This window comes from Peribacillus asahii, from assembly GCF_003570725.1.
GTDB classification, from domain to species: Bacteria; Bacillota; Bacilli; order Bacillales; family DSM-1321; genus Peribacillus; species Peribacillus asahii.
Map to the genome: position 1 here is coordinate 57,672 of NZ_QWVS01000015.1, position 182,171 is coordinate 239,842.

The 182,171-nt window shown below is 38.2% G+C and carries 173 protein-coding genes, 3 tRNA genes, 1 riboswitch and 4 other annotated features (1 of these 181 only partly in view); of the genes, 50 read left to right on the top strand and 126 right to left on the bottom strand.

Annotated features, from left to right (window positions below; all coding sequences use genetic code 11):
* A protein-coding gene (gene rnhC, locus D1953_RS08750) for a ribonuclease HIII (protein ID WP_119116798.1) crosses the window boundary here: on the top strand, positions 1-722 show its 3' portion. Its footprint begins 223 nt before the window's first position; only the last 722 of its 945 coding nucleotides appear in the window; its start codon lies off the left edge, out of view; the stop codon is at positions 720-722.
* 81 nt (positions 723-803) lie between these two features.
* On the opposite strand, the gene pheT is transcribed toward rnhC, so the two are convergent.
* From pheT to D1953_RS08765, 3 genes are all read right to left on the bottom strand, one after another.
* Complete coding sequence (gene pheT, locus D1953_RS08755; protein WP_119116799.1) at positions 804-3,218, bottom strand: phenylalanine--tRNA ligase subunit beta; 2,415 nt, start codon at positions 3,216-3,218, stop codon at positions 804-806.
* A 101-nt stretch (positions 3,219-3,319) separates the two neighbouring features.
* Complete coding sequence (pheS, locus tag D1953_RS08760; protein ID WP_119116800.1) at positions 3,320-4,360, bottom strand: phenylalanine--tRNA ligase subunit alpha; 1,041 nt, start codon at positions 4,358-4,360, stop codon at positions 3,320-3,322.
* A gap of 57 nt (positions 4,361-4,417) precedes the next feature.
* Positions 4,418-4,656: a binding site (T-box leader), on the bottom strand.
* Between the two features lie 35 nt (positions 4,657-4,691).
* A complete protein-coding gene (locus tag D1953_RS08765; RefSeq protein ID WP_119116801.1) occupies positions 4,692-5,492 on the bottom strand; it encodes a TrmH family RNA methyltransferase in 801 nt (266 codons plus the stop codon).
* A 64-nt stretch (positions 5,493-5,556) separates the two neighbouring features.
* Between D1953_RS08765 and sspI the strand changes: the two genes are divergently transcribed.
* Complete coding sequence (gene sspI / locus D1953_RS08770) at positions 5,557-5,766, top strand: small acid-soluble spore protein SspI (RefSeq protein ID WP_119116802.1); 210 nt, start codon at positions 5,557-5,559, stop codon at positions 5,764-5,766.
* A gap of 77 nt (positions 5,767-5,843) precedes the next feature.
* Here the strand turns inward: sspI and D1953_RS08775 are convergent, their stop codons facing one another.
* Positions 5,844-6,929, bottom strand: a complete 1,086-nt coding sequence (locus D1953_RS08775; protein WP_119116803.1) for a M42 family metallopeptidase — start codon at positions 6,927-6,929, stop codon at positions 5,844-5,846.
* A 56-nt stretch (positions 6,930-6,985) separates the two neighbouring features.
* Positions 6,986-7,474 carry a dUTP diphosphatase gene (locus D1953_RS08780; RefSeq protein ID WP_119116804.1) on the bottom strand — a complete coding sequence of 163 codons (489 nt, stop codon included), beginning with the start codon at positions 7,472-7,474 and terminating at the stop codon, positions 6,986-6,988.
* Between the two features lie 114 nt (positions 7,475-7,588).
* On the opposite strand from D1953_RS08780, the gene D1953_RS08785 reads away from it, so the two are divergent.
* Together D1953_RS08785 and aspA are read left to right on the top strand one after the other, a co-directional pair.
* A complete protein-coding gene (locus D1953_RS08785) occupies positions 7,589-7,972 on the top strand; it encodes a sigma-w pathway protein ysdB (RefSeq protein ID WP_119116805.1) in 384 nt (127 codons plus the stop codon).
* A gap of 463 nt (positions 7,973-8,435) precedes the next feature.
* Positions 8,436-9,860 carry an aspartate ammonia-lyase gene (gene aspA, locus D1953_RS08790; protein WP_119116806.1) on the top strand — a complete coding sequence of 475 codons (1,425 nt, stop codon included), beginning with the start codon at positions 8,436-8,438 and terminating at the stop codon, positions 9,858-9,860.
* Positions 9,861-9,963: 103 nt separating this feature from the next.
* On the opposite strand, the gene D1953_RS08795 is transcribed toward aspA, so the two are convergent.
* From D1953_RS08795 to D1953_RS08910, 24 genes are all read right to left on the bottom strand, one after another.
* Positions 9,964-10,539: a TVP38/TMEM64 family protein gene (locus D1953_RS08795; protein ID WP_119116807.1), complete on the bottom strand. Its 576-nt coding sequence runs from the start codon at positions 10,537-10,539 to the stop codon at positions 9,964-9,966.
* A gap of 65 nt (positions 10,540-10,604) precedes the next feature.
* Positions 10,605-10,856 (bottom strand): DUF1294 domain-containing protein, encoded by a 252-nt coding sequence (locus tag D1953_RS08800; RefSeq protein WP_425454265.1) that lies wholly within the window; start codon positions 10,854-10,856, stop codon positions 10,605-10,607.
* 75 nt (positions 10,857-10,931) lie between these two features.
* Positions 10,932-11,291 carry a 50S ribosomal protein L20 gene (rplT, locus tag D1953_RS08805; RefSeq protein WP_119116809.1) on the bottom strand — a complete coding sequence of 120 codons (360 nt, stop codon included), beginning with the start codon at positions 11,289-11,291 and terminating at the stop codon, positions 10,932-10,934.
* 35 nt (positions 11,292-11,326) lie between these two features.
* The gene (gene rpmI, locus D1953_RS08810; RefSeq protein WP_119116810.1) at positions 11,327-11,527 is read right to left on the bottom strand and encodes a 50S ribosomal protein L35; all 201 of its coding nucleotides are present in this window, start codon (positions 11,525-11,527) and stop codon (positions 11,327-11,329) included.
* A 22-nt stretch (positions 11,528-11,549) separates the two neighbouring features.
* Positions 11,550-12,050, bottom strand: a complete 501-nt coding sequence (gene infC / locus D1953_RS08815) for a translation initiation factor IF-3 (RefSeq protein ID WP_119116811.1) — start codon at positions 12,048-12,050, stop codon at positions 11,550-11,552.
* Positions 12,051-12,166: 116 nt separating this feature from the next.
* Positions 12,167-12,301: a sequence feature (ribosomal protein L20 leader region), on the bottom strand.
* 132 nt (positions 12,302-12,433) lie between these two features.
* A complete protein-coding gene (locus D1953_RS08820) occupies positions 12,434-12,619 on the bottom strand; it encodes a hypothetical protein (protein ID WP_119116812.1) in 186 nt (61 codons plus the stop codon).
* Between the two features lie 210 nt (positions 12,620-12,829).
* The gene (gene thrS / locus D1953_RS08825) at positions 12,830-14,761 is read right to left on the bottom strand and encodes a threonine--tRNA ligase (RefSeq protein WP_119116813.1); all 1,932 of its coding nucleotides are present in this window, start codon (positions 14,759-14,761) and stop codon (positions 12,830-12,832) included.
* 421 nt (positions 14,762-15,182) lie between these two features.
* Positions 15,183-16,022, bottom strand: coding sequence for a sporulation protein YtxC (gene ytxC, locus D1953_RS08830; protein ID WP_119116814.1), 840 nt, complete (start codon positions 16,020-16,022; stop codon positions 15,183-15,185).
* Between the two features lie 118 nt (positions 16,023-16,140).
* Positions 16,141-17,079, bottom strand: coding sequence for a primosomal protein DnaI (gene dnaI, locus D1953_RS08835; RefSeq protein WP_119116815.1), 939 nt, complete (start codon positions 17,077-17,079; stop codon positions 16,141-16,143).
* Positions 17,066-18,478, bottom strand: coding sequence for a replication initiation and membrane attachment family protein (locus tag D1953_RS08840; protein ID WP_119116816.1), 1,413 nt, complete (start codon positions 18,476-18,478; stop codon positions 17,066-17,068). The genes dnaI and D1953_RS08840 overlap by 14 nt, the downstream gene beginning before the upstream one ends.
* Positions 18,479-18,565: 87 nt before the next feature.
* Positions 18,566-19,027, bottom strand: a complete 462-nt coding sequence (nrdR, locus tag D1953_RS08845) for a transcriptional regulator NrdR (RefSeq protein WP_119116817.1) — start codon at positions 19,025-19,027, stop codon at positions 18,566-18,568.
* Between the two features lie 228 nt (positions 19,028-19,255).
* A complete protein-coding gene (locus D1953_RS08850; RefSeq protein ID WP_119116818.1) occupies positions 19,256-20,287 on the bottom strand; it encodes a glyceraldehyde-3-phosphate dehydrogenase in 1,032 nt (343 codons plus the stop codon).
* A gap of 244 nt (positions 20,288-20,531) precedes the next feature.
* A complete protein-coding gene (gene coaE, locus D1953_RS08855) occupies positions 20,532-21,131 on the bottom strand; it encodes a dephospho-CoA kinase (protein WP_119116819.1) in 600 nt (199 codons plus the stop codon).
* Positions 21,132-21,154: 23 nt separating this feature from the next.
* Positions 21,155-21,787 (bottom strand): sporulation membrane protein YtaF, encoded by a 633-nt coding sequence (gene ytaF, locus D1953_RS08860; RefSeq protein WP_119116820.1) that lies wholly within the window; start codon positions 21,785-21,787, stop codon positions 21,155-21,157.
* A gap of 95 nt (positions 21,788-21,882) precedes the next feature.
* Positions 21,883-22,716: a DNA-formamidopyrimidine glycosylase gene (gene mutM, locus D1953_RS08865; RefSeq protein ID WP_119116821.1), complete on the bottom strand. Its 834-nt coding sequence runs from the start codon at positions 22,714-22,716 to the stop codon at positions 21,883-21,885.
* A gap of 19 nt (positions 22,717-22,735) precedes the next feature.
* Positions 22,736-25,363: a DNA polymerase I gene (gene polA / locus D1953_RS08870; RefSeq protein ID WP_119116822.1), complete on the bottom strand. Its 2,628-nt coding sequence runs from the start codon at positions 25,361-25,363 to the stop codon at positions 22,736-22,738.
* Between the two features lie 386 nt (positions 25,364-25,749).
* Complete coding sequence (gene hflC, locus D1953_RS08875; protein ID WP_119116823.1) at positions 25,750-26,682, bottom strand: protease modulator HflC; 933 nt, start codon at positions 26,680-26,682, stop codon at positions 25,750-25,752.
* Complete coding sequence (gene hflK, locus D1953_RS08880) at positions 26,682-27,680, bottom strand: FtsH protease activity modulator HflK (protein WP_119116966.1); 999 nt, start codon at positions 27,678-27,680, stop codon at positions 26,682-26,684. The genes hflC and hflK overlap by 1 nt, the downstream gene beginning before the upstream one ends.
* 228 nt (positions 27,681-27,908) lie before the next feature.
* Entirely contained in the window at positions 27,909-29,672 is a 1,764-nt protein-coding gene (pnpS, locus tag D1953_RS08885) for a two-component system histidine kinase PnpS (RefSeq protein ID WP_119116824.1), read from the bottom strand.
* Entirely contained in the window at positions 29,669-30,391 is a 723-nt protein-coding gene (locus D1953_RS08890) for a response regulator transcription factor (protein WP_119116825.1), read from the bottom strand. The genes pnpS and D1953_RS08890 overlap by 4 nt, the downstream gene beginning before the upstream one ends.
* Before the next feature lie 181 nt (positions 30,392-30,572).
* Positions 30,573-31,505 (bottom strand): malate dehydrogenase, encoded by a 933-nt coding sequence (gene mdh, locus D1953_RS08895; protein WP_119116826.1) that lies wholly within the window; start codon positions 31,503-31,505, stop codon positions 30,573-30,575.
* Positions 31,506-31,637: 132 nt separating this feature from the next.
* Positions 31,638-32,906 carry an NADP-dependent isocitrate dehydrogenase gene (gene icd / locus D1953_RS08900; RefSeq protein WP_119116827.1) on the bottom strand — a complete coding sequence of 423 codons (1,269 nt, stop codon included), beginning with the start codon at positions 32,904-32,906 and terminating at the stop codon, positions 31,638-31,640.
* A gap of 151 nt (positions 32,907-33,057) precedes the next feature.
* Complete coding sequence (citZ, locus tag D1953_RS08905; RefSeq protein WP_119116828.1) at positions 33,058-34,173, bottom strand: citrate synthase; 1,116 nt, start codon at positions 34,171-34,173, stop codon at positions 33,058-33,060.
* Positions 34,174-34,670: 497 nt separating this feature from the next.
* Entirely contained in the window at positions 34,671-35,126 is a 456-nt protein-coding gene (locus tag D1953_RS08910) for a DUF441 domain-containing protein (RefSeq protein ID WP_119116829.1), read from the bottom strand.
* Positions 35,127-35,304: 178 nt separating this feature from the next.
* On the opposite strand from D1953_RS08910, the gene ytvI reads away from it, so the two are divergent.
* Positions 35,305-36,423, top strand: a complete 1,119-nt coding sequence (ytvI, locus tag D1953_RS08915) for a sporulation integral membrane protein YtvI (protein ID WP_119116830.1) — start codon at positions 35,305-35,307, stop codon at positions 36,421-36,423.
* Positions 36,424-36,553: 130 nt separating this feature from the next.
* Here ytvI and aceA read toward each other — a convergent pair whose 3' ends face one another.
* From aceA to D1953_RS08945, 5 genes are all read right to left on the bottom strand, one after another.
* A complete protein-coding gene (gene aceA / locus D1953_RS08920; RefSeq protein WP_119116831.1) occupies positions 36,554-37,840 on the bottom strand; it encodes an isocitrate lyase in 1,287 nt (428 codons plus the stop codon).
* 49 nt (positions 37,841-37,889) lie between these two features.
* A complete protein-coding gene (aceB, locus tag D1953_RS08925; RefSeq protein WP_119116832.1) occupies positions 37,890-39,482 on the bottom strand; it encodes a malate synthase A in 1,593 nt (530 codons plus the stop codon).
* Between the two features lie 737 nt (positions 39,483-40,219).
* Positions 40,220-41,320, bottom strand: coding sequence for a glycosyltransferase family 4 protein (locus D1953_RS08935; protein ID WP_245980000.1), 1,101 nt, complete (start codon positions 41,318-41,320; stop codon positions 40,220-40,222).
* 192 nt (positions 41,321-41,512) lie between these two features.
* The gene (locus D1953_RS08940) at positions 41,513-42,460 is read right to left on the bottom strand and encodes an NAD-dependent epimerase/dehydratase family protein (protein WP_119116834.1); all 948 of its coding nucleotides are present in this window, start codon (positions 42,458-42,460) and stop codon (positions 41,513-41,515) included.
* Positions 42,457-43,746: a UDP-glucose dehydrogenase family protein gene (locus D1953_RS08945; RefSeq protein WP_119116835.1), complete on the bottom strand. Its 1,290-nt coding sequence runs from the start codon at positions 43,744-43,746 to the stop codon at positions 42,457-42,459. Before D1953_RS08945 ends, D1953_RS08940 begins: the two co-directional genes overlap by 4 nt.
* 298 nt (positions 43,747-44,044) lie before the next feature.
* Between D1953_RS08945 and D1953_RS08950 the strand changes: the two genes are divergently transcribed.
* A complete protein-coding gene (locus tag D1953_RS08950; RefSeq protein WP_119116836.1) occupies positions 44,045-44,848 on the top strand; it encodes a UTP--glucose-1-phosphate uridylyltransferase in 804 nt (267 codons plus the stop codon).
* 146 nt (positions 44,849-44,994) lie between these two features.
* Here the strand turns inward: D1953_RS08950 and D1953_RS08955 are convergent, their stop codons facing one another.
* From D1953_RS08955 to dnaE, 8 genes are all read right to left on the bottom strand, one after another.
* Complete coding sequence (locus D1953_RS08955; protein ID WP_119116837.1) at positions 44,995-45,384, bottom strand: FxsA family protein; 390 nt, start codon at positions 45,382-45,384, stop codon at positions 44,995-44,997.
* A 71-nt stretch (positions 45,385-45,455) separates the two neighbouring features.
* Positions 45,456-47,216 (bottom strand): pyruvate kinase, encoded by a 1,761-nt coding sequence (pyk, locus tag D1953_RS08960; RefSeq protein WP_119116838.1) that lies wholly within the window; start codon positions 47,214-47,216, stop codon positions 45,456-45,458.
* 34 nt (positions 47,217-47,250) lie between these two features.
* Complete coding sequence (gene pfkA / locus D1953_RS08965; RefSeq protein WP_119116839.1) at positions 47,251-48,210, bottom strand: 6-phosphofructokinase; 960 nt, start codon at positions 48,208-48,210, stop codon at positions 47,251-47,253.
* A 361-nt stretch (positions 48,211-48,571) separates the two neighbouring features.
* Positions 48,572-49,582 (bottom strand): acetyl-CoA carboxylase carboxyltransferase subunit alpha, encoded by a 1,011-nt coding sequence (locus D1953_RS08970; protein ID WP_119116840.1) that lies wholly within the window; start codon positions 49,580-49,582, stop codon positions 48,572-48,574.
* Positions 49,579-50,442, bottom strand: coding sequence for an acetyl-CoA carboxylase, carboxyltransferase subunit beta (accD, locus tag D1953_RS08975; protein ID WP_119116841.1), 864 nt, complete (start codon positions 50,440-50,442; stop codon positions 49,579-49,581). Before accD ends, D1953_RS08970 begins: the two co-directional genes overlap by 4 nt.
* 89 nt (positions 50,443-50,531) lie before the next feature.
* Complete coding sequence (locus D1953_RS08980; protein WP_119116968.1) at positions 50,532-51,161, bottom strand: FadR/GntR family transcriptional regulator; 630 nt, start codon at positions 51,159-51,161, stop codon at positions 50,532-50,534.
* 5 nt (positions 51,162-51,166) lie between these two features.
* Complete coding sequence (ystJ, locus tag D1953_RS08985; protein ID WP_119116842.1) at positions 51,167-52,408, bottom strand: NADP-dependent malic enzyme; 1,242 nt, start codon at positions 52,406-52,408, stop codon at positions 51,167-51,169.
* Between the two features lie 111 nt (positions 52,409-52,519).
* Positions 52,520-55,879, bottom strand: coding sequence for a DNA polymerase III subunit alpha (gene dnaE, locus D1953_RS08990; protein ID WP_119116843.1), 3,360 nt, complete (start codon positions 55,877-55,879; stop codon positions 52,520-52,522).
* Between the two features lie 157 nt (positions 55,880-56,036).
* Here dnaE and ytrH point away from each other — a divergent pair, with 157 nt between their 5' ends.
* Positions 56,037-56,369 carry a sporulation membrane protein YtrH gene (ytrH, locus tag D1953_RS08995; RefSeq protein WP_119116844.1) on the top strand — a complete coding sequence of 111 codons (333 nt, stop codon included), beginning with the start codon at positions 56,037-56,039 and terminating at the stop codon, positions 56,367-56,369.
* The gene (gene ytrI / locus D1953_RS09000; RefSeq protein WP_119116845.1) at positions 56,366-56,866 is read left to right on the top strand and encodes a sporulation membrane protein YtrI; all 501 of its coding nucleotides are present in this window, start codon (positions 56,366-56,368) and stop codon (positions 56,864-56,866) included. The genes ytrH and ytrI overlap by 4 nt, the downstream gene beginning before the upstream one ends.
* Positions 56,867-56,968: 102 nt before the next feature.
* On the opposite strand, the gene D1953_RS09005 is transcribed toward ytrI, so the two are convergent.
* Positions 56,969-57,907, bottom strand: a complete 939-nt coding sequence (locus D1953_RS09005) for a DHH family phosphoesterase (RefSeq protein WP_119116846.1) — start codon at positions 57,905-57,907, stop codon at positions 56,969-56,971.
* A 176-nt stretch (positions 57,908-58,083) separates the two neighbouring features.
* Here D1953_RS09005 and D1953_RS09010 point away from each other — a divergent pair, with 176 nt between their 5' ends.
* Positions 58,084-58,395 carry a YtpI family protein gene (locus D1953_RS09010; RefSeq protein WP_119116847.1) on the top strand — a complete coding sequence of 104 codons (312 nt, stop codon included), beginning with the start codon at positions 58,084-58,086 and terminating at the stop codon, positions 58,393-58,395.
* Positions 58,396-58,488: 93 nt separating this feature from the next.
* Here the strand turns inward: D1953_RS09010 and D1953_RS09015 are convergent, their stop codons facing one another.
* The 3 genes from D1953_RS09015 to D1953_RS09025 form a co-directional block, all read right to left on the bottom strand.
* Positions 58,489-59,808: a CBS domain-containing protein gene (locus D1953_RS09015; RefSeq protein WP_119116848.1), complete on the bottom strand. Its 1,320-nt coding sequence runs from the start codon at positions 59,806-59,808 to the stop codon at positions 58,489-58,491.
* A 67-nt stretch (positions 59,809-59,875) separates the two neighbouring features.
* The gene (locus tag D1953_RS09020) at positions 59,876-60,106 is read right to left on the bottom strand and encodes a hypothetical protein (protein WP_119116849.1); all 231 of its coding nucleotides are present in this window, start codon (positions 60,104-60,106) and stop codon (positions 59,876-59,878) included.
* Between the two features lie 86 nt (positions 60,107-60,192).
* Complete coding sequence (locus D1953_RS09025; RefSeq protein ID WP_119116850.1) at positions 60,193-60,873, bottom strand: metal-dependent hydrolase; 681 nt, start codon at positions 60,871-60,873, stop codon at positions 60,193-60,195.
* A 124-nt stretch (positions 60,874-60,997) separates the two neighbouring features.
* On the opposite strand from D1953_RS09025, the gene D1953_RS09030 reads away from it, so the two are divergent.
* Both D1953_RS09030 and D1953_RS09035 read left to right on the top strand, forming a co-directional pair.
* Positions 60,998-62,095, top strand: coding sequence for a M24 family metallopeptidase (locus D1953_RS09030; RefSeq protein WP_119116851.1), 1,098 nt, complete (start codon positions 60,998-61,000; stop codon positions 62,093-62,095).
* Between the two features lie 98 nt (positions 62,096-62,193).
* Entirely contained in the window at positions 62,194-62,637 is a 444-nt protein-coding gene (locus tag D1953_RS09035; protein WP_119116852.1) for a universal stress protein, read from the top strand.
* A 71-nt stretch (positions 62,638-62,708) separates the two neighbouring features.
* On the opposite strand, the gene argH is transcribed toward D1953_RS09035, so the two are convergent.
* Together argH and D1953_RS09045 are read right to left on the bottom strand one after the other, a co-directional pair.
* Positions 62,709-64,088 carry an argininosuccinate lyase gene (argH, locus tag D1953_RS09040; RefSeq protein ID WP_119116853.1) on the bottom strand — a complete coding sequence of 460 codons (1,380 nt, stop codon included), beginning with the start codon at positions 64,086-64,088 and terminating at the stop codon, positions 62,709-62,711.
* A complete protein-coding gene (locus tag D1953_RS09045; protein ID WP_119116854.1) occupies positions 64,085-65,290 on the bottom strand; it encodes an argininosuccinate synthase in 1,206 nt (401 codons plus the stop codon). Before D1953_RS09045 ends, argH begins: the two co-directional genes overlap by 4 nt.
* Positions 65,291-65,509: 219 nt before the next feature.
* On the opposite strand from D1953_RS09045, the gene D1953_RS09050 reads away from it, so the two are divergent.
* Positions 65,510-65,824, top strand: coding sequence for a hypothetical protein (locus D1953_RS09050; protein ID WP_119116855.1), 315 nt, complete (start codon positions 65,510-65,512; stop codon positions 65,822-65,824).
* A 316-nt stretch (positions 65,825-66,140) separates the two neighbouring features.
* On the opposite strand, the gene D1953_RS09055 is transcribed toward D1953_RS09050, so the two are convergent.
* The 14 genes from D1953_RS09055 to ezrA all read right to left on the bottom strand — a co-directional run bounded on the left by D1953_RS09055 (position 66,141) and on the right by ezrA (position 81,287).
* Positions 66,141-66,980, bottom strand: coding sequence for an EcsC family protein (locus D1953_RS09055; RefSeq protein WP_119116856.1), 840 nt, complete (start codon positions 66,978-66,980; stop codon positions 66,141-66,143).
* Positions 66,981-67,240: 260 nt separating this feature from the next.
* Positions 67,241-68,446 carry an acetate kinase gene (locus tag D1953_RS09060; RefSeq protein ID WP_119116857.1) on the bottom strand — a complete coding sequence of 402 codons (1,206 nt, stop codon included), beginning with the start codon at positions 68,444-68,446 and terminating at the stop codon, positions 67,241-67,243.
* Positions 68,447-68,612: 166 nt separating this feature from the next.
* Positions 68,613-69,608, bottom strand: coding sequence for a class I SAM-dependent methyltransferase (locus D1953_RS09065; RefSeq protein WP_119116858.1), 996 nt, complete (start codon positions 69,606-69,608; stop codon positions 68,613-68,615).
* Positions 69,609-69,840: 232 nt separating this feature from the next.
* Positions 69,841-70,341, bottom strand: coding sequence for a thiol peroxidase (gene tpx / locus D1953_RS09070; protein ID WP_119116859.1), 501 nt, complete (start codon positions 70,339-70,341; stop codon positions 69,841-69,843).
* Positions 70,342-70,537: 196 nt separating this feature from the next.
* Positions 70,538-70,987, bottom strand: coding sequence for a GerW family sporulation protein (gene ytfJ, locus D1953_RS09075; RefSeq protein WP_119116860.1), 450 nt, complete (start codon positions 70,985-70,987; stop codon positions 70,538-70,540).
* Between the two features lie 15 nt (positions 70,988-71,002).
* Positions 71,003-71,695, bottom strand: coding sequence for a DUF2953 domain-containing protein (locus D1953_RS09080; RefSeq protein WP_119116861.1), 693 nt, complete (start codon positions 71,693-71,695; stop codon positions 71,003-71,005).
* Between the two features lie 193 nt (positions 71,696-71,888).
* Positions 71,889-72,422, bottom strand: a complete 534-nt coding sequence (locus D1953_RS09085) for an RDD family protein (protein WP_119116862.1) — start codon at positions 72,420-72,422, stop codon at positions 71,889-71,891.
* Positions 72,423-72,433: 11 nt separating this feature from the next.
* Positions 72,434-73,444: a signal peptide peptidase SppA gene (gene sppA, locus D1953_RS09090; protein WP_119116863.1), complete on the bottom strand. Its 1,011-nt coding sequence runs from the start codon at positions 73,442-73,444 to the stop codon at positions 72,434-72,436.
* Between the two features lie 84 nt (positions 73,445-73,528).
* Complete coding sequence (gene rarD, locus D1953_RS09095; protein WP_119116864.1) at positions 73,529-74,458, bottom strand: EamA family transporter RarD; 930 nt, start codon at positions 74,456-74,458, stop codon at positions 73,529-73,531.
* Positions 74,459-74,830: 372 nt separating this feature from the next.
* Positions 74,831-76,420 carry an acyl-CoA synthetase MbcS gene (gene mbcS, locus D1953_RS09100; RefSeq protein ID WP_119116865.1) on the bottom strand — a complete coding sequence of 530 codons (1,590 nt, stop codon included), beginning with the start codon at positions 76,418-76,420 and terminating at the stop codon, positions 74,831-74,833.
* A 334-nt stretch (positions 76,421-76,754) separates the two neighbouring features.
* Entirely contained in the window at positions 76,755-76,961 is a 207-nt protein-coding gene (locus D1953_RS09105; RefSeq protein WP_119116866.1) for an alpha/beta-type small acid-soluble spore protein, read from the bottom strand.
* A 72-nt stretch (positions 76,962-77,033) separates the two neighbouring features.
* Entirely contained in the window at positions 77,034-78,242 is a 1,209-nt protein-coding gene (gene thiI, locus D1953_RS09110; protein WP_119116867.1) for a tRNA uracil 4-sulfurtransferase ThiI, read from the bottom strand.
* Between the two features lie 4 nt (positions 78,243-78,246).
* The gene (locus tag D1953_RS09115; protein ID WP_119116868.1) at positions 78,247-79,386 is read right to left on the bottom strand and encodes a cysteine desulfurase family protein; all 1,140 of its coding nucleotides are present in this window, start codon (positions 79,384-79,386) and stop codon (positions 78,247-78,249) included.
* A gap of 206 nt (positions 79,387-79,592) precedes the next feature.
* Positions 79,593-81,287 carry a septation ring formation regulator EzrA gene (gene ezrA, locus D1953_RS09120; RefSeq protein ID WP_182480552.1) on the bottom strand — a complete coding sequence of 565 codons (1,695 nt, stop codon included), beginning with the start codon at positions 81,285-81,287 and terminating at the stop codon, positions 79,593-79,595.
* 177 nt (positions 81,288-81,464) lie between these two features.
* Here ezrA and hisJ point away from each other — a divergent pair, with 177 nt between their 5' ends.
* Positions 81,465-82,262 (top strand): histidinol-phosphatase HisJ, encoded by a 798-nt coding sequence (gene hisJ / locus D1953_RS09125; protein WP_119116870.1) that lies wholly within the window; start codon positions 81,465-81,467, stop codon positions 82,260-82,262.
* Here the strand turns inward: hisJ and refZ are convergent.
* Positions 82,249-82,911: a forespore capture DNA-binding protein RefZ gene (gene refZ, locus D1953_RS09130; RefSeq protein WP_164853291.1), complete on the bottom strand. Its 663-nt coding sequence runs from the start codon at positions 82,909-82,911 to the stop codon at positions 82,249-82,251. The genes hisJ and refZ overlap by 14 nt on opposite strands.
* Before the next feature lie 155 nt (positions 82,912-83,066).
* On the opposite strand from refZ, the gene D1953_RS09135 reads away from it, so the two are divergent.
* Positions 83,067-83,546, top strand: a complete 480-nt coding sequence (locus D1953_RS09135; RefSeq protein ID WP_119116872.1) for a GAF domain-containing protein — start codon at positions 83,067-83,069, stop codon at positions 83,544-83,546.
* Positions 83,547-83,614: 68 nt separating this feature from the next.
* On the opposite strand, the gene D1953_RS09140 is transcribed toward D1953_RS09135, so the two are convergent.
* Positions 83,615-85,486 (bottom strand): sensor domain-containing diguanylate cyclase, encoded by a 1,872-nt coding sequence (locus D1953_RS09140; RefSeq protein ID WP_119116873.1) that lies wholly within the window; start codon positions 85,484-85,486, stop codon positions 83,615-83,617.
* Between the two features lie 531 nt (positions 85,487-86,017).
* On the opposite strand from D1953_RS09140, the gene rpsD reads away from it, so the two are divergent.
* Complete coding sequence (gene rpsD / locus D1953_RS09145) at positions 86,018-86,620, top strand: 30S ribosomal protein S4 (RefSeq protein WP_119116874.1); 603 nt, start codon at positions 86,018-86,020, stop codon at positions 86,618-86,620.
* Positions 86,621-86,815: 195 nt separating this feature from the next.
* Here rpsD and tyrS read toward each other — a convergent pair whose 3' ends face one another.
* Entirely contained in the window at positions 86,816-88,072 is a 1,257-nt protein-coding gene (tyrS, locus tag D1953_RS09150; protein ID WP_119116875.1) for a tyrosine--tRNA ligase, read from the bottom strand.
* Between the two features lie 250 nt (positions 88,073-88,322).
* Positions 88,323-88,541, bottom strand: a binding site (T-box leader).
* A gap of 142 nt (positions 88,542-88,683) precedes the next feature.
* Here tyrS and D1953_RS09155 point away from each other — a divergent pair.
* Positions 88,684-91,608 (top strand): transglycosylase domain-containing protein, encoded by a 2,925-nt coding sequence (locus tag D1953_RS09155; RefSeq protein ID WP_119116876.1) that lies wholly within the window; start codon positions 88,684-88,686, stop codon positions 91,606-91,608.
* An 82-nt stretch (positions 91,609-91,690) separates the two neighbouring features.
* Here D1953_RS09155 and acsA read toward each other — a convergent pair whose 3' ends face one another.
* Positions 91,691-93,409: an acetate--CoA ligase gene (acsA, locus tag D1953_RS09160; RefSeq protein ID WP_119116877.1), complete on the bottom strand. Its 1,719-nt coding sequence runs from the start codon at positions 93,407-93,409 to the stop codon at positions 91,691-91,693.
* A gap of 345 nt (positions 93,410-93,754) precedes the next feature.
* On the opposite strand from acsA, the gene D1953_RS09165 reads away from it, so the two are divergent.
* Genes D1953_RS09165 through D1953_RS09175 form a run of 3 tightly spaced genes read left to right on the top strand, consistent with a single transcriptional unit; the run spans position 93,755 to position 96,234 of the window.
* Positions 93,755-94,387: a GNAT family N-acetyltransferase gene (locus tag D1953_RS09165; RefSeq protein WP_119116878.1), complete on the top strand. Its 633-nt coding sequence runs from the start codon at positions 93,755-93,757 to the stop codon at positions 94,385-94,387.
* 27 nt (positions 94,388-94,414) lie between these two features.
* Complete coding sequence (locus D1953_RS09170; protein ID WP_119116879.1) at positions 94,415-95,062, top strand: acetoin utilization AcuB family protein; 648 nt, start codon at positions 94,415-94,417, stop codon at positions 95,060-95,062.
* Positions 95,059-96,234, top strand: coding sequence for an acetoin utilization protein AcuC (locus tag D1953_RS09175; RefSeq protein ID WP_119116880.1), 1,176 nt, complete (start codon positions 95,059-95,061; stop codon positions 96,232-96,234). Before D1953_RS09170 ends, D1953_RS09175 begins: the two co-directional genes overlap by 4 nt.
* A gap of 79 nt (positions 96,235-96,313) precedes the next feature.
* On the opposite strand, the gene ccpA is transcribed toward D1953_RS09175, so the two are convergent.
* Together ccpA and D1953_RS09185 are read right to left on the bottom strand one after the other, a co-directional pair.
* Positions 96,314-97,321 carry a catabolite control protein A gene (gene ccpA / locus D1953_RS09180; protein WP_119116881.1) on the bottom strand — a complete coding sequence of 336 codons (1,008 nt, stop codon included), beginning with the start codon at positions 97,319-97,321 and terminating at the stop codon, positions 96,314-96,316.
* A gap of 320 nt (positions 97,322-97,641) precedes the next feature.
* On the bottom strand, positions 97,642-98,718 hold the full coding sequence (locus D1953_RS09185; RefSeq protein WP_119116882.1) for a bifunctional 3-deoxy-7-phosphoheptulonate synthase/chorismate mutase: 1,077 nt from the start codon (positions 98,716-98,718) through the stop codon (positions 97,642-97,644).
* Between the two features lie 242 nt (positions 98,719-98,960).
* On the opposite strand from D1953_RS09185, the gene D1953_RS09190 reads away from it, so the two are divergent.
* The 3 genes from D1953_RS09190 (at position 98,961) to istB (ending at position 103,639) form a co-directional block, all read left to right on the top strand.
* Entirely contained in the window at positions 98,961-101,105 is a 2,145-nt protein-coding gene (locus D1953_RS09190; RefSeq protein ID WP_119116883.1) for a cell division protein FtsA, read from the top strand.
* Between the two features lie 231 nt (positions 101,106-101,336).
* Entirely contained in the window at positions 101,337-102,869 is a 1,533-nt protein-coding gene (istA, locus tag D1953_RS09195) for an IS21 family transposase (RefSeq protein WP_119116884.1), read from the top strand.
* Positions 102,866-103,639: an IS21-like element helper ATPase IstB gene (gene istB, locus D1953_RS09200; protein ID WP_119116885.1), complete on the top strand. Its 774-nt coding sequence runs from the start codon at positions 102,866-102,868 to the stop codon at positions 103,637-103,639. The genes istA and istB overlap by 4 nt, the downstream gene beginning before the upstream one ends.
* Before the next feature lie 304 nt (positions 103,640-103,943).
* Here the strand turns inward: istB and ytxJ are convergent, their stop codons facing one another.
* From ytxJ to D1953_RS09225, 5 genes are all read right to left on the bottom strand, one after another.
* The gene (gene ytxJ, locus D1953_RS09205; protein ID WP_119116886.1) at positions 103,944-104,270 is read right to left on the bottom strand and encodes a bacillithiol system redox-active protein YtxJ; all 327 of its coding nucleotides are present in this window, start codon (positions 104,268-104,270) and stop codon (positions 103,944-103,946) included.
* A gap of 94 nt (positions 104,271-104,364) precedes the next feature.
* Positions 104,365-104,826, bottom strand: a complete 462-nt coding sequence (locus D1953_RS09210) for a YtxH domain-containing protein (protein WP_182480553.1) — start codon at positions 104,824-104,826, stop codon at positions 104,365-104,367.
* Between the two features lie 26 nt (positions 104,827-104,852).
* Complete coding sequence (locus tag D1953_RS09215) at positions 104,853-105,338, bottom strand: DUF948 domain-containing protein (protein ID WP_119116888.1); 486 nt, start codon at positions 105,336-105,338, stop codon at positions 104,853-104,855.
* A 406-nt stretch (positions 105,339-105,744) separates the two neighbouring features.
* Positions 105,745-107,049: a UDP-N-acetylmuramate--L-alanine ligase gene (murC, locus tag D1953_RS09220; RefSeq protein ID WP_119116889.1), complete on the bottom strand. Its 1,305-nt coding sequence runs from the start codon at positions 107,047-107,049 to the stop codon at positions 105,745-105,747.
* A gap of 235 nt (positions 107,050-107,284) precedes the next feature.
* Positions 107,285-110,356 carry a DNA translocase FtsK gene (locus D1953_RS09225; RefSeq protein WP_119116890.1) on the bottom strand — a complete coding sequence of 1,024 codons (3,072 nt, stop codon included), beginning with the start codon at positions 110,354-110,356 and terminating at the stop codon, positions 107,285-107,287.
* A 435-nt stretch (positions 110,357-110,791) separates the two neighbouring features.
* Here D1953_RS09225 and D1953_RS09230 point away from each other — a divergent pair, with 435 nt between their 5' ends.
* Positions 110,792-111,178 (top strand): hypothetical protein, encoded by a 387-nt coding sequence (locus tag D1953_RS09230; RefSeq protein WP_119116891.1) that lies wholly within the window; start codon positions 110,792-110,794, stop codon positions 111,176-111,178.
* A 67-nt stretch (positions 111,179-111,245) separates the two neighbouring features.
* On the opposite strand, the gene D1953_RS09235 is transcribed toward D1953_RS09230, so the two are convergent.
* The 4 genes from D1953_RS09235 to D1953_RS09250 all read right to left on the bottom strand — a co-directional run bounded on the left by D1953_RS09235 (position 111,246) and on the right by D1953_RS09250 (position 114,110).
* Positions 111,246-112,043 (bottom strand): DUF1444 domain-containing protein, encoded by a 798-nt coding sequence (locus D1953_RS09235; RefSeq protein ID WP_119116969.1) that lies wholly within the window; start codon positions 112,041-112,043, stop codon positions 111,246-111,248.
* Between the two features lie 85 nt (positions 112,044-112,128).
* A complete protein-coding gene (locus D1953_RS09240; protein WP_119116892.1) occupies positions 112,129-112,440 on the bottom strand; it encodes a thioredoxin family protein in 312 nt (103 codons plus the stop codon).
* 58 nt (positions 112,441-112,498) lie between these two features.
* Positions 112,499-113,017: a DUF84 family protein gene (locus tag D1953_RS09245; RefSeq protein WP_119116893.1), complete on the bottom strand. Its 519-nt coding sequence runs from the start codon at positions 113,015-113,017 to the stop codon at positions 112,499-112,501.
* A 19-nt stretch (positions 113,018-113,036) separates the two neighbouring features.
* Complete coding sequence (locus D1953_RS09250) at positions 113,037-114,110, bottom strand: M42 family metallopeptidase (protein WP_119116894.1); 1,074 nt, start codon at positions 114,108-114,110, stop codon at positions 113,037-113,039.
* 170 nt (positions 114,111-114,280) lie between these two features.
* Here D1953_RS09250 and D1953_RS09255 point away from each other — a divergent pair, with 170 nt between their 5' ends.
* A complete protein-coding gene (locus D1953_RS09255; RefSeq protein WP_119116895.1) occupies positions 114,281-114,601 on the top strand; it encodes a PepSY domain-containing protein in 321 nt (106 codons plus the stop codon).
* A 156-nt stretch (positions 114,602-114,757) separates the two neighbouring features.
* On the opposite strand, the gene D1953_RS09260 is transcribed toward D1953_RS09255, so the two are convergent.
* Entirely contained in the window at positions 114,758-115,606 is an 849-nt protein-coding gene (locus tag D1953_RS09260) for a YtnP family quorum-quenching lactonase (protein ID WP_119116896.1), read from the bottom strand.
* Positions 115,607-115,929: 323 nt separating this feature from the next.
* Positions 115,930-116,568: a tRNA (guanosine(46)-N7)-methyltransferase TrmB gene (gene trmB, locus D1953_RS09265; RefSeq protein ID WP_119116897.1), complete on the bottom strand. Its 639-nt coding sequence runs from the start codon at positions 116,566-116,568 to the stop codon at positions 115,930-115,932.
* 204 nt (positions 116,569-116,772) lie between these two features.
* Between trmB and D1953_RS09270 the strand changes: the two genes are divergently transcribed.
* Entirely contained in the window at positions 116,773-117,051 is a 279-nt protein-coding gene (locus D1953_RS09270; protein WP_119116898.1) for a YtzH-like family protein, read from the top strand.
* Between the two features lies 1 nt (position 117,052).
* Here D1953_RS09270 and D1953_RS09275 read toward each other — a convergent pair whose 3' ends face one another.
* From D1953_RS09275 to D1953_RS09325, 11 genes are all read right to left on the bottom strand, one after another.
* Positions 117,053-117,832 carry a phosphotransferase family protein gene (locus tag D1953_RS09275; RefSeq protein ID WP_119116899.1) on the bottom strand — a complete coding sequence of 260 codons (780 nt, stop codon included), beginning with the start codon at positions 117,830-117,832 and terminating at the stop codon, positions 117,053-117,055.
* Positions 117,833-118,102: 270 nt separating this feature from the next.
* Positions 118,103-119,092 carry an NERD domain-containing protein gene (locus tag D1953_RS09280; protein WP_119116900.1) on the bottom strand — a complete coding sequence of 330 codons (990 nt, stop codon included), beginning with the start codon at positions 119,090-119,092 and terminating at the stop codon, positions 118,103-118,105.
* A gap of 17 nt (positions 119,093-119,109) precedes the next feature.
* The gene (gene thpR, locus D1953_RS09285; RefSeq protein WP_119116901.1) at positions 119,110-119,667 is read right to left on the bottom strand and encodes an RNA 2',3'-cyclic phosphodiesterase; all 558 of its coding nucleotides are present in this window, start codon (positions 119,665-119,667) and stop codon (positions 119,110-119,112) included.
* Between the two features lie 237 nt (positions 119,668-119,904).
* Complete coding sequence (gene dat, locus D1953_RS09290; RefSeq protein ID WP_119116902.1) at positions 119,905-120,762, bottom strand: D-amino-acid transaminase; 858 nt, start codon at positions 120,760-120,762, stop codon at positions 119,905-119,907.
* Between the two features lie 15 nt (positions 120,763-120,777).
* A complete protein-coding gene (gene pepV, locus D1953_RS09295) occupies positions 120,778-122,187 on the bottom strand; it encodes a dipeptidase PepV (RefSeq protein WP_119116903.1) in 1,410 nt (469 codons plus the stop codon).
* A 130-nt stretch (positions 122,188-122,317) separates the two neighbouring features.
* Positions 122,318-122,803: a DedA family protein gene (locus tag D1953_RS09300; protein WP_119116904.1), complete on the bottom strand. Its 486-nt coding sequence runs from the start codon at positions 122,801-122,803 to the stop codon at positions 122,318-122,320.
* A gap of 181 nt (positions 122,804-122,984) precedes the next feature.
* Positions 122,985-123,533 carry a signal peptidase I gene (lepB, locus tag D1953_RS09305; RefSeq protein ID WP_119116905.1) on the bottom strand — a complete coding sequence of 183 codons (549 nt, stop codon included), beginning with the start codon at positions 123,531-123,533 and terminating at the stop codon, positions 122,985-122,987.
* 156 nt (positions 123,534-123,689) lie between these two features.
* Positions 123,690-123,998 (bottom strand): hypothetical protein, encoded by a 309-nt coding sequence (locus tag D1953_RS09310; RefSeq protein ID WP_119116906.1) that lies wholly within the window; start codon positions 123,996-123,998, stop codon positions 123,690-123,692.
* 84 nt (positions 123,999-124,082) lie between these two features.
* The gene (locus D1953_RS09315; RefSeq protein ID WP_119116907.1) at positions 124,083-124,787 is read right to left on the bottom strand and encodes a DsbA family oxidoreductase; all 705 of its coding nucleotides are present in this window, start codon (positions 124,785-124,787) and stop codon (positions 124,083-124,085) included.
* Positions 124,788-124,922: 135 nt separating this feature from the next.
* A complete protein-coding gene (locus D1953_RS09320; RefSeq protein ID WP_119116908.1) occupies positions 124,923-125,375 on the bottom strand; it encodes an RrF2 family transcriptional regulator in 453 nt (150 codons plus the stop codon).
* A gap of 263 nt (positions 125,376-125,638) precedes the next feature.
* On the bottom strand, positions 125,639-127,666 hold the full coding sequence (locus D1953_RS09325; protein ID WP_182480554.1) for a methyl-accepting chemotaxis protein: 2,028 nt from the start codon (positions 127,664-127,666) through the stop codon (positions 125,639-125,641).
* A gap of 645 nt (positions 127,667-128,311) precedes the next feature.
* Here D1953_RS09325 and D1953_RS09330 point away from each other — a divergent pair.
* The gene (locus D1953_RS09330) at positions 128,312-128,533 is read left to right on the top strand and encodes a DeoR family transcriptional regulator (RefSeq protein ID WP_119116910.1); all 222 of its coding nucleotides are present in this window, start codon (positions 128,312-128,314) and stop codon (positions 128,531-128,533) included.
* 76 nt (positions 128,534-128,609) lie between these two features.
* Here the strand turns inward: D1953_RS09330 and D1953_RS09335 are convergent, their stop codons facing one another.
* A complete protein-coding gene (locus D1953_RS09335) occupies positions 128,610-129,323 on the bottom strand; it encodes a pseudouridine synthase (RefSeq protein ID WP_119116911.1) in 714 nt (237 codons plus the stop codon).
* A gap of 148 nt (positions 129,324-129,471) precedes the next feature.
* Positions 129,472-131,079: a putative polysaccharide biosynthesis protein gene (locus tag D1953_RS09340; protein WP_119116912.1), complete on the bottom strand. Its 1,608-nt coding sequence runs from the start codon at positions 131,077-131,079 to the stop codon at positions 129,472-129,474.
* Between the two features lie 228 nt (positions 131,080-131,307).
* Here D1953_RS09340 and D1953_RS09345 point away from each other — a divergent pair, with 228 nt between their 5' ends.
* Both D1953_RS09345 and D1953_RS09350 read left to right on the top strand, forming a co-directional pair.
* The gene (locus D1953_RS09345; RefSeq protein WP_119116913.1) at positions 131,308-132,576 is read left to right on the top strand and encodes a BaiN/RdsA family NAD(P)/FAD-dependent oxidoreductase; all 1,269 of its coding nucleotides are present in this window, start codon (positions 131,308-131,310) and stop codon (positions 132,574-132,576) included.
* Positions 132,577-132,673: 97 nt separating this feature from the next.
* Positions 132,674-132,796 (top strand): DUF4023 family protein, encoded by a 123-nt coding sequence (locus D1953_RS09350; protein WP_119116914.1) that lies wholly within the window; start codon positions 132,674-132,676, stop codon positions 132,794-132,796.
* Between the two features lie 73 nt (positions 132,797-132,869).
* Here D1953_RS09350 and D1953_RS09355 read toward each other — a convergent pair whose 3' ends face one another.
* The 4 genes from D1953_RS09355 to D1953_RS09370 form a co-directional block, all read right to left on the bottom strand.
* Positions 132,870-133,349, bottom strand: coding sequence for a GyrI-like domain-containing protein (locus D1953_RS09355; protein ID WP_119116915.1), 480 nt, complete (start codon positions 133,347-133,349; stop codon positions 132,870-132,872).
* 66 nt (positions 133,350-133,415) lie between these two features.
* Positions 133,416-133,745, bottom strand: coding sequence for an MGMT family protein (locus tag D1953_RS09360; RefSeq protein ID WP_119116916.1), 330 nt, complete (start codon positions 133,743-133,745; stop codon positions 133,416-133,418).
* A gap of 184 nt (positions 133,746-133,929) precedes the next feature.
* The gene (locus D1953_RS09365) at positions 133,930-134,115 is read right to left on the bottom strand and encodes a sporulation protein Cse60 (protein WP_119116917.1); all 186 of its coding nucleotides are present in this window, start codon (positions 134,113-134,115) and stop codon (positions 133,930-133,932) included.
* Between the two features lie 66 nt (positions 134,116-134,181).
* Positions 134,182-134,493 (bottom strand): rhodanese-like domain-containing protein, encoded by a 312-nt coding sequence (locus tag D1953_RS09370; protein ID WP_119116918.1) that lies wholly within the window; start codon positions 134,491-134,493, stop codon positions 134,182-134,184.
* Positions 134,494-134,625: 132 nt separating this feature from the next.
* On the opposite strand from D1953_RS09370, the gene D1953_RS09375 reads away from it, so the two are divergent.
* Positions 134,626-135,000, top strand: a complete 375-nt coding sequence (locus D1953_RS09375; RefSeq protein WP_119116919.1) for a cbb3-type cytochrome c oxidase subunit I — start codon at positions 134,626-134,628, stop codon at positions 134,998-135,000.
* A 241-nt stretch (positions 135,001-135,241) separates the two neighbouring features.
* On the top strand, positions 135,242-135,790 hold the full coding sequence (locus tag D1953_RS09380) for a shikimate kinase (protein WP_119116920.1): 549 nt from the start codon (positions 135,242-135,244) through the stop codon (positions 135,788-135,790).
* Between the two features lie 174 nt (positions 135,791-135,964).
* Here D1953_RS09380 and D1953_RS09385 read toward each other — a convergent pair whose 3' ends face one another.
* Positions 135,965-136,456, bottom strand: a complete 492-nt coding sequence (locus D1953_RS09385) for an Lrp/AsnC family transcriptional regulator (RefSeq protein WP_119116921.1) — start codon at positions 136,454-136,456, stop codon at positions 135,965-135,967.
* Positions 136,457-136,695: 239 nt separating this feature from the next.
* On the opposite strand from D1953_RS09385, the gene D1953_RS09390 reads away from it, so the two are divergent.
* Entirely contained in the window at positions 136,696-137,625 is a 930-nt protein-coding gene (locus tag D1953_RS09390) for a DMT family transporter (protein ID WP_119116922.1), read from the top strand.
* A 151-nt stretch (positions 137,626-137,776) separates the two neighbouring features.
* Here D1953_RS09390 and D1953_RS09395 read toward each other — a convergent pair whose 3' ends face one another.
* From D1953_RS09395 to D1953_RS09425, 7 genes are all read right to left on the bottom strand, one after another.
* Positions 137,777-138,601: a DUF2935 domain-containing protein gene (locus D1953_RS09395; protein ID WP_119116923.1), complete on the bottom strand. Its 825-nt coding sequence runs from the start codon at positions 138,599-138,601 to the stop codon at positions 137,777-137,779.
* A 97-nt stretch (positions 138,602-138,698) separates the two neighbouring features.
* On the bottom strand, positions 138,699-139,256 hold the full coding sequence (locus tag D1953_RS09400; RefSeq protein WP_119116924.1) for a competence protein ComK: 558 nt from the start codon (positions 139,254-139,256) through the stop codon (positions 138,699-138,701).
* 259 nt (positions 139,257-139,515) lie between these two features.
* Positions 139,516-140,094 carry an RDD family protein gene (locus tag D1953_RS09405; RefSeq protein ID WP_119116925.1) on the bottom strand — a complete coding sequence of 193 codons (579 nt, stop codon included), beginning with the start codon at positions 140,092-140,094 and terminating at the stop codon, positions 139,516-139,518.
* Positions 140,095-140,447: 353 nt separating this feature from the next.
* Entirely contained in the window at positions 140,448-141,917 is a 1,470-nt protein-coding gene (locus D1953_RS09410) for a sodium:solute symporter family protein (RefSeq protein ID WP_119116970.1), read from the bottom strand.
* Entirely contained in the window at positions 141,917-142,114 is a 198-nt protein-coding gene (locus D1953_RS09415; RefSeq protein ID WP_119116926.1) for a DUF3311 domain-containing protein, read from the bottom strand. The genes D1953_RS09410 and D1953_RS09415 overlap by 1 nt, the downstream gene beginning before the upstream one ends.
* Positions 142,115-142,190: 76 nt before the next feature.
* Positions 142,191-144,605: a leucine--tRNA ligase gene (gene leuS / locus D1953_RS09420; protein ID WP_119116927.1), complete on the bottom strand. Its 2,415-nt coding sequence runs from the start codon at positions 144,603-144,605 to the stop codon at positions 142,191-142,193.
* 54 nt (positions 144,606-144,659) lie between these two features.
* Positions 144,660-144,888 (bottom strand) — a binding site (T-box leader).
* A gap of 185 nt (positions 144,889-145,073) precedes the next feature.
* Positions 145,074-145,337 carry a DUF2524 family protein gene (locus D1953_RS09425; protein ID WP_182480555.1) on the bottom strand — a complete coding sequence of 88 codons (264 nt, stop codon included), beginning with the start codon at positions 145,335-145,337 and terminating at the stop codon, positions 145,074-145,076.
* 136 nt (positions 145,338-145,473) lie between these two features.
* On the opposite strand from D1953_RS09425, the gene mnmL reads away from it, so the two are divergent.
* Positions 145,474-146,442 (top strand): tRNA modification radical SAM protein MnmL/YtqA, encoded by a 969-nt coding sequence (gene mnmL / locus D1953_RS09430; protein WP_119116929.1) that lies wholly within the window; start codon positions 145,474-145,476, stop codon positions 146,440-146,442.
* Entirely contained in the window at positions 146,432-147,007 is a 576-nt protein-coding gene (gene mnmM, locus D1953_RS09435) for a tRNA 5-(aminomethyl)-2-thiouridylate-methyltransferase MnmM (RefSeq protein ID WP_119116930.1), read from the top strand. Before mnmL ends, mnmM begins: the two co-directional genes overlap by 11 nt.
* A 129-nt stretch (positions 147,008-147,136) precedes the next feature.
* Here the strand turns inward: mnmM and D1953_RS09440 are convergent, their stop codons facing one another.
* Complete coding sequence (locus D1953_RS09440; protein ID WP_119116931.1) at positions 147,137-148,366, bottom strand: AraC family transcriptional regulator; 1,230 nt, start codon at positions 148,364-148,366, stop codon at positions 147,137-147,139.
* A gap of 278 nt (positions 148,367-148,644) precedes the next feature.
* Between D1953_RS09440 and D1953_RS09445 the strand changes: the two genes are divergently transcribed.
* On the top strand, positions 148,645-148,998 hold the full coding sequence (locus tag D1953_RS09445; protein WP_119116932.1) for a DUF485 domain-containing protein: 354 nt from the start codon (positions 148,645-148,647) through the stop codon (positions 148,996-148,998).
* Positions 148,998-150,557, top strand: coding sequence for a solute symporter family protein (locus D1953_RS09450; protein WP_220453362.1), 1,560 nt, complete (start codon positions 148,998-149,000; stop codon positions 150,555-150,557). Before D1953_RS09445 ends, D1953_RS09450 begins: the two co-directional genes overlap by 1 nt.
* A 149-nt stretch (positions 150,558-150,706) precedes the next feature.
* Here D1953_RS09450 and D1953_RS09455 read toward each other — a convergent pair whose 3' ends face one another.
* A complete protein-coding gene (locus tag D1953_RS09455; protein ID WP_119116934.1) occupies positions 150,707-151,897 on the bottom strand; it encodes a helix-turn-helix domain-containing protein in 1,191 nt (396 codons plus the stop codon).
* A gap of 199 nt (positions 151,898-152,096) precedes the next feature.
* Here D1953_RS09455 and D1953_RS09460 point away from each other — a divergent pair, with 199 nt between their 5' ends.
* Together D1953_RS09460 and D1953_RS09465 are read left to right on the top strand one after the other, a co-directional pair.
* The gene (locus tag D1953_RS09460) at positions 152,097-152,462 is read left to right on the top strand and encodes a DUF485 domain-containing protein (RefSeq protein ID WP_119116935.1); all 366 of its coding nucleotides are present in this window, start codon (positions 152,097-152,099) and stop codon (positions 152,460-152,462) included.
* A complete protein-coding gene (locus D1953_RS09465; RefSeq protein ID WP_119116936.1) occupies positions 152,459-154,027 on the top strand; it encodes a sodium/solute symporter in 1,569 nt (522 codons plus the stop codon). Before D1953_RS09460 ends, D1953_RS09465 begins: the two co-directional genes overlap by 4 nt.
* 160 nt (positions 154,028-154,187) lie before the next feature.
* Here the strand turns inward: D1953_RS09465 and D1953_RS09470 are convergent, their stop codons facing one another.
* Positions 154,188-154,991 (bottom strand): alpha/beta hydrolase, encoded by an 804-nt coding sequence (locus tag D1953_RS09470; protein ID WP_119116937.1) that lies wholly within the window; start codon positions 154,989-154,991, stop codon positions 154,188-154,190.
* A 230-nt stretch (positions 154,992-155,221) separates the two neighbouring features.
* On the opposite strand from D1953_RS09470, the gene D1953_RS09475 reads away from it, so the two are divergent.
* Positions 155,222-155,740 carry a gamma carbonic anhydrase gene (locus D1953_RS09475; protein WP_119116971.1) on the top strand — a complete coding sequence of 173 codons (519 nt, stop codon included), beginning with the start codon at positions 155,222-155,224 and terminating at the stop codon, positions 155,738-155,740.
* Between the two features lie 384 nt (positions 155,741-156,124).
* Here the strand turns inward: D1953_RS09475 and metK are convergent, their stop codons facing one another.
* Entirely contained in the window at positions 156,125-157,318 is a 1,194-nt protein-coding gene (metK, locus tag D1953_RS09480) for a methionine adenosyltransferase (RefSeq protein ID WP_119116938.1), read from the bottom strand.
* 229 nt (positions 157,319-157,547) lie between these two features.
* Positions 157,548-157,711: riboswitch (SAM riboswitch) on the bottom strand.
* Between the two features lie 729 nt (positions 157,712-158,440).
* Between metK and pckA the strand changes: the two genes are divergently transcribed.
* Entirely contained in the window at positions 158,441-160,021 is a 1,581-nt protein-coding gene (gene pckA, locus D1953_RS09485; protein WP_119116939.1) for a phosphoenolpyruvate carboxykinase (ATP), read from the top strand.
* 86 nt (positions 160,022-160,107) lie between these two features.
* On the opposite strand, the gene D1953_RS09490 is transcribed toward pckA, so the two are convergent.
* Both D1953_RS09490 and D1953_RS09495 read right to left on the bottom strand, forming a co-directional pair.
* Positions 160,108-160,350 carry a DUF2584 domain-containing protein gene (locus D1953_RS09490; RefSeq protein WP_119116940.1) on the bottom strand — a complete coding sequence of 81 codons (243 nt, stop codon included), beginning with the start codon at positions 160,348-160,350 and terminating at the stop codon, positions 160,108-160,110.
* Between the two features lie 35 nt (positions 160,351-160,385).
* Entirely contained in the window at positions 160,386-161,219 is an 834-nt protein-coding gene (locus tag D1953_RS09495) for an alpha/beta hydrolase family protein (RefSeq protein ID WP_245980006.1), read from the bottom strand.
* Positions 161,220-161,303: 84 nt separating this feature from the next.
* Between D1953_RS09495 and D1953_RS09500 the strand changes: the two genes are divergently transcribed.
* Genes D1953_RS09500 through D1953_RS09510 form a run of 3 tightly spaced genes read left to right on the top strand, consistent with a single transcriptional unit; the run spans position 161,304 to position 163,849 of the window.
* Positions 161,304-162,299 carry an ABC transporter substrate-binding protein gene (locus tag D1953_RS09500; protein WP_119116942.1) on the top strand — a complete coding sequence of 332 codons (996 nt, stop codon included), beginning with the start codon at positions 161,304-161,306 and terminating at the stop codon, positions 162,297-162,299.
* A 4-nt stretch (positions 162,300-162,303) separates the two neighbouring features.
* Positions 162,304-163,068, top strand: a complete 765-nt coding sequence (locus tag D1953_RS09505) for an ABC transporter ATP-binding protein (RefSeq protein ID WP_119116943.1) — start codon at positions 162,304-162,306, stop codon at positions 163,066-163,068.
* On the top strand, positions 163,058-163,849 hold the full coding sequence (locus D1953_RS09510; protein ID WP_425454264.1) for an ABC transporter permease: 792 nt from the start codon (positions 163,058-163,060) through the stop codon (positions 163,847-163,849). Before D1953_RS09505 ends, D1953_RS09510 begins: the two co-directional genes overlap by 11 nt.
* 126 nt (positions 163,850-163,975) lie before the next feature.
* Here the strand turns inward: D1953_RS09510 and ytkD are convergent, their stop codons facing one another.
* Together ytkD and D1953_RS09520 are read right to left on the bottom strand one after the other, a co-directional pair.
* Complete coding sequence (gene ytkD, locus D1953_RS09515; protein WP_119116945.1) at positions 163,976-164,452, bottom strand: RNA deprotection pyrophosphohydrolase; 477 nt, start codon at positions 164,450-164,452, stop codon at positions 163,976-163,978.
* 175 nt (positions 164,453-164,627) lie between these two features.
* The gene (locus tag D1953_RS09520; protein ID WP_119116946.1) at positions 164,628-164,972 is read right to left on the bottom strand and encodes a hydrolase; all 345 of its coding nucleotides are present in this window, start codon (positions 164,970-164,972) and stop codon (positions 164,628-164,630) included.
* A gap of 245 nt (positions 164,973-165,217) precedes the next feature.
* Between D1953_RS09520 and D1953_RS09525 the strand changes: the two genes are divergently transcribed.
* Positions 165,218-165,472, top strand: a complete 255-nt coding sequence (locus tag D1953_RS09525; protein ID WP_119116947.1) for a DUF6154 family protein — start codon at positions 165,218-165,220, stop codon at positions 165,470-165,472.
* A 108-nt stretch (positions 165,473-165,580) separates the two neighbouring features.
* Here D1953_RS09525 and D1953_RS09530 read toward each other — a convergent pair whose 3' ends face one another.
* Positions 165,581-166,024, bottom strand: a complete 444-nt coding sequence (locus D1953_RS09530; protein ID WP_119116948.1) for a Dps family protein — start codon at positions 166,022-166,024, stop codon at positions 165,581-165,583.
* A gap of 170 nt (positions 166,025-166,194) precedes the next feature.
* Between D1953_RS09530 and ytzI the strand changes: the two genes are divergently transcribed.
* Positions 166,195-166,338, top strand: a complete 144-nt coding sequence (gene ytzI / locus D1953_RS09535) for a YtzI protein (RefSeq protein ID WP_119116949.1) — start codon at positions 166,195-166,197, stop codon at positions 166,336-166,338.
* A gap of 86 nt (positions 166,339-166,424) precedes the next feature.
* On the opposite strand, the gene D1953_RS09540 is transcribed toward ytzI, so the two are convergent.
* The gene (locus tag D1953_RS09540; protein ID WP_119116950.1) at positions 166,425-166,898 is read right to left on the bottom strand and encodes an S-ribosylhomocysteine lyase; all 474 of its coding nucleotides are present in this window, start codon (positions 166,896-166,898) and stop codon (positions 166,425-166,427) included.
* Between the two features lie 162 nt (positions 166,899-167,060).
* Here D1953_RS09540 and yidD point away from each other — a divergent pair, with 162 nt between their 5' ends.
* A complete protein-coding gene (gene yidD, locus D1953_RS09545) occupies positions 167,061-167,297 on the top strand; it encodes a membrane protein insertion efficiency factor YidD (RefSeq protein WP_119116951.1) in 237 nt (78 codons plus the stop codon).
* A gap of 126 nt (positions 167,298-167,423) precedes the next feature.
* A complete protein-coding gene (locus D1953_RS09550; RefSeq protein WP_182480556.1) occupies positions 167,424-168,374 on the top strand; it encodes a metal ABC transporter solute-binding protein, Zn/Mn family in 951 nt (316 codons plus the stop codon).
* 175 nt (positions 168,375-168,549) lie between these two features.
* Here the strand turns inward: D1953_RS09550 and D1953_RS09555 are convergent, their stop codons facing one another.
* Entirely contained in the window at positions 168,550-168,705 is a 156-nt protein-coding gene (locus D1953_RS09555; RefSeq protein WP_119116953.1) for a DUF1540 domain-containing protein, read from the bottom strand.
* A 146-nt stretch (positions 168,706-168,851) separates the two neighbouring features.
* On the opposite strand from D1953_RS09555, the gene D1953_RS09560 reads away from it, so the two are divergent.
* Positions 168,852-169,013: a DUF1540 domain-containing protein gene (locus D1953_RS09560; RefSeq protein ID WP_119116954.1), complete on the top strand. Its 162-nt coding sequence runs from the start codon at positions 168,852-168,854 to the stop codon at positions 169,011-169,013.
* Positions 169,014-169,146: 133 nt separating this feature from the next.
* Here D1953_RS09560 and D1953_RS09565 read toward each other — a convergent pair whose 3' ends face one another.
* Positions 169,147-170,202, bottom strand: a complete 1,056-nt coding sequence (locus D1953_RS09565) for a DctP family TRAP transporter solute-binding subunit (RefSeq protein WP_119116955.1) — start codon at positions 170,200-170,202, stop codon at positions 169,147-169,149.
* Between the two features lie 134 nt (positions 170,203-170,336).
* Here D1953_RS09565 and D1953_RS09570 point away from each other — a divergent pair, with 134 nt between their 5' ends.
* Together D1953_RS09570 and D1953_RS09575 are read left to right on the top strand one after the other, a co-directional pair.
* The gene (locus D1953_RS09570) at positions 170,337-171,947 is read left to right on the top strand and encodes an ATP-binding protein (RefSeq protein ID WP_182480557.1); all 1,611 of its coding nucleotides are present in this window, start codon (positions 170,337-170,339) and stop codon (positions 171,945-171,947) included.
* Positions 171,940-172,656, top strand: a complete 717-nt coding sequence (locus tag D1953_RS09575) for a response regulator (protein WP_119116956.1) — start codon at positions 171,940-171,942, stop codon at positions 172,654-172,656. The genes D1953_RS09570 and D1953_RS09575 overlap by 8 nt, the downstream gene beginning before the upstream one ends.
* A 35-nt stretch (positions 172,657-172,691) precedes the next feature.
* On the opposite strand, the gene D1953_RS21210 is transcribed toward D1953_RS09575, so the two are convergent.
* The 7 genes from D1953_RS21210 to D1953_RS09605 all read right to left on the bottom strand — a co-directional run bounded on the left by D1953_RS21210 (position 172,692) and on the right by D1953_RS09605 (position 180,504).
* A complete protein-coding gene (locus D1953_RS21210) occupies positions 172,692-172,841 on the bottom strand; it encodes a hypothetical protein (protein WP_182480558.1) in 150 nt (49 codons plus the stop codon).
* 222 nt (positions 172,842-173,063) lie between these two features.
* Positions 173,064-174,179, bottom strand: a complete 1,116-nt coding sequence (gene menC / locus D1953_RS09580) for an o-succinylbenzoate synthase (protein ID WP_119116957.1) — start codon at positions 174,177-174,179, stop codon at positions 173,064-173,066.
* Entirely contained in the window at positions 174,176-175,645 is a 1,470-nt protein-coding gene (locus D1953_RS09585; protein ID WP_119116958.1) for an o-succinylbenzoate--CoA ligase, read from the bottom strand. The genes menC and D1953_RS09585 overlap by 4 nt, the downstream gene beginning before the upstream one ends.
* An 86-nt stretch (positions 175,646-175,731) precedes the next feature.
* Positions 175,732-176,550 (bottom strand): 1,4-dihydroxy-2-naphthoyl-CoA synthase, encoded by an 819-nt coding sequence (gene menB, locus D1953_RS09590; RefSeq protein WP_119116959.1) that lies wholly within the window; start codon positions 176,548-176,550, stop codon positions 175,732-175,734.
* 12 nt (positions 176,551-176,562) lie between these two features.
* Positions 176,563-177,372 carry a 2-succinyl-6-hydroxy-2,4-cyclohexadiene-1-carboxylate synthase gene (gene menH / locus D1953_RS09595; RefSeq protein ID WP_119116960.1) on the bottom strand — a complete coding sequence of 270 codons (810 nt, stop codon included), beginning with the start codon at positions 177,370-177,372 and terminating at the stop codon, positions 176,563-176,565.
* Positions 177,369-179,102: a 2-succinyl-5-enolpyruvyl-6-hydroxy-3-cyclohexene-1-carboxylic-acid synthase gene (gene menD, locus D1953_RS09600; protein WP_119116961.1), complete on the bottom strand. Its 1,734-nt coding sequence runs from the start codon at positions 179,100-179,102 to the stop codon at positions 177,369-177,371. Before menD ends, menH begins: the two co-directional genes overlap by 4 nt.
* On the bottom strand, positions 179,095-180,504 hold the full coding sequence (locus D1953_RS09605) for an isochorismate synthase (RefSeq protein WP_119116962.1): 1,410 nt from the start codon (positions 180,502-180,504) through the stop codon (positions 179,095-179,097). The genes menD and D1953_RS09605 overlap by 8 nt, the downstream gene beginning before the upstream one ends.
* A gap of 266 nt (positions 180,505-180,770) precedes the next feature.
* Here D1953_RS09605 and D1953_RS09610 point away from each other — a divergent pair, with 266 nt between their 5' ends.
* Positions 180,771-181,703, top strand: coding sequence for a 1,4-dihydroxy-2-naphthoate polyprenyltransferase (locus D1953_RS09610; protein WP_119116963.1), 933 nt, complete (start codon positions 180,771-180,773; stop codon positions 181,701-181,703).
* Between the two features lie 194 nt (positions 181,704-181,897).
* On the opposite strand, the gene D1953_RS09615 is transcribed toward D1953_RS09610, so the two are convergent.
* From D1953_RS09615 to D1953_RS09625, 3 genes are all read right to left on the bottom strand, one after another.
* Positions 181,898-181,969 (bottom strand) — tRNA-Glu (locus tag D1953_RS09615).
* Between the two features lie 3 nt (positions 181,970-181,972).
* Positions 181,973-182,063, bottom strand: a tRNA-Ser gene (locus tag D1953_RS09620).
* A 3-nt stretch (positions 182,064-182,066) separates the two neighbouring features.
* Positions 182,067-182,138 (bottom strand) — tRNA-Asn (locus D1953_RS09625).
* Positions 182,139-182,171: the final 33 nt, after the last annotated feature.

The window sequence follows — 182,171 nt, forward strand, 5'->3', positions numbered from 1 at the left end:
CCAAAAAAACAACATCTGTAAAAACACATCGTTATTCACCACCGGCTAACATCGGCACCCTATCTGTTGTCGGCTCCGATGAAGTTGGTACCGGTGACTACTTCGGTCCAATGACCGTTGTCGCGGTTTATGCAAAGAAAGAACAGCTACCCCTGTTAAAAGAGCTCGGTGTTCAAGATTCTAAAAATTTGAAAGACCCACAAATTATCGAGATTGCTAAGTTAATTAAGGATGTTGTCCCATTCAGCCTGTTAACCTGTGACAATCCAAAATATAATACGCTTCAAGCAAAAGGCATGTCACAAGGTAAAATCAAGGCATTACTACATAATCAAGCGATTAAACATGTATTAACAAAAATTGAGCCTGAAAAGCCTGATGCTGTCTTAATCGACCAGTTTGCTGAACCCGGTGTATTCTTCAATTATTTAAAAGGACAAGAACTATTTCAGGCAGATGCTACCTATTTAAGTACAAAAGCAGAAGGAGTTCACCTAAGTGTGGCCGCGGCCTCCATTCTGGCTCGCTATGCTTTTATTCGACGCTTCGAACAGCTTAGTGAAAAAGCAGGCTTTACCATTCCAAAAGGCGCTGGTTCTAAAGTCGATGAAGCAGCTGCTCGTTTAATTCATGAAAAAGGAATAGAGGCATTACATGAATTTACGAAAGTTCATTTTGCCAATACGGAAAAAGCGAAGAATTTGTATAAAAAGAAATATTAACGATAAGAAACCCACCATTTCAGAAAATGGTGGGTTTCTTTATCTGCTACATTTGACTGTTTACCAGCCCAATCTGCTAAGTTATCCGCGCAACTCTGCCCCTGCTTGGTCTTTTACCGCCGCAAGTACTTTGTCATGAGCTTTTGTAATGTCTTCATCTGTTAATGTACGTTCTGGATCGAAGTATTTTAACGAGTATGCAATGGATTTTTTGCCTTCTTCCATTTTATCGCCTTCGTATAAATCAAATACTTGCACCTCTTTTAATAAAGCACCGCCTGCTTCAACGATGATACTTTGAATATCGCCTGCTTTTGTCGCTGAGTCCACAACAAGTGCGATATCACGCGTAATCGATGGGAAACGCGGAATCGTTTCATAAGCGATTGGAGCAACCTCTGCTTCTGCCAATGCTTTAAATGATAATTCAAAAACATAAGTTTCTTTAATATCCAATTCCTTTTGAACAGTTGGATGCACTTGACCGATAAAACCAATTACTACACCATTTAATAGCACTTCTGCTGTACGTCCTGGATGAAGATTTTTCACTTCTGCTTGACGATATTCGATTTGGCTTGCTACACCTAACGTATCGAATAAAGCCTCTAAAATTCCTTTTGCAACAAAGAAATCAACTGGCTTCTTTTCACCTTGCCATAAGTGGGATTCCCATAAACCTGTAATAGCAGCAGCTACATGTTCCCTTTCTTCCGGAAGCTGTTCGCCATCTTGTTTTAAGAAAACGGAACCAATTTCATATAACGCAACCGAATCAATTTGACGAGCATTATTGTATTTCACTACTTCTAATAATTGCGGTACAATGCTTAAACGTAATTGACTGCGTTCTTCACTCATCGGCATCGCTAGACGAATCGATTCGCGTGCTTCTAAAGCGAATTGAGCAGCTTTTTCCGCACTTGTTAACGAATACGTAATCGCTTGGAAAAGACCAGCGCCTTCTAATGTGCGACGCGCTTTACGACGTTTTTGTTGATAATCTGATAACGCACCAGGCGTTGTCGTGCCAGTTGGCAGCGTAGACGGAATATTATCGTAGCCATACAAGCGAGCTGCTTCTTCTACTAAATCAGCTTCGATTGTAATATCGCCGCGGCGAGTTGGAATCGTTACCGTGAAGTTTTCTCCTTCTACCGCTACATCAAATTGCAGGCGCGTGAAAATATCTTGTACTTCAGATACACTCATGCTTGTTCCTAGTAAGCCATTAATTTTATTAAGCGTAATTGAGATTACAGCTGGTTCAACCTTCATATCATTGTATTCAACACTGCCTTCAAGAATCGTTCCACCAGCGTATTCTGCCATTAATTGCGCCGCACGCTCTCCTGCTTCACGAACGCGAGCTGGGTCTACTCCTTTTTCAAAACGAGCGCTTGCTTCACTGCGTAAGCCATGATCTTTCGATGCTTTACGAACCGTGCTGCCTTTAAAATAAGCTGCTTCAATGATAACTGTCGTTGTATCACTTTTCACTTCTGAATTCGCTCCACCCATTACACCAGCAATAGCCACAGGCTCTGTACCGTTTGTAATGACAAGATGATCAGGAGTTAATGTACGTTCTGCTTCATCAAGTGTTGTAATTTTTTCAGCATCCTTCGCACGACGAATGACAAGCTCTTTTGATCCAAGACGGTCATAGTCGAACGCATGAAGCGGTTGACCATATTCTAATAATACGAAGTTTGTAATATCCACAACGTTATTATGCGGACGAATACCAGCTGCCATTAAGCGTGTTTGCATCCATAATGGCGATGGTCCAATTTTTACATCCTTCACCACTTTTGCCATATATAATGGATTATCTTCTGTTGCTTCCACTTTTACAGAGATATAATCGGATGCTTTTTCAGAAGCTTCTTCTTTTTCAATCGTTGGCCATTTCACATCACGTCTAAGAATAGCTGCAACCTCGTAGGCAACACCTAACATACTTAACGCATCTGAACGGTTTGGTGTTAAGCTTAGTTCTAAAATTTCATCGTCTAAGCCAAGTGCTTCTAATGCATCTTCACCAACTTGTGCATCTTGTGGGAAATTGAAAATCCCAACAGCATATTCTTTCGCCACAATTTTAGATTCAATTCCAAGCTCTTGAAGCGAACAAATCATTCCGTGTGATTCTTCTCCGCGAAGCTTTGCTTTTTTAATTTTGAAGTTACCTGGTAGAACAGCTCCCACTGTTGCCACGGCTACTTTTTGGCCTTTATCAACGTTTGGAGCTCCACAAATAATTTGGACAGGCTCTTCCGCCCCGATATCGACTAGACATTTATTTAATTTATCGGCATTTGGATGTTGTTCACGCTCTAAAACGTGACCGATAACAACCCCTTTTAAGCCTTCACTTTTCTTTTCTACTCCTTCAACCTCAATGCCGCTTTTCGTAATTTTATCCGCAAGCTCTGCTGCACTGATGCCAGAAAGATCTACATATTCTTGAAGCCATTTATATGAAACAAACATCGTTGGTCCTCCTTTTAATGGATTGATTTGGCGGGATTAATCGCTAATTTGGATAGATTATAAGCAAAATTAGTGAGATTCCGGCCAAATCAGAGAAATTTTTACGCTTCGTGATGGTGGAATTGCTTTAAGAAACGAATATCATTTGTGTAGAAATGGCGAATATCGTCCACACCGTATTTCAACATCGCAATTCGCTCAACACCGATTCCAAAGGCAAATCCTGAGTATTTCTTCGAATCAAATCCAGCCATTTCAAGTACATTCGGATGAACAATTCCACCGCCTAATACTTCAATCCAGCCTGTTTGCTTACATACGTTACAGCCTTTACCACTGCAAATTTTACAAGAAATATCCACTTCTACAGAAGGCTCTGTGAATGGAAAGAAACTTGGACGCAAACGAATTTCACGCTCTTGACCAAATACTTTTTTCAAAAATACTTCAAGCGTTCCTTTCAAATCACTCATTGAAATGTTTTCATCAACAACTAAGCCTTCAATTTGCATAAATTGGTGGGAATGTGTCGCATCATCATTATCACGACGATACACTTTACCTGGACAAATAATTTTAACTGGGCCTTGGCCTTTATGTTTCTCCATCGTTCTTGCCTGAACAGGAGACGTATGTGTACGAACTAAAATTTCATCTGTAATATAGAAAGAATCCTGCATATCACGTGCTGGATGGCTTTTCGGTAAGTTTAAAGCTTCAAAGTTGTAATAATCACTCTCTACTTCTGGACCTTCCGCTACCGTATATCCCATTCCAATAAACACGTCTTCAATCTCTTCGACAATGCGCGTTAATGGATGATGATTCCCTTTGTTCACAGGGCGAGCTGGTAACGTAATATCAATCGTTTCCGCTGCTAATTGAGCATTGACTGCCTCTGCTTCAAGCACCGCTTGTTTTTCTTCGATTGCTGACGTAATCGCTTCACGAACAACATTCACAAGTGCTCCCATTTTTGGACGCTCTTCAGCAGACAATTTACCCATACCACGCAATACTTCTGTAATCGGTCCTTTTTTTCCTAAGTAAGCCACACGAATATCATTTAATTCCTTTAAGTTTGATGCGGCTGACACTTTTTGCAACGCTTCTTCTTGCAGTTCTTGTAAACGTTCCTGCATCATCTATTCCTCCTTTATTTGTCAACATAAATAAACACAAAAAAAACCCCATCCCATAAAAGGGACGAGGTTTATGTATCGCGGTACCACCCTTATTAGCATGGATAAAACACCCACACTCACTTCATTAAAAATAACGGCTCTTCACCGGAACATTTTTCAGATCAATGGATCCTCCCAATGTCGACTCAGGAGGTGAATTCCTTTAAGCAGAGCCATTAAAAATGCTTTCAGTCTCGGCATTTTCTCCCTTAAAATGGATGTCTTAAGCTACTAGTCTCCGTCATCGTCTTTACTTATGAAATTCTGTTTCATTATAGTATATTTAAACTCATTTTCGCAAGTAGTACATCAAAATCCCTGCTGCAATCCCAACATTCAACGATTCACTTTTCCCATAAATCGGAATATACAAGTTCTTCGTCGTTTTCGCTAGCAGTTCTTTTGAAACTCCTTGCCCTTCGTTTCCGACAAGTAAGGCAAAGGTTTCAGATTTCTCAACTTGTTCAAATGGCACGCCGCCTTCTAAAGCCGTTCCATACACAGGCATATGAAGCTGGTCAATAAACTGTGACAAATTAGCTTTCATCACCGGTAAATGAAATAAACTTCCTTGTGTCGCTCGAACGACTTTCGGGTTATATACATCGGCACAGCCTTCTCCTAAAATGACCGCATCAATTCCCGCTGCATCTGCTGTACGAATCATCGTCCCTAAATTACCTGGATCTTGCACCGCATCTAACAATAATAGTTTTCCTAATGGAATATCATCGAAATGGACTGTTTGTTGTTCACAGACTGCCGCAATACCTTGTGGTGTTTCCGTATCACAAATTGCTTTCATCACATCTTCTTTCACATACACCACTTCTGTTTCTTCTATTTTAAACTGAGCTGGCATTTCCATATCTTGATTAACAATGACTTCTAAAACAATTTGTTCCTTTAATGCTTCCTCAACAAGATGAAAACCTTCTATTAAATAGTGACCTGATTTATCACGCTCTTTTTTCGTCGACAGCTTCTTCCATGCTTTTACCTTTGGATTTTTAACAGATTCAATATATTTCAACGTGTAACGCTCCTTTAATTTCACTGATTTTCCTATTATAACGCAATTTCGATACATAATGCATCCCGAATAAGGGCATGCTATCGTTGTTCAACATTATATGACATAGGAGGAAATTATTATGAACTTAAATTTACGTAGTGCCATTATTAGCAATGTAACGGGCAATACACAAGAGCAGCTTGAAGATACAATTGTCGATGCGATTTCAAATGGCGAGGAAAAAATGCTTCCTGGACTTGGTGTACTGTTCGAAGTTATTTGGCAAAATTCCTCACAAAATGAAAAAGAAGAGATGCTTCGTGCGTTAGAAAATGGGTTAAAAAAATAACAGCCAAATCGGCTGTTATTTTTTTATAAAAATTCAGTTTACCGGCCAGTTTGACTCCACAGCCTGCAAAATCTACCTTACTCGTACGTAATCCGGTCCACTGTTTCACGATCGAGTCGTTTAATCACTTCCACGACTAATTTCACGGCATTTTCATAATCATCGCGATGAAGCATTGCCGCATGAGAATGGATATAGCGTGTCGCGATACCAATGGAAAGTGCCGGCACTCCTTTTGCTGTTACATGAATTGAGCCAGCATCTGTTCCACCACCTGGAATGGATTCAAATTGATAAGGAATATTTAGTTCATCCGCTGTATCTGTTACTAAATCACGTAAACCTTTATGTGAAACCATTGATGCATCATATAAAACGATTTGTGGTCCATCGCCCATTTTGCTCATTGCTTCTTTTTCAGAAACTCCCGGCGTGTCACCTGCAATGCCGACATCAACAGCAAAGCCTATATCCGGCTGCACTTGGAATGTTGATGTTTTCGAACCGCGTAAGCCGACCTCTTCTTGAACAGCTCCGATTCCGTATACAACATTTGGATGACTTTGATTTTTCAGCTGCTTTAACACATCGATAGCAATCGCACAGCCAATGCGGTTATCCCAAGCCTTGGCCAACAGCATTTTCTCATTGTTCATCACGGTAAATTCGAAATACGGTACAACCATATCTCCCGGCCGTACACCCCATTCTGCCGCTTCTTCTTTGCTGGATGCACCAATATCAATAAACATATCCTTAATTTCAACCGGTTTTTTTCGAGCTTCAGCTGATAAAATATGAGGTGGTTTTGAACCAATTACACCTGTCACATCACCTTTTCTTGTCACAATCGTTACGCGCTGTGCCAGCATGACTTGATTCCACCAACCACCTACTGGCTGAAACTTTAAAAAGCCTTTACTGTCAATTTGCGTAACCATAAATCCTACTTCATCTAGATGCCCTGTGACCACAATCTTTGGCCCATTTGCATCACCTGTTTTTTTAGCGATTAAACTTCCCAAGCCATCATTCGTAATTTCATCCGCATATGGTTCAATATACTTCTTCATAACTTGTCTTACTTCTGCTTCATTACCGGCAATCCCTCTTGCATCGGTTAAATCTTTAAGCATCGTTAATGTTTCATCTAACTTAGTCATTATGTATCACTCCTTTTCGTAACCATAATTATACAGAAGTCATTTCTTCACGACAATTAATAGCCCTGCTGCTGCCGTTCGTGATTCACTTCATTCTTTGTTATATAAGCTTGTTCTACATCGATTGCTGAAAAACCAAGCATATGTCCAAGTCGAATATATTCAGTAAATACTGTTTGAAACGACTCAAACGTTACTTGTTGCTGAAACAGACTAATCTCTCGATACAATAAAATAAATTGCTCTGTCAGATTACGCTGTTCTAATGTGAACATTTCTGGCACTGTCAATTTAAAACTCTGCTCATTTGCGAGCGACAGCAGAAAATGAATTCCATCAACATATTCACCAAGAATAGTTTCTCGCTCAGAAGGTCCCCTTAAACTCCAAAATTTAAAACAGCGAGTTTCATTAGCAAGTTCGCCTAACTCCACTAAAAGCGCCAAAATTTTTCGTTCCACAAGGTCTTCTGCTTCTAACCCATGCTTCCGTTCAATATGCTGATCAAGCACCGCTTGCATGTCCATTAATTTGGAAATATTCATCTCATCACTACTTTCTACCTTTATCGCTTAAATTATAGCAAATATGTGAAACTTTTAAAAAATTCATTCGTACATAGTATATAACTGAAACATTATGAAAAAGGGGGATATTGTATGGCCTTATTATTCCGTCTTATTTTATTGGTAGTTATTGTCTTTTCACTATATACGGCGATTAAATATATGTTAAGTCCGCGAAGAAAACTGGAATTAGCCCATGAACAAGGAAAGTTCTATTTTCTCGATGACCCAAAAAATATTCGTAAAAATTTCTTATTAACATATAACGGAGTCTTATTTGAGGGCGAAAAATACCTCGGAACGACGGAGCGCTCCTTTGAAGTCGTGTCCATTTTTATTTGGCCAAAAAATACAGCCGATTTAAAAGGGCTAAAGCGGGACGACTTCTTAAAAATTGAAGCTGCTATAAAAAAACACTACCCAGCCTCTTCCATTGACTGGAAAAGCCCTGTGAAGGAATTTTTGAATAGGGATTAAAGAAAGAAGATGTCCTAAATATTTGGATGACTCCTTTTGAAGAATTCAAAAATTTATCATTAAATAAGAAGCCTCCTCTGTTGGAGGCTTCACCTTATTACAAGCATTCCATTGTTTTATAGAGACGCCCCCTATTTTCATTAATAAAAGAAACAGGGGGGCGTTTACTATGAGAAAGGGGCGACGGGAGCGATTAATTCTTTTAGCATTTCGAATCGTCATGGATACATGAAGAGCTAGTTGCGCGATAATAAAGTTATTCCCAAGCATGACGATACAGAAAAAGGAGAGCTAAAAGAACACTGACAAAGACAAAGTTACGTCTTCCCCGTCCTCTTCTTAACTATAAAAATTGTAAACTTTTCTAGTGCAAATTCTTACAAAAACATTTATGATAGAGAAGATCAATCTATAAATGATATTAAATTGATCTAAAAATTATATAAGGAAGTTAGGGACCGCGATGTTAAAAACAACATATCGAATCGAAAAAGACTTTCTAGGTGAAAAAGAAATTCCTGCAAATGTTTACTATGGTATTCAAACACTGCGAGCAGTTGAAAATTTTCCGATTACGGGATATAAAATTCATGAAGAATTGATTCACGCACTAGCAATCGTTAAAAAAGCGGCAGCGATGGCGAATATGGATACAAAGCGCCTTTACGAAGGCATCGGTAATGTAATTGTTCAAGTTGCAGATGAAATCCTATCTGGAAAATGGCACGAATACTTTATCGTTGATCCTATTCAAGGCGGCGCTGGTACTTCAATAAATATGAATGCCAATGAAGTGATTGCCAACCGTGCACTAGAACTAATGGGAAATAATAAAGGTGAATACGGTAAAATAAGTCCGAATAGCCATGTAAATATGTCACAATCGACAAATGATGCATTTCCTACTGCCATTCATATTGCAACACTTAATCTATTAAATAAATTACTAGAAACAATGAATGATATGCATGTCGTATTTAAGAAAAAAGCACAAGAGTTTGATCATATCATTAAAATGGGGCGCACCCATCTCCAAGATGCTGTTCCGATTCGTTTAGGACAGGAATTTGAAGCATATAGTCATGTAATAGCACGAGATATTAAGCGCATTAGTCAAACACGTGAGAACTTATATGAAGTAAATATGGGGGCAACTGCTGTCGGAACAGGTTTAAATGCAGACCCTCGCTATATAGAAAATGTTGTGAAGTATTTAGCTGATATTAGCGGATTACCACTTATTCACGCCGAGCATCTCGTTGATGGAACGCAAAACACCGATTGTTATACAGAAGTATCAGCAGCACTAAAAATTTGTATGACGAACATGTCCAAAATAGCAAATGATTTACGTTTAATGGCATCCGGTCCACGCGCAGGACTTGGTGAAATTAGCTTACCTGCACGTCAACCTGGTTCTTCCATCATGCCTGGTAAAGTGAATCCGGTTATGGCCGAAGTGATTAACCAAATTGCGTTTCAAGTAATCGGAAACGATCATACAATTTCTCTTGCATCAGAAGCAGGACAATTAGAATTAAACGTTATGGAACCTGTTCTCGTATTCAATTTATTACAATCAATTAGTATTATGAATAATGGTTTCAGAACCTTTACTGATCACTGTTTATCAGCTATTGAAGCAAATGAAACGCGCATGAAAGAATATGTAGACAATAGCGTTGGTATTATTACCGCAGTTAATCCACATCTAGGCTATGAGGTCGTATCACGGATTGCACGTGAAGCGATTTTAACAGGAAAACCAATTCGAGAGCTTTGCCTGCAGTATGACGTACTAACAGAGGAAGAACTGGACTTAATTTTAGATCCATTCGAAATGACGAAACCAGGCATTGCTGGAAACTCTCTTTTTGATCGAACATAAACAAGCAGGCTGCCCTAACTTAGGCAGCCTTTTTCTATACTATTATCCTGAAAAAGGTACGTCATGGATTCCCAGAGAAGCTTACCTATTCACCTCAAAATCTTCATCCTTTATCCCTATATCGAAAAAACTCCCTCCAAGGGACCACATTTCGCCTGTCTCTTACTAAATATAAAAGAAACATAATCGCCACTAATATAATGATAAGAGAAGTTGGGCTAAAATTAGCTATCGAATGGCCAAATACTGTGTAGACAAAAGCAAGTGGAATGTTCGTTAAAAACGATACGTAGAGGTAATGTTTAATGCCTTTATTCGATTCCATCAAACAAAATGAGAGAAGATAATAATGAATAAAAGGAAGCAATCTTAGTATAGCAATTTGAGAGCTGTTCGGCTTGTGATTACCGAACAGCTTATCTTTTAAAAGAAACAGCTTATCTCTAGTTTTCGGGAATTTTCCAATAATAAAATAAAAGCAAAGGTTTGACAACGTTAGTCCAATAATAGAATATATTGTACCTAAAACAGGGCCGAATAAAATACCACCTGAAATACACACGACAATAACAGGGATGAATAGAAGTTGCCGGAGTACATGAAAAGCAATAAACATAAAAGGCATAAATACACTACCGGACTGAATATAACTTAAGACAATTGCCAGTTTCTCATCCATGTTCTCCCCCCGTCTATCACACTGCTGTTCTTACAAGCATATACAGGTTATAGCCTGCGTATGACTCAATCTATTCCATACGTTACAAGCAAGCCAAGCTGAATCACCATTAAAACAGGCAACCCCCATTTAAACGAAGTATGCTTTGTCTTATGACGAAATTGCTTCATACCAAGATAGGCGCCCGTTCCTCCACCGATGACAGCTACTGTCCATAACGTTCTTTCACTAATACGATATTCCCCATTGCGTGCTTTTTTCTTATCTATCCCCATTATTGTAAACGCAAGAATATTAATAAAGATCATGTACACCATAATAAACAAAAGCTTCTCCCCCTTTCACAATATGAAAAAAGCCATTCTCTGTTACAGAGAATGACTTATAAAAAATTATTTGTTTAATTGTGCTTTTGCAGCGTCTGCTAATTGAGCGAATGCTTGTGCATCAGCAATAGCAAGGTCAGCAAGCATTTTGCGGTTTACTTCGATACCAGCAAGTTTTAAACCGTGCATTAAACGGCTATAAGAAAGACCGTTGATGCGAGCTGCAGCATTGATACGAGTGATCCATAATTTACGGAAATCACGTTTTTTCTGACGACGGTCACGGAAAGCATAGTTTCCTGACTTCATCACTTGTTGGTTAGCTACTTTATATAAAGTATGTTTAGAACCATAGTAACCTTTAGCTAATTTTATAACTTTTTTACGACGTTTGCGAGTAACAGTACCGCCTTTTACACGTGGCATGTTATTTCCCTCCTATTTGACTCGATAAATCGAACTTATTTAATGTTGTCTAACATATGACGAATACGTTTGAAGTCACCAGTGCTTACAAGACCTGCTTTGCGAAGTTTACGTTTCGCTTTAGTAGATTTGTTAGCAAATAAATGGCTTGTATAAGCTTTTGAACGCTTAAGTTTGCCGGATCCAGTTTTTTTGAAACGTTTAGCAGATCCGCGGTGAGTTTTCATTTTAGGCATAAGGTATTCCTCCTCATTACAATTACTTTTCGTTTTTCGGTGCTAGTACTAAGAACATGCTGCGTCCATCCATTTTTGGATGTGTTTCAATCGTAGCCACTTCTTTACACGCTTCAGAAAATCGATCTAATACGCGTTGTCCGATTTCTTTATGTGTGATTGCACGTCCTTTAAAGCGAATAGAAGCTTTTACTTTATCGCCTTTTTCAAGGAATTTGATAGCATTACGAAGCTTCGTGTTAAAGTCATGCTCTTCAATTGTTGGGCTCAGACGAACCTCTTTCAAATTGATCACTTTTTGATTTTTACGCGCTTCTTTTTCTTTCTTTTGCTGCTCGAAGCGGTGTTTTCCGTAGTCCATAATACGGGCTACAGGAGGCTTTGCATTTGCAGCAACTAAAACTAGATCAAGATTCACACGAGCGGCAATTTCCAATGCTTCAAATTTCGTTTTAATTCCAAGTTGCTCTCCATTTTGGTCAATAAGACGAACTTCGCGGGCACGGATGCCTTCGTTCACCATCGCGTCTTTACTAATAGTTAGCCACCTCCAAGGTTATTTAGCGAATACGAACGTTAGGGGGTAAAACGGCAACGCTCACAACTCGCTTACATGATTTGCACTTGCATTTATGTTCAATCAATAAAAAAGTGCGGGTACATAATGCACCCACACAGATAGATTCATTTAGAAATTCCAAATAATCAAATCATGACCTGTTAACTACTATAATGCGTCAACCAGGTGAGAAGCGGGTGCCTCTTCTTTCCTCAATTTCGTATTCAATTTACCTTAGAGAATATATCATAAACACAGATGATTTGTCAAATAAATAAATGGTTATTCACAACAAAAATTATCTTATCAAATTTCCTTACGTTTGACAATACATATTTTTTTGAAAGTTATTTTGAATCCTGTTTCGCTTTTTTTCTTTTATCAAATGCATCCCACGAAAAAAAGAGGATCCAAAAAAGCAAAACTGGAACAATCGCGTATTGACGATAATTATCAAGTATTAACAAGATAATGATAGCTAAAAAAGCCGGTCCAAACAAAAAGATAAATTTCTTTTTTTGCTCTTCTTGCATAGTAACAACCCCATTTATAAAAAGATTCTCTCTTCATATTAGAGCATAAAACGACTTGTTTCAATTATCTTGTCATTTATCCCACACTTAACGGACAATAAGCCCCACTGGTGGAAGTTTCACACTATCAGTCCAAAAATTGTATAAATCCACAATATTCATTAACAAAGCTAAAAAAGAAAGGCACATCTGCTGTGCCTTTCTCCTGCATTAACGATTTACTTCTGCTTGAATAAGCGCTGAAAATTCTTCAAATGAAATAGTTTCAGATTTTTGTTCGCCATATTTACGAACATTTACGCTTCCTTCTTTCACTTCATTATCTCCAACAACGAGCATATAAGGAATTTTTTGCATTTGTGCTTCACGAATTTTGTAGCCGATTTTTTCATCACGAGTATCTAAATCAACGCGAAGGCCAGCTGCTTGTAATTTTTCTTGAACTTCTTTTGCATAATCAAGATGAACAGCAGGTGAAACTGGAATAACTTGCGCTTGAACTGGTGCTAACCAAGTTGGGAATGCCCCTTTATATTCCTCAATTAAGAATGCTACGAAACGTTCCATTGTTGATACTACACCACGGTGAATAACGACCGGACGATGTTGTTTTCCATCTTCACCAACATAACCTAAATCAAAGCGTTCCGGTAATAAGAAATCTAATTGAACAGTTGATAATGTTTCATCTTTTCCAAGTGCAGTACGAACTTGAACATCGAGTTTTGGACCGTAGAATGCCGCTTCTCCGTCAGCTTCAAAGTAGTCAAGCTCAAGCTCATCCATCGCTTCTTTTAACATACCTTGTGCTTTTTCCCACATTGCATCATCATCGTAGTATTTCTCAGTATCTGCTGGGTCGCGGTAAGAAAGACGGAATGAATAATCCTTAATATCGAAGTCTTTATATACTTCTAGAATTAAATTAACTACGCGTTTAAATTCGTCTTTAATTTGATCCGGACGAACGAAAATATGCGCATCATTTAATGTCATTCCACGCACACGCTGCAAGCCTGATAATGCGCCTGACATTTCATAACGGTGCATTGTACCAAGCTCCGCAATACGAACTGGAAGCTGACGATAACTATGAATTCCATTTTTGAAAATCATCATATGGTGCGGGCAGTTCATTGGACGAAGAACAAGTTGTTCGTTATCCATTTCCATCACAGGGAACATGCCATCTTGATAATGATCCCAGTGACCAGATGTTTTGTATAACTCTACACTTCCCATAACTGGTGTATACACGTGATCATAACCTAGACGTTGTTCTTTATCGACAATATAACGCTCGATTGTACGGCGAATTGTTGCTCCTTTTGGCAGCCATAACGGAAGACCTTGACCTACTTTTTGCGAACTCATAAATAGGTTTAACTCTTTTCCGATTTTACGATGATCGCGCTCTTTTGCTTCCTCAAGCAAGCGTAAGTGCTCGGCTAACTCTTCTTTTTTAAAGAAAGCTGTTCCATAAATACGTTGCAGCATTTTATTTTTGCTGTCTCCTCTCCAGTAGGCACCAGCAATGCTTAACAGCTTGAATTCTTTAATTTTTCCTGTCGATGAAACATGAACCCCTCGACAAAGGTCGAAAAACTCCCCTTGTTCATAAATTGTTACTTGTTGATCAGCTGGAATTGCGTCAATTAACTCTAATTTATAATTGTCGCCAATTTCTGTAAAACGAGAAATTGCTTCGTCACGGCTTACTTCAATACGATTAATTTCTAGGTTTTCGTTAACGATTTTTTTCATTTCTTTTTCAATTAATGGTAAGTCCTCTGGTGTTAATGATTCTTCAAGGTCGATATCATAGTAGAAACCGCCTTCAATAACTGGGCCAACACCAAACTTTGCATTTTTATATAAACGTTTAATCGCTTGAGCCATTAAATGAGCTGTACTATGACGCATAATTTCTAGGGCATCCATTGTATCTTGTGTCACAATTTCAATTGTTCCATCCGCTAAGATAGGACGTTTTAAATCGTATAATTCTCCATTAAATTTACCAGCAATCGATTTCTTTTTTAAACCAGGACTAATAGATGCTGCAATCTCTTCTGTTGTTGTGCCTTTATTAAACTCCTTCACTGCGCCATCAGGAAAAGAGATTTTTACTAATTCAGACATACAGTTTCACTCCTTCTACATTTTCACTACGTTATAGTAGTGTGCTCAATTTGTCTTATTCCCTTCAGAAAGGTATTTGGACAATATAAAAAGCCCGCCCCTGTCTAAAACAGGGACGAGCTTAGTAAACAAAATTATAACCCGCGGTTCCACCCTCGTTTCATTTTGCCAATAGACAAAATGACACTCGAAGCTTGGTAACGGCAGCTTTCCGTCAACTCATAATCGCTACAATAGCTTTCCGAGCCGAAGTTCAAAGGTGGTAAGTGTTCTAGCCGAATAGGAAGCTTACAGCCAAGGCCTCCCTCTCTAAAAATCGGGGTTAGAATACCCATGTCCTCATCATAACTTTTAAAAACTTAATTGAAGTAGTATGTAGGAAATTATAATCCGTACTACTCGGAAATGCAAGTGATTTTTCTTAATCATTATACATACAAAAAGCATTCAACGGCAATACAACCGAACGTTCTTCGAAAATTCGCTTTACTGTTTGAATCAGCCCTTGTTCCATATCATCCGTATAAATATAAAGCCTCTCTGGAGCGATGGATAAAAGCGGAGCGAGCGTCACGGATTCAATATAAATCGAACTATTCGCCAACAAATGACGATCGACTAACTCATTAATTTCAAGCCGTTCAAGCTTTCGATAAGAAGCATCATAAAAATAAAAAGCGTCTTGATAAACGAGGTGAAGATAGGGCATTTTGGGAGTACGTTTATGCAGGAAATCCCGCAATGTAGCAATAAAGCTCTGATAATCTTGCTCAAGCTTATACTCATCAATTGCGAGCATCGCATATTTTTCTAAAGATTGATGAAAAGACTTTAAACGAAAGGTTATAAAAGAATCAAACGAAAAGGACAACTTCCTTGTTAAGATCGTTTGTAAACCATCCTTAATGATTTGCTTTTCTTCCTCAAACAAAGGCTTTCTAGCCGCATTCCTCTCTCCTTCAAAAATTGAAGCCGCAATTTGTAGAATCCCATCAACTTCATCTCGCTCACGATACAGAAACTTTTGAATGATAATCTGTTCAAGTACTGATTGGAGCTTCTCTTCTACTAGAAAGCTATGAAAAACATCTGTGAGCATCACTAACCACTTTTCAATCGGCTGTTCTTCCAAGTCTAATTTTAAGCCTTGTTCCGGCGTACATATCATATATTGTTGCAGCTCTCCCCCTAGAGAATGGGCAGAGACAAACTGTAATAGTTTTAATGCCTCATTATTATTTTGAAATGAAATAAGAACCAATCTTTGTCCCCCCTAACCCGCACATTTTATGCTTATATATATGGAAGTTAGGACTTGTTTAGAAGTAGAATAGCCAATCAAATAGAAAAAGTGACCTGAAACTAGGTCAGGTCACCACTCATAGTCTTCGATTTTTACCTTCTAACTCAATCGGTTCTGCTAAATATTGAAGACGTTCCATTACTCGCGCCGCTTTCACTTCTTCTCGCTCCCCTCGCTGAGAAAAAGTTAAATGATTTTTTAACTCATCAAAGTTAAAATTCGAAGTAAAGAAAGTCGGCAAATTCTCAAGCATTCTAAATTGCAATATTGGCCCAAGCACTTCATCTCGACCCCAGCTCGTCATTGATTCAGCTCCTATATCATCAATCATTAGTACAGGAGCCGTCTTTACCATTTCAATCTTTTCATTCACTGTATTATCCCCAATCGAACCTTTAAGCTCGCGCAAAAAGTCTGGAAAATATACAATTAACGATGATATTTGTTTCTCGGCTAATTGATTAGCTATCGCTCCTAGTAAATAGGTTTTTCCAACACCAAATTTCCCGTGAATATAGAGCGCTTTTTGCTTTTGACCGGGGATATAATCATTGATAAAACTCATTACCTTGCCTACTATCGCGTATCGTTCATCCGATACATCATTTTGCAAAAAGTCGGCAATATTAGCGGCAAGAATATCGCGCGGTACATATAGACTGCGAATTAACTTCTCGCGTTTTCGTTTGTCATCTTCTACTACTTTCCGTGGACAGACTTCATAATGAAGATCCAAAGCATTCCCTTGAATCACAAGCTTTGGATAATATCCTTGCATCATATTCACACAACCATCTAAACTTGGACACTTATCACATTTTTTGCTTTGTGTCGAAAATTCATACAGTTTCCCGACACTTTTTTCTACCATTTCTTTTGTAATAATGGATCGATTTTCATGTAAAAAATCATGAATATGTTCATCTTCCATCACTTCTTGCTTTAAAGCTTCATAACGCTGCTGAAACTTTGTACCATTCGTCAATTTATTTAAGGCTGAATTAATCTTTTGCATCAGCATGATCACCTCCTACATTTAACTTTTTCACTTGCTCCCATATTGCTTTTTTCTGTTCATCAGAAACGGTTGCTGCTTTCTTTTGTTCAGTCTTCTTCTCTTCTGTTTTATTTAACCAGACCGGAACCATTTCCGTACGCGTTGCTTTTTGACGACTGCCTTTTGCGCTTGATTTGTTGCCATCTGCCCAACCTTGATATTTACGATGCTCTTTTCTCGCTAACTCCATTGCTTCTTTAACAGTGACAACATTCATGCGCGTCCAATGCCCAGCAATCTTTTCAACATAATTCTTTGTGAATTTCTTTTCTGCTTTCAACATTACGTATTCAATTAACACATTCACTACACCAGGATTTAAATTTTGGTTGAGCATAATATCTTCAACGATTTTTAAATCAGCTTCTACAATTTCAGCACCATTCGACAATTGCTTAAGCCGTTGCAATGGAGAGACTGTTTCTAAACGCTGAATATGCTCCTCCTCTTGATTCCTCGGCGGATCCATTTGAGTGCGATAAATGACTGGCTGCACACGACTAACGAGCGAAGGCATATCAGCATGCCGTTCAATTTGATACCAATCACGCGCTGATTTACGTAAGTGCTCTTCATCAATCTCATCATCAATGGATATGGCTCCAAGCACTAACTTCTGCATTTCAAGTGGATTAATGTCATATAAAAAAGCAAGCTTGGCAATCGTTGTTTTAATACGGGGCGTTAGTGCTTTTCTCGGCACTAACGATGATTTCAAACCTGCCATTAATAAATCAAAATCAAATTGATGCTCAAACCCTGTCGGAAGAGTGCCCTCTTGTCGATCGATAAACTGTTGATGAACCAACGGCTCTTTCACACCTTCTGCCTCATCACTTATATATAAAGAATGATCCGAAGCAAAAACTTCAGCAAAAGTTTTTGTTACATTCTCATACTCTCGCACAGGCAATACATCATCCGAAAAGAACTTCTTCAATCGGTTATATGCACCTTTCCCAATCTTTTTAAACAAATAAATATTTAGCATGCCGTCCGTAAAAAATTGCTGCGGCGATAGCGGTGGGTGTAACTCGTACACAAACTCCTTTGTTTCACCGTTTTTCTTCTTATAAACACTCAGCAATCCAATTCCTTCGAGCTGGAGTCTAGCTTCATAAATGTCACGCAAGTTTAGCCCCATCGTATTCATAAGTGAATAATGAGTTGTTGGCTCTGCCCAAATTCGATTCTCTTCAAGCTCACTCCATAAGCTCATATAGAGGCTCAAACAAATAGGACCAATAAGTGGCTGATAAAGGCGGGTAAGTACATTCCGATCATAATTATGCAGCATTCCCGCTGAAGATACCCTATATTGATCTGCGGGAAGCAGTTCTTGCCAATGCATCGACATCTTCATTCAAACCTTTCAAAGAATTCCTTTGTATTCATTACATTTTACAAGATGAGCGAAAAAAGAGCCAAAGGTTTATCTTTAGCTCTACTTTCGTTCTTTATTTAATAGTTCCTTCAATTCATCAATAAAAACGTTAATATCTTTGAATTGACGGTATACGGAGGCAAATCGCACGTAAGCTACCTCATCCACATCCGCTAGCTTATCCATGACCATTTCACCGATATAATCGCTTTTCACTTCAGAAATTCCATTATTACGCAATTCTTTTTCAACATAATTCGTAATTTCCTCTAAGCCTTTTAATGGGACTGGACGCTTTTCACAAGCCCTAATTAAGCCGCGAAGAATTTTGTCACGACTGAATTCCTCTCGTGTACCTTCTTTTTTAACGACAATTAACGGTATTTCCTCTACTTTTTCAAATGTCGTAAATCGAAAACCGCAAGACTCACATTCGCGACGCCTTCTAATGGATTTGCTATCATCCACAGGCCGTGAATCGAGCACTCTTGTTCCATTGTATTGACATGACGGGCACCTCATTATTATCAGCTCCGTTTATGTACTACTCTCTACATCATATACAGTGAGAGAACTCCATTTTTATTATTATCTTAACTAAAAGAAGCTGAGAGTACAAGCAAAATCAACGAGGAGTCTCAATAAAAAGACTCTCGTACACCATATTGTTTATCACACGGTTGAGCGCCAATAATATAAAAAAACCTACTGCAATTTTGCAGTAGGTCCATAAAACTCCATGCTTAAGCCTTACCCAGCATGTACTTGGGAAGTTTCCTCTAATTTAGCTGCTACTAATTTAACAAGATCAACGACACGGTTTGAATAACCCCACTCGTTATCATACCAAGCAAGTACTTTCACTTTTCGATCGCTAATAACCATCGTAGACAAGCCATCGATAATAGCTGAGTGTGGATTTGTTGTAAAGTCAACCGATACAAGCGGTTCTGTTGTATATTCAATAATTCCTTTGAATTCGCTTTCAGAAGCTTCTTTAAAGGCTTCATTAAGTTCATCTACCGTCACGTCACGATTTAAGTCCACAACAAGGTCTACTAAAGAAACGTTTGGTGTTGGAACACGTAACGCCATACCATGTAGTTTTCCTTTTAATTCAGGTAATACTAAAGATAACGCTTTCGCAGCGCCCGTTGTTGTAGGAATGATGCTTCCTGCACAAGCACGAGCACGTCTTAAATCTTTATGTGGGTTATCGATATTATTTTGGTCATTTGTATAAGAGTGAACAGTTGTCATTAAACCATTATCGATACCAAATTTTTCATTTAACACTTTTGCTACAGGGCCTAAACAGTTTGTTGTACAAGAAGCATTTGAAATAACAAAGTGTTTATCAACGTCTAATTGTTCTTCATTTACACCCATAACGATTGTGATATCTTCATTCGTACCAGGTGCTGATAAAATAACTCGTTTTGCTCCTGCATCTAGATGTGCAGCTGCTTTATCACGATGATTGAATTTTCCTGTTGCTTCGACTACAATATCTATGTTTAGTTCTTTCCAAGGCAATTGCTTCGGATCACGATTATTTATTAATTGAACACGACGTCCATTTACAACAAGTGCATCTTCTTCTGTTACAATCTCTCCATCGAATTTGCCATGTGTAGTATCATATCTAAGTAAATGCGCTAAAGTTTCAGCAGGATAACTGGCATTGATTGCTACAATGTCCAAACCTTCATCTAATATGGCTTTACGGAAAACCATTCTACCAATTCTCCCAAATCCGTTAATCGCTACTCTTGCATTCATTTTGTTTGGACCCTCCCGAAATTAATGTTATACTTTTTATAACCTCATATACAATTAGTATAACATATTTACGTCAAAAAGTGCTATAAAAATGTTATAATAAATTAAATTTATTCATCAAAAAAGAAGAAACATTGTTAGTTTCTTCTTTTTCATCAAATTCATTCACTTTTTACTCCATTTGATTAGTTTAGCAAACCCGCAACAAAGATTAAAGCACTTCCTTACGAATAAAAACTATACTTTATCGTATATCCCACTGCTTTAGGATAGCAAGTACTTGCTGCTTCGTTTCCTCTAGTTCTCCATTATTATCAACAACAGCATCTGCCAAAGCTTTCTTCTCAACTAACGGCATCTGGGAATGAATGCGAGCGAGTGCTTCACTTTCCGATAAGTCATTGCGTTTCATTAACCTTTGAAGCTGTACCTCTTCATCCACATAAATGAGCAGAGACTTTTCCACCATATACGTCAGCTTGCTTTCGAATAAAAGAGGAATATCCATAAAGACCGTTTCCGCTCCATCTTGAAAAGCTTTTTCTGTCTGCTCCTTCATTCTCTTCCTCACAGCAGGATGGACAATGCTATTTAAACGCAGCCTTTTGTCTTCATCATGAAAAATAAGCGTACCTAATTTGGCACGATCAATTCCCCCGTCTGGCAACAAAATGTCCTCACCAAACGCTTTAACTATGTCATGATAAGCTTCTTCACTAGGCTCAACTACTTCACGAGCTGCCACATCGGCGTCGACGACAACAAAGCCTAACTCTCTAATATACGTACTTACACTGCTTTTACCACTTGCAATGCCCCCAGTAATTCCAATAACTCGACCCATATCCTTCTCCTTTATAATTTATTCTATAATTTTAAGATTCCGATAATAATGAGTAATGCCCCTGGAAGAAAAGATAAATTTTGCACAAGCGTGCTTTTTGATAGTAATTTGCCGCTTTGAAGCCCACTCCAAATAAAGATAGAGCTCATGACTCCAATTGCAAAAGCAAGCACTAGCGGTGAAACCCCAATCATAGCGGCACCAATTCCCGCACCAAAAGCATCTAATGAAAGAGCCACACCGAGAACAAGAGCTTCGACACCATTAATCGTACCTGATTTATCAAAATCGGCATCTGTCGGTTTTTGTAAAATATTAATTACGACACCGAGCGATTTAATTTCAAAGTTAAAAATAATCTTTTCTTTAGAATGACTTTCTATTATTTCTTTTTCCTTTTTAAAAAACTGATAAACAAGCCAAATGCCTAGCAAAATTAAGATAGCGCCACCTGTTTTTTCAGCTGCACTAGGAGAGACAAGCTGACTAATGAACTCACCAATCAGCATGGCTACACCGAGACTAATACCCGAACAAATCGAAATAACAATAATCGATCGAAATGGAATTTTCACACCGCGCATACCTAATGTGACTCCGACCCCGAACCCATCAATACTTAATGCGATAGAAAGAATAATAAGCTGTAACCACATCGATGATGACTCCCTCCAATTCTGTTGCTAAAACAGTATATGGAAAGAGCCTATCCGATGTGTAAAGAAAAGCGAAGTAGACTCGTTTTCCTTCTTTATGATGGACGCACCTGACACGATGGACAAATATGTGTGCCACGCCCACCGACAACTAGTTTCTCAAGCGGTGCGCCACATCTCTTGCAATTCTCTCCTTTTCGACCATAAACAAATAGCTCTAATTGAAACATACCGATTTGTCCTTGTGAATTGATATAAGAACGAATCGTACTGCCACCCTTTTCAACAGCCTCCGATAATGTCGCAATAATTTCTTGATGAAGCTTTGTAATTTCGGCATCCGTAAGTGATGAAGCGACTCGCTCAGGATGGATACCAGAACGGAAGAGCGACTCATCGACGTAAATATTCCCAATACCAACAACAATATGTTGGTCCAACAAAACGGGTTTAATTTTTCGATTGGTTTTTCGTAATGCTTGGCGTAGGTACTCGACCGTAAAATCTTCTAATAACGGCTCTGGACCTAGATTCAAAAGCGGTTCTTGCTCAGACTCTTCCCCTTTTTTAAATAAATGCATCGTTCCAAATTTACGAACATCACGATACCTAAGCTCACTTCCATCTGTAAAGGAAAAAATGACATGGGTATGTTTATCATATGGCTCCTGTTTCGGATACACTCCATATTTCCCTTCCATTCGTAAATGCGAGACCATTGAATAATCATCTAATGTAAAAATTAAAAACTTTCCACGACGTCCAATTCCATGAATCGTTTGTCCAACAAGTGCATCGCAAAATTGTTCAACCGGCTCTGGTTTTTTAATAATCTTCGGCCATAAAACGGATACTTCTTGAATTTCTTTTCCTAACACTAATTGTTCCAACGTTCTTCTGACTGTTTCTACCTCTGGAAGTTCTGGCATGATGTTCACCTATCTTCATTTATTTTGCATCGAACCACGTGGCTCCAAAATTATAATCCACTTTTAACGGTACATTTAAGCAAATAGCATTTTCCATTTCTTCAGGTACAATTTGCTTCAATATGTCAATTTCCTCTGGTGGAGCTTCAAAAATCAGCTCATCATGTACTTGAAGCAGCATCCGTGCTTTCAAACCTTCTCGCTTTAAACGCTCACTCATGTTAATCATCGCAAGCTTAATAATATCCGCGGCACTCCCTTGAATTGGTGTATTCATTGCTGTTCTCTCCGCAAAGCTTCTTATATTAAAATTACTGCTCGTAATTTCCGGAATATAGCGTCGTCTATGCAACAATGTCGTGCTATAGCCCCTTTGACGTGCTTCCTGAATACTCGCATCCATATAATCTTGAACACCAGGAAAACTTTTAAAGTACTTTGCGATAAACTCACTCGCTTCTTTCCTAGTAATCCCTAGATTTTGAGATAATCCGTAATCACTAATTCCATATACAATACCGAAATTTACAGCCTTCGCTTGACGACGCATATTTGATGTCACTTCATCAGCTGATACATGGAACACATCCATTGCCGTTTTCGTATGAATATCCATCCCCGCCTGAAACGCTTCAACTAAGCCCGAATCATTCGCAATATGTGCTAGTACCCGGAGCTCAATTTGTGAATAATCTGCCGCAAAAATCAACCAATCTTGCTCGGAAGCAATGAAAGCTTGGCGAATTTTTCGTCCTTCTTCTAAGCGAATCGGAATGTTTTGGAGATTCGGATCAGTAGAACTTAATCGACCGGTTTGTGTTAGCGCTTGATTAAAACGAGTATGTACTTTCGCTGTTTTCGGATTAACTACTTTAAGCAAGCCTTCGATATAAGTTGAGTGAAGCTTGCCAAGTTGACGATAATGGAGAATTTCCTTGACAATCTCATGCTTATCCTCTAATTTTTCTAACACTTCTGCTGACGTTGAGTAGCCTGTTTTTGTTTTTTTCATAACAGGCAAGCCTAACTTTTCAAATAAAATAATACCAAGTTGCTTTGGAGAATTAATATTAAAAGCTTCGCCCGCTAAATCAAAAATTTTCGCTTCGATTGCCCGTAAACGTACAGACAATTCTTGCCCCATCGATTGCAAGCGTTCAATATCGACCTTTACACCTTGCCATTCCATATCAGCTAAAATATTAGACAGCGGTAACTCTAAATCCATAAATAAACGATCTTGTTCATGCTCTTCTAATTTTATAAGCATCGCATCCTTTAAAGCTAACAGAGCTTTCGCCTTACGAGCGAGATGTTCACTTAGTTTTGCTTCTTCGGGAACGGCACGCTTCGCCCCTTTTCCATAAAACATCTCATCGCTCACAAGAGGTGGTTGCTGCTGCACTTTTACGATCGCTGCAACATCTTCAACCGATTCTGCTGGATTTAAAATATAGGAAGCTAGAAATACATCAAAGTCAATTCCCTTTAATTCAATGCCGCGATGCCGGAGAGCCACAATAGCTTTTTTCGCATCGTATATCGTTTTGTAATTCGTTTCATCCTCAGCCCATTGTTTGAAAACCGCTGAGCTAAGTGCACTTTCGCCTCTAAAATAAAAATGCCCGTGCTCATTACTTAACGCAATTCCAAGGATGTCTCCATGATGATAATTATCTTCTAAAATTTCAATATATAAGCCATTTTCATCAGCAAATAAATCCGCTGTAATCTCATCTACTATCTGTACGTCAATCTCTTCTTGTTCGATGTCTTGTCCATTTTCCTCATCAAGCTTATCAAGCAAAGTTTGAAAACCTAGCTCTTTATAAAAAGCGATTACTTTATCGCGGTCCATCCCATTATAAGCTGTTTCATCTAAGGCTACTTCAATAGGAGCAGTACGCAAAATCGTTGCTAGCCTCTTACTTAATAACGCTAGCTCCCTATGCTCATTAATCTTTTCTTTCAGCTTTTGGCCGCTTACTTCTTCCACCGATTCAACAAGCTTTTCCACTGTTTCAAATTGATGCAGCAACTTTAATGCTGTTTTCTCCCCTACACCAGGGATGCCGGGAATATTATCTGAAGCATCTCCCATAAGCCCCTTTAAATCAGTAATTTGAATGGGCACAAGCCCGTATTTTTCCTGCACATGCGCCGGCGTATATTCTTCGATATCAGTAATTCCTTTTTTCGTAATCGAAACAGTTGTCTTATCAGACGTTAATTGTGTTAAATCTTTATCTCCTGAAATCACTTTCACTTCGAAGCCTTCTTGTTCTGCTTGTTGTGAGAGCGTTCCAATAATATCATCCGCCTCATAATTCTCTAACTCATAACGTTTAATTCCAAAACAATCTAATAGCTCACGAATAAACGGAAACTGCTCCGACAATTCATTCGGTGTTTTTTGGCGGCCTCCTTTATACTCTTGATACGTCGCATGTCGAAACGTTGTTTTTCCAGCATCAAACGCAACGAGCATATGTGTCGGCTTCTCTTCCTCAATAATACGATTCAGCATCATCGTAAAGCCGTATACAGCATTCGTATATACCCCTTTGTCATTATTTAAAAGGGGAAGAGCAAAAAAAGCCCGGTACGCAATACTATTTCCATCTATTAATACTAACTTTTTATTCAAAAAATATTCCTCCTATATCAAGGGACTAAAAAGCAAAACCCAAAGGCGGCTCGAACGCCCCCACTCATTAATGCCCTAAAACTACACTATGTATTTCTCAACATCAAGGGAAGAACCCACACCCATGCGGAGTTCCGCCCCCCCCATAGTATCAACACCGTTTCCACTCTACATCTTCATGCAAAATAAAGATGAAACTCAAAGACGGCGCCAACGCAGCACTCACTCTTGAAAGCCTTAAGCTGCACTATGTATTTCTCAACATCAAGGGAAGAACTCGCACCCATGCGAAGTTCCGCCCCTTTTCCTTAATAAAAAAACCGTTCATTTTCTTCCTCCATTCTACCACGAGAAGAAGGAGAAAGAAAAATGACGGCTATTGTAATTTACTTCATATTCCCCATCAACAATCTTGCATAAGGAGAGTCAGATGGCAACACAATGACGGTCTGTTCGCCAATTGTTTCTTTATAGGAATCTAGCGTTCTATATAATTGATAGAACTCTGGGTCTTTAGAGAACGATTTATTGTAAATCTTAGCAGCTTCTCCTTCTCCCTCCGCTCGAATCACTTCTGCATCCGCTTCTGCTGTTGATAAAAGCTCTTTCACTTTGCGATCAGTATCCGCAATAATTTGATTCTTCTTTGCATCACCTTTTGATAAATATTCTTGAGCCTTCGATTCTCGTTCAGAAATCATTCTCTTAAACACAGACTCTTCATTTTCAGCAGGTAAATCCGTTCGTTTTATACGAACATCTGTCACGAGAATCCCATAGTTATCTTGAGTAAGCAGTTCATTCACTTTTTCTGTTACTCGATCATTCAAACTTCCCCTTGAAGATTTTTCATCATTAATAATTTCATCATAATTCAATTGACCAAGCTCAGAACGCACAACAGAATAAATAAACTCTTCCATCCTTGCTTCCGCATTTTCAAACGTTCTAGCATTCGTAATCATCTTCTTCGGATCATCAATTCGCCATACTGCATAGTTATCAATAAGCATCCGTTTTTTATCTTTTGTATTAATTTCAGCTTCAGATACATCATAATTCATTTGATATTTTGGTAAAGTTGTCACACTTTGAATAAATGGGATTTTAAATTTCAAGCCAGGACTCTTATCAATCCGGACGACTTCCCCAAATTGGCGTACTACTTTGTATTCCCCTTCTTTTACAATATACACATTCGTTAGCAAAATCAGAAGCAGGACAATCAATATAATAAAAAAGATACCAGTCTTCACATAGCCGCGCCACTGAAAATGATCTTTTCGCTTTCCTTCTAAATCAACAATTTTTGGGCTCATTATTCTGCTCCCCCTTCCTTCGTTGATTTTTGCTCTTTCGTTTCTTCTTCTGTCTGTTCCTTTGTCGCAGCAGCTTTAGAATCAAGTGCACGTAGTGGTAAGTATTTCATCGTGTTTCCATCATCATTCATAATATAAATTTCAGCATTCGGCAGCACTTGTTCCAACGTTTCAAGAATTAAACGAGAACGAGTAATTTCCTTATTACTTGTATATTCAGCATACAGCTTATCAAAAACCGCAACATCTCCACGTGCCGTTTCTATTCGTTTCGTTTTATCTCCTTCTGCAGCTGAAAGGATTGCTGCTTTTTCCCCTTCCGCTTCATTCATACGTTTATTCTCGTATTTGCTTGCTTCGTTAATTTTCGTATTCATCGTTTCACGTGCATCCGTTACAGCGGTAAAAGCACTTCGAACATCATCGTTTGGTAGTTCTACATCTTGAAGCTTCACAGCTAAAACAGAAATACCCACATCATACTTTTCCATTAATTGCGATAATAATTCACGTACGTCAGCTTCAATCTCTGCTTTTCCTGATGTTAAAGCATCATCAATTTTTGTGCTTCCAATGATACTTCGTAAGGCAGCAGAAGTCGTATTATACAAAATTTCTTCAGGGTCGCTCGCATTGAATAAATACTTCGGCGGATCAGTAATTTTCCATTGAACAACAAGATCTGCCAGCACGATATTTTCATCACCTGTAATCATCTTTGTTTCATTTGGATACTCAGAAATTTTTCCGCCTTCCTCCTTATACCCAAATTGCAAACTAAATGTTTCCTTTGAAAGCTTTTCCACCGATTGAATCGGCCATGGCAGTTTAAAATGCAACCCTGGTTCGGCTACAGTCTGTTCTACTTTTCCAAATGTTAAAATCACAGCCTGATCAGATTCATCTACTGTATACCAAGTAGATATACCTACTATTCCAAGAATTACAATCAGCAACGCTAACCCTGTCATCGTATATATTCTTTTTAAACTAGCGATAGTAACCCCTCCCTTTTTTCTCTCTATACTGTATGTACGCCCAAAAATGGATAAAGTTTCATAAAATATTAAAAATGAATCTATCTTATCCAAATTTTTAATAACAATCATTAGATAGGACTCTACAAAAAGATAATACTTAGGGTGTAGTTTTATCCACTCTCCTCCATTATTTAGCGTAGCCATAAAAAAAATGAAGACCTAGTAGTCTTCACCCTTCAAATGTTGCTATGTATGCAGTTTTTTATATAACGTCACGGTAAATGTTGTACCAACACCAACTGTACTTTCAACCTTTACTTTTCCATGATGCACTTCTAGTATATGCTTCACAATAGCCAACCCTAAACCTGTACCTCCAGAATCTCGACTTCTTGCTTTATCCACTCGATAAAAGCGTTCAAAAATTCGAGGAAGCTCTTTTGGTTCAATACCAATTCCATTATCTTGAATCTCAACAATGACTGTATCTTCCTCTTCTTTCACACAAACCATTATGGCTCCGCCCGTTAACGTATAATTAACAGCGTTACTCATTAAGTTGATAAATACTTGTTTAATACGTGACAGATCACCTTCAATGAATGCTTGATTCGGACCAACAATGTCTAATGTTAGCTGCTTCTCTTCTAATCTTGTTGATAACATCATGGAAATGTCTGTTAACATCTGAATTAAATCAACATCTTGGCGATTCAAAACAAATACTTGCTGCTCCATTTTTGAAAGATTCAGTAATTCCTGAATAAGCACTTGCAGGCGGTCACTTTCTTCTAAAATAATGGTTAAGAAGCTGCGTAATGTCTCCTCATCATGAAGAGCTCCATCAAGAAGTGTTTCAGAAAATCCTTTAATTGATGTAATCGGCGTTTTTAACTCATGTGATACATTCGCTACGAAATCCTTTCGAATTTGCTCTAATCGCTTCAATTCGGTAATATCATGGAATATAAGCAAAATCCCGTTCCACTCATCGTGGTTACCAATAATTGGAGCACCGTACACTTCAAAATGCCTCGACTCTGATTCGAGGGGCAGCTTCATTTGACGCTTAATAATTTGTTCTGTTCGAAAGATTTCTTCTATAATCGAAATAATTTCCTCAAATTCAATAACTTCATAATAGGATCGAAACATAAAGTGTATAGGATTTACCTTAAATAAACGTTTATATTCACGGTTAATAAGCGTAATATAGCTTTTACTATCAATAAAAATAACGCCGCTTCCAATGTTTTCAATCAACGTTTCAAGTCGATCTTGATGCATCTCCCTAGAAATCTGTGCTTCTTCAAGATTTCTCGCCAAAATATTCAGAGACGTAATAAGCATTTTCGTTTCTGCAGAATAAGTCTCACTCGTTCGTGCTCGATAATTTCCTTGAGCGAGTTCAATAGCTGTCATCGTTGCTGCTTCAATCGGTCTTGCATATCGTTTCGTAATCATACTTCCAAGCATCAAAATAATGATAAGCGCGGCCCCTAAACTAATCGTTAATATTTGCCACATTTGTTTATTCATTTGTTCAATGATGGAAATTTCACTACTATGTACGATATATCCTTCTATTTCATCATCTGTCTTAATCACTTGCCAATAATAATGAAAGTCCACTTTCCCTTCAGGCACTTCATAACCTTCTTGTCCTTGCGCTTTTACAATTTGTTGCAGTACCTGGGCATGGCGATTCGGATGCTCAATTTTCTCTTCATTCGAATCGTATAACACATCCCCCTCCTCGGTCAAAATCGTAACATTTGAATCAATAAGCGGTTTCAAATCGACGGTATTATTCTGATCTAAAAAAGAATGAATTCCGCCATGTTCTTGAATATAATGAGCAATAAATGTTGTTTCCTTTTGAATTTGCTCATTAAATGCTTGTACATAAGAATTTTTAAATAAGTTCCCTAACAGTATGCCCAGAGCAATTAAAACAACAATGATTAAGGTAATTAACGCAAAAAAAAGCTTTTTACGATACGTCATTATTCCTGTTTAGGCTCCTCTAATTTATATCCATGTCCTCGAATTGTTTTAATATATAAAGGCTTCCTCGTATCCTTTTCGATTTTTTCACGAAGATGACTAATATGCACATCTACAATGCGCGAATCTCCCACAAAATCGTAATTCCAAACAGCACTTAATAACTGATCTCTTGTCAATACTCTCCCTTTATTTCTTGATAAATATACGAGCAACTCAAATTCCTTCGGTGTCAATTCAAGTAGCTCATCATTAAATAAGGCTTCGTATCGATCTGGATAAACTTTTAATTCACCAATAATCAACGATGGCTGCTGATCTTCCTGTACCCCTTGTTCTGCAATTGGGGCTTGCTGCTGGGCACGTCGGAGAATCGCTTTAATACGCGCCACCACTTCCCGCGGACTAAAAGGCTTTGTTAAATAATCATCTGCCCCGAGCTCTAGTCCAAGCACTTTATCAAATTCATCATCTTTAGCTGTTAGCATTAGGATGGGAACATTGACTTTTAACTGACGAAGTTGCTTACACACTTCAATTCCATCCAATTTTGGAAGCATTAAATCTAACACAACAAGATCCGGTTTCTGTTCGACTACTGTTTGAAGTCCTTCTTCTCCATCAGAAGCTGTTATTACGTAGAAACCCGCCTGCTCTAGATTATATTTAAGCAAAGTAACAATTGATTTTTCATCATCCACAACAAGAATTTTCTTAGCCATTTTCTCCTCCTGCAATCCATTCTATTCCTGTGACATTTATTCTCATTTTATTATACACATATTAATTATGGAAGAGGAAAGAAAATGACCTAGAACGAAAGCACAAAACGTTTAGATTCTCTTTAAACATAGAAAAAGGCAATAGTCTGAGCCATTGCCTTTTTTCTCTATTATAAAAAACTTATATTAATACGCTCATTACAGCTTTTACTGCTTCAGCAGATTTATCAAGTGCTGCTTTTTCATCAGCTGTTAAATCAAGCTCGATGATTTGTTCGATACCACCAGCACCAAGGATTGTTGGTACGCCCAGGTAAATACCTTCATAACCGTATTCACCTTCGAGGTAAGCAATCGAAGGAAGGACACGACGTTGATCTTTAAGTACAGCTTCAGTCATTTCTACTAGGGACGCAGCTGGTGCATAATATGCAGATCCGTTTCCAAGAAGTTCAACAATTTCTCCACCGCCGGTACGAGTACGAGCAACGATTGCTTCTAAACGGTCAGCTGGGATTAATTTTTCTAATGGAATTCCGCCAGCGAAAGAATAACGAGTTAATGGTACCATCGTATCTCCATGTCCACCAAGAACGAAACCAGTAATATCTTTAACAGATAGGTTTAATTCTTCTGCTACGAATGTACGGAAACGAGCTGTATCAAGTACACCTGATTGTCCGATTACGCGATTTTTAGGGAAACCAGACTCTTTATATACGGTGTAAGTCATAGCATCAACTGGGTTTGTTAATACGATAATTGTAGAATTTGGAGAATATTTGACGATTTCTTGAGTTACAGCTTTCATCACTTTTTGGTTTGTTTGGACTAAATCGTCACGGCTCATACCTGGTTTACGAGCGATACCAGCAGTGATGATAACTACGTCAGAATCAACAGTATCCGCATAGTTAGAAGTACCAGTGATTTTAGCATCAAAACCTTGAACTGGGCTAGCTTCTAACATATCAAGAGCTTTACCTTTTGTTGGGTTTTCAGCTTGTGGGATGTCAACTAGCACAACATCACCAAGTTCTTTTTGAGCTAATAAAAATGCAGTTGTAGCACCAGTAAATCCGCCACCGATAACTGAGATTTTTTTACGCGACATATTCTTCTCCTCCTTCAATATGTAATAATACAAAATTTTCCCAGATAAAGCAATGCTATATATACGATTGTACATTAAAAAAAGCAGCTATAAATTAGCTGCTTTTTTCATAAGATGTATTTAAATTAAGAATTAAAGATTTTTGATTAATTCGTCAGCGAACTCAGAGCATTTAACTTCTGTAGCGCCTTCCATTAGACGAGCGAAGTCATATGTTACAACTTTAGAAGCAATTGTTTTTTCTACTGAAGCTGTAATGCTTTTCGCTGCTTCATTCCAACCAAGGTGTTCAAGTAAAAGTACACCTGAAAGAAGAACTGAAGATGGGTTAACTTTATCAAGACCAGCGTATTTTGGAGCTGTTCCGTGAGTAGCTTCGAAAATAGCGTGTCCAGTTTCGTAGTTGATGTTAGCTCCTGGAGCGATACCAATACCACCAACTTGTGCAGCTAGTGCATCAGAGATGTAGTCACCGTTAAGGTTCATTGTAGCTACTACATCAAACTCTTTTGGACGAGTTAAGATTTGTTGTAAGAAGATATCAGCGATAGAATCTTTTACGATGATTTTACCTTCAGCTTCAGCAGCAGCTTGTGCTTTGTTTGCAGCGTCAGTGCCTTCAGCTTCTTTAATTTTGTCATATTGGTTCCAAGTGAATACTTTATCAGCGAATTCAGTTTCTGCTACTTCATAACCCCAGTTTTTGAATGCGCCTTCTGTAAATTTCATGATGTTACCTTTATGAACTAAAGTTAAAGATTTACGTCCTTCTTTGATTGCATAGTTAAGTGCAGAGCGAACAAGACGTTTTGTACCTTCTTCAGATACTGGTTTAATACCGATACCAGAAGTTTCTGGGAAACGGATTTTGTTTACACCAAATTCATTTTGTAAGAAAGAAATTAATTTTTTAACTTCTTCAGAACCTTGTGCATATTCAATACCAGCATAGATATCTTCTGTGTTTTCACGGAAGATTACCATGTCAGTGTCTTCAGGACGTTTAACTGGTGAAGGTACACCTTCAAAGTAACGTACTGGACGTAGACATACGAATAAGTCTAATTGTTGACGTAATGCAACGTTCAATGAACGAATTCCGCCACCAATTGGAGTTGTAAGAGGTCCTTTAATAGCGATTAGATACTCGTTGATTACATCAAGAGTTTCTTGTGGAAGCCATTCGCCAGTTTGGTTGAATGCTTTTTCCCCAGCAAGAACTTCTTTCCATTCGATTTTCTTTTCGCCATTGTATGCTTTTTCTACTGCTGCGTCTAATACGCGTACAGCTGCTGCCCAAATATCAGGACCGATTCCGTCACCTTCGATAAATGGTACTACTGGATTGTTTGGTACGTTAAGTACTCCGTTTGTAACTGTGATTTTTTGTCCTTGTGTCATGTCTATACCTCCGGTTCAAATTCAAAGGTTAGTGGCTCTTTCCAAATTGGCGAGCCAGCTAACCTTTTTTTACTCACATGTATTAATTTACTACAAATCAGTCGAAATATTAAACAAATTTTTTAAAAAAATTGTATTTTATTAAAAAATTTTATCGTTCATCAACTGGTACGTATTTTTGCATACCTGGTCCATTGTACTCTGCACGTGGACGAATTAAGCGGTTGTTTGCATATTGCTCAAGGATGTGAGCGATCCAACCAGACGTACGACTTACAGCAAAGATTGGCGTAAATAGGTCATGCTCGATATCTAAGCTGTGGTATACAGATGCAGAATAGAAATCTACGTTTGGTGGTAGATTTTTCTGACCAGTTACTAATTCATGAATTTTAACAGACATTTCGTAGTATTCTGGTTGACCAGTAAGCTCAGTTAATTTTTGTGACATTACTTTAAGGTGTGGCGCACGTGGGTCACCTTTACGGTATACACGGTGTCCAAAGCCCATGATTTTTTCTTTATTTGCTAATTTTGCGTTGATGTAAGGCTCAACATTTTCAACAGAACCGATTTCTGTAAGCATTTTCATAACTTGCTCGTTTGCTCCGCCGTGTAGAGGTCCTTTAAGAGCTCCGATAGCAGATGTGATACCAGAATAGATATCAGAAAGTGTAGCTACACATACACGTGCAGTGAATGTAGAAGCGTTTAATTCATGGTCAGCATGTAAAACTAACGCTTTGTTGAATGCTTCTTCTGCGATTGCAGATGGCTCTTCTCCACTAAGCATGTATAAGAAGTTCGCAGCAAAGCTTAAATCAGAACGTGGAGCAACTGGATCTAAACCTTTACGAACACGTGAGAATGCAGTTACAACTGTTGGGATTTTCGCTTGAATGCGGATTGCTTTACGATAGTTAGCTTCGTCGCTCATTACATCAGCTTCTTCATCATAAAGTGCAAGTAAAGAGATTGCCGTACGAAGAGCTCCCATTGGGTGAACTTTATCGATTGGGTATGATTTGAAGTGGTTAAGAACTTCTGCTGGAACTTCTGCGTTGTCAGCAAGTTGTTGTGTTAACTCTTCTAATTGAGCTTTATTTGGTAATTTTTTATGCCATAATAGGTAGATTACTTCTTCAAATGTTGCATTTTCTGCTAAATCATCGATGTTATAACCTACATAAGTTAATGTATCGTCGATAATTGAACTAACAGATGAAGTTGCTGCTACAATACCTTCTAGACCTTTTGTTGCTGTCATATTAAATCTCTCCTTTTTTAAAAATATTCCCCTATGCCCATTACTTATTGCGTATAAATATAGCGCCTCTAAAAAGGAAGTATATAACCGCCCATATACATTTTAGAAAAACCTCGCCTTCTTATTGAAAGCGTTCACATTAAAGATAGACTATGCTATGTATTCTACCTATCGTTCACTTGCCGTTTTCTAAAAATCAAATATGCGTTTTACTTTTCCTAGCGAGCGCTTGATCAATAACTGCCTGAAACGCTTACAAGTAATCTTCGCATCCATTAAAATAATTCGGACGCTTATTTATCATTTTTCAGCAGTTACATGTTTATTATAAACAATAATCACTTTTTTGGGAATGAAAAGCATTGAAATTGTGAAAAAATTATTATTTTATTAGAAAAGCTCACCCATATTCTGCCTTTCCCGCTTCATAAATTGTTGTTTAAAGCCAGTCAAATGAATGATTCCGTATGCTCCTAAAGTATCCCCATTATTTTTTATTAGTTCATAAAATCAAACAATTTCATGCATATATAAGCGATTCCAGCCCCTATTAACGGGCCCACTGCCACACCTTTGAATAAAGCAACAGCTAGAATTGTACCTAAAACAAGCGCCGTCGTAATATGTGGATCATGCTGTAATAACGTTAATCCGTTTTTAGCGATTAAAGCAACAGCGACTCCAGATATAAGAGCAATCCAAGCATAAGGAGACTTAATGGCTTCTCCTAATTCCTTAAAGCCAATCGCACCGCTTGCAATTGGAACTAATACGGCAATCGTGATGATTGTAACTCCCAGGTTAATTCCCTTTCCCTCTAAATAAGGGAATATTTTTGTGTCCAGCATAAACAATTTCATCAATAACAAAAAGCCTGCCGCAACCATTAGCGATGTATTCTTGCCAAGCCAGCCAATAATTCCAAGCAACAGTAAAAACAAAATCGGACCCATTCACTCTCTCCTTGCTTCCCTTAAATTATTATTTCAACATAACAAAAAAGTGTGTTTTTCAAAAATTCCTTAGATGAAGCAACCGAAAAATCTACTCGCTTCGCCAGTTAAAACTTTCCAATTTTTCTTCCTATCGTTACAATTATATAATACAAATATTTTATAAGGGGGAGAAGCTTTGAATTCCGTCTATCTTTATCGTTTTATTCGATGTTTCTTCGTCATTGCATTAATTAGTTTAGGCTGTACGGCTCTTTTTTATTTATCAACTTATACCTACCCATTCATCATCGCCGTCATATTGGCCTTCTTTATGAATCCGCTCGTTACCCTTCTTGAGAAAAAGGCACGATTGCCAAGAAGCCTTGCTGTATTACTCTCTCTTTTGCTTATCTTTTCTGCCTTAGCTGGACTTCTTACATTACTTATTATTGAAATGGTCTCCGGTACAACTTATTTAGCAAGTGTACTTCCAACACATATTGAAACCTTTGTTACATTCATCGAAAACTTCATCGCTCAAACCATTATTCCTTTTTATAATGAAACCGCCACCTTGTTCAACAGACTAGATGTTGCCCAACAGGATACAATCATGGAAAATGTTCAACAGATTGGCCAATCTATCACTACAGCCGTCAGCGAATTTATTCAATTTATTTTAAAAAATATCCCAGCTATTCTTGGGTGGTTTCCAAATACAATAACAGCACTTATTTTTTCCTTAATGGCTACTTTTTTTATTAGTAAAGATTGGCATCGTCTTGGAGGATTAACGGCTAAATTTCTGCCTTATAAAGTGTCTTCTCGTGCAAAAAGAGTGGTCCATGATCTGAAACGAGCTTTATTTGGCTTTGTCCGCGCTCAATGCACATTGATTTCTTTAACAACGATTACCATTTTAATTGGGTTATTAATTATGCGAGTAAACTATTCTATTACAATTGCCTTAATTTGTGGTTTCATTGACATTATTCCCTATTTAGGAACGGGGACTATCTTTATTCCTTGGATGATTTATGAAGTAATGACTGGAGATGTTAGTTTTGCCATTGGGCTTGCTGTCCTGTATATCATCGTCGTTGTACAACGGCAACTCATTGAACCGAAAGTTCTTTCTTCAAGCATCGGTATTGATCCATTAGCTACACTTATTTCTCTATTTATTGGGTATAAATTAATTGGCTTTTTAGGATTAATTATCGGTCCAATCATCCTTGTGATAATTAACACCTTGCAGCGTGCCAACGTGTTTACTGAAATTTGGACATTTATTATTGGATCAAAAAAAGAGTAAGGGGTTCACTCTACAATAGAGTTACGCCCTTACTTCAATACATACTATTCCTTTGTGAGTAAGGTAATAGACACGACATAGTAGTTCATTCTTCACTACTATAATTAGTAGGCAAGATTACCATTCATCATTATTTATTAGTTGTTTGAAATTGTTCCGCCTCTGTTGAACCAGCAAGTGCTGTTGTAGAAGACGTTCCACCAGATACAACTTGTGCTACTTCATCAAAGTAACCAGTTCCAACTTCACGTTGGTGACGAGTTGCTGTGTAACCGTCTTTTTCACTTGCGAATTCAGCTTGTTGAAGCTCTGAGTAAGCCGCCATTCCGCGCTCTTTGTAACCTAAAGCAAGATTGAACATGCTGTGGTTTAATGAGTGGAAACCAGCAAGTGTAACGAATTGGAATTTGTATCCTAACTTACCGATTTCTTTTTGGTAGTTAGCAATTTCTTCATCGCTAAGTTTAGCTTTCCAGTTGAATGATGGTGAACAGTTATAAGCAAGTAATTTACCAGGGAATTTCTCATGAATTGCCTCAGCAAAGCGACGAGCTTCTTCAAGGTTCGGCTCAGACGTTTCACACCAGATAAGGTCAGCATATGGTGCATAAGCAAGACCACGAGCAATCGCTTGATCAAGACCAGCTTTTGTACGGTAGAATCCTTCTGGTGTACGTTCACCAGTGATGAACGGACGATCAGCTGGATCGATATCATCAGTAATTAAATCTGCAGCGTCAGCATCTGTACGTGCGATTAAGATTGTTGGTGTACCCATTACGTCCGCAGCTAAACGAGCAGAGATTAAGTTACGTACAGCTGTTTGAGTTGGTAGAAGAACTTTCCCACCTAAGTGACCACATTTTTTCTCAGAAGAAAGTTGGTCTTCGAAGTGAACGCCTGAAGCACCTGCTTCAATCATACCTTTCATTAATTCGAATACGTTAAGTGCTCCACCGAAACCAGCTTCTGCATCGGCAACAATTGGTGCGAACCAATCGATGTCTGTATTTCCTTCAGAGTAAGAGATTTGGTCAGCACGTTGTAATGTTTGGTTAATACGCTTTACTACTTGTGGTACAGAGTTTGCTGGGTACAAGCTTTGGTCAGGGTACATTTGACCAGCAAGGTTTGCATCCGCAGCCACTTGCCAACCGCTTAAGTAAATTGCTTTTAAACCAGCTTTTACTTGTTGCATTGCTTGGTTACCTGTAAGTGCACCAAGTGCGTTAATGTAATCTTCTGTATGAAGAAGATTCCATAATTTTTCTGACCCACGACGAGCTAATGTATGTTCAATATCGATTGATCCTCTTAATTTGATAACATCTTCAGCAGAATAAGGGCGAGTAATCCCTTTCCATCTTGCATCGTTTTCCCAGCTTTGTTGTAATTGTTTTGCTCTTTCTTCTCTCATGATTAAATTCCTCCTAATTTTTATATAAAATTATGAAACTATTTAACTACTATGAAAGGTGTTCATATGCCGGATTTGTTAAAAAATCGGCAAAGTCATCAGCTAAACTCAATTCTTCAAACAGCTTGGCGGCTTCGATGAATTTCCCTGTTGCGAATGCTGCTTCCCCTATTTCCGCTTTGATGTTTTCTAATTCTTCTTGTTGGATCGATTTGAATAGCTCACTTGTAATGTCTCGACCATCCTCAAGAATCCCTTTCGGATGATGAATCCATTGCCATACTTGCGCTCTTGAAATTTCTGCTGTCGCGGCATCTTCCATTAAATCGTGAATAGGAACCGCTCCTCGACCGCATAACCAAGAAGCAATATATTGAATACCAACATTAATGTTAGTACGTAAACCACTTTCAGTGATCGTTCCTGTTGGGACTTCTAGTAAGTCCTCTGCTTTTATTTGTATATCCTCACGTTTACGATAGATTTGGTTGGGTTTTTGAACAAGCAAGTCAAATACTTCTTTTACAATACTGACCATGCTAGGGTGGGCTACCCATGTTCCATCATACCCATCTCTCGCTTCACGTTCTTTGTCTGCACGCACTATAGCAAAAGCTTTATCGTTCTTTTCGACATCACCTTTCACTGGAATTTGTGCAGCCATTTCACCGATTGCCGGAGCATTTCGGTTGTGACATGTTTGAATTACGAGCAAGGAATATGCTCTCATATTCGGTACTGTCATCGTAACTTGTGCCCTATCCGGGAAAATACCATGATTATAGTGACGGAATTTTTTCAAGAAGCTGAATATGTAATCCCATCGCCCACTATTCAAGCCAGCTGAATGTTCTTTCAATTCATATAGAATCTCATCCATTTCAAAAGCAGCTAAAATTGTTTCGATTAGTACAGTTGCTTTAATTGTACTTTGTGGGATTTTTAAATCATTTTGTGCATAAACGAACACATCATTCCATAGTCTCGCTTCAAGATGATTCTCCAATTTGGGAAGATAAAAGTATGGTGCTGTCCCTTTTTCCAGCAATGCTTTTGCATTGTGAAAGAAATAGAGTCCAAAATCGAAAAGGCTGGCTGAAATCGGTTGGCCATTTAAAAGCACATGCTTCTCTTCTAAATGCCATCCTCTAGGTCTTACTGTTAAGACAGCTGTTTTTTCGTTTAGTTTACAGAACTTCCCATCTGAATTTTCGAAGGTAATCGTTCGACGAACTGCATCTCGTAAATTGATTTGACCTTCAATGCAATTCGACCATGTAGGCGAATTCGCATCTTCAAAATCAGCTATGAAAAGATTAGCACCTGAGTTCAAAGCATCGATTATCATTTTCCGCTCAACTGGTCCAGTGATTTCTACACGGCGATCTTGAAGATCTTTCGGCAGTGGATCAATCGTCCAGTTATCTTCACGGATATGTTTGGTTTCTTCTAGAAATTGAGGTACTTTACCTTGGTCGATTTCTTCCTGAACTTTCATGCGTCTTTCTAAAAGTTCTTTTCTTCTCGGACCGAAATAGCGTTCAATTTTTTCAATAAATTGTAGTGCTTCCGGTGTAAGAATTTCATCAAAGCCAGGTTTCATCTCCCCAATAATTTCTAGACTCGCTACTTTGGTAACCATATCGCTTTCTCACATCCCTTCGGAGCTCCCCTCATGTTATAATACAGTTTTCCTTTCCCTTGTTTGTATTATATAACACACTCTTGGTATTTGTCACCACTTTTTTCTAAAAATTTATAATAAATTATTTTTATGGAAGAATAGACCGACCAAAACCTTTATATATCAATATTTTGCGACACATTTCGTTTTCTATCTTTCCTAAATATATCGAATTTTCGAATAAATTTAAAGTGTATATCCAAATTTGTAACTTTATGTAATAAAAAATATAAATCCACTTTATTAAACAATTCTGCTTTGTTAAACAATATTGTTCATCAATAGTGTTCTATAACACAGCTACTCATTAAAGAAAGATGTGTCATACGACTAGCCAAAGGGCATATATTGATTCGCAAAAGAAAAGACCTGAGATACTTCCTCTCGGGTCTTTTCCTTTCTAGCAGTCATTCCATCAACAATTCATTCTCATACTTATATTTTGTTGTTCTTCCATGAACCGCTTCAAAGACGACAAAACACTAACCATTTATCTTCAAAAATTCTTCTCCCAAATGAGTTCTACTGACACTTGGCATATGAATACCATTGTCTCTTAAATAATCAATTGTATGTACCATAAATGCAGTATGATTCTCATCAAATGGAACCTCTTTCATCATTACTTCAACAGGATAGTAAGCGATTAAGCTTTTTACCACTTCTGAAGCTATCGTATTGATTTAGATGCCCTCCTAAGACTTTTTTATTTTCATAGCAGCTGTATAAAGATCTTCCAAACGTTTGGTTACATGCTCAAACCCATGGTTTGATTCCACAAACTTCCGGCCCGCTTTCCCAATAGAGTCTGCTTCTTTCTTATTCGATAATAAATAGGAAATAGCATCCGTAAACGCCTCAGGATTCGAATAATCATCGATAACAATTCCATTATGAAGATGGTTAACAATCTCTGTGTTCCCACCGCGATTCGTCGTAATAACCGGTAATCCAGCACCCATTGCTTCATAATGAACACGGGCAAGGGGCTCCTGCCACTGGGAACTACATACAAAAAGATCTCCAATCAAAAAATGAACAGGAATTTCGCTTGGAGGCAAAAAGCCAGTAAAAATGACCTTATTCTCACCTAACGATTCAGCAAGCTGACGCAGCTTTAATCCGTACTCATCAATTGTATCATCACTAAACCATTTACTTCCTACGATTACTAATACAGCATTATGCTGTTTTTTGAAAACTCCCTTCATTGCTTTTAAAAGGATATCAGGACCTTTTACAGGACTTAAGCGACCAACAAATAAAATCACTTGCTTATCCTCTACCCCATACTTCTGACGCATTTCCTTTCGTGAATTTTGTACCTCCTCACTCCAAATTGGTTTATATTTTTTAAAATCAACTCCTGAATAGACAGCCTTCACCTTACTTTTTGCTAATGGGAAGCGAGCGGTAATCGTTGTTCCAATATACTCGCTAATCGTCATAATTTTATCCGTAGCTCTAATAACCAAATTTCCCATTTCTGTAGAGATTTTATTTTCTTTAAACATTTCATTATGAAGACTCAATACAAACCGACTCTTTGACATGGCAGTCTTATAGATAAGAACATCACGAGGACGATTGAATACATGTATAACATCGTAATATTCTTGATTTACTTGTTTTTTTGATAACTCTCGAGCCACATTGAAAACATAATTCTCACGGGAAACTCGAATATACTCTACACCATTTACGATTTCTCGGTCAGGAAGGTCAGGGTCTGTAATACAGAATATCGTCAAATCATGATTTTGACTTAAGTGAGGCGTCACTCCATCGATAAGCACTTGAATCGCTCCCCCTCTTAATGGGGGAACGGTCAGCATTTCCGTACAAATGAATGCAATCTTAATGTCGAACATCTCCTTTCTATAACATGATGATTAGTAAAAAAACAGACTTCATATTAAAATATGTTAATGATTCTTTTATTTGACTGTTAATCTATGACTTTTCCAAAGACTATGCTGTCCGCTTCCTCATATCTGATATACAAAGCGGATATAATCTACTTCTTTAGCCAAACCCTCTTTTAAAGAAATATTTGGGTTATAGCCTAATAGCTTTTGCGCATTAGAAATATCAGCCCATGTATGACGTGGTTCTCCACTAACAGTTTCCGAATAGTGAAACCTTGCTTGTTTTCCTGTCATTTGTTCAATTAGAGCAATTACTTCATTAACAGTCGCTCGTTCCTTTCCACCGATATTAATTGTCTGGCCAATCAATCCTTCCTGGTAAGCAAGAGGAAAAATCCCATCAATACAGTCACTTATATAGGTAAAATCTCTTGATTGGTTTCCATCTCCAAAAATCGTTACTGGTTCTCCTTTAAGAATTTGAGCAATAAATCGATGGAACGCCATATCAGGACGCTGTCTCGGCCCATATACAGTAAAGAACCGGACCGTTACAACAGGAACGTTATAACTTCTCAAATACACATGACATAAATGCTCTCCTGTAAGCTTTGTAATTCCATATGGAGAAAGAGGTGTAAGATAGGCATCTTCTGTTACTTTTCCTACTTTTTCACCATACACAGAGGATGTTGAAGCATAGATAAATTTTTTAAGAGGTAGGTCTTTCGCGGCTTCTAAAAGACGTTGGGTCACTAAAATATTGTTCGTAACATAAGGATCAAAATCTTTTCCCCAACTCGAGCGGACACCTGGCATTCCGGCTAAATGATAAACCACATCAACACCAGAAAGCATGCTCTTTAAATCAACGGTTAATAAATCTGCTTCTGTTAATTGAAATCGCGACTGTTGCAAGAGGTTTTGTACGTTGTATTGTTTTAACTCTCTAGGTGTCGGCCCGATAAATGTATCCACTCCGACCACTTCATTCCCCGGATCTGTTAGTAGCTTTTCGCATAGATGAGAACCAATAAATCCTGCAGCACCCGTAACTAATATTTTCATGAGCGAGCCACTCCAATATATCTTAATCCACATTGCTCGACAGACTCTGGGTCAATACAGTTTCTAGCATCGACTATGCAATGACCGTTCATTAATTTTTTTATTTCCACCCAGTCCAGCTGTTTAAATTCATCCCAGTCAGTAGCGATAATGATGCAGTCCGCTCCGGTAATAGCTTGGGTGATATTTTCATATTGAATTACATTCTCTTTTTTAGCAAACGGAAGGCGAGCTTTCGGATCATACGTATGCACCATAGGGTTCATAGCGCTTAATCTTTCAATCAACTGCACAGCTGGTGAATACCTTGTATCATCTGTCTGCGGCTTAAAAGCAATTCCTAAAACAGCAACCGTCATTTCAGTAAAGCCCGGAATAACTGTTAATAGTTTTTCTATATAGTAGTCCACTTGTGTGTAATTCACCGATTGAACAGCCTGTAAAATAATCGGTGTTACCTTTTTCTTTAATGCACTGTGTTCTAAAGAACGAACATCCTTCGGAAAACATGAGCCGCCATAACCAAGCCCTGATTGTAAAAAATGTGGATTAATTCTCGGATCTAAACCAATCCCTTTTCTCACATCCTCAACATTAACCTCATACTTATCACAAATCCTAGCAATCTCATTTATAAACGAGATTTTTGTAGCTAAAAAAGCATTAGACGCATACTTAATCATTTCCGCCCCGGATAATGTCGTAACAATATATGGAGCATCTATTTTTTGATAAATTTCTTTTATAATATCGAGAGACCTTTGATCATCCTTTTGTTTCCCTACTACAATCTTATCAGCATGTAACATGTCAGCAATTGCTGTACCCTCTCGCAAAAATTCAGGGTTTGAGACAATATTAAATAATTGCGGATTCACACCTTTTTCAATCAACTTATGAAAAATCCCTTCATTTGTCCCAGGGGGTACAGTACTTTTTGTAATAATCGTTTTATAAGAAGTAATAGAATGAGCAATCAAGTCAACAACTGAATTAACGTATGTTAAATCTGTTTGACCATCTGGAGCTGAAGGAGTTCCAACAGCAATAAAAATAACTGGATATTTCCCTATATTTTCTATAACAGAGTTACTAAAAGTTAACCGACTTCTATTATTCGTAATTAATTCTTTTAAACCTGGTTCAAAGATAGGTACCTCTCCTTGATTCAGCAATTGTATCTTCTCTCTATTTGTATCTACACAGCAAACAGAATGGCCACAATCTGCGAGTACAGCAGCCGATGTTAACCCGACATACCCAGCCCCTACTACACATATTTCCATGTCTACTTTCTCCTTTCCGACAACTTCTATGTATCCTATTAACTAAAGAGGTAGCTTGACTATCCATCTGTCTAAAAAGGGCTGAATTTAGACGGTTATACTATCTCGACTAACTATGTTTAGATGCTAATCAAACAATCTCCGGCTCGCTTCATCACCGCTAAAATGAGCTAAAACAAATAAAAATATTGTACTGCGCAAATAATTAAGACAGATGCCTGAATTTACTTAAGGAAGTACCAACTTACAAAACTCGGAATACTATATAGAAATTTAAGACAAGAAGGTCGGTGTACTCATGATTAAAAAGGCCATTATACCCGCTGCCGGTTTTGGTACAAGGAGCCTACCAGTTACAAAGGTAATCCCAAAAGAAATGTTCCCTATCGGAGACAAGCCTTCCATCCAGTATGTCGTAGAAGAAGCCATTTCAGCTGGTATTGAGCAAATCTTAATCATTGTCTCACGCTCCAAAAACTTAATCGTAGACTATTTTGATCATTCGTTAGAATTAGAAATGTTTCTAAAAAAGGCAAATAAAGAGTTCTTATTACCTCAATTAAACATCCCTGATATTCAAATTGTTTACACCCGGCAATCATCTGCAAAAGGACTTGGTGATGCCGTTCGTCTTGGGAAACATTTCGTAGGGAACGATGCGTTTGCCGTACTGCTTCCGGATGATATTATCGTTGGCGGCGGATTAAAAGAGTTAATAGACATATATGAGAAAGAAAATAGTCATGTGATTGGTTTAACAAAAGTAGAGGAGCAATTTTTAAAAAATTATGGGGTCATTGATGGTAAACCTGTAGCTCCAGACCTCTATGAACTTGTAAATATTATAGAAAAACCGCAACAAAATGCCCCATCCAACCTCGCTGTAGTCGGCCGTTATATATTTACCCCCTCCATTATGGAAGCGTTAGAAAATCTAGAGCCAAGCATTGGAGGAGAAATTCAATTAACAGATGCTATTAAAAAGATTCTTCAAGAGGACAAGTGCCACGGAAAAGTCCTGTCAGGCACTAGATATGACATCGGATCAACAGCTGATTATCTCGCTATACAAAATTATGTTTTTAATCAAAAACATGAATGAATTACATTTATCCCCTATAAGTGTTCCTTCTACAAGACAAAAAGCACCTCCAAAGCAGCTTTCCTGCCCCTTATTGTTGTGATAAGGGCAGGATATTTATCGCTGCTTTAGAGATGCGATTTCATCAACTTATATGATTTCTTAAATTATTTATAACGAATAATATTTCTTCCTCGATTCATTCTATTCATAATAAAGCCAATAACAAGCGGTTTAAACAAATTGCGTGTAAATGGCAGCAGTAAGATAATCCCGATAATATCTGATACAAAACCAGGTAAGAGCAGAAAAATACCACCGATTAAAATACAGATGCCGTCGATGATTTCATGCCCTGGCATCGAACCATAGCGCATTTGCTCCTGCGCTTTACGCAATGTTTCTACTCCTTGTCGTTTCGCTAAAAACACACCGAATATGCCCGTAATGATTATCAAAAGAAGCGTTGGCCATATACCAATTAAATGACCACTTAACAATAGGATGGCAATTTCAACGACCGGCAACGCAATGAGTAAAAACAACATATATTTCATGTACATTCCTCCAGCACAATGTATATAACTACATTATACCTCCTATTACTTCAACAAGCGAAAATATCATATTACAAAACCCGTGAGTCTCCATCGTAAATAACGCCTCGGCTAGCATCTACTGTAATGCTTTGACCTTCTGTTAAAATCTTCGTTGCCTCTTCCGCCCCAACAATCACCGGAATACCAAGGTTAACGCCAACAACTGCAGCATGGCTCGTTAAACCGCCCTCTTCTGTAATTAACGCGACACACTTTTCAATCGCTGGCATCATTTCGCGGTCAGAACCAATTGTTACTAATACAGAGCCTTCTGTTACTTTCTCCAAAGCTTCAGCCGCTGTTTTTGCAATGACAACATTTCCTTTCGCTGCTTTCCGTCCGATACCTTGTGCTTTCAATAAAGAATCTCCTAATAAATGAATTTTAATTAAATTCGTTGTACCCTTCTCACCGACTGGCACCCCTGCTGTAATGACAACCAAATCTCCATGAGACACTAAGCCAGAATGTAAGCTTTCGTCAATGGCAATTTGAAGCATTTCATCTGTCGTATTCGCTCTAGGTCCCATTTGCGGATATACACCCCAAACTAATGCTAAACGTCTTACAACATGCTCATGAGCCGTCACCGCAATGATTGGTGCTTTCGGACGATACTTTGAAATCATGCGTGCTGTATGACCACTTTCTGTAGGTGTAATAATCGCGCCGACCTCTAAATTATGAGCAGTATGTGCTACAGATTGGCTAATAGCTTCTGTTACTTGATGTCGGTGAACTTTGCTCCTCTTTGATAAAATGTCACGGTAATTAAGCGCTGTCTCTGTACGAGATGCAATATTATGCATCGTTTGAACAGCTTCAACAGGATACAGTCCAGCTGCTGTTTCCCCAGATAACATAATCGCATCTGTTCCATCAAAAATCGCATTAGCTACATCACTAGCCTCTGCACGTGTAGGACGAGGGTTCCGCTGCATGGAGTCTAACATTTGCGTAGCTGTAATAACAGGCTTTCCAAGTTCGTTACATTTGTGAATCAATTCCTTTTGCACAAGCGGTACTTCTTCTGCTGGAATTTCAACACCCAAATCACCACGCGCAACCATTAAGCCATCTGACACTTCTAAAATTTCATCAATACGGTCGACACCTTCTTGATTTTCAATTTTAGGAATAATATGAATGCGTGTGCCATCATTTTTCTGTAATAGTTCTCGTACTTCAAGTACGTCTGAAGCTCGGCGAACGAAAGAAGCAGCGATAAAATCTACACCTTGTTCAATCCCGAACATAATATCTTGTTCGTCTTTTTCAGTAATACCCGGTAACTTTACAGACACACCTGGGACATTAACCCCTTTTTTATTTTTTAATGTACCGCTATTTAAAACTTTTGTATGTATTTCTTTTTCAACTTCATCAATGCTTATAACTTCAAGACCAATTAAACCATCGTCTAACAAAATTTTTGAACCAACGGATACGTCATGAAGTAATCCTTCATATGTAATTGAGAATTTTTCTGGCGTTCCAAGCACTTCTGTCATTGAAATAGTGATAGTCGAACCAGCCTTTAATTCAATTGCATCATTCTCCATATTATGGGTGCGGATTTCCGGCCCTTTTGTATCTAATAAAATCGCTACATTTTTGCCTGTTTGCTTTTCAGCTTCACGAATATTACGAATTCTGACTGCATGCTCTTCATGATTACCATGGGAAAAGTTAAGCCTTGCTACATTCATTCCCCCTTCAATAAGCTGAATAAGCTTCTCTATACTTTCACTTGCTGGACCAATTGTACATACGATTTTCGTTTTACGCATAATAATGTTACCCCCTTCATAATTCAAACAAGGATTATATCGACAATTCAGCCGATAAATCGTACATTTTTTTATCAATTGTGTGTTTCTTTGCCAATGCTTCCATAATATCATAATCGACTAACTTATTCTTTTCAATTCCAACCGCTTTACCGCCTTGACCTTCCATCAAAAGTTCTACAGCTCGAGCTCCTAATCGACTCGCCAGCACTCGATCACGCGCAGATGGCGAACCACCGCGTTGTACATGTCCTAATACGGTAACACGTGTTTCAAACCCTGCTTTTTCTTGGATTTCTTTTGCAATATCAACACCGCTGCCAACACCTTCTGCAACAATAATAATACTGTGTTTCTTTCCTCGTTCATGACCGCGATGGAGCTTTGCGACAAGCTCTTCCATATCGTAATCATATTCTGGACATAGGATGGTTTCCGCCCCGCCGGCAAGCCCTGCCCATAAAGCAATATCTCCCGCATCTCGTCCCATTACTTCAATCACATATGTACGTTCATGTGAAGTCGCTGTATCCCGAATTTTATCAATTGCATCAATGACCGTGTTTAAGGCGGTATCAAACCCAATCGTAAAATCAGTGCCAGGAATATCATTATCAATTGTTCCTGGTACACCAATACAAGGATATCCTTTCTCTGTCAATGCTTGAGCCCCTCGATAAGACCCGTCTCCACCGATAATAACAATGCCTTCAATCTCTAATTTCTTCAACTGTTCAATGGCTTTTAGCTGGCCTGCTTCTGTTTGAAATTCTTTGCAACGAGCTGTATGTAGAATCGTGCCTCCACGATGAATAATATCACCAACTGATCCTAATTCTAATTTCTTGATATCCCCTTCAATCAATCCTTGATAGCCATGATAAATTCCATATACTTCAAGATTATGATAAATCGCCTTCCGAACAACCGCGCGAACAGCCGCATTCATACCTGGAGAATCTCCTCCGCTTGTTAATACGCCTATCTTCTTCATTCTTCTCACCTCTTCATCATTTAAACGTGTCATTTTCTACTTAATCATTAATCATAATGCTTTAAGCCTACATTACCCTTAGGAGAAATTGAAGTCAAACGAAAAAAGATTTACACGAAATTACAAAAAGCAAAACCGGCTCGTTCAGATCAGGTAAAAACCCCCTCAAGGCGCTTTTTGCCTTTTAAAGACTCTCCTCTTGTTCACAGTGATTTAGCCGGCGAAGCTAGATAACAAAACGTGTTGAGAAGTTTCTTTCTTGTTTCTTTAAACAAGGCTGTATTAAATCAGCTTGTTAATCACACCCAAGCATACACAAATCCTTAAAAAAAGACGTGCCGTCCAAGACGACACGCTCCTATTAATTAGTATATTGTTCTTCAACTTTTGTTTCCGCCACTGACTGTTGTTTCTTTTCAGTAAACGTATATTCACCAATTTTCTTGTATTTAACATACCTCTGATGAATAAGCTCTTCACTATCCAAAGGAAGAAGATCTTTGAATGCGCGCTCTAAAACAGCTTGAATCGCCTCTGCTTGTTCATTCATATTCCGATGAGCGCCGCCTTTAATCTCAGGAATAATTTCATCAATCACACCTAAACGATATAAATCCGGAGCTGTAATTTGCATCGATTCTGCAGCACGTTTTGCTTGAGTAGCATCTTTCCATAGAATAGATGCCGCTCCCTCAGGTGAAATAACCGAATATGTTGAATTCTCCAGCATATAAATACGATCGCCCACACCAAGTGCTAAGGCTCCGCCACTTCCTCCTTCACCGATTACGACACAAATAATAGGTACTTTTAACCCTGCCATTTCAAACAAATTCCGAGCAATTGCCTCACTTTGTCCTCGCTCTTCAGCTGCTTTACCTGGATAAGCTCCTTTTGTGTCAATAAAACAAATAATCGGACGACGGAATTTCTCCGCCTGTTTCATTAAGCGCAATGCTTTACGATAACCTTCTGGGTGTGGCATCCCAAAGTTTCGACGAATATTTTCTTTTGTATCTTTTCCTCGTTGATGACCAATTACCGTCACTGGCTGTCCATTAAACTGTGCAATTCCAGCCACAATGGCCTCATCATCTCCATAGCAACGATCACCATGCAGTTCAATAAAGTTTTCGAAAATCAATGAAATATATTCAAGCGTTGTTGGTCGTGCCGGATGTCTAGCAATTTGAACACGATCCCACGGTTTCATATTTTCATAAACATCATTTTCTAATTTCGCCAGGCGCTCTTCTAATTTCGCAATTTCATTCGATAAATCAACATCGGCGTTTTTCGTTAATTCTTTTAATTCTTCAATTTTACTGCGCAATTGATTGACTGGACGTTCAAATTCTAATTCACCAATCATTGCCACTCACCACCTGGAGTATGGATTTTAAGAATGGTCGTTAAGGTTTCTTTTAATTCCAGTCGCGAAACAACGGCATCCAATTGACCATGCTTTAATAGAAATTCTGCCGTTTGGAAGTCTTCTGGCAACTCCTCGCGAATGGTCTGCTCAATAATTCGTCGTCCAGCAAAACCAATTAACGCTCCTGGTTCGGCTAAATTAATATCGCCAAGTGAAGCAAAGCTTGCCGACACACCACCTGTTGTCGGGTGAGTCATAATCGAAATAATGAGTCCACCTTTATCGCTGAACATTTTTAAAGCCGCACTTGTTTTAGCCATTTGCATTAAACTTAGTACGCCTTCTTGCATTCGGGCACCACCTGAAGCGGTAAAAATAATAAACGGAATATTCCGTTCAGCCGCTCGCTCAATAGCTCTTGTAATTTTTTCACCGACAACAGAACCCATACTCCCCATCCTGAAGTTAGAATCCATAATCGCCGCGGAAATTGTGTGCCCATTAATCGTACCTACTCCTGTCACAACCGCTTCGTTAATATTTGCTTTCTTTCGGTCTTTCTCTACTTTTTCAAGATAGTCCGGAAATTCAAGCGGATTGACAGAAATCATTTCTTGATCATATTCTGTAAAACTTCCCTCGTCAAACAAACTTGCAATTCTCTCAAAAGACGACATAGGATGATGATATTCACAGTACAGACATACTTTCTGATTCTTCACTAATTCTTTCGTATACATGATTTTTTTACAGTTGGGGCATTTGATCATAATCCCAGCCGGAACATCTTGCTGCTCACGGTCAACTGGAATTGTTGCATACTTCTTCTTGGATTTTATAAATAGCTCTTTAAGCAAGCTGGAATCCTCCCTTTACCGCCTAGTCTATGCATCGATCTTGTCCTAATACTGTATCAGAATCGTACTAAAAACTGTGTAACATCTTGTCACTCGCTCTTCGACATATTTCTGATAAGAGATATGTATGTTGCAACAACTTGATTTTCATCACGTTTTCTCACATATTCAAGCAGTGTTTCATATGCTTGCTTACTCACTTTCGTATCAGAAAAGGTCGATGCTTTTGCATAACTATTAACAATTCGCCAAATTCTCTCTAGTAACCGGTTACGATTACACATCGCAACTTTTAAGAAAAAATCTTCATCACTAAAATCGTTTTTTTCAGCCCAACGTATGAGTTGTTCAATCTCATCATCTATGGCATGGGCTATTATTACTCGTAAACAATCGATTTCGATTAGATTCCTCGTCTCTACTAGATCTTCATTTACTTTATTATTTTGTAAAAAAAATGTTCCCAGAAGCTCTACTAATTTATGCTCCTGGAAATCTTTAATAAAAGTCCCTTCTCCGCGTCTTGTTTCGATAAGCCCTAACAGCTCTAATGCACGTAACGCTTCTCGAACCGAAGAACGACCAACAGCGAGCCGCTCTGAAAGTTCACGTTCTGAAGGAATTTTATCTCCTGGAAGTAGGCCATCTGCTTCAATCATAGTGCGCAGATTTTCTACTACATCAAGATAAACCTTGGAAGAGGAATGCTGCTTGCTCACATAAATCAAGCCTCACTTTTTCCAATGAGGGCAAGCTTTCTTGTTTTAGCTTTTACTTCCTCCGGATCGATTTTAATTCTTGCTACACCCGTTTCCATTGCAGCTTTTGCTACCGCAGCCGCTACTTCAGGTGCCACTCGTTCATCGAATGGTCTAGGAATTACATAATCCGGATTAAGCTCATGATCTTCTACTAAACCGGCAATCGCGTGAACAGCTGCTACCTTCATTTTCTCGTTAATATGCGTTGCACGTACATCAAGCGCACCGCGGAAAATTCCTGGGAAAGCAAGCACATTATTTACTTGATTCGGGAAATCTGAGCGTCCCGTCCCAACCACTTTTGCACCTGCTGCTTTAGCGTCAGCCGGTAAAATTTCTGGATCAGGATTTGCCATCGCAAAAATAATCGGATCGACATTCATTGACTCAACCATTTCTTTTGTTAGTGCCCCTGCAGCAGAAACACCTATAAATACATCTGCCCCTTTGATTACATCTTCAAGTGAACCCCTCTTCTTATCACGATTTGTGATAAGTGCCACTTTTTCTTTAATATCATTCATCCCTATTGTTCGGCCTTCGTAAATAGCACCCTTTGTATCGCACATAATAATGTCGCGTACACCATAGCTATAGAGCAACTTAATAATAGCAATGCCCGCTGCCCCTGCACCATTTGCGACAATTTTAATTTCCGTCATTGATTTACCAACAACACGAAGCGCATTAACTAACCCTGCTACCGTCACAATCGCAGTTCCGTGCTGGTCATCATGAAAAATTGGAATATTTGTTTCTTTCTTCAATCTTTCTTCAATCTCAAAGCAATTTGGAGCGGCAATATCCTCTAGATTCACTCCGCCAAATGTAGGTTCAAGTAGTTTTACAGTTTCTATAATTTTATCCACTTCAGTCGTTTTTAAACAAATCGGAAAAGCATCGACTCCGGCAAAGCTTTTAAATAATAAAGCTTTCCCTTCCATAACAGGCATCGCAGCTTCAGGACCAATATTTCCAAGTCCAAGTACAGCCGTTCCATCGGAAACAACCGCTACTGTATTTCCCTTCATCGTATAATCATATACGGTTTCGGGTTTTTCATAAATTTCTTTGCACGGCTCCGCTACACCAGGAGAATATGCCAAACTTAAATCCTCTGCATTTCGAACTGGTACTTTTGAAACCGTCTCTAACTTCCCTTGATTTGTACGATGCATATGCAATGCTTGTTCTCTTAATGTCAATGCTCTCACTCCTTGAACTAATTAGGCAATAATCAAAAAGTACGAACTTAAGTGGTCAGACCACACGGGTCTACTTAATCATTCTAACATAACTATGACCATTGTAAACAGTCAGTCTCTCTTCAGGATGACATTGCCCTTCCCAACAATGTCAATTAACCGATTATGCAAACGGTCATTAGGCTGAACCCAATCCCATAGAGATAGCTGTACATAACGATTTTCCCGTTCGTAGTAAAGCATTACTTTTGTTTTGCCATTATGTTGTAATAAAATTTTTTTAATTTGTAATAAGATATCTTTCGTTTGCTTATCGTTTTCTATTTTTATAAAAAGAGTTCCTGTTTCTTGGCTTGCAAGTTGCTTAGCTTCATCGATTGAATAGATTTGTTGGACATTTAGTTGAAGCTTTCCATCGCGTTCTTCCAATGTACCTTGTAACATGACTATTGCATTTGTTTGAATTGTTTCAGCAAACTGTCGATAACTATTCGGAAAAACAACGGCTTCTAAATCGCCATCTTCGTCGCTAATAGTCAGAAAGGCCATCAACTCTCCTTTTTTCGTTCGAATAGCCTTCACTGCCGAAATATAAACACCAAGCAATGCCTTTGCTTCTTTCTTTCTTGTCGCTTCTTCAATCGATATACAGCCAAAATGCTTAAATAGCTTTTGATAAGTACTCACTGGATGATTAGATAAATAGAGACCTAGTACGTTTTTTTCAAACTGCAGCTTATCTTCTAAACGAATAGGCTCTACTTCAACATACTTAGGTTTCAGTGAAAATTCTCCATCTATCAATAAATCCAGCAAATCTTCATCTGGCTTTACTAACTCTGCATGATGAAGAGCGACATCAAGGCTAGCTAAAAGCGTTGCTCGGTCACGACCAAACTCATCAAAGGCACCTGAATGGATGAGCACCTCCACCACTTTACGTGTGACAATTTTTCCGGAAACACGTAAGCAGAAGTCAAACAAATCACTGAATTTCCCATTGCGACGTGCCGAGAAAATCTCACGTAAAACGGTTCTTCCTATTCCTTTAATAGCTCCAAGACTATATTGAATGCCATCTTGTCGGGCTATAAACGGATAAGTACTACGATTAATAGAAGGCGAGTGAATCATCATCCCTTTTTTCTTAGCCTCTCGAACATACTGAGCAATTTTATCCTCATTTCCGATAGCGGAAGTCATTAATGCCGCCATGAAATGAGCCGGATAATGCGCTTTTAAGTAGGCTAATTGATAAGCAATGACACTATAAGCAACCGCATGACTTCGATTAAAACCATAGTTTGCAAAGCGAACAATTAAATTATATATGCTCGAAGCGATTTTGTCAGAATAATCTTTATTTTTCGCACCGATAACAAAATGATTTCGCTCTTTGTCTAAAATTTCCTTCTTTTTTTTCGAAACTGCTCGACGTAATAAGTCAGCCTCTCCCAGTGAAAATCCTGCAAGTTTAGAAGCAATTTGTATAATTTGCTCTTGATACACGATAACACCATACGTTGACTCAAGAATTTCCTGTAAATCTGGATGATGGTAATCAATTGGAGCTAATCCATGTTTTCTCTCAATAAATTGAGGGATATTTTCCATCGGTCCCGGCCGGTATAAGGCATTGACTGCGACAATATCTTCAAAGTGCGTTGGTTTTAACTTAACAAGCACTTTGCGAATCCCCTCCGATTCAAACTGAAACACACCCGTCGTTTCACCTTTACTAAACAACGTAAAGGTGTCCTGATCATCCATCGGGATTTTCTCTAAATCGATTTTCTCACCTGTACCTTTTTCAATACTTGTTAAAATCTGTTCCATGAGCGTTAAGTTCCGTAAACCGAGGAAATCCATTTTTAACAGACCTATTTCCTCCAGAAGATCCATCGGAAACTGTGTTAAATAGATACCGGCATGTCCCGTTTGAATAGGGATAATGTCCGTAAGCTGTATATCGCTAATAATGACACCCGCTGCATGGGTAGATGTGTGCCTTGGCAATCCTTCCAGCGTCATTGCAATTGAGAAAAGCCTTTGATAACGCTCACTTTCTTGAACAAATGCTTGAAGGCGCTTAGATTCTTGATAAGCTTCCTTTAATGTGATACCTAAGCGATTGGGAATCATTTTAGATAATGTTTCCTGCTCTTTTGGATCTAAGCCGAAAACTCGGCCTGTATCGCGCAACGCTGCTTTGGCTGCCATCGTTCCAAACGTAATAATTTGCGCTACATGGAGTTCACCATATTTTCGGACAACATATTCAATAACTTCTTCACGGCGATGATCTGGAAAATCAATATCAATATCCGGCATCGTCACTCGCTCCGGATTTAAAAATCGCTCAAAAAGAAGCGAGTGCTCAATCGGGTCAACATTGGTAATTTGCAATACATACGCCACCATAGATCCCGCTGCTGACCCCCGCCCCGGTCCTGTTAAAATTTGATTTTCTCTTGCGAACTTCATAAAGTCCCATACAATCAAGAAATAATCGCTGAATTTCATCCGTTTAATCACATCTAATTCATAGCGCAGCCGCTCTTCATACTGTGGAGATGGTTGAGACCTCCTCTTTTTCAACCCCTCAAAACAAATAGCCTCTAACATCTCATCACTAGAAACCCCTTGATTAGTTGGATATTTCGGCAAAAGGGTACGCTGAAATGAGAGATTGACCTGACATTGTGCCGCAATATATTGCGTATTTTGTAACGCCTCTCTTTTATCCGTAAAAAGCTCTAGCATCTCTTCCATGCTTTTCAAATAAAATTGCTGGGAAGGTAATACTTGTCGCTCTTCATCATCCAGCTTATGCCCAGTGCCAACAGCTAGCAGCACTTCTTGAGCCAGTGCATCATCCTTCTCTAAATAATAAACTGGATTCGTTACAACCACTTTTATACCCATGTCTTGAGCTAACTGCTCCACCGCTGTGTTCCGTTGGTCCTCCCCCTGTATTTGAAGACGTTGAATAGAGACATAAAATTGCTGAAGCCCAAACAGGTCGAGAAACTGGTTTGCTTCCTCTTTCGCTTCCTCAACCTTTCCCTCTTCAAGCAAGCTTTCTATTTTCCCTTCTGCTCCCGGCGATATTGCAATTAACCCTTTCGCGTAAGCCTTCAACCAATTTCTAGGCAGTCCTTGCGGTGATTTCGTTTGAATAGCACTGCTAATTTTCAATAAATGATGATATCCTTCTTGATTTATCGCTAATAAAAGAAGCGGATATGCCTTTTCTTCCTGGTCAAGAACATCCGCTAGTAAGCCGATAATTGGTTTTATACCGTACTTTTTACATGCTTTATAAAAATAAAGCGAGCCATACATTACATTTCGATCACATAACGCTAAGCTTTCCATGCCGTCTGCTTTCGCCTTAGTGACGAGCTCATCAATTTTTACTGTTGAATTCAATAAACTATACCCGCTCTGAATATGGAGATGAGTAAACAAATCTTTCTCCCTCCTTTTTTAAAGCTTATTTTCCCTTATTATAGAGGTAATTGTTAGAAAAGAAAATATGTTCTCCTTATCGAACTTGTATCATACTAACGAAAACAATCCCATATAAATAGAGTAAACCACATTATAGACAAAGGATGAGGAAAAAATGAATGAAGCTTTCGTTCCAGCCTTTATTAATAGCTATTTTATTTCACTTGGAGTTTTATTAGGAGGCGCCCTCATCGGTGGACTTTCCGCTTTTTTTACAGGACAAGCTCCAATGACAACCGTATTTCGCTTATCCGATAATTTACGTATTTGGGCGATTGTAGCAGCTATCGGTGGAACCTTCGATATGATGTACAGTTTTGAGCGCGGTATCTTCAACGGGGAAACGAAAGACATTGTCAAACAAGTACTGTTAATTCTATCTGCATTAGGCGGTGCTCAAACCGGCGCACTCATCATCAACTGGTTTACCCAGGAGCATCTTTTATGAGAATTCCTCCTTATCACCGCGATCCAACTTGGCAACGATTCCTTGCTGGAGCAGCACTTGGCTCACTTATAAGCTGGGTGCTATTCTTTTATTTATTCGGTATTCAGCAAGAAAGACAAATTGTCAAAATTCAAGAGCAGGAGGAAACGATTTTAAATTTAAATCAAAAAATCTCCATTTGGGAGGAAGAATATCACAAACTGAATGAACAAACGGAAAAAGGATTAACAATTCAAGACGTCCAAGTGAAGATTATAAACGGGAATTACTATAAATTAGATTCATTAAGCATCGCCGAGACTGAAGAGGCTATTCGTGATGACCTTGCTTCGCTTATTGCGAAAGACGTCAAAACAATCTACAACGGAAGAATACTTTTAAAAAAATCAATTGAGAATAAGATAATCGACATTAATAAAAAAAAATATCGCTTAGAAGTGACAGAACTCATCTTTTATACAGATATGTATATTGAGGTAAAATTAGAGCGATTATAGAAGTACAAGCGCTGAAGCTTGAAACACTTAACGTCCCTCTAAAAATCGCATAACTTCCTAAACAGTGAAAAAGAAGCCTCGACGTCGAGGCTTCTTTTTTCATTACGCCTGTTGATTTAATTCTTCTAAATCAGCAAGTATGCGGTCTACTTCATCCCAAGAATAAATCGAGGCCCCTGATGCTAGCGGGTGTCCACCGCCATTATACTTTTTAGCAATCGTGTTAATAACTGGGCCTTTTGAGCGGAAACGAACGCGAATTTCATTATCCTCTTCAATGAAGAATACCCACGTTTTTACCCCTTTGATTGAACCAAGTGTTCCGACTAACTGTGAAGCTTCTGATGCAGTTGCTCCGAATTGCTTCATAGTCTCTTTCGTAATAATCATTTTACCCGTTCCGTGTGGAAGCACCTCGAAATGTTGCAATACATATCCGTTCAAACGAACAATATTTTCACTTACATCATACATCTCTTGGAACAACTGAGGACGGGAAAAGTTATAATTAATCAGCTCACTTGCATAAGCAAATGTTTTTTCCGTTGTGCTTGGAAACAGAAAACGACCAGTATCCCCAACGATACCAGCAAATAACAACCTTGCTGCCTCATCGCTTAACTTCAACCCCTGTTCTTTACCTGCTAAATAAAATTCATAAATCATTTCTGAACAAGAGCTTGCGCTTGTATCTACCCATAACAGGTCACCATATGGATCCGCATTCGGATGATGATCGATTTTAATTAATTTTGCCCCAGTTTTATAACGTTCATCGCAAATTCTTCCTGTATTAGCTGTATCACATACAATAACAAGTGCTCCTTCGTACATATCATCTGAAATCACATCTAATCTTCGTAAATAGTTTAGCGATGGCTCCTCTTTCCCTACTGTATAGATTTGTTTTGTCGGAAAAGATGCTTTCAAAATTTCTGCCAATCCCCCTTGTGATCCATATGCATCAGGATCTGGACGAACATGACGATGAATAATGATTTTCTCATACTGTTTAATTTCCTCTAAAATAGTCGCTTTCATGATACTCCCCTTTTCATTCTATCTATGTCTATTTAAACAAAAACAAGAAAGAATAAAAAGCTTTAATTGCTTTTCAGTGGAATTCTTTCTATGATTGACGGTACAATACAAAAAAGGATATTATTAACAATTATCCACACCAGCATTATTTCTCTCACATTGGAGGTTGCTCATTCATGCCTATTTTCGTTGTACTCATTATTGTTTCATTAGCCCTCTACGTATTTTTTAAAGTGAAATCATTGCGAACTCGTTTACCAATGGAGAAAAAATGGATTTCTAGTAAATCTTCAATGGCATTAGGCTCTTTTGTAACTTTCTTCGGAATCAATCAACTCTTTTTATTTCAATCTATGGTCACATACATTGTAGCAGGTATATTCATTGTAATTGGTAGTATAAACCTAATCGGCGGGTACAAAATGTACAAATATTACCTCCCCTATGCCATAGACGAAGCAGAAGCGATTGTACAACAAAAAGGATAGTCCAAACGGATTATCCTTTTTGTTATGTTATATGACTTTGTTCACTATTAGATTCAAACACTATTACTAATAAACGAGTACCTTACGCTTTTCCTATGATCGATCAAGCAATTGACAAGTTAACATCGCTTTACCAACCAATTTTCCTTGATTAAATACTTCAACATCGACTTTCCCAAACTTCCGCCCAACATCCAGCACGCGCGGCTGAACATCTAATGTGCTATCAATTTGAACTGGTTTGATGAAGTAAATTGTCATATTTTCAACAACTAGATCTCCGCGCTTATAGTTTTTTAATATACGGTTCGCAGAGTCTGTAACTATTGTCGTAAACACCCCAGTCGAAATCGTTCCTAAATAGTTCGTCATTTGGGGTGTAACACCATAGCTATAAACTTCTTCACCTTTCCCTCGACTTTCAGACATCACAAGCTGCCCTGTAATCGTATCATCAATCGTCTCTCCAACTTGAGGTTGTCGATGACTCATCTGCAACGCTTTCAAAACATCTTGACGACTAACAATCCCTTGTAATACAAGATTATCATTCACAACAGGAAGTAATTCAATCCCTTCCCATACCATCATATGAGCAGAAGAAGCAACGCTCATTTTATCTCCTACTGTCATCGGGTTTTTCGTCATAACTTTTTCAATCAACGTATCTTCTTCTTGTCCCATAATATCTTTCGATGTCACAATACCTTGCACTTTCATATTCTCATCAACAACTGGGAATCGACCATGACCTGTTTCCTGATTTAATTCATGCCATTTTTTCACGCAATCGTTCGAGGCTAAGAAGGAAGTCTCGTTAACTGGGGTTAAAATATCTTCTACCAACAAAATTTCTTTTTTAATTAGTTGATCGTAAATCGCACGGTTAATCATCGTCGCGACTGTAAATGTATCATACGTACTCGAAATGACAGGCATTTCTAATTCATCAGCCAGCTTTTTTACATGCTCTTCTGTATCAAAGCCACCTGTAATTAACACAGCCGCTCCAGCTTTTAATGCGTGCTCATGAGCTTGTGTTCGATTTCCGACGATTAACAAGTTTCCTGCTTCCGTATACCTCATCATCGCATCAAGCTTCATCGCCCCGATGACAAACTTATTTAATGTTTTATGAAGACCTGATTTTCCACCAAGCACTTGTCCGTCTACAATATTTACAACCTCTGCAAAGGTTAGCTTCTCAATGTTTTCTTTTTTCTTTCTCTCAATTCTAATCGTGCCTACACGCTCAATTGAGCTTACATAGCCTTGGTTCTCAGCTTCCTTAATAGCACGGTAAGCTGTACCTTCACTAACATGCAATGCTTTAGCAATCTGTCGGACAGAAATTTTCTCTCCAACCGGCAGCTCATCAATATATTTTAAAATTTGTTCATGCTTAGTAGCCAAGCTCTTCACCCTTTTCACGGTATTCCTATTTTTTTATTATAAGGCGAAGTAGCCAATTTCACAAATCCTAGGAATAATGATGCATTTTTTTGTATTCCTTTTTCTTTATTGGCTTACGCTTGCTTTTCGGTGAATATAATAAAGCTGTTAAATTTCCAGCAATCGTACATAAAGCAAATAGGAGCCAGCTTGCCGCAAATAAACCCTCTGCTCCCCCTGCTTGTAACGACAAACGCGGCACCGCATAATACAGCATCACACCACATAGCAACAAACATAACAATAATCGCTGTTTCATCCTATTCCCCCTTTTTTTACATAAATATGCTTATTTTATAAAAAAAGAAGCAGTCACGTTCATTTAGAACGTGACTGCTTTCTGAATTATAGCTCAATGATATCTCCAACTTCCATAATCCTACCGTTTCCTGCTTCCAACAATTCAAGAAAGCGATTCGGATCTTGTTTAATCGGTGGAAATGTATTGTAATGAATAGGAACAACCGTTTTAGCCTGCAGTAATTTAGCTGCTACAGCTGCATCCTCTGGTCCCATTGTAAAATTATCCCCAATCGGAATAAATGCTAAATCGATAGCATGTTTATCGCCTATTAACTTCATATCAGAATACAATGCCGTATCCCCGACATGGTAAATCGTTTTTCCTTCTGCCGAGAAAACCACTCCCGCAGGCATGCCTAAGTAAATAATTTGCTCATCTACTGTCATATAGCCTGTACTATGAAAAGCTGGCGTTAATGTCACTTTGCCAAAATCAAATTCATAGCTCCCGCCAATATTCATACCGTGAGTACGTACCCCTTGCCAGCCTAGATAAGTCGCAAGTTCAGCAATTCCCACTACAAGTGCATCATGCTTCTTTGCAAGCTCAAGCGTATCACCAACATGATCGCTATGACCATGTGTCAAAATAATAACATCTGGCTTTACATCCTCAACACGTAAATCCGTTAATGAATTCCCCGTAATAAATGGATCAAATAAAATGGTTTTCCCATTTGTTTCAACTTGCACAACAGCATGTCCATGAAAAGATACTTTCATTCTTCCACACTCCTTATCTTTTTGTCCCTCTTACATATTCTTTTTTTATCTTACAAATCCTCTAACATTTACATTCATTTTATCTCTTGATAAGGTAAATCTATACTTTTTTGGAGGGATTTCTATGAATGATAGGATAACCGAATTACAAAGCTGGTTGCAAGTAAATAACCTAGACGCAGCTTTTCTAACAGCACCTGATACGATTTTTTATTGCAGTGGATTTCAAAGCGACCCGCATGAAAGGTTGCTGTCCCTCTTTATTTTTCAAAATCATGAGCCTTTCCTTGTTTGTCCGCAAATGGAGGTCGCAGAGGCAAAACATGCCGGTTGGACCGCTGAAATCATTGGCTATAATGATATTGAAAATCCTTGGGAAAAAATGTCCGAAGCTGTGCGCAAAAGAAAACTAACACTTTCATACTTAGCCATTCAAAAAGAGCATCTGAACGTCGAAAGATTTGAACATCTCACACACTATTTCGCAGCTCCTGCTCTCGTTTCTGTCGAGGAAAAATTACGTCAAATGCGCATGATTAAAACAGAAAGTGAACTCAACAACTTACGCGAAGCCTGTCGTCTGGCCGACATGGCGGTGGACATTGGTGTTCATGAAATAAAAGAAGGCAAAACAGAAATAGAAATCGTTGCGGCCATCGAGTATGAAATGAAAAAAAGCGGCGTTCGTGATTTTTCTTTTTCCACCATGGTTCTCACAGGCACAAATACCGCTTCCCCGCATGGGACACCAGGAATGACAAAAGTAAAGCGGGGTGACCTTGTTCTATTCGATTTAGGCATTGTATATGAAGGATATTGCTCAGATATTACTCGAACAATCGCCTATGGCGATATAAGCGACAAACAAGCGGATATATATGAAACAGTCCGAAGAGCTCAAGAAGCCGCTATTAGTGTAAGTAAACCAGGAGCAACATGCAAAGACCTCGACATCACAGCACGAACAATCATCCATGACAAAGGATATGGTGCATACTTCCCACACCGCCTCGGTCATGGACTTGGCCTCAGCGTTCATGAATACCCATCCTTAACCGAAACAAATGAACTTGTCTTACAACAAGGAATGGTATATACGATTGAACCCGGCATCTATGTACCAAACATAGCGGGAGTTCGTATTGAAGATGATATTTATATCACCGACAAAGGCTGTGAAATATTAACAAAGTATCCGAAAGCGCTACAAATCATTCAATAATTGAATAATGAACCGCTTTCAAAATTCACTAAATTGTTACAAATCACCCATAATTTCTAATGTATAATAAGGGTATAAAAGAGGAGGAGATTATTACTATGAGTACTTATAAAAACATTTTAGTAGCTGTTGACGGCTCACAAGAAGCAGAATGGGCACTACAAAAAGCAGTTACGATTGCAAAAAATGACAATGCTACACTCGTTTTAGCTCACGTAATTGATACAAGAAATTATCCAACAATCGAAGCATATGACACAACAATCCGCGATCGTTCTGAAACATTCGCTAATGATTTAATTAAAAAATATAAAGAGCAAGCGGAAGCAGCTGGCGTAACGAATGTTGTTGGTGATATTGTCCTCGGTTCTCCTAAAGGACAAATCTCAAAAGACTTGCCGAAGAAACATAACATTGATTTAATTGTCTGTGGGGCAACAGGATTAAACGTTGTAGAACGGTTCCTAATTGGCAGTGTATCTGAAAGCGTTGTTCGCCACGCACGTTGTGACGTTATGATTGTCCGTACTGAAGAAGCATAAGCCAAATAAATAATCCTTAAATAAAAAATAAGCCTCTAGAACCCTTTTGGTAGCTTAGAGGCTTATTTTTATTATGCTTGTAAAAGCTTTTCGCCTTTTTCAATTGCAAGTTTTACTTGAGCAAAGCCCGTTCCACCTGCACTGTTACGGCGTTTAACTGCTTCATATGGGTTAAGAGCCACATAAATATCTTCTTCAAATAGTTGTGACGCTTCTTTAAACTGTTCTAATGAAAGATCTGCTAAATAGCATCCTTGTTGTACACAGAACAAGACAAGCTTCCCAACTACTTCATGTGCTTCTCTAAACGGCATCCCCTTCGAAGCTAAGTAGTCCGCTAATTCTGTTGCATTGGAAAAATCATTTTTCGTTGCTTTTTCCATAACATCCGTTCTGACTTTCATCGTAGAAATCATGCCAGCGAAGATTTTTAACGAACCAACAACGGTTTTAACTGTATCAAAAACGCCTTCCTTATCCTCTTGCATATCTTTGTTATACGCAAGTGGCAGACCTTTTAACACTGTTAATAACCCCGTTAAGTTCCCGTATACGCGACCTGTTTTACCGCGAATCAATTCGGCCATATCAGGATTTTTCTTTTGTGGCATAATACTGCTTCCTGTAGAGAAAGCATCATCTAATTCGATGAATTGGAACTCTTGGCTAGACCATAGAATAATCTCTTCACTAAAGCGTGATAGATGCATCATCATCGTTGCACTGTTGCTTAAAAACTCCAGCGCAAAATCACGATCACTAACTGCATCTAAACTGTTTTCATAGATACCGTCGAACCCTAACAATTCCGCACTTAAATGACGATCGATTGGGAAAGTTGTCCCAGCGAGTGCACCTGCACCAAGCGGTGAAATATTAATTCGTTTTAAACTTTCTGTAAAGCGTTGTTTATCGCGCTCTAACATCCAGAAATACGCCATTAAATGATGGGCAAACGAAATTGGCTGTGCACGTTGTAAATGTGTATAGCCAGGAATCAGTGTTTCTACATTCACTTTCGCCTGTTCTAAAATCGCTTCTTGTAAGTTTTTAATTAACTTTACAACATCGTTCGTTTGATTGCGCAAATACAAGTGAAGATCGGTTGCAACTTGGTCATTACGGCTGCGGCCTGTGTGAAGCTTTCCACCAACTGGACCAATTTCGTTAATTAGCATACTTTCAAGATTAAGATGGATATCTTCCATCTCAACCTTAAAAGTTAATTCACCGTTCTCAGCTTTCGCTTGTAAACCTTTTAGACCGGCAATAATTTTGTTTACATCTTCTTCTGGTAAGATTCCAGTCTGCTTGAGCATCGTAACGTGAGCCAGGCTGCCTTGAATATCTTCAAGAACAAGCTCCTGATCAAATGAAATGGAAGCTCCAAACTCGTCTACCCATTCTTCAGCAGACTTTGTAAATCTTCCTCCCCAAAGTTTGCTGCTCACACTGTCACCTTCTTGTTGTTCACCATGCTGTTTACTGCTGTTGGAAGACCAAAGATTTTAATAAAACCAACCGCTGCATCGTGATCGAACTCATCTTCTTTTGTATATGTTGCTAATTTCTCATCATATAGAGAGTACTCTGATTTTCTTCCTTCTACAATTGCATGACCTTTGAAGAATTTCACACGTACTGTACCTGTTACAGTTTTTTGTGTTTCTGCTAAGAACGCAACTAATGCATCGCGAAGTGGAGAGAACCAAAGACCATCATAAATCAATTCTGAAAGTTTCTTTTCAATAACTGGTTTAAAATGAGCTACATCTTTAACAAGTGTAATATCTTCTAACTCTTTGTGCGCTTTAATTAATGTCATAGCAGCAGGAGCTTCATATACTTCACGTGACTTAATCCCAACTAAACGGTTTTCTACATGATCAATACGTCCAACACCGTGTTTACCAGCAATTCCATTTAATTCAAGGATAAGTTCAGCTAGTTTATAAGATTTTCCGTCTAGTGTAACTGGAACACCTTGTTCAAAGCCAATTTCAACAACATCTGGAGTGTCAGGAGTATTTTCTAAAGCAGTTGTTAATTCATATGCATCTTCAGGTGGTGCTGCCCATGGATCTTCAAGAATTCCACATTCATTTGCTCTTCCCCATAGGTTTTGGTCAATTGAATATGGACTTGCTAAGCCGATTGGAACAGGAATACCATTCTCTTGTGCATATTCAATTTCTTCTTCACGAGACCATTTCCACTCACGAACTGGTGCAAGAACTTCTAAATCTGGATTTAACGCTTTAATAGAAACTTCGAAACGCACTTGGTCATTACCTTTTCCCGTACATCCATGTGCTACTGCAACTGCATTTTCAGCTTCTGCAACTTCCACTAATTTTTTTGCAATAAGTGGGCGAGAAAGAGCTGATACTAGTGGATATTTTTGTTCATATAAAGTGTGTGCTTGAAGAGAAATTAATGCATATTCTTCTGCAAATTCATCTTTCGCATCAATTACATATGAACTAACTGCACCAACTGTAATTGCTTTTTCTTTAATAAAGTCAAGGTCTTTTCCTTCCCCAACATCTAAACAACAAGCTACTACATCGTACCCTTTATTTTGTAACCATTTAATTGCAACGGAAGTATCAAGACCTCCGGAATATGCTAAAACAATCTTTGGATTTGCCATTTTTTCATCGTCCCTTTCGTTGTGAATAAAAATTCATGCGTTGTTATTTTTATTCAATCTCTGATTAAAACTATACTAGCTTTATAAAAGGAATGCAAGGTCTTTTTTTGGAATTTAAATAATAATTTATTAACAATTTTAAACACTTGAATTCATAGTCGTGCAGCCCAAAATATTGTACACTAATACTATAAAAATTCAAGATAGGAGCAGCTTACAATGAGTGAACTATTTGTCTTTGATGAACGCCTCGGAATCGCTCTCCCCTCTCTTAGCCAAGACTGGGATGAATATGAACATGATGTACAACAACAAATTCTTCTGCAATGGGAAAACATTCGCGGCAGCATTCCAGATCGAATACGTGATTTAGAATCCATTATTAATCAAAAACAAGATGCACTTTCGAATGAAAATAACTTTTCCCGTTCCTGCGAACTTAATACAGAAATCGCTGAAATAGCTTCCATCATTAACGATCTCTGGCTCTGGTATCGTACTAATCAACATATAAGTAGTAAAAGACATACTTAAGAAGGCTACCTAAAAAAATTTAGGTAGCCTCTTTATAGTATGAAAAAAGTATATCTAAGGGAACTGAAGGAACAAACAGATCTTCACTAAACATCGCCATTTACTAAAGGAATCCCGCATAAATATTAAACCGACTTAATTAAAATACTTCGCTAAAATATCACCGAGTATATTAATCCCTAAAACAAATGCTCCAACAACTACAGTTAAAACGAGGAATTCAAAAATATCAAATTCAAGCAAGATGCCACCTCATAACATTGTATTTTCCCATTCTTACATCATACATCAAATCGCTAACGGCTCTCTTTCCAAATCACGCTTGAAGGTGTTTCTCATACAAATAGCGATATTGATAAAACTTTTGAGCAAATTCACTAACATTACGGGTCACCTGATAATTCACACCGGCCCCGATTGCCATACTAATGAGTGGGATACCTTGAAACTGCTTTTTGCGAAACATCGAAATCGCTACTGCTTTCAACAACTGTTTTAATGGTTGCTCCATCCAACTTGTATTCGTTAACTCTTCATCCCCAATATAAAAATAATCATCTTCCTTAAGCTTCATTTCCTGAATTAATTCTTCCCAAGCCGCTCCCTGAAGTCGCTTCGGCATCATCCCTGCATGAAACACTTTAAGGGCAAGCATCATTTCTACCGGTGTATTCACCTCATACCCATAGGTCATCGCAATCAACTGAACAATGCGAACATTAATAACCGTCATCGCCGGAATGTCCCCGCCAAGCAGGAGCAGCCCTCCCGAACCACTCGCTCCGCCTTGAGTAAAAGAATAAAGTCGATGCTTCGCAATTTGTTGATCGGCTATGTAATTTAACTGATCAATTGTTAACTGATTCAAATCCGTAATAGTTGTAATCTGTTCATCGAATACACGGGCAGAAGCTAAAATTCTTTCTCTTGCATCGAGCTGAATTTGTGAGCTTTGTACAATGGCATGCAAATGAAACAACCAATTATCTAATTTGTTAAAGAACTGTTCTTTTGTTTTTTCTGGAAGAAGTGAAAACGTCATCTCTAACGATTTATCATATAACACCGCTAAATCTGTTGACTCATACTGCGAAAGTTTCTTTTCCCAAATGCTAAGTTCATTCCAAATTTCCTCTTCACGAACGGTCAATCCCATCGTTGGAACCCTCCTTTTAAACCGAATCCCTTCTACTGCAGCCTTATATCTATCCTCCAACAAAATCACCATTTATTAACTATTGAGCAAATGATTGGACTTTTTTGTAGTATACCATAGTAAAGTTACTAATTTAAAAAATTGTCTATTGTGCAGAATACTTTTAGGAAGTTCTTCATTATTATTTAACCTTTCTAAAACATAAAACGGAATGCATTCATGCAAAAAGCCTCCTTTCCAGAAGAAAAGAAGGCTAAGATTTAAACATTAACTTTTTGTTGAGAAGCAATCGCAGCTGCGTCACGTGCAATCATTACTTCTTCATTTGTTGGAATAATCATAATTTTCACCGGAGAGAAAGATGAATTAATAAATGCTTCTTCACCATGAATCAGATTTAATTCCTCATCCCAGTATACACCCATAAATTCAAGTCCTTCTAGAATTCTAGCACGAATCGTATGGCTATTTTCACCAATTCCTGCCGTGAAGATAATCCCATCTACTCCGCCCATTCTAGCAGCATATGAACCTATATATTTATGAATACGATCTGCAAACACTTCAAGTGCTAGTTCAGCCCGTTCGTCCCCTTCATTAGCTGCATCTTGAATGTCACGTAAATCACTCGAAAAACCAGATAAAGCATGAATTCCACTTTGCTTATTTAGTACATCTAGTACCTCATCCGCTGTTTTCCCGGATTTCTCCATTATATACGGAATAAGAGCTGGATCAATATCACCTGAACGTGTTCCCATTGTTACACCTGCAAGCGGAGTAAAGCCCATAGAGGTATCAATTGACTTTCCACCCTTAATCGCCGTAATACTTGCACCATTTCCAAGATGACATGAAATTAAGCGTAATTCCTCAATAGGTCGTCCCATCATCTCAGCAGCCCGCTGTGATACATATTTATGGGATGTGCCATGGAACCCGTATTTTCTAATTCCATAATTTTCGTAATATTCATACGGCAAACTGTACATATAGGCGCTGCTTGGCATTGTTTGATGAAATGCTGTATCAAACACGGCTACCGCTGGAGTATCTCCTAGAATATGTTGGAACGCTATAATACCAGTGATATTAGCAGGGTTATGAAGAGGAGCTAACTCTGAAAGTCGTTCTAACTCTTCAATTACTTCTTCTGTAATTAACACGGAATCACTAAATACTTCACCACCATGAACTACTCGGTGACCAACTCCATTAATCTCCTCAAATGAGCTGATTACTTGATGTTGAATTAATTTCTCTAGTAATAATTCCACTGCAACCTCATGGTTGGGGATATGTAACGTTTCTGTTACTTTTTGTCCTCGAACTGTTAAATTAAACACAGAATCTTTCAGACCAATCCTTTCAACATATCCCTTTGTAATTACAGTTTCACTCGGCATCTCAAAAAGCTGAAACTTTAAAGAAGAGCTGCCCGCATTAATCGCCATTATTTTAGACATCCAATTCACTCCTTTACTATAATAGCTTGCCTACTGTTACAGTATGTCGTCTCTATTTTTGTAGTATCATGTCTAATTTTATCATGGTAAGCGCATACATCCAAACAATTTTTTTATAAAGCATACCTAAAAAAAGCCAATACCTTGATGGCACTGGCTTTTTAGGTCACAAAAAATTTTTTTCTGTTTCAAACCAAGCATCTATCTGTTGCACAACAGAGTGGGTTGCTTCGAAATTCGACAGCTTTGGCAATTGAACAAGAAGCGCTTTTTTCGGTGCTTCAATTCCCTCTTTTTTCTTCTGTAAAAGTAAGATACTCTTTGCTGCTGCTTCGCTCTTAAACATCGAAAGCGGCAGCTGAACCATTCCTTGAATATGCGTAGAGGATTTTAAATATTGATTCAACTTCGGTGCTTCTTCCGTTACAAAAATATTATTAGGTACTATAAAAAATAAGTAGCCTCCATCCTTCGTATGTCGCACACTTTGCTCAATAAACAAATGATGTGCATAAGAATGACCTTGATCTGCTTTTAATTCATAATCAGCGGCTCTCACATCATTTGGATAATACCCGACTGGTAAATCGCTCACTACGACATCGACAGGATCAATGAATAACGGCTCTAGACTATCTTGATTATAAAATTGAACAGGGTGCTCTTGTAAATTAGCCCCTGAGTAGGCAAGGGCAAGCAGCGTCTCATCAATCTCTACTCCAGAAGCATTAATTTCTTGTTCTGAAAGCTGATTCAATATCGTAAATAACAAGTTTCCTGTCCCAACGGCCGGGTCTAAAACCGTAAAATCCTTTTGATTTTTTGTAAACTTTCCTACTAAATAGCTGACGAACAAGCCAACCGCATCAGGGGTCATCTGGTGATTCGGTTGTACATTCTGCTGCATGCCTTTTAAAATCGCTAGCTGATAAGCCTTGCGAATCGTTTCTTTATTATATTTTTCGGGCGCAAAAGCCTCACAGTGCTTCGTTAATCGCTTCTTCGATAATTCACTTACTTCTTCTTGAATAACTTTTCCGTGGAAAAAGTTTTCACCTGTTTCTCCAAGTGCATCTAAATATGTGCAAGAAAGTTCTTCTTGTAAAATTTGTGTCGTTTCATCGAATGCTTGAAATAATTGTTCAACTGGGGTCATTTTCACTTCATAATTCCTCCTGTTTTCTGCTTTGTCTATTTTATAGCGAAGAACGAATGGCTACAAGCGTAGAGGTTGTTTTAGATGGATTATCAGAATTCTTCATTGCAATGAACAATACGCGAACGCCTTGATTAGTCCCCGAAAGCTGCTTGCACTGGATGCCGAAATGTTTATCTTAAACTCAAAAAAGGCTGTACCAAAGATATCCTTTGGAACAACCTCTTTCCTCACTTACTTATTTTGCGGCTTTTGCTGCTTCAAGAGCTGCTTCATAATTTGGATGATTTGTTCCTTCTGAAACATACTCCGCATAAACGATTTCATCGTTGCTATCAACAACAAAAACCGAACGTGCTAGGAGACGAAGCTCTTTCATGACTACTCCGTATGCTTCTCCGAATGAAAGGTCACGGTGATCAGAAAGTGTTTGAACATTTTCTAAACCACTTGCTGCACACCAACGCTTTTGTGCAAATGGAAGATCTACAGAAATTGTCAACACCTCTACATTCTCTAACGTAGATGCTGCTTCATTAAACTTTCTTGTTTGTTGATCACAAACACCTGTATCAATTGATGGAACAACTGAAATGATACGCACTTTCCCTTTTGAGTCACTTAAAGAAACAGGTGTCAAATTATTAGCCAACACCGTAAAGTTTGGTGCTTTATCTCCTACCTTTACTTCTGTACCAACTAAAGTAACTGGATTATTAATAAATGTAACTGTTGCCATTTTCTATTCCTCCTTTATAGACTTATATGTACAGATTTAATAATAGGGGGTTTACCGTATTTTTGCAATTAATAAGACAGACATGAAGTAAATGGCTAGCAGCGACGCTTTTTTTCTTCTAAGCATCACTATCTTTTAAGAAATACAGTATGGATTTTCTCAAAAAAAGAAGAACCCGGCTTATGCCGAGTCATCATTAAAAATCTAAGTCCTGCTTTGGCGGTGTTGGTTTTGCTTGTTGTGTCTTAGCTTTAGAATCATTCTTTGACATCATTGATTGGATTTTATCTACAACTTGCGGTGCTAAATCTAACATTTTCTCTAGCAAATGTGTTCCCTCATCGAGATGAATCATTTTGACTCCTGAAGAACCAACGATTAGAAAGGCAATAGGAGTAATGGAGACACCGCCCCCGCTACCACCACCAAATGGCTGCTTAGAAGAGCCTTGCTGACCTTGACCGTTATTCTCAAGAGTAAATTCACTACCACCTGCAGCAAAGCCAAAACCAACCTTTGAGACAGTTAAAATAACACTTCCATCCGGAGTTTCCACTGGATCACCAATAATGGTGTTAACATCTACCATCTCTTTCAAATTTTCCATTGCGGCTGTCATTAAGCCTTGAATCGGATGATCTGACATGTAAATTCCTCCATTCTACATCGATTGTTTATTGGAATTGTTCGTTAGCTTCGCCAATGTTTTCGATTTAAACTTCACCTTAGAACCTTTCCAATAGCGAAGCATTTTGATTCCAGTCAGGATAGCTTGCCCGATTCGAAATTGGAATATGCAAGAAATATAGGTTTCTGCTCGATGACTTTGAAAATCCGGTGTAATTGAATAAATAGGCATAACTCGAAAGCGTAAAAAGTTCGTTAATAAACCAATAATGGCACTTTTTAAAGTCCAACATCCTCCCACAAACACTCCCGTATGAGCAGCATCTCCCATTCCAACCACACTGCGCCATTCAAACTGTTTGACTTGAACTTTTCTAAGAAACTTTCGTACAATCTTATGAAAATTAACTACATGCTCAAGTATACTTTTTATATCCTGCAAAAAATGAATAAGTTCTTTCGGCGTAAAGCGCATATTTTCTTCTTGTTTTGTTTCATCACTCGTTCCTTTTTCTTCCTTCAACTTGACCGAAGCGGAGTCCGCATCTACTTGAATAACAGGTACCTTCACCGTATATCGAAGCAACCCAAACCATGCGGATAATTTCAACACCAATTCGTCATTCGTATGAGCATGTTGGTAACGGAATACTACCTTAATCTTCGTAATTATAATCAGTACTAATAGAGTAATTAATAAAAGACCTGCAAACAGTACCCACTTCATCCGCTCAACACCCCTTCAGCCCTCCATTATCCCCTAGAGAAGATGAAAATAAACGTCAGAAAAGCGCACTTCCCTCTCGTTTCCTGAAGTCAGGGCAACCTCACACAAAGAGGTCCAAAAATCGTGTCATCCATCAATTGTTTAATGAAGCTAAAAAAGACTCCAGCACCAAAGTACCAAAGTCCTTCTTCTATTATCGTTTTACTAACACTACACTCGTATCAGCAAAAATATCATGCAATCCTTGCTTCCTTGGCAATAGCCCAACAATAAGATAACCAACAACAGTAAACTTTGAAATAAAACGACCGATGCATTCTCTAAATAAGAGCGTTCCCCACGTCATATGTTCTTCTTTTAAAGCAACCACCTGCAAGCCAAAAATCATCTTACCAAGCGTTTGGCGGAAAAACTTTGTCATCAGCACAAAATATAAATAAAATACAATCGTCGTACAAATTACTTCTCCAGATAAAAAGGAATAACTATCCCCCTGATCCGTTAAGGTGAAAATCGGATGAATCAAGATTCTATTTAAACTACCAATGATGAGTAAATCCGCTAAATACGCCCAAAATCTCATCCAAAACCCCGCAAACTCAAAAGAAACAGGTTCACTTGTTTGAATATCTTCTTGAATCGATGCTGAACCAGCCACTTTTTCATTATCGTTTACTTCTGTGGAATAGAGCATCTCTTCTTGATTTGGATTATTTTGTTCCGTCATCCTAACGCCTCCTATTCCGCATATAAGTACATGAGACGTGGAGAGTTAGAAGATGTGAGGACCTTTGTTAAAACCGCTGTTTCCGCATCTACTCCCATTACTTTTTGAGCACTCATGCTTAAGAATGAACTCAAGTTTGCTTCATCTGTATAACGAATGACTTGTGCATCTTTTAACTTCAAATCTGTTTTGATTCCGGCAATTACGTCATCCAAACGACCGATTTCATCGACTAATGCAACTTGTTTCGCTTGACGTCCATCATAAATGCGGCCATCCGCAAGTTTACGGACTTCTTTCTCTGACATGCCACGACCTTGTGCAATCACTCGAACAAACTCGTTATACATATTGTCTACCATCGATTGCAGAATTTTTCGTTCCTCCGCTGTCATTTCACGTGTTGGACTCATAATATCCTTATACGGTCCACTTTTAATGGTTTCAAATTCTACACCGTACTTTTCTGCCAATTTTTCATAATTATACCCTTGCATAATAACACCAAGTGAACCTGTTAACGTTTCATTACTTGCATAAATTTTATCTGCCGGCGCAGAAATATAATATCCGCCCGAAGCTGCCATCGACCCCATCGATACATAAACAGGTTTCCCCGTTTCCTTAAGCGCTAAAATTTCATCATAGATTTCCGCACTTTCTAACACGCCCCCACCAGGAGAATTCACTCGTAAAATAATCCCTTTAATCGTTTCATCCTCTGCTGCCATATCTAATTTCTTCAGGAACGAACGGTGATTGTATGTACTTCCTGCCCCAAAAATAGAATAGTCCTCTCCTGTATCTAAAATTGTCCCTTCTACATCAAAGATGGCAATTTTATTAAATACATCGTCACCTTCTACTACTTCTTCGTAAAAACTACTCTCTCCCGTAGCAAAAAGATCTTCAAATACACTTTTCGTATCAGCTGAAAAAAAGAATGTAGCAGCACTCACTCCTATAGATACAAAAAAAAGTAAAGCAGCAATCCCTAAAGCTGCCCAACGTTTCCCATTCATTGGCTTTCCTCCCTTTATTATGTACTACCTATTATTATATACGAATCCCTCTAAAAAAAGTTTCAAATCAACATTTATATCCCTTTATGCTCCCATTTTTCCATGCTTTTTCATTTTTGCAGCAGTTGCTTTTCCCCATTTTGTCACAGAAAGCGTATAAATAATGAGCGCAGACCAAATAAATAAAAACGCCAGCATATGCGCTTTCGTAAATGTTTCATGATACACAAACACACCAATCAATAACGATAAGGTTGGAGCAATATATTGAAGAATGCCTAGTAAAGATAACGACACTTTTTGAGCACCCTTTGCAAAATAGAGAAGAGGTAGGGCAGTGACTATTCCGCCGCCAATTAACAAAAGACTTGTTGGTGTAGAATCGAAAAATCGAGACTCTGATTGAATCATTAAATACATCCAGTACCCTAATGCAATCGGTGCCATCATGACTGTTTCAAGAGTCAGTCCAATTGCTGCTTCCGTTTGAATCATTTTTTTAGCTAATCCATATAAACCAAATGTAATGGCTAAAACAAGCGAAACCCATGGAATCGAGCCAAAGTGAATCCCTAAAATCAGAACACCCACGCCCGCAAGCATAAAGGCAAACGTTTGAGCACGACTTAATTGTTCCTTTAATACAAGCACTCCCAATAACATACTAACGAGCGGATTAATATAATATCCAAGACTCGTTTCTAAAATTCTTCCTGCATTTACAGCCCAGATAAATACACCCCAATTAACACTTATTAAAACAGAAGCAATAAATAACGCCCAAAACTTTTTAGGAGCTCGTACAATTTCTTTCGCATACGTAATAAAGGCCTTCCATTTTTTCGTCATGATTAATAAAACCACCATAAACAGAAAAGACCAAAACACTCGTTGCGCTAAAATTTCTCCTGAGGAAACCTCCTGTAATTGTTTCCAATAAATCGTTACAACTCCCCAAATTATATAAGAAAGCGCCGCGTATATAATGCCTTCCTTTTCTTGATCCAGTTTCATTCTAAGCCTTCTTCCTACAACATTAATTTTTAACCTATTTTATTATAGATGATTTTATCATCTATGACTGTCATCACGACTTCAGTCTTTAATCATTCAGCTAGTTCTATTCTATTTCAGTCGATCCGTGTACCTCATGCAATTCCCAGCGGGCGTAAGTGTACACTGCTTTTCACTGGCTATTAGTCTTCCCAACTTCTCTTTGTGGAAACGCCTCACCTAAGCAAACGCTTGCCCTATCCAATAAGATACATGAGGACTGTTTACTACCCCAAAACGAGACTAACCATCAGTAAGGCTTCACTGATGGAAGTTTATCTATATGATTTCAAAAAGAAGCCGCCAATATCAAAATTGGCGGCTTCCAATACCTTATGAGTTAGATTGAGCCAATAACTCCTCTTGTTGACGTAATTCGACACGACGAATTTTTCCAGATGTCGTTTTTGGTAAATCATCAAGGAATTCGATTTTTCGTGGATATTTATAAGGAGCTGTTAACTCTTTTACATGCTCTTGCAAGTCCTTTACTAAATTTGGAGCACTAGAATCAACACCTTCTCTCAACACAACGAAAGCTTTTACGATATGTCCGCGTACTTCATCTGGTGAAGCTACAACCGCACATTCTTTTACAAAAGGATGCTTGATTAGAGCATCTTCTACCTCAAATGGCCCAATTGTATAGCCTGAACTAATGATAATATCATCAGAACGTCCTTCAAACCAATAATAACCTTCTTCGTCCTTCTTCGCACGGTCTCCCGTAATATAATATTCACCACGGAACTGCATAGCTGTACGTTCCGGATCTTTATAGTAATTCTTAAATAGGGCAGGAGTATCCACATGAACAGCAATGTCGCCTACTACTCCAACTGGACACGGATTACCATCTTCATCAATGATTTCTACCGTATTTCCTGGAGTTGGTTTCCCCATTGACCCTGGTTTAATTTCCATTCCTTTTGTAACACCAATCAGCAATGTATTTTCCGTTTGACCATATCCATCACGTACTTCAACATTAAAATGCTGTTTAAATACTTCAAATACTTTTTGGTTTAATGGTTCTCCTGCAGATACAGCGCTGTTCAGCTGGGATAAATTATATTTTTGTAAATTATCGACTTTTGCCATCAATCGATATTCTGTTGGTGTACAGCATAATACATTTACTTTATAGTCTTCTAGAAGTTGCAAATACTTTTCCGGTTCAAATCTACCGTGATACACTAATCCTGTCGCTCCAGAACCAAGTATTGCTAAAAACGGGCTCCAAATCCACTTTTGCCATCCCGGCCCAGCCGTTGCCCATGCTACATCATTTTCATTAATGCCTAACCAATTTGCAGCAGACGTTTTTAGATGAGCATAAGCCCAGCCATGCGTATGTACAACACCTTTTGGATTTCCTGTCGTACCTGATGTATATGATAAAAAGGCCATATCATCAGCCTTCGTATTAGCTAACGCTAGTTCTGACGAAGCTGTCTCAGCTAGTTCTTGTAAAGGTAACCAGCCCTCTTGTTGTTGTCCAACAACAAATTTTAAAATAGAGTCGTTCTCTTCAATTTGATTAAATTGATTTGTATACTCCTCATAGCTAATAATCGCTTTTACTTCTGCATGATTAAGGCGATATTGTAAATCTTTAGCACGGAACATTTCTGAACATGGGATGACAACTAAACCGATTTTCAAAGCCGCGAGATACACTTGGTACGCTTCTACTAAACGAGGAATAATAACAAGTACTGTGTCTCCCTTTTTCAATCCTTGATTTAAGAAAACGTTACCAATTTTATTAGCATTTTCTATCAATTCAGTATAAGTCGTTGTTTTTTTATCACCAGATTCATTTTCCCATAATAGGGCAACTTTTGCCGGATCTGCTGCAAACTTTTCTACTTCACTAACTAAGTTATATTGTTGCGGTGCTAATAAATGCTCGCGTTTCATTCCGTTTCCCCCTCTAATAGCAAACTTATATATGTGTTACTATAACTTAATATTTATACCTGGTCATAATTTTATTATACACTAATTTTCTGTAAATTTTAAAATAATTATTTGCTATTGTATATGAACTTACTTATTTCAATTTGGTTTAGTTTGTTTTCAACACCTCCCTACCTATATACAAATATTTTACCATAAATTACATTTTTTTCAATAACGATTCTGAATTTTCCCAATTAATTGTTTTTATAACAAAATACTACATACAATAGTGTCGAACACTCGAAAGAAGGAAGCGGGTATAATACCCGCTTCCTGCAGCCATATTATTCAATTATTTTGAAAATCCGCCACCTAATTGTTGCTCAGCCATTTGGACAAGACGTTTTGTAATTTCTCCTCCAACTGAACCGTTCGCACGTGATGTTGTATCAGCACCAAGCTGTACACCAAATTCAGAAGCAATTTCATACTTCATTTGCTCAAGAGCTTGTTCTACTCCTGGAACTAATAATTGATTTGAGTTGTTGTTGTTTGCCATGTGTTGTTCACCTCCTTGTGATTATAGAGTGTGTAAAAACACATGGCTTCATTCTTGGTAATTGCTAGATAATCAGAATAATCCTTCCATCTCTTTTTCAATAGTTTGTTGATTTGGAACAACAGTAATGGTTTCTATATTTTGAATTGCCTTTTCAATTAATGGCTCAAACTCAACAAAACTTTCATAATAATTCACTTTTTCCCTCTTTGGTTGCGTTTTTGGACTTGCTGGTGTGAATACTGTACAGCAATCCTCATACGGTAAATTAGAAATTTCAAACGTATCTAGTTGCTGAGCCAAATCAATAATTTCTAGCTTATCCATTGTAATAAGCGGGCGTAAAATTGGCGTATTCGTTACTTCATTAATCGCAAACATACTGCTCATTGTTTGTGAAGCTACTTGTCCTAGGCTTTCCCCTGTAATAATCGCCAGTGCGTGATTCTTTTCACGAATTTGATCAGCTAATCGCAGCATTAAACGTCTTGTCGTGGTCATCGAATAATTAGCTGGTACTTGCTGTTGAATTAATACTTGAATATCCGTAAATGGAACAATGTGCACCTTAAAACTGCCTGTCACTTCTGCTAGTTTTGCTGCCAAATCCAGCACTTTTTGACGCGAGCGTTCACTTGTAAAAGGAGGACTATAAAAATGAATAGCCTCTACCTCTAAACCACGTTTCATCGATAAATACCCTGCTACAGGACTGTCAATTCCACCTGAAAGCATTAACATTGCCTTGCCGCTCGAACCATATGGCAATCCCCCAGCTCCCGGAACAGTTTCACCTGTTAAATAAACTGCTTCACGACGAATTTCAACAAGTAAATTGAAATCAGGATTCTTCACATCAACTTTTAATCCCTCGATATTACGTAAGAGATGTCCGCCTAATAAATGATTGACTTCATTTGTTACATATGGAAACTCTTTGTCTGCTCGTTTTGTCGTAATTTTAAAAGTATGGACTGGATCTGATAGCTGATTCATATAGTAGAGCGCCGCTTCTTTTATCTTCTCAATGTCGCGCTCAACCTTAAGCGCAGGACTCAGCGACTGAATGCCAAACACACCTTGCAAACGTGCAATGACTTCTTTATGGTCGGCATCATGTAAAATAATATACATTCTTTCTCGATTGGCTGTTAGTTCAACATTCGGAATATCCTTTAAGCTCCACAAAATATGCCTTCTCATTTTAGCCACAAATGATTTTCGATTCCGTTTTTTTGTTGAAATTTCTCCGTAACGAATAATGATATGATCAAATTTCATGTTACTACCTCATCACCTTTTCTAGTTTAGCTACAGCGCGTCCTATAGCATCAATAGCTTGCTTAGCCTCTTCTATTTCATTATGAAACGACGTACTAATCCGAATGACACTTTCTGCTCGCTCTTGATTTCGATACATTTCAAGGACTGTTTTACTTGCTGTTCGCTTTTTAGATGAACAGGCGCTTGTCGTTGAGACATAAACACCTTCTGTTTCTAACTCATGAAGTAACACTTCAGATTTAAGACCTGGTACCGAAAAATTAATAATATGAGGAGCTCCGTCTACCGGACTGTTTACTTGTACTCCATCAATTTCCTGTAATCCATGATAAAAAACTGTTCGAATTTCTTTCAATTTATGCGCATATAACACGCAATTATTTAAACTAATTCTCATCGCCTTTGCAAGCGCAACAATACCCGCTACATTTTCTGTACCGCTTCGGAATTGGCCTTCTTGATTCCCACCTGAAAACAGTGGAGCTATCCGCACACCTTGACGAATATACAAAACACCTGTCCCTTTTAACCCGTGTAATTTATGGCCAGATATCGTACAAAGGTCAATTCCTGCATCTATTAATGAAAGATCTACCTTTCCAATCCCTTGTACATGATCCACGTGAAACAATATTTGAGGGTATTGCTTTAACAGCTCTCCAATTTCAGCAATCGGTTGAATCGATCCGACTTCATTATTCACATGCATAATAGAAACTAAAATCGTATCTTCACGTAACGCTTTCTCTAAATCAACAACTGAGACGCGCCCTGTTGCATCAACTGGAAGATATGTTACTGCAAATCCTTGTTCACTTAACACTTGGAAAGCTTCCATAACCGATGGATGCTCTATACTCGTTGTAATAATATGCTTTCCGCGATTTTGGTTAGCTAGTGCTGCCCCTTTAATCGCTAAATTATTGCCTTCTGTACCGCCTGAAGTAAAAAAGACTTCTGCACTCTTCACTTTCAATAAATCAGCAATTTGCTTTCTTGCTGTTGAAAGAAGCTTTTCTGCCTGCGTCCCGATACCATGAAGAGAAGAAGGATTACCAAAATAGTCCGTTGATACTTTTACAAACGACTCGATTACCTCAGGATACGGCTTCGTCGTCGCACTATTATCTAAATAAATCATCATGTCACCTTCTATAATCTATTAACGCCACCCATTCAGATAACGATGAAAGGAAATACTTATACAATTTTTACTCTTGCAACGTCTAATATTAACATAATTAAAACAGAATGAGAATCTTGCTCCTTAAAGTTGTTTATAACCTTATTTTTCAGCACTACTATTTCATACCGCACACATCAAAAAAACTCGCACAAGGCGAGTTTTTAGGATATTACTTCTTCTATATTCGCTTCAAGCCTCTTCATACTGCCCGGTTCAACCTTCTCAATCGCTGCAGCAGCCGTCTCTAATGCAGCTTGATAGTCAAAACTATGAAATCTTTTTTCAGCTTCCTTTAAGCTTTCTGCCATAAAAGCATTTCTGCTGCGATAACGATTTCCATATTGAATGACTTTCTCCGCTAGGTACATATGTTCAATTAAACTTTGAGCACTTTCATGTACTTTGTTTGTATTCGCTACCGCTTGTTCTAAAAATAAATAAACAGCTGCAACATCAAGTGGTTTTTCTTCCAATTTTCTTTGGACATGGTCAATGCTTTCTTTCGCATTCTCAATAATTGTTTTAAATTCCTCCGGCAATCCTGGAATATTGCTTTTAGAAATCATTCGACTTGTCTCAAGCATCTTATGTTTTAAATCCGCTAATGATTCTTTTGCATCTAATTCATCTTTTCTTAACGCCTGCAACTTCCCTGCAAAGACTTGCTGCTCTTCCATTAAAGCTTTTAACTGCTCATCAACTGCTTGCATTTCTTCGCTAATAAGCGAGCTAGCTGTATCATTATCTTGAATTTTTAGTCCAAGCAATTCATATCTCTTTGCAATTTGTTGAATTTGCTTAATCATTTTTGTTTGCGCTTCTAGCTCACTATTCGTTAATTGATAAGATTGCTGCACAATAAACATTTCTTCCTCAAGCTTTTCATGTTCATATTCTACGTTTGCAATTGTTTCTGCTAGCTTTTCATGATTTTTTTGAACATATTGCTTCGACAATACTTCTTTTTCTAGTAAATCGTATAAAATATTTAGGCGGTCACGCAAGTCATTCATCCCTTGCTCGACTACTTCCACTTCCGCATTTTCCAACTGTTTCTTATACGAATCTAACTCTGTTTCTAAGCGCGTTACTTCTTCTGTAAATTCAATATGATTCAGCAAGTAACCTTGGTCAATCATATCTTGATAACCGTCTTTTAGCTCTGCAATTTGGGCAGGGAGCGAAGAACCACTTTCTAATAACAATGCTGGCAGTTTCTCCATTCTTGAAGCTAGTTGATCTAACTTTGCTTTAACCGATAAAACAAGCTCACGTGCATTTAAATAATTCCCATTTGCGGTTTCTTCTTCATAACTTTTAAAAACCGTTGTAACTTCTTCCAACGTCTCTTCTAGCTTACTAACCGCTTTTCCATAATTATGGCGATGCGCAAGTAAAGATTTTTTTAACTGACGATGGGTTTCCTGCATTTCGGCTACCTCAAAACGATTCTTCTCCTCACTTCCAACTAACTCATGTAATTCAGACAGAATCGATTTAATACTTTCCTCAATCTCATTCAACTTTGCTGAAATTTGCCTTTGTACGTCCTTTGAGCGTTTGAAACGATATTTATCAACATATTCCTCTGCATCAAATAACAGCTCTTCTACTTCAGGCATACGGACTGTAATAATGACATCCCATTCACTGCGCCAATTTTCAAACAGTTCCTCCGTTTCACCATTCATATTCAATCTCTTGACCTTAGAAAGCTCTTCCAACACGGGGCGATTCATAATATTAAGCTTCCATGTTTCTAAACGATCAATTTCTTGAAAGTACCTTTTCTTAAAGAAATAGCCCCCAATAATAAACAATAATAGTAAAATTACTATTCCCAGTATGTATTCCATCATAAGCCCCCTGTTCTAGCCTTACCGTCCATCTTGTAAATCTCTATATCAAATAAAATAAGAAAATGTTCAATTTAATGCTTTTATGATACCATGTTAACAATTATTTTTGATGACAAAAATTTATTTTTTGTAGAAAATTACTAAAAAACAGCTATTTATTGGGAGGGAAATGTGATGAAAACGGATAGTCATGTACATTCACCGTTTTGCCCACACGGCTCTAAGGATTCATTCGTTGAGTATATAGAAAGAGGAATTCAACTAGGTCTACAAGAAATCACCTTTACTGAGCATGCTCCTCTGCCAAAGGGATTTATTGACCCCACGCCTGAAAAAGACAGCGGTATGAATGCTGCCCTTTTGTACACCTATTTAGAGGAACTTCAACAGCTAAAACAGCAATATAAAAATCGTATTAGAATTAAATCCGGCCTTGAAATCGATTATATCGAAGGATTTGAACAAGAAACCAAAGCTTTCCTTAATGAAATTGGAACTTTTCTTGATGACAGCATTTTGTCCGTCCATTTTATCGAGCATAATCACAAATGGTATTGTATCGATTATAGCGATGATGAATTTGGAAACATTAGCAAGGAACTCGGTTCTATCGATGCCGTTTACACAAAATACTATGATACACTTCAAAAATCTATCAACGCGGACTTAGGTCTTTATAAGCCAAAACGAATCGGTCATATTACACTGGTCCATAAATTCCAGCATCGGTTCCCCGCAGCTAAAAGCTTCGACGATCGTGTGTATCATATTCTAGAACAAATTCAGCGCCAAAATTATGAATTAGATTACAATGGAGCTGGTGTTGTAAAACCACTTTGTCGCGAGCCGTACCCTCCGGAACGATTTGCTAAGCGGGCTGTTGAATTAGGCATTCCTCTTCGCTATGGTTCTGATGCTCATCAAGCGAAAGACTTAGGACAAGGATATAGTGCCTTGATTACACTCCCGTAAATAATTCAGGACGACTAAATAGTTTTGCCTGATCATGATCAGGATGAAATAATGTTTGTTCAATGAAACGCTTCACCTCATCGGCAAAACGGTTCATATAGTAAGCTTCCTGCGGGAATACATACAGTACTTCTGTTGCATAATTTGGATGCAGGACAGGTGCTGTTAACAAGCTTTTCAACTGCAATAAATAAAGCGGCACAGAAACAGATTGAAACACGCGTGTCTTAATGCCTTCATCTAAAAGATGTTGAAAATAATATTTTTCTTTCATAAAATAAGTCGAATGAATTTCGCGGTTTAAATTGGTATCTAATGCGGATTCACCGTAAATAAAACGCGCAGCTAGGAAATATTCTCTCTGGAATTCCAGTATATCCGTCACTAAATCTACCAAACATTGTTGCGGTCCTTTCTGTTCTAACATGACAACATTTCTCTCTAAGACCGCAATATATTTTTCTAAATAAAACATAAAGCAATATTCTAGTAAGCCTTGTTTATTCTTAAAATAATAAGCGATATTAGCTGGATTCACTTTTGCTTTGTTGGCAATGTCACGAATCGATGTAGCATGATAGCCTTTCAAATGAAAAAGGTAAAGAGCGGCATCCAAAATTTCTTGTTTCGTTGACGTTTGGCGATTCATCGGATTTCCCTCGCTTTCTACATAAAGACAATTGTCTAGAAAGTATTCTAGAGTAATTGACGGGAATCCTTTTAAAAGTTCTCGACAAATTCTTAGCATCCATGCTCATTCAAAATACAGCACGATAAAATTATGATGAAGTTAGGTGAAATAATATGTTTAGTGTCGAAAAACACCCAGGAAATAAACAAGAACAATATACACTTTTGCATAAACAACTCGTAGCACTTATTGAGGATGAAAAAAATCAAATTGCCAATTTAAGCAATGCTTCTGCTTTACTAAACCAGTTTCTTCCTGATATTAATTGGGTTGGTTTTTATTTAGTGGAAGACAATCAATTAATTCTTGGACCATTTCAAGGACTTCCTGCCTGTGTACGCATTCCTTTTGGAAAAGGAGTTTGCGGTACTTCAGCAGCAAATAAAACAACGCTGCGCATCGCCGATGTACATCAATTCCCAGGGCATATCGCATGTGACGCTGCTTCTCAATCAGAAATTGTTATTCCTCTTATAAAAAACGAGGAAATCATCGGCGTTTTAGATATTGATAGTCCTATGACGAATCGTTTTGACGAAGAAGATCAACAAGGTCTTGAAGAATTTGTTACTATTTTGAGTAAGTATTTATAGCAAAATATTTATATAAAACAGACCTATTCGCTAAACGAATAGGTCTGTTTTATCGTTGTATGCAGTAATTAACAATCGCACTGCTGAAGGAGCACTTTATTTTTCCCAGTATTTTTAGCAATGTATAGCGCCTCATCTGCTCGCTTAAATAATTCTTTCACATTGTTACACCGTTCTTTCGACCAGTATGATACACCGCATGAAATCGTTATGTTTGGATTAGTTTGCTCAGCCACTTTATCCTTAATTCGTTCTGCAATCCGCAAACCAATATGCAAATCTACTTTTGGCAAATACACCGCGAGCTCTTCACCGCCCCACCGTGCTCCTATATCCGTATCTCGAATATTACGCTGAATCACTTTAGCTACTTGAATAAGGACCTCATCCCCCACTTGATGGCCATATGTATCATTAACCTTTTTAAAATTATCAATATCAATTAAAATAAACGTTCCTTGATCATCTGCAATCATCGATTCACACATTTGCCGGTCAAGATAGCTTCGAGAATGCAACTGAGTTAAATGATCTGTAATAACCATTTTCTCTAATTCCTCTCGCAGAATGGAGTTCATCATTGCTATACTAGAATGGTGAATCAGCGACTGAAACAGTTTAAACATATCGAATGAGAAGAAGTACGGCTCTTTATGCAAAACGACCACAAACCCTCTAAGAATACTATTTTCCATCATAGGAACGGCCATTAACGAACGATACTCTAAATCCACTTCCTCAATGTAAACCGTTACATCACTAATAAATTGTGATTCTTTTTCTTCTTCTATCTTCCTTTTTAAAAAGGAGAGGTAGACCTGTGCATCCTCTGTTTCAAAAAAGCTTGAACTTTCGGAAAGTAACTGCAATGCTCCATCATCGGATAGTAAAACAAAACCTGATTGATTCGCTTGAAAAGATTGTATAATTTGTCGCTTCATAAATCGAATCGTGTCATTTAAACACGTGTTAGAGTTCAAATAATGTGACGTTTCGTTAATCAGCTGTAAATCCGCGACAAGCCGTTTAGATTGTTGATACAGTTGGGCATTCTCGATTGCACTCCCAGCTGTATTTGCCAACAAGGTAATAAAGTCGAGTTCACTTGGTGGAAATAACAAACTATTAGGGGCGATAATCTGCAAGACTCCATATACCCCCTGCTTTCCTAATAGCGGGGCATATAAAATAGAGTGCCGATCTGTATAATCGTCCTCAAATTGTAACTTTCCAGTCAAGTAAGCTTGCATCGCGGCAACATTCTCACTATTATAATCTAATTCTTTAACAGGCAAATTCCCATGTCCATAGCTATCTTGGGACAGAAATAAATAATAATCAAAAGTTGGATATACATTCTGTAAAGTAGAAATGACCTCTCCTAATACAGCCGTCATATTCATAGAAGAGTGAAACTGCTCCGTTACCCGATACAATTGTTTATATCGCTGTTCCTTATGCTTCGTTTTAGCAATACATAAGACCGTTTCCATAATCGTAGCAAACTCTTTTGAGAATATAAGCCAATCTTCCTGCAGATACGAAAATGCGCTGGAGGTTTTTTCTTTAAATCCAACTAACCCTACCATCTGATGATCAACATGAAGAGAAATAAAAGCTTGAAAACCTTCAATTTCCATAAACAACTGGTCTGGCACAATATATCCTTCATTCTCGCTTCGATTCCATTGTGTGATCAACGTATCAGAAGCGGCTAACACTGACTTTTGAAAAGCTCCAGTCGTAGCTTCCATATAAAACTGTTGCGTCCAATCATCATATTTAAAGTAAGCTACTTCCTCCATACGTAATAACTCTTTCGTTATCAATAATACATCCTGTATAAATGCAGTGGAATACATGTCATTATCCACATTACTTATCCGCTGAAAAAAAAGAACACGTAATTCATTTAATAATTGAGTCATTCTACCACTCATAGTCCATCATCCCTAAGTAACACTTTATTTTTACAGAACCCTATACTAAGAGAGCCTGTCTTCTTGCTAAACCACCTGTACATATCCACCAAATGACTAATATAGGATTTATGAACTATATTAAATCCATAAATCACCTTTATACCCCTCTCAAACAGAGACTTTAGACATAAATGTTATACATTTAATTATAACTAGTTTAAAATAAAATTTCCGCATAAAATGAATAAATCCTAAATATTTCGTGCACCTTCAAGTTTGAATTGCCTTATTTTTTTCACAATCTCTTTTACTAAGAACAAACTAACCTTGACTTAAAATATTTAATATTATACAATACTCTTTGTGTAAAATATTGCAGCCTATGTGATAGCCTTTGTGCTTTCATTTTGTTCCTCTCTATTATAAGAGGTGTATCGTGTAACCCTTAGCTGCTAGGGCGATGGTACATGAAAACAAAATGTCCATGATTGTTTATTCACACGGTTTTTATTTTACCCAAATAAAAACATTTAAAGGAGGAGTCATCTTATGGCTCGTTATACAGGTCCAAGCTGGAAATTATCTCGTCGTTTAGGAATTTCCTTAACAGGTACTGGTAAAGAATTAGAAAAACGCCCTTACGCTCCAGGACAACACGGTCCTAACCAACGTAAAAAAATCTCTGAATACGGTTTACAATTACAAGAAAAACAAAAACTTCGTCATATGTACGGAGTAACTGAGCGTCAATTCCGTAACCTATTCGATAAAGCTGGTAAGCTTCAAGGTAAACACGGTGAAAACTTCATGATTCTTCTTGAATCACGTCTTGACAACGTAGTATACCGTCTTGGTTTAGCTCGTACTCGTCGTGCGGCTCGCCAACTTGTAAACCACGGACACATTCTTGTAGATGGTCAACGCGTTGATATTCCATCTTACAAAGTTCTTCCTGGTCAAACAATTGCTGTTCGTGAAAAATCACGTAATGCAGTTGCTATCAAAGAAGCAGTTGAAGTGAATAACTTCGTACCTGATTTCTTAACGTTTGATGCAGACAAATTAGAAGGTACTTTCACTCGTTTACCAGAGCGTTCTGAATTACCTGCTGAAATTAACGAATCTCTTATCGTTGAGTTCTACTCTCGTTAATAGAAAAAAGTGGTTCCATCCTCAGATGGAGCCGCTTTTTTTATTATTAGGCTTTATCCTACACTTAAAGGGCAGCACCCCCTACTAATAGAAGTTTCACTTTCTTATATTTAACGTATCCTATATTTAGGAAATACTATTTCCCTATTTAAAAAGCCGGCCAAACAAGGCCGGCTTTCTTCTATTATTATTCACTTATTTTACTAACGTATATTTCTTCTTTCCTCGACGAATGAGCATAAACTCTCCTTCGATTTTATCCACTTCTGTCACTACATACGCTAAGTCCGTTATCTTCTCTCCATTAATAGAGATTGCCCCATTTTGAATATCTTCACGTGCCTGACGTTTCGAGGGCGAAATTTTCGCTTCCACAATTAAATCAACAAGGCTAATTTCTTCCTGACTCTCACGCACATAGCTTGGCACATCTTTAAAACCGACTTTAATTTCAGCTGCACTTAAGTTCTTTACCTCTCCGCTAAATAATGCAGCAGAAATTTTAATCGCTTGATCCAACGCTTCTTGGCCATGAATTAAACGTGTCATTTCTTCCGCTAACGCTTTTTGTGCTTTACGTAAATGCGGCTCGGTTTCAACTGCTTGTGCTAATTCTTCAATCGCTTCATGAGATAAGAATGTGAAGTATTTTAAATATTTCACGACATCTGCATCGGCTGTGTTAATCCAAAATTGGTAGAACTCATAAGGGGTTGTTTTTTCCGGGTCTAACCAGATTGCTCCACCTTCTGTTTTACCAAACTTTGTTCCATCTGCTTTTGTTACAAGCGGAATGGTCATTCCAAAAGCTTTAGTCTCTTCATCATGTGCTTTACGAATCATTTCTAAACCTGTTGTAATATTCCCCCATTGGTCGCTGCCGCCAATTTGTAATTTACAATTATAGTTATCATATAAATGATTAAAATCTAGCCCTTGTAAAATCGTGTATGCAAATTCTGTGAATGAAATCCCTGTTTCAAGGCGAGATGCAACTGTATCTTTCGCAAGCATATAATTCACCCCGATATACTTCCCGTAATCGCGAAGGAATGTCACCACATCAATTTTGCCAATCCAGTCATAGTTATTAACCATCACCGCTCCATTTTCTCCTTCAAAGCTGAAGATACTTTGTAATTGGCCTTGTAAACAACGAGCATTATGCAATACTTTTTCTAGTGTTTGCAGCGAACGCTCCTCCTTCTTCCCACTCGGGTCACCAATTAGACCAGTTGCTCCGCCGACTAATACAAGGGGACGATGACCATGTTGTTGAAAGCGACGCAATGTCAAAAACGGTAATAAATGCCCAATATGCATACTATCAGCCGTCGGATCAACTCCACAGTATAAAGAGATTTTCTCGTTCTCTAATAGCTCTTTCATCCCTTCTTCATCTGTTTGTTGGTACATAATTCCTCTCCACTTGAGATCTTGTAATAAATCCATTATTTTTTTCCTCCTTTTTATAAGAAAAACCGTCACCGTTCCTTGGCTTCCCATAAATAATTTTTCAAACATAATATTTATTAGAGTCAAGGAGACACCCGATAGGCATAAGACAAGTCGCTTACCGATAAGCTTTTGCCCTTCCGAAGCGATTGGCTTATGACCCAAAAGTGGCAGGTATAAGGTTAGACATCGAAACGTATCGAAAATTTGATCTTTTAAACAAACAAAAAACGCCCCTTCATATACATGAAGGGACGAATTATATTCGCGGTACCACCCAACTTGAGAACTAAAAAAAATCCTCCGCTTAATGCGAATAACGGTCGCAACCCGATTCCTGCTACTTCAATGTTCACAGCAACTGCTCCAGGGAGTAATTCATCTCACTATATGTACCGATTTACACCAACCACCGGCTCTCTAACACAGGGATAGCTTGACTACTGAATCCTATCATCACTTTAATCATTTATCTAAATGAATTTTTATCATATATTTCATTCGGTGTCAACCTATCATCTCATCATATATTCCCATATTATTGAAGTTGTCTGTTTAACAGTTGATTGTATGCTATAATATTAGGTGATTTTAGGGGGTATGATACGATGAGTAATAATCAAGATGGATGGAAGAGGTTTATATACTTCTTAAAAAATAAAAAAACACAAAAGGCAGCTAGAGTCAGTTATTTAGTAACTTGGAATCTAGTACTCCTTCTCATCATCGTTGGTATTCTTGGATTTTCTTTTGCCGGAGGGGTCGGTGCTGGTTATTTCGCAGCCCTCGTAAAAGATGAACCAGTACGTTCAAAAGAAGATCTACAAAAAGAAATTTACAACTATGAAGAAACATCAGAAGTGTATTTTGCAGACGAAGTCTATCTTGGAAAACTTAAATCTGATTTAGAACGAATTGAAATACCGATTGAAAGCATGTCTGACAATCTAAAAAAAGCAGTGATTGCAACTGAGGATGAATATTTTTATGAGCATCAAGGGGTTGTACCGAAAGCAATTTTACGAGCAATCTATCAAGAGTTTACAAATGCCCCTATTCAATCCGGTGGAAGTACATTAACACAGCAGCTCATTAAAAACCAAGTGTTAACGGATGAGGTATCATTCGATCGAAAAGCAAAAGAAATTCTACTTGCACTTAGAGTCGAGAAATTCTTTGAAAAAGATGAAATTCTAGAAGCCTATTTAAACGTCTCAGCGTTCGGACGCAACTCTTCTGGACGTAATATTGCTGGTGTACAGTCTGCCGCTGAAGGATTGTTCGGAAAAAATGCAAAAGACTTAACACTTTCACAAGCAGCGTTTATTGCTGGTTTACCTCAAAGTCCATTTGGCTATACTCCATATACACAACAAGGAACACTTAAAGAGGACTTAACTCCTGGAGTTTCACGTATGAAAACGGTATTAAAACGAATGCGAGATAACCATTCTATTACACAAGCAGAATATGAAAAAGCTCTAACCTATGATATTACAAAAGACTTTATCGGTAAGAAACCTCTGCCATCTGAAAAGTATCCATGGTTAACGGTCGAAATTGAAAAACGTTCTATCGAAATTCTTACTACGATTTTAGCTAAAGATGATGGATATGAAGAAAGCGACTTGCAAAAAGACGAAGATTTATATCAACAATATGTCACATTAGCTGATCGAAATTTACGCCAAAATGGCTACAAAATTTATACAACAATTGATAAAAAGATTTACGATAGAATGCAAGAAGTAACAAAAAACTATCCAAACTTCGGATACGATAAAACGGAAGAAGTAACGGATTCAGAGACGAAAGAAAAGAAAATCGTCAAAGAGCCAGTAGAAGCTGGTGCAGTATTGATTGAAAATAAATCAGGTAAAATTATCAGCTTTGTCGGCGGGCGCGATTTTAATCGCGAACAAATAAATCATGCGACAGCAGCCGTTCGCTCAAACGGTTCAACGATGAAACCATTAGTAGTCTATGCACCAGGTATTGAGCTTGGTAAGATTTCTCCAGGGAGCGTAGCAGCGAATGTACCTGTTTCAATCAATGGATGGAAACCTGGTAACTATGGCGGCGGCGGTTATAGCGGTGTGGCAACCGCACGCGAAGCACTCGCGAAGTCATATAACGTACCAGCTGCTTTATTTTATAAAAGTATTCTTAATCAAAAACCGGTTAAATATTTGGAGAAAATGGGATTTTCCAGCTTAGCAAAAGCCGATTATGAGAATCCATCTGTATCACTCGGTGCCTTAGAAAAAGGAGTAACCGTTGAAGAGAACGTCAATGCCTATGCAACTTTTGCAAACGGTGGAAAATTTATTGATGCTTATATGATTGATAAAATTGTCAAAAAAGATGGTGAGGTCGTTTATGAACATAAACCAAAGAAAGTCGATGTCTTTTCGCCTCAAACTGCTTATTTAACAATTGATATGATGCGCGATGTCATCTCAAACGGAACAGCGACTTCTGTCCGTAATCGCCTTGCTTTTTCTAGTGATTGGGCAGGTAAAACCGGGACATCTCAAAATTTCCGAGATGCTTGGTTCGTTGCAACGAACCCGAATGTCACATTTGGAACATGGATTGGCTATGACACACCTAAATCATTACAAGGCTTGTATAATGGCCTTGAATATAATAAACGAAACCTATATTATTGGGCAGATCTTATGAATGCTGCTTATCAGGTCAAACCGAAACTTGTTGATCCAGAGAAGAGCTTTAAAATGCCAAGCGGAATTGTCAGTCGTTCATTCTGTGCTGTTTCCGGATTGCTAGCTTCTGAAGCTTGTCAAAAAGCTGGATTTGTTAGAACAGATCTTTTTATTTCTAAACATGTACCAACCAAAATTGATAATAGTTTCACAGATGGCCAATATGTTCAAGCAGGGGCAAAACGCTATGCAGCTCTTCCTCAAACACCAAGTGAATTTAGAAGCGGCGGCATGATGCTAAGCCCAGATCTTCTTGAGAGCGCCGGCTTTAAATATGTAATAGATCGAGGCAGCCTGCTTCCAACTAGCGGACCATCGAATGGAGTCGCTGCAGCAACAGCTAAGTTAAACGATAATGGTAAAACACCAGCTCCGCCTAGCGTCAATGTTCAAGGGAACACTCTCGTATGGAGTCAACATCCTGAGGGAGATGTAATCGGCTATCGAATTTATCGTAACGGTAAAAAAGCGGGCAGTCTTCAAGCCAATGTCTCTATGTCCTTTACGATGTCTGGCGGCGGTTCATATTATGTAACGGCGGTTGATATCGTCGGCAAGGAGTCTGGTGCATCCGCAGCCGTAGGTGTCCAAAGTCAAGGAAAAAAACAACAAACTAAGGAAATGACATCCGAAGAAACTGCATCAAAGCAAGAATCAACGGATTCAACTAAAAATCCGGACCGAAAAGCTGATTCAGAAATTAATCAAGAAACAACGGAGCCTGCAGCTCCAAACCAAACAAAAGAAACACCTGAATCAACTAAACCGACCGATTCACAAACAAAACCTGTAGAACCTGCAGAGTAAAGTATGAAGAAAGAGGCATCCAACTGGATTAGCCTCTTTTTCATGTTCTCCTCAAATTAAATAAAACTGGTCACTTCTGACTTTAATCTTCCATTGACGATAAATCACCTGCTGGCAAATCAAGTTCCCAAGCCTTTAAAACACGACGCATAATTTTTCCACTTCGAGTTTTTGGAAGCTTATCGCGAAATTCAATTTCGCGCGGTGCTGCATGTGAAGCAAGGCCTAACTTAACAAATTGACGAATGTCTTCGATTAATTGCTCAGTAGGTTCATACCCATCGCGAAGAGCAATGAACGCCTTAATGATTTCACCACGAACTGGATCAGGTTTTCCGATTACCCCCGCTTCCGCAACAGCTGGGTGTTCGACTAATTTACTTTCTACCTCAAATGGTCCAACACGTTCACCAGAAGTCATAATGACATCATCGACGCGTCCCTGAAACCAGAAGTAGCCATCCTGATCCATATAAGCAGAATCTCCAGATACATACCAATCCCCTTTTAGAAAATAAGAATCATATTTTTGTTGATTATTCCAAATTGTCGCCATCATAGCTGGCCAACCTTTTTTAATCGCAAGATTCCCCATTCGATATGGTGGCAGCTCTCTTCCTTGATCATCAACAATCGCGGCCTTCACTCCCGGAATTGGTTTCCCCATCGAGCCCGGCTTAATTTCCAAACAAGGATAATTACAAATTAGTTGTGCACCTGTTTCCGTCATCCACCACGTATCATGGATGCGACGCTCGAATACTTTCATCCCCCAACGAATAACTTCCGGATTAAGCGGCTCTCCTACACTAAGTACATGCCTGAGCGAACTTAAATCAAATCGCTTCACTATCTCATCGCCAGCACCCATGAGCATCCTAAACGCTGTTGGAGCACTATACCAAACCGTTACTCCAAACTCTTCAATAATCTTATACCACGACTCTGGTTTAAAACGACCTCCTGCGACTACAATAGAAGTTCCCGTAAGCCACGGTCCGAAAACCCCATAAGCAGTCCCTGTAACCCAGCCTGGATCAGCTGTACACCAATAAACATCTTCCTCCTTCATATCAAGTACCCATTTCACCGTTTGATAATGCTGAATCATTGCATTGTGAACATGGAGAACCCCTTTTGGCTTTCCAGTCGATCCTGACGTATAATGAAGCGTAAGTCCGTCCGTTCTTTCCACCCAAACTATATCAAACTGACGATCCGCTTCTTTCATTCTTTTATTCAAGTCGTAACATTTATCTTTTTCTTCAATATTCTCTCCTACTAAAAAGATATATTGTAAATGTGGAAGATCTTTAACTGGTACACGTGATAATAACTCAGGCGTCGTGACAATTGCCTTTGCTTCACTATCTAACAGACGATCTCGAACAGCTCCCTCCATAAATGCTTCAAATAAGGGACCAACAATTGCCCCAAGCTTAATCGCACCAATTAAAGCAAAATACAATTCCGGAGAGCGAGGCATAAAAATAAATACACGATCCCCCTTCTTTATATCTGCTACATCTTTAAGTACATTCGCTGCTTTATTCGTTTGTTGCTGTACTTCTTTAAATGTATATTTTTCATTTCGCTCATCATCTTTATAATAAAGGGCAACTTTATTCTTCTTAGAAGTGTTAGCATGCCGGTCTATCGCTTCATAAGCCAAATTTAGCTTCCCTGTTTCAAACCAGGAAAAAGCTCGCTCCGCATCTGACCAATCAAACTGCTTGTACACTTCATCATAATTTTGCAAATTAAATTCATCCGCTATTATTGGCAACGTTTTCAATATCATGCAACCTCCCTTTATTAACGTTTCATAATTTCATATATATTACGTTTATCATGATTTATTTCTAAAATTAGAGAAAAAGAAATGAAGCTTCCATCAGCGGGGGTCTTACTGCCCGTTAAGAGTGGGATAAAAACCTTACATGGCTGTTAATTATGAAATAGTTTTATAACGATTGTAAAAAAGTTAAAAAAATAAAAAATAATTGCTAAATTTATAAAATTTACATACTATTTTTCATGTATAATATTTCAAGAATGTAATTTTTAAAAGCTATGTTAATGAATATTATTGATTCCCAAAATTAATAACACCATTTAACAGAGCTTTTTTAAAAGAGGTGAATCAATGAAGCATACAAAAACCTACTATGCGAAGGAGTTAGAAACAACAAATGGTACATTGCTTATCGAAGGACCTATTTCTGCCGAACAACTAAGTTCCCTTCACTTTCATGAAGACCTCGTTGCTTTTCGCCCTCCATTACAACAGCACAAAGCTTTAATAGAAATTGCTAGTTTACCAGAAGGACGCATTATTATCGCGCGTCATGAAAACACAATTGTCGGCTATGTAACCTTCTTATACCCTGACCCGTTAGAACGTTGGTCGGAAATTAAGATGGAGGATTTAATTGAGCTTGGAGCAGTTGAAGTCATTTCTTCATTTCGCGGTGCATCTGTTGCCCAAAATTTGCTACGTGTAGCTATGATGGATGAAGAGATGGAAAATTATATCATCATTACCACAGAATATTATTGGCATTGGGATTTAAAAGGAACTGGATTAAACATATGGGATTACCGGAGAATGATGGAAAAGATGATGAGTGCAGGAGGACTTACCTATTTTGCAACCGATGATCCTGAAATTTGCTCACATCCTGCCAACTGCCTCATGGCAAGAATCGGAAAAAATGTCCCGCCAAAATCTGTTCAAACATTTGATCAGCTACGCTTTATGAACCGCTTTATGTACTAATACGGTGATTTAAGAGGAGGAAGAACAATGATTGTTGAAAAGATGATGACCAAAGATGTTATAACTCTAGCCCCAACAGATACCATTTACAGCGCACTCTTACTTATAAATGAAAAAAAAATCCGCCACATTCCAATTGTCGATCAAAACAATTATTTAATTGGTTTAGTAAGCGACCGCGATCTTAGAGACGCTACTCCATCCATCTTTCGCACCGAAGAATTTAAAGAAGATTTATACAGACCGATTAGTTCGATTATGAAAACAAATATTATTTCAGGACACCCACTCGACTTTGTAGAGGAAATCGGCGCTATTTTTTGTGAAAACAATATTAGCTGCCTTCCGATTGTAAAAGAAAAGAAACTAGTAGGGATTATTACAAGCTCAGACTTATTACAGGCTTTTATCGAATTAACGGGAGTCAATAAACCTGGTTCACAAATTGAAATTAAGGTTCCGCATAAACCAGGCGTCCTCTATGACATTTATGGTATTTTCAAAAAGCGAAATATAAATATACATAGCGTACTCATCTATCCAGAGAAAGCTGATGATACATCTCAAATACTCGTCGTTCGCGCTCAAACGATTAATCCATTTATCGTCGTAGAGGATTTACGAAAAGAAGGCTATGAAGTCCTTTGGCCAACTGTATCGGGGCAATCCCTATGAGTCATGATGCACTATATATCCATTCAGAAGATTTATTAACATATAAATTTCGGGAAGATCATCCATTTAATCAAAAGCGGCTACAGCTAACACTTGATTTGTTACAAAAACATGGAGCGATAAATGATAGACAAATTATTCAACCACGAATGGCCACTATTGAAGAATTAGAGCTCGTCCATGATGCTCAATATGTCCAAGCCGTCCAGCTTGCAGGTCAAGGACAGCTATCAATAGAAATTGCACAAAACTACGGAATCGGTACAGATGATACACCGATTTTCAAAAATATGCATGAAGCAAGCGCACTTATTACAGGAGGTACGTTAACAGCTGTTGATGCTGTTATGACAGGACACGCCCTGCATGCATTCAATCCAGGCGGCGGATTGCATCATGGCTTTCGCGGTAAGGCATCAGGCTTTTGTGTCTACAATGACTGTTCCGTTGCTATTAAATATTTACAACACAAGTATAACGCACGTGTTTTATATGTTGATACCGACGCCCATCATGGGGATGGTGTACAGTGGTCCTTTTATGATGATCCTGATGTATGTACACTATCCATTCATGAAACAGGACGCTACTTATTTCCTGGTACCGGAAACATAAATGAACGAGGTCAAGGAAAGGGCTATGGTTATTCCTTCAATATACCAGTCGATGCCTTCACAGAAGATGAATCATGGCTTGATTGTTATCGCACATCATTGAGGGAAATTATGGACTTCTTTAAACCAGATGTCATCCTCACTCAAAATGGAGCAGATTCTCATTATTATGATCCGTTAACACATCTATCAGGAACAATGAAGATATATAAAGAGATTCCGAAACTTGCACATGAACTTGCTCACAAATATTGCGGAGGACGCTGGATTGCAGTTGGCGGAGGCGGCTACGATATTTATCGTGTTGTCCCTCGCGCCTGGTCGCTCGTCTGGCTTGAAATGACGAATAATTCAAACAATAGCGGTCCTCTTCCAAAAGACTGGATTAATCGTTGGCAACCGGAATCGGAAGAACTACTTCCAAGCGAATGGGACGATATGGACAACATCTATGAGCCGATTCCGCGAAAAGCAGACATTACAGAAAAAAACGCTCAAACATTAGCTAAAGCGCTGCACCCGATTCGTTCATCTCAGAAAACTACGAATCAGTTTTAAACTTGTAACAAATAGAGAAGCACTCGGACGTCCGAGTGCTTTTCACTGACTTTTGATGTATGCGCGATTTCCTAACAGCTTATTTTGTAGATTGTCTCTCTTCAATTCGATGTGGCAGAATAACATTATCTAAGCCATTAACTTCTTCCTTGTTCATCAACTTCGTTAACAATCGCATCGCTACGGCACCAATGTCATAAAGTGGTTGAACGATTGTTGAAATTTGTGGACGCACCATTAAAGTTAATCGTGTGTTATCAAAGCTAATGACTTCAAAATCGTCAGGCACATGCAAACCTTTATCTTGAGCTGCATGGACAATACCAAGCGCCATTTCATCTGCTGCTACAATAATAGCACTCGGCTTATCCGCCACTTCTACAAGCCTTTCAAAACATTCAATACCTGAATTATAGGTATAGTCTCCTTCGACAATAAGTACATCATCAAAAGGAAGGTTTGCTTCTTGTAAACCACGTTTGTAACCTGCTATTTTTTGAATATTAATTGGATCAGTCAGATTACCCGAAACAAAAGCAATGCGTGTGTGCCCTTTCGCAGCAAAAGCTGACACGGCATCAAACGCTGCTGCTTCATAATCAATATTTACCGATGGAATTTCATGTTTCGCCCCTTCTTCAATTGAACCAGCAAGAACAATTGGTACCGGTGAATTTTTAAATTCCTTCACATGCTCATCCGTGATATGACTGCCCATAAACACGATGCCATCAACTTGTTTCCCTAACATCGTATTTAATAAGTGAAATTCCTTATCTCTATTTTCATCCGAATTACTTAAAATAATGTTGTATTTATACATCGTAGCGATATCTTCAATTCCTCGTGCTAACTCAGCAAAGAAAATGCTTGAAATATCAGGAATAATCACACCAACTGTCGTCGTTTTCTTGCTCGCAAGTCCTCTTGCTACCGCATTTGGTCGATATCCTAGGCGTTCAATAACATCTGATACTTTTTTTCTTGTGGCTGGTTTTACGTTTGGATTGCCATTTACTACGCGAGAAACCGTCGCCATGGAAACATTTGCTTCGCGGGCTACATCATAAATGGTTACATTATTCATAATCCCATTCCTCCATTTCAATTATTTTCTCCATTAAAGACTACAATTATTTTGATTTTCGTTTTATCTGTATCTAAACATATTTATTTAGTTCTTAAACTATGTGAATAAATGCACAAACAAAGTTTGCAAATGATTAATCCTATTATGATATTTATCATACGATAGACGTTTCTTTCCTGCAATTACTTTATTCTTTTTAAAGCTCCTATTAGTTGATTTTCGATTTATTCCGTAAGAAACCAAAGTTTGATACCCTAACAATCTACAAAAAGGCCCTTACTGTAAATAGTAAGGACCTTACTAGTTGCTATTTTCTATTAAACCGTCACCCAGTTTAAACGTTTAATTTCATCATAAAATGCATCGAATTGCTTCAAATCCATTTGCTGTGCTGAATCAGATAGAGCAACAGCTGGATCCGGATGCACTTCAGCCATCACGCCATCTGCTCCAATAGCAAGTGCTGCCTTTGCTGCCGGAAGTAAAAGATCACGACGTCCTGTTGAATGCGTTACATCAACCAATACAGGTAAATGCGTTTCTTGTTTTAAAATTGGTACAGCTGTAATATCTAACGTATTTCTTGTCGCTTTCTCATACGTACGGATTCCGCGCTCACAAAGAATGATATTGCTGTTTCCCTGTGCCATAATGTATTCCGCAGCATGAATGTATTCATCGATTGTTTCTGACATACCACGTTTTAAAAGAACAGGCTTCTTCGTTGAACCAGCCGCTTTTAACAAGTCAAAGTTTTGTGCATTACGAGCACCAATTTGAATTACATCGATGTAATCAAGTGCCGTTTCGATATCATCTGTACTTACAATCTCACTAATGACGGCTAATCCATATTCATCTGCAACTCTTTTTAAAATTTGAAGTCCTTCAAGACCAAGTCCTTGGAAGTCATATGGAGATGTACGTGGCTTGTACGCACCACCGCGCATTAATTTTAAGCCTTTTGCCTTAATTGCTGCTGCAACAGCTGCTGTTTGTTCATACGATTCAACCGCACAAGGTCCGAAAATAAAACTTGGAACTCCATTACCAATTAATTCACCATTTAAATTGATAATCGTATCTTCTTGTTTCTGTTTTCTAGACACAAGCAATGCTTTCTTTTTATTTTCATCTTGAATATCTAATCCAAGTTTAAAAATTTCTTTAAAAATATGCTTAATAGACGCAAGATCTAATGGTCCTTCATGTTTCTCCTCAATGAGATCTAGCATTTTTCTTTCACGAACTGGATCGTAACGGTTTACACCTTGCTTTTCTTTTACTCGGCCAATTTCTTGAGCGAGTTCAGCTCGTTGATTAATAAGATGTAATAACTGAAGATTAATCTCGTCTAGTTGATCACGTAGTACGTCAAGCTCCTTGTTGCTCATTACAAATCCATCCTTCCGTTTTTAAATTAGCACTGGACCAATTATTCTTAATCATCATAGGATTTCGAAAATTTCAATTCATTATTAGCCAGCCTTATTTTCTTCATATATTTTGCCATATTTCATGTATAATTGAAATTATTATAAATGATAAGAACCTAAATGTCACTTAATTTTTACTTTATCAATTAAACGCTTTTAAGCATTAAAGAATGATTTTCACAAAAGAAGGTGTCAGCTATATGACAGAAACATTATTTGCCCTCGATATTGGAACAAGATCTGTTGTAGGCATTATATTAGAAAAATTATCAGAAAGCTATAAAATTATTGATATTTTATCACAAGAACATGCAGAACGAGCAATGCTGGACGGACAGATTCATGATGTCACGGCCGTTGCTAAAATCATTCAACAAATTAAAGAGCAACTTGAAGAAAAGCATGGACCTCTAAAGAAAGTGTCTGTTGCGGCAGCGGGACGAGCACTCAAAACAGAAAAAGCGACAATAACTATGAATATTAAAGGAAAGCCTATGCTATCACATGAAGATATTCTTCACCTCGAATTCAGTGCCGTTCAAGAAGCTCAATATCTAGTAGCTCAAAAGAATCAAACCAATTCCACTTATTACGGTGTTGGTTATTCCGTTTTATACTATCGACTAGATGGACAAGAGATTGGAAGCTTAATCGACCAAACTGGTGAAGAAGCATCTGTTGAAATTATTGCAACATTTCTTCCAAAAGTGGTCATTGAATCTTTGCTTGCGGCTTTGAAACGAGCTGGTTTAGAAATGCAAGCTTTAACACTCGAACCCATTGCTGCTATCAATGTATTGATTCCACCATCTATGCGCCGCTTAAATGTAGCATTGGTTGATATTGGCGCTGGAACGTCCGATATTGCTTTAACAGATTCAGGCACAGTCATTGCCTATGGAATGGTACCAATCGCTGGTGACGAGATTACGGAAGCGATTAGCGACCATTTATTACTCGACTTTCCACTTGCAGAAGAAGCGAAACGGAAGCTTATAACGAATGATGTGATTACAGTGACGGATATTCTTGGCTTTCAGGTCGATGTATCCAAAGAAGAAATCCTTCACAATATTCAGCCTGCGCTCAATCGTTTGGCTGATTCTATTAGTCAAGAAATTCTTGAATTAAATAATGGGAAGGCTCCTAAAGCTGTCATGCTTGTGGGCGGAGGCAGTCAGACCCCTGAACTAACAAAACTCATCGCTAAACGACTGGCTTTACCAGAAAATCGCGTCGCTATTCGCGGAATTGAAGCGATACAACATGTACAGTTCTCTGCTCATGTACATACAGGGCCTGAGCTTGTGACGCCGATTGGCATTGCTATTGCAGCGAATAAAAGCCCCATTCAATATATGAGCATTCTCGTAAACGGACAGCCTATCCGTCTATTTGATATGGAACAAACAAACGTTTCTGATTGCTTGCTTACTGCTGGTATTAAGTTGAATAAACTATATGGAAAGCCTGGAATGGCTAAAATCGTGCACTTTAATGGACAGCAAATTACCATACCTGGTGAACATGGAACTCCTCCAAAAATTTTATTAAACGGAGTAGAAATTGCCCTTGATGCAGCAGTCAAAAACGAAGATATCATCGAAGTGACAAAAGGAGAAGATGGCCATACGGCTACATTATGTATTCATGACCTGATTGATCATATACCAAGTAAAAAAGTAACGATAAACGGCGTGACCTATATAATAGAAGCAACCATTGCAAGAAATGGATCGATTGTGACGAGGAAAGAATTCATCGAAGATCATGATGTTATTACATGCTCAATCCCAGAAACCATTGAAGAACTATTGCAGACACTGCAATTACATGAGTTACTGCGCTTAATACAGCCGTTTCAAATTGATTTAAACGAAAAAATACATAAAGCTCCTAGCATTAAAGGATGTATTTATAAAAATAACATAGAAGTAAAAGAAAGAACTAGTTTTGAGGACGGCGATATTATTCAGGTCTTACCCCCAAAGTCATTAACGCTAGTAGAACTAGCCGAAGCTCTAGATATTCAACTTACATACTCCATTCCAATCACGTTTAACGGAAATAAGGTAATCTTAACAAAATCTTTAGCCGAATTTTTCCGCGGGGAAACACGATTATCGCCATCCGACATGATTCAAGTTGGAGAGAACTTAAGCTATGTGCAGCATAAACTGGAACCGTTTATCTTTCAAGATTTGTTCCGACATGTGGATATTGATATGCCGCAACATACTTCCAGCCGGTTTATTTTAATGAAGAATAATCAAGAAGCAACCTTCCATGAAACATTAGCGCCTGGGGATCAATTAAAGATTCTTTGGCCAACAACGATTCAATAAGAAAAGCGGAACCGGCTCGTTCAGATCACGTAGAAAATAGAAAGAGGCCCAAAAAGGAGCTCTTTGCCTTTTGGTGACTCTTTGTAAACGATAAACTAGAATCAACAGTTTTCCTAAAATAGAAATAAACAGATTTCAACAAATAAGATTAAACAGTTCCCCATTACATGATCACTTTTAATAAACTAAATGTAGTCTATTGAAAGTGAGGAATTAGGAGTGAACCGTTTTATGATTTACATCGAGATCCATCGACTATACAAAGAGGGTTTCTCAAAGAGTGCTATTTCTAGAAAACTGAATATATCGAGAAATAGGGTGATAGATTATTTGAATAAGAGTCCGGGGGATTTTGAAGAATTTCTTAGTTCATTAAGGACACGGGAGAAGAAGTTAGACCTGTATCAGCGAGAAATATTAGATTGGCTTAGAGAATATCCAGATCTTACTGGTGCTCAAGTATATGATTGGCTAGAGGAGAAATTGGGAGTTAAAAATGTTAGTGAAAATACTGTGCGTAATTACTTAAATGAGATGAGAGATTTTTATCACATTCCAAAAACAAATGTAAGTCGCACATACTCTTCTGTTCCTGAGCTTCCAATGGGCCAACAAGCACAAGTGGACTTTGGTCAGACTGTTGTGAAGGATAAACAAGGAAATAATAAACGGCTCTACTTTATCGCTTTCGTGCTTTCGCATTCGAGATATAAATATGTTGAGTGGCTGGATCGTCCATTCCGAACCAGCGATGTCATTCGTATGCATGAGAATGCTTTTCACTATTTTGAGGGAATGACGGAAGAAATGGTGTATGATCAGGATGCGCTTTTAGCAGTCAGTGAAAATGCAGGAGACCTTATCATGACCTCTGAATTCACAAAGTATCATCAAGTACGCCAATTCCATATTTATCTTTGTAGAAAGAGTGATCCAGAATCGAAAGGTAAAATTGAACAAGTTGTTAAATTCGTTAAAAACAACTTCAGTAAAAACAGGATATTTGGCAGCCTAGCAGATTGGAACCTTTCTTGTCAGGCATGGTTAAAACGGACAGGAAACTATAAAGTTCATCATAATACAAAAAAGAGACCTTCTGAAGTGCACGCCCTGGAAAAGCAACACTTAAAGAAAGTCTCTGGTACTTACATATTTGAGAATGTTCTCGTACCTAGTATAACAAGAACGATACAAAAGGACAATGTCATTCGATACGAAGGAAACCGATACAGTGTCCCACGAGGGACATACAGACCTGATGCCCCTAATATTGCCTATCTTCAAGTGGATGAAAACGATCTATACATTCGTCTTAAACAGACAGGCTCTATATTGGCGAAGCATCGAATATCACAAGGGAAAGGTCTTGTCATATCAGATCCTTCACATCGTGAAAGGAGTACATCTAAGAGAGAGATGTTAATTCTCCAAATAGAGGAAGTTTTTATAGATAAAGAAAACTTCCAATGGCTGATTGAGCAATTAAAAAGGAGATATCCTCGCCATTTAATCGATCAATTAAAGGTTCTTCAAGGCACTATCAAGAGTTACCCGAATCATATCGAACAAGCACTTATAGAAATGAGAAGGCTCAAGATGACTAGTGCAAATGATTTTAGAGATATTGCACACTCTCTTTTTGTGCAATCCCAAAAAGCATCTCCTTCAGCTATTGAACTGAATCAGAAATATAAAGACCTTGTCGCACCAGAACGTTCTGAAGACATTTATTTAAAAGTCTTGGCTGGAGGTAAAAATGAATGAACCATCCGTTTGAAGAATTACAAGATAAATGCCGCACTCTGCGTCTCGCAGAGACGGCTAAGGAACTACCAACCCTCCTTCGGGAGGCAGAATCTAAAAATTGGACGTATCACGAACTTATTTTTAATCTATTAAACTATGAAATCCATTGTAGAGAGATCAAAAGTATTGAAAGGCTAATGAAATGGGCTGAGTTCCCAGAAAAAATGACCTTTGAGAGCTACGACTTGAAAGAACAATCTGCCGTAGGAGAGAAACAACTCAATGTATTAAAGGAGTTAAATTGGATTGATGAGTACTTTACATTAATCATGATGGGACCAACTGGTGCAGGTAAAACCCATTTATCCATTGCTTTAGGTATCCATGCCGTAGAGAAAGGTTACCAAGTATCCTTTGTCTCCATGAGTCAGCTTATGTATATCCTAAAATCTAGGGAATATATAAGTAAATCTAAGACTCGTTATAAAAGGATTATCACTTCGGATTTAATCATTATTGATGACGTTATGTATATGACGTATGAGGCCGAGGAAGGAAATCTATTCTTTCAGTTTATTTATGACCTATACGACAAGGCAGCTTTCATATTAACCTCTAATAAAGGACCAGGAGAGTGGGGGAAGTTTCTAGGTGACCCCACTCTAACAACAGCCATCCTAGATCGTCTCTTACATCGGAGTGAGATTTTGACCTTCGATAAAGAGGCAGACAGTATTCGAATGAAATATAGAAAAGTATTATTTGATTCTCAAACTGTTGAATCTTAATTGTAGAAAACCGTTGTAACTTATTTTTGGAAAACTGTTTAATTCTACTTGACGGTTACACTCTTATCTTTTTCACCGTGATCTAGCCGGTGGAGCTAGACAATAGGAAAAGCAGATGCCTTGTTTAGCTGACAACTACACACTCATTGATTTAGCTGCTATTCACTAAAACTACTAAAGCAAATGCTGCTTGAAGAACACTTATCTTCTCCACCGTTTCATGAAGTGAAAAGTCAAAACGTCCTATAATAGCGAAACGCAAAAAAGGTTGATTCAAAAGTACTTGAATCAACCTTTTTATGACTTACTTCGGTAAATTTTCCGTTAAAGACTCATTTTTAATTCTCCAATGAGAATCATTCCATGTTGGTTTTCCTTGCTTAAAGAAAATCGCTTGTGGAGATTGGTGCTTAATATCAAATGTTTCAGCAATATAGTTAGAAAGCGGGCGTGCTTCCTGTACAGCTAAGTAGGCTGTCGCTAATTGTGGGTGCTCAGCAATAAAGGTTTGATATTCTTCAAATGCCTCTGCACTTACTGGACACGTTAAGCTATGTTTAAAAAATAATACCGTGTCGTTTTGAAGTAACTCATTAAATTGCTCTTCTGTTTCAATTTTCGTTAATGTCATTGGTGAATGAACCCCTTTCATTTTTCACATTTCATAATAAAGCGGTGAAGTTATCGTACCACTTCACCGCGCTATCTGACAAATGATTCAACTTTTAAGACTGAAGCTCTTTTTCCGTTTCATCAAAGGCTTGCTGTGCTTCATCAAGCTTTATTTGTACCTCTTCTTCAAGTGTACTTGCAATATCCGCCTCACTCGTTGCTGCGGGTTCGCTTTCCCCCGCTTCAACTTCAAGTTCTTCTACCGCTTTCTCTGCCCTTAAGCTCCTCACTTTGCCAACTATGGCTGATGACTTGCTTGTGACAAGTTCAGTTACATTGTTTTTCTTTTCTCTAGCGGTTTCTGTAAGATCTTGACGGAGTTTTCCTGTTTTTTCTGATATTACCCTAGCTTGCTCAGTAATATCGTTTCTTAAGTCTCTCCCTGCTTTAGGAGCAACAAATAGAGCTGTTGCTGCACCAAGCATACCACCTATTAAAGCACCGATAATAAAATCTTTTGAATTGATGGAGTTGCGATCTTCCTCATACGTTTTTTGAACTTCTTTCTGAGTCATAGCCATTCTCCTTTCAATTTTAAAAATTATGATCTTGCTCGTAAAAACCTTCTTTTTGGGGATGCTTCTTTTCCTTCTTGTTCATTCGACGATTCTGGTTGTTGCTTTCTTGCCTTCCACTTATCGCGCATCTCTAAGGCAATATTTCCCCACTGCACGATTTGTGAAATTTTTTCTTGATTGTTGTCGATCTCGGTTATCACTTTATTCGAAACCTTCTGAATAGAAGTATTGAAGCTTTGGATTGACGTACCAACTTCTTTCACAGCAATAACAGCTGTGTTTAAGTTTTCGGATTTCTGCTTTAAATCCTCTGCTAAAGCATTGGTTTTATGTAATAATTCTGTTGTTTCTGTCGTAATTCCCTTCAGTTGACCCTCTAATCCAGTTAATGTATGTGCAACACTGTTTAACGTAATTTGCAGCGATGTTAATGTCTTCGCTACATATATAACAAGCACGAGAAAAGCAATCGCAATAATTGCCGCACTTATATACAAAATAATCTCCATAAGACACCTCCAAAATATCCAATACGCCTATCGAGACATATCATTCTATAGATCATTATTTTAACTCTATCTATTCAATATACTCTATTATATCAATCACAGGAAACTTTTCTAACCGTTTATATGACATTTTAAATAGCATAAATGTTTTTCCTTTTTTTTACATTCTACAACCAATCCAAAATTCCTTTTACATTTTCCAAAATACGTTAAAAAATATTATAAAAGAAAAGATAATCGACTTACCTAGACAACAATTCATCATATTATACATATTCCTTATTATATAGCAGATTTTTAGCCCATTTCATATAAGACCGTAATCTCACGCTTGACCAACAATATTGTTTAACTCGACCTATTAAAAAATGCCTCTAAATTATAAATTTAGAGGCATTTTTTTCTATTACTTCACTTGTAATAATTGCTCATAGGCCACCTGGAACTTTTGAATATCTCCAGCACCCATAAAAAGAATAACGCTATTTTCATGTTGTTGTAAAACAGATGTTTCATCTTCTTTAAGCAACTTAGCACCTGGAATTTTCTCTTGAAGATCTTCAATAGAAAGTTTTCCTTGGTTTTCACGAGCGGATCCAAATATATCACATAAGTACACTTTATCAGCTAAATTTAAACTATCTGCAAATTGAGTAATAAATTTTTGTGTTCTTGTAAACGTATGTGGTTGGAAAACAGCCACAATTTCACGGTTTGGATATTTTTGACGTGCTGAATCAATAGTCGCCGTAATCTCTGTTGGATGATGTGCATAATCATCAATTAAAATTTGACTACCGATTTCTTTTTCCGTAAATCGACGCTTTACCCCACCAAATGTTTTCAAGCGAGCTTTTATTACTTCTGTATCTAAGTGCTCGTATTTACAAAGGGCGATCACACCTAAAGCATTTAGTACACTATGTTTTCCGAATGTTGGAATCGTGAATGTTTCATAAAAGGTATTACGGACATACACATCAAACGTTGTACCTTCTTCTGTAACAGAAATATTTTTTCCTTGAAAGTCATTTTCTTCAGCAAAACCATATAGAATGACAGGTACTTTCGCTTGGATGCTTTGTAATTGTTCATCATCTCCGCATGCAATAATTCCTTTGTTCACTTGTAAAGCCATTGTTTGGAATGCATCAAAAACATCTTCAATGTTTGCATAATAATCAGGATGATCAAAATCAATATTCGTCATAATGGCATAGTCTGGATAATACGAAAGAAAGTGCCGACGATACTCACACGCCTCAAATACGAAATACTCCGATTGCTCAACGCCTTTTCCTGTCCCATCACCAATTAAATAGGAAGTGGGCTTCACTCCACCCATTACATGGGCAAGTAATCCTGTTGTCGATGTTTTCCCATGCGCGCCAGTAACCGCTACACTTGTAAAGTTTTTCAAAAAGTCACCAAGGAAACGATGGTAACGAACAATCGGTAATCCTAATTCTGTAGCCCGCATAATTTCAGGATGGGTATCCGGAAATGCATTCCCCGCAATAACTGTCATGCCTGGCTTAATATTTTCTTCACTAAACGGAAGAATTGTAATTCCTGCTTTTTCTAAAGCTATTTGTGTAAAAAATTGTTTTTCATAATCGGAACCTTGTACTTCCAATTTTAAGTCATGAAGTACTTGTGCTAACGCACTCATCCCCGATCCTTTAATTCCCACAAAATGGTAAACAGTCATATGAAGAACCTCCACCAATCGTCTATCTGTATGACAGTATATGACGTCATTCGTTTATTTGTTTTCTGCACAATTTATCATTTCTTCAATATTTATTAATCAACAAATCAATATTATATCACTTTTTTTTTCATTCAACCATGTCAGCCAGATGGTATTTCAACATGACTTTGGTTTTTCTTGATAATTATCCCTTATTCGATTTCTTATTATATACAATTGAAGCCATATAGGTTCAATGATTTGCTGAATTCGCATCAAGCAAAAATTCTAATTCTTCCTCAGAAATCAATACTTCACGAGGTTTACTTCCTCTTGATTCAGAAATAATTCCTTGCTGCTCCATCATCTCTATTAACCTTGCAGCCCTGTTATATCCTACACGAAAACGCCGTTGAATGCTTGAGGCCGAAGCAGCATGTTGGCTTACAACAAACTCACATGCTTCTAAAAATAATTCATCTGTGTCTTCTGTCACTTGAGCCCGACTTAATAAATCTTCCTGCTCAAATAAATAGTTCGGTTGTTGTTCATTTTTAACATGATTCACAACTTGATCAATTTCATCATCACTGACGAATGTACCTTGCAAGCGCACGGTTTTCGATGATCCATTTTCAGCAAATAACATATCGCCGCGACCAAGCAACTTTTCCGCACCGCCACTGTCAATAATCGTGCGCGAGTCTACTTGTGAAGATACAGAAAAAGCGACCCTAGTTGGAATATTGGCCTTAATTAACCCAGTAATAACATCCACTGATGGGCGCTGTGTAGCGACAATTAAATGAATGCCGCAAGCACGCGCTTTTTGAGCAATTCGACAAATTGCTTCCTCCACATCTGCTGGAGACATCATCATAAGGTCAGCTAATTCATCGATAATAATGACGATATATGGCAGCTTGTTCGAATATTGACGGGCAAGTTCAGCTTGTTCATTAAACTTCGTAATATCTCGAACACCTGCGTGTACAAATAATTCATAGCGGCGCTCCATCTCCTCAACCGCCCATTTTAAAGCCGCTGTTGCCGCTTTAACATCCGTAATAACAGGACTAACTAAATGAGGAATTCGATTATAAGGCGCAAGCTCAACCATCTTAGGATCAATTAACATTAATTTTAACTCCTGAGGTGTCGCTTTATATAAAAGACTAACGAGCATCGTATTGATGCATACACTTTTCCCTGATCCTGTTTGCCCTGCAATTAAACCGTGCGGCATTTTACGCAAATCGGTTACAATCGGTTGACCAGCAATATCAAGCCCCATCACAACGGCCAATGGAGACGGGTGATTTTGGAATACATCACTTTCTAATACTTCGCGTAAAAAAACCGCCTTACTTTTTCGATTTGGAATTTCAATCCCGATTGTATGCTTACCTGGAATAGGTGCTTCCATTCGCATATCCTGGGCAGCCAAACTTAATTTAATATCATCCATTAAGTTTGTTACTTTACTCACCTTCACACCAGGCTCTGGATACACCTCAAACTGCGTAACTGCCGGGCCTTGTGTAACATTGACAACTTTCGCACGAACATTGAAGTTTTTCAATGTTTCGTTTAATAAAATCATTTGCTCCTCTAACCATTCGTCATCATTCTCCGTCATTGTTGGAGGTGTAAGCAATTCGATATCAGGAAACATGTAGTATGGATTTTCTCCCACTTCTTCAGGTGAATCTGTTCCGATAGAAGTATTTGCTTGTTCAACCTGTTCTGTTTCGACAATATTTTCCACAATTGGTTCTGCTTCAACGATGTTGTCCGGCACTAGTTGAATAATCGGTGCCTCTTCTTCTCTACTCGCCAACTCTGTTGCTTCCATCTTGGGCTTTTCTTCAATATTTGGCGTTGTGGAAGCCGTTTTCGGGACAGCACTTCTTGTAACTGGCACAACCTTTTTACTTGTTCCTTGATAACTCGGAAAGTTCATACGCTTATGATCTTGCTTTAGCATAACAACATTAAATGGAATATGTTTTTTTCGCGGTTGTTCCTTCTTTGTTTCCCCTACTCTCGTATCTGCGGCTGCAGGCCCTACTTTCTCCTCTGCAGCAACAGCAACAACAGGTTGAACAACCTCATTCGCCTCTTTCTCCATTACCGGCGGGTCTATCGATTCTGCTGCGTCACTCTTTCGATAAACAGCGGGAATTTCCAATTCCTTCTCTAAGTGATTAGAAGATACAGGCTCTACTTTCTCCTCTGCAACAGCAGGTTGGACAACCACAGGCTCCTCTTTTTCTATCACTCGCGGGTCTATCGATTCTTGTACGTTACTCTTTCGATAAACAGCGGGAATTTCTAATTCCTTCTCTAGGTGATTAGAAGATGCAGGCTCTACTTTCTCCTCTGCAACAGCGGGTTGGACAACTACAGGCTCCTCTTCCCCTATTACCGGCAGTTCTATCAATTCTGCTGCGTCGCTCTTTCGATAAACAGTTGGAATTTCCGATTCCTTCTCTAGGTGGTTAGAAGATGCAGGCTTTACTTTCTCCTCTACAACAGCGGGTTGGACAACCACAGGCTCCTCTTTTTCTATCACTCGCAGGTCTATCGATTCTGCTGTGTTGCTCTTTCGATAAACAGTTGGAATTTCCGATTCCTTCTCTAGGTGGTTAGAAGATGCAGGCTTTACTTTCTCCCCTGCAACAGCGGGTTGGGCAACCACGGGCTCCTCTTTTTCTATCACTCGCGGGTCTATCGATTCTGCTGTATTGCTTTTTCGATAAAGTACTGGAATTTCCGACTCCTTCTCTAGTTGATAAGAAGAATCGGGGGTCGTTTCTAATTCGAACTCTACAACTTCCTCTCTCTGCCTTACTTGCTTCTGCGGTCGATGAAACCCATAAATCGGAGAAGGAATTTCTGTCGGGCGAAACGGTTTTTTCGGTGTAACGGATTTTAATTCTGATTCAGGATGAGCTGGCCTTGCTGCTGTAGCAGAAAGCTTTTGATTAACCTTTTCTTGAAGAGGGACTTTCTCTGGTATTCGCGTCTCATCCTTCACGCGATTATTACGTATCTTTCTTTTCGGTAATGGCTCTTCATCGGGAATCAGCGGAAATTTAAATTGTCCTTTTGGATATTGATACAAAACTTTCGTATCCGGGTCATTCATCGATGTACTTTTACGCTGTAAAGTTTGTTTCTCTTGTATATGTTCTCTTGGAAGCTTAACCGCCTCTCGGTTCTTCACTTCATCAAAATCTGGCTCTTCATCTATGACAATTTCTTCTATCTCGACAGTCTCTTCTACTAAAAACCAATTTTTCATTTTTTTGAACCATTTCAAAATTTATCACTCTTTCTAGCTTATTATGAAGTTAATTCTACCAGTAATTTATAAAATATCGAGTAAAATTGTGTAGATTAGGAAATTGTATGTATTTTTTCATAAGAATCTCCATGAAACTATTTCTATTATAGTAGTCCTAATCTATAATACGATATAAATAATAATTATTATACAGTTGAGGAGGTTTTTACCATAAGAGAAAATTATGTAATTTTCACTATCGCTATTGTAGCAGGCTTATCATTCGGCTTTTTTCAAATTCAGCCTCATTACTTCGTCATCGTCTTTATTCCGTTCGTACTTTTAATTGGAATAATAAAGCTCTATCCATCCCTTTTTGCTAATAATATTGATCGAATTGAAAAATTTCTTATTCGTAATAAGAAACAACCTATCTATCAATTGACCTATGCATTGGCGAACCACCTAGATATGGAAGCAAAAGAAGCATACAACAAGATTATCCTAAAATATACCCATCCCACAAAATTAGCACAATTCCAAGTGCTATATGCACTGTACAGAAAAGATATAAAAACGGCTAAAACGGTTTTAAACGATGTAAAATCCCCCGAGCTCAAACTATATTATGAGATACAAATTGCTTTAGAGGAAAATGACCTAGAAAAAAGCCGACTTCTCATTCAAGATGTAAAAAAGATATGGATGAAAAATGCTGTAGAAGCAGACATTCTTCACAAAGAGGGAAATTTAGAACAAGCTAGAACCTATGCCCAACAGTCCATCAAAAGAACAAGAGGCATTCAAAAGTATACGTTAACCAAACACTTTGAATCTCTTTTAAACAAAGCTGCATAAAGTAAAACTTTCATTGAATAAAGAAACAAGACTGCTTTCGCCAATGAGCAGTCTTGTTTCTTCAGTATTATTCACGTTTTTTATTTTTTCCTAAGATAAAGATTGGCTCTAATTCGCCTTCTTCATATAAAAATGAAAGAGCAGTAATCGGTACATGTCCGCTTGCAAAGAAACTCATCGCCATTTGGGCCAAAACATCGTAACCTGTGTCATTTTGCACATCCGCAATAATAATGACATCTTGATGAGGAATAGCCAGTGCCATCGTTCCTTGAATCTTTTCCTTCATCTCACGAAGCCAAACGTCATTCACAATGCGACTTGCGTCGTACCCATCATTTGTATTTAAAAAATAAAACGTATTACCCGCAACCGTATCAGTTTTAACTTCTGTTGAAAGCGAACGTACGTTAAAACGGGCGACTTCACGAATTCTCTCGGCTTGCCACTGTTCACGCTCTAACATGCGTTCATCGATTAGACGATACGTATTACCTAAATCAAGTGCATAGAAAATGCGCGTCTCCGCTGTGTGCTCATCGAATAGAAAAGAATTTCCTTCTTCTGCTTCAGTCGGGAAAGATGTCGAACGAATAACAGGAAATATCGATTTTTCCTGTCCAGCCATTCGATGTTCTTCCCCCATAACCTGCAACGCTTCCTCTACATAATAAGCGACTTCTTCAATAGCCTTCTCTTGTACCAACTCGTAATTCGCAATGACTCTCGGTAATTCAATGGTGATTCCCTTACCTGTTTTCACATTCTCAATTCGTAATGTATCCTGTTGACTATTAAATTGAAACGTGCGATTTTCATCTGCTAATCGTTCTTTTAATAAATTCGTTAATTTCTTGCTGTTCATTTTCATGCTTAAGTCCTCCTTTGCAGAAAAAATGAGAAGGGCCCCCTAACTGAGAAAGGGCCCCTCCATTGATGGAAGTTTCACATTATAAACCTTGAATGAAATCCTCAATTTCTTGTTGTGTTTTACGGTCCTTGCTTACAAAGCGTCCTAATTCTTTTCCATTTTCATAAGCGATAAAACTTGGAATACCAAACACATCGTTTGCAGCGCACACATCAATGAATTGATCACGATCTACATGAATGAACGTAAACTCAGGAAACTTCGCTTCAATTTCAGGTAAGATTGGTTCGATTACACGGCAGTCTCCGCACCAATCTGCTGAAAAAAGAAAAATATGTTTCCCTTCATTTTTTAATGTCTCATATTGTTCTTCTGATTGTAATTGTTGCATGTTGTCATCCTCCACTTTCATAATGTCATAAGTATGATTATATCAAACTGTGCACGCTTCAACCATTGATATACAATCTCTGATGATATTCATATTGTCCAAGCAGCATGCTCATGATATGTTCAAACATTTTCACTCGGGTCATCCGCTCATTTGTAAACACACCAATGGCCCCTTCTTTTTTACGAATATTCGCTTTTTGAGTAAAATCCTCCATCACAGGACCAAGCTCTTCACCCTGTTCTAACCGTTTCGCTACAACATCAGGTAAAACGATGCGCGCTCCACCCGCAACCCAAACTCCACCGTCTCTAGTTGTCATCGCGCCCCAATTACAAAGGAATAAGCCCTGCTTCGTTTGCACAACTCCCCCTTCAAGACCAATGCCAATCTCTGCATCACTATGCTGTAAACAATTTTTCGCGCGATTGACGGCACCTTCAATAGTTTCTTCATCTGAAAATGGTTGAGTAGACACACCGCTTTCTACTGATAAAGAGAGCACCTCTGCTTCCGAAAACACCTTCATCACAGCTTGAACTTTCGCTGGATTCTTACTACCTACAGCTACTCTCATGTTGACACACCATCTTTTCTTATCCGTTATTCTTAATTGTTTCAAATGTTGTTTTATCACATGCACGCACTAATTTTCCAATTAATTCACGTGCGGCTGCATAGTCATCTACATGCATAATTGAAGCATGTGTATGGATATAGCGAGCACAGATGCCGATTACCGAACTTGGAATACCTTCATTGGCAATATGTACTTTACCAGCATCCGTTCCGCCTTGAGATACATAGTATTGATATGGAATATTATGCGTTTCCGCTGTATCCAAAATAAATTCTCTCATTCCTCGATGTGTAACCATCGTTCGATCAAAAATGCGCAATAATGCTCCTTTACCCAGTTGACCAAATTCCTTTTTATTTCCTGAAGCATCATTGGCTGGGCTAGCATCTAATGCAAAGAATATGTCAGGCTTAATAAGTGAGGCTGCTGTTTGCGCTCCTCGTAAGCCAACTTCCTCTTGAACCGTAGCCCCTGAATAAAGAGTATTCGGTAATGTTTCCCCTTGTACATCTTTTAACAATTCAATAGCTAATCCGCAGCCATAGCGATTATCCCACGCTTTAGCAAGAATTTTCTTCTTATTAGCAAGCGGAGTAAATGGACAGATTGGGACAATTTGTTGCCCGGGTTTAATGCCAATTTGTTTAGCATCTTCTTTATCATCCGCGCCAATATCAATTAACATATTTTTAATATCCATTGGTTTAGCACGAAGCGTTTCATTTAATAAATGCGGGGGAACGGAACCAATGACTCCAATTACCGGTCCATTATCCGTAATAATTTGAACGCGTTGTGCCATTAGCACTTGGCTCCACCAACCACCTAATGGCTGAAAACGAATCATACCATTATCCGTAATAGACGTAACCATAAAGCCAACTTCGTCCATATGGCCTGCTACAAGAACAGTTGGACCGTCTGCATTTCCTTTTTTTAAGCCGAAAATACTTCCAAGACGATCTTGAACAATTTCATCTGCATATTTTTCAAGCTCACTACGCATAAAAGCACGAACAGCATGCTCATTACCTGAAGTACCAGGCAATTCTGTTAACGTTTTAAATAGAGATAAAGTTTCATCATTCATTTTGATTTCCCCTTAACTTACGATTTTTCTTTCCTACTCTATATTCTACAGAAACTTTTAGGAAGTTACCATCAGACTCACTTGGAGAAAACTTCAAATTATTAGGCAACCTTTCCATTCTTCTGTATACTAGAAAATAAGAAATAAAAAAGGACATTGGAGGAGACACAATGAATTGGAAAAGCTTTTTATTAGGTGCTGCCGCTGGATTGGCTGCTGGGATCATCACAAAAGAATTACTTGGTCCATCTGGACATGCTTCTCCAGAAAAAGTACTAGCGGATGTTAAAGAAAAATTGAAGAAAAGCGGTCAAATTTACGGTTCATGGATTATGATGAAGCCTGAAACATATGTAAAAAACGAAGTGGAATACGAAGTATATAACGGTGGAATTACACGGAGCACCGATGACAAACGTGAGCAATTTGAATTTGTGGCCGATGCTAAAACCGGAACATTATTGGAATTAAATGTACGAGCCGCTGATTAATGTTGTGTGAAAGGCTGATATTAAATCAGTCTTTTTAATATTTATATACTACAGTACTTTTCGTGCGCAATTCGAGATTCATGCACAAACACTAAACAAGCCATGCACTATATGCACAGCTTGTTCTTTCTCCACATTATGGAGGTTTCACTTCCTTTACTCTCGTATCCGTTTTACTTCAGCAACGATCTCTTTTCCAGTTTGATCCCACTTCAGCGCACGATAATACGCATCATGATAGAAGCTATACCATACGTTATTCGCTAAACCATATTGCATCCATTTTTCTTTAGCTGCAATTGATGTCATTGGATAGTCGTCATATGCCATAACCCAAAGTACATTAGAGTGGGCGTGTGTAGGCATGATGTCAGCCATATGAATAAGCTGTTCTCCTCCATTTTCAATGACAATAATCGAATGCCCATCGCTATGGCCGCCCGTATGAATCATTTTTACACCTTCTGTAATCTCCTGTTCTGTATTAAATGGGCGAACTTGATTAGCAATTGCTTCCCAGTTTTCACGCCAATATGTACTTTTAGAGCGAATATTCGGGTTTCGCATTTCATCCCACTCAATTTGTGAGGTAATAATTTGGGCCTTCTCAAATACAGATACTGGCTGGTCATTCACAAGCTTCGTTAAACCGCATACATGATCAAAATGTAAATGTGTCATTAAAATGTAATCGATTTCACTTGGAACAATGCCAAGCTTGGCCAAATCTTCAACGACCTTAGATTCTTCTGTTATACCATAATTACGCTTTTGTTTATCCGTGAATTTTTCACTGCCAATTCCAGCATCAATCAGCATCTTTAAGCCATTTGCTTGCACAAGAATCGGATCTGTTCTCAGTTCAATTTGATTGTTTTCATTTGATGGATATTTTCTAATCCATAAAGGTTTAGGTACCACGCCAAACATCGCGCCGCCATCTAAATTCGTAACCCCACCATTTAACCAAGTCAAAGTAATTTCGCCAATTTGTAAAGTTTCCATTATACCCCTCCCTACCAACAGTTTAACATTAATATTTCAAAAAAATAACAATTTTCCATAAAAAAAGACATCTTAATAGATGTCTTTTAATAAAGTGAAGCTTCCATCAGTGGGGGTTCCCTCATCCCCACTGATGGTTAGTTGAACCAATCGGACCTTTACTATAAAAGCGAGGCGACTGTTCAGCCCCGACAAGCATAACAGCTTATGACCTCGAGGGGCTAGGAGCCGCAACTAGATGAGGGCAGTTGTCCCCACCTATCTTCTTTGTTTTCTCATAAGCTTGAGGTGGGGATCTTACTGCCCGTTAAGTGTGGGATAAATTATTGAAATCTTGCTTCTAAACGATAAATTCTATCGCCTTTGTTTGAGAATTTCTCTTCATATTCCGTCATAATATTTCCTTCAAAGTCACTGTTATGCAAATCTAGGCTAACAAATGTAAGCAGCATACCGTATTCTGATATACTCATTAACGAAGACTCAAATAATCCTTGATTATCCGTTTTGAAATGAATCTCACCTTGCTTTGGCAAAATATCCTCATAAATACTAAGGAAGGTTTTATATGTTAAACGGCGCTTCGCATGACGTTTTTTCGGCCATGGATCGGAAAAGTTTAAGTAAACACGGTTGACTTCTCCTTTGTCAAAGTAATCCCGTAAATTTACAGCATCTACATTCATCAACTTTAAGTTCGGTAATTCACTTTCAATTAATAAATCTAATGCTGTAACAATAACACTTGTAAAGACTTCAATTCCAATGAAATTGACATTAGGATGAGCTTTTGCCATTTCTGTAATAAAACGGCCTTTTCCTGTTCCTACTTCGATATAAATCGGATTGCTATTTCCAAATACTTCTCGCCATTTTCCTTTATGGCTTTCCGGCTGCTGAATCACATATTGCGGAAAATCTTTTAAACGCTCTTCAGCCCATGGTTTATGTCTTACACGCATGATGACACCCCTATAATTTATAAATTTCATTCATAACATCATATAACTCAACAATTATCCGTACAAGCGGGCAGCTTCTATCTTTTTTGCTCGTATAAAACGTTCGAGAACACGTACTATAAAAGAGAAAGGCCCTATAAAACACATGATTCATTTTAAATTTATTTAAGCTAAGTTCCTACCCTAAGAAACGAAGGTGAATATATGCCATTATCTCACGAACATCAACTTTCATTACTAACAGATATTCTCAGTAACCACAAAACTGATTGCTGCGGGTCCGTTTCTGAATGTGAACAAGTCAAAAGACTTGCCGCAGCTTTACTGGGCAATCAACATATCGATAGTCATGTCAAAACCATATTGACTGATATTTATACCTACAGTCAAAACGGAATAAATACAAACAATTTAGAGGAACATATTACCTCACATCAAGACAGTTTAACTCAATGGGTTGATGGCATTCATCAATTCAGCTAGCTTAACTCGCTAAAATATTAGCGAGTTTTTTAATCAGCCGATCTCTTTCTTCTATTCGACTTTTCGTATCATGCCATTTAATCGACAATAGCGCTTGCGAAGTGGTATGCCATTTCATTCTCATTTCTAAACATGCATCTAACGTTTTTCCATAACGCTCTAGCCACTGCCCCCATTGTGAACGCGGCACATAAGAATACAAAAGCATACCTAAATCAATCGCTGGATCAGCAATAACAGCTTCATCCCAATCAATTAAGAATAATTCATCATTTTCTGTAATTAACCAATTATTATGATTGACATCACAATGACAAACAACCCATTCATCACATTCAATCAATAAAAGATGGTTTTTCAGAAAAAGAATGCCTTCCTCAATAATTGACATTTGCGCTAATTCTGTAGTCAGTTCTGCAGTAATTTGTGTAAGTATACTCTCAGGTCTTAAAGGAGATTTTCCAAGCCGCTTTAGCATGCTTAGTAACGGAGATGACTGATGAATCTTTTGCAGCATCTCCGCTACACGATTATCATTCATTTCCCGTTGAGACAATTCTCTGCCTGGAAGCCACTGCTGAGCCGTAATCACATCTCCATTCTCAAGGCGTCTTGTCCACATTAACTTGGGAACAATCCCCTCAGCTGATAACACAGCAAGAAATGGCGATGAATTACGTTTCAGGAAAAGTTTTTGATCATCTTTAACAGCAATGAACGCTTCTCCTGTAGCTCCTCCAGCAGGAGAGATTTCCCACTCCTGACCTAATAAATGTTCCAACTGGTTCACCTTCAATTTCCTCGCTTAATAGACAAGCATAAGTGCCATTCAGCCACACAAGACTGGGCGCTAGAGCTAAACATCTGTATTCATTATTTCTACGTATATAAACATACATAATGTATGCATTAATCACCAATAAAAAATAGCTATTGAGCAATTTTACAATAGCCATAAAATAAATTTTAGTTGAAACCTTGTTTCCTCGTCAAGTAGTATACACAGATTCCCCTTAGAAAACATACTGATTCATTAAATTACCGACATAACTTACGAAGTTTGATTATCCTCAATCTGCTCGCTATCCTCTACTTGCCATTCCATTCTTTTCGTTGATGTTGTTTGACAATACTCCAATAACACCTGTGCACCTTTTAGTTGCTGATGCTTCAAAGGAGCTGACCCTTTACGAATTTTTTCAAACCAATCTGGAAAACTCCGCTTATCAATAATCTCTGTACCATATGGAGCAAGCGGATAGTCAATGTAACCATTCCGTGAGAGAACGACCTTCTTAATCGGTAGTGTCACTTCATATAGCTGAAAAAGCTGTGATACAATGCTCTCCATTCGATTAGCTGAAATCATTGGATTTAGCACTTTTTTATTTGGATACTTATGGTGCCTGCGTAACCAGAACTTTTCACTAGAGCCAGCAAACGCAGCATCTTCTTCCGCCTCTAAAAACGTAATACACCAAGCATCGGTCGGCGAAATGACAATGATGTCCACCTCGACAGGAGCATTCTTCAATCGAAATACCGGCTTGTACATGACAAGAAATGTATCAGGGAATCTTTGTAAAAAGAAGCGCAGTTTTTCATCTAAAAAGAAGGAAGAATCGACAAATGACTTTTCATGAATCGTTGAGCTGCCCCACTTCATCTGAAAGCGAAGCAATTGATTCAAAAAGGTTTGCTTTAAGTCCGCTAAACTCCCTATATCAGCAGGAATATGTAAGGAGAAAATATTATCTTCTCTTTTTGGAACCTCATTTTCTAGTTTGACTTCTTCCTCCTTATTTCGGCGGAACATTCCTTTTACCTTTTTGAAAATGCCTTTTTTCTCCTCTTCATATGCATTTTCGATCAAGTCCGCTTCATAAGTCGGGCTGAATAATTGCTCTAATTCGCCGTCTTGATACGCGGATTTTAACTTATCCCATTGTTGTTTTTTTAATCTGATAAACTGTGACGGATATCTATAAATATCCTGCTCATAGCGTGATACATAATCTTGCAATTTTATGAGCTGTGCCATCTACATTACCACCAGTCTTATTGTAATTGTACGGAACAAATCGGTTCATACGATGGCGATGCTCCGATATGTGTTTGATACAGTGTAATTGCTGAAGCTAAAAAGCGCTTTGACTCTAATCCTGTTAAAGACGAAGCTTGCTGGAGTGAAAAAGCTTCCTCCCCATTATATTTTCGCGCCAATGTAATATGCGGCTTAAACGGTTTAGGATCAAGAGAAAAACCCGCTTCTAGACAGGCTTGATACACCTTTTTTTGTACATCAAACAACCTTTGTTCAAACTCTACGCCTGCCCATAAAATACGCGGATAATCGTTTCTCCCAAACGTTCCTATCTCATCCAGAATTAACGGAAAAGCTGCTTCCTTTTCTAACGTTTGTTTCACGCGGGCTGCTGCTTCATTTCGCATCGATTCTGAAGCATGTCCCAAAAAAGCCATCGTAATATGATAATCGGCAGGATGGAGCCATTTCTTAAATGGAAATGCCGTTTTAAGTTGTTCTATTCGACCATATAGCTCTTTTTTTAGTTCATCCGGCAACGTTAAAGCAAAGAAAAAATGAGTATTCGCCATGCTGCACGCATCCCTTCTAAAATCTTTTATATTTTAACATACCATCACTAGCTTTTACTTTATCTATCCTATTTATAGGGTTGCTAACTAACTAAAGAAATATTTATTTAGAAATCGACCATATCGATTTAAAACCCAAAAGGCGATGTTTATCAAACTTTTGTACTGCATATGTGTTTTTCCTTTTATGCCCAGAATAAAAAACTCCTGCCGTATTTGGACAAGAGTTTCATTTCATTACGCTTTAAGCCTACCACATTGTCTTTCAATTTCTTCCCGAAAATAGACTTGCAATTGTCTCGTAATTGGACCTGTTTGTCCATCATTAATGATCTTCCCGTCAATGCTGACAATGGGAGTCACTTCCACACCCGTACTTGTGTACAGAACTTCATCTGCTGCCAGCATATCGGCTATAGAAAACGCCTCTTCTACAACTGGGATTCCATTTGCCTGACAAAGCTGCAGCATCACTCGACGAGTAATTCCATTCAAAATCAAATTGTTCGCTGGATGTGTTTTCAGCGTACCATCAACAATAATAGAAACATTGGATGAACTTCCTTCTGTTACTATTCCATCGCGGTGCAGTACTGCCTCTGCACACCCTGCTTCCACAGCTTCTTGCTTAGCCAAAATATTACCGAGTAAATTCAAGCTTTTAATATTGCAGCGTAACCAACGCATGTCATCTGTTAGTAAAGCTTTCACACCAGGCTTCACTTCTCCAGCGTATGGCATTTCCTTCGTATAAGCAATGAAAACAGGCTCCACCTCTTCAGTTGGAAAGGCATGATTTCGCGATGACGCCCCTCTCGTTAATTGCATATACACAATCCCAAATGTCAGACCGTCTTTCACAATCAATGCCTCTAATTTTGCCTTTAACTCCTCTAATGTAAACGGCACTTTTATACGAATAAACTTAGCACTCTCAAACAAACGCTTTAAATGCATCTCACTTGCGAATAATTGACCATTATAAATACGAATTACTTCATACACGCCATCTCCAAATTGATAACCGCGGTCCTCCACATCAATTTTTACAGCAGAACGAGTTATTAACTCGCCATTAAAAATTAAATTCCCCATTTTTGTCTATTCTCCTTATCTTGCTAATTCATAAATCGCGTGCGCATAGATGGCCGCTGCCTTTAACATATCTTCAATTTCAATATATTCATCTTTTTGATGCGCAATATCTTCGCTTCCTGGGAACAACGGCCCAAATGCTACCCCTGCCTTCAGCGAACGAGCATATGTGCCGCCGCCGATGGATAGCAGCTCCGCTTTTTCTCCTGTCTCTTCTTCATATACTTTTTGTAATGTTTGAACTAAGAAACTATCTTGGTCCACATGATGAGGCATAGAGTTTGAAAAAGATTCAACACGCCATTGAAACTTCAACAGTTTTGCTGTTAATGTCTCTTTTCCTTTTTCCCAATCAAATGTAACAGGATAACGCATCGTAAACCCGATGCTGCTATCTTTACCTTTTGAATAAATAAATTTACCGGCATTAATCGTTAAATCACCAGTGATTTCATCATGGTATGCTATACCTAGTTTATTGCCTCGCGAATCTTCAAACAAATAGTCGCGAATGAAGGTAAAATAAGTTTTCGCGTGTTCATCCACTTGTAAATCCGCTAAAAAGGAAGCTAGAAACAGCCCTGCATTCACACCATTTTTGGGCTCCATCCCATGAGCAGACACACCTTCAAGTTCAAATGTAATCTTGTTTTGCTTAATCTCACTCTTCCCTGTTAATGAATGCTTATGTAAAAATAATTCGTAATCCTGTTTCAGTTCGGCCGTTTGCGCCGTCTCAACTGTTGCAATCGCATAATCCGGCACCATATTCATGCGTCTACCTGATGAAAATTCAAGCACGTTGACCGCTGCTTTTTCTACATGTATCGCTGGAGGCTGTACGATTGCAAAATCCCATATGCCTTTTTCGGCATAGATAATAGGAAAATCCGCATCCGGTGCAAAGCCCAGTGTCGGCATTTCTTCTACTTCAAAATAACGGTCCACACAGCGCCAATCAGATTCTTCATCCGTTCCAATAATCATCCGAACCCGTTTATTTAATGGTAAATCCAGCTCTTTAATTACTTTCATTGCATAATAAGCAGCCATCGTCGGTCCCTTATCATCAATGGCACCGCGAGCATATATTTTACCCTCTCTAATTTCCGCTCCATATGGATCAGAGCTCCAGCCATCTCCCTCCGGTACAACATCAACGTGACATAAAATCCCTAACAATTCTTCACCTTGTCCCATTTCAATATGACCAGCAACATGGTCCACTTCTTTCACTGTGAAACCATCTTTTGCTCCTAAATCAAGCATATAATCAAGAGCTGCTTTGACTCCTGTACCCAATGGAGCCGTTTCAGTTGCAGCACTCTCATCTAATACACTTTTAATTTGTAATAACTGTTGAGTATCTGTTAATAAATCTTGCTTACGTATTTCGATTTCGTTTTGCCAATTAATCTTATCCAAAAGTCGACACTCCTTACTTCGATTTCGCTTTTATTTTAGCATAACGCTTCTGTCTCGACTCACTATTCCCTTTTTAAAGAATTATTAAAACAAAAACAATACCGCTCTCTTTTAAACAAGAACAGTATTGTTAAGCTAACACACCTATAAAATAACCAAAACCTATAAAGAAAGAACACCAACTAAACGCACCAACACAAGCAAAAAGGAGGTATTTACGTTGATTCATGCCACTCATCCCAGAACAATAGCTTGCAAGATGGCGTATCCCTGGAATAAAATAAGCAATCAATAATGTCCACGGACCATAACGAAGAAACCAACGTTCCGTCCGCTTTAATCGTGCCGGCGTTAATCGAAGCCATTTTCCATACTTATCTAAAAACGGCCTCCCAATTTTCCTTCCAATACAATAGCTAACGAGCATCCCTGTCATAGAGCCAAGAAAACTAACAAGAAGTGCTCCTTGGAAATTCAATACTGAAATAGAGGATAAGTAACCGACAAATGTCATCATTACTTCATCCGGTATCGGTAGTCCAATAATACCAATTGCCAGTAATCCATAAATTGCAAAATACCCATGTTGAGAGATTAATTGCTGTACTACATCCATTATTTGCCCTCATTCCGTTACAAGACGTGCTTCCATACCATTCTACCTTAAAACCCATTATGAAAAATAGGTAATAATTAGATTTTATATGCAGCAGGACAAAAGAAATATATTTAAAAGGCTCCATGGTACTCAATTTAAACTAAAAAAGACACCTCAATCAAATGAAGTGTCTCTAACATTATTTCACAAATTTAATTTCATCCACGGGCCAGTACACAAAATTTGCTTTACCAACAATTTCGTCAACTGAGACTGTACCAATTTCACGGCTATCTAAGCTATTACGGCGATTGTCCCCCATTAAAAATAGTTTACCTTCAGGTACCGTTGTGCCACCAGTAATCTCTTCAAGAGTAAAATTTTCTGTTAATAGCTCGCCGCCTAATTCCGCCTTATATTCGTCTAAATATGGTTCCTCATAAGCTTTACCGTTAATATACAATGTATCGTCTTTATATTCGATGTGATCTCCTGGTAAACCGATTACACGTTTAATATAATCACGTTCTTCCGTTGCATGGAACACGACGACATCGAACCGATCGATACTTTCAATATCGGTACCAAACTTATTCAAAATAATTCGTTCACGATCTAATAAAGTTGGCATCATCGATTCACCGTCTACAACAATTGGCGCAAAAATATATGTACGGATAACAAAAGCCAAAATAATAGCAATGGCAATTGCTTTAACCCACGAAAATAATTCTTTAGCTTTTCCCAATCTATGTCCCTCTTTCTTCTAAAAAATTCTTTTAGTCATTATACCATACTCTAATATATTTCATGCCACTATGAATACTCCCAAAAATTCCTTTTATTAAAAGAAAATAGTCGTAAGCACTCTCTCTATTTACTTACGACCATTTCAATTGAGTAATCAATACGATGATATATGATCCGTTGCAATTAACAGAAGAATAAGTAAAACATGTAAAAAAGCTACAAACCCATATACAGAGGCTTTAAATTCAGGTATATAAAGCGCTAACGGAAGTAAAATCCACGTTTCTACTCCAAGTGCCATAACTACTGTTCCAATTCTCTTCGCTAATAACTGTTCATTTCGAGGATGATAAAACTCGCCATATCCTGCAATAAACGAGACTTGTTGCTTTTTCCACACATACGTCCCTGTTCCGAATAAAAATAGGCCAACTATGAAGATAAATAATAACTTAAGAGCCATTACCTTCACATCCTTTTTCTTCCATTATAACTAATAGACGAAAAAAAACGAATTTCCACTAGAGGAATTCGTTTTTTCGTGATGCTATTCAATATTACATGAACCATCCGAGCAAGCATTTGCATCAGTCGATTCGTTCACCATTTGAAGCGGATATTCCTCGGTCCATACCTTTTGCAATGTATCCAAAAATACCTCTGTTGGCTGTGCTCCAGAAATACCATATTTCCGATTAATCACAAAGAATGGTACACCTCGCACCCCTAATAAACTTCCTTCTTGCTCATCCGTTCTCACTTCAGCTGTAAATTGATTGCCGGCTAACATCTCTGCTACTTCCGCTTGATCTAACCCAACTTCCGCCGCAAGTGCTGCCAATGTTTGATGATCACCTATATGCTTGCCTTCTGTAAAATAAGCTAAGAACAAACGCTCATTCACTTCTTTTTCCTTACCTTTTGTCGCAGCAAAATGCATGAAACGATGTGCATCAAACGTGTTCGTCAAAATCGTTCTCTCTAAATGATAGTCTAATCCTTCTGCTTTCGCTTGTGCGGTTAAATTGTCATTAGAGTCCTTTACTTGCTGAGCAGTCATATTATATTTTTTCATTAACATCTCATCTTGACTCATTTTCACGTCACGCTCAGCTTGTGGATCTAATTCGAAGCTTTTGAAAACAACTTCTACTTGATCTCGATGAGGAAACTGCGTTAACGCCTTTTCAAATCGACGTTTTCCAATATAACAAAATGGACATTGATAATCCGACCATACTTCTACTTTCATGAGGAGCCCCCTTCATTTAATCTGATACTTTTAAAAGCACATTTTATTCAAAATAAAATGCAATTAGCTTACACTAACTGCAATCATTATAAGCGCATTATATCGATTCCAATCTTGGAAAGCAATTGATTGGCTTTAATTAAAACATTCGTGCTCACTATGACTAAAATCAATATTTTTCATAAACTGCTCTAATGTATATTTCTTTAATTTATTAATCATTTCGAATTCCGCTTCATTTAATAATTCTTCTAAAGCATGATCGAGCTGCTTGCCAATTTCTCCACATTCAGATGTATCAGAACAAATCAAGCATTCCGGTCTAACGGCCTCATATACATCTCCCAACGTCAATTCATCGGCTGGAACCTTCAAACTATAACCGCCATCTCTTCCTTCCTTCGTATCAACGATTCCGGCAGCAGCTAGCTGAGCCAGCACCCGGCGCAAAAACGTAGCATGTGAATTCACTTGTGAAGCAATCTTGGCACTCGTCAATATCCTCCCGCTTTGTGCAAGCCAAACAAGTGAATGAATAGCAATCGCAAAACGAGGCGGTCCAATTTGCTGATTTCGATTTCCAGACATCCGAGCTCCCCCTTATTTCTCAGCCTTCTCTTCCTACCATTATACTGTTTTCATTTTTTCTGAACAAACGCCTCAGCCGTTACACTAAAAAAGACCTTCTCCTTTTTATTTAGAGGGAAGGTCTTTTTCATACATATTTAGCTTCTCTTTCACTGTTGTTTTCAACAGTTCATTCCACAATCTATAAGTACTTTTTCAATCTCACTTTTAAAATAAAAGCATCATTTTTCATTACAAAAAGGCAATCTTACTTAATAGTTCCTCTAGATTCGAAAAGCGCGTGCTGATTTCTGTAAATCTTCAGCCATTGTAGAAAGTGTATTTGTCGCAGACTCGATTTCAACCATTGAAGCAGTTTGTTGTTCAGATGCAGCGGCTACTTCTTGTGTATTACTAGACGCTCCCTCAGAAATCTGTCTAATCGTTTTGATGGAAGCAACCATATTTTCAGAACCATCCTTTATTTGTGTAACGGCCGTAGAAACACTCTGCATTTGCTCCGATACTCTTCTAATAGAATCGGAAATCGTGTTAAACGCATTACCGGCCTGTTGAACCGACACTATTCCATCATTCACGGCCATTTTCCCTTTATCGATTGCTAATATAGAAGCATCAATTTCCGATTGAATATCTCCGATAAGGTTGCTAATTTCTGCTGACGCTTGTCCCGATTGTTTCGCAAGTTTTTTTACTTCATCAGCTACAACAGCAAAACCTTTTCCATGTTCACCGGCCCTCGCTGCTTCAATAGCGGCATTAAGCGCTAATAAATTAGTTTGTTCAGCAATGGCTGTGATGACTGATACAATTGTCTCAATTTCCGTTGACTTATCTCCTAAGTGATTAATTATTCGTGAAGCGGCCTCCGTTGTTTCATCAATTGTTTTCATCTGATTGATAAAACCTTTAATGACTTCATTCCCATTCATAGCATCTCTAACCGTTTGCTCTGTCGTATCGTTCGTTATTTGAATAGTAGATGAAATGTTAGTAATGCCGTTAGAAATATCCGTTACTGTTTGTTCCACATTTTCTATACTTGTTACTTGTAATTCAGTTCCTGATGCAATCGATTGAATAGAAGCGGAGATTTGTTCTGTTGCACGTGTTGTTTCTTTTGCACTTACCGTTAGTTCTTCTGAGGAAGCATTAACTCGGTCAGCAGTCGTAGTAACTGTTTTAATTAATTGCTTCATATTATAGATCATTTCGTTAAAGCTATTACTTAAATCACCAATTTCATCCTTTGATTTAACTGAAACTTGGTCGGCAGTTAAATCACCACTTGCCACGACTTTCATTCCATTAGATACAGATAGAATTGGTTTCGTTATTCTATTTGTAATAAAAAAGGCTAAAATAATAATAAGTATGGAAGTTAAAGTAATGATTAGAATAAACGTCTTCTCAATAGATTGTGAATCAACCAAAACTAATTCCTCAGGTACACTAAAGCTTAGCCCAAACCCTATAGACTCTATCGGTGCGTACGCCACTAAATAAGGTTCATCCAACTGATTGAATGATGCTATTCCAGTTTCATGCAAACTCTTCTTTAACACCGAACTCCATGTACTATCGAAATCTGTCTCATCTATAGCAACACCGATTGCCTCTCCCTTAGGTGACATTTGAATACGCTCCTCGGCATCGACTAAAGTTGTATGCGTAGATAACTCCATACTAGTCGCTATATTGTTCACAGAATCCTTGTCATTAAGAAAGGTATCCAGCAATACTTCAAAATTTGCTGACCCTGCTAATACCCCAATGACCGTTCCCTTATTATCCTTTACTGGTACTGCGACAACGACAATACGATTTCCTGTTGCTTTTGAAATCAACACTTCAGAAAATACAGATTCACCTTTTAAAGCAGCCTGTATATATTCACGATCACTATAATCAGATCCGATACTTTCAGATGTTGTATGAGAAATAACGTCCCCTGCAGTGTCTGTCATAAATACCGTTTCCAATACCTCAGATCTTTCATTTACAAGCGAAATGAACGGATACATACGTTTGTTATCCAAAGATTTTATCATATCTGTTTCAGCGGCCAATTCAAGCTCTGACCTTTGAGTATTAAACCACTCATTCATTGCCTGTGCTTTACTTAAGACAAGGCTATGCATCGCACTTTTTTCTTTTTCTATTAATATGTCACTGCCTATCCTATCCACTATTATTGTGACAATAATTAAAGGAATAAGAGCAATAAGCAAAAACCAGCTAATAAACTTAGTGCGCATACTATTTAACCGTAACCCTTTCTTTTTTCTCATCACATAATTCCTCCTCAACACAAAAAAAGAAAATAGACCTATTATAATAGACCTGTATACATAAAATAAATTCTCTATCCATTTTTCTCCAAAGTGATTAGTCAAATAGTTTAGGCTCATGTGAAAGGGTGATTTCACATGAGCCTAGAATCAACAACATTATTTAAGAAATCCTAAAAATTAAGAAATATTTACTTTTATGTAGGTCTATTTTATCACAATTAAATCCAATTCGAAATTCAGTTTTACAAAAAAACAAAAATTTGTATTGGAGCATCTCTTCGCTCACCTTACATATAATCACGCAATATTTTAGTGATTAAGGACATTACATTAAAATCACCAGAAATATTTACCACTAGACTTTTTTAAAAAAAGTGTATTAAATAAAGGTGAAATAGCATATACTTTTACCAAATAAATGACTAAATATCCAATATTTCGATAATTTCAAACTTTCGAGTAGAAATTATCCAAATATAAGGGTAATATTAAATAAAGGACATCTTATTGTTTCTGGAAGTTTCCGAGGAGTTGTAGGGTGGGTCCCAGCAAGATACATAGAGACAGCCCGAAGCTGTCCGGCATATCGGTTGTTTTCATTTGTTCAACAAAACCAATGAAAAATAATTAAGGAGTGATTGTTTGAAACCTTCAACAAATCGCATGTTAACCCGTATTAAATCCGTTTATATGTTTATCAATGACAACGGTACGGTATCTACTCAAGAGATTGTAGAAGAATTTGGTATCACTCCTCGAACAGTACAGCGCGATTTAAATGTCTTAGCTTACAATGACCTGGTTAAAAGCCCAAGCCGTGGCTTCTGGACAACAACTAATAAGAAGGTAAAGATGTCATCTTAAACAAAAATCGATCCACCCGAAAATCGATGTGTATTATATGGAATGAGGCCGACATATTGTCCGCCTCATTTTTTTGCTATTGACCTCTCTTCAAGCCCTCTAGCTCCTCATCCGTCAATTCCCGATACTCTCCAAGTTCAAGCTCCTCATCTAACTGCAAGCTTCCCATTGACAAGCGTTTTAAATAAATCACTCGCTTATCGACAGCTTCAAACATCCGCTTCACTTGATGAAACTTCCCTTCGGTAATCGTCAGTTCAATGTCAGATGTGGGGCCTGATTTTAAAATAACGAGCTCACCTGGCTTCGTTAAATAGCCATCATCCAGGGTCACACCTGCTCGAAACGCTTCAATATCCCGCTCTGTCACTTCTCCTTCAATTACTGCAAAATACGTCTTCGGTACATGCTTTTTCGGTGATAATAATTGGTGGGCCAACTGACCATCGTTTGTAATCAGCAATAACCCTTCCGTATCTTTATCCAAACGCCCAACCGGAAACGGCTCATAGATGGAATCCTCAAGCCCCAATAAATCAATAACCGTTTCTTGATAATGGTCTTCCGTTGCCGATAATACACCGGGCGGCTTATTCATCATTAAGTACACAAATTCCTTGTACTCTATCTGTTCTCCATGAACGGTTACAATGTCTTCCTCCGGCTTCACATGCAGCTTTGCATCCTTAACGATGGCTTCATTTACTTTTACTGCTCCAGATTTCAGCAATCCCTTTACTTCTTTTCTACTTCCATAGCCAATATTTGCGAGTAATTTATCAATTCTCATATAATCTCTTTTTTCAACTCCATAAATTTCATAATAATATTCTCCATCTAATAGGTCGGTATCAACCTGCCAGTTTATACTTTTCCCTGCTAATTTATGTACTTTATCCGTAAAAAAGCAGAAAAAGCGGAGGAAGCTCCTCCACCTTCTATAATTTTAATCGTTTTTGCAAACGCTCGATCCGACTGCCAAATAATCGGTGAGCCAACTTACTTTTTAAAGCAACGGCTGCGTAAAAAAGACCGCCAAAGCCAACACAAATCGCAACTATGACAATCGCCTGCCATCTGCTTTCTACATCAAGGAACAACTCCAAGCCACTTTCTACACCCCAAACAATTAAAGCCATTCCAGCCGTGAAAGCAATAATAAGCAATGTTCTACGTATAATAAGATTATAGCGATAGCCTGTAAAATAAGAAATGAAAGCTAAATTTAACACAACAGCTGCTAGGAAACCAAGCGTTGTAGCATAAATTGAACCCTTCGTTTCAAACCATTGAATCAATGGAATGTTCAAGCTCAGCTTAACCAAAAATCCAACAAGCAGACTTAATATGGTAAACTTTTGCTCATTAATTCCTTGTAAAATAGCGGCTGTTACTGAAAATAACGCAAAGAGAATGGCTGTTGGCGCATATGCTTGAAGTACCTCTGTACCTAACGGGTTATGACTATAAAAAGCTGAATAAACCGGATCCGCTAACACAGACATCCCCACAACAGCTGGAATCGTCAAAAATAATAAAATCTGAAACGATTGATCGAGCTGATACTTAAACAGGTTGTGATCCCCACTGATATAAGCCTTTGTTACCGATGGCACAAGCGCCATGGAAAAACCAGTTGCAAGTGTCATTGGAATGATGACAAGCTTTTGAGCATACACATTCAAAATCCCTAATGCATCTTCAGAGATATTATCTAAACCAATAGAAACCATTGCTCGGTTAAATGTCAAAGAATCCACTTGCTGAAATAAAGGCATAGCAATCCCTACAAACACAAACGGAATCGATGAGAATAAAATCTCCTTATAAATTTGTACAAGTGAAATATGAACCGTGCCTTTATCTTGTGACAGTAACTGATCTAATTTTGGCTTTCGTTTTTTCCAGTGCCACAAAAGCACAGCCAGACCACCAACAGCCCCAACTGTTGCTGCAAATGTTGCGATACTAATAGCTGTTACCAATTTGCCGTCCATAAGTTTTAGCACAACATATACACCCGCTAAAAGGAAAACAATCCGAATAATCTGCTCTACTACCATAGAAACGGCAGAAGGCTCCATCTCTTCATGTCCTTGCAAAAACCCGCGGATAATGCTCATAAACGGAACGATAATAAGTGCAAAACTAATGGCACGAATGACGGCCGTTGTATCTTCAACCGGCAACGGATTCTCCCCAACCGTAACAAATCCCGCATAGAATGGAGCCATTGAATATAATGTTAAGAATGAAAGAAAACCAGTTATCAACATTAAAAGTAAACTGGATTTAAATAGCTTTCGACCTACAGCATATTCTTCTAACGCATTATATTTAGAAATAAACTTCGAAACAGCAAGGGGCATCCCCGCTGTCGCAAAACTAAGGAAAATAGAATACGGAACATATCCATATTGGTACAATGTAGCCCCTTTGTTGCCAACCATCGCTTCAAACGGGATTAAATAAAACAATCCTAAAACTTTTGATAAAATTGAACCAAGCGTTAATATAAAAGCCCCTTTTAAGAACTTAGACGACATATAATCCCATCCTGCCTGTATCAGTTACATTGAGAAACTCATCAATATCCTAACAAATCTAAACATTTCTGTATACTTGCCGATATAAAGAGTTTGTCTCAAAACAAAAACTACTCTTCAGTTTACCTTTTTCTAACACAATACTCAATCTAATTTATTCGTTATTTTCTACATTTACAAAAATGCTTTATAATAGGAAGAATGAAAATGGAGAAGTGGTGATAACTATTGAAATATGACGTAATTGTAATTGGCGGCGGCCCTTCTGGATTAATGGCAGCTATTGCGGCTGGTGAAAAAGGAGCTCGTGTACTTTTAGTCGATAAAGGCGAAAAGCTCGGTCGCAAGCTTGCCATCTCTGGTGGCGGGCGTTGCAACGTTACCAACCGTTTATCGATTGATGAAATTATTCAGCATATTCCCGGCAATGGACGTTTTCTATACAGCGCCTTCTCGGAATTTAACAATGAAGACATTATTCAATTTTTTGAAAAACTAGGTGTACAACTAAAAGAAGAAGATCATGGACGCATGTTCCCAGTAAACGATAAAGCACAAAGCGTTGTCGATGCACTGTTAACTCGCCTGAATCAACTTAATGTCACTATTTATAAAAATGCTCCTGTTGCCGACGTCCTGTATGAAGAGGGTCATACAGCAGGAATACAGCTAAAAGATGGACAAACATTCGAGGCGAATGCTCTTGTCATTGCCGTCGGAGGTAAATCTGTGCCGCATACAGGTTCTACAGGCGACGGTTACGCTTGGGCTAAAAAAGCAGGACATACTATTACTGAATTATTCCCTACAGAGGTTCCCGTCTTAAGCAACGAGCCGTTTATCAAGGCTAAAACGTTGCAAGGTCTATCGTTACGAGATATCTCTCTTAGCGTGCTTAACCCAAAAGGAAAACCATTAATCACGCACCGTATGGATATGATTTTCACCCACTTTGGCATCTCCGGTCCAGCCGTGCTGCGCTGCAGTCAATTTGTTGTCAAAGCGATGAAAAAGTGGAATCTGCATGAAGTGACCATGCAGTTGGATGTTCTTCCCGACCAAAATAAAGAAGAGGTATTTCAAATGCTCATGAAAGAAATTAAAGCTGAGCCGAAGAAAGCAATTAAAAATACGTTAAAAGGTCTAGTACCTGAACGTTACTTACATTTCTTATTAGAGCGCAGCGGCATCGATCTTCAAGAGCAAGGAGCTATGCTCTCTCACGAAAAAATCCGCCGTTTAGCGGAATTATGTAAGGACTTTCGCTTTACTGTAAATGGGACACAACCGCTTGAAAAAGCTTTCGTTACAGGTGGTGGTGTATCTGTTAAAGAGATTCACCCGAAAGAAATGGCTTCCAAATTGATGGATGGACTTTACTTCTGCGGTGAAATTTTAGACATACACGGCTACACAGGCGGCTACAATATCACATCCGCACTCGTTACCGGCAGACTCGCTGGGATGAACGCAGCTGCTTTCTCTAAAAACAAGTAAGAAGCAAGTGTCTCTGCCTATTTTTATGTGATGTGAATATATTCTTCTCAAATGATGATATTAACAAAGAACGAACCTTATTTGGGAGGAAGCGATTATGGTAAACTCAGAGGATTTTGTAGAAAGAATTCAAGAGCAGCAACAAAAACAAGAAAAAAACAAACAACACCAAGGCAACGGAAATCCTGCCAAGAAAAAGCCGAACAAAACCCATAAATAACGAAAACTCATAAAAGGCTGTTCAATCGAGCAGCCTTTTGTATGCCCCAAATACATCCCTACTGACGGAAACTTTATTTAATTGCCAGCCAAATTTCATTATAAGAATTTGCACAATAGAGATCAGAATCTATATATGCTTCAATTGGCGGAATGTTAGCAGGTTCATAAACGTTAGACGCAAACCATTTTGAATCAATTTGTTTCCACGTATTAATCATAGCGGTCGGAATGGGTCCTCGTACTTCAAAAACGATCCATTTGGATGCAGGTAATTCAAAACTCCATAATTCAGTTGACACTTCACCACTATATTCCGCAGCAATCCAGTAGTCCATCTTATTTGTCTCTTTATTAAAATTTTCTGTAATACCCAATAAACCTTTAATTTGTCCATTATTTAATTGAGACAATTGAGCAACCGTTCCATTTTCATGAGCTTCACTCCAGAACTTTGGAATGTCTGGAATTCCGCCCTCCTCTGCTGTACACAAACATTCTCGCTTCACACCTACTACTTGAAAAGCACCTCTTTCAACAATGTGATATTTCATTAGTTCTGCTCCTTCCAGATTTACTTGTGTCATCTTATACTCGATAAAGATGGAATAAATCATCCCTTAATCCAAAACGGACTCGCAATCAATACTAGGATGATATCGATACTTCGCAAGATCTATTTTATCATTTTGAATTTGGACACCCTCCTGTTCAAGCTTCATTTTTTGAACAAATCTTACCTCTTCATTTTTAATGCTTATTTCCCCTTTCGCATTAATGACACGATGCCAAGGAAGCTCATATTTATGACTGCTTGAATGTAAAATTCGTACAACTTGTCTGGCTCCTCTTGGACTTCCAGCCAGCTTAGCAATTTGCCCATATGTCATAACGTTTCCAGGTGGAATTTGTTGAATCATTTGAATAACTCGCTCTGTAAACTTTTCCATAATTTCCGCTCCTTAAAACGCAGTTATGATTAAGACGTTATATAAAAATACAATAAAGCAGAACAGAGCAACGTCCCCATTAGCGCTTATTGATTCACAATCGAATGTCTTATTTTTGTTGATGATACCTTAGTTTTTTCAAACAGACAACACAAAGAGCTGCCTCCATACTGAGACAGCTCCTTCACTTTTTCTTATAAACAATCATTGCACTAAAGCAGTAAATTTGTTCATCTTCCTCTTCAGCATTCATAGCCACATTATATTTAATATCGACAATTTGACTGTCGCGAATGTTAACGAGAAAAGCGTTCATTTCTTCTTCTAAATCCTTTTCATGCTCCGTATCAAACAACTTCACTTGAATCATCGGCGTCTTCCCTGCCTTTATTTTTTAAAACAGGGTACCCTATTTCAAGACATGTTATACCTTAAATTATTTAAAAACGACTTCCCCTGTCCATTCGAGCATACCGCCAGTCATATTCACAACTTTAAAGCCTTGTTCCTGTAGGTAATGACAAACATTTTCACTTCGACGTCCTGAACGACAAACGAAGATATACTCTTTTTCTTTATCAAATTGATCAAGATTTGCTGGAATTTCATTCATCGGAATATGTTTTGCTTCTCCAATCATTCCCATTTGTACTTCTTCATCTTCACGCACGTCAACAATTTCTAGTTGTTCTCCTGCTTCAAGCTTAGCTTCTAATTCTGCTGGAGTAATAATTTTAATTTCTGACATCCTAGCACCTCATTCATAAGTTTTCTCTATTTCATTATAACTATTGAATATAGTAAGGTAAAATTTCACCTTTGAAATTATTTTTTCTCATACAAGAGCATATACTCCTACTAGAAAAGGAGGGGTCATATTATGGGGATTCGGTTTCTTAAGATTTCCGTTGTGTACTTCATCATCGGTGTTGGTTTAGGTATGTTTATGTCGATTACACATCATTTTGAGTATGCTCCATCCCATGCACATATCAATCTTTTAGGCTGGGCTTCCTTTGCACTTGCAGGCCTTATTTATCACCTCTTCCCAGCTCTAGCCGAAAAGCTTCTCGGTAAGCTTCACTTTTGGCTGACTAATATCGGATTGCCAATCATGATGATTAGCCTTATCGTGCTCGAATCTGGAAACGCTTCCGTTCAGCCCCTCGTAGCTATTGGAGCCAGCATCATGAGTCTCGGTATTCTTTGTTTTGTTCTTAATGTACTTATCAATCTTCATAATACTAACAAATAATCATCCACCTTCTAATACCACCTTTTCAAGCCTCAAAAAATTGGGGCTTTTTTTACTTTTCCTTTTCTCCATTCTTAAGCAAAAATCCAGTCAGGAACTATTCTCAGGATTCAAGTAAGTATAAAGAATATTTCAAAAACTTTTTTACAAACTTATGGACTTATACTATAATTAAGTTTATTTGAGCAGAATATCAAGATAATTTCTAATGATTATAAATAGTTAGAGAAGAGGGTTATCCATGATTAATAACAGAATATCTCCTATAACAAAGAGTATCGTTTTCATTGGGTTTATGGGAGTAGGTAAAACTACGATTGGACAGTTAGTAGCCAAGAAACTATATAGAGATTTTATTGATATAGATCAGGAAATTGAAAAAGAATATAATATGCCTACAACAGAAATATTCAAGCAAATCGGGGAAAAAGCTTTCCGTGAAAAAGAAAAAAGTTTAATTGAACACTTTAGCCAACAACCATTGAAAATTATTTCTGTTGGAGGAGGAGCTTTTTTACAGGAAGAAATCCGAAATATTTGTCTAGATAACTGCATCGTGTTCTTCTTAGATTTGTCGTGGGAATACTGGAAGGACAGAATCAATTTAATTATTGATAGCAGACCAGTATTACAAGGACGCACTCTTGAGGAAATTAAAGAACTTTTTAATAATAGACAGGAGATTTACTCCTACCACCACTCAAAAGTTAAAACAGATGGCCTTGATGTTGAAGAAGTTGCAGATTATATAGTCGAATCGCTGAAAGTCACTTGGGACACTCACGAATAATAAAAAAGATGACTAGAATATAGGGTAAAGGAGTATCTCCTTACCTATAAACTAGTCATCTTTTCTATTCCTCTTTAAAAACTTTGTTAATAAGCCCAAAATCGTTTGTTCACAACACGATTTAACATAACTAAAAAATTATATAACAACAGCCTGCTTCCTAAGCTTATTACGTTAATTGCTTATTGAACCTTCACAGATTGGCAAGATTGTCGAACACTTAATTTCTCTTAATGCTAAGCTCGTTTGAATTCGAGTAATGCCTAGTTTATTTAACTTCCTAATAAAAAGTTCAAGCTCCTTCCTCTCTTTAATAATCACTTTTAATAAATAATCATACTCCCCTGTTAAACAGTGACATTCTAATACTTCAGGCATCGTTTTTAACGCTTTTTCTACTACTTTTATTTGCTCCTCTTGATGGATGTTTGTACTCATAAAAATAAAACATAATAAATCAAATCCCAATTTCTCTTGATTTAAAATGGCCACCTGTTGATTAATAAATCCTTCCTGCTCTAAGCGCTTGATTCTCGCATGAGTTGCAGGCGGAGACAAATTGACACGCTTAGCCATCTCTATATTGCTGATTTGTACTTGTTTTTGTAAAATATCTAAAATTTGAAGATCTATTTTATCTAATACTTTGCTCACGATGGATTCCACGTCTTCTCCCCCTTTATAATTGTTCCAAAAACAATCTCATTCCTGCATAGAAAAGTGAATTTTATTCGGTAAAGAACTTATATACTTTTTAAAATTTCAAATTTATATCATAAAACAAATTAAACCACTACGTATATAACGAAAGTGTTAAAATTATTCACATCAATACTATACGCCATTGTGCACAATGACTTCAATAGCTTTTACAGTCTTTTGAAATAGGAATGGAGCTAACTAACATGCGGTATGTTTACTTCTCATTATTACTATTAACTAGTTCATTATGGGCAGGTAATTTTATTATCAGCAAGTCTCTTGTTGAACACGCCTCCTCGATGACCTTAACAAGCTTGCGCTGGATCATTGCCGTCCTCGTCCTATTACCGATTGTATGGTGGAAAGAAAGAAAAATCCTTCCTTCACGAGATGCCCTTTTCCCTTTATTTTTAATGGGTATTACCGGAGTTACATTATTTAATCTGTTACAATTTGCTGCATTAGAGCATACTTCGGCGACAAATGCAGGCTTAATTTCAACATTCAATATGATTTCAATCGCCCTATTCTCTTTTATCTTTTTAAAGGAAAAAATGAATAAACGGCAAATACTTTCGATTATTTTTTCATTTCTTGGAGTGATGCTTGTTCTTTCTAAAGGAAACATAGACCTATTTCTCTCATTCCAATTTAATTCGGGAGACGGTTATATGTTCGCTGCAGTAGCGATTTGGGGAATTTATTCTGTTTGTAGCAAGTGGGCGCTATCAAAGACTTCGGCAATGATGGCTACTCTCTATTCAGGCATATTCGGACTTCTTGTTCTGCTTCCCTTCAATCTTTCAAGCTTTGCGGTATCCAATATTAATGCTTCATTCATTCAATCGATGCTTTATACAGGTGTCATTTCTACAGTCGTCTGCACCGTACTTTGGAATCTTGGGGTAAAACATGTAGGAGCCACCGTTTCAGGACTTTTCTTAAACTTCAACCCAATCTTCACTGCTATTTTTGCTTTTCTATTTTTAGGCGAACAAATGACAAGCATCCAAGTAATCGGCAGCAGTATCGTTATTGCAGGATGCTATGCATTTTCACATTTTAAAACAAAGAATATTCCAAATAAAGCTGACGTCCGTCATAGTTTGCAAAACTACAAAAACACCGTTTAAACGGTGTTTTTCTCAGAGTGTAGAGAAACCCTTTATTTTTTAATTTTCGTTTGAACTCCATCTTTTTTCTGTTGTTTCCGCACTAAATATTGTGTTATTTCCTGATTCAAAAAACAATATATGGATTTCCTATGAATATAAAAATAAAAGATTACTTATTTATTCTCGGCTTTGCTGGGTTACAATTAGGCATATTTCCTCCCGTAGCCTGAGCCAACTTCGTTAAATAATAGCATTCTTCTCTAAACATATGGTCAGCCATAAGAGGAGCAAAAGTGCCAAGCGCTTGTTCGCTAAGCTCCAATTCTTCAATTTCTTTTAGAAAGCCCATAAATAACTGCATTTCAAGAGTCACATTTTCATTAAACCTAGTTAAAGCAGGAAATATTGATAAATTCGTTCGTAAGTATCCTGTCATTTCAACAGCTTTTAAATAGAAAGCTTCAAAATCTTTTGTAAAACGATTGCTCTGCTCTTTAATTTTCTTTTCTATCCGGTCCATGTTATCTGATATAGCTCCTGCATGACCAGCTGCATCTAACGTCCAAAGTAAATGCTGATGAAGCGCATGGGCGATCGGGGGAATCTTTCCTAATTTTAAATAGCCTAGTAGACGAAGATATTCTTCTAATTCATTCACCATATGATTGATAAATGTAGGCCCTAAATGAATCGTAACTTTTCCTAGTAAGAGCTTTTCAATTAACGTTAATTTAACCATTCGAAATCTCAGCGCTTCTTCCTCCGCTTTTTTACTTAATTGAATCATATTCATCGTTCCGACACTTTCTAGCAGGCGGTCAAATGTATGAATAAAATAGTTAGCTCGATCAATTTCTTCTTTTTCTTTCGGCGCCAGAGAATCATGAATAAAACGAGCATGATCACCTAAAATTTGAAGCCAAAACCCATGTTCAAACTTTGCGGATTGTTCATATTCAGCAGCCACAACATCTCTCCTTCCACTCTTACTCATACATGATATCTGACAAATGCACACTTTATGCCTAGATTGATTGCCTCTCCTCTAAAACAAAAAAACAGCCTCCCCTTAAAGGTTAGCTGCTTCCTGCTTACTTTTCTTCATCCTTCTCCGCAAAGCTAAATTCCCCGTTTCCTTTCCGTAAAATAAAGTCACTTTCTCGTTCATAAAGAAACAGCATTTTCTTCGCAGAACGATGTGTAAGCGTCATTTGAAGGCGTGATGCTTGCCCCATTTTCATATCAATCTGGCTAATATTCATCGGAACGATTAAGCAATGTCCGTAACTCGTATAAACAATCGTTTCTTTTCCCAGTCTCTCAAGACGATTAATATGAGCATTCGCAAGCCATACGCTATCTTTTCTGCGGAACGAGCCACACGGAAAGAAAACAAGTCCTTCCTTTGTATCAATTGCAACCGGAACTGAATATTTCTCCTCTAAAATCTCTCTCGCTCCTAAAATAGCTCCTTCTCGACAAGAACCGTAATACTTCAAAGTCCGATCAATAATGTCATTTGGTGTCATCGCAACGAAAAACATCCGCTCTCCTTCAATCACTCTCGTAAACTCATTACCAAACTCGTCATATTCTGATGATAAACTAACGGTTTCCTTATTTATCATATACACTTTTCGTTTATCCATATAACTCTCCTCCTATTTTCAATTTGTGATAAAAGGAGTTACTAGCTATTAAGCAGGATAGACTCCTAAACGAATCGCTTTTTAGCATGGAAATCGTCCCTTCCACCTACTTGAAGTATACAACTAGTATACTAGCTTTTCGATATTTTTGTATGAGAGAAAAGTTAATCTCGTCTCGTTGGGCCTCCGCAGATCTTCCTGCTGTTGAATAATTGATTCAAAAAAATAGAGCTGACCCAAATAGTCAGCCCATATCGATTTATCTTTTATAAACAACAACTGTCTTAGCAACAAAATCATGCAGTGATTGTTTCTTTTCTGTAAAGGCTGCGATAATGTAGCCAATGTATAAAATACTTGAGAGAATGGTCGCAAAATAACGACCAAGCGCACGTAAAAAAGAAATTCGCTGACCGTTTAAGTCGGTGACTTTAATGCCAACAATCATTTTCCCAAGCGTTCCTTGCCATTTTGAGGCATGCATACCTGCATAATAGAGTATACCAATTACGATAGATAAGACCCAAACCACTACTTGAATAATCAACATCGTAACATCGAATTCAGTCATAGATTGTTCATAATACTCATCGCCGGAGTAACTATCATAAGAACTCTCGAAATTCGAAATTTCCCCTGTAGAAAACAGAGAGAAAACCCCCAACATAAGTGCGATAATAAAAATTGGAATTCCTATAATAATTCCATCAATCATAGAGGCTACTAAGCGAATCCAAAATCCTGCATATTTCGTACGTTCTGTTTCATTCAATATCGTACCGCAGTTTTGACAAAAATCTCCGCCCGTTGCTTCATGCCCACATTTTTGGCAATACATGGTCTTGTCATTCCTCCTTCATTAGTTTTATAGAAAAAAGCATCCAGTTCATCCCTATGCTTCAAACTACCTAAATAGTAGTGTAATATAGTTCGACAAAATATAATAGGTGCCGAAAGCCAGATTTTCCCCTTCAATTCTACTTATATACTTTTTCATTCTGATCAGATGAAAATGACCCCCTCAATCGTTTTATCAACAATATGGTGTAACACAGCCGCTCATTAAAGCTAAAGCCCCCTTCATCCAAAAGGGGGCCTTAGCTTTTTAGTTTGTAATAGTATTAGTCGCTCATGTACAGAGTGGTTTAGCGTTGTTAGAAACTTGTTCAACATCCCAACGCAGCCCGCGAATCATTTTGCAGCTAGTTTATATGACGTTGTAAACTTTCTAACTATTAGACTCACTATAATCGTAACAAGAAAGTTGATTAGCAAAGCAATAATCCCAACATTCAAATCTTTTGCTGCTTGAGGTAAAGGTGGAAACAAGGTGCCAATCGTTGATTCACTAATAGTAATATAAGCTACAGTTGCTATTCCGCAAATAATCCCTGCTGTGGCTCCATACTTATTAACAAAATTGTTCCTCATGAAGCTAAAAAGAAGGGCTGGAAATAATTGTGTCATCAGGCTATACCCCATCAGAATAAGAGTCGCAAGCGTATCTCCGCCATTTAAAGTAAAATAGACAGATATAAGAGCAATTACAGGAACAAGGTACTTAGCCAATTGTCCAATGCTATGTTCAGTAGCTGACGGCACGAACGGCTTATACACATTTTTTGCTAACAAAGTAGCCCCGCTCATCAAAAGCATCGAACCTGGTACTAGGGCAGTCAATAAACCTGCTCCTCCAATTAAACCAATAAACCAAGGATTAAAGGTTTCAATAGAAATACGTAATAAAGCAAGATCTACATCTCCCCCTTCTAACCCTGGTACCTTCAGGATAGCAGCAAATCCAACGAAAAAGACAAATAACAACATAAGTGTATATAAAGGACTGATAATAGCATTTCTACGAAATACCTTGCCACTCTTTGCTGTATAGACAGAACTGAAAACTTGCGGCCACATATAGAAACCTAATACAAGTAAGATGACCGTGGAGATAAACCATGAAACACTAAGCCCTTGTTCAGGAAGTTTTAAAAATCCAGGCTTAGCCGTATGAATCGCCTCAAACATCGGCTGAAGCCCCCCATAATAATGAAGCGGGAGATAAATTCCTAAGAAGCCTATTACGACGACCATCATAATATCCTTAATGACAGCTGTCCAAGCTGAACCACGTATTCCTGATATCATGACATAAATGGTCAAACTAATTGCCCCCATCCAGATTGCAATAGGCATAGAAATAACTCCGTATGATGCTTCAGAAACAATAATACCTAATCCTTTAAGTTGAACAACTATAACAGGAATGATTGCAATAACACCAACTAACGCTACTAATACGCCTAAATATGGGCTCTTATACTTACTGACAAAGAAATCAGATTGTGACATTAGATTATTTTCTTTCGCATATTTCCAAATGACAGGTAATAACCAATAAGACAATACATACGATAAACTAATGTAAATAAGAACATATAAAGCTGGTGCCCCTTTTCCATATGCCCATCCACTTCCTCCAAGGAAAGAAAAAGTCGTATAAATTTCTCCAGCCATTAAAAGAAAGACAAGCATAGAACCAAAACCTCGGCCGCCAACCGTCCATTGCTCCAAGTTCATATCTTTTCCTTTTACAGACATAATTCCAAGAAAAATCGCCAATATCCAAAAAACTAAAATAATCAAAAGCGCACTATTCATCATTCATCCCCTTCCTGATTTCGAGGATCCAGCTTGTACATAATCCCCAAAATAACAGAGGTAAGCACTGTCCACATCGCCATCCAGAATATATTGAAAGGCATTCCTAACACGAAAGGTTCTACTCTATTAACTAAAGGAAGAAAACCTAAAATGCCTATAAAAGGAACGATAGAAAGAATATAGATAATCTTCATTACAAAATCTCTCCATTCCACGATTAGTTAAGAATACAAGTAGCCCCCTTCATCCAAAAAGGGGGCTACATTTATTTTAGTTTGCTACAATATTCACCAATTTACCCGGTACAGCAATCACTTTACGGACCGTTTTCCCATCGATTTGTTCTTTAACCGCATTGTCACCCATTGCGATTTCTTCTAACTTTTCTTTGGTTGTATCTGTTGGCACCATAAGTTTTGCTTTTACTTTACCGTTAATTTGGACAACGATTTCCACTTCATTATCAATTAATTTTGCTTCATCGTAAGCAGGCCATGTTTCATATGTGATGCTTTCTGTATGACCAAGATGTGCCCAAAGCTCTTCAGCAATATGTGGAGCAACTGGTGATAATAATTTAACAAAGCCTTCAATATATTCTTTTGGAAGAGCCTCTGCTTTATAGCAATCGTTAATAAACACCATTAATTGTGAAATCGCTGTGTTGAACTTCAAGTCCTCATAGTTCTCTGTCACTTTTTTCACAGTTTGGTGATATACTTTTTCCAATTTACCTGTAGAATCTCCCTCAACGATTTTATCTGTTAGTTGATTGTTATCATCTACAAGCAATCGCCAAATACGATCTAAGAAACGACGAGCTCCATCGAGACCATTTGTTGACCACGCAATAGATGCATCAAGCGGCCCCATGAACATTTCATACAGACGAAGTGTATCCGCACCATGGCTTTCCACGATGTCATCTGGATTTACGACATTTCCTTTTGATTTACTCATTTTTTCATTGTTTTCTCCGAGGATCATCCCTTGGTTAAACAAGTTTTGGAATGGCTCTTTTGTTGGAACCACACCAAGATCATATAAGAATTTATGCCAGAAGCGAGCGTATAATAAGTGAAGAACCGCATGCTCTGCTCCACCAATATAAATATCGACTGGAAGCCATTCTTTTAATTTTTCAGCGTCTGCCAACGCATCTGCATTGTTTGGGTCAATATAACGTAAGTAGTACCAGCTACTTCCCGCCCACTGCGGCATTGTATTCGTTTCACGACGACCTTTACGCCCATTCTCGTCAGTTACGTTCACCCATTCTGTAATATTCGCAAGTGGGGATTCACCTGTTCCAGAAGGCTTGATGTCTGTTGTCTTCGGTAAAAGCAATGGAAGCTCTTCTTCTTTTAACGCTTCTACGCTGCCATCTTCCCAATGAATAATCGGAATTGGTTCACCCCAATAGCGTTGACGGCTAAATAACCAGTCACGTAAGCGGAACGTTACTTTTTTCGTACCGATTCCTTTTTCCTCTAACCACTGAATCATCGTTTTAATTGCGTCTTCTTTATTTAAACCATCTAAGAAGTCCGAGTTTACGTGCATACCGTCGCCTGTGTAAGCTTCTTTCGTTACATCTCCGCCTGCAACAACTTCAATGATTGGTAATTCAAACTTCACTGCAAATTCATAGTCACGTTCATCATGCGCTGGGACAGCCATAATTGCACCTGTTCCATAGCTGATTAACACATAGTCAGCTATCCAAATTGGCATTTTGGCACCGTTTACTGGATTAATAGCATAAGCACCTGTGAAAACACCTGTTTTATCTTTCGCTAAATCCGTTCTTTCAAGATCGCTTTTATGTTTCACTCGATCTAAATATGCGTCAACTGCTGCTCGTTGCTCAGCTGTTGTAATTTTTTCAACAAACGGATGCTCTGGCGCTAGTACAGCATATGTCGCCCCAAATAATGTATCTGGACGAGTCGTGAACACCGTAAAAGTTTCATCATGTCCATCAATACCAAATGTTACTTCCGCTCCTTCAGAACGGCCAATCCAGTTACGCTGCATATCTTTAATATTTTCTGGCCAATCAACCGTTTCTAAGTCGTCAAGTAAACGATCCGCATACGCTGTAATACGAAGCATCCATTGTTTCATCGGACGGCGCTCTACTGGATGACCTCCACGCTCACTCACTCCATCAATGACTTCCTCATTAGCAAGTACGGTTCCAAGTGCTGGACACCAGTTCACCGGCACTTCATCTACATAAGCAAGGCCTTTTTCATATAACTTTAAGAAAATCCATTGTGTCCATTTATAATAACTTGGATCGGTTGTATTAATTTCACGATCCCAATCATATGAGAAACCAAGTGATTTAATTTGACGACGGAATGTATTAATATTGTGCTCTGTAAATTCAGCTGGATCATTTCCTGTATCAATTGCATATTGTTCTGCAGGAAGACCAAATGCATCCCACCCAATTGGATGTAATACATTATAGCCTTGCATACGTTTCATACGTGCTAAAATATCACTCGCTGTATAGCCTTCTGGATGACCTACATGAAGACCTGCTCCAGATGGGTAAGGAAACATATCCAAAGCATAGAATTTACGCTTTCCACTTTCTTCTCCCGTTTTAAATGTTTTATTCTCTTCCCAATATTGTTGCCATTTCGCTTCAATACTTTTATGATCAAAACTCATGTTCTTTCCTCCTACTTTTCTTCTTTAAGAGCATATAAAAAACCCCTCATCCCAAATAGGGACGAGAGGATTATGTATATCTTCCCGCGGTACCACCCACATTGGCAACTCGCTTATGTCGCCCAGCTCAAACACCCGTAACGTGGATTAAACGTCAGGCATTACTACTAGTTCACACCTGAAACTCCGAGGCGAGTTCACAATCATTCCAGGTTGACTTGCACCATCCGTCAACTCTCTACAACTGGTTCTAACTGCTACTACTCCTCATCATAGCCTTTATAAACATTGTTTAATTATAATTCATTCTAGTCAATTTCTTTCATAATTGCAATAGGGCTCACAAACATTATGAACGAGTTCGCCTATATATATGCATTTCTTCTGAAAATTGTGAGTTATTTCTCATTTTAGTCCACATATGCACTAAAAAGGGCTACCCAATCCAAACTTGGGTAACCCGCTTACTTAATGCCGTAATGTAATCATATCGTGTCTCATTAAATCGAGCTGTCCTTTCATCCGCTGAAGTCGCTCTTTCTGCTCTGGATTTGCACTCGCATAAATTGGTTCCATCTGTCTCATAGCCTCTTCTAAATAAGATTGCGCACTTTGGTAGGTTTCATCATCCCAATGCTCCTGCCTTGATGCCTCTGTATATTCAAAACCTGCAAATCGGAGAGCCCCTTCACATTGCTCTAAAAAATGGTCAATAGATTGTCTTGTTCCCATTCTTATCCTCTCCTTCGCATTCATTTGATGACGAATCATCGAACTTAGTTTAAGGCAAATACACGGAAATTATTCTTGACTAAAATGTTGTATAATTAGGTGGCATAAATCAATTAAACATAGGAGGTTGCTGATTTTGAGTCAGATAAACCCGTTTATATATGCTAGTGACAACAAGCGCTATCACACATGGAATTATCATCTAAAAAATTATTTCGGTCATAAAGTATTTAAAGTCGCGCTCGATGGCGGCTTTGATTGTCCAAACCGCGATGGTACAGTCGCTCATGGAGGGTGTACATTTTGCAGCGCAGCCGGATCTGGCGATTTTGCCGGAAATCGTGCTGAACCACTTGATGTACAATTTAAGAAGATTAGTGAAAAAATGCATTATAAATGGAAAGACGGTCAATACATTGCTTACTTTCAAGCATTTACAAATACGCATGCGCCCGTTGAGGAATTAAGAGAGAAATATGAGCTCGTTCTAAAACAGGAAGGCGTGGTCGGTCTTTCAATTGCAACACGTCCTGACTGCTTACCAGATGATGTCGTTGAATATTTAGCGGAACTAAATGAACGTACCTACTTATGGGTTGAGCTCGGTTTACAGACCGTTCATGAACAAACAGCGACCCTCATTAACCGCGCTCATAATTATGAGTGTTACAAACAAGGTGTCGCCAAATTGCGCAAGCATAACATTCGTGTTTGCTCCCACATTATCAATGGACTGCCGCAAGAGGATTACAGCATGATGATGGAAACGGCGCGTGAAGTTGCTAAATTAGATGTGCAAGGAATTAAAATTCACCTTTTGCATTTATTAAAAGGAACACCTATGGTTAAGCAATATGAAAAGGGCATACTGGAGTTTCTTCAGCGAGATGAATATGTCAAGCTTGTTTGCGACCAGCTTGAAATCATTCCACCCGAAATGATTGTTCACCGTATCACAGGGGATGGACCAATCGACTTAATGATTGGACCGATGTGGAGTGTAAATAAATGGGACGTACTAAATGCTATTGATGGAGAGCTCAAACGTCGCGATAGCTGGCAAGGGAAATTTTACAAAGCGGAGGCAGTAAAAAATGAAGCTTGATCGAATTCTACCTTTTGCAAGAATTTTATTAGAAAAAGCCGTACAACCTGGTGATATCGCAGTCGATGGCACGATGGGAAATGGGTTTGATACTGTTTTCCTTGCAAACCTAACAGGAGAAGCTGGACATGTGTATGCTTTTGATATTCAAAGCGAAGCCATCCAAAACACTACGGCAAAGTTAGAAGCAGAACAACTATCTGAGCGTTGTACTTTATTTCATGCTGGACATGAACAATTGAAAGATTTAATCCCAGAGAAGGAAACACGAAGCTTAACGGGTGCTATTTTTAATCTCGGTTACCTCCCCGGAGGAGATAAAACCATTACCACAAAAGCAAGCACAACAATTTCAGCGATTGAACAACTGCTTGAAAAAATGAAACCGGAAGGCATCATCGTACTTGTCATTTACCATGGACATCCAGAAGGTGCGATTGAACGAGATGAATTGCTAGCTTATGTTAAACACTTACCGCAAGATAAAACACATGTTCTTCAATATGGATTCATAAACCAAGTGAATCATCCACCATTTATTGTAGCTATTGAAAAAAGAGTATAGAACGAAACTCTCATCAGCGGGATCCCGCTGATGATTAGTGCCTGTTTCTACTTGAACGGAACAGGTACTTTTATTTTTAACTCCTGTGTGTGAGCTTAGTCTCACACATCTTTCAACAAAGCTGTATCTTTAAAAATCATCTTCTACCCAGCTATGTGAAAATAAAATTTCCTTCATCGCTCGATATTGACTTGGTGACCAGCCAATTTCTTTTTTAAACGTCGCGCTAAAATAATTAGGCGTATTAAAGCCTAATTCCATCGCAATTTCTTCAATGGTTTGATTCGTTCGTCGCAATAACCAAATCGAGCGTTGTAGTTTAACTAACGTAACATAGGAAACAAAACTGTGCCCCGTTTCTTTTTTAAATAATCGACTAAAATAGGTTGGACTAAAGTTCACCTTCGCTGCTACTTTATTCATCGAAATATTTTCTGCATAATGAGAGCGTATATAATCAATACTTTTTTGAACAGAAACATTTGTTGGAATTTCATCAAAATAACGCAGCCACAATTCATGCTTAGCAACGGCCATTCTTGCAATCTTTGCATTTTCATAAGAATCCTTGAGTTGCATGACCTCTCGACAAATCGACCCCACGCCAATATATAATTGAATGCCATATTCTTCCCTAAGTGCTTTAATAGCAGAAAACATGACTTGTTCTCCTTCTGCCCAAAAAGACGGCGTTGCTACATCAGATGGAACTTTCAACAATAGCGCAGCATTTTTATGAAATGGAACAAAATAAGCTTCATGCCCAATAGCAGAGAATGCTTTTAAAATAACCTTTTGCACAACAGATGAAGCTTCCCATCCCTCTTTCTTTTCTCGCTCTGGACTAATAAGAAAGCCTTGAATACAGCAAACCAAATTAGGAACCATTGTTGAAGGCAGCAATGTGAGATATTCAGACATCTCTACTTCACTCGTTATATCCCCTTTTAACACCCTTCTCCAAAACATATCACGGTACGATTCACCTTCTACCGTTTCTTCTATAACAGGTACTTCGGTACGAAGAGAAAAAGCTTTTTTAAAGTTCCGATAAAAAGACCTGCTCTTTAAAGGCTTAATCAATAATGAAGAGAGTCCCAACTCAATCGCAATAGGCGATGTTTTAGTCATTGATTGATCCAGAATCGGAATGACGAGAATATCTGGATACTGCTTCTTCACCCTACGTACCTTTACCCAATCAAAAAGAGAAGTAATTTCTACAATTAGAATATCATCCGGAAGAATGGGACCTTCATTTTGAATGATTAAATTTGAAAAACTAGGGTGAGCTAACCATGTCTCTATTTTTTCCTTTTCTTGATCATCCTGTACTACTAATTGAACACGGTACGACATTCGACCCCTCCCTAACGATGCATTATTCTACAAATTATACTACGCTCCGACAACAATAGTGCAAATTTTTGTATTTTTAAGACAAATTTTTGTAAGGTATACCTATTTATAATATAGTACAATTTTAAAAACAGAAAGCTTTACTATAACAGGTGTAAAGATTTTTACAGCTTTCTATATTTCCTAATTCCTATAGTAGATTTAACGGAATAAAGGAAACGCTTACAACGCTAAGTTGTAGAAATTGAGGTTAATTTTTGACAAAGGGGGAGTTTTATATGGCAAATGCAGCCAGAGCATACGTAGACGATAAAGCGAAAACTCCGGAAATCGACTACGATGCATTTGTGGAAATGGATTCGTTTAACAAACTTGTTAAACAAAAAAGGGGATTCTTATTCACAACGACATTCTTGTTTATGATTGCTTATATTTTATTGCCAATTCTAGCGTTCACGGACGCTTTGCAAGCAAAAGCAATTGGAAACATTACTTGGGTCTGGATTTATTCTTTATCTTTATTCTTAATGACTATTATTCTTTGTACGCTTTATGTTAGCCGTGCACAAAAATTCGACAAACAGGCTGAGGCAGTAATCGCTGAGTATCAGCAAAAGAAAGGCGGCAGATGATGAATTTAGTAACTATTGGCTTTTTCGTTGGAATTGTTGGTTTAACATTACTTGTTACTTATATCGCAGCTAAGCGTACGTCTTCTGCGAGTGACTTTTATACAGCAGGCGGCGGCTTGACAGGATGGCAAAATGGTTTGGCTATCGCCGGTGACTATTTATCAGCAGCAGCATTCCTTGGGGTATCCGGTGCGATTGCATTGACTGGTTTTGACGGTTTCTTCTTCTCCGTAGGTTATGTTGTAGCGAACCTTGTTCTTTTATACATCGTCGCAGAGCCAATGCGTAACCTTGGTAAATATACGCTTGCAGATATGTTGACAGCTCGTTTTAACGAAAAGCGCATTCGCGGTATCGCTGCAACATCGACAATCACAATTGTTATTCTATATATGATTGCTCAGCTTGTAGGAGCTGGTGCGTTGATTCAAATGCTATTCGGTATCCCATATTGGACAGCGGTTCTAATCGTTGGTGTCATGATGACAGTATACGTATTATTCGGTGGTATGACGGCTACTTCATGGGTTCAAATTATTAAAGCATGTCTACTTTTATTCGGTACAGCTCTTATCTCATTCCTTGTTTTTTGGAAATTCGATTTCAATATTATGAAAATGTTTGATACAGCTGCAACTGTTACAGAACAAGGGGAAAACTTCTTGATTCCTGGTATCAAATATACAAGCACAATCGACTCAGTATCTATGATGATCGCACTTGTACTTGGTACGGCTGGTCTTCCGCACATTTTAATGCGTTTCTTTACAGTTAAAGATGCAAAAACAGCTCGTAAATCTATCACATGGACAACTTGGATTACAGCGATTTTCTTCTCATTAACAATCTTTCTTGGTTTCGGTGCCGCTGCATTCGTTGGCCAAGCAAAAATCCTAGCTGCTAACCCAGGTGGAAACTTAGCTGCGCCGCTTCTTGCAGAGTTCCTTGGTGGCGACGTACTGCTGTCATTCATTTCAGCAGTTGCCTTCGCAACGATTCTTGCGGTAGTATCTGGTCTTGTATTAACAGGCGCTTCTGCAATTTCGCATGATATTTACGGCGAAATCATGAAAAATGGTAAATTAACTCCTAAGCAACAGCTTGTAGCAGCACGTACAGGATCTATCTCGATTGCAGTTCTTTCTATTCTGCTTGCTCTTGGCGCGCAGACATTGAACGTATCATTCTTGGTATCATTCGCTTTCTGTATTGGAGCATCAGCGAATTTACCAGTTATTCTTTACACAATTTATTGGAAAAAGTTCAACTCCAATGGCGCTATCATCGCGATGGCAACTGGCTTAATTTCTTGTATTATTCTTGGCGCACTGGGCCCGAATGTTTGGAACCCAGAAGCTGGTAAAGCAATCTTCGTTGGTACACCACTTGTTGCTTTATCTAACCCGGCCATCATCAGTGTTCCTCTTGGATTCCTTGCAGGATGGCTTGGCACAATCTTGACACAAAACAAAGCAAGCGAAGCAAAAAATGCAAAAATCTACAACGAAATCCGCGTCAAAGCGAACACAGGAATTTCTGTTTCTGATGTATCACACTGATCTATTCAACACTGTACCCTCTCATGGGTACGGTGTTTTTCTCTTTGAAAACATGTATACACGACGCCAATTAACAACATCATTTAACAAAACGCTTCATATAAAAAAGCAGATGATCGCCATCTGCTTTTTTATCCACGTAGTTTTACTTACATAAAAATAACCTCTTTTGTTGCCCGATATTCACTCGGAGATAATCCGACAACCTTTTTAAAAATTGTACTAAAATAACTAGGTGTGTTAAATCCCTGTTCAAAAGCAATTTGTTCAATTGTTTGATTTGTATTGCGCAAAAACCATACAGCTCTTTGAATGCGTACAAACGTTAAATAGGAAACAAAGCTATGACCAGTTTCTTTTTTAAACAATCGACAAAAGTATGTCGGACTAAAATTTATTTGAGACGCTACTTGTTGAATAGACAAATTTTCTGCGTAATGTTCGGTAATATAATCAATGCTCTCTTGAACGGATATATTGGTTGGAATTTCATCAAAATAACGAAGGGACAGCCCATATTTTGGAGGACTCATTCTAGCCATTCTCGCTTCTTGATACGACTTCTTTAAACCTACTAACTCCCGATGGATGGACCCTACACCAATATATAATTGAATGCCATATTCATGCTTCAGCTTATCGATTAGCTCAACAATCGTCTTTTCTCCTTCCTCCCAATAACACGGAGAGGAAATACCAGAAGGAACTCTCAGAGCTAAGGCTAAATGCTTTCTAAAAGGGAGAAAATACACATCCTGTCCAATGATGGAGAATGCCTTCATAATCTCCTTTTGAATGACACTTGAAGCCTGCCAGCCCTCTCTCTCTTCTCGTGTTGTCGAAAGTACTAAGCCTTGGATAAAATAGACGACATTCGGAACCATGCCCTTTATGAAAGCCGTTTCAATTTTCTCAGCAGATATTCCCTCTTTAAGAATATTTTGTAACAGCAACTCATCAATTGGAGATTCTTCTTGTTCCAACGCAAATTTATTTCTAGAAGAATAGCTCAATGCCTTTTTAATATTCCGATAAAATAAATGTTTCGTAATTGGCTTAATAAATAAAGATAGCAGCTGAAGTTCGATTGCAATAGGTGACGTTTGCAGTATCGAAGGGTCGAGCAGTGGCAATATAAGTAAGTCTTTATGTCTTTTAAGTAACCTTCTCGCTTTTACCCAATCAAATGGCGTATTGATTTCCATTATAAGAATATCATCGTTACAAATTGTATCTATATCCTGAACGACTAATTGTTTAAAAGAACGATGTGTTAACCACGTTTCAATCTTTTGCTTTTCTTCTTGATCATCTACTAATAATTTTACACAATACGCCATTTCTTTCCCCCCTTCTACAAAAAGATTCTATTTCTCTATCTATTATACTATTTTTTTATGGAAAATTAGCAATATTATGTAAAAGTGTAACAATATTTTGTAAGGTATAATCCATATTTTTCAAGTACAATCAAGAAAATGAAAGGTTTACATCCAATTGCTGTAAGCCTTTTCATTAAATGAAAGGAGATGAGAGAATTTGGCTAGTGAGTTTAAAGATGATTACGAATACGTACCAGCGGAAAAAGTCGACATCAAGGATTTACCTCCTCTTGATCCAGAAACTAGCAAGATTATGAAGCAGGAATTTGGGACAGGTTCTAAACTAACTATTTTTTACTACATTTTTATCTTGTCCATCCCAATTTTGAATTGGTACGCACCTGAATTTTTCTTTTCAAGAATTTGGGGAGGCATGACGTACTCATGGTTCTTTACTAGTATTGTTGCCATGGTATTAGCTTTCGGTATCGCTTACATACACACATATCTTTATGAGAAGCGACTTAAAAAGTATGAAGGCGAAAATAACACTGACAGTCAAGAAAGGAGGAACGTTAATTGATCCAAACTTTATTAGAACCAAAATATTTATTAACGATTCTCTTAATGGGGACAATCGTGTATATCACATACTTAACAAAAAGAAATGCAAGTGCCAGTGATTTCTTCGTTGGAGGACGCAGCTTCGGATGGTTTACAAACGGTTCAGCCATCGGTGGCGATTATTTAAGTGCAGCGACTTTCCTTGGACTTGCTGGTTTAACATTCCAGCTAGGGTATGACGGAGCCTATTATACATTCTGTTTCTCTATCGGTTTAACATTGCTTGCTATTTTCGTAGCTGGCCCACTGCGCCGCTTCGGTGCCTATACGGTAGCTGACTTCCTTGCTTACCGCTTCCATAGTCAACGTGCCCGACTAACAGCCGTTGTTGTCGTCTTAGCCATTTCAGGCTTTTATGCAGCTCCTCAATTACTCGGTGCCGCACAAATCTTAAGTATGTTCTTTGGAACAAGTTATGAATTCGGAATTATTTTTACTTGTACGCTTATGGTGTTCTATGTTGGTGTCGGTGGGATGAAAGGAACAACATTAAACCAAGCACTAGAGCTTTGGATTCGCCTTGCAGCCTTCGTTGCGATGACTGTAATAGCTATCTACATCGGACTTCATTATAATCAAATTTTAGCGAACATTAGTGATTTTAAAGGAACTATTGCGAATACCGCTCAATATACAACTGACGGCAAAGATGTTGTAGCTGACGGGGATTCTTGGTCTGGAACAGGTAACTACTTCCCGACGTTCTGGCAAACTATTTCGATGACAATCGGTCTTTCTCTTGGTACGATTGGTCTGCCTCATCTATTGTTACGATTCTATACAAACCCAAGTGCTAAAGCAGCTAGACGTTCTGCCTTAATGGCAATCGGGATTGCCAGCGTATTTTTCTTATTCGCTGTATATCTTGGAGCAGTTGGTCGCGCAATCTTTATCAAAGGAGAAGCTTCTTCACAAGTCATGAGTGACCTGATTACAGGCGGAAACAACATGGTTGTTCCATCTACAGCTCAGGCACTAGGTGGCGATTGGCTGCTAGGACTTGTTATTGCTGGTGCCTTTGCTGCCATCTTCTCAAATCTATCAGGTCTATTCATTGCAAGCTCTGGAGCTCTTGCTCATGATGTATATGCAACGGTTCTAAAGAAAAACATTACTCAAAAACAACGTGTTGTTGCTGGTAAAGTAGCGATTGTTATTCTTGGTGTATTATACGGAGCGCTTGGATTACTTGTTAAAGATGCTTCAATTGGTCACCTTGTTGCCCTTGCCTTTACCGTTGCTGCAAGTACCTTTACCCCAATTTTCATCTTAGGAATTTGGTGGCGCGGCATGACAGAAAAAGGTGCAATCGCCGGACTTCTAATCGGACTTGGTGTGTCGATGTACATGATTTTCTTTAAAGATACACTTCCAACATTCTTACAATTCAATGTCCCAGGAATCATTACGGTTCCAATCGGTTTCCTTTCCGTATACATTGTATCTAAACTAGACAGAAAAGTGCCAGGTGACGTAAATGAATTTATGAAAAAAGTTCACTCGAAGGAATCTGAAATTGCTTAAAAAACCAATGTCCCCCAAATCTTTATGATTTGGGGGATTACTTTTTCCAAGAAACTAGCTTTTCTTCAGCACATTAAAAAAGCTGCCGAACATACATTCATCCAGCAACTTTCCCCCTTAGATTGACTATATATTAAATAGGATTCTATAATAAAAACCTTTAAACGACATATCCTAGTATTTTAAGTCGTGTTTCTACAAAGCCGAGCGCATAGTTAAATACATCTTCTCGCTCTGGTTCATTAAAAATTTCATGATAAAGATTCGGCCATTCTTTAAATTGTTTCTCACTTTGCAAAGTATAATTAAACCACTCACGAACCATTTTTTTATCTACGACTTGATCATCGCCACCCTGCATAACTAATAATGGAACATCTTGCAAATCAGGAATTTCTTCAAATGCATCTTTCATAGATTGCGTAAGCTCACTATACCAACGAACAGAAATCTTTGTAACATATAACGAATCGTTCAAATCGGATTCACGTACTTCAGGATTTCGCGTTACCAATTCTGGTGACAATCCAGAGTCTACCTTATATGTAGGAAAAACGATATTTAACCCGGGAGAAATAGCTTTCATCATTTTTGGTGGTTGTTTTTTTAATCCTAAACAAGGTGAAGATAAAATCACACCAGCAATGTCCCATTCTTCTTCTTGAAGAAGACGAATGGCCACTAATCCCCCCATACTATGTCCAAGCAAAAATACGGGTAATGAGTATTCATAAGCCGCTTCAATCCAAATTTTTACTTCATCTAAATATTCATCAAAGGAATCAATATGACCTCGAGAAGCACGTGATGTTATTCCTTGTCCAGGAAGATCCCCCATCACAACATGGTATCCAGATGATCGCCACATTTGCACAAGCCATTTATAGCGCCCATGATGCTCCATCGCACCATGAATAATGACAATTACTGCTTTTGCAGCACCTTCGGCCTCCCATTTCCACATGTGAATTCCCCCTTCTTATCTTTCTCTAGGTGTAATATAAAAAATGCTGTTAAAAGATAGTGACATTAGTTTTTAATAAAATCCAAGTATTTATCCTTAGTTTAAAATTGTGTGAAAAAACAATAGAACTAATGGACCAGTACACGTATGATTAATGAGTAATATCTTTTTACGGTATATTAAAATAATACCGAAAAATACTAGTTACGGAAAGGAATTGATACAAAATGATTATTTATCCTTTTAAAGGAAAAACTCCTGAAATTGCTGAAAGTGCTTATCTTGCTGAAAATGCTGTTGTAACTGGAGATGTGAAAATTGGTGAAGAAACAACAATCTGGTTTAACTCCGTCATTCGTGGTGATGTAGCTCCAACGATTATAGGGAAAAAAGTAAGTATCCAAGATAATAGTGTACTTCATCAAAGTCCTAATAACCCGCTGATTATTGAAGATGAGGTAACGATCGGTCATCAGGTTATTCTACATAGCTGTAAAATCCGTAAAGGTGCTCTAATCGGAATGGGCTCTATCGTCCTAGACAACGCAGAAATTGGTGAAGGTGCCTTTATCGGAGCCGGTAGTCTTGTTCCTCAAGGCAAGGTGATTCCACCAAATACACTCGCATTTGGTCGTCCAGCAAAAGTCGTACGCGAGCTGAATGATGAAGATCGTAAAGATGTGGAACGCATTATCCGAGAATACGCTGAAAAAGGGCAATTATACAAACACGCAGAGCGAATTAAATAAAGGGACAATTCCATCAGTTAGGGCTTTGCTTCCCCCAACTGATGGTTAGCCACGTTCTACGGTCACTAAGATTTCCGCTTCGCTTTAATCAAGTAACCATACAAACTTGATTATTTCAGCTATATCTCACCAATTGAAGCAGTATGGGCAGACTTCTCCCCCTTCCTTATTATCGCCTCATAATCTGAGATAAGGGTCTTACTGCCCGTGAAGTAGGAATACATGTACATATATAGTGCTTAACTCGTTATAAGTTAGGTATTTTTCCGAAAAGGTTCTATATGTATTATATATGATTCTAGGATCACTTTTAACGATATATATGCTCCATGACTACATAAACAAAAAAGAACTAACCCAAATAAGTTAGTTCTTCTTGTCATATTATGCTTGTGCTTTTAACGCTTCCGCTTTATCTGTACGCTCCCATGGAAGATCCACATCTGTACGGCCAAAATGTCCATAAGCAGCTGTTTGTTTGAAAATAGGACGACGTAAATCAAGCATTTTAATGATACCCGCTGGACGAAGATCGAAATTATTGCGAACAAGCTCCACTAATTTCTCTTCGCTTACTGTGCCTGTTCCAAATGTATCTACAGCAATTGATACAGGTTGAGCAACACCGATTGCATAAGCAAGCTGTACTTCCGCTTTATCAGCAAGACCAGCAGCTACAATATTTTTCGCTACATAACGAGCTGCATATGCCGCTGAACGGTCCACTTTCGTTGCATCTTTACCAGAGAATGCTCCACCACCATGGCGAGCATAGCCGCCATACGTATCAACGATGATTTTACGACCTGTAAGACCTGCATCCCCTTGAGGTCCACCGATTACAAAACGGCCTGTTGGATTAATGAAATACTTTGTTGCTTCATCGATTAATTCAGTTGGTACAACTGCTTTAATGACATGTTCTTTTAAGTCAGCTTGAATTTGTTCAAGCGTTGCTTCTGGGTCATGTTGAGTAGAAATAACAATTGTATCTACGCGAACTGGTTGATTGTTTTCATCGTATTCTACAGTTACTTGTGTTTTCCCATCTGGACGTAAATATTCTAATGTGCCATTTTTACGAACTTCTGTTAAACGACGAGAAAGTTTATGTGCTAAAGAAATTGGAAGCGGCATTAATTCTTGTGTTTCTCGGCAAGCAAAACCAAACATTAACCCTTGGTCTCCTGCACCGATTGCTTCGATTTCCTCATCAGTCATTGTTCCTTCACGAGCCTCAAGCGCTTGATTTACTCCTGCAGCAATATCTGCTGATTGTTCATCAATTGAACTTAGTACAGCACATGTTTCGGCATCGAAACCATATTTCGCACGAGTGTAACCAATTCCAGCAATTGTATCCCGAACGATACGTGGAATATCTACATAAGCAGATGTCGTAATCTCACCTGCAACAAGTACAAGCCCTGTAGTTACACTTGTTTCACAAGCAACACGAGCATTTTTATCTTTTTCTAGAATTGCATCAAGAATTGCATCTGAAATCTGATCGCAAATTTTATCTGGGTGACCCTCTGTCACAGATTCAGAAGTAAATAGACGACGGTTCTTTGACATCTTATTTCCTCCTTGGAAGTTAGTATATTATAAGCAAAAGTCTATCTTTTACGGAGCTCATTCCCTTATTAGCTTCCATCATAGTGACAAATATATTTAGAAAAACACGACTTTTTATCTCTATTAATCGAAATTCATGTTTCCCTTGTATTTTGATTCTTCTTCAAAATACAAAAAAACCTCTCCTAGCTAATGAGGAAAGGTTTATTATCTGTCAACTATCCTTTCACTCTTATCGTTCAAGGGTTGTTTACCTTGCTCAGGTTAGCACCAACACCACGATTCCTTAAAAATGAACAGCCTTATTTTCAGCCTTCATTTCACTTTAAGTTCACACTATGGCAGGTTGCTGGGTTTCATAGGGCCTGTCCCTCCACCAACTCGGGATAAGAGAATCCGTACAATTAAAGATGATACGGATTCTTTTGGACGCTGTCAACACTTTTTTGTACAATGTTTTATATTATCTATATGAAATCACAGTTCCACATACCTTTCAGCTAGTCTAAATGAAGCAAACTAAAAGTGAACAGTATCATTAATATAGTCTTTTTATAACGAACGACTCCCCTTGCACGATTAGGCTAAGAGGATATGACGTTTTTTAGCTACCAAACATTAGATTATAAGTTCCTAATTCAATTACATCGACAAACGATACATAATAAGGGATACTATAACATAGGGTTACGAATAGTATAAAAAACCTTTTAGTACCTTCCAGTTAAAGTCATATTAAACAAATTTCTTTTTTTAATTCTTTCCTATTAAAAGAAATTTGTTAGGCGCCTCTTATACGCTTGCAAAGACACCTACTCTATACGTTGGAAAACGTCGAGTACTATAATGCTTTTTTTAGCAACTGACAAAGTGAATCTGTTTCAGATTACTCATATCAATCTTATTATGTGACATTTTTTTAAAATGTTGTTGACAAGCCTGTTATGCAGCCCTATCATTGCTTTGTTGATAAATTTTTCCTTTTAATCGAATGATAAACTTTGATTAAGGAGACCATATAAAAAAAATCACAAAAAAAAATAATTAGTATAGACTAATTAAATAAATGTGTTATACTAATCGTAATTTAAAAAACTTAAAACAAAGGAAGGTATCTCATATATGAATTCTGTGGATGTTTCTAATGAGTTACACCAATTATTAGCTGGTAAAAACGCTCACATACAACTTTCTGTACCTCAGTTAGTAGAAAAAGTATTAAGCCGTAACGAAGGTGAATTAACAGCAACAGGAGCAATTAAAGCTGAAACAGGTAAATACACTGGCCGTTCACCTAAAGATAAATATATCGTGGAAGAGGCTTCCGTAAAAGATAAAATAGACTGGGACTCTAACCAACCGATTTCTGAAGAGACATTTAATAAATTATACAACAAAGTAACAGAATATTTAAAAGAAAAAGATGAAATTTTTGTGTTTAAAGGTTTTGCAGGTGCTGATCAATCATCTCGCCTTCCAATTCAAGTTGTGAATGAATATGCTTGGCATAATCTTTTTGCACATCAATTATTCATCCGTCCTACAGAAGAGGAATTAGCGAATCATGATTCTCAATTTACAATTCTTTCTGCTCCTAACTTTAAAGCGAATCCAGCTGTTGATGGAACAAAATCAGAAACATTTATCATTATCTCATTCGAACGTCGTACAGTTTTAATCGGTGGAACGGAATATGCTGGAGAAATGAAAAAATCTATCTTCTCTATCATGAACTACTTACTTCCTGAATCAGGTATTTTCTCTATGCACTGTTCAGCAAACGTAGGTCGTGAAGGTGATGTTGCTTTATTCTTCGGACTATCAGGAACAGGTAAAACAACGTTATCTGCAGATGCAAACCGTAAATTAATTGGTGATGACGAGCATGGCTGGTCTTCAAACGGTGTATTCAATATTGAAGGTGGTTGCTATGCAAAAACAATCAACCTTTCTCGTGAAAAAGAACCACAAATCTTTGATGCAATCCGTTTCGGAACAGTATTAGAAAACGTAGTGATTGATCCTGATACTCGTATTCCTGATTATGATGACAAAACATTAACTGAAAATACACGTGCAGCATACCCAATGGATGCTATTGAAAATATCGTATTACCAAGTGTTGCTGGACATCCAAATACAATTATTTTCTTAACAGCTGATGCTTATGGAGTATTACCTCCAATCAGTAAATTATCAAAAGAACAAGCTATGTTCCACTTCTTAAGTGGCTACACTAGTAAATTAGCTGGTACAGAGCGCGGAGTTACATCTCCAGAAGCAACTTTCTCTACATGCTTCGGATCTCCATTCTTACCACTTCCAGCTCAACGTTATGCAGAAATGCTTGGAGAAAAAATCGATGAGCACAATGCAAAAGTTTACCTTGTAAACACTGGCTGGACTGGTGGAGAATACGGAACTGGCAGCCGTATGAAACTTGCTTACACTCGTGCAATGGTTCAAGCAGCTCTTGAAGGTGAATTAACAAACATTGAAACTGTTAAAGATAGCATTTTCGGTTTAGAGATTCCACTTCATGTACCTGGTGTTCCAGACGAAGTTCTTCAACCAAGCAAAACTTGGGAAGATAAAGCAGCATACGAAGCAAAAGCAACGGAACTTGCTGCTAAATTCCGTGAAAATATCCAAAAGTTCAACGTATCAAAAGAAATCGTTGAACAAGGCGGACCAATCGCTTAATTCAAGAATAAAAACCCGACAATTGAGAGTTAATTGTCGGGTTTTTTATACTACGTTTAGTAAAAGCACTTAAACGAGCCATTTCATTAATTTGTCGAGTTCAGTGATATAAGCCGATATGTAATCATTGTCTGCTCATTCTCCCACTCTACTTTCTGAATAATAGCGGTCCCACTTGAATCAGACTCTATCGTCTTCTTCACTTCAACTGGAATATCAATTGGATACAATCGATAACCCGCTTTTGTTAAATGAAAAATATTTTCATCCTCACGTCTTTCATTACCTTTTGTAACAATCATCGTATTCAATTCCATCGGCATCCCCATATCATAACCCCCTCAAAGTATTTACCTTTATAGTATCATTTTTCCACATGCCTTTTCATCCAATCTGTTAAATCTTCAACAACTTTTCGATTTATTGCAGGAGGGAAATAATGAGTAAACTCAGCAAAATACCAGCTTTCCACTTGATTATTCCCTAGCTGTAACGCTTTTTGTAAACGATAAGCATGTTCAACCGACACATTTTTATCCAAGACACCATGAATAATTAACACGGGTAAACAAAGATCTCTCACAGCAGAAAGCGGAGTTCTATATTCGTACCGCTCTGGATATTTCGCAGGTGTCCCGCCAATAACTCGTTTCATCATTCGACGCATATCTATACGTTCCTCATACGTTAAAAACATATCCGATACTCCGCCCCATGTCACAAGCGATGCAGCGGTTCTACATTCAATAGCTGTCCAAAGCGCCATGATCCCACCTCGGGAAAAGCCAAAAATATGTATATGTTCTTTATTCACACGCGGATGCTGCTCTAATAACTTAAATCCACTAATGGCGTCAAAACGATCTTCGCCAGCAAAATCCTCATCTCCTTCTCCACCTTGATTCCCTCGATAAAAAGGAGCAAACACAATAAATCCTTGGGCAGCAAATTGGACAATACGGGCTGGCCGAACTTTACCAACATTTTTAATCCCGCCTCTTAAGTATAAAAACCCATCGTAAACTTCCCCGTCCTTTGGCTCTGCTAACAATCCTTTTACATGCAGACCTTGTGATAGATACGTCACGGAATATAAGTGAATATCGGGATGCGGCGATGGGAACCGCTCTTTCGAAATGATTTTACCGTTTAACACAAATAACTCTCCTTTCCCTTCTAGTTTAAAGCATCTTACCAAAATTATCCCCCCTTTAAGGAACCACCCCTTTCCTCTCTTCATACAATAATTTAGGCACATACCTATTTTTAAGGAGGAAAACAAATGAAAAACATATGGAAGACGGGATCTATACTTGTATTAACTTGTATCTTAATGATTCCTCTAGTAGCCTGTGGAAAAGACGAAGTCACAAAAGTACGCGTAGCAGAAGTAACTCGTTCTCTTTTTTATGCTCCACAATATGTGGCTATTGAAAAAGGTTTTTTTGAGGAAGAAGGCTTGGAGATTGATTTAAAAACAACCGCAGGCGGAGATAAAACAATGACGGCGCTGCTATCTGATGGTACTGATATTGCCCTTGTCGGATCTGAAACCTCAATTTATGTGACAGCACAAGGCACAACCGATCCTATCATCAATTTCGCGCAACTTACACAAACAGATGGCACTTTCCTTGTTTCCCGCGAGCCTATTGAAAACTTCAAATGGGAAATGTTAAAAGACTCTACATTCCTTGGGCAACGCAAAGGTGGCATGCCGCAAATGGCAGGAGAATTTGTGTTAAAAAAACACGGCATTGACCCGCACAAAGATTTAAACCTTATTCAAAATATTGATTTTGCCAATATTGCAACAGCCTTTGCCTCTGGAACCGGGGATTATGTACAGCTATTTGAACCAACTGCCAGCATTTTTGAAAAGGAAGGCAAAGGTCATATCGTTGCTTCGTTCGGCACAGAGTCAGGCCATGTCCCTTATACAGTGTTCATGACAAAAGAGAGCTATTTAACAAAAAACAAAGAAACCATGGAAAAGTTCACTCGTGCCATTTATAAAGCACAAAAGTGGGTGCAAGAAACAGATTCTAGGGAAATTGCTGAATTGATTGCTCCTTACTTTGAAGATACGGATTTAGACATTATGACAACCGTAATAGATCGTTATAAAGAACAAGGCTCTTTTGCAACAGATCCAATTTTAGATGAAGAAGAGTGGGATAATTTACAAAACATCATGAATGAAGCCGGTGAGCTACCAGCACGTATGGAATATGAGGAATTGGTCAACACCGACTTTGCCGAACAAGTGACGGAGTAAGACGATGAGCTTTTTAACTATTAACTCTATTTATCACACGTATTTCACACAAGAAACAGCGACAACTGCTCTAAAGGACATCAGTCTTAATATCGAAAAAGGGGAATTCATCTCATTTCTAGGTCCTAGCGGCTGCGGTAAAACGACACTGCTCTCTATTATCGCCGGGCTATTTCCAGCTACCTCAGGAAGCATTCAACTAGAAGGGAAGCCGTTAAAAGCTGATCAAGATACATCGATTGGCTACATGCTTCAACAAGATTATTTGTTTCCATGGAAGACGATTGAGGAGAATGTAACACTCGGCCTAAAACTCCAAAATATAAAAGATACAGACGGTAAAGCATTGAAACTATTAAAAGATGTCGACTTAGTAGGCGTCGAGAAACAATTTCCAAAGCAATTATCAGGCGGGATGAGACAGCGTGCTGCTCTCGCCCGCACGCTTGCTGTTAATCCTAAAATTTTGCTATTAGATGAGCCTTTTTCTGCTCTTGATTATCAAACAAAACTTAAGCTGGAAGACCTCGTTTTTGAAACATTAAAATCGTTTGGAAAAACAGCCTTGCTTGTAACGCACGATATTGGGGAAGCAATCGCTATGAGCGACCGAATTTATTTATTCTCAGCGAATCCTGGCCAGATTTATCGAATATTTGACATACCTGCCGAATTACGTGCACTTCGTCCTTTTAATGCACGTAATCATCCCCTATATCCATCCCTTTTTCAAACCATTTGGAAGGAGCTTGAAAGTCTTGAACATTAAACAACTTCATCATGATTTCAAAGCCTCCTTAATCAGAGAAAAACGGTTTGTCCGATTGTATCAAATATTGATTTTTCTTATCTTTTTTAGCGCCTGGGAAATTGCTTCACGTCTGCAATGGATTAATCCGCTTATCTTTAGTTCACCAACGAAAGTATGGCGACTATTCGTAATAAAAATTCAGGATGGAACTTTATTATCGCATTTAAGTGTAACCATTTTCGAAACATTGCTTGGATTTATCCTCGGTACACTGCTCGGCGTACTGCTTGCTACAGCTCTCTGGTGGTCACCAATGCTTTCAAAAATTCTTGATCCTTATCTTGTCATTTTAAATGCCATGCCCAAGGTAGCACTCGGTCCAATTCTAATTGTAGCAATGGGACCTGGCTTTTCTTCCATTATTGCAATGGGAGCGATTATTTCCATTATCATCACCGCTATTGTTGTGTACACCGCTTTTCGAGAAGTTGATCCAAACTACTTAAAAGTTTTACAAACCTTCGGAGCAACACGTGCCCAATCATTCAAAGAAGCGATTCTCCCTGCCTCGTTTCCAACAATTATTTCAACATTAAAAGTGAACGTCGGATTATCTTGGGTCGGTGTCATTGTCGGTGAATTTCTTGTTTCATCAAAAGGTCTTGGCTACCTAATCATTTACGGCTTCCAAGTATTTAATTTTACCCTTGTGATGCTCTCACTTATGATCATCGCTGTTATTGCAACTATTATGTATCAGCTTGTGGAATTGCTAGAAAAGAAGTTAATTAAGCAATAACTAGATAGCACCGCTTTTTAGATTAAGCTTTCTTAAGCAGCCTTGTTGATAAAGTGGTATCGGCTCATGTTCGCTCTGAACGCTTAAATGAACCAAAAGTCAACAACATGATGTAACGGAACTACATTAAAAAGTGGTGCTCTTTTTTACTCTTTCGATTTGCTGCAAGCTTAGTGGTACGATTTCGTCTTTCATAATAAAGCTATAATCAGTATCGGTTTTCATATTATTTGGTAACTGAGCACATAGTACAGGTCCATCTGTTTCTAAATATCCTTGTTTCTTCTCTATCGCTGCTAGCTCTGTATAATAAATCGATTTTATAAATGATCGATTCGGTTCATGTACTCGATATTGTCCAAGAAACAGCAACTCACCAACAACTCCTCCTGTTTCTTCATACACCTCTCGAATAGCGGCTTCTTCTATCGTTTCGCTACGCTCTCGTTTTCCCCCTGGAAATTCAAGACCACGTTCTCGATGACGCGTCAACACCCACTTTCCTTGAAACTGACAAAGTACTAATACATGCCAAGCCTCTCCGAACTCCGCTTTTGATGAAAATTCCACTAAAAAACCATGTTCATCCTTAAAAGTCACCATGTTATTCTCTCCCTCTATTACAATAATTCAATTGTACCAAGAATTTCAGATGACTGCAGTCAAGAAACGTACACAGTACCTTATTTTAATCTTAAGCGAAAATCGGCCAAGTCTCTTACGCTGAACGTGCTCCCCCCTAATTCTTTTATAACTTTCTCATATAGAAAAAAGCCTCTTAATACCGGAGGCCGTCATCTGTTCGCTTTACTTGTAAAATTCCCATGCTTTCGATATGTTGCTTTGATTCTTCATCGCCAAGCTTATAAATTAATTGATAAATGTTTTGCAGTGTCAAATCTTGTTCATCATTTTCATGATCATGATGATATTCCTTAAGGGGCACGTGAGCACGATAAAAGTTCTCTTCACCAATCATATAGTTATAATCAAAGTACTCTCGCAATTGCATAATTTCATCATCAGTTGCTTCAATTTTAAAATTCCACGGTGAATCTGTACTACTTTGAGAAATTTGCCCATTCGGTATCCAAATATAATATGTTTTCCGCTGCTCAGCCAAGACTTCTCCCCCTTTCTGAATCATACATTTATTTTTCCACTTCCCTCCCAGTTCATACAAAGGAAAAAATTCACTTTTTTTAAGAAAAAAGAGTGGATAATTTTTGAATTATAGATTAAAGTATCTTTCAAAGGGTAACGCATATAATATATCCAACCATCAAGAATAGCACTGAAAAGTATGACATCTAGAATAATTTTTCATACATATTCCGATGAATTTTAATTAAATTGAGGTGAAGGTTAATGAAATTAATTGAAGAATTATACAACATGTATCGCACAAAGCTAACAGGTGATGAAGAAGATATTGACATGCTGACATTTGCAGTTTTAGAACAATTAGATCGCAAAGAAATCTTAGAGTTATTACACGACATGGATGAACAAGAATTAACCAATTTAATGGGTTTGTACATTATTGAATCGCTAAAAGGTAAATTTGCTCAAAATAGCATAAACGCCAAACCTACATATTTTTCACCTCGTACTTTTCACTAACTCACTGTTCACTTACTAAAGTATAGTAAGCGCTTTCTTTCGAGGTACTTTCTCTCCTAAATTCCTGTATTCAAAAAAGTGAAGCCTTGAATATCAAGGCTTCACTTTTTACTTTTGCAAATACGCATTTAACATCCATACATGCTTATTTAGGCTCTTCTTCATACCAATGAGCAAGTCACCTGTTACTTGGTCATCAGCTTGCTCAGCTAATTCAATCGCTTCAATCAATTCCGTTGAAATCTTTTCAAAATCGTTAGCCACACTACGAACCATATCTTCAGGTGTCTCTTTTCCAGTTGCTTCTTCAATAGAAGCAAGCTCCAAATATTCCTTCAATGTTGCCACTGGTTTTTCACCTAAAGCTAGCAATCGTTCCGCTAACTCATCTAAGTTAGCTGTCGCTTCATTATACAATTCTTCCCACTTTTGATGCAATTCGAAAAAACGCGGTCCACTTACAAACCAATGATAATTATGAAGCTTAGTATACAGAACAGTAAGATTCGCAATTTCCTTATTCACTAATTCCACTAATTTAGCATCTGCCATATGAATTACCTCCCATTTAAGCTATATGTATTATACCCCTATAATTGATATTCAATTACCTTACATTTTATGGTAAAATGAAACAGAATCAACAGACACTACTCACTGCGAGTGTGCTACACGTATCCAATTTACATGAATGATAATTGATTAGAGAAAGGAGTATTCATTTGACAATCATCCTTATTATTTCTATTCTCATCATTCTAATCGTTATTTTTCTATCGGTGCTTACAGTCAATAAAGGCTATGCATACAAACATACCATTGATCCAGCACCAGAATCAGATGAGTATCCAGATGATTCAAAATAATAAGTATCATTGCTAATTAAACCACACAAAAAGGCCCCTGTCAGAATAACCTCCAGGAACCTTTTTGTGTATATTTTATGACAACCTTAACCAAATACTTTATGAAGGTCTTCTTTACTTTGAGTTAGCCAGAAATTCATTAATTTCTTAGCACCTTCTAAATCATGCAATTTTGCTTGACCACATTGCTTCTCGTTAGCTGCTGGAATTTCTGTAATTTGAACGGCATCTTTCATTGTTTCTTCTAATACATCAATAATTTCAGATACAGTTGGCTCACCGCTTACTACTAAGTAGTAACCTGTTTGACAGCCCATAGGTGAAATATCGATAATATCGAAATGATCATATGCCTCTGAATGTTTACGAATATTAAAAGCAAGCAAATGCTCTAATGTATGAATAGCATCTGGCTTCATCGCTTGTTTATTTGGTTGGCAGAAACGGATATCAAATTTATTAACAACACCGTCTGTTCCAACTTTGTGCACTCCACAATGTCTAACATATGGCGCTTTTACAGCGTTATGATCTAATTCAAAGCTTTCAACTGAAGGCATTTTCTTCACTCCTTAAATGTGTATGTTCCTATTCTACCTCTAAATCTAATTTTTTTCATCCTTATTATTTTTGAAGAATGGCCGTATACTCAAACCATTTTAATAAGAATGCAGAAATGTGATATAGTAAAACCACGAATATTTTGAAAGCGAGTACAGATTATGCAAACATTTTTAACAAAACTCATTCGATTTTACCAAATTGCCCTTTCACCATTAAAACCACCATCTTGTCGTTTCTATCCAACCTGCTCTCATTATGGCCTAGAAGCAATTAAAGTACATGGAGCATTAAAAGGAAGCTTGCTCACTATTATTCGCATTCTAAAATGTCATCCGTTTCATCCAGGCGGGTTTGACCCCGTTCCTGAGAAACAAGAAAAGAAGAAACAGCTATAAACTTTTCGCTTGCTTTCTTATTTCTTTTCTTGTATGATACAATAGTTAAATCGGAATCATTTCGCTTAATTACTAGATTTAAATCGGAACAATTACGAGTTAATGCAAAGGAGTGAATTTTTTTTCGTGAAAAAGCAATTAACCACTATTATATTTTTATTAAGCGCCCTTTTCCTATCTGGTTGTGGTAACGCCGAAAAAAATAAAACAGAAACAGCAAACGACAATATGATCGACATTTATACAACCGTTTACCCGTTGCAATATTTAGCTGAAGAAATCGGGGGAAAGTATGTTCATGTTGAAACTGTTTATCCTCCAGGAACAGATGAGCATACATATGAGCCTTCTCAAAAAGATATTGTGAACATGACAAATGCAGAACTCTTTTTTTATATCGGTCATAATTTAGAAGGCTTTGTAACAAAAGCTCAGCCCATTCTTTCTGACGAAGGTGTAAAAACTGTAGCGATTGGTGAAAAAGTAAACCTAGATGATGAGGCACATACTGATAGTGAACAGGAGCATAGTCACAATGATGGTCATGATCATGGAGGAATTGACCCGCATCTTTGGCTAAACCCTTTATATACAGCCCAAATGGCAGCAGCAATTAAAACGGAATTAACGAAGCAGATGCCGGAGCAAGCAGATTATTTTGAAGCGCAATACAAACAATTAGACGAACAGCTGCATGAACTTGATACCCAATTAGCAGCTACAATTAAAAATGGAAAAACAAATGAAATCATCGTTTCTCATGCAGCTTACGGATATTGGGAAGAACGTTATGGACTAAAACAAATTAGTGTCACAGGTTTAACCACTTCTGCTGAACCTTCACAGAAGGAACTAGAAAATATCGTGAAAACAGCACAGGAACATAACTTGAAATACGTTGTATTCGAACAAAATATTAGCTCTAAATTAACTGAAATTATCCAAAAGGAACTCGGAGCTGAGGCGTTACAGCTTCATAATTTAGCCATCTTAACCGATGCCGATCTTGAAGCAAATGCTGATTATATGAGCTTAATGAATAAAAATATAAAAACGTTACAAAAAGCTTTAAATTAAAAATGAGAGGTCGTTTAAAAGATTCACACTTTTAAATGACCTCTTTTCTTGTACATAGATCTTGCTAAACAATAAAATTCTTATAAAAAAATTTATAAAGTTGCATGAAAATGAGAGTTATTATCAATAATATATATAAGGAAAGGTAACCACCCCAATGGTTACCTTTCGAAAATTAAAGTCCTGGTGCAAATGTTTTACAATCTGTTTCTTCACTGTTGGAAGCTTGTTTCCCTTTATTGCTAACAACATAAATAGCATCAGCTTGGCACTTATTGCCAGACCCCCAAAACTTACAGTTGTTTACTTCACAAAGAACATCTTGAGCCATAGTATCACACCTCCTCTTTTTTATTTTGGACAAAAGAGGAAGGTTTGATACTTCTTTTTCGTTTACCAAATTTCTTCCCGTATGCAAGAAAGTTCGCTGAACAAACTAGAAAAGCAAGATTGATTTCTTCAAAAGGAGTGGTCTATATGGCTCAAGATGTTAAATGTTCTGTTGATAGTTGTTCATTTTGGAAACACGGCAACCGTTGTTCCGCTGATGCCATTAGCGTAATGAATTATACCGAAGAACGTGCACGCACTAGTCATGAAACAGGCTGCCGCACGTTCAAACCCAATCATGGGCTATAAGTAAAAGACTCCGTTCCATTACCTCATTTCTATAAAAAATGCCTGCTTGTCCTTCCCCAAGCAGGCGTTTTTACGAGAACATAATAAGAGCGATATAGAAAGAATTGGGCTGCTCCCAACACTTACTCATCTATTACTTTATATGTTTTTCTCGAATTACCTTCATTTTATTCATTAATTCCGCCCCAATAATCGGCTCAAACTTTGGATAAATAACGGTCATTTCGTTCATCCATTGTTTTTTCTCAGCAGGTGAAAGTTTATACATGGAAATGGATGAACTTCTTTCGATTTCAAGCAATGACTGACGATTCATTTCATCTGATTTTGTCCAAAGCCATTCCGTGGTTTCTTGCATAGCTCGTTGGATTTGAACTTGAATATCTGGCGGTAGTTCATCCCAAAATTGTTGATTCATTAATACACCATATCCAAGAAAACCATGATTGCTTATCGTTAAATAATTTTGAAGCCTGTATAATTTTTTCGAATAAATATTAGAAATTGTATTCTCTTGACTATCCGTTTTATGTTGTTCTAGGTTTGTAAATGTCTCATTAAATTGTAACATCAAAGTTGACGCACCAAAATGCTCAAATTGTTCCTTCAACACCTTACTTGGCATAATCCGAAACGTTTTTCCTTCGAAATCTGTTGTCGTGTGAATAGGTGTATTGCTCGTTATTTGCTTAAAATGATTTGTCCACAACGCCATTCCTTTTATATGATTCCGTTCCAAATCGTGAAGAAGCTCCTCTCCCACTTCTCCATATAGCGCTTCTTTAAGGGCATCTCTATTTGGAAAAATATACGGAAGATCTAGCAATAACCACTTCGGTGAAAGATCTGTAAGCGTTGAGGTAGACGGAGCAATCATTTGAACTTTATTCTCGAGTAGCGCCTTAATTTCTTCTTGATCGCCATATAAAGACTGATTCGGAAAAACTTCTACTTTGACACGATGGTTTGTATAGTCATCGACGAGCTTAGCGAAATGAACAGCTGCTAAACCTTTCGGTGTGTTTTCTGCTACAACATGGCTAAATTTAATGATAATCTGGTCTTTCATGCCGACTTGCTCATAATCCTTCCCAACATCCTCTTTTGAAAACAAGGACTGAAAAGCAATAAAAATTGCGAGGATTAAACCGAACGATATTAATGCAAAATAACCCCAAAACGCTCGCAATATGCCATCTCCTTATATATATCTATTTATCCTTGTTATAACATATCTCATCAAAAAAGCGCAAAAGCAAAAAGAGAGAAATTCTCGTTTGATTTTGATACTATAAGCATAGAAGTCATGGAGGAATCACATAAATGGACAAGTCCTTTCATATGCCCATACAAGTAAAAATTACATTGCTATCGTTTGGAATTGTTGCATTTTCCATTTTAATTGGAGGCATTGTTATATTAGGTAATCTTTGGTCTTCTGAGGAAGATGAATTAGGTAAGCGCTCAATGCTTACAGCGCATACAATTGCTGAACTATCAAGCGTTCGAGAGCTTGTGTTACAACCAGAAGGGTGGAAAGAATTAAACCCGCTCATTGAAAACTTACGTATTATTCATGATGCCGATTATATTATTGTCTTAAATGCCAATCACGTTCGTTACTCTCATCCTGTATATAGCCAGCTTGGCACTTTGTCCAAAAGCTCAGATGAGAACGCTGCCTTTGCCGAGCATGAATATTTGTCTAAAGCAGAAGGAGAAATGGGTACAGCTATTCGCGCTTTTGTTCCTATTTTAGATGAGAACAATAAACAAATTGGCGTCGTACTCGTAGGAAATGTTTTACCTACCTTATCAGAAATCATGGGCTATTTCAAAGATGATATCATACTCATCCTGCTTCTTACATTAATCTTTGGCGTATGTGGCTCCTGGTTAATGGCTAAGCATATTAAACAAGAAACATTTGAACTTGAACCACATGAAATATCACATATGCTCATGGAACGAACAGCTGCTTTTAACGCGATGCACGAAGGTGTTATCGCAATTGATAATCATGAAATCATTACAATTTTTAATGAACGGGCAAAACAAATGCTTAATATTACAGGAGATGTTATCGGTAAAAACATTCAAGATGTTATCCATGATACTCGCTTACCCGAAGTATTAACACTAAATGAACCAGTTTATAATCAAGAAATCTCCGTTCAGAAAAAAAATATCGTCAGCAATCGAGTTCGAATTATGCTTGGTGATAAAACAATTGGCGCAGTGGCAATTTTCCAAGATCGAACAGAGGTAACAAAGCTAGCGGAAGAATTAACGAGTGTTAAAGCTTTTGTAGAGGCACTAAGAGCACAAAATCATGAGCATATGAACAAGTTACATACGATTGCTGGTTTAATTCAACTTGGTAATCTAGATGAAGCTTTAAACTATGTGTTCCAGATTACTGAAGAGCGAAGTGAACTAACACGGTTCTTAACTAAGCGTATTCATGATGATAACTTAGTCGGCCTCCTCTTAAGCAAAGTATCAATTGGAAAAGAGTTGGGTATCGAATTACTATTCGACCCAAATCTAAAGCTTGAGCGTTTTCCTCATGATATGGATCATCATGATTTTGTATTAATGCTTGGAAACTTAATTGAAAACTCGTACGCAGCGTTAAAGAATTCAAATGAGGAGAAAAAGCAAGTTTACTTGTCCATCCACCAAGATGAGGAGTATTGTCATATTGTATTAGAAGATAATGGCTGTGGCATACCGGGCTCCATTCAGCAAAGTATTTATGAGTATGGCTTCACAACAAAGGGAGCAGAAGGTTCAGGCATTGGGCTCTATTTAATCGCACAAATTGTGAAAAAGTCCCACGGAGATATTAGTTTCACATCGACTCCTAATGAAGGAACGAGCTTTTTTCTTTCATTTCCGATGAATAACACCAAGGAGGGTTCGTATGAATAAAGAGACGATTCGTGTACTATTAATTGAAGATGATCCAATGGTCCAGCAAGTCAATAAACAATTTATTGAACGAGTAAACCACTTTCAAGTCATCGATATAGCCTCAAACGGTTTGGAGGGGCTGGAGAAAATTAGACACCATCAACCCGATTTAGTCATTCTAGATATCTTCATGCCATCCTTAAATGGCATCGATACACTATATGAAATTCGAAAAGAACAAATCGACATCGATGTCATTATTATATCCGCAGCGAATGATCAAAAAACCGTTCGCAAAATGATGCAAAATGGTGCATTTGACTATTTAATTAAACCTTTTACATTTGAGCGGTTACAGCACACGCTCCGACAATATTATTCGTTTCGGACTGAAGTTCAGCCAGATCATAGTATCTCACAATCTCAATTAGATCGAGTTATTTTTTCAAATGAAGTCTCTACAACACCTAAGACTCCGATAAAGCTATTTAACAAAGACGAGCTCCCAAAAGGCTTAAATGTCGCAACATTACAACAAGTGATGAATTTTATGAGTGAACAACATGCTCCTCAATCAGCTGAAGAAGTTGCCGATGGTGTTGGGATTGCTCGAGTGACAGCTCGACGTTACTTAGATTACTTAAATGAACAAGGACTACTGCACCTCGATGCCCAATACGGTAATATTGGTCGCCCAATCAATAAATATAGTACGATTGAATTCTAATCACGGCTGATGAATGCCTCTATTCGTCAGCTTTGTTATGCTTTTGAAATAGAATTGTGTAAGAAGGCACATTTTCTTTTTAAAAAGACGATTTCATACTCATTCATAGCGGTAATCTCTTTGACAACTGAATCTGGCATTCCCCGTTTTAACAAAATTTCTGCAATAAGATAGGGTTTTTTCATGTTTCTCTCTCCTTGTCTTGTACTTAGGATGCTTCACTTCCTCTATTATACAAAATAATCCAAAAAAGGGGAAATTGACAAATACCTATTTTTCACTATATCTCACCTAAAGAACCCCTTTATATCAACGCTTCAGCCCCTCTAATATGTATATTTTTGAATTTTTTTCATAAAAAAACGCCCATGTGGCGTTTTTAACTGTTTGCTCTTAATTCGGGCTTCCTAAACTTTATTTACATATAGTTGCTTATAAGTAGTAATTGATTCGACATATGCTTGGCGAACCGTAAAGCCAATTCCCGCCGATTTCGGTACTGTAATTTTTCCATTAACAACCTGAAGTTCAGGTTCAATAATATCTTGCTCCCAATATTTCGATGAAGAAGACAAATCCCCTGGAATCGTAAAACCGCTCAGCGAAGCTAAAGCAATGTTATGTGCTCGAGATATGCCAAATTCAATCATTCCCCCACACCAAACAGGAATACTTGCTTCTACACATAAATGATGAATGTTGACCGCTTCTGTCCATCCACCGACACGTGCCATCTTAATATTTAAAATTTTTCCGCTTCCTAGCAGCAGAGCACTTTTTGCATCATGAAATGAACAAATGCTTTCATCCAAACAAATCGGCGTTTTCAACTGTTTTTGCAAAAATGAATGTTCTACAATATCATCATGTCCTAATGGCTGTTCAATCATTTGCAGCATAAATTGATCTAATTTCTGTAAATGTTTGATATCATTAAGCGAATAGGCGGAATTAGCATCTGCCATTAATGGAAGAGTAGGATAGGCAGCACGAATGGTCGATAAAAGCGTAATATCATTGCGAGGAGAAATTTTCACTTTATAGCGTTGATACCCATCTTGTTCAAACTCTTCAATTTGCCGCAATGCCTCATCTACACTGCTTGTTGCAATGACTACTCCCGCTGCTACCTCTGTTCTCTCTCCCCCAAACAATTTGCCAATATAAACGTCCTGTTGCTTCGCATATAAATCCCATATGGCTTGTTCAAGCGCCGATTTTGCCATTCTATTTCTTCTAATGCCACTCCAAACGTACGGCAGTTCTGATGGATGCTTCCATTCTTGTTGAAACGTAAGAGGAATCAAGAAATCTTCTAATAAATGAAAAACCGTTTGTAAGGTTTCTTCAGTATACCAAGGGCTTGAAAACGGTACAGCCTCTCCATACCCGACTAGTCCATCCGCATTGCGTGCTTCAACAACAATCACCTCTCGTTTGGTGACCGTCTCTAAATGAGTTTGAAAAGGACTTTTCAGAGGTGCTTCAATGATCCTCAATGTAATAGAAACTGGCTTCTTCATCCTCTCCCATCCTCTTTCTTTAACTTGCGGCGCAGCAACTTATTCGCTCCATTTCGAGGTAAGTGATCACAAAAGACGATTTCACGCGGCATTTTATAAGAAGCTAGGTGCTCGCGACAATAGGCAAGCAACTGTTGCTCTGTTACTTCTTCCGTCAGCACAACAAATGCAAGGGGCACTTGTCCCCACTTTTCATCAGCTACACCGGTAACACCCGCTTCAAAAACAGCGGGATGTGCACTTAATACGGATTCAATCTCAGCCGGATATACATTTTCTCCTCCCGAAATGATTAAGTCAGAACGGCGATCAAGCACATATAGAAAGCCCTCATCATCTAAATAGCCAATATCCCCAGTATATAGCCATCCTGCTTTAATGGCTTGCTCCGTTGCATCTACTCTATTGAAATAGCCTTTCGTCACATTTGGACCAAAGACGACAATCTCCCCTGCTTCATTCGGTTTTGCTTGCTTGCCATTGGCTTCAATACGTATTTGTGATGGAAATAAAGCCTTCCCTGCTGAACCGATTTTCTCCATGCTATACTCTGGAGTAAGTGTGACAATTTGCGAAGCCGTCTCCGTCATCCCGTATGTTTGAAATACAGGGATATCTTTTTCTTTACATCGCTCTAATAAAGATAAAGGAGCAGGACCGCCTCCAAGCAGCATACAGCGGAATGAAGAGGGATAATTTCTCTCACCTAAATTAAGGAGCATACGATTTAACATAGATGTTACCACCGAAATAATCGTTACACCGTTTTCTCGGAGATGCCAATTGGCTTCTTCTTCATCAAACTTCTCCACTAACACAACTTTCATTCCATAGATCACACTTCTCATTAAAATGGACAAACCACTAATATGAAAAATCGGCACTGCACAATACCAGCTGTCTTTCTCATGTAAGCCAAGATTTAATGCCGAACCAACTGCACTCCACCAATGATTGCCGAATGTTTGCATCACGCCTTTCGGTTTTCCCGTTGTACCTGATGTATACATAATGGTCGCCGTATCCTCTAAATAGAAATCTGCCATAACCTGAGGACAGACTGATTCTACCAATTCTTCTTTTATATACACACTAACTGTAGAAACCTCTCGTTCGATTCCCTTTAATGTATCTGTAAAATAACTCTCTGAAAAAAGAATACTCGCTTGGCTATCTTGTATTTGCCAAGCAAGCTCATTTGCTGTTAATTTATGATTCAGCATGACAATTCGTACACCTATATAAAAAAGAGCGTGAATCATTACAACACTATCCAAGTGGTTACGCACTAGTATCGCACAAGTGTTACCTCGTTCTGCACCTTTAGCAGCAAGCTTTCCTGCCATTTCTTCTACCATATGATTTAACTCTTTAAAGCTATATGTAATACCTTCAAATTCAATAGCAGGTCTAGCAGGCGTAATATCTGCTCTTTTTTTCAACCAATTCGGTAATTGCTCTTCCATGTCATATCCCCTTTCGAATAACCTATTATAAAGAAAACAGCCTGACGCAAGCCGCCAAGCTGTTTTCTCTCAAGCATTCCTTCGAATCAAGGGAAACGAGGGAATTGTCCGAAATCTGGAGTACGTTTTTCTTTGAAAGCGTCGCGTCCTTCTTTTGCTTCGTCCGTTGTATAGTAAAGAAGTGTAGCATCGCCAGCCATTTGTTGAAGACCAGCAAGGCCATCTGTATCCGCATTCATCGCTGCTTTTAAGAAGCGTAATGCTGTTGGGCTCTTCTCAAGCATTTCTTCACACCATTGAATTGTTTCTGCTTCTAATTGCTCTAAAGGAACCACTGTATTAACTAATCCCATATCTAATGCTTGCTGTGCATTGTACTGACGGCATAAGTACCAAATTTCACGTGCTTTCTTATGTCCTATGATGCGCGCTAAGTAACCAGAACCATAACCAGCATCGAAGCTGCCTACTTTTGGTCCAGTTTGTCCGAATACCGCATTATCAGCTGCAATTGTTAAATCACATACGACATGCAGAACGTGGCCGCCACCAATTGCATATCCTGCAACCATCGCTACAACCGGCTTTGGAATCGTACGAATTAAGCGTTGAAGATCTAATACGTTTAAACGTGGAATTTCGTCCTCGCCTACATATCCGCCATGTCCGCGTACCTTCTGATCTCCACCTGAACAAAATGCTTTGCCGCCTTCACCCGTTAAGATAATCACACCGATGCTGGAATCATCACGCGCTCTTGCAAATGCGTCAATCATTTCTGCTACCGTTTTCGGTGTAAACGCATTATGTACATGAGGTCGGTTAATTGAAACCTTCGCAATACCATTGTATCTTGTGAATAAAATTTCATCATACTCACGAATTGTTTCCCATTGAACAGTCATTTTTCTTCCTCCTTAATGTTTCAGTAAAAACTCCCTTATTATTTTACCAAACTTTTCTCCATCTTCCACATGAATCGCATGCCCAACATCATTTATTATTGTCCATTCTCCATGTTTTAGCCGATTTTGCATTCGATTCGCTATTTTACAAAATTTTGAATCTAACTCTCCTGTTATTAAAAGTACAGGCATATCTAGTTTTTCAAGCTCGTTCCACCATGATGGCTGACTTCCTGTTCCCATCCCAAGCAAGCTATTCGCTAAACCGAGGGGAGAATTGGCTAGACGCTGCTTGCGAATCGCTAATTTTTGCTCATTTGGTAAACGCTTTTGACTTTGAAACAACGCAATGTTTTCCCAAGCTTCAACAAACGCTTCTATCCCATCTGCTACAATACGTTCAGCTAACTGTTGATCCTGCTTGCGCCGCTCCAAACGCTCCCGCTCTGTCTCTAAACCAGGTGAAGCACTTTCTAATAGCAAGCTGCGTACATAGTGTGGGTACAACATCGCCAGGCTTAATGCTAGTCGCCCCCCCATTGAATAGCCAAGCACATGGGCAGTCGAAACTTCTAACTTCTCTAAAATAGAAACTAAATCAGCAGCCGCCTGCTCCATTTCATATGCTCGTACTTCTTTTGGAGAGTCCGTTTGCCCATGACCAATAATATCCACCATAATAAGCTGATAGCTTTCTCTCAACATCGGAACAAGAAAGGACCATGTATCCACATTGCCCGTAAAGCCGTGTAACAAAAGCAGCGGCTCTCCTTGGCCCGCTACTTCAACATGATATGTTACATCTCGACAAACAACCTTCATGAGAGAACGTCCTTTATTTCCTGGGAAACAAAATTCCACAATTCTCGATGTTTAACTAAATTGGACTCTCTTTCTGTTGACACTTCAATAATCTTTAAGCCAGGGATTGTAAAGGACTGTGTAAATACTTGCCCGAACTCTTCCCAATTTTTCACTTTATTATATTTTGCTCCGTAAAGAGCGGCCGCATGAGCAAAGTCCAGCCCATGTGGTGTGCCAAAGAGAAGTTCAAAATATTCCTTCTCATTCGCTTGCGGAAGGAAGGAGAAAATACCGCCGCCATCATTATTAATTAATAAAATTGTCATATTTTTCTTTTGTAACTTCGCAGCAAGCAATCCATTCATATCATGATAAAAACTTAAATCCCCAATCGCAAGGACAGTATGTTCCGAAACTGTACTGACACCGAGCGCGGTAGAAACAACGCCATCAATGCCATTTGCTCCACGATTAGCAAGCGTCCGAATTTGTTTCTCATTGTTAAAGAAAAACGTATCTAAGTCCCGAATAGGCATACTGTTGCCAACAAACAACGTTGAATGTGTCGGCATTAACTCATTTAATAATAAAAAGAGCTTGCCCTCACTTAATTCTGCATCATCCCGAAGCGAATAAAGTGCCTCTTTAGTTGCTGTATTCACTGCTTGCCAACGTTGCAGCCAAGTTAAATCACGAATTCCGCTTAATTGATTTAACATATCAGAACAAAACGTACTTATCTCAGAATAGATCATATTCGTTGCTAGTCCTGCGGGTTCACGCCAGCCTGCTCCGTCATCGACGACGAGATGCTTTGCTGAATGGTGTTTTTTCAAAAACAATAGCAAAGCCTTCGATACAGGCATAGCCCCAAAGCGTAACACGAGATCCGGATTAAGCATCTCTTTTGCTACATCATCACGTAAAAAGGTATCATACGTCTCAATAATTTGCTCTTGCTTATGTGTACCACTTCGCAATAAAGATAATGGATCAGCAAGAATTGGGAAAGCTAGCTGCTCTGAAAGCGCTACAATGGCCTCACCCACGGAATCATCCTTTAACTCACCCACAACAATAATGCCTCGCTTTGCTTCAATTAACGTACTTGCAAGCGCTTTAACGTGGGATTGTGCAAGAGTCCGTACACCATCTTCAATTAGCACCGCAGAAGACTCCTGACGATATTCTTTCGCTTTTTTCATATCTGGAACAAGTGGTTCACGAAGAGGGAAATTAAGATGCACAGGGCCCGCTGGAGAAAGGGCTGCTGTTGCAACCGCTCTTGCTCCAACTGTTCTCGCATAATTAGTCATCTCTGCTGTCTGTTCAGGAAGCGCCATCTCAACTGACCATTTTACATGCTTACCGTACAATTCAATTTGGTCAATAGCCTGTGGTGCGCCTACATAACGTAATTCATGCGGGCGGTCAGCTGTCAACACAAGTAGCGGTACCCGCGCATAGTAAGCTTCAACAATCGCCGGATGATAATTCGCTGCTGCTGTTCCGGACGTACAAATCATCGCGACAGGCTCTCCTAACGCCTTTGCCAAACCAAGAGCAAAGAACGCTGCGGAGCGTTCATCGACATTTAGATGCACTTCAATGTCCGGATGCTCCGCAAGCAGCAAAGAAATCGGTGTCGAACGCGACCCTGGGCTTACAACAGCATGTCTTACTTTATTTTGTGCTAATTCATCAACAAAGCTCGCTATATAAGCAGTTAATGCATCTCGGTTAGTCATGAAGATGTCCTCCTAAAGCACTTAACATCGGATTAAACTTAATTCCTGTCTCTTGATATTCACTTTCTGGTAATGAATCCTCTAATACACCACAACCAGCGAATAAAGAAGCCTCATTACCTTGTAAGAGCGCTGAACGAATTCCAACAGCAAATTCCCCATTGCCGTACGAATCGACCCAACCGAGAGGACCTGCGTACAAGCCGCGTTCTAATCCTTCAATCTCTCTAATTCGAACAACCGCCTTCTCTTTTGGCAAACCGCCCATTGCAGGAGTTGGGTGCAATTTTTCAACAAAATCAAAAATGGTCGCATCTCCCCCGCACATCCCCTTCACAGGCGTATATAAATGCTGAATATGTCGAATTTTCATTAACTCCGGCTCATCTGGTACAATAATTTTTTCACAAAGCGTTTGTAAAGCATTCGTAATCATTGACACTACATACTGATGCTCCATTCGATTTTTCGAATCATGCAACAGCTCATCGCCAAGGCGTGTATCCTCTTCCTGGCTTTTTCCTCTCGCAATCGAGCCAGCTAAACAAACTGAAAACACCTCATTGCCCTTTTTCTTAATTAATTGCTCTGGTGTGGCTCCAATGAAGCAATCTCCACCCGCTTCAAAGCTAAAAATATAGCTTGTTGGTTGTTCTACCATTAGTGTCTCTAACACTTTTTCTGAAACAATACGATCTTGAAACACGACGCGTAATTCTCGAGCTAACACAATTTTATCTAAATCACTATGTTTCATTTCATCTACTGCTTTTGCGACCGTTTGTTTCCACTCAGTTGGACGAATCTCTCGTTGTTCCACTAATGCGTTGGTTGGCACTTCTCTATTCTCTAAACGTTCTACTAAAAATTCTTCCCGTTCATTTATCATATGGATGAAAAGTTGTTCTTGGTCTTCTGGCGAACAAAGAATGTTTGTCGTTAAATAAGCTTCTCCTTTTACGATTGATAACATATAAGCAGGTATATAAAATAAATTATCGCCAAATTGGTTCCATAATAAAGAACTGCTTTGTTCATAATCAAAAGAAAAGCCTCCAAATAGTAAAGGGCCGGTCGCATCTACATCACGTACTCCTGATTGAACAGCAGCATTCTGCAATTTGAGCCAGCATTTTTCTACTTGTTTATAACGATTCGCACTTGCTGTCGCCTGAAGTTTCTTTATATTACCTAAACCCGTAATCGTAATTTCCTTTGCAGGGTCCTGCCAAAAGAAGCGCTCTCCTGCATATTGTTCTCTTCCAGCTTGATAAAATGAAAGGGGGTTCTTGTACTCTATTTTCTTTACATGGCTGAATAGGACTGATTCATTTCGTTCCTTTGCTCGTTGCATAGCAAAAGCCAGTCCTTGAAGCTGTTCAGTTTCTTCTGAAATAGCCAAAAAAATCCCCCCACTACCATACATTTTAAATACATACTAAACCTATTTAAAGATACACCTCTATTTAACCTCATGTCAATTAATCGCCTCTTCTACTAAAGATTCAGACAACTTTTTTCCTTATTATATAAACCCATATCCATCCTTGATTTTGGAAATATTTTCGCTTTTAAAATCAATTGACAGTTTCATAACGTTTTCCTACACTTTACTACGTACACTTTGATATAATTTCATATGACTATAAATGATAGAGGAGAAACGAGATGCATACTGATTTTACTAATCATTCAGCTGAACGGACCGTTAAACGCAGCTGGAAAATCTGGTGGGAACTTATTCGCCCCCACACATTAACAGCCGCATTCGTACCCGTTTTATTGGGCACAATTATTGCTCTTTTAGAAGGTAACGTCAATTGGCTGTTGTTTGCAGCTATGATGGTTGCTAGTATTTTAATACAAGCTGCTACTAATTTATTTAATGAATATTATGATTTTAAGCGAGGGTTAGATACGGAAGATTCCATTGGGATTGGCGGTGGAATTGTTCGTCACGGTATGACTCCAAAGCTGATTATGACACTAGCACTCGCAATGTATGCTGTTTCCATTGGAATTGGCTTCTATATTTGTGCCGTATCTTCTTGGTGGCTTGCAGCTGTTGGACTTATTTGTATGCTGGTTGGTTATTTATATACAGGTGGTCCACTACCGATTTCATCCACACCATTTGGCGAACTTTTTTCCGGCTTATTTATGGGGTGTTTTATCATTTTAATCGCTTTCTTTATTCAAACCGGCTATGTATCGACCCTTGCCATTTTAGTATCTGTACCGAGCGGGATTTTAGTCGGCTTGATCAATATGTCCAATAACCTTCGTGACCATGACGGAGATAAAGCGAATGGGCGCAAAACCCTGCCAATTGTTTTAGGACGCAAGAAAGCGATCATATTTATGGCGATTATGTTTGCGGTTTCTTATCTATGGCTAATTGGATTAGTTTTAACAGGAACGGTCAGTGCTTGGATTCTACTCGCCTTTTTAAGCCTACCAAAAGCTATTAAAGCAACAACAGGGTTTATAGGGAAAACAGAACCTATCACAATGATGCCATCAATGAAAGCAACGGCCCAAACGAACACATTCTTTGGATTTCTAATGGCAGTCGGGCTACTAATTAGTTATTTATTTTAATACAACCAGCCGCAATGATTAAATTGCGGCTGGTTTCTTATTATATGCAGCAAACTTGAAAAACTATTAAATTTCACGAACTCACTCTAATCTCTCTGTATTCGCACCAATTAGCAGACACATTAAGATGAAAAATAAAAAAGCAGATTTAAAAGTTTGTATGTAACAATACTTTTAAATCTGCTTTAGCTGTATGACCCCTACGGGATTCGAACCCGTGTTACCGCCGTGAAAGGGCGGTGTCTTAACCGCTTGACCAAGGGGCCAAATGGCGGAGAAGGAGGGATTTGAACCCTCGCGCCGGTTACCCGACCTACACCCTTAGCAGGGGCGCCTCTTCAGCCTCTTGAGTACTTCCCCATACTCCGCAGGTAGGATTCGAACCTACGACCGCTCGGTTAACAGCCGAGTGCTCTACCACTGAGCTACTGCGGAATGGTGGGCCTAAGTGGACTCGAACCACCGACC

What these genes read in the sequence shown, in the direction of transcription:
- citZ (WP_119116828.1), bottom strand. Translation starts at nt 34,173, where the DNA reads ATGACAGCAACAAAAGGTCTAGAAGGTATTGTAGCAGCAACTTCATCT.
- ccpA (WP_119116881.1), bottom strand. Translation starts at nt 97,321, where the DNA reads ATGAATAATGTAACCATTTATGATGTAGCCCGCGAAGCAAATGTTTCC.
- istA (WP_119116884.1), top strand. Translation starts at nt 101,337, where the DNA reads ATGATTTACATCGAGATCCATCGACTATACAAAGAGGGTTTCTCAAAG.
- rpsD (WP_119116874.1), top strand. Translation starts at nt 86,018, where the DNA reads ATGGCTCGTTATACAGGTCCAAGCTGGAAATTATCTCGTCGTTTAGGA.
- D1953_RS08950 (WP_119116836.1), top strand. Translation starts at nt 44,045, where the DNA reads ATGATTAAAAAGGCCATTATACCCGCTGCCGGTTTTGGTACAAGGAGC.
- D1953_RS09300 (WP_119116904.1), bottom strand. Translation starts at nt 122,803, where the DNA reads ATGGATGTAGTACAGCAATTAATCTCTCAACATGGGTATTTTGCAATT.
- ytrH (WP_119116844.1), top strand. Translation starts at nt 56,037, where the DNA reads ATGAATGAAGCTTTCGTTCCAGCCTTTATTAATAGCTATTTTATTTCA.
- D1953_RS09060 (WP_119116857.1), bottom strand. Translation starts at nt 68,446, where the DNA reads ATGTCTAAAATAATGGCGATTAATGCGGGCAGCTCTTCTTTAAAGTTT.
- D1953_RS09315 (WP_119116907.1), bottom strand. Translation starts at nt 124,787, where the DNA reads ATGAAAGTAGAAGTATGGTCGGATTATCAATGTCCATTTTGTTATATT.
- D1953_RS09085 (WP_119116862.1), bottom strand. Translation starts at nt 72,422, where the DNA reads ATGACGGAACAAAATAATCCAAATCAAGAAGAGATGCTCTATTCCACA.
- sspI (WP_119116802.1), top strand. Translation starts at nt 5,557, where the DNA reads ATGAACTTAAATTTACGTAGTGCCATTATTAGCAATGTAACGGGCAAT.
- D1953_RS08765 (WP_119116801.1), bottom strand. Translation starts at nt 5,492, where the DNA reads ATGTATCGAAATTGCGTTATAATAGGAAAATCAGTGAAATTAAAGGAG.
- ytfJ (WP_119116860.1), bottom strand. Translation starts at nt 70,987, where the DNA reads ATGTCAGATCATCCGATTCAAGGCTTAATGACAGCCGCAATGGAAAAT.
- leuS (WP_119116927.1), bottom strand. Translation starts at nt 144,605, where the DNA reads ATGAGTTTTGATCATAAAAGTATTGAAGCGAAATGGCAACAATATTGG.
- acsA (WP_119116877.1), bottom strand. Translation starts at nt 93,409, where the DNA reads ATGATATTGAAAACGTTGCCAATAATAGCGGATGAATTTAATTTGCAA.
- icd (WP_119116827.1), bottom strand. Translation starts at nt 32,906, where the DNA reads ATGACACAAGGACAAAAAATCACAGTTACAAACGGAGTACTTAACGTA.
- pheS (WP_119116800.1), bottom strand. Translation starts at nt 4,360, where the DNA reads ATGCAGGAACGTTTACAAGAACTGCAAGAAGAAGCGTTGCAAAAAGTG.
- D1953_RS09500 (WP_119116942.1), top strand. Translation starts at nt 161,304, where the DNA reads ATGAAAAACATATGGAAGACGGGATCTATACTTGTATTAACTTGTATC.
- D1953_RS08800 (WP_425454265.1), bottom strand. Translation starts at nt 10,856, where the DNA reads ATGGTGTACATGATCTTTATTAATATTCTTGCGTTTACAATAATGGGG.
- murC (WP_119116889.1), bottom strand. Translation starts at nt 107,049, where the DNA reads ATGACTGTTTACCATTTTGTGGGAATTAAAGGATCGGGGATGAGTGCG.
- D1953_RS08795 (WP_119116807.1), bottom strand. Translation starts at nt 10,539, where the DNA reads ATGGATGAGAAACTGGCAATTGTCTTAAGTTATATTCAGTCCGGTAGT.
- nrdR (WP_119116817.1), bottom strand. Translation starts at nt 19,027, where the DNA reads ATGAGGTGCCCGTCATGTCAATACAATGGAACAAGAGTGCTCGATTCA.
- D1953_RS09365 (WP_119116917.1), bottom strand. Translation starts at nt 134,115, where the DNA reads ATGATTCAAGTGAAGTTGTTTGATACGGAGCATGAAAAGGATTTAGAA.
- D1953_RS09035 (WP_119116852.1), top strand. Translation starts at nt 62,194, where the DNA reads ATGAGTACTTATAAAAACATTTTAGTAGCTGTTGACGGCTCACAAGAA.
- D1953_RS09185 (WP_119116882.1), bottom strand. Translation starts at nt 98,718, where the DNA reads ATGAGCAACAAGGAGCTTGACGTACTACGTGATCAACTAGACGAGATT.
- D1953_RS21210 (WP_182480558.1), bottom strand. Translation starts at nt 172,841, where the DNA reads ATGAAAAAACCCTATCTTATTGCAGAAATTTTGTTAAAACGGGGAATG.
- dnaI (WP_119116815.1), bottom strand. Translation starts at nt 17,079, where the DNA reads ATGCAAAAGATTAATTCAGCCTTAAATAAATTGACGAATGGTACAAAG.
- D1953_RS08785 (WP_119116805.1), top strand. Translation starts at nt 7,589, where the DNA reads ATGGCCTTATTATTCCGTCTTATTTTATTGGTAGTTATTGTCTTTTCA.
- pfkA (WP_119116839.1), bottom strand. Translation starts at nt 48,210, where the DNA reads ATGAAGAAGATAGGCGTATTAACAAGCGGAGGAGATTCTCCAGGTATG.
- rpmI (WP_119116810.1), bottom strand. Translation starts at nt 11,527, where the DNA reads ATGCCTAAAATGAAAACTCACCGCGGATCTGCTAAACGTTTCAAAAAA.
- D1953_RS09390 (WP_119116922.1), top strand. Translation starts at nt 136,696, where the DNA reads ATGCGGTATGTTTACTTCTCATTATTACTATTAACTAGTTCATTATGG.
- D1953_RS09030 (WP_119116851.1), top strand. Translation starts at nt 60,998, where the DNA reads ATGAATGATAGGATAACCGAATTACAAAGCTGGTTGCAAGTAAATAAC.
- coaE (WP_119116819.1), bottom strand. Translation starts at nt 21,131, where the DNA reads ATGGGTCGAGTTATTGGAATTACTGGGGGCATTGCAAGTGGTAAAAGC.
- D1953_RS09010 (WP_119116847.1), top strand. Translation starts at nt 58,084, where the DNA reads ATGCCTATTTTCGTTGTACTCATTATTGTTTCATTAGCCCTCTACGTA.
- D1953_RS09190 (WP_119116883.1), top strand. Translation starts at nt 98,961, where the DNA reads ATGACAGAAACATTATTTGCCCTCGATATTGGAACAAGATCTGTTGTA.
- D1953_RS08890 (WP_119116825.1), bottom strand. Translation starts at nt 30,391, where the DNA reads ATGGCTAAGAAAATTCTTGTTGTGGATGATGAAAAATCAATTGTTACT.
- D1953_RS09175 (WP_119116880.1), top strand. Translation starts at nt 95,059, where the DNA reads ATGAGTCATGATGCACTATATATCCATTCAGAAGATTTATTAACATAT.
- D1953_RS09020 (WP_119116849.1), bottom strand. Translation starts at nt 60,106, where the DNA reads ATGAAACAGCGATTATTGTTATGTTTGTTGCTATGTGGTGTGATGCTG.
- D1953_RS09440 (WP_119116931.1), bottom strand. Translation starts at nt 148,366, where the DNA reads ATGTCGTACCGTGTTCAATTAGTAGTACAGGATGATCAAGAAAAGGAA.
- D1953_RS09490 (WP_119116940.1), bottom strand. Translation starts at nt 160,350, where the DNA reads ATGGGGATGCCGATGGAATTGAATACGATGATTGTTACAAAAGGTAAT.
- trmB (WP_119116897.1), bottom strand. Translation starts at nt 116,568, where the DNA reads ATGCGTGTAAGACATAAACCATGGGCTGAAGAGCGTTTAAAAGATTTT.
- D1953_RS09140 (WP_119116873.1), bottom strand. Translation starts at nt 85,486, where the DNA reads ATGAGTGGTAGAATGACTCAATTATTAAATGAATTACGTGTTCTTTTT.
- D1953_RS09115 (WP_119116868.1), bottom strand. Translation starts at nt 79,386, where the DNA reads ATGATTTATTTAGATAATAGTGCGACGACGAAGCCGTATCCTGAGGTA.
- D1953_RS09445 (WP_119116932.1), top strand. Translation starts at nt 148,645, where the DNA reads ATGGCAAATGCAGCCAGAGCATACGTAGACGATAAAGCGAAAACTCCG.
- D1953_RS09170 (WP_119116879.1), top strand. Translation starts at nt 94,415, where the DNA reads ATGATTGTTGAAAAGATGATGACCAAAGATGTTATAACTCTAGCCCCA.
- D1953_RS08955 (WP_119116837.1), bottom strand. Translation starts at nt 45,384, where the DNA reads ATGAAATATATGTTGTTTTTACTCATTGCGTTGCCGGTCGTTGAAATT.
- D1953_RS09270 (WP_119116898.1), top strand. Translation starts at nt 116,773, where the DNA reads ATGCCATTATCTCACGAACATCAACTTTCATTACTAACAGATATTCTC.
- D1953_RS09455 (WP_119116934.1), bottom strand. Translation starts at nt 151,897, where the DNA reads ATGGCGTATTGTGTAAAATTATTAGTAGATGATCAAGAAGAAAAGCAA.
- D1953_RS09080 (WP_119116861.1), bottom strand. Translation starts at nt 71,695, where the DNA reads ATGAAGTGGGTACTGTTTGCAGGTCTTTTATTAATTACTCTATTAGTA.
- D1953_RS09560 (WP_119116954.1), top strand. Translation starts at nt 168,852, where the DNA reads ATGGCTCAAGATGTTAAATGTTCTGTTGATAGTTGTTCATTTTGGAAA.
- thrS (WP_119116813.1), bottom strand. Translation starts at nt 14,761, where the DNA reads ATGTCTGAATTAGTAAAAATCTCTTTTCCTGATGGCGCAGTGAAGGAG.
- D1953_RS09240 (WP_119116892.1), bottom strand. Translation starts at nt 112,440, where the DNA reads ATGCAACAATTACAATCAGAAGAACAATATGAGACATTAAAAAATGAA.
- D1953_RS09450 (WP_220453362.1), top strand. Translation starts at nt 148,998, where the DNA reads ATGAATTTAGTAACTATTGGCTTTTTCGTTGGAATTGTTGGTTTAACA.
- D1953_RS09380 (WP_119116920.1), top strand. Translation starts at nt 135,242, where the DNA reads ATGATTAATAACAGAATATCTCCTATAACAAAGAGTATCGTTTTCATT.
- menD (WP_119116961.1), bottom strand. Translation starts at nt 179,102, where the DNA reads ATGACTAACCGAGATGCATTAACTGCTTATATAGCGAGCTTTGTTGAT.
- mutM (WP_119116821.1), bottom strand. Translation starts at nt 22,716, where the DNA reads ATGCCAGAACTTCCAGAGGTAGAAACAGTCAGAAGAACGTTGGAACAA.
- yidD (WP_119116951.1), top strand. Translation starts at nt 167,061, where the DNA reads ATGCAAACATTTTTAACAAAACTCATTCGATTTTACCAAATTGCCCTT.
- D1953_RS09310 (WP_119116906.1), bottom strand. Translation starts at nt 123,998, where the DNA reads ATGGCTCTTAAGTTATTATTTATCTTCATAGTTGGCCTATTTTTATTC.
- D1953_RS09375 (WP_119116919.1), top strand. Translation starts at nt 134,626, where the DNA reads ATGGGGATTCGGTTTCTTAAGATTTCCGTTGTGTACTTCATCATCGGT.
- D1953_RS09425 (WP_182480555.1), bottom strand. Translation starts at nt 145,337, where the DNA reads ATGGGAACAAGACAATCTATTGACCATTTTTTAGAGCAATGTGAAGGG.
- D1953_RS09260 (WP_119116896.1), bottom strand. Translation starts at nt 115,606, where the DNA reads ATGGAAACTTTACAAATTGGCGAAATTACTTTGACTTGGTTAAATGGT.
- D1953_RS08910 (WP_119116829.1), bottom strand. Translation starts at nt 35,126, where the DNA reads ATGGGTCCGATTTTGTTTTTACTGTTGCTTGGAATTATTGGCTGGCTT.
- D1953_RS09505 (WP_119116943.1), top strand. Translation starts at nt 162,304, where the DNA reads ATGAGCTTTTTAACTATTAACTCTATTTATCACACGTATTTCACACAA.
- thpR (WP_119116901.1), bottom strand. Translation starts at nt 119,667, where the DNA reads ATGGCGAATACTCATTTTTTCTTTGCTTTAACGTTGCCGGATGAACTA.
- refZ (WP_164853291.1), bottom strand. Translation starts at nt 82,911, where the DNA reads ATGAATCGCCAAACGTCAACGAAACAAGAAATTTTGGATGCCGCTCTT.
- D1953_RS09335 (WP_119116911.1), bottom strand. Translation starts at nt 129,323, where the DNA reads ATGAGAATTGATAAATTACTCGCAAATATTGGCTATGGAAGTAGAAAA.
- D1953_RS09530 (WP_119116948.1), bottom strand. Translation starts at nt 166,024, where the DNA reads ATGGCAGATGCTAAATTAGTGGAATTAGTGAATAAGGAAATTGCGAAT.
- D1953_RS09155 (WP_119116876.1), top strand. Translation starts at nt 88,684, where the DNA reads ATGAGTAATAATCAAGATGGATGGAAGAGGTTTATATACTTCTTAAAA.
- D1953_RS09055 (WP_119116856.1), bottom strand. Translation starts at nt 66,980, where the DNA reads ATGGGATTGACCGTTCGTGAAGAGGAAATTTGGAATGAACTTAGCATT.
- D1953_RS08775 (WP_119116803.1), bottom strand. Translation starts at nt 6,929, where the DNA reads ATGACTAAGTTAGATGAAACATTAACGATGCTTAAAGATTTAACCGAT.
- D1953_RS09340 (WP_119116912.1), bottom strand. Translation starts at nt 131,079, where the DNA reads ATGTCGTCTAAGTTCTTAAAAGGGGCTTTTATATTAACGCTTGGTTCA.
- D1953_RS09025 (WP_119116850.1), bottom strand. Translation starts at nt 60,873, where the DNA reads ATGAAAGTATCTTTTCATGGACATGCTGTTGTGCAAGTTGAAACAAAT.
- D1953_RS09350 (WP_119116914.1), top strand. Translation starts at nt 132,674, where the DNA reads ATGGTAAACTCAGAGGATTTTGTAGAAAGAATTCAAGAGCAGCAACAA.
- D1953_RS09540 (WP_119116950.1), bottom strand. Translation starts at nt 166,898, where the DNA reads ATGCCTTCAGTTGAAAGCTTTGAATTAGATCATAACGCTGTAAAAGCG.
- ytaF (WP_119116820.1), bottom strand. Translation starts at nt 21,787, where the DNA reads ATGTGGTTACAGCTTATTATTCTTTCTATCGCATTAAGTATTGATGGG.
- mbcS (WP_119116865.1), bottom strand. Translation starts at nt 76,420, where the DNA reads ATGAAACGCGAGCATTTATTAGCACCGCAACAATATAACTTAGTTAGT.
- D1953_RS09525 (WP_119116947.1), top strand. Translation starts at nt 165,218, where the DNA reads ATGAAATTAATTGAAGAATTATACAACATGTATCGCACAAAGCTAACA.
- ytkD (WP_119116945.1), bottom strand. Translation starts at nt 164,452, where the DNA reads ATGGTGACTTTTAAGGATGAACATGGTTTTTTAGTGGAATTTTCATCA.
- D1953_RS09105 (WP_119116866.1), bottom strand. Translation starts at nt 76,961, where the DNA reads ATGGCAAACAACAACAACTCAAATCAATTATTAGTTCCAGGAGTAGAA.
- D1953_RS08780 (WP_119116804.1), bottom strand. Translation starts at nt 7,474, where the DNA reads ATGAATATTTCCAAATTAATGGACATGCAAGCGGTGCTTGATCAGCAT.
- infC (WP_119116811.1), bottom strand. Translation starts at nt 12,050, where the DNA reads ATGGTGAACGAAGGCATCCGTGCCCGCGAAGTTCGTCTTATTGACCAA.
- aspA (WP_119116806.1), top strand. Translation starts at nt 8,436, where the DNA reads ATGTTAAAAACAACATATCGAATCGAAAAAGACTTTCTAGGTGAAAAA.
- menC (WP_119116957.1), bottom strand. Translation starts at nt 174,179, where the DNA reads ATGAAGAAGCCAGTTTCTATTACATTGAGGATCATTGAAGCACCTCTG.
- mdh (WP_119116826.1), bottom strand. Translation starts at nt 31,505, where the DNA reads ATGTCGCGTAAAAAAATCTCAGTTATCGGTGGCGGATTTACTGGTGCT.
- D1953_RS09005 (WP_119116846.1), bottom strand. Translation starts at nt 57,907, where the DNA reads ATGAAAGCGACTATTTTAGAGGAAATTAAACAGTATGAGAAAATCATT.
- pyk (WP_119116838.1), bottom strand. Translation starts at nt 47,216, where the DNA reads ATGCGTAAAACGAAAATCGTATGTACAATTGGTCCAGCAAGTGAAAGT.
- pheT (WP_119116799.1), bottom strand. Translation starts at nt 3,218, where the DNA reads ATGTTTGTTTCATATAAATGGCTTCAAGAATATGTAGATCTTTCTGGC.
- D1953_RS09575 (WP_119116956.1), top strand. Translation starts at nt 171,940, where the DNA reads ATGAATAAAGAGACGATTCGTGTACTATTAATTGAAGATGATCCAATG.
- hflC (WP_119116823.1), bottom strand. Translation starts at nt 26,682, where the DNA reads ATGAGCCCAAAAATTGTTGATTTAGAAGGAAAGCGAAAAGATCATTTT.
- istB (WP_119116885.1), top strand. Translation starts at nt 102,866, where the DNA reads ATGAACCATCCGTTTGAAGAATTACAAGATAAATGCCGCACTCTGCGT.
- D1953_RS09230 (WP_119116891.1), top strand. Translation starts at nt 110,792, where the DNA reads ATGGAAGCAAAAGAAGCATACAACAAGATTATCCTAAAATATACCCAT.
- D1953_RS09245 (WP_119116893.1), bottom strand. Translation starts at nt 113,017, where the DNA reads ATGAGAGTAGCTGTAGGTAGTAAGAATCCAGCGAAAGTTCAAGCTGTG.
- ytrI (WP_119116845.1), top strand. Translation starts at nt 56,366, where the DNA reads ATGAGAATTCCTCCTTATCACCGCGATCCAACTTGGCAACGATTCCTT.
- tyrS (WP_119116875.1), bottom strand. Translation starts at nt 88,072, where the DNA reads ATGGATTTATTACAAGATCTCAAGTGGAGAGGAATTATGTACCAACAA.
- ezrA (WP_182480552.1), bottom strand. Translation starts at nt 81,287, where the DNA reads ATGGAATACATACTGGGAATAGTAATTTTACTATTATTGTTTATTATT.
- D1953_RS09555 (WP_119116953.1), bottom strand. Translation starts at nt 168,705, where the DNA reads ATGGCTCAAGATGTTCTTTGTGAAGTAAACAACTGTAAGTTTTGGGGG.
- D1953_RS09400 (WP_119116924.1), bottom strand. Translation starts at nt 139,256, where the DNA reads ATGGATAAACGAAAAGTGTATATGATAAATAAGGAAACCGTTAGTTTA.
- pckA (WP_119116939.1), top strand. Translation starts at nt 158,441, where the DNA reads ATGAATTCTGTGGATGTTTCTAATGAGTTACACCAATTATTAGCTGGT.
- D1953_RS09165 (WP_119116878.1), top strand. Translation starts at nt 93,755, where the DNA reads ATGAAGCATACAAAAACCTACTATGCGAAGGAGTTAGAAACAACAAAT.
- D1953_RS08945 (WP_119116835.1), bottom strand. Translation starts at nt 43,746, where the DNA reads ATGGAAATATGTGTAGTAGGGGCTGGGTATGTCGGGTTAACATCGGCT.
- D1953_RS09570 (WP_182480557.1), top strand. Translation starts at nt 170,337, where the DNA reads ATGGACAAGTCCTTTCATATGCCCATACAAGTAAAAATTACATTGCTA.
- D1953_RS09320 (WP_119116908.1), bottom strand. Translation starts at nt 125,375, where the DNA reads ATGTCTGGAAATCGAAATCAGCAAATTGGACCGCCTCGTTTTGCGATT.
- rplT (WP_119116809.1), bottom strand. Translation starts at nt 11,291, where the DNA reads ATGCCACGTGTAAAAGGCGGTACTGTTACTCGCAAACGTCGTAAAAAA.
- aceB (WP_119116832.1), bottom strand. Translation starts at nt 39,482, where the DNA reads ATGGTTACCAAAGTAGCGAGTCTAGAAATTATTGGGGAGATGAAACCT.
- D1953_RS09355 (WP_119116915.1), bottom strand. Translation starts at nt 133,349, where the DNA reads ATGAAATATCACATTGTTGAAAGAGGTGCTTTTCAAGTAGTAGGTGTG.
- D1953_RS08940 (WP_119116834.1), bottom strand. Translation starts at nt 42,460, where the DNA reads ATGAAAATATTAGTTACGGGTGCTGCAGGATTTATTGGTTCTCATCTA.
- D1953_RS09210 (WP_182480553.1), bottom strand. Translation starts at nt 104,826, where the DNA reads ATGACTCAGAAAGAAGTTCAAAAAACGTATGAGGAAGATCGCAACTCC.
- D1953_RS09250 (WP_119116894.1), bottom strand. Translation starts at nt 114,110, where the DNA reads ATGAATGATGAAACTTTATCTCTATTTAAAACGTTAACAGAATTGCCT.
- aceA (WP_119116831.1), bottom strand. Translation starts at nt 37,840, where the DNA reads ATGAGAGAAGAAAGAGCAAAACAATTACAACAAAGCTGGGAAAACGAT.
- D1953_RS09470 (WP_119116937.1), bottom strand. Translation starts at nt 154,991, where the DNA reads ATGTGGAAATGGGAGGCCGAAGGTGCTGCAAAAGCAGTAATTGTCATT.
- D1953_RS09050 (WP_119116855.1), top strand. Translation starts at nt 65,510, where the DNA reads ATGAGTGAACTATTTGTCTTTGATGAACGCCTCGGAATCGCTCTCCCC.
- D1953_RS08850 (WP_119116818.1), bottom strand. Translation starts at nt 20,287, where the DNA reads ATGAATGCAAGAGTAGCGATTAACGGATTTGGGAGAATTGGTAGAATG.
- mnmM (WP_119116930.1), top strand. Translation starts at nt 146,432, where the DNA reads ATGAAGCTTGATCGAATTCTACCTTTTGCAAGAATTTTATTAGAAAAA.
- D1953_RS09610 (WP_119116963.1), top strand. Translation starts at nt 180,771, where the DNA reads ATGCATACTGATTTTACTAATCATTCAGCTGAACGGACCGTTAAACGC.
- D1953_RS09215 (WP_119116888.1), bottom strand. Translation starts at nt 105,338, where the DNA reads ATGGAGATTATTTTGTATATAAGTGCGGCAATTATTGCGATTGCTTTT.
- D1953_RS08970 (WP_119116840.1), bottom strand. Translation starts at nt 49,582, where the DNA reads ATGATTGGTGAATTAGAATTTGAACGTCCAGTCAATCAATTGCGCAGT.
- metK (WP_119116938.1), bottom strand. Translation starts at nt 157,318, where the DNA reads ATGTCAAAGAACCGTCGTCTATTTACTTCTGAATCTGTGACAGAGGGT.
- D1953_RS09235 (WP_119116969.1), bottom strand. Translation starts at nt 112,043, where the DNA reads ATGAACAGCAAGAAATTAACGAATTTATTAAAAGAACGATTAGCAGAT.
- thiI (WP_119116867.1), bottom strand. Translation starts at nt 78,242, where the DNA reads ATGAAATTTGATCATATCATTATTCGTTACGGAGAAATTTCAACAAAA.
- hisJ (WP_119116870.1), top strand. Translation starts at nt 81,465, where the DNA reads ATGAAAACGGATAGTCATGTACATTCACCGTTTTGCCCACACGGCTCT.
- rarD (WP_119116864.1), bottom strand. Translation starts at nt 74,458, where the DNA reads ATGAAACTGGATCAAGAAAAGGAAGGCATTATATACGCGGCGCTTTCT.
- D1953_RS09325 (WP_182480554.1), bottom strand. Translation starts at nt 127,666, where the DNA reads ATGAGAAAAAAGAAAGGGTTACGGTTAAATAGTATGCGCACTAAGTTT.
- D1953_RS09405 (WP_119116925.1), bottom strand. Translation starts at nt 140,094, where the DNA reads ATGTATTGCCAAAAATGTGGGCATGAAGCAACGGGCGGAGATTTTTGT.
- menH (WP_119116960.1), bottom strand. Translation starts at nt 177,372, where the DNA reads ATGAAGGTTGTTTGTCGAGATGTAACATATCATGTTGAAGTAGCGGGC.
- D1953_RS08820 (WP_119116812.1), bottom strand. Translation starts at nt 12,619, where the DNA reads ATGCAAGAAGAGCAAAAAAAGAAATTTATCTTTTTGTTTGGACCGGCT.
- D1953_RS09410 (WP_119116970.1), bottom strand. Translation starts at nt 141,917, where the DNA reads ATGAATAGTGCGCTTTTGATTATTTTAGTTTTTTGGATATTGGCGATT.
- dat (WP_119116902.1), bottom strand. Translation starts at nt 120,762, where the DNA reads ATGGGGAATTTAATTTTTAATGGCGAGTTAATAACTCGTTCTGCTGTA.
- D1953_RS09395 (WP_119116923.1), bottom strand. Translation starts at nt 138,601, where the DNA reads ATGAGTAAGAGTGGAAGGAGAGATGTTGTGGCTGCTGAATATGAACAA.
- D1953_RS08840 (WP_119116816.1), bottom strand. Translation starts at nt 18,478, where the DNA reads ATGTCGATGCATTGGCAAGAACTGCTTCCCGCAGATCAATATAGGGTA.
- D1953_RS09135 (WP_119116872.1), top strand. Translation starts at nt 83,067, where the DNA reads ATGTTTAGTGTCGAAAAACACCCAGGAAATAAACAAGAACAATATACA.
- D1953_RS09255 (WP_119116895.1), top strand. Translation starts at nt 114,281, where the DNA reads ATGAATTGGAAAAGCTTTTTATTAGGTGCTGCCGCTGGATTGGCTGCT.
- D1953_RS09360 (WP_119116916.1), bottom strand. Translation starts at nt 133,745, where the DNA reads ATGGAAAAGTTTACAGAGCGAGTTATTCAAATGATTCAACAAATTCCA.
- D1953_RS09585 (WP_119116958.1), bottom strand. Translation starts at nt 175,645, where the DNA reads ATGGAAGAGCAATTACCGAATTGGTTGAAAAAAAGAGCAGATATTACG.
- sppA (WP_119116863.1), bottom strand. Translation starts at nt 73,444, where the DNA reads ATGAATGGGAAACGTTGGGCAGCTTTAGGGATTGCTGCTTTACTTTTT.
- tpx (WP_119116859.1), bottom strand. Translation starts at nt 70,341, where the DNA reads ATGGCAACAGTTACATTTATTAATAATCCAGTTACTTTAGTTGGTACA.
- menB (WP_119116959.1), bottom strand. Translation starts at nt 176,550, where the DNA reads ATGACTGTTCAATGGGAAACAATTCGTGAGTATGATGAAATTTTATTC.
- D1953_RS09370 (WP_119116918.1), bottom strand. Translation starts at nt 134,493, where the DNA reads ATGTCAGAAATTAAAATTATTACTCCAGCAGAATTAGAAGCTAAGCTT.
- D1953_RS09045 (WP_119116854.1), bottom strand. Translation starts at nt 65,290, where the DNA reads ATGGCAAATCCAAAGATTGTTTTAGCATATTCCGGAGGTCTTGATACT.
- D1953_RS09415 (WP_119116926.1), bottom strand. Translation starts at nt 142,114, where the DNA reads ATGAAGATTATCTATATTCTTTCTATCGTTCCTTTTATAGGCATTTTA.
- D1953_RS09280 (WP_119116900.1), bottom strand. Translation starts at nt 119,092, where the DNA reads ATGGCACAGCTCATAAAATTGCAAGATTATGTATCACGCTATGAGCAG.
- ytxJ (WP_119116886.1), bottom strand. Translation starts at nt 104,270, where the DNA reads ATGACATTAACGAAAATTGAAACAGAAGAGCAATTTAATGAGTTACTT.